The 229929-nt window shown below is 71.3% G+C and carries 191 protein-coding genes, 2 tRNA genes, 3 rRNA genes and 3 pseudogenes (2 of these 199 cut by a window edge); 72 read left to right on the top strand and 127 right to left on the bottom strand.

The window, feature by feature from the left end; genetic code table 11:
• The 5 genes from CP976_RS24790 to CP976_RS24770 form a co-directional block, all read right to left on the bottom strand.
• Positions 1–317: the 5' end (the start) of a bifunctional uroporphyrinogen-III C-methyltransferase/uroporphyrinogen-III synthase gene (locus CP976_RS24790; RefSeq protein WP_150482344.1), read on the bottom strand. Its footprint begins 1390 nt before the window's first position; 317 of the gene's 1707 nt are visible here — the first part of the coding sequence; it begins with the start codon at positions 315–317; the stop codon falls past the left edge of the window.
• Positions 314–1273: a hydroxymethylbilane synthase gene (gene hemC / locus CP976_RS24785; RefSeq protein WP_150482343.1), complete on the bottom strand. Its 960-nt coding sequence runs from the start codon at positions 1271–1273 to the stop codon at positions 314–316. The genes CP976_RS24790 and hemC overlap by 4 nt, the downstream gene beginning before the upstream one ends.
• A complete protein-coding gene (locus tag CP976_RS24780) occupies positions 1270–3024 on the bottom strand; it encodes a glutamyl-tRNA reductase (RefSeq protein WP_150482342.1) in 1755 nt (584 codons plus the stop codon). Before CP976_RS24780 ends, hemC begins: the two co-directional genes overlap by 4 nt.
• Positions 3021–3785: a redox-sensing transcriptional repressor Rex gene (locus CP976_RS24775; RefSeq protein ID WP_150482341.1), complete on the bottom strand. Its 765-nt coding sequence runs from the start codon at positions 3783–3785 to the stop codon at positions 3021–3023. Before CP976_RS24775 ends, CP976_RS24780 begins: the two co-directional genes overlap by 4 nt.
• A gap of 313 nt (positions 3786–4098) precedes the next feature.
• The gene (locus CP976_RS24770; RefSeq protein WP_150482340.1) at positions 4099–4377 is read right to left on the bottom strand and encodes a glutaredoxin family protein; all 279 of its coding nucleotides are present in this window, start codon (positions 4375–4377) and stop codon (positions 4099–4101) included.
• Between the two features lie 161 nt (positions 4378–4538).
• Here CP976_RS24770 and CP976_RS24765 point away from each other — a divergent pair, with 161 nt between their 5' ends.
• The 3 genes from CP976_RS24765 (at position 4539) to CP976_RS24755 (ending at position 8074) form a co-directional block, all read left to right on the top strand.
• Positions 4539–5456 (top strand): HAD family hydrolase, encoded by a 918-nt coding sequence (locus CP976_RS24765; RefSeq protein ID WP_150482339.1) that lies wholly within the window; start codon positions 4539–4541, stop codon positions 5454–5456.
• Between the two features lie 363 nt (positions 5457–5819).
• Complete coding sequence (locus CP976_RS24760) at positions 5820–6590, top strand: ECF subfamily RNA polymerase sigma factor, BldN family (RefSeq protein WP_086852376.1); 771 nt, start codon at positions 5820–5822, stop codon at positions 6588–6590.
• A gap of 236 nt (positions 6591–6826) precedes the next feature.
• Positions 6827–8074, top strand: coding sequence for a DUF5667 domain-containing protein (locus CP976_RS24755; protein WP_167537408.1), 1248 nt, complete (start codon positions 6827–6829; stop codon positions 8072–8074).
• 79 nt (positions 8075–8153) lie between these two features.
• On the opposite strand, the gene CP976_RS24750 is transcribed toward CP976_RS24755, so the two are convergent.
• The 12 genes from CP976_RS24750 to CP976_RS24695 form a co-directional block, all read right to left on the bottom strand.
• Positions 8154–9209: a lysophospholipid acyltransferase family protein gene (locus tag CP976_RS24750; RefSeq protein WP_150482337.1), complete on the bottom strand. Its 1056-nt coding sequence runs from the start codon at positions 9207–9209 to the stop codon at positions 8154–8156.
• A 14-nt stretch (positions 9210–9223) separates the two neighbouring features.
• Entirely contained in the window at positions 9224–10285 is a 1062-nt protein-coding gene (locus CP976_RS24745; RefSeq protein WP_086852370.1) for an NAD-dependent epimerase/dehydratase family protein, read from the bottom strand.
• 203 nt (positions 10286–10488) lie between these two features.
• A complete protein-coding gene (locus CP976_RS24740; protein ID WP_003948845.1) occupies positions 10489–10587 on the bottom strand; it encodes a 30S ribosomal protein bS22 in 99 nt (32 codons plus the stop codon).
• A gap of 156 nt (positions 10588–10743) precedes the next feature.
• Positions 10744–10956 (bottom strand): helix-turn-helix domain-containing protein, encoded by a 213-nt coding sequence (locus tag CP976_RS24735; protein ID WP_004984898.1) that lies wholly within the window; start codon positions 10954–10956, stop codon positions 10744–10746.
• A gap of 129 nt (positions 10957–11085) precedes the next feature.
• Positions 11086–11901, bottom strand: coding sequence for a phosphatase (locus tag CP976_RS24730; RefSeq protein WP_150482336.1), 816 nt, complete (start codon positions 11899–11901; stop codon positions 11086–11088).
• Positions 11902–11985: 84 nt separating this feature from the next.
• Positions 11986–13158, bottom strand: a complete 1173-nt coding sequence (locus CP976_RS24725; RefSeq protein WP_150482335.1) for an acetoin utilization protein AcuC — start codon at positions 13156–13158, stop codon at positions 11986–11988.
• Entirely contained in the window at positions 13109–14323 is a 1215-nt protein-coding gene (locus tag CP976_RS24720; protein WP_150482334.1) for an MFS transporter, read from the bottom strand. The genes CP976_RS24725 and CP976_RS24720 overlap by 50 nt, the downstream gene beginning before the upstream one ends.
• Positions 14324–14398: 75 nt before the next feature.
• The gene (locus CP976_RS24715) at positions 14399–15043 is read right to left on the bottom strand and encodes an HAD family hydrolase (protein WP_150482333.1); all 645 of its coding nucleotides are present in this window, start codon (positions 15041–15043) and stop codon (positions 14399–14401) included.
• Between the two features lie 9 nt (positions 15044–15052).
• Positions 15053–16036: a pectate lyase family protein gene (locus CP976_RS24710; protein WP_150482332.1), complete on the bottom strand. Its 984-nt coding sequence runs from the start codon at positions 16034–16036 to the stop codon at positions 15053–15055.
• A gap of 152 nt (positions 16037–16188) precedes the next feature.
• Positions 16189–16304 (bottom strand): 5S ribosomal RNA (gene rrf / locus CP976_RS24705).
• Positions 16305–16399: 95 nt separating this feature from the next.
• Positions 16400–19519, bottom strand: a 23S ribosomal RNA gene (locus CP976_RS24700).
• Positions 19520–19825: 306 nt separating this feature from the next.
• Positions 19826–21353: ribosomal RNA gene (locus tag CP976_RS24695) — 16S ribosomal RNA — on the bottom strand.
• The 16S, 23S and 5S rRNA genes sit together here, the layout of an rRNA operon.
• An 831-nt stretch (positions 21354–22184) precedes the next feature.
• Here CP976_RS24695 and trpS point away from each other — a divergent pair.
• Entirely contained in the window at positions 22185–23219 is a 1035-nt protein-coding gene (gene trpS / locus CP976_RS24685) for a tryptophan--tRNA ligase (protein WP_150482331.1), read from the top strand.
• A gap of 50 nt (positions 23220–23269) precedes the next feature.
• Here trpS and proC read toward each other — a convergent pair whose 3' ends face one another.
• The 6 genes and pseudogenes from proC to CP976_RS24650 all read right to left on the bottom strand — a co-directional run bounded on the left by proC (position 23270) and on the right by CP976_RS24650 (position 27863).
• Positions 23270–24082 (bottom strand): pyrroline-5-carboxylate reductase, encoded by an 813-nt coding sequence (gene proC / locus CP976_RS24680; RefSeq protein ID WP_150482330.1) that lies wholly within the window; start codon positions 24080–24082, stop codon positions 23270–23272.
• 113 nt (positions 24083–24195) lie between these two features.
• Positions 24196–24981 (bottom strand): ABC transporter permease, encoded by a 786-nt coding sequence (locus CP976_RS24675; protein WP_150482329.1) that lies wholly within the window; start codon positions 24979–24981, stop codon positions 24196–24198.
• Positions 24978–25802, bottom strand: a complete 825-nt coding sequence (locus tag CP976_RS24670) for an ABC transporter ATP-binding protein (RefSeq protein WP_150482328.1) — start codon at positions 25800–25802, stop codon at positions 24978–24980. Before CP976_RS24670 ends, CP976_RS24675 begins: the two co-directional genes overlap by 4 nt.
• A gap of 32 nt (positions 25803–25834) precedes the next feature.
• Positions 25835–26626, bottom strand: a pseudogene (locus CP976_RS24665) (class I SAM-dependent methyltransferase); the annotation flags it as partial.
• 113 nt (positions 26627–26739) lie between these two features.
• On the bottom strand, positions 26740–27246 hold the full coding sequence (locus tag CP976_RS24660; protein WP_150482327.1) for an EamA/RhaT family transporter: 507 nt from the start codon (positions 27244–27246) through the stop codon (positions 26740–26742).
• 287 nt (positions 27247–27533) lie between these two features.
• On the bottom strand, positions 27534–27863 hold the full coding sequence (locus CP976_RS24650; protein ID WP_150482326.1) for an SH3 domain-containing protein: 330 nt from the start codon (positions 27861–27863) through the stop codon (positions 27534–27536).
• 181 nt (positions 27864–28044) lie between these two features.
• Between CP976_RS24650 and CP976_RS24645 the strand changes: the two genes are divergently transcribed.
• Complete coding sequence (locus CP976_RS24645) at positions 28045–30195, top strand: serine/threonine-protein kinase (RefSeq protein ID WP_150482325.1); 2151 nt, start codon at positions 28045–28047, stop codon at positions 30193–30195.
• Between the two features lie 60 nt (positions 30196–30255).
• Here the strand turns inward: CP976_RS24645 and ilvD are convergent, their stop codons facing one another.
• From ilvD to CP976_RS24625, 4 genes are all read right to left on the bottom strand, one after another.
• Entirely contained in the window at positions 30256–32109 is a 1854-nt protein-coding gene (ilvD, locus tag CP976_RS24640) for a dihydroxy-acid dehydratase (RefSeq protein WP_150482324.1), read from the bottom strand.
• 138 nt (positions 32110–32247) lie between these two features.
• On the bottom strand, positions 32248–32892 hold the full coding sequence (locus CP976_RS24635; RefSeq protein ID WP_150482323.1) for a TetR/AcrR family transcriptional regulator: 645 nt from the start codon (positions 32890–32892) through the stop codon (positions 32248–32250).
• Between the two features lie 37 nt (positions 32893–32929).
• Positions 32930–33754, bottom strand: a complete 825-nt coding sequence (locus tag CP976_RS24630) for a sugar phosphate isomerase/epimerase family protein (RefSeq protein ID WP_150482322.1) — start codon at positions 33752–33754, stop codon at positions 32930–32932.
• A gap of 91 nt (positions 33755–33845) precedes the next feature.
• Complete coding sequence (locus tag CP976_RS24625; protein WP_150482321.1) at positions 33846–34778, bottom strand: Ppx/GppA family phosphatase; 933 nt, start codon at positions 34776–34778, stop codon at positions 33846–33848.
• 71 nt (positions 34779–34849) lie between these two features.
• Here CP976_RS24625 and CP976_RS24620 point away from each other — a divergent pair, with 71 nt between their 5' ends.
• Positions 34850–35650, top strand: coding sequence for a DUF3109 family protein (locus CP976_RS24620; RefSeq protein WP_150482320.1), 801 nt, complete (start codon positions 34850–34852; stop codon positions 35648–35650).
• Between the two features lie 49 nt (positions 35651–35699).
• On the opposite strand, the gene CP976_RS24615 is transcribed toward CP976_RS24620, so the two are convergent.
• Positions 35700–37412, bottom strand: a complete 1713-nt coding sequence (locus CP976_RS24615) for a BACON domain-containing protein (protein ID WP_150482319.1) — start codon at positions 37410–37412, stop codon at positions 35700–35702.
• A 196-nt stretch (positions 37413–37608) separates the two neighbouring features.
• Between CP976_RS24615 and radA the strand changes: the two genes are divergently transcribed.
• Positions 37609–39018, top strand: coding sequence for a DNA repair protein RadA (gene radA, locus CP976_RS24610; RefSeq protein ID WP_086850964.1), 1410 nt, complete (start codon positions 37609–37611; stop codon positions 39016–39018).
• 80 nt (positions 39019–39098) lie between these two features.
• On the top strand, positions 39099–40223 hold the full coding sequence (gene disA, locus CP976_RS24605; RefSeq protein WP_086850960.1) for a DNA integrity scanning diadenylate cyclase DisA: 1125 nt from the start codon (positions 39099–39101) through the stop codon (positions 40221–40223).
• A gap of 90 nt (positions 40224–40313) precedes the next feature.
• On the opposite strand, the gene CP976_RS24600 is transcribed toward disA, so the two are convergent.
• On the bottom strand, positions 40314–41186 hold the full coding sequence (locus CP976_RS24600; protein ID WP_150482318.1) for a hypothetical protein: 873 nt from the start codon (positions 41184–41186) through the stop codon (positions 40314–40316).
• Between the two features lie 175 nt (positions 41187–41361).
• Here CP976_RS24600 and CP976_RS24595 point away from each other — a divergent pair, with 175 nt between their 5' ends.
• Positions 41362–42003, top strand: a complete 642-nt coding sequence (locus CP976_RS24595) for a phosphatase PAP2 family protein (RefSeq protein ID WP_190146851.1) — start codon at positions 41362–41364, stop codon at positions 42001–42003.
• 60 nt (positions 42004–42063) lie between these two features.
• On the opposite strand, the gene CP976_RS24590 is transcribed toward CP976_RS24595, so the two are convergent.
• Positions 42064–42738: a response regulator transcription factor gene (locus CP976_RS24590; protein ID WP_150482316.1), complete on the bottom strand. Its 675-nt coding sequence runs from the start codon at positions 42736–42738 to the stop codon at positions 42064–42066.
• A complete protein-coding gene (locus CP976_RS24585; protein ID WP_150482315.1) occupies positions 42735–44330 on the bottom strand; it encodes a sensor histidine kinase in 1596 nt (531 codons plus the stop codon). Before CP976_RS24585 ends, CP976_RS24590 begins: the two co-directional genes overlap by 4 nt.
• Positions 44331–44449: 119 nt before the next feature.
• Here CP976_RS24585 and CP976_RS24580 point away from each other — a divergent pair, with 119 nt between their 5' ends.
• The 5 genes from CP976_RS24580 (at position 44450) to cseC (ending at position 49062) form a co-directional block, all read left to right on the top strand.
• Positions 44450–45385: an HhH-GPD family protein gene (locus tag CP976_RS24580; protein ID WP_150482314.1), complete on the top strand. Its 936-nt coding sequence runs from the start codon at positions 44450–44452 to the stop codon at positions 45383–45385.
• Between the two features lie 288 nt (positions 45386–45673).
• A complete protein-coding gene (locus CP976_RS24575; RefSeq protein ID WP_150482313.1) occupies positions 45674–46213 on the top strand; it encodes a SigE family RNA polymerase sigma factor in 540 nt (179 codons plus the stop codon).
• Entirely contained in the window at positions 46201–46857 is a 657-nt protein-coding gene (locus CP976_RS24570; protein ID WP_167537407.1) for a hypothetical protein, read from the top strand. Before CP976_RS24575 ends, CP976_RS24570 begins: the two co-directional genes overlap by 13 nt.
• Before the next feature lie 138 nt (positions 46858–46995).
• Positions 46996–47697, top strand: coding sequence for a two-component system response regulator CseB (cseB, locus tag CP976_RS24565; protein ID WP_086839347.1), 702 nt, complete (start codon positions 46996–46998; stop codon positions 47695–47697).
• Between the two features lie 9 nt (positions 47698–47706).
• Positions 47707–49062: a two-component system sensor histidine kinase CseC gene (gene cseC / locus CP976_RS24560; RefSeq protein WP_150482312.1), complete on the top strand. Its 1356-nt coding sequence runs from the start codon at positions 47707–47709 to the stop codon at positions 49060–49062.
• A gap of 13 nt (positions 49063–49075) precedes the next feature.
• Here cseC and CP976_RS24555 read toward each other — a convergent pair whose 3' ends face one another.
• The 3 genes from CP976_RS24555 to CP976_RS24545 all read right to left on the bottom strand — a co-directional run bounded on the left by CP976_RS24555 (position 49076) and on the right by CP976_RS24545 (position 51722).
• On the bottom strand, positions 49076–49522 hold the full coding sequence (locus CP976_RS24555; protein WP_086839351.1) for a VOC family protein: 447 nt from the start codon (positions 49520–49522) through the stop codon (positions 49076–49078).
• A 62-nt stretch (positions 49523–49584) separates the two neighbouring features.
• Positions 49585–50019: a helix-turn-helix transcriptional regulator gene (locus CP976_RS24550; protein ID WP_020270120.1), complete on the bottom strand. Its 435-nt coding sequence runs from the start codon at positions 50017–50019 to the stop codon at positions 49585–49587.
• A 107-nt stretch (positions 50020–50126) separates the two neighbouring features.
• On the bottom strand, positions 50127–51722 hold the full coding sequence (locus CP976_RS24545; RefSeq protein WP_150482311.1) for an MDR family MFS transporter: 1596 nt from the start codon (positions 51720–51722) through the stop codon (positions 50127–50129).
• Between the two features lie 124 nt (positions 51723–51846).
• Here CP976_RS24545 and CP976_RS24540 point away from each other — a divergent pair, with 124 nt between their 5' ends.
• Positions 51847–52443 (top strand): TetR/AcrR family transcriptional regulator, encoded by a 597-nt coding sequence (locus tag CP976_RS24540; protein WP_150482310.1) that lies wholly within the window; start codon positions 51847–51849, stop codon positions 52441–52443.
• Between the two features lie 6 nt (positions 52444–52449).
• Here CP976_RS24540 and CP976_RS24535 read toward each other — a convergent pair whose 3' ends face one another.
• Complete coding sequence (locus CP976_RS24535) at positions 52450–53163, bottom strand: M23 family metallopeptidase (protein WP_150482309.1); 714 nt, start codon at positions 53161–53163, stop codon at positions 52450–52452.
• Between the two features lie 440 nt (positions 53164–53603).
• Here CP976_RS24535 and CP976_RS24530 point away from each other — a divergent pair, with 440 nt between their 5' ends.
• A complete protein-coding gene (locus CP976_RS24530) occupies positions 53604–54236 on the top strand; it encodes an HAD family acid phosphatase (protein WP_150482308.1) in 633 nt (210 codons plus the stop codon).
• Positions 54237–54301: 65 nt separating this feature from the next.
• Here the strand turns inward: CP976_RS24530 and CP976_RS24525 are convergent, their stop codons facing one another.
• Positions 54302–56827, bottom strand: a complete 2526-nt coding sequence (locus tag CP976_RS24525; RefSeq protein WP_059423420.1) for an ATP-dependent Clp protease ATP-binding subunit — start codon at positions 56825–56827, stop codon at positions 54302–54304.
• 430 nt (positions 56828–57257) lie between these two features.
• On the opposite strand from CP976_RS24525, the pseudogene CP976_RS24515 reads away from it, so the two are divergent.
• Together CP976_RS24515 and CP976_RS24510 are read left to right on the top strand one after the other, a co-directional pair.
• Positions 57258–57809, top strand: a pseudogene (locus CP976_RS24515) (SCO3374 family protein); the annotation flags it as partial.
• Positions 57810–58526: 717 nt separating this feature from the next.
• A pseudogene (locus CP976_RS24510) lies at positions 58527–58763 on the top strand (SCO3374 family protein); the annotation flags it as partial.
• 9 nt (positions 58764–58772) lie between these two features.
• Here CP976_RS24510 and CP976_RS24505 read toward each other — a convergent pair.
• The 10 genes from CP976_RS24505 to CP976_RS24460 form a co-directional block, all read right to left on the bottom strand.
• A complete protein-coding gene (locus tag CP976_RS24505) occupies positions 58773–59108 on the bottom strand; it encodes a histone-like nucleoid-structuring protein Lsr2 (protein ID WP_010048839.1) in 336 nt (111 codons plus the stop codon).
• Positions 59109–59386: 278 nt separating this feature from the next.
• The gene (locus CP976_RS24500; RefSeq protein WP_086839362.1) at positions 59387–59920 is read right to left on the bottom strand and encodes an amino-acid N-acetyltransferase; all 534 of its coding nucleotides are present in this window, start codon (positions 59918–59920) and stop codon (positions 59387–59389) included.
• A 9-nt stretch (positions 59921–59929) separates the two neighbouring features.
• Positions 59930–60460, bottom strand: a complete 531-nt coding sequence (locus tag CP976_RS24495) for a BlaI/MecI/CopY family transcriptional regulator (protein WP_229875347.1) — start codon at positions 60458–60460, stop codon at positions 59930–59932.
• 177 nt (positions 60461–60637) lie between these two features.
• Positions 60638–60826, bottom strand: coding sequence for a hypothetical protein (locus CP976_RS24490; RefSeq protein WP_150482307.1), 189 nt, complete (start codon positions 60824–60826; stop codon positions 60638–60640).
• 18 nt (positions 60827–60844) lie between these two features.
• Positions 60845–61546 carry a hypothetical protein gene (locus tag CP976_RS24485; RefSeq protein ID WP_150485488.1) on the bottom strand — a complete coding sequence of 234 codons (702 nt, stop codon included), beginning with the start codon at positions 61544–61546 and terminating at the stop codon, positions 60845–60847.
• Positions 61547–61773: 227 nt separating this feature from the next.
• Positions 61774–62571: a type III pantothenate kinase gene (locus tag CP976_RS24480; RefSeq protein ID WP_059414627.1), complete on the bottom strand. Its 798-nt coding sequence runs from the start codon at positions 62569–62571 to the stop codon at positions 61774–61776.
• Between the two features lie 17 nt (positions 62572–62588).
• Complete coding sequence (gene nadC, locus CP976_RS24475) at positions 62589–63563, bottom strand: carboxylating nicotinate-nucleotide diphosphorylase (RefSeq protein WP_150482306.1); 975 nt, start codon at positions 63561–63563, stop codon at positions 62589–62591.
• A 5-nt stretch (positions 63564–63568) separates the two neighbouring features.
• A complete protein-coding gene (locus CP976_RS24470) occupies positions 63569–65290 on the bottom strand; it encodes an L-aspartate oxidase (protein WP_150482305.1) in 1722 nt (573 codons plus the stop codon).
• Positions 65287–66279, bottom strand: a complete 993-nt coding sequence (gene panC / locus CP976_RS24465) for a pantoate--beta-alanine ligase (protein ID WP_150482304.1) — start codon at positions 66277–66279, stop codon at positions 65287–65289. Before panC ends, CP976_RS24470 begins: the two co-directional genes overlap by 4 nt.
• Positions 66279–67205 (bottom strand): Rossmann-like and DUF2520 domain-containing protein, encoded by a 927-nt coding sequence (locus CP976_RS24460; RefSeq protein WP_086854128.1) that lies wholly within the window; start codon positions 67203–67205, stop codon positions 66279–66281. Before CP976_RS24460 ends, panC begins: the two co-directional genes overlap by 1 nt.
• Positions 67206–67366: 161 nt before the next feature.
• Between CP976_RS24460 and CP976_RS24455 the strand changes: the two genes are divergently transcribed.
• Entirely contained in the window at positions 67367–68569 is a 1203-nt protein-coding gene (locus CP976_RS24455; RefSeq protein WP_150482303.1) for a threonine aldolase family protein, read from the top strand.
• Here the strand turns inward: CP976_RS24455 and CP976_RS24450 are convergent.
• Entirely contained in the window at positions 68562–68765 is a 204-nt protein-coding gene (locus CP976_RS24450) for a hypothetical protein (protein WP_150482302.1), read from the bottom strand. The genes CP976_RS24455 and CP976_RS24450 overlap by 8 nt on opposite strands.
• A gap of 158 nt (positions 68766–68923) precedes the next feature.
• Between CP976_RS24450 and CP976_RS24445 the strand changes: the two genes are divergently transcribed.
• Positions 68924–70030 carry a DUF5937 family protein gene (locus CP976_RS24445; protein WP_150482301.1) on the top strand — a complete coding sequence of 369 codons (1107 nt, stop codon included), beginning with the start codon at positions 68924–68926 and terminating at the stop codon, positions 70028–70030.
• 19 nt (positions 70031–70049) lie between these two features.
• Here CP976_RS24445 and CP976_RS24440 read toward each other — a convergent pair whose 3' ends face one another.
• Both CP976_RS24440 and CP976_RS24435 read right to left on the bottom strand, forming a co-directional pair.
• Complete coding sequence (locus CP976_RS24440; RefSeq protein WP_150482300.1) at positions 70050–70718, bottom strand: response regulator; 669 nt, start codon at positions 70716–70718, stop codon at positions 70050–70052.
• A gap of 54 nt (positions 70719–70772) precedes the next feature.
• Positions 70773–71963, bottom strand: coding sequence for a sensor histidine kinase (locus CP976_RS24435; RefSeq protein WP_150482299.1), 1191 nt, complete (start codon positions 71961–71963; stop codon positions 70773–70775).
• 118 nt (positions 71964–72081) lie between these two features.
• On the opposite strand from CP976_RS24435, the gene CP976_RS24430 reads away from it, so the two are divergent.
• Complete coding sequence (locus CP976_RS24430; protein ID WP_150482298.1) at positions 72082–73086, top strand: SAM-dependent methyltransferase; 1005 nt, start codon at positions 72082–72084, stop codon at positions 73084–73086.
• A 27-nt stretch (positions 73087–73113) separates the two neighbouring features.
• Here the strand turns inward: CP976_RS24430 and CP976_RS24425 are convergent, their stop codons facing one another.
• The gene (locus tag CP976_RS24425) at positions 73114–74265 is read right to left on the bottom strand and encodes an NADH-quinone oxidoreductase subunit D (protein ID WP_150482297.1); all 1152 of its coding nucleotides are present in this window, start codon (positions 74263–74265) and stop codon (positions 73114–73116) included.
• Between the two features lie 31 nt (positions 74266–74296).
• Between CP976_RS24425 and CP976_RS24420 the strand changes: the two genes are divergently transcribed.
• Positions 74297–74863, top strand: a complete 567-nt coding sequence (locus tag CP976_RS24420) for a PH domain-containing protein (RefSeq protein ID WP_150482296.1) — start codon at positions 74297–74299, stop codon at positions 74861–74863.
• Positions 74864–75372: 509 nt separating this feature from the next.
• Positions 75373–76662, top strand: coding sequence for a PH domain-containing protein (locus CP976_RS24415; protein WP_150485487.1), 1290 nt, complete (start codon positions 75373–75375; stop codon positions 76660–76662).
• An 82-nt stretch (positions 76663–76744) separates the two neighbouring features.
• Here CP976_RS24415 and CP976_RS24410 read toward each other — a convergent pair whose 3' ends face one another.
• A complete protein-coding gene (locus CP976_RS24410) occupies positions 76745–77902 on the bottom strand; it encodes a hypothetical protein (RefSeq protein WP_150482295.1) in 1158 nt (385 codons plus the stop codon).
• Positions 77903–78048: 146 nt separating this feature from the next.
• Complete coding sequence (locus CP976_RS24405; RefSeq protein ID WP_167537572.1) at positions 78049–79167, bottom strand: alpha/beta hydrolase; 1119 nt, start codon at positions 79165–79167, stop codon at positions 78049–78051.
• A gap of 240 nt (positions 79168–79407) precedes the next feature.
• On the opposite strand from CP976_RS24405, the gene CP976_RS24400 reads away from it, so the two are divergent.
• From CP976_RS24400 to CP976_RS24375, 6 genes are all read left to right on the top strand, one after another.
• Entirely contained in the window at positions 79408–81252 is a 1845-nt protein-coding gene (locus CP976_RS24400; RefSeq protein ID WP_150482293.1) for a phosphatidylglycerol lysyltransferase domain-containing protein, read from the top strand.
• A gap of 56 nt (positions 81253–81308) precedes the next feature.
• The gene (folP, locus tag CP976_RS24395; protein WP_150482292.1) at positions 81309–82190 is read left to right on the top strand and encodes a dihydropteroate synthase; all 882 of its coding nucleotides are present in this window, start codon (positions 81309–81311) and stop codon (positions 82188–82190) included.
• Complete coding sequence (locus tag CP976_RS24390) at positions 82187–82690, top strand: nuclear transport factor 2 family protein (RefSeq protein WP_086851403.1); 504 nt, start codon at positions 82187–82189, stop codon at positions 82688–82690. Before folP ends, CP976_RS24390 begins: the two co-directional genes overlap by 4 nt.
• Before the next feature lie 236 nt (positions 82691–82926).
• Positions 82927–83286: a dihydroneopterin aldolase gene (gene folB / locus CP976_RS24385; RefSeq protein WP_150482291.1), complete on the top strand. Its 360-nt coding sequence runs from the start codon at positions 82927–82929 to the stop codon at positions 83284–83286.
• Complete coding sequence (folK, locus tag CP976_RS24380) at positions 83283–83894, top strand: 2-amino-4-hydroxy-6-hydroxymethyldihydropteridine diphosphokinase (RefSeq protein WP_150482290.1); 612 nt, start codon at positions 83283–83285, stop codon at positions 83892–83894. The genes folB and folK overlap by 4 nt, the downstream gene beginning before the upstream one ends.
• Before the next feature lie 59 nt (positions 83895–83953).
• Positions 83954–84442 (top strand): DUF3180 domain-containing protein, encoded by a 489-nt coding sequence (locus CP976_RS24375; RefSeq protein ID WP_150482289.1) that lies wholly within the window; start codon positions 83954–83956, stop codon positions 84440–84442.
• A 27-nt stretch (positions 84443–84469) separates the two neighbouring features.
• Here CP976_RS24375 and folE read toward each other — a convergent pair whose 3' ends face one another.
• The 6 genes from folE to dacB all read right to left on the bottom strand — a co-directional run bounded on the left by folE (position 84470) and on the right by dacB (position 92233).
• Positions 84470–85075, bottom strand: a complete 606-nt coding sequence (folE, locus tag CP976_RS24370) for a GTP cyclohydrolase I FolE (protein WP_150482288.1) — start codon at positions 85073–85075, stop codon at positions 84470–84472.
• 127 nt (positions 85076–85202) lie between these two features.
• On the bottom strand, positions 85203–87245 hold the full coding sequence (ftsH, locus tag CP976_RS24365; protein ID WP_086851391.1) for an ATP-dependent zinc metalloprotease FtsH: 2043 nt from the start codon (positions 87243–87245) through the stop codon (positions 85203–85205).
• Between the two features lie 185 nt (positions 87246–87430).
• Positions 87431–87991 carry a hypoxanthine phosphoribosyltransferase gene (gene hpt / locus CP976_RS24360; protein ID WP_086851389.1) on the bottom strand — a complete coding sequence of 187 codons (561 nt, stop codon included), beginning with the start codon at positions 87989–87991 and terminating at the stop codon, positions 87431–87433.
• A 59-nt stretch (positions 87992–88050) separates the two neighbouring features.
• A complete protein-coding gene (gene tilS / locus CP976_RS24355; protein ID WP_150482287.1) occupies positions 88051–89088 on the bottom strand; it encodes a tRNA lysidine(34) synthetase TilS in 1038 nt (345 codons plus the stop codon).
• A 196-nt stretch (positions 89089–89284) separates the two neighbouring features.
• Entirely contained in the window at positions 89285–90412 is a 1128-nt protein-coding gene (locus CP976_RS24350) for a zinc-dependent metalloprotease (RefSeq protein WP_086851384.1), read from the bottom strand.
• 246 nt (positions 90413–90658) lie between these two features.
• Positions 90659–92233 (bottom strand): D-alanyl-D-alanine carboxypeptidase/D-alanyl-D-alanine endopeptidase, encoded by a 1575-nt coding sequence (dacB, locus tag CP976_RS24345; RefSeq protein WP_150482286.1) that lies wholly within the window; start codon positions 92231–92233, stop codon positions 90659–90661.
• Between the two features lie 79 nt (positions 92234–92312).
• Here dacB and CP976_RS24340 point away from each other — a divergent pair, with 79 nt between their 5' ends.
• Entirely contained in the window at positions 92313–92804 is a 492-nt protein-coding gene (locus CP976_RS24340) for an inorganic diphosphatase (protein ID WP_031487466.1), read from the top strand.
• A gap of 113 nt (positions 92805–92917) precedes the next feature.
• Positions 92918–94615: a threonine/serine exporter family protein gene (locus CP976_RS24335; protein WP_150482285.1), complete on the top strand. Its 1698-nt coding sequence runs from the start codon at positions 92918–92920 to the stop codon at positions 94613–94615.
• A 24-nt stretch (positions 94616–94639) separates the two neighbouring features.
• Here the strand turns inward: CP976_RS24335 and CP976_RS24330 are convergent, their stop codons facing one another.
• Positions 94640–95515: a DedA family protein gene (locus tag CP976_RS24330; protein ID WP_150482284.1), complete on the bottom strand. Its 876-nt coding sequence runs from the start codon at positions 95513–95515 to the stop codon at positions 94640–94642.
• Positions 95516–95650: 135 nt separating this feature from the next.
• Here CP976_RS24330 and CP976_RS24325 point away from each other — a divergent pair, with 135 nt between their 5' ends.
• Positions 95651–96025, top strand: a complete 375-nt coding sequence (locus tag CP976_RS24325; protein ID WP_150482283.1) for a YbjQ family protein — start codon at positions 95651–95653, stop codon at positions 96023–96025.
• Between the two features lie 9 nt (positions 96026–96034).
• On the opposite strand, the gene CP976_RS24320 is transcribed toward CP976_RS24325, so the two are convergent.
• The 8 genes from CP976_RS24320 to CP976_RS24285 all read right to left on the bottom strand — a co-directional run bounded on the left by CP976_RS24320 (position 96035) and on the right by CP976_RS24285 (position 103849).
• The gene (locus tag CP976_RS24320) at positions 96035–96790 is read right to left on the bottom strand and encodes a hypothetical protein (RefSeq protein ID WP_229875348.1); all 756 of its coding nucleotides are present in this window, start codon (positions 96788–96790) and stop codon (positions 96035–96037) included.
• Between the two features lie 218 nt (positions 96791–97008).
• Complete coding sequence (locus CP976_RS43000) at positions 97009–97191, bottom strand: linaridin family RiPP (protein ID WP_167537405.1); 183 nt, start codon at positions 97189–97191, stop codon at positions 97009–97011.
• A gap of 130 nt (positions 97192–97321) precedes the next feature.
• Entirely contained in the window at positions 97322–97903 is a 582-nt protein-coding gene (locus CP976_RS24310) for a hypothetical protein (RefSeq protein WP_229875350.1), read from the bottom strand.
• A 2-nt stretch (positions 97904–97905) separates the two neighbouring features.
• Positions 97906–98871, bottom strand: coding sequence for an alpha/beta fold hydrolase (locus CP976_RS24305; protein WP_229875352.1), 966 nt, complete (start codon positions 98869–98871; stop codon positions 97906–97908).
• A gap of 115 nt (positions 98872–98986) precedes the next feature.
• Positions 98987–99334: a helix-turn-helix domain-containing protein gene (locus CP976_RS24300; RefSeq protein ID WP_150482279.1), complete on the bottom strand. Its 348-nt coding sequence runs from the start codon at positions 99332–99334 to the stop codon at positions 98987–98989.
• A 43-nt stretch (positions 99335–99377) separates the two neighbouring features.
• Complete coding sequence (locus CP976_RS24295) at positions 99378–100136, bottom strand: class I SAM-dependent methyltransferase (RefSeq protein WP_150482278.1); 759 nt, start codon at positions 100134–100136, stop codon at positions 99378–99380.
• Positions 100137–100433: 297 nt separating this feature from the next.
• Positions 100434–101918: a phytoene desaturase family protein gene (locus CP976_RS24290; RefSeq protein ID WP_150482277.1), complete on the bottom strand. Its 1485-nt coding sequence runs from the start codon at positions 101916–101918 to the stop codon at positions 100434–100436.
• Complete coding sequence (locus CP976_RS24285) at positions 101915–103849, bottom strand: ABC transporter ATP-binding protein (RefSeq protein ID WP_167537404.1); 1935 nt, start codon at positions 103847–103849, stop codon at positions 101915–101917. The genes CP976_RS24290 and CP976_RS24285 overlap by 4 nt, the downstream gene beginning before the upstream one ends.
• 272 nt (positions 103850–104121) lie before the next feature.
• On the opposite strand from CP976_RS24285, the gene CP976_RS24280 reads away from it, so the two are divergent.
• Together CP976_RS24280 and gad are read left to right on the top strand one after the other, a co-directional pair.
• Complete coding sequence (locus CP976_RS24280) at positions 104122–105408, top strand: ion channel protein (protein WP_150482276.1); 1287 nt, start codon at positions 104122–104124, stop codon at positions 105406–105408.
• Positions 105409–105440: 32 nt separating this feature from the next.
• Positions 105441–106847, top strand: a complete 1407-nt coding sequence (gad, locus tag CP976_RS24275) for a glutamate decarboxylase (RefSeq protein WP_150482275.1) — start codon at positions 105441–105443, stop codon at positions 106845–106847.
• A 195-nt stretch (positions 106848–107042) separates the two neighbouring features.
• Here gad and CP976_RS24265 read toward each other — a convergent pair whose 3' ends face one another.
• The 6 genes from CP976_RS24265 to CP976_RS24240 form a co-directional block, all read right to left on the bottom strand.
• Positions 107043–107804: an ABC transporter permease gene (locus tag CP976_RS24265; protein ID WP_167537403.1), complete on the bottom strand. Its 762-nt coding sequence runs from the start codon at positions 107802–107804 to the stop codon at positions 107043–107045.
• The gene (locus CP976_RS24260) at positions 107801–108751 is read right to left on the bottom strand and encodes an ATP-binding cassette domain-containing protein (RefSeq protein ID WP_167537402.1); all 951 of its coding nucleotides are present in this window, start codon (positions 108749–108751) and stop codon (positions 107801–107803) included. Before CP976_RS24260 ends, CP976_RS24265 begins: the two co-directional genes overlap by 4 nt.
• 73 nt (positions 108752–108824) lie before the next feature.
• Positions 108825–109466, bottom strand: a complete 642-nt coding sequence (locus CP976_RS24255; RefSeq protein ID WP_150482273.1) for a PadR family transcriptional regulator — start codon at positions 109464–109466, stop codon at positions 108825–108827.
• A gap of 25 nt (positions 109467–109491) precedes the next feature.
• Positions 109492–110040, bottom strand: coding sequence for a DinB family protein (locus tag CP976_RS24250; protein WP_150482272.1), 549 nt, complete (start codon positions 110038–110040; stop codon positions 109492–109494).
• A gap of 101 nt (positions 110041–110141) precedes the next feature.
• A complete protein-coding gene (locus CP976_RS24245; RefSeq protein ID WP_150482271.1) occupies positions 110142–111605 on the bottom strand; it encodes an aldehyde dehydrogenase family protein in 1464 nt (487 codons plus the stop codon).
• Positions 111606–111695: 90 nt separating this feature from the next.
• Positions 111696–112520 (bottom strand): helix-turn-helix domain-containing protein, encoded by an 825-nt coding sequence (locus CP976_RS24240; RefSeq protein ID WP_150485483.1) that lies wholly within the window; start codon positions 112518–112520, stop codon positions 111696–111698.
• Positions 112521–112863: 343 nt separating this feature from the next.
• Between CP976_RS24240 and CP976_RS24230 the strand changes: the two genes are divergently transcribed.
• Positions 112864–113379 (top strand): ATP-binding protein, encoded by a 516-nt coding sequence (locus CP976_RS24230; protein WP_150482269.1) that lies wholly within the window; start codon positions 112864–112866, stop codon positions 113377–113379.
• A gap of 94 nt (positions 113380–113473) precedes the next feature.
• On the opposite strand, the gene CP976_RS24225 is transcribed toward CP976_RS24230, so the two are convergent.
• From CP976_RS24225 to rpmG, 5 genes are all read right to left on the bottom strand, one after another.
• Positions 113474–113692, bottom strand: a complete 219-nt coding sequence (locus tag CP976_RS24225; protein WP_229875490.1) for a DUF397 domain-containing protein — start codon at positions 113690–113692, stop codon at positions 113474–113476.
• A 616-nt stretch (positions 113693–114308) separates the two neighbouring features.
• Complete coding sequence (rpsR, locus tag CP976_RS24220; protein WP_059419099.1) at positions 114309–114542, bottom strand: 30S ribosomal protein S18; 234 nt, start codon at positions 114540–114542, stop codon at positions 114309–114311.
• Between the two features lie 6 nt (positions 114543–114548).
• A complete protein-coding gene (locus CP976_RS24215; RefSeq protein WP_150482267.1) occupies positions 114549–115775 on the bottom strand; it encodes a CobW family GTP-binding protein in 1227 nt (408 codons plus the stop codon).
• Between the two features lie 4 nt (positions 115776–115779).
• Positions 115780–116028 carry a type B 50S ribosomal protein L31 gene (locus CP976_RS24210; RefSeq protein ID WP_086847611.1) on the bottom strand — a complete coding sequence of 83 codons (249 nt, stop codon included), beginning with the start codon at positions 116026–116028 and terminating at the stop codon, positions 115780–115782.
• A 3-nt stretch (positions 116029–116031) separates the two neighbouring features.
• A complete protein-coding gene (rpmG, locus tag CP976_RS24205; protein WP_010044249.1) occupies positions 116032–116196 on the bottom strand; it encodes a 50S ribosomal protein L33 in 165 nt (54 codons plus the stop codon).
• 63 nt (positions 116197–116259) lie between these two features.
• Here rpmG and rpmB point away from each other — a divergent pair, with 63 nt between their 5' ends.
• From rpmB to CP976_RS24185, 4 genes are all read left to right on the top strand, one after another.
• Positions 116260–116496 (top strand): 50S ribosomal protein L28, encoded by a 237-nt coding sequence (gene rpmB, locus CP976_RS24200; RefSeq protein WP_059419095.1) that lies wholly within the window; start codon positions 116260–116262, stop codon positions 116494–116496.
• A complete protein-coding gene (rpsN, locus tag CP976_RS24195) occupies positions 116496–116801 on the top strand; it encodes a 30S ribosomal protein S14 (protein ID WP_150482266.1) in 306 nt (101 codons plus the stop codon). Before rpmB ends, rpsN begins: the two co-directional genes overlap by 1 nt.
• Before the next feature lie 162 nt (positions 116802–116963).
• Positions 116964–117509 carry a hypothetical protein gene (locus CP976_RS24190; protein WP_373304855.1) on the top strand — a complete coding sequence of 182 codons (546 nt, stop codon included), beginning with the start codon at positions 116964–116966 and terminating at the stop codon, positions 117507–117509.
• A gap of 163 nt (positions 117510–117672) precedes the next feature.
• Positions 117673–118209 carry a DUF4232 domain-containing protein gene (locus CP976_RS24185; RefSeq protein WP_150482265.1) on the top strand — a complete coding sequence of 179 codons (537 nt, stop codon included), beginning with the start codon at positions 117673–117675 and terminating at the stop codon, positions 118207–118209.
• 7 nt (positions 118210–118216) lie between these two features.
• Here CP976_RS24185 and CP976_RS24180 read toward each other — a convergent pair whose 3' ends face one another.
• A complete protein-coding gene (locus CP976_RS24180) occupies positions 118217–119317 on the bottom strand; it encodes a DUF2786 domain-containing protein (protein ID WP_167537401.1) in 1101 nt (366 codons plus the stop codon).
• 108 nt (positions 119318–119425) lie between these two features.
• On the opposite strand from CP976_RS24180, the gene CP976_RS24175 reads away from it, so the two are divergent.
• From CP976_RS24175 to CP976_RS24165, 3 genes are all read left to right on the top strand, one after another.
• The gene (locus CP976_RS24175; protein ID WP_150482263.1) at positions 119426–120058 is read left to right on the top strand and encodes a LysE family translocator; all 633 of its coding nucleotides are present in this window, start codon (positions 119426–119428) and stop codon (positions 120056–120058) included.
• A gap of 59 nt (positions 120059–120117) precedes the next feature.
• The gene (locus tag CP976_RS24170) at positions 120118–120861 is read left to right on the top strand and encodes a Clp protease N-terminal domain-containing protein (protein ID WP_150482262.1); all 744 of its coding nucleotides are present in this window, start codon (positions 120118–120120) and stop codon (positions 120859–120861) included.
• A gap of 118 nt (positions 120862–120979) precedes the next feature.
• Positions 120980–122680 carry a bifunctional 3'-5' exonuclease/DNA polymerase gene (locus tag CP976_RS24165; protein WP_150482261.1) on the top strand — a complete coding sequence of 567 codons (1701 nt, stop codon included), beginning with the start codon at positions 120980–120982 and terminating at the stop codon, positions 122678–122680.
• An 18-nt stretch (positions 122681–122698) separates the two neighbouring features.
• Here CP976_RS24165 and CP976_RS24160 read toward each other — a convergent pair whose 3' ends face one another.
• Complete coding sequence (locus CP976_RS24160) at positions 122699–125863, bottom strand: AfsR/SARP family transcriptional regulator (protein ID WP_150485481.1); 3165 nt, start codon at positions 125861–125863, stop codon at positions 122699–122701.
• Between the two features lie 475 nt (positions 125864–126338).
• Positions 126339–127232, bottom strand: a complete 894-nt coding sequence (locus tag CP976_RS24155) for a glycosyltransferase family 2 protein (RefSeq protein WP_150482260.1) — start codon at positions 127230–127232, stop codon at positions 126339–126341.
• A 208-nt stretch (positions 127233–127440) separates the two neighbouring features.
• Here CP976_RS24155 and CP976_RS24150 point away from each other — a divergent pair, with 208 nt between their 5' ends.
• The gene (locus CP976_RS24150) at positions 127441–128322 is read left to right on the top strand and encodes an AraC family transcriptional regulator (RefSeq protein WP_150482259.1); all 882 of its coding nucleotides are present in this window, start codon (positions 127441–127443) and stop codon (positions 128320–128322) included.
• A gap of 54 nt (positions 128323–128376) precedes the next feature.
• Here the strand turns inward: CP976_RS24150 and CP976_RS24145 are convergent, their stop codons facing one another.
• Positions 128377–129840, bottom strand: a complete 1464-nt coding sequence (locus CP976_RS24145; RefSeq protein WP_150482258.1) for an amino acid permease — start codon at positions 129838–129840, stop codon at positions 128377–128379.
• 292 nt (positions 129841–130132) lie between these two features.
• Positions 130133–131767 carry a PucR family transcriptional regulator gene (locus CP976_RS24140; RefSeq protein ID WP_229875354.1) on the bottom strand — a complete coding sequence of 545 codons (1635 nt, stop codon included), beginning with the start codon at positions 131765–131767 and terminating at the stop codon, positions 130133–130135.
• A gap of 103 nt (positions 131768–131870) precedes the next feature.
• Between CP976_RS24140 and CP976_RS24135 the strand changes: the two genes are divergently transcribed.
• Together CP976_RS24135 and CP976_RS24130 are read left to right on the top strand one after the other, a co-directional pair.
• Positions 131871–132149 (top strand): hypothetical protein, encoded by a 279-nt coding sequence (locus tag CP976_RS24135; RefSeq protein ID WP_150482257.1) that lies wholly within the window; start codon positions 131871–131873, stop codon positions 132147–132149.
• Between the two features lie 287 nt (positions 132150–132436).
• Complete coding sequence (locus CP976_RS24130; RefSeq protein ID WP_425282097.1) at positions 132437–135544, top strand: AfsR/SARP family transcriptional regulator; 3108 nt, start codon at positions 132437–132439, stop codon at positions 135542–135544.
• 16 nt (positions 135545–135560) lie between these two features.
• Here the strand turns inward: CP976_RS24130 and CP976_RS24125 are convergent, their stop codons facing one another.
• Positions 135561–135773 (bottom strand): hypothetical protein, encoded by a 213-nt coding sequence (locus CP976_RS24125; protein ID WP_150482255.1) that lies wholly within the window; start codon positions 135771–135773, stop codon positions 135561–135563.
• A gap of 168 nt (positions 135774–135941) precedes the next feature.
• On the opposite strand from CP976_RS24125, the gene CP976_RS24120 reads away from it, so the two are divergent.
• A complete protein-coding gene (locus tag CP976_RS24120; RefSeq protein WP_229875356.1) occupies positions 135942–136934 on the top strand; it encodes a helix-turn-helix transcriptional regulator in 993 nt (330 codons plus the stop codon).
• Positions 136935–136962: 28 nt separating this feature from the next.
• On the opposite strand, the gene CP976_RS24115 is transcribed toward CP976_RS24120, so the two are convergent.
• Both CP976_RS24115 and CP976_RS24110 read right to left on the bottom strand, forming a co-directional pair.
• Positions 136963–137628 carry a response regulator transcription factor gene (locus tag CP976_RS24115; RefSeq protein WP_150485478.1) on the bottom strand — a complete coding sequence of 222 codons (666 nt, stop codon included), beginning with the start codon at positions 137626–137628 and terminating at the stop codon, positions 136963–136965.
• Positions 137629–137652: 24 nt separating this feature from the next.
• Positions 137653–138924 (bottom strand): sensor histidine kinase, encoded by a 1272-nt coding sequence (locus tag CP976_RS24110; protein WP_150482254.1) that lies wholly within the window; start codon positions 138922–138924, stop codon positions 137653–137655.
• Positions 138925–139097: 173 nt separating this feature from the next.
• Here CP976_RS24110 and CP976_RS24105 point away from each other — a divergent pair, with 173 nt between their 5' ends.
• On the top strand, positions 139098–139736 hold the full coding sequence (locus tag CP976_RS24105) for a DedA family protein (RefSeq protein WP_150482253.1): 639 nt from the start codon (positions 139098–139100) through the stop codon (positions 139734–139736).
• Here the strand turns inward: CP976_RS24105 and CP976_RS24100 are convergent.
• Positions 139720–140502, bottom strand: a complete 783-nt coding sequence (locus CP976_RS24100) for a thioesterase II family protein (RefSeq protein WP_150482252.1) — start codon at positions 140500–140502, stop codon at positions 139720–139722. The genes CP976_RS24105 and CP976_RS24100 overlap by 17 nt on opposite strands.
• Positions 140503–140752: 250 nt before the next feature.
• Here CP976_RS24100 and CP976_RS24095 point away from each other — a divergent pair, with 250 nt between their 5' ends.
• The 3 genes from CP976_RS24095 to CP976_RS24085 all read left to right on the top strand — a co-directional run bounded on the left by CP976_RS24095 (position 140753) and on the right by CP976_RS24085 (position 144743).
• Positions 140753–141511 (top strand): ABC transporter ATP-binding protein, encoded by a 759-nt coding sequence (locus CP976_RS24095; RefSeq protein ID WP_150482251.1) that lies wholly within the window; start codon positions 140753–140755, stop codon positions 141509–141511.
• Positions 141505–144006, top strand: coding sequence for an ABC transporter permease (locus CP976_RS24090; protein ID WP_150482250.1), 2502 nt, complete (start codon positions 141505–141507; stop codon positions 144004–144006). Before CP976_RS24095 ends, CP976_RS24090 begins: the two co-directional genes overlap by 7 nt.
• A 131-nt stretch (positions 144007–144137) precedes the next feature.
• Positions 144138–144743, top strand: coding sequence for a class I SAM-dependent methyltransferase (locus CP976_RS24085; protein ID WP_150482249.1), 606 nt, complete (start codon positions 144138–144140; stop codon positions 144741–144743).
• Positions 144744–144826: 83 nt separating this feature from the next.
• On the opposite strand, the gene CP976_RS24080 is transcribed toward CP976_RS24085, so the two are convergent.
• From CP976_RS24080 to sbnA, 10 genes are all read right to left on the bottom strand, one after another.
• A complete protein-coding gene (locus CP976_RS24080; RefSeq protein WP_150482248.1) occupies positions 144827–145813 on the bottom strand; it encodes a TauD/TfdA family dioxygenase in 987 nt (328 codons plus the stop codon).
• Positions 145814–145820: 7 nt separating this feature from the next.
• A complete protein-coding gene (locus CP976_RS24075) occupies positions 145821–146051 on the bottom strand; it encodes a hypothetical protein (RefSeq protein WP_150482247.1) in 231 nt (76 codons plus the stop codon).
• Between the two features lie 340 nt (positions 146052–146391).
• A complete protein-coding gene (locus CP976_RS24070) occupies positions 146392–147333 on the bottom strand; it encodes a TauD/TfdA family dioxygenase (protein ID WP_150482246.1) in 942 nt (313 codons plus the stop codon).
• A complete protein-coding gene (locus tag CP976_RS24065) occupies positions 147330–148670 on the bottom strand; it encodes an MFS transporter (protein ID WP_229875357.1) in 1341 nt (446 codons plus the stop codon). The genes CP976_RS24070 and CP976_RS24065 overlap by 4 nt, the downstream gene beginning before the upstream one ends.
• Positions 148667–149671, bottom strand: coding sequence for an ornithine carbamoyltransferase (locus tag CP976_RS24060; RefSeq protein ID WP_150482245.1), 1005 nt, complete (start codon positions 149669–149671; stop codon positions 148667–148669). Before CP976_RS24060 ends, CP976_RS24065 begins: the two co-directional genes overlap by 4 nt.
• On the bottom strand, positions 149668–160608 hold the full coding sequence (locus tag CP976_RS24055; protein WP_150482244.1) for a non-ribosomal peptide synthetase: 10941 nt from the start codon (positions 160606–160608) through the stop codon (positions 149668–149670). The genes CP976_RS24060 and CP976_RS24055 overlap by 4 nt, the downstream gene beginning before the upstream one ends.
• Positions 160605–165800, bottom strand: coding sequence for a non-ribosomal peptide synthetase (locus CP976_RS24050; protein WP_244403666.1), 5196 nt, complete (start codon positions 165798–165800; stop codon positions 160605–160607). The genes CP976_RS24055 and CP976_RS24050 overlap by 4 nt, the downstream gene beginning before the upstream one ends.
• 66 nt (positions 165801–165866) lie before the next feature.
• On the bottom strand, positions 165867–166085 hold the full coding sequence (locus tag CP976_RS24045; protein WP_150482243.1) for an MbtH family protein: 219 nt from the start codon (positions 166083–166085) through the stop codon (positions 165867–165869).
• A gap of 57 nt (positions 166086–166142) precedes the next feature.
• Positions 166143–167132 carry a 2,3-diaminopropionate biosynthesis protein SbnB gene (gene sbnB, locus CP976_RS24040; RefSeq protein WP_150482242.1) on the bottom strand — a complete coding sequence of 330 codons (990 nt, stop codon included), beginning with the start codon at positions 167130–167132 and terminating at the stop codon, positions 166143–166145.
• Positions 167133–167140: 8 nt separating this feature from the next.
• Complete coding sequence (gene sbnA / locus CP976_RS24035) at positions 167141–168124, bottom strand: 2,3-diaminopropionate biosynthesis protein SbnA (protein ID WP_150482241.1); 984 nt, start codon at positions 168122–168124, stop codon at positions 167141–167143.
• A 198-nt stretch (positions 168125–168322) separates the two neighbouring features.
• Between sbnA and CP976_RS24030 the strand changes: the two genes are divergently transcribed.
• The 5 genes from CP976_RS24030 (at position 168323) to CP976_RS24010 (ending at position 175467) form a co-directional block, all read left to right on the top strand.
• Positions 168323–170134, top strand: a complete 1812-nt coding sequence (locus CP976_RS24030) for an acyl-CoA dehydrogenase family protein (protein ID WP_208838944.1) — start codon at positions 168323–168325, stop codon at positions 170132–170134.
• Complete coding sequence (locus tag CP976_RS24025) at positions 170131–171846, top strand: acyl-CoA dehydrogenase family protein (protein ID WP_150482239.1); 1716 nt, start codon at positions 170131–170133, stop codon at positions 171844–171846. Before CP976_RS24030 ends, CP976_RS24025 begins: the two co-directional genes overlap by 4 nt.
• 118 nt (positions 171847–171964) lie before the next feature.
• Positions 171965–172270, top strand: coding sequence for an acyl carrier protein (locus CP976_RS24020; protein ID WP_150482238.1), 306 nt, complete (start codon positions 171965–171967; stop codon positions 172268–172270).
• Positions 172270–173658, top strand: coding sequence for a condensation domain-containing protein (locus tag CP976_RS24015; protein WP_150482237.1), 1389 nt, complete (start codon positions 172270–172272; stop codon positions 173656–173658). The genes CP976_RS24020 and CP976_RS24015 overlap by 1 nt, the downstream gene beginning before the upstream one ends.
• A 45-nt stretch (positions 173659–173703) precedes the next feature.
• A complete protein-coding gene (locus tag CP976_RS24010; RefSeq protein ID WP_150482236.1) occupies positions 173704–175467 on the top strand; it encodes a fatty acyl-AMP ligase in 1764 nt (587 codons plus the stop codon).
• A 53-nt stretch (positions 175468–175520) separates the two neighbouring features.
• On the opposite strand, the gene CP976_RS24005 is transcribed toward CP976_RS24010, so the two are convergent.
• From CP976_RS24005 to bldG, 11 genes are all read right to left on the bottom strand, one after another.
• Positions 175521–175594: transfer RNA gene (locus CP976_RS24005), tRNA-Thr, on the bottom strand.
• Positions 175595–175701: 107 nt separating this feature from the next.
• The gene (locus tag CP976_RS24000; protein ID WP_167537399.1) at positions 175702–177336 is read right to left on the bottom strand and encodes an alpha/beta hydrolase; all 1635 of its coding nucleotides are present in this window, start codon (positions 177334–177336) and stop codon (positions 175702–175704) included.
• A 128-nt stretch (positions 177337–177464) separates the two neighbouring features.
• On the bottom strand, positions 177465–178670 hold the full coding sequence (locus CP976_RS23995; RefSeq protein WP_150482235.1) for a DNA polymerase III subunit delta': 1206 nt from the start codon (positions 178668–178670) through the stop codon (positions 177465–177467).
• 239 nt (positions 178671–178909) lie between these two features.
• Positions 178910–182173, bottom strand: coding sequence for a dTMP kinase (gene tmk / locus CP976_RS23990; RefSeq protein ID WP_150482234.1), 3264 nt, complete (start codon positions 182171–182173; stop codon positions 178910–178912).
• A 288-nt stretch (positions 182174–182461) separates the two neighbouring features.
• Positions 182462–185293: a type I DNA topoisomerase gene (topA, locus tag CP976_RS23985; protein WP_150482233.1), complete on the bottom strand. Its 2832-nt coding sequence runs from the start codon at positions 185291–185293 to the stop codon at positions 182462–182464.
• Between the two features lie 246 nt (positions 185294–185539).
• Positions 185540–185737, bottom strand: coding sequence for a hypothetical protein (locus CP976_RS23980; RefSeq protein WP_150482232.1), 198 nt, complete (start codon positions 185735–185737; stop codon positions 185540–185542).
• A gap of 322 nt (positions 185738–186059) precedes the next feature.
• Entirely contained in the window at positions 186060–187598 is a 1539-nt protein-coding gene (locus CP976_RS23975) for a DUF7059 domain-containing protein (RefSeq protein WP_167537398.1), read from the bottom strand.
• Positions 187599–187817: 219 nt separating this feature from the next.
• Positions 187818–188399, bottom strand: coding sequence for a small secreted protein (locus CP976_RS23970; RefSeq protein ID WP_150482230.1), 582 nt, complete (start codon positions 188397–188399; stop codon positions 187818–187820).
• Positions 188400–188593: 194 nt separating this feature from the next.
• Positions 188594–190999, bottom strand: a complete 2406-nt coding sequence (locus CP976_RS23965; RefSeq protein ID WP_150482229.1) for a sodium-translocating pyrophosphatase — start codon at positions 190997–190999, stop codon at positions 188594–188596.
• A gap of 274 nt (positions 191000–191273) precedes the next feature.
• Positions 191274–191711, bottom strand: a complete 438-nt coding sequence (locus tag CP976_RS23960; protein ID WP_010044201.1) for an ATP-binding protein — start codon at positions 191709–191711, stop codon at positions 191274–191276.
• A 136-nt stretch (positions 191712–191847) separates the two neighbouring features.
• Positions 191848–192189 carry an anti-sigma factor antagonist BldG gene (gene bldG, locus CP976_RS23955; protein ID WP_003991900.1) on the bottom strand — a complete coding sequence of 114 codons (342 nt, stop codon included), beginning with the start codon at positions 192187–192189 and terminating at the stop codon, positions 191848–191850.
• Positions 192190–192268: 79 nt separating this feature from the next.
• Here bldG and CP976_RS23950 point away from each other — a divergent pair, with 79 nt between their 5' ends.
• Positions 192269–194785 carry a DEAD/DEAH box helicase gene (locus CP976_RS23950; protein ID WP_229875380.1) on the top strand — a complete coding sequence of 839 codons (2517 nt, stop codon included), beginning with the start codon at positions 192269–192271 and terminating at the stop codon, positions 194783–194785.
• A gap of 219 nt (positions 194786–195004) precedes the next feature.
• Here the strand turns inward: CP976_RS23950 and CP976_RS23945 are convergent, their stop codons facing one another.
• The 7 genes from CP976_RS23945 to ssd all read right to left on the bottom strand — a co-directional run bounded on the left by CP976_RS23945 (position 195005) and on the right by ssd (position 200033).
• Positions 195005–195391, bottom strand: coding sequence for an Rv3654c family TadE-like protein (locus CP976_RS23945; RefSeq protein WP_229875492.1), 387 nt, complete (start codon positions 195389–195391; stop codon positions 195005–195007).
• 29 nt (positions 195392–195420) lie between these two features.
• On the bottom strand, positions 195421–195786 hold the full coding sequence (locus CP976_RS23940; protein WP_150482226.1) for a TadE family type IV pilus minor pilin: 366 nt from the start codon (positions 195784–195786) through the stop codon (positions 195421–195423).
• Complete coding sequence (locus tag CP976_RS23935; RefSeq protein WP_150482225.1) at positions 195773–195982, bottom strand: DUF4244 domain-containing protein; 210 nt, start codon at positions 195980–195982, stop codon at positions 195773–195775. Before CP976_RS23935 ends, CP976_RS23940 begins: the two co-directional genes overlap by 14 nt.
• Before the next feature lie 73 nt (positions 195983–196055).
• Positions 196056–196844: a type II secretion system F family protein gene (locus CP976_RS23930; RefSeq protein WP_150482224.1), complete on the bottom strand. Its 789-nt coding sequence runs from the start codon at positions 196842–196844 to the stop codon at positions 196056–196058.
• The gene (locus CP976_RS23925) at positions 196841–197713 is read right to left on the bottom strand and encodes a type II secretion system F family protein (RefSeq protein ID WP_150482223.1); all 873 of its coding nucleotides are present in this window, start codon (positions 197711–197713) and stop codon (positions 196841–196843) included. Before CP976_RS23925 ends, CP976_RS23930 begins: the two co-directional genes overlap by 4 nt.
• Positions 197710–198924 (bottom strand): TadA family conjugal transfer-associated ATPase, encoded by a 1215-nt coding sequence (locus CP976_RS23920; RefSeq protein ID WP_150482222.1) that lies wholly within the window; start codon positions 198922–198924, stop codon positions 197710–197712. Before CP976_RS23920 ends, CP976_RS23925 begins: the two co-directional genes overlap by 4 nt.
• The gene (gene ssd, locus CP976_RS23915) at positions 198921–200033 is read right to left on the bottom strand and encodes a septum site-determining protein Ssd (RefSeq protein WP_150482221.1); all 1113 of its coding nucleotides are present in this window, start codon (positions 200031–200033) and stop codon (positions 198921–198923) included. The genes CP976_RS23920 and ssd overlap by 4 nt, the downstream gene beginning before the upstream one ends.
• Positions 200034–200607: 574 nt before the next feature.
• Between ssd and CP976_RS23910 the strand changes: the two genes are divergently transcribed.
• Positions 200608–201441: an HAD family hydrolase gene (locus CP976_RS23910; protein ID WP_150482220.1), complete on the top strand. Its 834-nt coding sequence runs from the start codon at positions 200608–200610 to the stop codon at positions 201439–201441.
• Positions 201442–201778: 337 nt separating this feature from the next.
• Here CP976_RS23910 and CP976_RS23905 read toward each other — a convergent pair whose 3' ends face one another.
• Positions 201779–202603, bottom strand: coding sequence for a Fic family protein (locus CP976_RS23905; protein WP_150482219.1), 825 nt, complete (start codon positions 202601–202603; stop codon positions 201779–201781).
• A gap of 64 nt (positions 202604–202667) precedes the next feature.
• Positions 202668–203930: a polysaccharide deacetylase family protein gene (locus CP976_RS23900; protein WP_150482218.1), complete on the bottom strand. Its 1263-nt coding sequence runs from the start codon at positions 203928–203930 to the stop codon at positions 202668–202670.
• Positions 203931–204222: 292 nt separating this feature from the next.
• Here CP976_RS23900 and CP976_RS23895 point away from each other — a divergent pair, with 292 nt between their 5' ends.
• The 6 genes from CP976_RS23895 to CP976_RS43830 all read left to right on the top strand — a co-directional run bounded on the left by CP976_RS23895 (position 204223) and on the right by CP976_RS43830 (position 212372).
• On the top strand, positions 204223–206592 hold the full coding sequence (locus tag CP976_RS23895) for a bifunctional SulP family inorganic anion transporter/carbonic anhydrase (protein ID WP_150482217.1): 2370 nt from the start codon (positions 204223–204225) through the stop codon (positions 206590–206592).
• Positions 206593–206914: 322 nt separating this feature from the next.
• On the top strand, positions 206915–208870 hold the full coding sequence (gene acs / locus CP976_RS23890; protein ID WP_150482216.1) for an acetate--CoA ligase: 1956 nt from the start codon (positions 206915–206917) through the stop codon (positions 208868–208870).
• A gap of 212 nt (positions 208871–209082) precedes the next feature.
• The gene (gene nhaA, locus CP976_RS23885) at positions 209083–210519 is read left to right on the top strand and encodes a Na+/H+ antiporter NhaA (RefSeq protein WP_150482215.1); all 1437 of its coding nucleotides are present in this window, start codon (positions 209083–209085) and stop codon (positions 210517–210519) included.
• Positions 210520–210638: 119 nt separating this feature from the next.
• Positions 210639–211127, top strand: a complete 489-nt coding sequence (locus tag CP976_RS23880) for a phage holin family protein (protein WP_020271817.1) — start codon at positions 210639–210641, stop codon at positions 211125–211127.
• Positions 211124–212062 (top strand): alpha/beta fold hydrolase, encoded by a 939-nt coding sequence (locus tag CP976_RS23875; RefSeq protein ID WP_150482214.1) that lies wholly within the window; start codon positions 211124–211126, stop codon positions 212060–212062. Before CP976_RS23880 ends, CP976_RS23875 begins: the two co-directional genes overlap by 4 nt.
• A gap of 127 nt (positions 212063–212189) precedes the next feature.
• Entirely contained in the window at positions 212190–212372 is a 183-nt protein-coding gene (locus CP976_RS43830; RefSeq protein ID WP_086848392.1) for a hypothetical protein, read from the top strand.
• A gap of 47 nt (positions 212373–212419) precedes the next feature.
• Here CP976_RS43830 and CP976_RS23865 read toward each other — a convergent pair whose 3' ends face one another.
• The 3 genes from CP976_RS23865 to nth all read right to left on the bottom strand — a co-directional run bounded on the left by CP976_RS23865 (position 212420) and on the right by nth (position 215460).
• Positions 212420–213619 (bottom strand): MarP family serine protease, encoded by a 1200-nt coding sequence (locus CP976_RS23865; protein WP_150482213.1) that lies wholly within the window; start codon positions 213617–213619, stop codon positions 212420–212422.
• Positions 213620–213632: 13 nt separating this feature from the next.
• A complete protein-coding gene (locus CP976_RS23860) occupies positions 213633–214328 on the bottom strand; it encodes an NUDIX hydrolase (protein ID WP_086603735.1) in 696 nt (231 codons plus the stop codon).
• 97 nt (positions 214329–214425) lie between these two features.
• Entirely contained in the window at positions 214426–215460 is a 1035-nt protein-coding gene (gene nth, locus CP976_RS23855) for an endonuclease III (protein ID WP_190146853.1), read from the bottom strand.
• 408 nt (positions 215461–215868) lie between these two features.
• On the opposite strand from nth, the gene CP976_RS23850 reads away from it, so the two are divergent.
• A complete protein-coding gene (locus CP976_RS23850) occupies positions 215869–216543 on the top strand; it encodes a Crp/Fnr family transcriptional regulator (protein WP_010031945.1) in 675 nt (224 codons plus the stop codon).
• A gap of 120 nt (positions 216544–216663) precedes the next feature.
• Positions 216664–217482 carry a nucleotidyltransferase domain-containing protein gene (locus CP976_RS23845; protein ID WP_150482212.1) on the top strand — a complete coding sequence of 273 codons (819 nt, stop codon included), beginning with the start codon at positions 216664–216666 and terminating at the stop codon, positions 217480–217482.
• 13 nt (positions 217483–217495) lie between these two features.
• Here the strand turns inward: CP976_RS23845 and CP976_RS23840 are convergent, their stop codons facing one another.
• The 4 genes from CP976_RS23840 to sp36 all read right to left on the bottom strand — a co-directional run bounded on the left by CP976_RS23840 (position 217496) and on the right by sp36 (position 219902).
• Complete coding sequence (locus tag CP976_RS23840) at positions 217496–218326, bottom strand: MBL fold metallo-hydrolase (protein WP_150482211.1); 831 nt, start codon at positions 218324–218326, stop codon at positions 217496–217498.
• On the bottom strand, positions 218323–219201 hold the full coding sequence (locus CP976_RS23835) for an NUDIX hydrolase (protein ID WP_150482210.1): 879 nt from the start codon (positions 219199–219201) through the stop codon (positions 218323–218325). The genes CP976_RS23840 and CP976_RS23835 overlap by 4 nt, the downstream gene beginning before the upstream one ends.
• A gap of 81 nt (positions 219202–219282) precedes the next feature.
• The gene (locus CP976_RS23830; RefSeq protein ID WP_059414928.1) at positions 219283–219744 is read right to left on the bottom strand and encodes a RidA family protein; all 462 of its coding nucleotides are present in this window, start codon (positions 219742–219744) and stop codon (positions 219283–219285) included.
• Entirely contained in the window at positions 219744–219902 is a 159-nt protein-coding gene (gene sp36, locus CP976_RS23825) for a Sp36 family protein (RefSeq protein WP_003991873.1), read from the bottom strand. The genes CP976_RS23830 and sp36 overlap by 1 nt, the downstream gene beginning before the upstream one ends.
• 129 nt (positions 219903–220031) lie before the next feature.
• On the opposite strand from sp36, the gene bagA reads away from it, so the two are divergent.
• Both bagA and bagB read left to right on the top strand, forming a co-directional pair.
• Positions 220032–221009, top strand: coding sequence for an ATPase BagA (gene bagA / locus CP976_RS23820; RefSeq protein WP_150482209.1), 978 nt, complete (start codon positions 220032–220034; stop codon positions 221007–221009).
• A 70-nt stretch (positions 221010–221079) separates the two neighbouring features.
• Positions 221080–222477, top strand: coding sequence for an ATPase BagB (gene bagB, locus CP976_RS23815; protein ID WP_150482208.1), 1398 nt, complete (start codon positions 221080–221082; stop codon positions 222475–222477).
• A 202-nt stretch (positions 222478–222679) separates the two neighbouring features.
• On the opposite strand, the gene wblA is transcribed toward bagB, so the two are convergent.
• Positions 222680–223018: a transcriptional regulator WblA gene (gene wblA, locus CP976_RS23810; protein ID WP_059414931.1), complete on the bottom strand. Its 339-nt coding sequence runs from the start codon at positions 223016–223018 to the stop codon at positions 222680–222682.
• A 408-nt stretch (positions 223019–223426) separates the two neighbouring features.
• On the opposite strand from wblA, the gene CP976_RS23800 reads away from it, so the two are divergent.
• On the top strand, positions 223427–225724 hold the full coding sequence (locus CP976_RS23800; RefSeq protein ID WP_150482207.1) for a transglycosylase domain-containing protein: 2298 nt from the start codon (positions 223427–223429) through the stop codon (positions 225722–225724).
• A gap of 96 nt (positions 225725–225820) precedes the next feature.
• Here CP976_RS23800 and CP976_RS23795 read toward each other — a convergent pair whose 3' ends face one another.
• On the bottom strand, positions 225821–226285 hold the full coding sequence (locus tag CP976_RS23795; protein WP_150482206.1) for a GatB/YqeY domain-containing protein: 465 nt from the start codon (positions 226283–226285) through the stop codon (positions 225821–225823).
• Positions 226286–226431: 146 nt separating this feature from the next.
• Here CP976_RS23795 and CP976_RS23790 point away from each other — a divergent pair, with 146 nt between their 5' ends.
• The 3 genes from CP976_RS23790 (at position 226432) to CP976_RS23780 (ending at position 228424) form a co-directional block, all read left to right on the top strand.
• The gene (locus tag CP976_RS23790; RefSeq protein WP_150482205.1) at positions 226432–227358 is read left to right on the top strand and encodes a metallophosphoesterase; all 927 of its coding nucleotides are present in this window, start codon (positions 226432–226434) and stop codon (positions 227356–227358) included.
• Between the two features lie 171 nt (positions 227359–227529).
• Positions 227530–228303, top strand: coding sequence for a Pr6Pr family membrane protein (locus CP976_RS23785; RefSeq protein ID WP_150482204.1), 774 nt, complete (start codon positions 227530–227532; stop codon positions 228301–228303).
• 47 nt (positions 228304–228350) lie between these two features.
• Positions 228351–228424: transfer RNA gene (locus CP976_RS23780), tRNA-Pro, on the top strand.
• Positions 228425–228536: 112 nt separating this feature from the next.
• On the opposite strand, the gene CP976_RS23775 is transcribed toward CP976_RS23780, so the two are convergent.
• Complete coding sequence (locus CP976_RS23775) at positions 228537–229319, bottom strand: TIM barrel protein (RefSeq protein ID WP_150482203.1); 783 nt, start codon at positions 229317–229319, stop codon at positions 228537–228539.
• A 121-nt stretch (positions 229320–229440) separates the two neighbouring features.
• On the opposite strand from CP976_RS23775, the gene CP976_RS23770 reads away from it, so the two are divergent.
• Positions 229441–229929, top strand: the 5' end (the start) of a protein-coding gene (locus CP976_RS23770; RefSeq protein WP_150482202.1) for a LacI family DNA-binding transcriptional regulator. The gene runs 555 nt beyond the window's last position; only the first 489 of its 1044 coding nucleotides appear in the window; it begins with the start codon at positions 229441–229443; the stop codon falls past the right edge of the window.

The following is a 229929-nucleotide window of genomic DNA, read 5'->3' as shown; positions in this document are numbered from 1 at the left end:
TCCATGACAAGATGTGCGGCATCCCGCACCGCGGGGGCGGCGACGGCGGTTGACGTGCCGTCAACTACCGTCAGCTGGGGCGCTCCTGTGCCCGGACCCGGCTCCTGGGAAGGATCCGAGTCCGTGTTCACTTCGGAGACGCCCTGCCTGGCGTGCTGACGTACGACGTCGAGCACTTCGTGCTCGGCGACGAGGACGTCCGCGTTCGCCAGCGCCTCGACGGCGCGCAGAGTAAGCAGTCCCGGATCTCCGGGTCCGGCACCCAGGAAGGTGACGTGCCCGTGTTCAGGACCGGCGGAAAGGGTGGTGGGGCTCAATGTGCTCGCTCCCCCATCAGACCGGCCGCGCCCTGGGCGAGCATCTCGGCCGCGAGTTCGCGACCGAGCGCCATTGCCCCGTCGTGTGTCTCGGGCACGGGACCGGTGGTGGACAGCTGCACCATCCGCGTGCCGTCGGTGGTCCCGACGACGCCGCGCAGGCGCATTTCCTTGACAATCTGCCCGTCGGCCAGAAGGTCGGCCAGCGCGCCCACAGGGGCGCTGCAACCGGCCTCCAGGGCGGCGAGCAGTGACCGCTCGGCCGTCACGGCGACCCGCGTGAACGGGTCGTCGAGTTCGGCGAGCGCTGCGACGAGGTCCGCGTTGCCCGCGGCACACTCGATCGCCAGTGCCCCCTGGCCGGGGGCGGGCAAAACCGTGTCGACCGACAGGAAGTCGGTCACTTCGTCACCCCGGCCGATCCGGTTCAGTCCGGCGGCGGCCAGCACGACGGCGTCGAGCTCACCGGACCGTACGTATCCGATCCGCGTGTCGACGTTGCCGCGGATCGGGACCGTCGCTATGTCCAGGCCGTGGCTGCGCGCGTACGCGTTGAGCTGGGCCATGCGGCGCGGCGAACCGGTACCGATGCGGGCCCCGCTGGGCAGGTCGGTGAACTTCAGCGCGTCCCGGGCGACGATCACGTCCCGCGGGTCCTCCCGCGCGGGTACGGCGGCCACCACCAGCTCATCGGGCTGCGTGGTCGGCAGGTCCTTCAGCGAGTGCACCGCGAAGTCGACCTCGCCCTTGAGCAGCGCGTCGCGCAGGGCGGTCACGAACACACCCGTGCCGCCGATCTGGGCGAGCTGCTCACGCGAGACATCGCCGTACGTGGTGATCTCGACGAGTTCCACGGGCCGCCCGGTCACCCGGCTCACGGCCTCGGCCACCTGCCCGGACTGGGCCAGGGCGAGCCTGCTCCGCCGCGTACCGAGCCTCAGCGTCTTGTCGTTCATGCCGGCCCTCGGTCTTTCTCTGTGCTGTCCTCGGCCCGGGAGACGGCGGCAACCGTCTCCGGGTCGAGGTCGAACAGGGTCCGCAGCGCGTCCGCGTACCCGGCGCCGCCGGGCTCGGCCGCGAGTTGCTTGACCCGTACGGTCGGCGCGTGCAGCAGCTTGTCCACCACGCGCCGCACGGTCTGGGTGATCTCCGCGCGGTGCTTGTCGTCGAGGCCGGGAAGCCGTCCGTCCAGGCGGGCGATCTCACTGGCCACGACATCGGCGGCCATGGTGCGCAGGGCGACCACGGTCGGCGTGATGTGCGCGGCCCGCAGTGCTGCCCCGAAGGCCGCGACCTCGTCGGAGACGATACGCCGGACCTGGTCCACATCGGCAGCCATCGGAGCGCCCGCGGAGGCCTCCGCCAGCGACTCGATGTCCACCAGCCGCACCCCGGCCAGCCGGTGCGCGGCCGCGTCTATGTCGCGCGGCATCGCCAGGTCGAGCAGGAAGAGCACGGGCTGGGGCCGCGGCGGCTCGTCGGCCGGCTCGGGCCTGCGCCGCTCGGGGATCCGGCCGACTGCGGCCACGGTCGCGGCGAGCGCGGCGATGGCGTCGGCGTCCGGCGTGGGGTCGAGCGGGCCGGCCGTCCCCGGCCTGGCCGCGCGCTGGGCGCCGCCCACCGTGCCGTTGTCCACCCACGCCGCGTGCTGCTCCAGGTCGGCGGCGGCCATACCGGCCACGGCGGCCTCGCCGAGCACGGAGAACCCGGCGGTGCCCTGCACCGCGGGCAGGTCCAGCGGGCAGCCGTCCTCGGCGCCGAGGCCGGTGGCGGGCAGGTTGCCCCGCCCGGCGCCCGTGGCGGCCGTCCGGCCCGGCTCACCGTCCGGGGCGGGCGTTCCGTCGGCCACGGCCGACGGCTCGGCCGTACGGCCCTCCACCGCGGCGGCGACCGACTCGGCCGTCATGACCAGGCCCGTCGCGCCGGTGCAGGAGACGGCGACGTCGGCACGTGTCAGCTCGAACGGCACCGACTCCATCGGGACCGCGCGGGCCAGCACGTCCGTGTCGTCGCCCTCGGCGAGGATCTGCGCGAGGCGCTCGGCACGGTCGAAGGTGCGGTTGGCGACGACGACCTCGGCGACCCCGGCCCGCGCGAGCGTCGCGGCGGCCAGGGAGGACATCGACCCGGCGCCGATGACCAGGGCCTTCTTGCCCCGGGCCCAGGTCTCCACATCGCCGCCCGCGGCCAGTTGCTCCAGGCCGAAGGTGACCAGGGACTGGCCGGCGCGGTCGATGCCGGTCTCGGAGTGGGCGCGCTTGCCGACCCTCAGGGCCTGCTGGAACAGGTCGTTCAGCAGCCGGCCGGCGGAGTTCAGCTCCTGCGCGCGGGCCAGGGAGTCCTTGATCTGGCCGAGGATCTGGCCCTCGCCGACGACCATCGAGTCCAGCCCGCAGGCCACCGAGAACAGGTGGTGGACGGCCCGGTCCTCGTAGTGCACGTAGAGATAGGGGGTGAGCTCCTCCAGGCCGACGCCGCTGTGCTGGGCGAGCAGCGTGGACAGCTCGGCGACACCGGCGTGGAACTTGTCCACGTCGGCGTAGAGCTCGATGCGGTTGCAGGTGGCGAGCACCGCGGCCTCGGCGGCCGGTTCGGCGGCGACCGTGTCCTGGAGCAGCTTGACCTGCGCGTCCGCGTTGAGCGAGGCCCGCTCCAGCACGCTGACCGGGGCGCTGCGGTGGCTGAGTCCGACGACGAGGAGGCTCATGCCGGCATCACGGCGGGCATGTCCCCGTCGGGCCCCTGGTCGGCGGCGTCGCTGCGCGCGGCGGCGGCCGGGACGCCGCCGTCGGAGGCGGCGGCCTCCTCGCCGGCCTTGCGCTGCTCGTGGAAGGCGAGGATCTGCAGCTCGATGGAGAGGTCGACCTTGCGCACGTCGACCCCGTCCGGGACGGACAGCACGGTAGGCGCGAAGTTCAGGATGGAGGTGACACCGGCGGCCACGAGCCGGTCGCAGACCTGCTGGGCGGCACCGGCGGGGGTGGCGATGACACCGATCGACACGCCGTTGTCCTGGATGATCTTTTCCAGGTCGTCGGAGTGCTGCACGGGGATCCCGGCGACGGGCTTGCCCGCCATGGCCGGGTCGGCGTCGATCAGCGCGGCGACCCGGAAGCCGCGGGAGGCGAACCCTCCGTAGTTGGCGAGGGCGGCGCCGAGGTTACCGATACCGACGATCACGACGGGCCAGTCCTGGGTGAGGCCCAGCTCGCGGGAGATCTGGTAGACGAGATACTCGACGTCGTAGCCGACGCCCCGGGTCCCGTAGGAGCCGAGGTAGGAGAAGTCCTTGCGCAGCTTCGCGGAGTTGACCCCCGCCGCGGCCGCGAGCTCCTCGGAGGAGACCGTGGGCACCGAGCGTTCCGACAGCGCGGTCAGAGCGCGGAGGTACAGCGGAAGCCGGGCGACGGTGGCCTCGGGAATCCCTCGGCTGCGGGTCGCCGGTCGGTGAGTTCGGCCAGTTGCCACGGTGCTCCTGCGGGTAGAGCGGGGCTGTAGGCGGTCATACGTCCCTACATGACCGCCCCGTCGAAAGCAGGCTATGTCTTTGTGAACGCGTGCACAAAGATGGTGTCCGATTTGCCCGGCCAACGTGACCGGGGTCACGCGCCCCCGGCGCACTCGTGGGGAACCGGCGCGCTCGCACCACTGTTCCTCTACTTCTGGGGGCAAAACCGCACACACTCCTCTGTGTATCCCGCCCCCGAGACCAGCCGCCGTCGATCCTAAGCGACGTTCCGGCCTCTTTGGACTGCTCGGTCAGTTGGGGGACCGGCCGGGATCAGTCGGTCAGCGCCTTGCGCAGGCGGTCCTCGTTCACACGCCAGAACGTGTGCTGCCTGCCGTCCACCAGCACGACCGGGATCTGTTCCCAGTACCGGTCGTGCAGTTCCCGGTCCTCGGTGATGTCCTTCTGCTCCCAGGGGACTCCCAGATCACCGCACACCTTCTCCACAACGACCTGTGCGTCATCACACAGATGACAGCCGGGCTTGCGGATCAGGGTGACGAGCCGGTCCCGAGGGGGCCTGCGACGGAAGAGGGGACTCATGTCGGACATTGTCGCGCGCCGGCGAACCAGGGGAACCCTCGCGAACGCACCGGCGGACACGCCGGCCACGTCCGTCCGGGCGACATCTGTAACGACACACTCGCCGAGAGTTCACACGCTCCAAACCTCTCGACGCCGGAACCCCCGAACAAACTGGCTATGCTCACGCCATGGCCGCTCTCGGATGGCTCACTCCCCGTAGGCGCTCCGCCACGGCGAGGAGCGTTTTGGCAGGCGAGGCCTCGGCGGAGGCTGCCCGCAAGTCCTCACAGGAGGCCGCCGGCACGACCGAGGAACCGCAGTTCCCGGTCCACGGCGACGACCAGGCCGCCGCCTTCTTCGACCTGGACAACACCGTCATGCAGGGCGCCGCCCTCTTCCACTTCGGGCGGGGCCTGTACAAGCGGAAGTTCTTCGAGACACGCGAGCTGGCCCGGTTCGCCTGGCAGCAGGCGTGGTTCCGGCTGGCCGGGGTCGAGGACCCCGAGCACATGCAGGAGGCCCGCGACTCGGCCCTGTCGATCGTCAAGGGCCACCGCGTCGCGGAGCTCCAGACGATCGGCGAGGAGATCTACGACGAGTACATGGCCGAGCGCATCTGGCCCGGCACCCGCGCCCTGGCCCAGGCCCACCTGGACGCGGGCCAGAAGGTCTGGCTCGTCACGGCGGCCCCCGTCGAGATCGCCCAGGTCATCGCCCGCCGCCTGGGCCTGACCGGCGCCCTGGGCACGGTCGCCGAGTCGGTCGACGGCGTCTACACGGGCAAGCTGGTCGGCGAACCGCTGCACGGCCCCGCGAAGGCCGAGGCGGTCCGCGCGCTGGCCGCGGCCGAGGGCCTGGACCTGAGCCGCTGCGCCGCCTACAGCGACTCGCACAACGACATTCCGATGCTGTCCCTGGTCGGCCACCCCTACGCCATCAACCCGGACTCCAAGCTGCGCAAGCACGCCCGCCGGCTGGACTGGCGGCTGCGCGACTACCGCACCGGCCGCAAGGCGGCCAAGGTCGGCATCCCGGCCGCGGCCGGCGTGGGCGCGGTGGCCGGCGGCACGGCGGCGGCGATCGCCCTGCACCGCCGTCGCCGCTGACGACCGATCGGCCAACGGCCGATCAGTCCGTGACACCTTCGTTTTCTGGATGACAAACGCCGTAAATCCAACTGGCGTACCCCCACAACCTCGCATCCAGTCCTCTTGGCTGCACACGGCCACAACACGCCCTGGACTCAGCCTCAACCCGAACCGTTCCGATCAACAACCGTTCACACTCCGGCACTTGATGCGGCGTCAATCGGTTACCGAAGCGACGTAATCGATGATTTGAGCAACTCGGTGTAGCAGGGCCTACACGAAGCGTTATTCTCCTCAGACGCAAACCGGTACCCCTCCGTCGCTACGACGGGTGAAAGGTCCCGCACTGCACGTGATGGAAGCTCTGCCTCTGGGAGTCCCGTGTACCCACACGTCGGGGTTGACGCCTCGGGCCTGGCTACGCTGCGCGCAACGGTCCTCGACCTGTTGCGCGGCTTCGTCCCCACCGCGTACGCCGGCCCCGCATTCGCCACCGCCGCGCCCGTCGGCCCGTGCTATGCACTGGCCGACGGCAGCGCCGCGGTCGGCAGACGAGGGCGCCCGTCCGGCGCGGCCACCGCCCGACGGCCGGCGGCGGACAGCGACAGCGCCCGCATGATGGACCTCGTGGAGCGGGCCCAGGCCGGCGAGTCCGATGCCTTCGGCCGCCTCTACGACCAATACAGCGACACCGTCTACCGGTACATCTACTACCGGGTCGGAGGAAAGGCGACTGCCGAGGACCTCACGAGTGAGACCTTTCTGCGCGCCCTGCGGCGCATCGGGACCTTCACCTGGCAGGGGCGCGACTTCGGCGCCTGGCTGGTGACGATCGCCCGGAACCTCGTGGCGGACCACTTCAAGTCCAGCCGCTTCCGCCTTGAGGTCACCACCGGCGAGATGCTCGACGCCAACGAGGTCGAGCGCTCCCCCGAGGACTCCGTCCTGGAGTCCCTCTCCAATGCCGCCCTGCTCGACGCGGTGCGGCGACTCAATCCCCAGCAGCAGGAGTGCGTGACACTCCGCTTCCTCCAGGGCCTCTCGGTCGCCGAGACCGCCCGCGTCATGGGCAAGAACGAGGGCGCCATCAAGACCCTCCAGTACCGGGCCGTCCGCACCCTCGCCCGGCTCCTCCCGGAAGACGCCCGCTGACCGGGCCCTACGCTCGGCGACGGTCAACTCACTGTCCGTGAAAGTCCGTTGACTTCGGCATCCGATCATCCGGCGTCCGTAACCCAAGTGCCGCGCCACTCGTTGTGCGGGATGCAGGCTCCCTGTGGTCACCCCCTGACCGGCTCCGATCACTCGATCGTGTGGTCGTGGTCAGGGTGTGCAACCCTCAGGACCCCCTGGGGAGTCGACCGTCATGACGAGAGGAGGTGCCGCCAGTGATCGCGAACGTATCGGCGCACCGGCGGGCGAACGCCTTCGCCCAGGCCCTTCAGGAGCAGTCCGAGCAGGGCACGGCGGCCGAGCAGTCCGAAGGATCGGCACCGGCACCGGCCGCCGCGGAGCGGACCGAACAGGCACGCCTGCTGGCGCTCGCCTCCGGTCTCGACGCGCTGCCCAAGCCGGAGCTCGATCCGGAGGTCAAGGTCGTCCAGCGGGCCCAGCTGGTGGCCGCGTTCGAGGCCATGCTCCAGGAGGGCACCGCGGGAGGCGGGGCGACGGACAGCGCGGTGCCCGAACAGCGTTCCCCCCGGGCCCGTGGCGCCCACCGCGCGAGCCCGCTGAAGAAGCTCCGGCCCCGGTCCCGCCTCGCCAAGGGCCTCACCGCGGGCGGGCTCAGCGTCGGCGTGGCCGCGAGCGCCTTCGGCGGAGTCGCCGCAGCCAGTTCCGACGCCCTGCCCGGTGATTCGCTCTACGGCCTCAAGCGCGGCATCGAGGACGTCAAACTCGGCCTCGCCGACGGAGTCGACGAGCGCGGCCGGGTCTATCTCGACCACGCCTCCACCCGGCTCAGCGAAGCCCGCCGCCTGATGGAGCGGGGCCGCAGCGGCCCGCTGGACCACGAGTCCCTGGGCGAGATCCGCCGTGCCCTGTCCGGCATGCGGCACGACGCGTCGGAAGGCCACCGGCTGCTGAGCGAGGCGTACCAGCGCGACCCGGACTCCCTGGAGCCCATCCAGGCCCTGTCCGCGTTCTCCCGCTCCCACCGCGAGGCCTGGGGCGAACTGCGCGAGAGGCTCCCCGTCCAGCTCGGGGACGTCAGCGAGCAGGTGTCGTCGGTGTTCGACGCCATAGAGGAGGACGTCGCCCCGCTGCGGTCCCTGCTGCCCGAGCCCCCGGCCCGCGGCGGCGGCGAAGGCAACCGGCAGGGCGCCTCCGAGTCGGCCTCCACCGGCTCCTCGGCCACCGACCGGTCGGCCCGTCCCAGCGACAGCGGCCGCGGCCACTCCGACGAGGGCGGCACCGGCTCCGGCAGCCCCAGCCGCTCGGCCGGCTCCGGCAGCGACAGCGACGGCCTGCTCGGCGGCAACACCGGCGGTCTGCTCGACCCGCCGCGGGACAGCGAGGCGAGCACCTCGCCGTCGGCGGAAGGCAACACGCCCGTCCCCGAGCCGGACGTGACGCTCCCGCCGCTCCTGCCCGACCTGCTGCCCGGGCTGGGCATCGACGGCGAGGACGCGAACTAGCCGGCGGTAAGACAGTTGGGGGCGCCCCTTCCGAGGGGCGCCCCCATCGTCATGGGCACGGTCTCAGTCCCGCGCTGCCTCAGAAGAAGACCGACCTGCGCTGCACCAGCAGCTTGTACAGGGTGTGCTGGATCTGCTCCCTGACCTGGTCCGTCAGGTTGAACATCAGCATCGGGTCCTCGGCGGCCTCCGGCGGATAGCCGTCCGTGGGGATCGGCTCGCCGAACTGGATCGTCCACTTGGTCGGCAGCGGAACCGCCCCGAGCGGCCCGAGCCACGGGAACGTGGGCGTGATCGGGAAGTACGGGAAGCCCAGCAGCCGGGCGACCGTCTTGGCGTTGCCGATCATCGGGTAGATCTCCTCGGCCCCGACGATCGAGCAGGGCACGATCGGCGTCCCGGCGCGCAGGGCGGTCGAGACGAACCCGCCGCGGCCGAAGCGCTGGAGCTTGTAGCGGTCCGCGAAGGGCTTCCCGAGGCCCTTGAAGCCCTCCGGCATCACCCCGACCAGTTCCCCCTGCTCCAGCAGCCGGGACGCGTCCTCGGCACAGGCCAGGGTGTGACCGAGCTTGCGGGCCAGCTCGTTGACCACCGGCAGCATGAAGACCAGGTCCGCGGCGAGCAGCCGCAGATGCCGGCCCGCCGGGTGGTTGTCGTGCACGGCGACCTGCATCATGAGGCCGTCCATCGGCAGCGTCCCGGAGTGGTTGGCGACGATCAGGGCGCCGCCCTCCGACGGGATGTTCTCGACGCCCTTCACCTCCACCCGGAAGTACTTCTCGTACAGCGGGCGCAGCAGGGACATCAGGACCTGGTCGGTCAGTTCCTCGTCGTAGCCGAAGTCGTCGACCTCGTAGTCCCCGGTGAGGCGGCGGCGCAGGAAGGCCAGGCCGCCCGCGATACGCCGCTCCAGGCCGCCCTCGCCGCCCTGGGGGCCCTCCGGCGGTTGTTCCTCAGACGTCACAGGAACATCATCCTGCGGAACAGCCCTGGTGGGCAGGGGCTGCACCTCACGGACCGGCGCCGACTCCGCGCCCGGGCGCCGGTTCCCGGTGCTCCGGCGCCGCTGCGGACGCTGCACGGCGCCCCCGCGGGACCGGTCGTCGTCGAACGGAATGACCTTGGCATCCGCCATCGTTGATGCGCTCCTCAGTTGGCGCTCTGCGTCGGGGGGTGGCCGCCGCCCGCGAGGGGCAGCGCGGCGATCCGGTCGACGGCCCCCGCAAGGGCCTCCGGCGGAAGAAGTCCGGGACCTTGGCTGCGTGCGAAGTCCGCGAACGTCTCCGCGGTCGTGTACTTGGGCTGGAATCCCAGCGTCTCGCGCATCTGGCCCGTGGCCACGACCCGGCCGTGGGTGAGCAGCCGTATCTGCTCGGGCGAGAAGTCCGACATGCCCAGCGTACGCACCAGCGAGCCCGCCCAGGTGACGGCCGGGAGCAGCAGCGGCACGGTGGGGCGCCCGAGGCGCCGGGAACACTGCGAGAGCAGCAGCACGCCGTCGCCGGCGATGTTGAAGGTGCCGCTGTTGAGCGTGCCCCGCCGCGGCTCGTGCGAGGCGATCCGCAGCACCTCGATCACGTCGTCCTCGTGGACGAACTGAAGCCGCGGATCGTAGCCGAACACGGTCGGCAGGACCGGCAGCGAGAAGTACGAGGCGAGCGGCGTGTCCGCGGTCGGGCCGAGGATGTTGGCGAACCGCAGCACGCAGACCGCCACGTCGGGCCGGCGGCGCGCGAAGCCTCGCACGTAGCCCTCGACCTCCACCGTGTCCTTGGCGAAGCCACCGCTGGGCAGGGACTTGGGCGGGGTCGTCTCGGTGAAGACGGCCGGGTCGCGGGGCGCGGAGCCGTAGACGTTCGTGCTGGACTTCACGACCAGCCGTCGCACGTTCGGGGATTTCTGGCAGGCACCGAGCAGCTGCATGGTGCCGATGACGTTGGTCTCCTTCAGGGAGGCCCGGTTGCCGCTGCCCAGCGGCGTGCCCGTCACATCCAGGTGGACGATCGTGTCGGCGCCCGTCTCGGCGAGCACCCGCGCGATTCCGGGCTGCCGGATGTCGGCCTGGACGAAGTCCGCGCCGCCCAGATGGTGCTCGGGCGGCACCGCGTCCACGGCGACGACCCGGTCCACCTCGGGGTCACGCTGGATCCGCCGTACGAACCGGCCCCCCAGCGGGCGGGCCACTCCGGTCACGAGCACGACCTTGCCCAAGATCAGCGCCTTCCTTCCAGAAAACCTCTTGCCCCGCCGCGTTCCCCCGTGGGGCCAACTTAGCGGGTCGGCGTTGCGCTGTGATGACCGCCTGATGCGTGAAGTGACGACAAGCAGCCGGACGTACGAGCCGGAACACGTGTGGCCCCCCACCGGTGGGTGGGGGGCCACAGCAACGCTCTCGCGGCGTCCGCGTCGCGAACTTACTTCTTGTTGCGACGCTGAACGCGCGTGCGCTTGAGCAGCTTGCGGTGCTTCTTCTTGGCCATCCGCTTGCGCCGCTTCTTGATAACAGAGCCCACGACTACCCTCGCTCACTTCTCATCACTCGGTTGTTTGGGCGCCATGGGCCCACACGACCTACGAGGGGCTAGCCTACCCGCCCGAGCGCTGAGGTCGTAATCGAGGAGGCCAGGGTGGTCCCGAGTGCCCTGTGAGGGACCACCCCGCCCCAGCCGTCAGGCGGTTTCCACCCCCACATAACTCTCGCGGAGGTACTCGTGAACCGCTTGCTCCGGGACGCGGAAGGACCGCCCCACACGGATCGCGGGCAGATGACCGCTGTGCACCAACCGGTACACGGTCATCTTCGACACTCGCATCACCGAGGCGACTTCCGCCACGGTAAGGAACTGAACCTCGTTCAGAGGCCTCTCGCCAGCTGCAGCCATGACACACCTGAACCTTCCGCACTCGACGGCCACCGGCTTCCCCTTCCGGTGACTCTTCGTCGCTGCGTGCTCACTCCCCAATGTAGGGGCGGGTGATGCGAGTGGGGAAGAGGTGCACCCATCGGCGGCCTACTGTGACAGACACGCCCGATTGAGTACGTAGCGGGTAAGCGGCAGGTAGTAATCAGACCGCACTCCGTCATCAAGTGGAACGACGACGGAGACGGACCCCTCGGCCTCACCGACGAACAGGGCGGGGTCGTCCGTATCCGCCGGCCCGATGGCCTCGAACCCCAGCTGACCTGCTCCGCAGACCCACCCGTGGTCCCCGATGACCAGCTCGGGAAGGGGCCCGCCGGCCTCCGCGGCAGCGGCCAAGACGGTACGAACCGGGAGAGGTGAGTGCGTATGTGCGCCGGGCTCACAACCGGGGCGTTCCACGCCGGATCCCCGCACCAGCGCGACTCCTCGTACGTAGTCGAGGTTGTGCGTACGTAGGCCGAACCGGGTCGTTATGTCGACACAGCGACCCTGCGCGGGGGTGAGAACCTCACACCCCGCCGCCGACAGCGCGTCTGCCAGAGCGGCGTAGAAACCGAGCAGCCGGTGGGGGTGCCCGGTGCCGAGGAGCACGGGTGCGCTCCGCCGGGCGGCCACGGCGAGTCGCTCCGCGAAGGCGTCCAGCGCGGCCAGGGTGCGCTCCGGGTCGATCACGTCCTGGCCGGAAGTCCGACGGGAATCGGCCGAAACACCGCACCTGTCCGCCATCAGCTCGACCAAATCCCGCTGACTCCAGGCCCCTTCGGGATCGAGACCGAGGAGCACCCGGGGATCCCGGGCGGCGAACAGCCGGTAACTCCGCAGGCTCTCCTCACGAGGCGTGGCCACGGTCCCGGCGAGGCGTGCGCCCACCAGGTGCGCACGAAGGGCTTCGGGGGTCAGCACGAGGAGATCGTGCGCGACAGGCGCCTCGCGTGTCCCGGGAACCGGCGAACACCGCACGGCCGGCCTACGAGGAGGACCGCCCGGTCAGGCCAGCAGCCCCCGCAGCGGGAACACCGCCCGCCGAGCCGCCAGCACCGCCTGGTCCAGCCGGTCCGCGGGGTCGTAGCCCTCCTCCCAGCCGGGGAAGGCCACGGGCCAGCGTCCGTCCGTCATCCGCGCCGGGGCCAACTGCCGGGTCCGGGCGAACGCTTCCTGCCGCCAGCCCTCGGGAATCATCGCACCGGGCTCCACGGCCCGGCCCGCCGCGATCCCGACCAGATGCGTCCACGACCGCGGCACGACGTCCACCACGGCGTAGCCGCCCCCGCCCAGCGCCACCCACCGCCCGTCGGCGTAGTCGTGCGCCAGGTCGTGACAGGCCACCTGCACCGCCCGCTGCGCGTCCAGCGACACCGCCAGATGCGCCAGCGGATCCTCGAAGTGCGTGTCGGCCCCGTGCTGCGTCACCAGCACCTGCGGCCGGAAGTCCGCGATCAGCTCCGGCACGACCGCGTGGAACGCCCGCAGCCACCCGGCGTCCCCGGTTCCGGCCGGCAGTGCGACGTTCACCGCCGAGCCCTCGGCGGAGTCCGCCCCGGTCTCCTCCGGCCAACCGGTCTGCGGGAACAGCGTCCGGGGATGCTCGTGCAGCGAGATCGTCAGCACCCGCGGGTCCTCCCAGAACGCCGCCTGCACCCCGTCCCCGTGATGCACGTCCACGTCGATGTACGCCACCCGCTCGGCCCCGAGCTCCAGCAGCCGGGCGATCGCCAGCGACGCGTCGTTGTAGATGCAGAAACCGGACGCCCCGCCCGGCATCGCGTGGTGCAGCCCGCCCGCGAAGTTCACCGCGTGCAGCGCGTCACCGCGCCACACGGCCTCCGCCGCCCCCACCGACTGCCCGGCGATCAGCGCCGACACCTCGTGCATCCCGGCGAACGCCGGATCGTCCATCGTCCCCAGCCCGTACGACTGGTCCGCCGACCCCGGCTCCGCCGACGCGGCCTTCACCGCCTCGATGTAGTCCTCCCGGTGGACGAGCCGCAGCGTCGACTCCCCGGCCGCCTTCGCGGCGACCACCTCCACCTCACGGTCCAGCCCGAAGGCATCGACCAGTCCCCGGGTCAGGGCGAGCCGGACCGGGTCCATCGGATGCCCGGGACCAAAGTCATAGCCCGTTACTGCCTCGTCCCACATCAGCTGTGCGCGGCCGCTCATGTCCGCCACCGTATCGGTCCGGTTGAGGCGCGAACGACCGGGCGTACACCAGCGTCACCAGCACCAACACCATCGGCACAACCATGGCCCCGCGGTAGCTCCACGCGTCCCCGAGCGCCCCGACCAACGGCGAACCGATCAAAAACCCCACATAGTTGAAGACATTCAGCCGCGCCACGGCCGCATCCGAAGCCCCGGGGAACAACCTGCCGGCCGCCGCGAACGTCTGCGGCACCAGCACACACAACCCGAGTCCCAGCAGCGTGAACCCCAGCATCCCCACCCACGCCCCGGGCGCCACCGCCACCACGGCGAATCCACCCGCCGCCACCAGCGCCCCGCCCCGCACGACCGCGACGGCCCCGAACCGCCGCACCCCGAGGTCCCCGATCGCCCGCCCCAGCAGCGTGGTGACCATGTACACGTTGTACGGCACGGTCGCCATCTGCTCCGAAGACCCGAGCACGTCCTTCAGGTACTTCGCGCTCCAATTGGAGACCGTGGAGTCCCCGATGTACGCCACGGTCATCACCAGACACAACGGCAACAGCCACTTGAAGACGACGACCTGGCCCTCGCCCGCCTTCTCCGCCACCGCCGGCGCCGCCCCGTCGTCGACGTACCACCGGCTCCCCACCAGCACCGTGGGCAGCAGCAACGCCACGACCGGCAGGTACGACACCCACAAGGCCAGATCCCAGTGCGCCCCCACCCACGCCAGCGAGGCCCCCGCGATCCCGCCCAGGCTGTAGGCGGCGTGGAAGCTGAGCATGATGCTGCGCCCGTACGACCGCTGAAGGCTCACCCCGAGCATGTTCATCGACGCGTCCAGCACCCCGACGGCGAGCCCGAACGCCGCGAGCGCGACGCCCAGTTCCACCATCCGCTCCCCGGCCCCGACCCCGAGCAGCGCCAGCAGTACCACGGGCTGCGACCACCGCAGCAGCATGCTCGGCCGCACCCGCTTCACCAGCCGCTCGGTGGTCACGCTCCCGACCCCGGCGAGGATCGGCACGGCGGCCAGGAAGGCGGGAAGCAGCGCGTCGGAGACCCCGTACCGGTCCTGGATGGCCGGAATCCGCGTCACGAGCAGAGCGAAGGCGACCCCCTGCACCAAGAAGCTGAACGCCAACGAGGCCCTGCCGCGCCGCAGCACATCAGTCATGGCGGCGAGCGTAGGGCCCAGGCTTACCCGTGGGTAGATCCAGCCAAAGATGAATTTGACTCAGCTTCCATGCCCTCACACGAGCAGCTCAGTCAGCTCCCGCATGTCGGAGAAGAACCGCCCGGCCCCGACGAGCCTCTCCGCCGGCGTCATGGCGGTGAACCCGTACACGTTCATCCCCGCCGCAACCGCCGCCCGCACCCCCAGCGGGCTGTCCTCGACGACGACACAGCGCTCCGGCACGACCCCCATCCGCTCGGCCGCGTACAGGAACAGATCGGGAGCCGGCTTTCCCCTCCCCACATCCTGCGCACTGAAGATCCGCCCCTCGTCGAACCACCGATCGAGACCGGTGGTCCGATGCCCGACCCGGATCCGCTCATGACTCCCGGACGACGCCACGCAGTACGGCACGGAGTCGGCGGCAAGCTTCTGAAGCACCTCCTCGACGCCGGCCACCGCCTTCAAGTCCCGCTCGAAGGCCGCGAAGACCCGACCGTGGAACACGTCGTCGAAGTCCACCGGCAGCCGCCGCCCGGTCCGCTCCTCCACCAGGTCGTGCACCCGGTGCATGGCGGAACCCATGTAATCCCGGACGGAGTCCTCGTACGACGTCGGGTGCCCCAGCTCGGTGAGGTAGGCGGCCAGGAGCCGGTTGGAGATGGGTTCACTGTCGACGAGGACACCGTCATTGTCGAAGATCACGAGGTCATGGCGCATGACCAGACCCTAGACGGCACCGATCTTCCCGACACCGGCCCCAGCCCGCACCAGCGAGGGCACGTTGGCCGCCGAATCCAGCGTGTACGAGTAGAAGGTCCGCGGCTCGGTCACGCTGCCGTTGGTCTCGCACGTCCCCGACCCCACGAACTGGTTCCCGCGCTGCACCAGTCGCCCCGGCCCGGAATCGGCATAACCACTGGCCGAGTAGCAGGGATGGGGGACGTTCTCGAAGTAGTTCCCCTCGACGAGCACCCCCGCGTTCATCGTGGACGCGACCCCATACAGCTCGTTGTTCCGGAAGTAGTTGTTGTAGACGTGCACCGGCTCCCCGAACCGCACCCGCGGATTCCGCTGCTTCGACCCGTCGAAGAAGTTGTGGTGGATGCTCACCTTCAGCTTGCCGGCGTCCTGGCCGCCGTTCCCGTCCGAGTGCCCGATCAGCATGTTCTTGTCAGTCTTGTTGAACCAGTTCCAGGACACGGTGACGTACTCGGCCGCCCGGTTGATGTCGAGAGCACCGTCGACGGGTGCGACGAACTCGTTGTGGTCGATCCAGATGTGATGCGACTCCCGCCCGACGTTGACCGCGTCGTCCTCGGCGTTGGCGAACTTGATGTTCCGCACGATGACGTTGTACGACCGGTAGAAGTCGAGCCCACCACCATTGATGACGGCCGACGAACCGACCCCGACGATGGTCTTGTTGGGCCGCACACCCTGCTTGCTGGTGATGTCGATGGTGCCCTGCACCTTGATGATCAGCGGTCCCACGGTATCGATGTACTCGAGGAACTGCTCGGAGGTGGTGGCGGTGACGGTCGCGCCCCCGACCCCACCCGTGGTGCCGTTCTGCCCGAGCGCGTTGACGGCGGCGAACCCGGTGGGAGCCGACTCGGCCATCGGCGCCGGCCCGGCCGCCGTCGCCTGGCCACCGAGCCCCAACGCACCGAGCAGGAGGACGAGCGACAGCGTTAACGAAGACGATCTCATGAGGTACCTCCTCCGTTAGAAAGCGCTTTCCGAACGCCACGAAGGTAAGTGTGTGTCTTGAGCATGTCAACACTTGATTACGGCCAAAACCCATGATCTCACGCAGAAAACCCCGCACCGGCTGAAGCCGGTACGGGGTTTTCCCAAGAATTGTTCGGCGGCGTCCTACTCTCCCACAGGGTCCCCCTGCAGTACCATCGGCGCTGTAAGGCTTAGCTTCCGGGTTCGGAATGTAACCGGGCGTTTCCCCTACGCTATAACCACCGAAACACTATGAAACTGTGGAACTATGCCGCACCATACCGTGGCCATGGCATGGGGCTGTTCGTGGTTTCAGAACCAACACAGTGGACGCGAGCAACTGAGGACAAGCCCTCGGCCTATTAGTACCGGTCAACTCCACACGTTACCGTGCTTCCATATCCGGCCTATCAACCCAGTCGTCTACTGGGAGCCTTACCCTCTCTAGGAGGTGGGAGTCCTCATCTCGAAGCAGGCTTCCCGCTTAGATGCTTTCAGCGGTTATCCCTCCCGAACGTAGCCAACCAGCCATGCCCTTGGCAGAACAACTGGCACACCAGAGGTTCGTCCGTCCCGGTCCTCTCGTACTAGGGACAGCCCTTCTCAAGACTCCTACGCGCACAGCGGATAGGGACCGAACTGTCTCACGACGTTCTAAACCCAGCTCGCGTACCGCTTTAATGGGCGAACAGCCCAACCCTTGGGACCGACTCCAGCCCCAGGATGCGACGAGCCGACATCGAGGTGCCAAACCATCCCGTCGATATGGACTCTTGGGGAAGATCAGCCTGTTATCCCCGGGGTACCTTTTATCCGTTGAGCGACGGCGCTTCCACAAGCCACCGCCGGATCACTAGTCCCGACTTTCGTCCCTGCTCGACCCGTCGGTCTCACAGTCAAGCTCCCTTGTGCACTTACACTCAACACCTGATTGCCAACCAGGCTGAGGGAACCTTTGGGCGCCTCCGTTACTCTTTAGGAGGCAACCGCCCCAGTTAAACTACCCATCAGACACTGTCCCTGATCCGGATCACGGACCCAGGTTAGACATCCAGCACGACCAGACTGGTATTTCAACGACGACTCCACACTAACTGGCGTTAGCGCTTCACAGTCTCCCAGCTATCCTACACAAGCCGAACCGAACACCAATATCAAACTGTAGTAAAGGTCCCGGGGTCTTTCCGTCCTGCTGCGCGAAACGAGCATCTTTACTCGTAGTGCAATTTCACCGGGCCTATGGTTGAGACAGTCGAGAAGTCGTTACGCCATTCGTGCAGGTCGGAACTTACCCGACAAGGAATTTCGCTACCTTAGGATGGTTATAGTTACCACCGCCGTTTACTGGCGCTTAAGTTCTCAGCTTCGCCACCCCGAAGAGTGACTAACCGGTCCCCTTAACGTTCCAGCACCGGGCAGGCGTCAGTCCGTATACATCGCCTTACGGCTTCGCACGGACCTGTGTTTTTAGTAAACAGTCGCTTCTCGCTGGTCTCTGCGGCCACCCCCAGCTCACCGTGTAAAACGGATCACCAGTGATGGCCCCCCTTCTCCCGAAGTTACGGGGGCATTTTGCCGAGTTCCTTAACCATAGTTCACCCGAACGCCTCGGTATTCTCTACCTGACCACCTGAGTCGGTTTAGGGTACGGGCCGCCATGAAACTCGCTAGAGGCTTTTCTCGACAGCATAGGATCATCCACTTCACCACAATCGGCTCGGCATCAGGTCTCACCCTCAAGTCATCCGGATTTACCTAGATGACGGGCTACACCCTTACCCCGGGACAACCACCGCCCGGGCTGGACTACCTTCCTGCGTCACCCCATCACTCACCTACTAACCGCTTGGTTCGGCGGCTCCACCACTTTCCTTTCCCCGAAGGGTCCGGAACGGCTTCACGGCCTTAGCATCACGATGCTCGATGTTTGACGCTTCACAGCGGGTACCGGAATATCAACCGGTTATCCATCGACTACGCCTGTCGGCCTCGCCTTAGGTCCCGACTTACCCTGGGCAGATCAGCTTGACCCAGGAACCCTTAGTCAATCGGCGCACACGTTTCTCACGTGTGAATCGCTACTCATGCCTGCATTCTCACTCGTGAACCGTCCACAACTCGCTTACGCGGCTGCTTCACCCGGCACACGACGCTCCCCTACCCATCACAGCACCCGTTGGGGCTATAGCTGCAATGACACGACTTCGGCGGTACGCTTGAGCCCCGCTACATTGTCGGCGCGGAATCACTAGACCAGTGAGCTATTACGCACTCTTTCAAGGGTGGCTGCTTCTAAGCCAACCTCCTGGTTGTCTCTGCGACTCCACATCCTTTCCCACTTAGCGTACGCTTAGGGGCCTTAGTCGATGCTCTGGGCTGTTTCCCTCTCGACCATGGAGCTTATCCCCCACAGTCTCACTGCCGCGCTCTCACTTACCGGCATTCGGAGTTTGGCTAAGGTCAGTAACCCGGTAGGGCCCATCGCCTATCCAGTGCTCTACCTCCGGCAAGAAACACACGACGCTGCACCTAAATGCATTTCGGGGAGAACCAGCTATCACGGAGTTTGATTGGCCTTTCACCCCTAACCACAGGTCATCCCCCAGGTTTTCAACCCTGGTGGGTTCGGTCCTCCACGAAGTCTTACCTCCGCTTCAACCTGCCCATGGCTAGATCACTCCGCTTCGGGTCTTGAGCGTGCTACTCCACCGCCCTATTCGGACTCGCTTTCGCTACGGCTTCCCCACTCGGGTTAACCTCGCAACACACCGCAAACTCGCAGGCTCATTCTTCAAAAGGCACGCAGTCACGAGATGGAAGCAAGCTTCCATCCGACGCTCCCACGGCTTGTAGGCACACGGTTTCAGGTACTATTTCACTCCGCTCCCGCGGTACTTTTCACCATTCCCTCACGGTACTATCCGCTATCGGTCACCAGGGAATATTTAGGCTTAGCGGGTGGTCCCGCCAGATTCACACGGGATTTCTCGGGCCCCGTGCTACTTGGGTGTCTCTCAAACGAGCCGCTGATGTTTCGACTACGGGGGTCTTACCCTCTACGCCGGACCTTTCGCATGTCCTTCGCCTACATCAACGGTTTCTGACTCGTCTCATGGCCGGCAGACCATGAAAGAGAGATCCCACAACCCCGTATACGCAACCCCTGCCGGGTCTCACACGCATACGGTTTGGCCTCATCCGGTTTCGCTCGCCACTACTCCCGGAATCACGGTTGTTTTCTCTTCCTGCGGGTACTGAGATGTTTCACTTCCCCGCGTTCCCTCCACACTGCCTATGTGTTCAGCAGCGGGTGACAGCCCATGACGACTGCCGGGTTTCCCCATTCGGAAACCCCCGGATCAAAGCCTGGTTGACGACTCCCCGGGGACTATCGTGGCCTCCCACGTCCTTCATCGGTTCCTGGTGCCAAGGCATCCACCGTGCGCCCTTAAAAACTTGGCCACAGATGCTCGCGTCCACTGTGCAGTTCTCAAACAACGACCAGCCACCCATCACCCCGGACCTTCGATCCGAGTTCACTGGGGCCGGCGCTGAGGAAAGTTCATTCCCTCAGACACCCAACAGCGTGCCCGGCCGACTCCCGTCCGAAGATCATGCGTTCCACGCTCTTGCGAGCAGTACTAACAGCCTCCGACCCGAAAATCCCGGCCGAATAGTCAACGTTCCACCCATGAGCAACCAGCATCAGACATTCGCTGATGTACTGGCCTCTGAACCAGGCAAGCCTGGTTGAGAAGTGCTCCTTAGAAAGGAGGTGATCCAGCCGCACCTTCCGGTACGGCTACCTTGTTACGACTTCGTCCCAATCGCCAGTCCCACCTTCGACAGCTCCCTCCCCACAAGGGGGTTGGGCCACCGGCTTCGGGTGTTACCGACTTTCGTGACGTGACGGGCGGTGTGTACAAGGCCCGGGAACGTATTCACCGCAGCAATGCTGATCTGCGATTACTAGCGACTCCGACTTCATGGGGTCGAGTTGCAGACCCCAATCCGAACTGAGACCGGCTTTTTGAGATTCGCTCCACCTCGCGGTATCGCAGCTCATTGTACCGGCCATTGTAGCACGTGTGCAGCCCAAGACATAAGGGGCATGATGACTTGACGTCGTCCCCACCTTCCTCCGAGTTGACCCCGGCGGTCTCCCGTGAGTCCCCAACACCCCGAAGGGCTTGCTGGCAACACGGGACAAGGGTTGCGCTCGTTGCGGGACTTAACCCAACATCTCACGACACGAGCTGACGACAGCCATGCACCACCTGTACACCGACCACAAGGGGGCGCCCATCTCTGGACGTTTCCGGTGTATGTCAAGCCTTGGTAAGGTTCTTCGCGTTGCGTCGAATTAAGCCACATGCTCCGCCGCTTGTGCGGGCCCCCGTCAATTCCTTTGAGTTTTAGCCTTGCGGCCGTACTCCCCAGGCGGGGCACTTAATGCGTTAGCTGCGGCACGGACAACGTGGAATGTTGCCCACACCTAGTGCCCACCGTTTACGGCGTGGACTACCAGGGTATCTAATCCTGTTCGCTCCCCACGCTTTCGCTCCTCAGCGTCAGTATCGGCCCAGAGATCCGCCTTCGCCACCGGTGTTCCTCCTGATATCTGCGCATTTCACCGCTACACCAGGAATTCCGATCTCCCCTACCGAACTCTAGCCTGCCCGTATCGACTGCAGACCCGGGGTTAAGCCCCGGGCTTTCACAACCGACGTGACAAGCCGCCTACGAGCTCTTTACGCCCAATAATTCCGGACAACGCTCGCGCCCTACGTATTACCGCGGCTGCTGGCACGTAGTTAGCCGGCGCTTCTTCTGCAGGTACCGTCACTTTCGCTTCTTCCCTGCTGAAAGAGGTTTACAACCCGAAGGCCGTCATCCCTCACGCGGCGTCGCTGCATCAGGCTTTCGCCCATTGTGCAATATTCCCCACTGCTGCCTCCCGTAGGAGTCTGGGCCGTGTCTCAGTCCCAGTGTGGCCGGTCGCCCTCTCAGGCCGGCTACCCGTCGTCGCCTTGGTGAGCCATTACCTCACCAACAAGCTGATAGGCCGCGGGCTCATCCTTCACCGCCGGAGCTTTTAACCTCCACTCAGGAGAGTGGAAGTGTTATCCGGTATTAGACCCCGTTTCCAGGGCTTGTCCCAGAGTGAAGGGCAGATTGCCCACGTGTTACTCACCCGTTCGCCACTAATCCCCACCGAAGTGGTTCATCGTTCGACTTGCATGTGTTAAGCACGCCGCCAGCGTTCGTCCTGAGCCAGGATCAAACTCTCCGTGAATGTTTACCGGTAATCCGGTCGACACCACGAGAGCGGAACAGTCAGGCGGAATAGGCCCGACCGTTCACAGCGTCCTCGCTGTGTTTTTTCAAAGGAACCTCGTCCCAGCTGATGCTGGAGACGGGGTATCAACATATCTGGCGTTGACTTTTGGCACGCTGTTGAGTTCTCAAGGAACGGTCGCTTCCTTTGTACTCACCCTCTCGGGCTTTCCTCCGGGCGCTTCCCTTCGGTCTTGCGTTTCCGACTCTATCAGATCTTTTCTCGATCCGATTTCCTCGGTGCTTTCCAGGTTTCCGCTTCCGCGTTTCCCTTTCCGGCGGTTCCGACTCTATCAGATCCTTTCGGGCCTGATTCCCGGTCGGCGGGATTTGCCTTCGCGGCTGTTGGGCCGTTCCGACGAGTGAGACTTTAGCGGATTCCCCGGCTCCCGAGCCAATCGGGGGCCGCGTCCTTTCGAACGGGGATTCCTCATTCCGTAAATACGCACGCCAATGAAACGACGACAGAACTACTTCGTCGAGTAGTGGTTGGTACCTGCGGATTGGCTGCCCGGGGACCGACCGGAGTCGGCGCTCACGTCGGGCAACTCGGAGAACACTACGGACGGGGTCTGGGCGTGTCAACTCAAGGGCGGACGGCACTCCCGGGGCATAGTCTGGGATGCATGACGACGCGTACGTGTACCCAGCTGTGGTGGGCCGCCTGACGGCGGCCGTGCTCACGTATGCACTCAACGGCCGCCGCTTCGGCGGCCGTTCTTGTTTCTCCCTCCAGACCACCGAGGGGCGGCCGCCGGGGCGGCGGTCACGACCGGAAGGTGGAGGAGAGATGACACGGGTCTTCAGCGGGGTCAAGCCGACGGGGCATCTGACGCTGGGGAACTACCTGGGAGCCATGCGGCGGTGGGCTTCCGTCGACCAGTACGAGGCCGACGCCTTGTTCTGTGTCGTCGATCTGCACGCGCTGACCGTGGACCACGATCCCGCGCGGGTGCGCAGGCTGAGCCGGCAGGCGGCGACCCTGTTGCTGGCGTCCGGGCTGGATCCGGAGCTGTGCACCCTGTTCGTGCAGAGTCATGTGGATGAGCACGCCCGGCTGTCGTACGTGCTGGAGTGCGTTGCCACCGACGGCGAGATGCGGCGGATGATCCAGTACAAGGAGAAGGCCGCGCGGGAGCAGCGGCGGGGCGGGAGTGTGCGGCTGTCGCTGCTGACGTATCCCGTGCTCATGGCGGCGGACATCCTGGCGTACGGGGCCGATGAGGTGCCGGTCGGGGACGACCAGGTGCAGCACGTCGAGCTCACGCGGGATCTGGCGGTGCGGTTCAACCAGCGGTACGGGCATACGTTCGTGGTGCCCCGGGCCACGCGTCCGGGCGTGGCGTCGCGGGTGATGAACCTCCAGGATCCGACGTCGAAGATGGGCAAGAGCGACGACGTCGGGCCGGGGATCGTCTATCTGCTGGACGAGCCGGACGTGGTGCGGAAGAAGGTCATGCGGGCCGTGACCGACAGCGGGCGGGAGGTCGTGTACGACCGGGAGGCCCGGCCGGGGCTCGCCAATCTGCTGGAGATCCTCGCCGCGTGCGCGGGTGGGAGTCCTGAGGAGCTGAGCGGGGCGTACGCGTCGTACGGGGCGTTGAAGAAGGACACCGCGGAGGCTGTGGTCGAGGTGCTCAGGCCCGTGCAGGAGCGGCACAAGGAGTTGTGTGCGGATCCCGGCTTTGTGGAGGGGGTGCTGCGGGACGGGGCGGAGCGGGCTCGGGGGATGGCCCGGCCGACCGTGGATGCCGCTTATCGCGCGATCGGGTTGCTGCCTGCTGTGCCGGCGGCGGACGCGGGTGGGGCCGTGCTGAGGGTGTGAGGAAAGTGGCGCGGGCGTCGGGCGGGTCGCCTGCCCGACGCCCGCAGTGCTCAGCTGTTGTTGCCGGTGGCCAGGGCGCGGCTGCGGTCGCGGGCGGCTTCGAGGGCGGCGATGAGGGCGGCTCGTACGCCGTGGTTCTCGAGTTCGCGGATGGCGTTGATCGTCGTGCCGGCGGGGGACGTGACGTTCTCGCGGAGCTTGACCGGGTGTTCGCCGCTGTCGCGGAGCATCGTCGCGGCGCCGATCGCGGACTGGACGATCAGGTCGTGGGCCTTGTCGCGGGGCAGGCCGAGGAGGATGCCGGCGTCGGTCATGGCTTCGACCAGGTAGAAGAAGTAGGCCGGGCCGGAGCCGGAGAGGGCCGTGCAGGCGTCCTGCTGGGACTCGGGGACGCGGAGGGTCTTGCCGACGGCGCCGAAGATCTCCTCGGTGTGGGCGAGGTGGTCGGCGGTGGCGTGGGTGCCGGCGGAGATGACGGACATCGCCTCGTCGACCAGGGCGGGGGTGTTCGTCATGACGCGGATGACCGGGGTGCCGGGCGCGAGGCGTTCCTCGAAGTACGCGGTGGTGATGCCGGCGGCGCCGCTGACGACCAGGCGGTCGGCGGGGACGTGGGGGGCGAGTTCGTCGAGGAGGGTGCCCATGTCCTGCGGTTTGACCGTGAGGATCAGGGTGTCGGCGATCTTCGCGGCTTCCGGGTTGGTGACCGGGGTGACGCCGTAGCGGGTGCGGAGCTCTTCGGCTCGTTCCGGGCGGCGGGCGGTGACCAGGAGGTCGGCCGGGGTCCAGCCGGCTCGGATCATTCCGCTGATCAGGGCTTCGCCGATCTTGCCGGTGCCGAGGACTGCGACTTTCTGGGTCATGGCTTTCGGTGCCCTCCGGGGGTTGCGCGTCGTCCGGGTTCATCCTCGCACTCGCGGGTGGTGGGGCGGGGTGTGTGTCCGGTGGGCGGGATGTCGGCAGGGCAGCTCGGTGTCTACGCCGTCCGCCGCCTGAGGGTTGCCGCTCCGAGCATCAGGACCAGGAGTGCGCAGCCCGCGACGATCAGGGCGTCGCGGACGAAGGGGGCGGTCATGTCCGTGTGGCGGAGGACCTCGTTCATGCCGTCCACCGCGTAGGACATGGGGAGGACGTCGGAGATCGTCTCCAGGACCGGGTGCATGTTGTCGCGGGGCGTGAAGAGGCCGCAGAGGAGGAGCTGGGGGAAGATCACCGCCGGCATGAACTGGACCGCCTGGAACTCCGAGGCCGCGAAGGCCGAGACGAAGAGGCCGAGGGCCGTGCCGAGGAGGGCGTCGAGGAGGGCCACCAGGAGGAGGAGCCAGGGGCTGCCGGTGACGTCGAGGCCGAGGAACCAGACCGCGAGGCCCGTGGCCAGGGCGGACTGGATGATCGCGAGGGTGCCGAAGGCCAGGGCGTAGCCGGCGATGAGGTCCCCCTTGCCGAGGGGCATGGCGAGGAGGCGTTCGAGGGTGCCCGAGGTGCGTTCGCGCAGGGTGGCGATGGAGGTCACCAGGAACATCGTGATCAGCGGGAAGATGCCGAGGAGGGACGCGCCGATGCTGTCGAAGGTGCGGGGGCTGCCGTCGAAGACGTAGCGCAGCAGGAACAGCATCACGCACGGGATGAGGATCAGCAGCGCGATGGTGCGGGGGTCGTGGGCGAGCTGGCGCAGGACGCGGGTCGCGGTGGCGGTGGTGCGGGAGGCGTTCAGAGCCCTCGGTGGGGTGGGAGTGATCGTCTGGGGGCTCGTGGTGGTCATCGCGTCGTCTCCTTTGTGCGGGCTGCCGCCTTTGCCTCGTCCACCAGGTGCAGGAAGGCCTCCTCGACCGTCTCCGCGCCGGTGCGGGTGCGCAGGGCCTGCGGGGTGTCGTCGGCGAGGAGCTCGCCCTCGCGCATGAGGAGGAGGCGGTGGCAGCGTTCGGCCTCGTCCATGACGTGGGAGGAGACGAGGAGGGTCGCGCCGCGGCTCGCCGCGATGTCGTGGAAGAGGGTCCAGAGGTCGCGGCGCAGGACCGGGTCGAGGCCGACGGTCGGTTCGTCGAGGACCAGGAGTTCGGGGGTGCCGAGGAGGGCGACGGCCAGGGAGACGCGGCTGCGCTGGCCGCCGGAGAGGTTGCCGGCCAGGGCGTCGGCGTGGGTGGTGAGGTCGACGTCGGCTATCGCGCGGGTGACGTTGTCGTGGCGGCGTGCGGCGGCGGGCCGGCCGGGGTCGAGTATCGCGGCGAAGTAGTCGAGGTTCTGGCGGACCGTCAGGTCGTCGTAGACGGACGGGGCCTGGGTGACGTAGCCGATGCGGGTGCGCAGGGTGGGGTGGCCGGCGGGCCGGCCGAGGACGTCGAGGGTGCCGGTGACCTTGGCCTGGGTGCCGACGATGGCGCGCATGAGGGTGGACTTGCCGCAGCCGGAGGGGCCCAGCAGGCCGGTGATCTGGCCGCGGGGGATCGTGAAGCCGAGGTTGCGCAGGACCGTGCGGGGGCTTCGGGTGACGGTGAGGTTCTCGGCGCGGACGGCTGCGTGGGCGGCTGTGGGTTCGGGGGTGGTCGCGTTGGGGCGTGGCGGGCCAGGAGCATTATTCATCATGCGATGAATAGTGCTCCTGGGGGTGGGGTGCGTCAAGCGGGGGTGCGTCGAGCAGGGGTCTTCGCGAGGAAGAGGACCACCTCGTAGACCTCCTCGACGATGCCGTCCGGGAAGGCCTTGAGGAGGTGCTCGCGTTCTTCGGCCAGGAAGGCCGCGGTGTGTTCCTCGTCGTCGATCAGGAAGACCGAGTGGCTGCCGATGTTCGCGAGGTGGGTGTCGACGGGGACGCGGCGGCTCCAGCGGACCGTGCGGCGGGTGAAGTCGAGGCCGCCGGTGGGGTCGGCGGCGCGGGCGTTGACGTTCCGCTTCTCGGCGGCGACGTCGATGCCGAAGTGGCGCTCCGTGCGGGCGGCCGCCTCGGCGATCCACGGCACGTCGAGGGCGTCGGTGTTCCACCAGAGGGCGAGGGCGCCGCCGGGGCGCAGGACGCGGAGGGCCTCCGGGACGGATCGGGCGGGGTCGGTCCAGTGCCAGGCCTGGGCGTAGGTGACGAGGTCGACGCAGGCGTCGGCGAGCGGCAGGTCGTCGCCGGTGCCGCGGATGATCGGGATGCCGGGGAGGGTGCTGCGGAACTGTGCCGCCATGCCGTCGCCGGGTTCTACGGCGATGACGTTCGCGCCGCGGGCGTGGAGGAGGGCGGTGGCTATGCCGGTGCCGGCGCCGATGTCTGCGACGCGGGAGCCGGGGAGGGGGTGGTCGGCCAGGGCTTCTATCGCGTCGAAGAGGGCTGGGGGGTAGGAGGGACGGTTGGCCGCGTACTGGGCTGCGGCGGTGTTGAAGGAGTGGGCGCGGGTGGTGTGGGTGCGGGTGGATTGCGGAGTGGGGGGCTCGGGGGTGGATTCGGCTCCGGTGGGGTGGGGGTGGAGGGGTGTGTGGCCATACGGCCATGGTGGCCGGGGTGGGGGTGGGGGGCGGTGAGTTTTCGGTGAGAGGCCGGTTATGCGCGGCGGCGCTTTTTCGACGGGTTGCCCGAGCGGCGGGTCGTGCGCTTCTCGTGGTGCTTGCGGGCTGCCTCGTACTCCTCGCGGTGGAGCCGTTCGCCGGGAGCCTCGGTGAGGGAGCGGAAGAAGTAGGCGAGGAGGGAGCCGACGAAACCGATGGTCAGCAGGGAGCGGAGGGATGCCTGGCGGTCGGGGTCGGGGCGGCGGGTGAAGCCGTCCCAGGTGTGGCGGAAGGCCATCGCGCTGCAGATCGCGAACATCGCGATCATGAGCAGGCTCACGAATCCGCCGATCGCGGCGATCTGGAGGCCCTGGTAGGCGAGGCGTAGGACGAGGCAGGAGACGACGGCGGTGGCGAGAGAGCCGATGGCGACGCCGATGCGGCGGGCGGTGTAGCCGTTGTCGTGGTTCAGCCAGGTCGTGCCGAAGAAGCGGATCGGCTCCGGGCGGGGGCCGTCCGTGGGGGCCGTGGGGGTCGCCGGGGTGCCGTTCTCTGCGCTCACCGGTCGATTATGACTCGGCGCGTGTGGTCGGTCGTATGCCTGCGGCGGCCTGTGCGGCTTCGGTGGGGGTGCGCGTAGCGCCTACCTGGGGTGCGGTGGGTCGGGGCCGCGCCGGGGGGTGTCCGTCCTCGGAACGGCGCGATGGGCTTGCGAACCGACTCACCGTCCCTTGACGCGCCAACCGCTGCGGGCGGACACCCCCCGACACGTCCCCTTCCGTGCGTGCGGCACCGACACCGACGCCGAGCAACCGGACAGCCCCGGGAACGACAAGAACTCCCGGTCGGTCAGCCGCAGCGTGGGCGGATGTAGCCGTCGCTGCCCGTGTTCACGTAGGCGTCCGAGACGTACTGGCCGCTCGCGATGTTGTCCCAGATGCTCGTCGTGCCGTACGGGCCCGTGACCCTGGTGCCGGGTGTCTGGCAGTGGATCGGGACTCGGGAGCCCTCGGGCAGGATCTTGACGATCGGGTAGCCGGTGCCGGGACCGCTGCGGACGTTGAGACTGACGCCCGGTGCGATCGAGAAGTACGTGGCCGCCGCGGCCAGTGTGGTGACCAGCGGCATGCCGGTCTCGTGTGTGCCGCGCTCGGCCTCTTCGACAGGCTCGACTGACATGAAAACCTCCCCCGTTGAACCCCATGGCTGCCATGGAGTCCCGTTGATTCCCCTGAATCACGCCATCAAACACCTGTGCGTGACTCGCCAGCGGAGGCTAGCAAGCCGCCTCTGTCCCGGACGAGTCATCGACTAGGCTCCGTGCGTCGCGCGCGCGGACGAACAGCACGGGGGTGGTCCCATGGCGCCACAGCGGAACGTCGGAGCGGGCCCGGAAGCGGAACTTCCTGAGTACGCCGGTCACTACCGGCTTGAGTCCTGTCTGGGCTCGGGCGGCATGGGGGTCGTCCATCTGGCCCGGAGTACGTCCGGGATGAAGCTCGCCGTGAAGGTCGTGCACGCGGAGTTCGCCAAGGACCCGGAGTTCAGGGGGCGTTTCCGGCAGGAGGTCGGGGCGGCCCGGCGGGTCAGCGGCGCCTTCACCGCACCTGTCGTGGATGCCGACCCCGAGGCCGGACGGCCCTGGATGGCCACGCTGTTCATCCCGGGTCCGACGCTGGCCCAGGAGGTGAAGCGGAACGGGCCCATGGCGCCGGCGCAGTTGCGCCGGCTGATGGCCGGGCTCGCGGAGGCCCTGCGTGACATCCACCGGGTCGGCGTGGTGCACCGGGACCTGAAACCGAGCAACGTCCTGCTCGCCGAGGACGGGCCGAAGGTCATCGACTTCGGCATTTCCCGGCCAAAGGACAGCGAGTTGCGGACCGAGACCGGGAAGCTGATCGGTACGCCGCCCTTCATGGCGCCCGAACAGTTCCGGCGGCCGAGGGAAGTGGGGCCCGCCGCCGATGTGTTCGCCCTCGGGTCCGTCATGGTGCACGCGGCGACCGGGCGGGGGCCGTTCGACTCGGACAGCCCTTACGTCGTCGCCTACCAGGTCGTGCACGACGAGCCCGAGCTGGCCGGTGTACCGGAAGAGCTGGCGCCGCTCGTGCTGCGGTGTCTCGCCAAGGAGCCCGAGGACCGGCCCTCCCCCGACGAGTTGATGCGGGAACTGCGGTCGGTGTCGGCCTCGTACGACACGCAGGCGTTCATACCCGCGCAGCGTGTGGAAGAGGTTCCGGCGGAGGAAGAGGCGGAGGCGGAGGCTGCCGAGCAGGGCGGCGGGGGGCCGGGGGTTCCGGCGTCCGGATCCGGGGAGCGCCGGTCCAGGTTGCGGCTCGGCAAGCGGGCGGCTCTCGGTGCCGGGGCTCTCGGGCTGGCCGTCGCCGGTGCGCTGGCGGCCGTCCCCGTGCTCGTGGGCGGGAGTCCGGCGCCCGAGGTCACCGCTCCCCGCACCACGTCGGCCGCCTTCGCGGCGTGGGAGGCGCCGCCGTTGTCCGGGAAGAGCATGCCTCAGTGCTCGTACGCGGCGGGGAAGTTGCTCTGTGCGCAGACCGGGCTGGTCTTCGCTCTCGATCCGGTCGACGGGCGGCTGCTGTGGCGGCATCCCCTGGACGGGGCCGCCGCGAGCGGGCCACCGAGTGGGGCTCCGGTCGTGTCGGGCGGGCTGGTGCCGGCCGGGCTGGGCCAGGGGCCGCGGGTGACGATGCTCGACCCCCGCTCGGGGGACGTGGAGCGGCGGCAGGAGCTGCCCGGGTACGGAGGGCTGCGGGCCGTCGGCGGCATGCTGCTGCTCACCGCGGCCGACGGCACGGTCACCGCGGTGGAGAGCGCCTCGGGCGAGGTGAAGTGGCGTCATCGGATTCCGGGACAGGACACGCCGTACTTCGTCTCGTTCCCCGGTGATCCGCTGGCGTACGCGGCGAGCGTGTCCGGCGACGGGTCCGGCACGAAGGTCACGGCGGTGGATCCGGTCACGGGCGACGTGCGGTGGGACGCGCGGCTGGAGGGGTCGTTGCAGCCCCTCGGGTCTGCGGACGGGGCGGTCGTGTTCGTGTCGGTCGACGCCGTGCGCGGGGATGCACGGGCCGTGGTGCGCTACGACCCGGAGAGCCGGGCGAGCGTGCGGGTGCCGTTGCGTATTCCGTTGCAGCAGGTGGAGGGGAGTGTGCGCGGGGACGTCGTTCATCTCATGGCGACGGGCGGGGCGCTGGTCGCCGTCGATCTGGAGGCGCGCAGGCAGCGGTGGAGTCTGGAGACGGGTGCCGTCCGGGGGTCGAAGCCGGTCGCCGACGACCGGTACGTGTACGTGACCGTGCCGGACGGGCGGCTGCTCGCCGTCGACGCGCGGCGCGGCAAGCTCGTCGGGCAGACGTCTCCGCGGCTGGGCGACCGGTCGGACCGGGTTCCGGCCGCGCTTCCCGAGCCCGTGCTCGTGGACGACCGGGTCTACGCCGGGGCGCCGGACGGGACCGTCTTCGCCGTGAACGGGCGCGATCCGTCCGGTTGGTAGGAGGTACGCGGAAGGGCCGCCCCCGGGAGACCGGGGGCGGCCCTTCCGCGTGGAGAACGCTCAGCCGAGCATGGTCACGTCCCGCACGGCGCCCTTGTCCGCGCTGGTCGCCATCGCCGCGTAGGCCCGCAGCGCCGCCGAGACCTTGCGGTCGCGGTTCTTCGGGGCGTACACGCCGTTCAGCGCCTGCTCGCGGCGGGCCAGCTCGGCGTCATCGACGAGGAGCTCGATGGAGCGGTTCGGGATGTCGATGCGGATGCGGTCGCCGTCCTCGACGAGGGCGATGGTGCCGCCGCCCGCCGCCTCGGGCGAGGCGTGCCCGATGGAGAGGCCGGACGTGCCGCCGGAGAAGCGGCCGTCGGTGATCAGGGCGCAGCTCTTGCCGAGGCCGCGGCCCTTCAGGTACGAGGTCGGGTAGAGCATCTCCTGCATGCCGGGGCCGCCCTTGGGGCCCTCGTAGCGGATGACGACGACGTCGCCCTCCTTGATCTGCTTCAGCAGGATCTTCTCGACGGCCTCCTCCTGCGACTCGCAGACGACCGCCGGGCCCTCGAAGGTCCAGATCGACTCGTCCACGCCGGCCGTCTTCACCACGCAGCCGTCGACCGCGAGGTTGCCCTTGAGGACCGCGAGGCCGCCGTCCTTGGAGTACGCGTGCTCGACGGAGCGGATGCAGCCGCCCCCGGCGTCCTCGTCGAGGGCCTCCCAGCGCTCGGACTGGGAGAAGGCCTCGGCGGAGCGGACGCAGCCGGGTGCCGCGTGCCACATCTCGACCGCCTCGGGGGACGGGGACCCGCCGCGCACGTCCCACGTCTTCAGCCAGTCCGACAGGGACGGGCTGTGGACCGCGTGCACGTCCTCGTTGAGCAGGCCGCCGCGGTGCAGCTCGCCGAGGAGGGCGGGGATGCCGCCGGCGCGGTGCACGTCCTCCATGTAGTACGTGCGGTCCTTGGCGACGTTCGGCGCCACCTTGGCCAGGCAGGGGACCCGGCGGGAGACCGCATCGATCTCCTCCAGGCCGAAGGGGACGCCGGCCTCCTGGGCCGCGGCCAGCAGGTGCAGGATCGTGTTGGTGGAGCCGCCCATCGCGATGTCGAGGGCCATGGCGTTCTCGAAGGCCGCGAAGGTCGCGATGTTGCGCGGCAGGACCGTCTCGTCGTCCTGCTCGTAGTAGCGGCGGGTGATGTCCATCACCGTGTTGGCCGCGTCGACGTACAGCTTCTTGCGGGCCGTGTGGGTGGCCAGGACCGAGCCGTTGCCGGGGAGGGAGAGGCCGATGGCCTCGGTGAGGCAGTTCATCGAGTTGGCGGTGAACATGCCGGAACACGAGCCGCAGGTCGGGCAGGCGTTCTCCTCGATGCGGAGGATGTCCTCGTCCGAGATCTTCTCGTTCACGGCCTCGGACATCGCGTCGACCAGGTCGAGTGTGCGGACCGTGCCGTCGACCAGCGTGGCCCGGCCGGACTCCATCGGGCCGCCGGAGACGAAGACCGTCGGGATGTTCAGGCGCAGGGCCGCGTTGAGCATGCCCGGGGTGATCTTGTCGCAGTTGGAGATGCAGATCAGGGCGTCGGCGCAGTGGGCCTCGACCATGTACTCCACGCTGTCCGCGATCAGGTCGCGGGAGGGCAGGCTGTAGAGCATGCCGCCGTGGCCCATCGCGATGCCGTCGTCGACCGCGATCGTGTTGAACTCGCGCGGGATGCCGCCGGCCTCGACGATCGCCTCGCTGACGATCCGGCCGACCGGCTGGAGGTGGGTGTGGCCCGGCACGAACTCCGTGAAGCTGTTGGCGACCGCGATGATCGGCTTGCGGCCGATGTCCGCACCCGGTACACCGGAGGCGCGCATAAGGGCGCGGGCGCCCGCCATGTTGCGGCCGTGGGTGACTGTGCGGGACCTCAGCTCGGGCATCGTCGCTCGCTCCTTCAGAGACTGCGTCAGAGGATTCGGAGATTTCTGACTGCTACCGAGCGTACGCCGGTCATCCAGAGGGCGGGACGGAGTGTCCGGGATACGGGATACCTGTCTCGGCCGACGTCTCCGTGAGGCCTACGGTCCGGTCAGGTGTCCCTGTACGACCGGTGCCAGCCGCGCGATGATCTGCTCGGCGTCCGCCGAGGCCAGCGGCTCGACCTTGATGACGTACCGCAGCATCGCGGTGCCCACGAGCTGGGCGGCGGCGAGCTCGGCCCGCAGTTCGCCGTCCGGCAGGTCCAGGCGCCCCGCGATGCGGCGCAGCACCTGGGTGGCGACGATTCGGCGGAAGACGGCGGCCGCCGTTTCGTTGGTGACGGCGGAGCGGACGATGGCGAGCAGGGGCGTGCGGGTGGCCGGGTTCTCCCAGACGCCGAAGAAGAAGCGGGCCAGGCGCTCCCCCACGCCGTCGAGCGGGCCCTCCTCGATGGCCTTCGGCGCTTGGAGGGCGGGTCCGAAGGCCTGGGTGATCGCCGCCTCGAAGACCTGTTCCTTCGTCCCGAAGTAGTGGTGCACGAGCGCCGAGTCGACCCCGGCCGTCTTGGCGATGCCGCGCACGGAGGTCTTCTCGTAGCCGCGCTCGGAGAACTCGTCGCGGGCGGCGGTCAGGATGCGGTCCCGGGTGTCGGCCGACTCCGTGCGCGGGGGGCGGCCCCGGCGGCGGGCGGTGGTGCCCGTGCCGCTGCCGTTGTGGGTGCCGGTCGCGGGCCGCTCGCTCATCGTCTCGCCGTTTCGGTCATCGGCTCGGCGCCCTCGCTCATCGCCTCGGCACCTTCGCCGCCGAGGCCAGGTGCAGGCGCGTGAAGGCCAGTGCCTCCGCCAGGTCGGCCTCGCGCTCCGCGCTCGACATGGCGCGGCGGGTGTTGACCTCGATCACGACGTGCCCGTCGAAGCCGGTGAGGGCGAGTCGTTCCAGCACCTCGGCGCAGGGCTGGGTGCCGCGGCCGGGCACGAGGTGCTCGTCCTTGGCCGAGCCCCTGCCGTCGGCGAGGTGGACGTGGCCCAGGCGGTCGCCCATGCGGTCGACCATGGCCAGCGCGTCGCTGCGGGCCGTCGCGGTGTGGCTGAGGTCGATCGTGAAGTGGCGGTAGTCGTCCTTCGTCACGTCCCAGTCGGGGGCGTACGCGAGCATCTCGCGGTCGCGGTAGCGCCAGGGGTACATGTTTTCGACGGCGAACCGTACATCCGTCTCGTTCGCCATGCGCCAGATGCCCGCGACGAAGTCCCTGGCGTACTGGCGCTGCCAGCGGAAGGGCGGGTGGACGACGACGGTGCTCGCGTCGAGCTTCTCGGCTGCCGCGCGGGCCCGCTGGAGCTTGGTCCAGGGGTCCGTGGACCAGACGCGCTGCGTGATGAGCAGGCAGGGGGCGTGCACGGCCAGGACCGGGATCTGGTGGTAGTCGCTGAGTCTGCGCAGGGCCTCGATGTCCTGGCTCACGGGGTCGGTCCAGACCATGACCTCGACTCCGTCGTAGCCGAGGCGCGCGGCGATCTCGAAGGCCGTGGCCGTCGACTCCGGGTAGACCGAGGCCGTCGAGAGGGCGACCTTCGCGTCCGGGATCCTTACGGCTGGCTCTGCCATGCAGGACAGATTACGGGGTGTGGTCGGGGTGGAGCGGGGTGCCTATTCGCCGTTGTGGTGTTTGCCACGGGCTTGCATGGTGCAAGGCCCCCTAAACGGACTCCATGTGATCCAGGCGACGCAGGATCACGCCCTCCCTCAGCGCCCACGGGCAGATCTCCAGGCGCTCCACGCCGAAGAGGTCCATCGCGGCCTCGGCCACCAGCGCCCCCGCCAGCAGCTGGCCCGCCCTGCCTTCCGAGACGCCCGGGAGCTCGGCCCGTTCCGCCTCCGTCATGCCGGCCAGCCTCGGGACCCATTCCTCCAGGGACTTCCGCTTGAGTTCGCGCTGGACGTAGAGGCCCTCGGCGGAGCGGGCGGCTCCGGCGATGCGGGCGAGCTGCTTGAAGGTCTTGGACGTGGCGACGACGCGGTCGGGCGGGCCGAAGCGGCTGAACTCGCCGACCGTGCGGGCGACCTCGGTCCGGACGTGGCGGCGCAGGGCCCGCACGTCGTCCGGGGCGGGCGGGTCGCCGGGCAGCCACCCGGCGGTGAGGCGGCCGGCGCCCAGCGGCAGGGACGCGGCCGCGTCGGGCTCCTCGTCGATGCCGTAGGCGATCTCCAGGGAGCCGCCGCCGATGTCCAGGACCAGCAGTTTCCCGGCCGACCAGCCGAACCAGCGGCGGGCGGCGAGGAACGTGAGGCGGGCCTCCTCCTCGCCGGTGAGGACCTGGAGCTCGACGCCGGTCTCGGTGCGCACGCGCGCCAGGACGTCGTCGGCGTTGCGGGCCTCGCGCACGGCGGAGGTGGCGAACGTCAGGAGGTCCTCGACGCCCTTGTCCTCGGCGGCCTGGAGCGACTCCTGGACGACCGAGACCAGCCGCTCGACGCCCTGGGGGCCGATCGCGCCGTCGTCGTCGAGGAGCTGGGCGAGGCGCAGTTCCGCCTTGTGCGAGTGCGCGGGCAACGGGCACGCGCCGGGGTGCGCGTCCACCACGAGCAGATGCACCGTGTTCGATCCCACGTCGAGGACACCGAGTCTCATGTACGGAACGCTACTGCCAGGAGTGCCGTCCGCCGTCCTCGGTGTGGGTACAAGGCCCGTACCCTGGACTCGTGCCAAAGACGAAAAAGGCGAAGCGCGACAAATCATCGGGCGCCCCGCGGTCCGACGAGAAGGGCCTCGACTTCGCCCGTGCGTGGGTGGAGTTTCCCGATCCGGCGGACGACGAGCAGGTCTTCCGCTGCGATCTGACATGGCTGACCTCTCGCTGGAACTGCATCTTCGGCAGCGGCTGCCAGGGCATCCAGGCCGGCCGCGCGGACGACGGGTGCTGCACGCTGGGTGCCCACTTCTCCGACGAGGACGACGAGAAGCGGGTCGCCGAGCATGTGGCGAGGCTCACGCCGGACATCTGGCAGCACCATGCCGAGGGCACGAAGAACGGCTGGATCTCCGAGGACGAGGACGGCGACCGGCAGACACGCCCCTTCCAGGGCTCGTGCATCTTCCAGAACCGCCCCGGTTTCGCGGGCGGCGCGGGCTGCTCGCTGCACATCCTCGCCCTGAAGGAGGGCCGCGAGCCGCTGGAGACCAAGCCGGACGTGTGCTGGCAGCTGCCGGTGCGGCGGACCTACGAGTGGATCGACCGGCCCGACGACACGCGTGTGCTCCAGGTGTCGATCGGTGAGTACGACCGCCGCGGCTGGGGGCCGGGCGGCCACGACCTGCACTGGTGGTGCACCTCGGCGACCTCGGCGCACGGCGCGGGCGAGCCGGTGTACGTCTCCTACCGGCCGGAGCTGATCGAGCTGATGGGAAAGGCCGGTTACGACCGGCTGGTGGAGCTGTGCGAGGAGCGGCTGGCCTCGCAGCTGCCGCTGCTGGCGCCGCATCCCGCCGACCCGGCCGGCTGACGAGCGCGACCACTACGGCACGCAGGACTTCGAGGGCTGTTACGGCCGTCTAGGACGTGGGCGGGCTCGCGTCGCCGTCGTCCGGGGGCGGGGTCGTCGGGTCCGTCGGCCCCGGGTCCGTGGGTGTGGGGTCCGGGTCGGGTGACGGGGGCGGGGTGGTCGGCGTCGGGTCCGGTGGGGCCGAGGTCGTGGGCGTCGGGTCGGGCAGGGTCGAAGGCGGGTCGCTCGGGCCGCCGGGGTGGGGGTCCGGACGCGGGCCGGGGCCGGGCGGGCTGGGCGCGGTGCCGAAGCCCTCGATGTGGACTACGGCGCCCACCGGGGCGATCGCCACCTGCGCGCGCCAGGGGCCGGAGGGCTCCCGCAGATGGTCGACGTACACCTTGATCGTCAACGACTCGCCGGGCCGGAGCGTGCCCGACGACTGGCTCAGGTAGAGCCAGTCCGCTCCGGTGGACGCGGACCAGCGGACCGGGGACGGGCCCGTGGCGGTCAGGGTGACGAGGGTGGTGTCGCCGCTGTTGTCCGCCGTGACGTCCAGGGCGCTCTTGCGGCCGGCGCCGGCGACGCCGATGACCTCCACGGAGACGTCGGCCTTGCCGTTCTCGCCGAAGCGGGGGCCGGGTCTGGTGCTCGCGTTGCCGGTGTTCTCATAGCCGCCGCCGGCCATCTCGCCGTCCAGGGCGAACGGGTCGTCCGCCTCGCGTGCGGAGGCGGAGCGGCCGTCCTGGCCCTCGCCGACGGGGGTGCCCCGGTAGGCGGCCCACAGGGCGAGCACGGGAGCGGCCACCACGGTGGCGACGACGGTCGTGGTGACGGCACGCGCGCGGAGGCGGTCCCTTCGTGCGGCGCGGTCCTTGGGGTCCATCGGGAAGCCGCGCCGGTCGAAGCGGGGTCCGGCGCCACGCGCGCGTGCGTGGTGGGTCATGGCGACGTGCACGGCCGCGCGCGGGGCCGGCAGGACGGGCAGTTCGGCGGGCGTGACGCTGGTGCCGGGCCAGCGGCCGGGGATGGCGCGCTCGGCGGTGCGGCGGCAGCGCGGGCAGTCGTCGACGTGCCGGACGAGTTCGCGGCGCAGGGTCGTGCCCAGCACGGGCCGGTCGTCGCCGACGAGGTGCGCGACGCTCGGACACGCCCCGGTCTCGACCACGGCCAGGGCCGCACGCGTGCGTTCCACCTCGCAGGCGGCGGAGGCGAGCAGATCGCGGGCGGCGGCCGGGTCCATGCCCAGGACGGCGGCGACCTCCTGGGCGGCGAGGTGGTGGCGCACGGCCAGTTCGAGCGCCTCGCGCTGCTCCGGGGTGGTGCCGGCGGCCTCCGGCCAGGCGAGCAGGGCCAGTTCGCGCCGCCGCCGCTCCTGGACCTCCTCGGAGACGGCCGGGCCGGCCGGCCGGTCGGCGCGCTGCGGGCGGCCCGCGGCGTGGCTGCTCACACGTTTCTGCTTGGCCTCGGCCAGCTTCCGCAGGCACGCCCAGCGGGCCAGCGCGTACAGCCACGCCCTGCGGTCGGCGGGGGCGTCGGGGACGTGCTTGCCGCGGCGTTCGGCGAGCGCGAGGGCGTCGCCGAGGGCGGCGGTCGCGGCGTCGTGGTCACACAGCACGGACAGGCAGTAGGTGAACAGGCCGTCCAGGTAAGGCTCGTAGCGCGCGGGCGGCCGCTGCGCCAGCGTGCGCGCCGCCCCGCGGTCACGCGCTTCCCGGTGCGCCCGGTGCGGGCCGGCCGTGCGGGTGGAGCGGGTCGAGATCTCCGGAGTACTGCTCATCATTCGGCGACCGTAGGCGGCCGGGAGAGGCACCTTCCGGCGGCTTGAGCACATTTAATCCGTACGGGTGAAACGATCCCTCAAACGGGGACATGAACCGGTGGTTCAACGGCTGGCGCGGGGTGGCGGCGCCCTGGCGCGCAGGTTGCCGCCCCGGTCGGCCCCCGCGTTGTCAGTGGCGGCGGCTACGGTTCCGTCCATGGCTGCCCGTACGAAGACCACCAAGGACCGCCCGTCCTACCGCTGCACGGAATGCGGCTGGCAGACGGCGAAGTGGCTCGGCCGCTGCCCCGAGTGCCAGGCCTGGGGGACGATCGAGGAATACGGCGCGCCCGCGGTCCGTACGACGGCACCGGGGCGGGTCACCACCTCCGCCCTGCCCATCGGCCAGGTGGACGGCCGCCAGGCCACCGCCCGCTCCACCGGCGTGCCCGAGCTGGACCGCGTGCTCGGCGGCGGGCTCGTCCCCGGCGCGGTGGTGCTGGTCGCGGGCGAGCCGGGCGTCGGCAAGTCGACCCTGCTGCTCGACGTGGCGGCCAAGTCGGCGAGCGACGAGCACCGCACGCTGTACGTCACGGGCGAGGAGTCGGCGAGCCAGGTCCGGCTGCGCGCCGACCGCATCCACGCCATCGACGACCACCTGTACCTGGCGGCCGAGACGGATCTGGCGGCGGTGCTGGGCCACTTGGACGCGGTCAAGCCGTCGCTGCTGATCCTGGACTCGGTGCAGACGGTGGCCTCCCCGGAGATCGACGGGGCGCCCGGCGGCATGGCCCAGGTGCGGGAGGTCGCCGGGGCCCTGATCCGGGCCTCCAAGGAGCGCGGCATGTCCACGCTGCTCGTGGGCCATGTCACCAAGGACGGCGCCATCGCGGGCCCGCGCCTGCTGGAGCACCTCGTGGACGTCGTCCTGAGCTTCGAGGGAGACCGGCACGCCCGCCTGCGGCTCGTCCGGGGCGTCAAGAACCGCTACGGCACCACCGACGAGGTCGGCTGCTTCGAGCTGCACGACGAGGGCATCACGGGCCTGGCCGACCCGAGCGGGCTCTTCCTGACCCGCCGGGCCGAACCGGTCCCGGGCACCTGCCTGACCGTCACCCTGGAGGGCCGCCGCCCGCTGGTCGCCGAGGTCCAGGCGCTCACGGTCGACTCGCAGATCCCCTCCCCGCGCCGCACCACCTCGGGCCTGGAGACCTCCCGGGTGTCGATGATGCTCGCGGTGCTGGAACAGCGCGGACGGATCAGCGCCTTGGGCAAAAGGGACATCTACTCCGCGACGGTCGGCGGTGTGAAGCTCTCGGAGCCCGCCGCCGACCTGGCCGTCGCGCTCGCCCTGGCCAGCGCGGCGAGTGACACACCTCTCCCCAAGAACCTCGTCGCGATCGGGGAGGTCGGCCTCGCGGGCGAGGTGAGACGGGTCACGGGCGTACAGCGCAGGCTGGCCGAAGCCCACCGTCTGGGCTTCACACACGCCCTCGTCCCGGGCGATCCGGGCAAGATCCCCTCGGGCATGAAGGTCCTGGAAGTCGCGGACATAGGGGACGCCCTGCGGGTCCTCCCCCGGTCCCGTCGCAGAGAGGCCCCACGGGACGAGGAGGGTCGCCGGTAGACTTTGCCCTGGTCTCGCCCGTCCGTGCGAACCGAGCGCGCGACACGGGGGCGCCCAGAACCTGCGACCGGAGGAGTGCAGTGGCAGCCAACGACCGGGCATCAGCTCCCGGAAAGTCCGGCGGGAGTGCCGGTACCGATGGCCTGATGCGCGCCTCACTGAGCGCCGTGGCACCCGGGACCGCCCTGCGTGACGGCCTGGAGCGGGTGCTCCGCGGCAACACCGGCGGTCTCATCGTGCTGGGCTCCGACAAGACGGTCGAGGCGCTGTGCAGCGGCGGTTTCGTGCTGGACGTCGAGTTCACCGCGACCCGTCTGCGCGAGCTGTGCAAACTGGACGGCGGCATCGTGCTGTCCTCGGACCTGTCGAAGATCCTGCGCGCGGGCGTGCAGCTGGTCCCGGACCCGGGGATCCCCACGGAGGAGACGGGCACCCGGCACCGCACGGCCGACCGCGTGAGCAAGCAGGTCGGCTTCCCGGTCGTCTCGGTCTCCCAGTCGATGCGGCTGATCGCGCTGTACGTGGACGGCCAGCGCCGCGTCCTGGAGGACTCGGCGGCGATCCTGTCCCGCGCCAACCAGGCCCTGGCGACCCTGGAGCGCTACAAGCTCCGCCTCGACGAGGTCGCGGGCACGCTGTCGGCACTGGAGATCGAGGACCTGGTCACCGTCCGGGACGTCTCGGCGGTCGCCCAGCGCCTGGAGATGGTGCGCCGCATCGCCACGGAGATCGCCGAGTACGTGGTGGAGCTGGGCACGGACGGCCGGCTGCTGGCCCTCCAGCTCGACGAGCTGATCGCCGGTGTGGAGCCCGAGCGCGAGCTGGTCGTCCGGGACTACGTCCCCGAGCCCACCGCCAAGCGCTCCCGCACGGTCGACGAGGCGCTGGCCGAGCTGGACGCCCTCACCCACGCCGAGCTTCTCGAACTGCCCACGGTGGCCCGCGCATTGGGCTACACCGGCTCACCCGAGACGCTGGACTCGGCGGTGTCGCCGCGCGGCTTCCGCCTGCTCGCCAAGGTGCCCCGGCTCCCCGGCGCGATCATCGACCGCCTGGTCGAGCACTTCGGCGGCCTCCAGAAGCTGCTCGCCGCGAGCGTCGACGACCTCCAGACGGTGGACGGCGTCGGCGAGGCCCGGGCGCGCAGCGTCCGGGAGGGGCTGTCGCGGCTGGCGGAGTCGTCGATCCTGGAGCGGTACGTCTAGCGCTTGAGCTGTATCGGCTGCACCGGCTGGAACGGCTGAGGGCGGTACCCGGCAAGGGGTACCGCCCTCAGGCGTCTGAGCCGCCGGGTGCTAGTCGGCCGACAGCACGAACGACGTCTGTACCTTCGCGAAGCCCGGAGCCTTCGCTTCCACCAGGTACGTGCCCGTCCCGGCCGAGCCCGCCGGAGGCGTGGCGCACTCGGGGGCGCTCGGCTTGCGGTCCCAGTTCACGGTGTAGGTGATGCCGCTGCCCGCGGGCACCCGGTAGAGCTGGCGCGCGGGGGCCTTGGGGCAGTCCTCGGAGGACCAGTAGTCGTCGTCGGAGCTCGCCGGGGTGATCGTGAACACCGCGTTCTTCGGCCCGAGATCGATCTTGCAGTCGCTGCCGGAGATGTTCCGCGCGGTCAGCAGGAACGTGGGCGTCTGCTCGGGGTCGTAGGTGTTGTGCCAGCTGCGCAGGCTGAACTTGACCACGCTGGCGGTGCAGTTGGGCAGTGTGGAACCGGCCGGCAGCGTGTCGCCCACGCCGACCCCGCCCACCGTGGTAACGCCCCCGGAACCACCGGCGCCGCCCGACCCGGCGGACCCGCCGGAACCGGAACCGCCGCCGGAGCCCGTGCCGGAACCGCCCTCGGAGCCGTCGCCCGAGCCACCACCCGAGCCGTCGCCGGAACCGTCCCCGGACCCGGACGACGAGCCGCCGGAGCCCCCGCCGCCCGACTCGTCGCGTCCGCCGGGCGCTTGGCTGATGGCCGGGCCCGAACTCGACGGGCCGGGCGTGATGGAGGGCGCGGGATTCTTGCCGTTGGCGTCGTTGCCGCGGTCGTCGCCACCCCCGCCGCCCATGGTCACGATCCAGGTGGTCAGCAGCGCCAACAGGGCGACCACAGACACCAGTACGACCCTCCGACGCCAGTAGATGGAGGAGGGAAGCGGCCCGACCGGATTGCGCAGAGATCCCACGGCGCAAACCTTACGAGAGATCGGCGCGTTCGCCGGTCCCACCCGCCGCTCGGGACCACAACTTTTCCGGATCATCATCCCGGAAATCACCGCCCCACCCCTGTCTTTCGACAGGTGCGGCACGCGACGATCGCTGGGTGTGACGGTATCGGCCTGCCGCCTACCGTCCGTGACCATGAACTTCGAGGACAGCGGGCTCTACCGCGACATCACCGACTTCGCCCACGGCACCCCGATGTGGGTACAGCACGGGGCCGGCATATGGACGGAGGCCGGACTGCTGGTCTTCGTCGCGCTGTTCGCCACCGCCTGGTGGCGCGCCCGCCGAGACACTCCCCACGCGTTCGCGATCGCGGCTCTCGCACCTCTGGCCACGGCCGTGGCGTACGTGTGCAGCGAAGTGCTCAAGTCCGCCGTCACGGAGGAGCGTCCGTGCCGGGCGGTCGCCGGTGCGGCCGCGTCCCTCGCCGAGTGCCCACCGCACGGTGACTGGTCCTTCCCGTCCAACCACGCCACGATCGCGGGCGCCGCGGCGGTCGCCCTGGCCCTGGTCCGGCGCGCGCTCCTGTGGCTGACGGCCCCGCTCGCCCTGCTCATGGCCTTCTCCCGGGTCTTCGTCGGCGTGCACTATCCGCACGACGTCGGCGCGGGGCTGGGCCTGGGCACCCTCGTCGCCCTCGCCGCCGTACGGCTCGGCACGGGCCCGGCGACGCGGCTGGCCCGGGCGATGCGCACCTCGTCGGCGCCGGCCGTGCGGTGGTTCACCGGGCCGGGCACGGCGCCCGTCACGTCGTACGGCTCGCACGCGCGGCGCTGAGCCGACCGGTATGCGCATCAACGAGCCGGGACGCGCCCCCACCGCCGCGCGACCCGGTCGTCACGACTCCACCAGCCCCGCCTCGTACGCCACGATCGCCGCCTGCACGCGGTTGCGCACGCCCAGCCGGTCCAGGACCGCGCTCACGTACGCCTTCACCGTGCCCTCGACGAGGTGCAGCCGGGCGGCGATCTCCGGGTTGGACAGGCCGGCGCCGACCAGTCCGAGCACCTCGCGTTCGCGGGGGCTCAGGACCGCCACACGGGTGCGTGCCTGTGCCTCGCGGGTGAGGCGGCCGCCGCCGAGGCCCTCGTCGATGACGTACCGGGCCACCTTGGGCGACAGGAACGCCGCACCGGCCGCCACCGCCCGTACGCCGGCGATCAGTTCGTACGGGTCCCCGGACTTCAGCAGGAAGCCGGTGGCGCCACCGCCGAGGGCGCGGGTCACGTAGGCGCCCTCGGAGAAGGTGGTGAGCATCGCGACGGACGTGCCGGGCACGGTCCGTACGATCTCCTCCGCCGCCGTGAGGCCGTCCAGGCGGGGCATGCGGATGTCGAGCAGGGCCACGTCCGGGCGGTGGGCCCGGGCCAGCTCGATCGCCTCGCGGCCGTCGCCCGCCTCGGCGACGACCTCCGTCACGCCGCTGCTGCCCAGGATGGCGCGGACTCCGGCCCGGACCAGGGCCTCGTCGTCGGCCAGCAACACGCGGATCGCCGTGCTCGCCCCGCTCATCGTGCGAACTCCTCGTACTCCTCGCGGCCTTCGCCGGACAGGCCGAGGCCCGGCACCACGTCCTTGGCGACCAGCCGCCCCGCGTCGAAGCACAGTCTGAAGTGGTCGACGGAGACGAAGAGTTCGCCGCTCGCGCGGTAGTAACGGCAGTCGGCTCCCTCGGGTGGGGCGGGGGCCCGTTCGTCGGGCGGGTCGTTCACGTCGCGTTCGGGGAGTACGCGCTCGACATCGGCGACCGGGGTGCCCGGGCGCAGTTTCGCGTAGGCGGCGGGTTCGAGCACCGAGTGCGTCTCGGCGTACGCGTACCAGCCGAAGGCGGCCCCGACGAGCACGACACCCACGCCGGCCGCGGCGCCGAGGCCGACGGCGAAGCGGCGCCTGGCGTGTGTGAACGGCGCCCGGGCGGAGCCTGCCGGCCTGACCGCGGTCCGCTGCTCGGGGACGTACGCCCGGACCCGGAAGCCCTCCTTGTGCGGGCCCGCCTCGAAGGTGCCGCCGATGGCGGTCACGGCGGCGCGCAGCCCCAGCAGGCCCGTGCCGCCCCGGGAGGGCCGCGAACCGTCCTGGGCGGCCCGGCCGTTGGTGACGGTGACGGACGTACCCGCGGCCCGCCCCGCCCCCGCGGCCCGCCCCGTCACCGCCACGGTCACGGCAGCGCCCGGTGCGTGCCGTGCCGCGTTGGTCAGTGCCTCCCTGACCACGCGGTGCAGCAGCCGTTCGGCGACCCCGCCGGGCTCGGCGGCGGGGCCCTGCCCGACGGGTTCGTAGCGCACCGGCAGGCCCGATTCCACGGCGCGGGCGACGAGTTGCTCCAGGGTCTCGCCGGCCGGGGCCAGCGGCGCGGGCTCGTCGTCGTCCTCGCGCAGGACGCCGATGATGCGGTGCAGCCGGTCCGTGGCGTCGGCGGCGGCCGCGCGCAGGTCGGCCGCCGCGGTCCGGTGTTCGACGGCGAGTCCGGGGGCGACCTGGAGGGCTCCCGCGCGCAGGGCGATGAGGCTCAGTTCGTGGCCGAGGGAGTCGTGCATGTCCTGGGCGATCCGGGCCCGTTCGCGCAGCCGGGCGCGTTCCTCGGCGAAGCGGGCCTCGTCCTCCAGCCGGGCGGCGCGCAGCCAGCCCGCCTCGGCCAGCTCGCGGCTCTGCCGCCAGTAGCGACCGCCGAGCCAGGGGAAGACGCAGCCGAAGAGCAGCGTGCCCGTCATGACGAGCCACTCGGGGGCCGGGTCGACGCCGACGAGCACGATCCGGGCGGTGCCGGCGCAGCCGACGGCCGCGAAGCACAGCACCGCGGGGCGCGCCCGGCCCGCCCGCAGCCCGAGCAGCAGCGCGAACACGCCGAGGGCCGGGCCGTAGGAGACGGTGAACAGGGCCGGGGCGGCGGTGAAGCTCAGGGCGGCGGCCAGCCCGAAGGTCACGAGCGGCAGCCGCCGGGACAGGGCGGCCGCGACCGCCAGCACGGCCACACCGGCCAGTTGCTGCCAGAGGGGGCGCGGCTCGTTCAGCCCGAGCCGGTCCGCCGTGAGCGCGGGCAGGGCGAGGGCCGCCCAGAGCAGGGCGCGGCCGTCTGGTGCCCTGGCGGGACGAGGACGTTCCATTCGCCCGACGCTATAGGCGCACAGCGGGGTGGCACTGCTGCCGATCGTCAGGTACGCCTGTCCCTCTTGGGTGGTGGTGTGCCCGGAACGCGGTCCCCGCGTGGCAGGATCGAATGGCCATGACTGCTCCCACGAAGCCCCCGCACACCAGCCCCAGCGACCCCGCGCCCGGCCCGCCCTCCGGCGAGAGCCTGCACTCCCCCGTCATCGACTGGTTCGACGAGAACGCCCGCGACCTGCCGTGGCGGCGCCCCGAAGCCGGGGCGTGGGGTGTGATGGTCAGTGAGTTCATGCTCCAGCAGACGCCGGTGAACCGCGTCCTGCCCGTCTACGAGCAGTGGCTGGCCCGCTGGCCGCGCCCCGCCGACCTGGCCAAGGAGGCGCCCGGCGAGGCGGTCCGCGCCTGGGGCAGGCTCGGCTACCCGCGCCGCGCCCTCAGGCTGCACGGCGCCGCCGTCGCGATAACGGAACGGCACGGCGGTGACGTACCGGCCGACCACGCCCAGCTGCTGGCGCTGCCCGGCATCGGCGAGTACACGGCCGCCGCCGTCGCCTCCTTCGCCTACGGGCAGCGGCATCCGGTGCTGGACACCAATGTGCGCCGGGTCTTCGCCCGCGCGGTCACCGGCGTGCAGTACCCGCCGAACGCCACCACCGCCGCCGAGCGCAAACTCGCCCGCGCGCTGCTGCCCGAGGACGAGCCGACCGCCGCCCGCTGGGCCGCCGCCTCCATGGAGCTGGGCGCGCTGGTGTGCACGGCGAAGAGCGAGTCGTGCCACCGCTGCCCGATCGCCGCGCAGTGCGCGTGGCGGCTGGCGGGCAAGCCGGAGCACGACGGGCCGCCGCGCCGCGGCCAGACGTACGCGGGCACCGACCGGCAGGTGCGCGGGCGGCTGCTCGCCGTCCTGCGGGAGGCCCACGGTCCGGTTCCGCAGTCGGCACTGGACCGGGTGTGGCACGAGCCGGTGCAGCGGGCCCGCGCCCTGGACGGCCTGGTCGCCGACGGTCTGGTGGAACCGCTGGCGGGAGGGCTGTACCGACTGCCGCTGACCTGACGTACGGACAGCCAGGTCACAGACGCGGGTCGCCGCCCGTCACAGTGATCGGGGTGGACAAATCACCCTGAATCAACCCCAACACGCCCACTGCCATGCCCCGTTCCCCCGTCCGTTACACAACCGACGGACAGCCGAGTGCTAGCCGAAGGCTGCTTCGGACAGTGCCGTGACAACGCCTCCGTACCTTCAATTTCGTTCCCGGAAGACACGGGACCACCAAGGAACACAGGCAGTGCACGGACGGCGGGGAGCCGGCCGTAACGGGGAAGCGGAAGGCGGTTCACCATGGCGCAGGGCGAGGTGCTCGAGTTCGAGGAGTACGTCCGCACTCGGCAGGACGCGCTGCTGCGCAGTGCCCGCCGTCTGGTCCCGGACCCGACGGACGCGCAGGACCTGCTCCAGACCGCGCTGGTACGGACGTACGGCCGCTGGGAGACCATCGAGGACAAGCGGCTGGCGGACGCCTACCTGCGCCGGGTGATGATCAACACGCGAACGGAGTGGTGGCGGGCCCGCAAGCTGGAGGAGGTGCCGACCGAGCAGCTCCCGGACGCCTCGGTCGACGACGCCACCGAGCAGCACGCGGACCGCGCCCTGCTGATGGACATCATGAAGGTGCTCGCCCCGAAGCAGCGCAGTGTCGTCGTGCTGCGACACTGGGAGCAGATGTCCACAGAGGAGACGGCCGCCGCCCTCGGCATGTCGGCCGGAACGGTCAAGAGCACGCTGCACCGGGCGCTCGCCCGGCTCCGCGAGGAGCTGGAGTCCCGCGATCTGGACGCACGCGCGCTGGAGCGTGAGGAGCGGGAGCGGTGCGCGGCCTGACCGGCGAGGGGTCTGCACGGCCCCGGGCCAGCATCCAGGCGGTGAGTACGGCGCTGGCCGTGCTCGCCGCCCTCGGCCTTTTCGCGTCCGCGTGCGGCGCGGGCGGCACCGGCGCCCGTGACGAGGGCCCGGCGCACTCCGACTCGGTGGCAGGGGCCGCCGCCGCCACACCGTCCGCCGCGCCGTCGAAGACGCCCGACACGGTCGACGCCGTCCGGCTCGTCAAGGACGACCCGAAGGTCTCCCCCGAGGTGAAGCGCGAGCTGAAGCCGTGCGTCGCCGACGAGTACCCCGTCGACGTGTCCTACGGCAACATGACCGGCGGGTCCGCCGACGATGTCGTCGTCAACGTGCTGACCTGCGGTGACGCGGTGGGTGTCGGCAGTTACGTGTACCGCGAGCAGGACGGCTCGTACCAGAATGTGTTCAAGGCCGAGGAACCCCCGGTCTACGCGGAGATCGACCGCGGCGACCTGGTCGTGACCAAGCAGGTGTACGACAAGGGCGACCCGGTGTCGAGTCCCTCCGGGGAGAACGTGATCACGTACCGCTGGACCTCCGGCCGGTTCGACGAGGAGTACCGCACGCACAACGACTACGGGAAGGTCGTCGGCGACACCCCCACGCCGGAGCCCGCGAGCTGACCCGGGCGCGAGGGCGCGTGAACCGATCGGGCCGCTCGGACCGATCCCTCGGTGAACGCATCACATGGACCGTGCGTCCCTCAGAGAGAACACGACAGAACGCACCCCACGAATCACACGAGGACTGAGAGCACCGGGATGGCAGACCAGACCCACGTCCTGTTCGTCGAGGACGACGACGTCATCCGTGAGGCCACGCAGCTCGCCCTGGAACGGGACGGCTTCGTGGTCACCGCCATGCCCGACGGACTGTCGGGCCTGGAGGCGTTCCGGGCGGACCGCCCCGACATCGCGCTGCTGGACGTCATGGTTCCCGGCCTCGACGGGGTCAGCCTGTGCCGCCGTATCCGGGACGAGTCGACCGTGCCGGTCATCATGCTGTCGGCGCGGGCCGACTCCATCGACGTCGTGCTGGGTCTGGAGGCGGGGGCCGACGACTATGTGACCAAGCCGTTCGACGGTGCCGTCCTGGTCGCCCGGATCCGCGCGGTGCTGCGCCGGTTCGGGCACGCGGGCGGCGGCCGGGCCGAGGAGCCGGCCTCGCCACCGAACGGCGGGGTGCTGACCTTCGGGGACCTGGAGGTCGACACCGAGGGCATGGAGGTCCACCGGGCCGGGCAGCCGGTGGCGCTGACGCCGACCGAGATGCGCCTGCTGCTGGAGTTCTCCACGGCGCCGGGCACGGTGCTCTCCCGCGACAAGCTGCTGGAGCGGGTGTGGGACTACGGCTGGGGAGGGGACACCCGCGTCGTCGACGTGCACGTGCAGCGGCTGCGGCAGAAGATCGGCCAGGACCGTATCGAGACGGTCCGCGGCTTCGGCTACAAGTTGAAGGCCTGAGCAGGGGATATGAGGGGGCACTTCCGGCGCCTGGTCGCCACGGGCTTGGAGCGGGCGGGGATCCGCACGGGCCTCAGATGGAAGCTGAGCGCGGCCATCGCGCTGGTCGGGGCGCTGGTGGCGGTCGCGCTGAGCCTGGTCGTGCACAACGCCGCCCGGGTGTCGATGCTGGACAACGCGCGCGACCTCGCCGACGAGCGCATCATGATCGCCCAGCGGAACTTCGAGCTGTCCGGGCGGATGAACTTCCCCAACACCAAGATCGACGACCCGAACCTGCCGGCGGCGCTGCGGGACCGGGTCGAGGCGGGCCAGCGGGCGACGTACGTGGCGGACCGGCCCGGTGACGTGCCCGACATATGGGCCGCCGTGCCGCTGAAGAACGGGCATGTCATGTCCCTGCACTCGGGCTTCACGGACCGCAGCTCGGACATCCTCCAGGACCTCGACCAGGCCCTGCTCATCGGCTCCATCGCGGTCGTCCTCGGCGGCAGCGCGCTCGGCGTGCTCATCGGCGGGCATCTCTCGCGGCGGCTGCGCAAGGCGGCCGTGGCGGCCCATCAGCTCGCGGGCGGCGAGACGGACGTGCGCGTGCGGGACGCCATGGGCGGGGTCGTCCGGGACGAGACCGACGACCTGGCGAGCGCGGTGGACGCCATGGCGGACACACTGCGCCAGCGGATCGAGGCCGAGCGGCGGGTCACCGCCGACATCGCGCACGAGCTGCGCACACCGGTGACCGGGCTGCTGACCGCCGCGGAACTGCTGCCGCCGGGGCGCCCGACCGAGCTGGTGCTGGACCGGGCGAAGGCGATGCGCACGCTCGTGGAGGACGTGCTGGAGGTGGCCCGGCTGGACGGGGCCTCCGAGCGGGCCGAGCTCCAGGACATCATGCTGGGCGAGTTCGTCGCCCGGCGGGTGGCTGCCAAGGACCCGGACGTCGAGGTGCGGATCGTGCACGAGTCGGAGGTCACCACCGACCCGAGGCGCCTGGAGCGGGTGCTGTTCAACCTGCTCGCCAACGCGGCCCGGCACGGCAAGCCGCCCATCGAGGTCACCGTCGAGGGCCGGGTCATCCGGGTCCGCGACCACGGGCCCGGCTTCCCCGAGGACCTGCTCGCCGAGGGGCCGAGCCGCTTCCGCACCGGCAGCAAGGACCGGGCCGGGCACGGCCACGGCCTCGGTCTGACCATCGCGGCCGGCCAGGCCCGGGTGATGGGCGCCCGGCTGACCTTCCGGAACGTCCGCACACCCGGGACACCGGAGCATCTGCCCGCCGAAGGCGCGGTCGCCGTGCTGTGGCTGCCGGAGCACGCGCCGACGAACACGGGGAGTTATCCGATGCTGCCGGGGTCGGGGACGTAGTCCCTCGCGGTGGTCAGCAGGTCCAGTCCTGGTCCAGGTCGAGTCCGCCCTCCCGGGGCTGCGTGAAGGAGAACCAGTTGCCGGAGTCGTCGCGGAACAGCGCCTCCGTGCCGTACGGGCGCTCCTGCGGCTCCTGGAGGAACTCCACACCCCGGTCCTTGAGCTTCTTGTAGTCGCCGTGGATGTCGTCGGTGGTCAGCACGCCCGCGCCGAGCGCGCCCTTCGTCACCAGCTTCCGGACCATCTCGGCGGACTCTGGGTCCATCGCGGGCCCGCCGGGCACCATCAGCGTGAGCTCGACGTCGGGCTGGTCGGGCGAGCCGACGGTGAGCCAGCGCATGCCGCCCTCGCCCATGGTCATGTCCGTACGGACCTCCAGGCCCAGTTTCTCGGTGTAGAACTCCTTGGCCCGGTCCTGGTCGAGGACCCAGACGGTCGAGATGGCGAGACCCTTGATCATGGCGTGCTCCTGCTGGTCGGGGCCGGTTCGTGCGTGCCCTGCCACCGTAGGCAGCGGGGGTGTCAGCCCGCTTCTCCGGAATTGCGCTGCTGCCCTGGGCCGGGTGCCGACCGGAAGCCGCCGGCCCACAGCATGGCGTAGCAGCCCGGTATGAGTGCCGCTCCGCGGCCCACGTGCTTCGTCCGGTACTCGCTGGGCGTCAGGCCGGTCCACGCCTTGAACCGGGCCGAGAACGTGCCCACGCTGCTGAAGCCGACCAGGTGGCAGATCTCCGTCACCGAGAGGTTCGCCGTGCGCAGCAGGTCCTCGGCGCGTTCTATGCGGCGGTGCGTGAGGTACTGCCCGGGGGTCTCGCCGTACGCCTCCTTGAAGGCGCGGATGAAGTGATACCGCGAGTACCCGGCGTGTGCGGCCACGGCGCCCAGGTCCAGGTCCGGATCGGCCCAGTCCCGGTCCATGGCGTCCTTGGCCAGGCGCACCTGCCGCATCTTGTCCATGGATCCGATGGTGGCACGGGGGTCTGACAGTGAGGTCTGTGCGACCGGACCGCATGACGAAGGCCCCCGGGGTTCTCCGCCCCGGGGGCCTTCGTCATGCGGCCGGGTCAGACGGCCTCCGCCACGGGCGGCTGCGTCGCCGGGGCGTCCGGCTCGTCCTCCGCCTTCGGCCCCGCCCCCTTGAGCGGGACCTCCTTGACGAACACGGCCGCCACCAGGGCAACCACCGCCACCACGGCTCCCAGCAGGAACGCCGAGTGCGTGCCGGCGGACACCGCGTGCTGGTACGCCTCCCGGACCAGTACCGGAAGCTTCTCCAGGCTCTTGGCGTCGAGCTGTGCCGACTGCTCGGTGATCTTGGAGCCCAGCGCACCGCCCCGCTCGGACATGACGTCCTGGACGCGGTTGTTGAACAGCGCGCCCATGATCGCGACGCCGAAGGAGGAGCCGAGGGTGCGGAAGAGGGTGGTGGACGAGGACGCGACGCCCATGTCCTTCATCTCCACGCTGTTCTGCGCGACCAGCATCGTGATCTGCATCAGGCAGCCCATGCCGAAGCCGACCACGGCCATGAAGACGCCGGACGTGAACCGCGAGGTCCCCGTGTCCATCGTGGACAGGAGGTAGAGGCCGACGGTCATCAGGACGCTGCCGAGAATCGGGAACACCTTGTACCGGCCGGTGTTCGTGGTGACCCGTCCGGCGACCATCGAGGTCACCAGCATCGCGCCGAGCATCGGCAGGAGGAGCAGCCCGGAGTTCGTCGCGGAGGCACCCTGCACGGACTGCTGGTACAGCGGCAGGAACAGCGTCGCGCCGAACATCACGAACCCGGTGATGAAGCCGATGACCGACATCAGCGTGAAGTTGCGGCTGCGGAAGATGTGCAGCGGCACCACCGGCTCGGCCGCCTTGGTCTGCCAGAACACGAACCCGACGAGTGCGGCGACCCCGATGCCGATCAGCTCCATGATCCGCGCGGATGTCCAGGCGTACTCCGTGCCGCCCCAGGTGGTGACGAGCACGATCGCGGTGATGCCGACGGTCAGCAGGGCGGCGCCCAGGTAGTCGATCCGCGCCTCGGACCGCTTCTTCGGCAGGTGCAGCACGACACTGACGGCGACCAGCGCGACCACGCCGAGCGGCAGGTTGATGTAGAACGCCCAGCGCCAGCCCCAGTGGTCGGTGATCGTGCCGCCGACCAGCGGGCCGCCGATCATCGCCAGCGCCATGACGCCGGCCATCATGCCCTGGTACTTGCCACGCTCCCGGGGCGGGATCAGGTCACCGATGATCGCCATGACGCCGACCATCAGACCGCCGGCGCCGAGGCCCTGGATCGCGCGGAAGCCGATCAGCTCGCCCATGTTCTGGGCCATGCCGCTGAGCGCCGAGCCGATCAGGAAGAGGACGATGGAAGACATGAACATGCCCTTGCGGCCGTACATGTCGCCGAGCTTGCCCCACAGCGGGGTGGAGGCCGCGGTCGCGAGCGTGTAGGCGGTGACCACCCACGAGAGGTGTTCGAGGCCGCCCAGTTCACCGACGATCGTCGGCATCGCCGTACCGATGATCATGTTGTCGAGCATCGCGAGCATCATCGCGATCATCAACGCGAGCAGCACGACCCGCACGCTCTTCGGCCGTTTCCCCCCGGTGTCGGTGTCGGCGCCGACCGCCGGTGTGTCCGTCGTGTCCGCCATCGCTTTCCCACTCCCCCAGCTACCGCTACTTACTTGCCGACCGGCTAGTGACTACACTCGGAAGCTAGCCGCGGAACTAGCCGGGCGTCAAGTAAGTTTTATGGAAAGGGAGCGGCGTAGGAGGATGGGCGGCACCATGGACGGCACCAGGAAGCGGCGCCGCGGGGACACCCGCCAGCGCATCCAGGACGTGGCCCTCGAACTCTTCGCGGACCAGGGCTACGAGAAGACCTCCCTGCGCGAGATCGCGGAACGCCTGGAGGTCACCAAGGCGGCGCTCTACTACCACTTCAAGACCAAGGAAGAGATCCTCGTCAGCATCTTCGAGGACCTCACGAAGCCGATCGAGGAACTGATCGAGTGGGGGCGGCAGCAGCCGCACACGCTCGACACCAAGCAGGAGATCGTCCGCCGTTACGCGGAGACCCTGTACGGCGCCGCGCCGCTGTTCCGCTTCATGCACGACAACCAGGCGACGGTGCGGGAGCTGCGGATCGGCGACTCCTTCAAGGAGCGGATCCGCAGCCTGCGCGACATCATCATCGACCCGGACGCCGACATGGTCGACCAGGTGCGCTGCGTGAGCGCGATCTTCACGCTGCACGCCGGGATGTTCCTGCTCCAGGACCTGGAAGGCGACCCCGAGGACAAGAACAAAGCCGTCCGCGAGGTCGCCACGGACCTGGTGACCCAGGCCCACCGGGGAGCCCAGGGCTCCTAGGGATCGTCAGACCTTGACGCCCTTGGCGCGCAGGAACTTCACCGGGTCGACCGCCGAGCCGTAGTTGGCGGTCGTACGGATCTCGAAGTGCAGGTGCGGACCGCTCGAGTTGCCGGTGTTGCCGGACCGGGCTATCTCCTGGCCGGTCTTGACGACCTGGCCGATGCTCACCTTGACCTTCGACAGGTGGGCGTACTGCGAGTACGTGCCGTTGCCGTGCTTGATCACGACGGCGTTGCCGTACGCGGGGCCGTCACCGGCGCCGTTGCCGCCGGCCTTGACGACGGTGCCGCCGTGGGCGGCGACGACCTGGGTGCCGCTCGGCACGGCGAAGTCCTGCCCGCTGTGGGTGGACTGCCACATGCCGCCGTTCTGGGCGAAGCTCGCGGAGAGCTTGTACTTCTTCACCGGGTCGACCCAGGACGGCGTGGCCTTCTTCGCGGCCTTCTTCACGGCGGCCTTCTTGGCGGCGGCCGCCTTCTTCACGGCGGCGGCCTTGGCGGCCTTCTCGGCCTTCGCAGCCTCGGCCTTGGCGGCCTTGGCCTGGGCGGCGGCCTGCGCCTGGACGGCACTGGCGGCACCGGACGCGGCCGTGGTGTCGGCGGCGGACGCGACCCCGGCTCCCAGTGCGACCGAGACGCCGAGGCCGGCGGCCAGCACGGTCGCACGGGTGCGGAGCTGGGACGTACGGAAGGAACGGGACGTGACGCGCTGGGACATCGAAACCTCATGGGGAAGGGGACGGAGAAAACCACCCGGCGCACAGTCGCTCGCCGAATGGCCATCCCTTGGTAACCCGAAGTCCGACAAACTCCCAAAAGCGTGATCTACGGCCTAAGTTAGTAACTTAGGGCAGTGTTCTACGTCTCTTGACATGGCACTCATTCGGGACGAATCAGCGCACTACAGCGCACTTCACCCCGACCCACGGGCCAAGAATCCCTTTCCTCCCGACCCGTTCAGCACTATTCCGCCTAGTAACGGACATATCGCCTGTGCCGCATGTCACCGGGGACCCTCTTCGGCCATTCCGGAAATGTGGCGCACGCCTCTATGCACCTACCGTTCGGTAACCCTACGGTTCCCCTCGCGCCACCCTCGCCCACGAACATGCACACGACATGTTGACAGCGTCACGGACGTGAGAGGACCCCCACGACATGCAGACCCGACGCCCCTGGTTGCGCCGCGCATCAGTGACCGCCGTCTCGGCAGCCGCCCTCGTGGCGATGGCCGCACCGGCCGACGCCGCGGCCCCCGCCGGTGCCGCCACCGCGGTCACCACGGCCGCCGCCGCTGACGTCGACTACGCGACATGGCAGAAGGACTGCCAGGCGGTGATGGACCAGGCGCTGCCCTACCTGAAGCAGCGGATCGCGGCCGCCAAGCCGGGCGAGAAGCAGGCCATCGTCTTCGACATCGACAACACCACGCTGGAGACCGACTTCGGCTTCAGCTACCCGCAGCCGGCCAACAAGCCGGTCCTGGAGGCCGCGAGATACGCCCAGGAGCGCGGCGTCGCCCTGTTCTTCGTGACCGCCCGCCCGGACATCATCCACTCGTTCACCGAGTACAACCTGAAGCAGGCCGGCTACCAGGTCTCCGGCCTGTACGTCCGGAACTTCATCGACCTCTTCAAGAACGTCGCCGAGTACAAGACGGCCCAGCGCGTCGACGTCGAGAGGAAGGGCTACACGATCATCGCGAACATCGGCAACAGCGCCACCGACCTCTCGGGCGGCCACGCCGAGAAGACGTACAAGCTGCCGGACTACGACGGGCAGCTGTCCTGACGCAATAGGGCATGCAAAAGGGGCCGGTGCTCTCAGCACCGGCCCCTCTCACTCGACCGTGACGCTTACACGTCCTTGCTCAGGTTCGGACCCGTGCCACCGGCCGCCTGCTCGATCGGCGGGACGTCCGGCAGGGCCGACTTCTCCTCGCCGCGGAAGGTGAAGGTCTTGGTCTCACCCTCGCCCTCGGTGTCCACGACCACGATGTGACCGGGACGCAGCTCGCCGAAGAGGATCTTCTCGGAGAGGCTGTCCTCGATCTCGCGCTGGATGGTCCGGCGCAGCGGCCGGGCGCCCAGCACGGGGTCGTAGCCCTTCTTGGACAGCAGCTCCTTGGCGGACTGGGAGAGCTCGATGCCCATGTCCCGGTCCTTCAGGCGCTCGTCCACCTTGCCGATCATCAGGTCGACGATCTGGAGGATGTCGTCCTGGCTGAGCTGCGGGAAGACGACCACGTCGTCGACGCGGTTGAGGAACTCGGGCCGGAAGTGCTGCTTGAGCTCGTCCGAGACCTTGTTCTTCATGCGCTCGTAGTTGGACTTGGTGTCGCCCTGGGCCGCGAAGCCCAGGTTGAAGCCCTTGGAGATGTCCCGGGTGCCGAGGTTGGTCGTCATGATGATGACCGTGTTCTTGAAGTCCACGACCCGGCCCTGGGAGTCGGTCAGGCGACCGTCCTCCAGGATCTGCAGCAGCGAGTTGAAGATGTCCGGGTGGGCCTTCTCGACCTCGTCGAAGAGGACGACCGAGAACGGCTTGCGGCGGACCTTCTCCGTCAGCTGGCCACCCTCCTCGTAGCCCACGTAACCGGGGGGCGAACCGAAGAGACGCGACACCGTGTGCTTCTCGCTGAACTCCGACATGTCGAGGGAGATCAGCGCGTCCTCGTCACCGAAGAGGAACTCGGCGAGCGCCTTGGACAGCTCCGTCTTACCGACACCGGACGGGCCGGCGAAGATGAACGAGCCACCGGGACGCTTCGGGTCCTTCAGACCGGCACGCGTACGGCGGATCGCCTTCGACAGCGCCTTGACGGCGTCCTTCTGACCGATGACCCGCTTGTGGAGCTCGTCCTCCATGCGGAGCAGTCGGCTGGACTCCTCCTCGGTCAGCTTGAAGACCGGGATGCCCGTGGCCGTGGCGAGGACCTCGGCGATCAGCTCGCCGTCGACCTCGGCGACGACGTCCATGTCGCCGGCCTTCCACTCCTTCTCCCGCTTGGCCTTCGCGGCGAGGAGCTGCTTCTCCTTGTCGCGCAGGGAGGCGGCCTTCTCGAAGTCCTGCGAGTCGATCGCGGACTCCTTGTCGCGGCGGACACCGGCGATCTTCTCGTCGAACTCGCGCAGGTCCGGCGGCGCGGTCATCCGGCGGATGCGCATCCGGGAACCGGCCTCGTCGATCAGGTCGATCGCCTTGTCCGGCAGGAAGCGGTCCGAGATGTACCGGTCGGCCAGGGTGGCGGCCTGGACCAGCGCCTCGTCCGTGATGGAGACGCGGTGGTGCGCCTCGTACCGGTCACGCAGACCCTTGAGGATCTCGATCGTGTGCGGCAGGGACGGCTCGGCGACCTGGATGGGCTGGAAGCGGCGCTCGAGGGCCGCGTCCTTCTCCAGGTGCTTGCGGTACTCGTCCAGCGTGGTGGCACCGATGGTCTGGAGCTCGCCGCGGGCCAGCATCGGCTTCAGGATGGAAGCCGCGTCGATGGCGCCCTCGGCGGCACCCGCACCGACCAGCGTGTGCAGCTCGTCGATGAACAGGATGATGTCGCCGCGGGTGCGGATCTCCTTGAGCACCTTCTTCAGGCGCTCCTCGAAGTCACCGCGGTAGCGGGAGCCGGCGACCAGCGCGCCGAGGTCCAGGGTGTAGAGGTGCTTGTCCTTGAGGGTCTCGGGCACCTCGCCCTTGACGATGGCCTGGGCGAGGCCCTCGACGACGGCGGTCTTGCCGACGCCGGGCTCACCGATCAGGACCGGGTTGTTCTTCGTACGGCGGGACAGCACCTGCATGACCCGCTCGATCTCCTTCTCGCGCCCGATGACCGGGTCGAGCTTGGACTCACGAGCGGCCTGGGTGAGGTTCCGGCCGAACTGGTCGAGGACCAGGGACGTGGAGGGCGTGCCCTCGGCAGGACCGCCGGCGGTGGCGGTCTCCTTGCCCTGGTAACCGGAGAGCAGCTGGATCACCTGCTGCCGCACGCGGTTCAGATCTGCGCCCAGCTTGACCAGGACCTGGGCGGCGACGCCCTCGCCCTCGCGGATCAGGCCGAGCAGGATGTGCTCCGTGCCGATGTAGTTGTGGCCCAGCTGAAGAGCCTCGCGGAGCGACAGCTCCAGGACCTTCTTGGCACGAGGGGTGAAGGGGATGTGACCCGACGGGGCCTGCTGGCCCTGCCCGATGATCTCCTCCACCTGCTGGCGGACCGCCTCGAGCGAAATCCCGAGGCTCTCAAGGGCCTTGGCGGCGACACCTTCACCCTCGTGGATCAGGCCCAGGAGGATGTGCTCAGTGCCGATGTAGTTGTGGTTGAGCATCCGGGCTTCTTCCTGAGCCAGGACGACAACCCGCCGCGCGCGGTCGGTGAACCTCTCGAACATCGTTAATCGCTCCTCAGAGCGGTCAGGCAGTGGGGGGAACTTCCCCTCCCTGTCCTTCCGCAGCTTAGTCCCGCAAGCGGGGACCGCTCATTCCAACTGCCGACACCGTCCTTGGCCTCCTGACCCCGAACGCCGACATCTGCTCCAACCCGATGGTGCGAGACGATGTTCCCGCAGGCCAGGCAGTTACCCCCTTCGCCAGTACGCCCATGGCGAACGTGAGACGGCCTTTCCTGCGTGTCGCCCCCTCCCACTAGGGATGTCTTACCCGTACGGACCGGAAGTCCATGCCGAGCACCCCCGTTCCCTCCGCTACGGGCGAACAACCTTGCGCCTCCCCGCACCCCTCACGCACCCCCGTTTCGCCACTGTGTGCGCTCGATGCGACACCCACCGTAACCCGCACGCTCCTCCGGCTGTTGCACTTGGCATGTTCGGAGCCCCCGGCCCCATCCCGCTCCCCCGTCGGCCGCTCGACGCGAACTGCCGGGTCCGACGGTGGTACGAGAACGAACTGGGCTGGCCGACAGTGCCCGGCGATCATCTGCGGCTGGCGGTGGGGGTGCGCTACGACGTCCTGGACGTGCCTGCCGAGGCGGGACGAGCGGCCCTGCGGCACCTGGGGCCACACTCCCCGGTCGCCCTGCTCGGCGACCGGATGCGCCTCCTGGTGGCCCCGGGCAGCGCGGAGGAACTGCCCGGGCTGCTGGAGTGGCTGGAGTGGGGGACGCTGCCGCTCGACCTGACGGCGATCGGGCCGGGGGGTGCCATGGAGGCGCCGCGTCCGCCCTGGATGGAAGCGCCGGTCTTCGACGGGACGGAGGGCTCGATGCCGCCCCGTGCGGCGGACGCGCCGCTGTTTCGGGGGACGGACGGCTCGATGCCGCGCGTGAGGGGCGCGGGGCCGCACTGCGAGGCGGGCACGCCGCTGTTCCGGGGGGCGGGCGGCTCGGCATCGGGCGAGAGGGGCGGGCGGGCGCCGTGCAAGGTGGGCGCGCAGCTGTTCCGGGTGACGGACGGCTCGGCATCGGGCGAGTGGAGCGGACTGCCGCCGTGCGAGACGTACGCGCCGCTGTCGCGCGAGACGGACGGCTCGATGCCATGCCCGAGGGGCGGTCTCATGCCGAGGGAGACAGGCGGGGTGCCGCCTGATGAGACGAGCGCGTTGTTCTTCCGCGAGACGGACGGCTCGGTATCGCGGGAAAGGGGCAGCTCGATGCCGCGCGGAGCAGGCGGGCTGTCGGCTGACGAGCGGGACCGGCCGCCGGCCCACGAGACGGACGCGGCGTATTTCCGCGGCGCGGAAGGCTCGGTATCGCGGGAAAGGGACAGCTCGATGCCGCGCGGAGCAGGCGGGCTGTCGCGTGACGAGACGGACTGGATGCTGCCTCGCAGGACGGACGCGGCGTATTTCCGCGACGACGCGGACGGCTCGCCGCCGCGGGAAAGGGGCAGTCTGACGCCGCGCGGAGCAGGCGGGCTGCCGGCTGACGAGCGGGACCGGCCGCCGGCCCACGAGACGGACGCGGCGTATTTCCGCGGCGCGGATGGCTCGGTATCGCGGGCGGGGGGTGGACCGCTGCCGTGCGAGGCCTTGATGCCGGTGGCCGCCGGGAGGGGCGGGCCGCTGCCTCGTCAGGCGTTCGCGCCGTCGGCCCCCGAGACGGACGGCGCGTTGCACCCCGAGCCCGGCTTCTCCCGTGGCCGGCCGCTTCCCCTGGGCCGGTTCGGTTCCCAGGGGGCCGCTGTGTGGCTGCGGCCCCCCGAGCCGGGATGCGAGGTCGAGGCCTCGCTGCCGACGCTGTCGGCGTTGGGGGGCAGTGGAGACGCCCCCGATCTCGTGCGGCTGGTGAACACGGTGGCCGCGCAGTGCCACCGGCTCCGGCTGCGGCACGCGTGCGCGCAGCCGCCGGCCTTGCGTGCGCAGGGCCGGTAGTGCCGCTGTTCAGCCGTTGGCCTTCTCGTAGGCCTCGCGGATGGTCGCGGGAACACGGCCGCGGTCGTTGACCTCGTAGCCGTTCTCCTTCGCCCAGGCGCGGATGGCCGCCGTGTCCTGGCTGCCGCTCGAAGCCGCCCGCGCCTTTCCGCGCCCGCCCGAAGCACGGCCTCCGGTACGACGACCGCCCTTCACGTAAGGCTCGAGAAGGCCGCGGAGCTTGTCCGCATTGGCGGTGGTGAGATCGATCTCGTACGTCTTGCCGTCCAGCGCGAACGTCACGGTCTCGTCCGCCTCGCCGCCGTCGAGGTCGTCGACAAGAAGGACCTGAACCTTCTGTGCCACCGGATTTCCTTTCATCGATATCTTCAGGGCCGGGGTGTGCCGGCGTCCGCCGTATCACCGTCCCCTGTTATATGCAGTACTGCAGTACCTCGGAAAGCAAACCGCTTTTGCGGGAAAAACACAAACCCTCGGGAGAGACCGGCGGCCCCGCCTCCGCCCGGAAACGTGCGCGTTTCGGACATAGGGCACCCACGCAGGGCGGCGGTGCGGAATATGTCTTGACGAACCGGGCGGTCTTGCGACCGACTTGCGACTGGCTTGTGTGTCCGTCCTGGCGATCACAGATGCAGAAGCATCCGGCTGTTGCCCAAGGTGTTCGGTTTCACTCGTTCGAGACCGAGGAACTCCGCGACGCCCTCGTCATAGGAACGCAGCAGCTCCGCGTAGACATCGGTGTCGACAGGCGTCTCGCCGATCTCCACGAAGCCGTGCTTGCTGAAGAAGTCGACTTCGAAGGTCAGACAGAAAACGCGGCGAACGCCGAGCCAGCGGGCGGTGTGCAGCAACTTCTCCAGCAACTGGTGTCCGACACCCGCGCCCTTCAGGCCGGGCTTCACGGCGAGAGTGCGCACTTCCGCCAGGTCTTCCCACATCACGTGCAGGGCGCCGCAGCCGACGACCTCGGCGTTGTCGTCCCGTTCCGCGACCCAGAACTCCTGGATGTCCTCGTAAAGCGTCACCGTTGCTTTGTCGAGCAGGATGCCGCCGCGGACGTAGGCGTCAAGGAGGCGGCGCACGGCCGGGACATCGCCGGTACGGGCCCGCCGGACGGTGATGGCTTTTGCGGGGGCTTCGGGGCTCTTCGCGGACATGCCGGGACGCTATCGCCCGTCGGCGTCCTGAGCGGAGGCGGGGTTCTCCGGCGGTTCCGCCGGTTCCGTTCGTTCCCCCGGTTCGGTTCGTTCCGCAGGTTCGGTTCGTTCCGCAGGTTCCGTGCGTTCCGCCGGTTCCGAGCGTTCCGCTCGTTCGGCTGGTTCCGACGTTCCGGTCGGTTTCTGGGTTTCCGGTACCTGGACGATGCGTACGGCATCGCGGAGAGCCTCTCGCTGTTCCTCGCTCATCATGCCGAAGAAGGCGACGAGAGCCGCGGCGGGGTTGTCACTCTGCGACCAGGCGTCGTTCATCAGGGCGGCGGCGTAGGCGGCGCGTGTGGAGACCGCCTCATATCGATAGGCGCGGCCCTCCGCCTCACGGCGCACCCAGCCCTTCTGATGGAGATTGTCCAAAACGGTCATCACGGTGGTGTACGCGATGGACCGCTCCTTCTGAAGATCTTCCAGGACTTCTCGAACGGTCACCGGGCGGTTCCACTTCCACACCCGCGACATGACCGCGTCTTCGAGTTCTCCCAATGGGCGAGGCACACCTCAGAACAATAGTGGGAGATCTGGGTAATGGCGTGGCGGACGTGCGCTTCACGGCGAACGGGAGCAAAAAGGGCGTACGACTCGAAAGTGCGAGCCCGCGGAGGGGCGGCCGCACGAGTCGTACGCCGTCGGAGCGCTGCGCCGGGGGCGGCAGCGGTCGGGTCAGGCCTCGGCCTTCGGGGGCGCCACGGAGGACTCTCGGGCGACCTCCACGCGCGCGAGGGCGGCGTCGACGGCCGCGTCCTCCTTGGCCTTGTTGACGCCGCCCTGTGTCTTCACGATCACCCGGATCACACCGATGAAGAAGATGGCCATGACGACCGGGGGCAGGAGCGCGGAGACGTAGTCCATGGATCCAGAGTAGCCACGTCAGCCCGCGGCGAGCTGCTGGGGGTTCGCCGGGGGTGGCGGGCTGGGCTTGCGGCGCGGGAAGACCTCGCCCGGGGTGGGGATCGGGCGCCCGGGTTTCGGGGTGCCCGGGCCGGGGGCCGGGGCGGGCTTGGGAGCGGGCTTCGGAGCCGCCGGCTTTCGCGCGGGCTTCTTCTCGGGCTGCTTCCCCGGGGTGTCCTCGGCGGTGCCGGAGAGGCCTCCGGGGACGGGCAGGAGACGGAGTCGGGAGCGGGAGGCGGGGACGGTGGGGGTGCCTGGCGCGACCGCGCGAGCGGCGGGGTGAGCGGTCGGGCGCGCGATCGGCGAGGGGGCGTGCGAGCCGGTGCTTACGGCCTGCTGCCCGATGAGCCCGTGGCAGCGGTCCAGGAGGGCGGCGGCGGTGGGGTTGCCGCTCAGCGCGCGCAGGGCGGCGAGGTCGTCGGGGCGGGGGCGGTATCCGGCACCCAGTGCCTCGTCCAGGAGCGTGAGGTAGCCGGCGGCGGTGCCGGGGAGGGCGGCGCGGTACCGGCCGAGGTCGGCCACGAGGAAGGCACGCAGCCTGGCCCCCTCCCGCATCGCCTCGTCGAGCGACTCTGCGAGGCGGAGGCAGTCCTGGACGTCGTCGGCCGAGGCGGAGGTCGGGTGAAGGGCGAGGGCGAGAGCGCGGCGGAGCACACGCAGCTCCTCCACGCCGAACGCCATGCCGCCGCGGGATCCGTATGGCGTGGGCATGCTGCGACGATACGCGCTAATCAGACAAATCTGGCATAGCGGATGGGTGTGGCGCGGGGGACCACCCGGCTGGGCGGGGCCTGCGGGGTCGGTTCCGCGTAGCTGCGGGCAATCGTGCCGCCAAGGGCGGCACGATTGCCCCAGCGACAACGCCGAGTCGCACAACGCCCGCCCCCGCGCCACCGCCATGCCCCGGCTCACATACGCGACACGTTCCGCTCGTACACCAGCCGCAGCCCGATCAGCGTCAGCCACGGCTCGTGTTCGTCGATGACCGACGACTCGCCCAGGACCATCGGTGCCAGACCGCCCGTCGCGATGACCGTGACATCGTCCGGGTCGTCGGACAGCTCGCGGGCCACCCGGTTGACGACCCCGTCGACCTGGCCGGCGAAACCGTAGATGATTCCCGACTGCATCGCCTCGACCGTGTTCTTGCCGATGACGCTGCGGGGGCGGGCCACCTCGATCTTGCGGAGCTGGGCGCCGCGGACGCCGAGGGCCTCGACGGAGATCTCGATGCCGGGGGCGATGACCCCGCCGACGTACTCGCCGCGCGCGCTGACCGCGTCGAACGTCGTCGCCGTGCCGAAGTCGACGACGATCGCGGGGCCGCCGTAGAGCTCGACCGCCGCGACCGCGTTGATGATGCGGTCCGCGCCGACCTCCTTGGGGTTGTCCATGAGGATCGGGACGCCCGTCTTGACGCCCGGTTCGACCAGGACCGCCGGGACGTCGCCGTAGTAGCGGCGCGTCACCTCGCGGAGTTCGTGCAGGACCGAGGGGACGGTCGCGCAGATGGCGATGCCGTCGATGCCGTCACCCAGTTCGTCGCCGAGGAGCGGGTGCATGCCCATCAGGCCCTGGAGGAGGACCGCCAGTTCGTCGGCGGTGCGGCGCGCGTCCGTGGAGATACGCCAGTGTTCGACGATGTCCTCGCCGTCGAACAGGCCCAGGACGGTGTGGGTGTTCCCTACGTCGATCGTCAGCAGCATGACCCGTACCCGCTCCCCTACTCCGCCGGCCGCAGGTCCAGGCCGATGTCCAGGATCGGCGAGGAGTGGGTGAGGGCTCCGACGGCCAGGTAGTCGACGCCGGTGTCCGCGTACGCCTTGGCGTTGTCGAGGGTCAGGCGGCCCGAGGCCTCCAGGGCGGCGCGGCCCTGGACGATGGCCACCGCCTCCGCGCACTCGCCCGGCGTGAAGTTGTCCAGGAGGATCAGGTCGGCACCGGCGTCCAGGACCTCGCGGAGCTGGTCCAGGGTGTCGACCTCGACCTCGATGGGGACGTCGGGGAAGCGTTCGCGCACCGCCGTGAAGGCCTGGGCGACGCCGCCCGCGGCGACCACGTGGTTGTCCTTGACGAGGGCCGCGTCCGAGAGGGACATGCGGTGGTTGACGCCGCCGCCGCAGCGGACCGCGTACTTCTCGAGGGAGCGCAGGCCGGGCGTCGTCTTGCGGGTGTCGCGGACCTTGGCCTTCGTGCCGTCCAGGACGTCCGCCCACGCGCGCGTGGCCGTCGCGATGCCGGACAGACGGCACAGGATGTTCAGCGCGCTGCGCTCGGCCGTGAGGAGGTCGCGGGTGCGGGTGGTGACCGAGAGGAGCTTCTGGCCCGCCTCGACGCGGTCGCCGTCCTCGGCGTGGCGTTCGATCGCGAGTTCCTCCTCGCAGACGACCGAGATCACCGCTTCGGCGATCCGCAGCCCCGCCACGACGCCCGCCTCGCGGGCCGTGAAGTCGGCGGTGGACACCGCGTCCTCGGGGATCGTCGCCACGGTCGTCACGTCCACGCCGTGGGCCAGGTCCTCCTGGAGGGCCACGTTGGCGATGTCCTCGACCTCGACGGGGTCGAGGCCGGCGTCGGCCAGGAGCTGGGCGAGTGCGGGGTCCAGGCCGCACTCCAGGTACGCCTCGCCGTCCGCGCCGCAGGCGCAGCCGTCACCGCAGCCTCCGGACGAGGCGAGGGGAAGGTCGGGGGTGCTCACGTCGGTCACTGCTCCTGAGGGGCCTGGGGAGGAAGGGTCGAAGGGAAGTGTGTGGTGTCCGTGGTGTGCACGGCCAGGGTGCGGTCGGGGTTCAGGCGTACGACGATGTGGCGCCGCCAGGTGGTGTCGTCGCGCTCGGGGCGGTCCTCGCGCCAGTGGCAGCCCCGGGTCTCCTCGCGCAGCCGGGCCGCGGTGACCAGGACGCGGGCCACGCACAGCAGGTTGGTGGCCTCCCAGGTGTCGACGCCCGCCTCGGCGGTCTTGCCGTTCTCGGCGAGGGCGTCGCGGGCGTCGGTGTGGAGCTGCTGGAGCTGGTCGCCGGCCTTGGTGAGGGACTCCGCCGAGCGCAGGACGCCGGCCCCGTTGGTCATGATCCGCTGGATCGTGAAGCGGGCCTCCGGGGTGAGCAGGGGGTGCTCGGGGGTCTCCGGGTAGGGCAGGGGCCGCGGCACGCGCGCGTGGAGGCCGGTTTCCGCGTGGCTCGCGGCGATGTCGGCCGCGATGCGCTCGGCGTAGACGAGGCCTTCGAGGAGGGAGTTGGAGGCCAGGCGGTTGGCGCCGTGCACGCCGGTGCAGGCGACCTCGCCGCACGCGTACAGGCCGGGGACGGTCGTACGGCCCCGGGAGTCGGTGCGGACGCCGCCGGAGGCGTAGTGGGCGGCCGGGGCGACGGGAATGGGCTCGGTGACCGGGTCGATGCCGTGGGCGCGGCAGGCGGCGAGGATCGTCGGGAAGCGGTGTTCCCACATGTCGGCGCCGAAGTGCCGGGCGTCGAGGAACATGTGCTCGGCGTCCTGCTCCTGCATGCGGCGCGTGATGCCCTTGGCGACGATGTCCCGGGGGGCGAGTTCGGCCAGTTCGTGCTGCCCCTGCATGAAGCGCACGCCGTCGGCGTCGACCAGGTGGGCGCCCTCGCCGCGGACCGCCTCGGAGACCAGCGGCTGCTGGCCCTCCGCGTCGGAGCCCAGGAAGAGGACCGTCGGGTGGAACTGGACGAACTCCAGGTCGCTCACCTCGGCGCCCGCGCGCAGCGCCAGGGCCACGCCGTCGCCCGTGGAGACGGACGGGTTGGTCGTCGCCGAGAAGACCTGGCCCATGCCGCCGGTCGCCAGGACCACCGCGGGGGCGTGGACCGCGCCCACGCCGTCGTGCTGGCCTTCGCCCATGACGTGCAGGGTGACGCCCGCCGTGCGGCCCTCGGCATCCGTGAGGAGGTCCAGGACGAGCGCGTTCTCGACCGTGCGCAGACCACGCGCGCGCACCGCCTCGACCAGGGCCCTGGAGATCTCGGCACCGGTGGCGTCGCCGCCGGCGTGGGCGATGCGGCGGCGGTGGTGGCCGCCCTCGCGGGTGAGTTCCAGGCCGCCCTCTGAGGTCTCGTCGAACTGGGCGCCGGTCTCGATGAGGCGGCGTACGGCGTCGGGGCCCTCGGTGACGAGGATGCGGACGGCTTCCTCGTCGCACAGGCCCGCGCCCGCGACCAGGGTGTCGTCCAGGTGCTGTTCGGGGGTGTCGCCGTCACCGAGGGCCGCGGCGATGCCGCCCTGGGCCCAGCGGGTGGAGCCGTCGTCCAGGCGGGCCTTGGTGACGACGACGGTGGTGAGGCCGGCCGCCTCGCAGCGCAGGGCGGCGGTGAGGCCGGCGACGCCGGAGCCGACGACGACCACGTCCGCGGAGAGGGACCAGCCGGGGGCGGGTGCGTGCAGTCGTATGCCTGTGCTGGTCACGAGGCGGCTCCGAAGGTGAGGGGAACGTTGTCGATCAGCCGGGTCGTCCCGACCCGGGCGGCGACGGCGAGGACCGCCTCGCCGGTGAAGTCGTCCCCGATCTCGGTGAAGTCGGACGGGTCGACCAGGGCGAGGTAGTCCAGCACGAGCGGCGGGTCGAGGCGGGCGGCCTCGTCGAGGACCTGGCGGGCGGCCGCGCGGACGGCGGCCGGGCTGCCCGGGACGGCCGTCGCGACGGCGTGCGCGTCCGCTGCCGCACGGGACTCCCCTATGGCGCTGAGGGCCTCGGCACGCGCGCGTGTGGCGGGCACTTCGCGGGCCCGGGCGCGCAGCGCCTCCTGCGCGGCGTGCCGGTCCTGGCCCGCGAACAGCGCACCGGACAGCGCGAGGGCGGTGCGCCGCTCGGCGGGCGAGAGGTAGCGGTTGCGGCTGGACAGGGCCAGGCCGTCCTCCTCGCGGACGGTGGGCACGCCGACGATCTCCACGCCGAAGTTCAGATCCCGCGCCATGCGGCGGATCAGGGCGAGCTGCTGGGCGTCCTTCTGGCCGTACAGGGCGACGTCGGGGCGGGTGAGGTGGAGCAGCTTGGCGACGACCGTGAGCATGCCGTCGAAGTGGCCCGGGCGGGAGGCGCCCTCCAGCCGCTCGCCCATGGGGCCAGCGGTGATGCGGACCTGGGGCTCGCCGCCGGGGTAGACCTCGTCGACGGCCGGGGCGAACACGACGTCCGCGCCCGACTCCCCGGCCAGCTTCACGTCGGCGTCCAGGGTGCGCGGGTAGCGGTCGAGGTCCTCGCCCGCGCCGAACTGGAGCGGATTGACGAAGACGGTGACGACGACCTCGCCGTCCGGCCCGGCGATGGTTCGCGCGGTGCGGATCAGCGTGGCGTGGCCCTCGTGCAGCGCGCCCATGGTCATCACCACGGCGCGACGGCCCGTACGCGTGCGTGCGTGCAGTTCACCGGCGGTGCTGAGCAGGGTGGTGGTCATCAGGCGTCCCCTTCGGTGCCGTCGGTCCCGTGGGCGAGTACCCCGAGGAGGTCCTCGGCGAGCTCCGGCTTGAGCAGGCCGTGGGCCAGGGCCCGGTCGGCGGTCGCGCGGGCCATCGCCAGGTAGCCGGCGACGGCCTGCGGGGCGTGCCGGCGCAGCTCGGTGACGTGCGCGGCGACCGTGCCCGCGTCCCCGCGCGCGACCGGGCCGGTGAGGGCCGCGTCGCCGGAGCGCAGGGCGTTGTCCAGGGCCGCGCCGAGCAGCGGGCCGAGCATCCGGTCGGGGGCCGCGACACCGGCCGTGCGCAGCAGTTCCAGGGACTGGGCGACCAGGGTGACCAGGTGGTTGGCGCCGAGGGCGAGGGCCGCGTGGTAGAGCGGCCGGTTCTCCTCGGCGATCCACTCCGGCTCGCCGCCCATCTCGATGACCAGGGCCTCGGCGGCCATCCGCAGTTCCTCGGGCGCGGTGACGCCGAAGGAGCAGCCGGCCAGCCGCTGGACGTCCACGGGCGTGCCGGTGAAGGTCATCGCGGGGTGCAGGGCCAGCGGCAGGGCGCCCGCGCGCAGGGCGGGGTCGAGCACCCGCGCGCCGTACCGCCCGGAGGTGTGCACGAGAAGCTGTCCCGGCCGTACGGACCCGGTGTCGGCGAGGCCCGCGACCAACTCGGGCAGGGCGTCGTCCGGAACGGTCAGCAGGACCAGCTCGGACCGCTGGAGGACCTCGGCGGGCGGCATCACCGGCACGTCGGGCAGCAGTTGCGCGGCGCGGCGCCGGGAGACCTCGGAGACCGCCGAGACGGCGACCGGGCGGTGCCCGGCGAGCTGGAGGGACGCGGCCAGTGCGGGTCCCACGCGACCGGCGCCGACGACGCCGACGGTGAGCCGCGCGGGGCGGTCCTTGGGGTCTGGCTGTGGGGTTGTGTTCACTCGACGGCGGCCTTCCCGTTCCAGTCCGCTCCGGGTACCGGACGATTTCTCGTCATGTTAACGCGATCGGTTCGAGGGACGTTCGGTTGTCCACAGGGTGTGCGTTCAGGCAGGGAAAAACCGGGTGTCCGCCCGCACCCGCGCGCGGGATGATCCGGGCCATGAGTGACACGGCGGAACAGGCGGAACGGGACGAGCAGGCGACCGGGCAACTGGCGGACGAGGACCGGAGGTCACGGCTCCGGGAGCGGCGGCTGGCCGCCCACCGGGGCGCACGGCGGGTGTTCGCGCGCTTCGGCTTCCACAAGACGCTCCGGGAGCGGCTGGCGGAGCTGGACGGGGCGGAGGGCCTGTACGACCTGGACGAGCTGTCCGACCTCTACGGCGACGGCGTCGTCGAGGCGCTGGAGGCGAAGGTCGCCGGACTGCTCGGCACCGAGGCCGCCGCGTTCTTCCCGACGGGGACGATGGCCCAGCAGGTGGCGCTTCGCTGCTGGGCGGGCCGCACGGGCGACCCGACCGTCGCCCTGCACGCGCTCAGCCATCCCGAGGTGCACGAGCGGAACGCGTTCAGCGAGGTCGGGCGCCTGCGGACGGTGCGCGTGACGAGCGAGCCGCGGCTGCCCACCGCCGCCGAGGTACGCGACTTCGAGGAGCCCTTCGGGGCGTTGATGCTGGAACTGCCCCTGAGGGACGCGGGTTTCGTGCTGCCCTCCTGGGAGGAGCTCACCGAGGTGGTGGCGGCCGCGCGGGAGCGGGACGCGGTGGTGCACTTCGACGGGGCGCGCCTGTGGGAATCCACGGTCCACTTCGGCCGGTCCCTGGAGGAGATCGCGGGTCTGGCCGACAGCGTCTACGTGTCGTTCTACAAGTCCCTGGAGGCTTTCGGCGGCGCTGCGCTGGCCGGGCCCAGGGAGCTGGTGGAGGAGGCGAAGGCCTGGCGGCACCGCTACGGCGGCGAGGTCTTCCAGCAGTTCCCGACAGTCCTGTCCGCGCTGGTCGGACTGGAGCGGGAGCTGCCCCGGCTGCCGGAGTACGTCGCCCACGCGCGCGTGGTGGCCGCCGCCCTGCGCGAGGGCTTCGCGGCGGCCGGGGTGCCGTGGGTGCGCGTGCACCCGGAGGTGCCGCACACCCACGACTTCCAGGTGTGGCTGCCGTACGACGCCGGCGTCCTCGCGGAGGCGGCGGTGCGGACGGCCGAGGAGACCGGCACCGTCCTGTTCGGCTCCGGCTGGGACCGGGGCGGTCCGGGTCTGGCGGTCACGGAGGTGCATGTGCGGTCCGCCGGGGTGGAGTGGACCGCCGAGGACGTGAAGACCGCGGTGGCGGAGTTCGTGGCCCGGCTGCCGGAGGAGGTCAGGTAGAGCGCCGCCGCCACCGGTTCAGGGCGTCCCGGAACCGGTGGCGGGCCGGCCGGCCCGCCATGACCGCCCGGAACTGCCGTTCGTCGCGCCACTCGCGTACGACCTGCCAGTCGTGCGCGCCGGGTGCGGGCGGGGCGGGCTCGCCGAGCCGGCGGGCGCGGTAGGTGTCGAGGAGGTGCTGCTGCGTGATGCTCATGGTGGATCGCCTCTGCGGGACGGGGTGATGGAGGTCCGAAGGCTCCGCGGCTGCCCCGGTGGTCCCACAGTGCGCCCGCGCCGGATGCGGCGTCGCGTCGATTGACGAGGCCCGTCAATCGACGGGGCGTTGTCAGTGGCGGGGTGCACCATGAGGGCATGAGCGTGCACATCGACATCACGGGGCTGCGGCCGGAGCAGGTCGCCGTCGTGCCCTCGCCCCTGGCCGAGCTGGGCATGGCACTGCACGCGCTGTCCGAGCCGGGGCACCACCCGGGCCTTCAGGGCTGGGTGACGGGCGTGACCGCCCGGCTCGACCCGCACCTGGCCGACCGGATGTGCGAGGCCGACTTCCTGTGGCGGACGACGTTCTCGGACCTGTTCCTGCCGTACGCCGGCCTCCCGGGCCAGGGCACACTGCCGTGCACCACCCTCGCCGAGGAACTGGACCTGCTGGACAAGCTGACGGACGAACAGTTCGTCGACGCGGCACTGGAGTTCACCTGTGCCGTCGGATACGGCTCGTGCGGGCCCACCGCGCTGTCCGACCCCGAGGTGCGCCGCCGGTCTCTGGACCTGGCCGCCGCGCGCGGGCCGCAGCAGCTTCGGTTCGGCGAGCGGCTGCTGGCCGACCCGCCCAGGATCCGGGCCTGGCTGCGGCAGTTCCTCCAGGACTGCGACGAGGCGTTCTTCGCGGAGGCCTGGTCCCGGCTGCGTCACCAGCTCGCGGCGGACGCCCGCCACAAGACGGACCTCCTCAGACACCGGGGCCTGGCCGAGGCGCTCGCCGCGGTGTCCCCCGCGGTGACGCTCGACGAGGCCGCCGCCGACATCAAGGTCGACAAGCTGGGCGACGGCCGCACGGCCACGGGTGACAACGGCCTGCTGCTCGTCCCGACGAGCCTGGGCTGGCCGCACCTCATGGTCCTGTACCGGTACGGCTGGCAGCCGGTGCTGCACTACCCGGTCGGCTCCCCGGGGCTCGCCGCCCCGCCCACGCTGGAGCAGCTGGCCCTGCGCATGACCGCCCTGTCCCATCCCGTGCGCATGCGCATGTGCCGCTATCTGGCCCGCAGCGCGTACACCACAGGCGAGCTGGCGCAGGTGCACGGCATGACGGCCCCGGAGATATCCCGCCATCTGGCCGTGCTGAAGAAGGCGGGCCTGGTCACCACCCGGCGCCGCGGGCGCTACGTCCTGCACCAGCTGGACGTGACGGCGGTGGCCCGGCTCGGCAGCGAGTTCCTGGAGGGGATCCTCAGATAGCAGCCCCCTGGCGGACGGCTCAGCCGTGCCCGCCGGCCCGCACCAGTCCCGTCTCGTAGGCCAGCACCACCACCTGCACCCGGTCCCGGAGCCCCAGCTTGGTGAGGATGCGGCCCACGTGCGTCTTCACGGTCGCCTCCGACAGCACCAGCCGGGCCGCGATCTCGCCGTTGGACAGGCCCTGCGCGACCAGCACCATGACCTCCCGCTCGCGCTCGGTGAGCCGCTCCAGCTCCTTGTGCTGGGGCTGCTTGGTGCCCGGCAGCATCGGCGCGAAGCGGTCCAGGAGCCGCCGGGTGGTGGAGGGCGCGACGACCGCGTCACCGCTGTGCACGGCGCGGATCGCGGCGAGGAGCTCCCCGGGCGGCACGTCCTTGAGCATGAAGCCGGAGGCGCCCGCCTTCAGCCCGGAGAAGGCGTACTCGTCGAGGTCGAAGGTGGTCAGGATGAGCACCTTCGGCGGGTCGGTGTCCGCGCAGATCCGGCGGGTCGCCTCCACACCGTCGAGCTTCGGCATGCGGACGTCCATCAGCACCACGTCGACCTCGGTCGAGCGCAGTTCCTGGAGGGCCTCGACCCCGTCGCCCGCCTCCGCCACGACATCCATGTCCGGCTGGGCGGCCAGCACCATCCGGAAACCGGTGCGCAGCAGCACCTGGTCGTCGACGAGCATCACGCGGATCGTCATCGGGGCCTCTTCCATGTCTCTTTTGCAGGTGTCGGCGAGGGGCGTGCGCCGAGGTCAGTTGGCGGGTTTGAGCGGCAGCAGGGCACTGATGCGGAATCCTCCGCCCGGGCGCGGGCCGGCGTCCAGGGTGCCGCCGACCATGCCGACCCGTTCCCGCATGCCGATCAGGCCGTGGCCCTGGCCGTCGAACCCGCCCTCCTCGTACAGCTCGTGCGGGGCGCCCTTGCCGTCGTCCTCGACGAGCAGGCCGAGGCCGTCGTCGAAGTACACCAGGCGCACGCTCGCGCCCGCGTTGGGCCCGCCGTGCTTGCGGGTGTTGGTGAGCGCCTCCTGCACGATGCGGTAGGCGGTGAGTTCGACGCCGCTGGGCAGCGGGCGGGGGGTGCCCTCCACCTTGAAGTCGACGGGCAGTCCGTGCCCGCGGCACTGCTCGACGAGGTCCTCGATCTGCTGGACGTCGGGCTGCGGCACGTACTCCCCGGCCTCCTCGTGCTCCCCGGTGCGCAGCACGCCGAGCAGGCGGCGCATCTCGGCGAGGGCCTGGCGGCCGGTGGAGGAGATGGTCTCCAGGGCCTTCTTCGCCTGGTCGGGCGCGGCGTCGAGGACGTAGGCGGCGCCGTCGGCCTGCACCACCATCACCGAGACGTTGTGCGCGACGACGTCGTGCAGCTCGCGGGCGATGCGGGCGCGTTCGGCGGCGACGGCGACCTTGGACTGTGCCTCGCGCTCCCGCTCCAGGCGGGCGGCCCGCTCCTCCAGCTGCGCGAAGTAGGCGCGGCGGGTGCGGATGGAGTCGCCGAGCACCCAGGCGAGGGCGAAGGGCACGGTCATGAAGACCGTCAGGGCGATGTTGCCCGCGACGTTCGTCTGGTCGCTCGGCCAGCGCAGGTGGGCCACGGGGGCCGCGCACAGGCCGGCGGCCAGGGCGAAGCGGGAGGCCCAGCGCGCGCCCTCCGCGGCGACCGTGTAGACGATCACCAGCATGGCGAAGTCGTGGGGGCCCATCTCGACGTCGGTGATCAGCTGCGCCACACCGACCGCGGTCGCGAGCAGCAGCATCTTCTCCGGCATGCGGCGGCGCAGCGCGACCACCAGGCACAGCAGCAGCGCGAGCGGAACGGCGACGGCCGGGGGACCGAACCCGCCCGACGCTCCGCCGACCACGGAAATCCCGAGGAGGACCACGGCCCAGGAGCCGTCGACCCACATCGGGTGCCTGCGGAGGAAGTCATAAAGGCGCTGCACGTAACCCAGCGTAGGGAAGCGGGATAGGTGCAGGGGTCAACCGGAGGACCGATCCGCACCGGGCGCGTGTACTCCGCAAGGTGGAGTTGCGTTCGTTGTGTCCGCTTAGCCTGGCCCCGTGACAGCAGTGACGAGGGGCGAGGGACACCAGGGACACGAGTGGCGAGGGTGGCGTGCGGCGGCTCGGGAGGCCCTGTACGGGCCGGGCGGCTTCTATCGCCGGGCCGAGGGGCCGGCCGGGCACTTCCGTACGTCCGTGCACGCGTCGCCGCTGTTCGCAGGGGCCGTGGCGGGGCTGCTGTGCCGGGTCGACGAGGCGCTGGGGCGGCCCGCGACGCTGGACTTCGTCGACATGGCGGCCGGGCGCGGCGAGCTGGCCGGCGGGGTGCTCGCCGCGCTCCCGGCCGACGTGGCGGCCCGCACGCGCGCGTACGCCGTCGAAGTCGCCGAGCGGCCCGAGGGGCTCGATCACCGGATCGAGTGGCCGGCCGAGCCGCCGCAGGGCGTCACCGGGCTGCTGTTCGCCAACGAGTGGCTGGACAACGTACCGGTGGAGGTCGCGGAGGTGGACGCCGCGGGCGTGGCGCGGCGGGTGCTGGTCCGGGAGGACGGGACCGAGCGGCTCGGGGAGCCGGTCGACGGGGAGCAGGCGGGGTGGCTGGCGCGGTGGTGGCCGCTGTCCGGCGAGGCGGGGCTGCGGGCCGAGATCGGCCTGCCCCGGGACGAGGCCTGGGCCTCGGCGGTCGCCACGCTCGACCGGGGGCTCGCCGTCGCCGTGGACTACGCGCACACGGCGGACACCCGGCCGCCGTTCGGGACGCTGACCGGTTTCCGGGAGGGCCGCGAGACGGCGGCCGTGCCGGACGGCTCGTGCGACATCACGGCGCATGTCGCGCTCGACGCGTGCGCGCTGCCCGGCGGGCGCCTGCTCCCGCAGCGCGAGGCGCTGCGCGCCCTGGGCGTGACGGGCGCACGCCCCCCGCTCACGCTGGCCTCCACCGACCCCGCCGCCTACGTACGCGCCCTCGCGAGCGCCGGAGAGGCCGCCGAGCTCACCGCGGCGGGCGGGCTGGGCGACTTCGGGTGGCTGGTGCAGCCGGTCGGGATCGGGGACCCGTTCTAGGACGCATCGGGGACCCGCTCCTGGCCACTACTTGTCGATGTCGCCCACGACGAAGAACATCGACCCCAGGATCGCCACCATGTCCGCGACCAGCGTCCCCGGCAGCAGCTCCGTCAGCACCTGGATGTTGTTGTACGAGGCCGAGCGCAGCTTCAGCCGGTACGGCGTCTTCTCGCCCTTGCTGACCAGGTAGTAGCCGTTGATGCCGAGCGGGTTCTCGGTCCAGGCGTAGGTGTGGCCCTCGGGTGCCTTCAGGACCTTCGGGAGCCGCTGGTTGACCGGCCCGGGCGGCAGCTCGGCGAGCCGGTCGAGACAGGCGTCGGCCAGGTCCAGCGCGTTGTGCGTCTGCTCCAGGAGGCACTCGAAGCGGGCCAGGCAGTCGCCCTCCTGCCGGGTCACCACCTTCAGGACGTCCCCCAGCTCGCCGTAGGCGAGGTACGGCTCGTCCCGGCGCAGGTCGAAGTCGACGCCCGAGGCGCGGCCGATCGGCCCGCTGACGCCGTAGGCGTGCACCGCCTCCGGGGCGAGCGTGCCGACGCCCCGGGTGCGGCCCCGGAAGATCTCGTTGCCGAGCACCAGGTCGTCGAACCGGTCCATCCGGGAACGCACGTCGGCGACGGCGGCACGCGCGCGCGTGGTCCACCCGGCCGGCAGGTCCTCCTTGAGGCCGCCCACGCGGTTGAACATGTAGTGCATCCGCCCGCCGGAGACCTCCTCCATGACGTGCTGGAGCTCCTCGCGCTCCCGGAAGGCGTAGAAGATCGGCGTGATCCCGCCGAGCTCCAGCGGGTACGAGCCGAGGAACATCAGGTGGTTGAGCACCCGGTTCAGCTCGGCGAGCAGCGTGCGCAGCCACACCGCGCGTTCGGGGACCTCCATGCCGAGCATCCGCTCCACGGCGAGGACCACGCCCAGCTCGTTGGAGAAGGCCGACAGCCAGTCGTGGCGGTTGGCGAGCATGATGATCTGGCGGTAGTCGCGCGCCTCGAACAGCTTCTCCGCGCCGCGGTGCATGTAGCCGATCACGGGCTCCGCGTGCGTGATGCGCTCGCCGTCCAGCACGAGCTTCAGCCGCAGCACGCCGTGCGTGGACGGGTGCTGCGGCCCGATGTTGAGCACCATGTCGGTGCTCTCCGCGGCGCCGCCGATTCCGACCATGGTCTCCGTCGTAGGAGTCATGGACACAGTCTCTCCTACGTACGCTGGCCTCATGGAGACGGGGAGTCCGCAGGACACGGGGCCGGCGGGGACACAGGGCGCGGCGAAGACGCGGGACGCCGCAGGCACGCAGGGCGCCGCGGGGGCCGCCGGGGACGGGCCGGTGTGGATCGCGCTGCCGCCCGGGCTGCTGAAGATGCGGCGGTTGCTGCTGGTGGTGTGGCTGGGGCTGATCAGCCTGGCCGCCGGGCTGGTGCCGGGGCTGCTGGTCGGTCCCGCCTGGGCCGCCTTCGCGCTGCCGCCGCTGGCGCTGATGGTCTGGGGGTGGGTGATGATCGGCCGCAACTGGCGCTCCTGGCGGTACGCCGAGCGCGCCGACGACCTGCTGATCAGCCGCGGTGTGCTGTGGCGCGAGGAGACGGTCGTGCCGTACGGGCGGATGCAGCTGGTGGAGGTCACCTCCGGGCCCGTCGAGCGGCACTTCGGGCTGGCCAGCGTGCAGTTGCACACGGCCGCCGCGGCGACCGACGCGACCATCCCCGGCCTGGACCCGGCCGAGGCGGAGCGGCTGCGCGACCGCCTCACCGAGCTGGGCGAGGCCCGATCGGCCGGACTGTGACGGCGCCCGAGGCCGCCGGGGACGCCGGGGATGCCGGGGCTGTCGAGGCCCCCGAGGCCACCCGGACCACCGGGGCAGCCGAGACCCCCGAGGCCGCCCGGACCGTCGGGGACGCCGGGGCCACCGGAGACGCCGGAGACGCCGGGGCCGCCGAGACCCCCGACACCGCCCAGACCGCCCACACCTACGGAGCCGCCCGGACCGCCGGGAACCCCGAAGCTGCCGAGGTCGCCGAGACCGCCCAGACCGCCGGAGACGCCAGGGCCGCCGAGACCCCCGACACCGCCCAGACCGCCCACGCCTACGGAGCCGCCCGGACCTCCGGGAACCCCGGTGCCGCCGAGGCCTCCGAAGCCGCCCGGACCGCCGGGAACCCCGAAGCTGCCGAAGCCGCCCAGACCGCCGGGAACCCCGAAGCTGCCGAGACCCCCAAGACCGCCCGGACCGCCGGAGACGCCGGGGCCGCCGAGACCCCGGAGACCGCCCGGACCGCCGAGGCCGGTAACGGGATCGCCGAGCGGCGGCTGCACCCCGTCACACCGCTCAGGCGGGCCTGGGCGCCGGTCGCCGTGGTGATCGGCTGGGCGGTGCACGACCCCGACGGGGCGCAGCGCCATCTGACCCGGCTGGACACGACCACGCTGCTGATCGGCCTCGCCGTGATCCTCCCGGCCGCGGCCCTGTACGGCTTCTGCTCCTGGTGGTTCACGCGCTTCGCGGTGACCGAGACCGAACTGCGCATCCGTACCGGACTGGTGTTCCGGCGCACCGCGCACATCCGGCTGGAGCGGCTCCAGGCCGTCGACGTCACCCAGCCGCTGCTCGCGCGGGTCGCGGGCGTCGCCAAGCTCAAACTCGACGTCATAGGCACCGACAAGAAGGACGAGCTGGCCTTCCTGGGCGCGGACGAAGCGCGGTCGCTGCGGGCCGAACTGCTCGCCCGCGCGGCCGGTTTCGCGCCCGAGACCGCGCACGAGGTCGGGGAGGCGCCGTCCCGGCAGATGCTGCGGGTGCCGCCCGGCGTGCTCGCCATGTCGCTGGTGCTGAGCGGGGCGACCTGGGGATCGCTGGCCGCGGCGCTCGTCGTGCCGCCCGTGCTGTGGCTGGCCACGGAGAGCGTGTGGACGGTCCTGGCCGTCGCCCTGCCCCTGCTGGGCGCGGCGGGCGCGAGCAGCGTGGGGCGGTTCGTCGGCGAGTACGACTGGACGGTGGCCGAGTCGCCCGACGGGCTGCGGCTCGACCACGGCCTGCTGGACCGGGCCCACGAGACGGTGCCGCCGGGGCGCGTGCAGACCGTGCGGATCGTGGAGCCGCTGCTGTGGCGGCGGCGCGGCTGGGTGCGCGTGGAGCTGGACGTGGCCGGCTCCTCCAACTCCGTGCTGGTGCCGGTCGCCCCGCGCGAGATCGCGGAGGTCGTCGTCGCGCGCGTACTGCCCGGGGTGACCGTGCCGGAGCGGGCGGCCCTGTCGCCGTCGCCGCGCCGCGCCCGGTGGTGTGTGCCGGTGTGGTGGCGCGGGTACGGACTCGCCGTCACGGACGCGGTGTTCGCGGCGCGGTCGGGGCTGCTGCGGCGGAGCCTCGCGCTCGTGCCGCACGCGAAGGTGCAGAGCGTACGGATGACGCAGGGGCCGTGGGAGCGGGCCCGGGGCGTGGCCGACGTGTGTGTGGACACGGGCGCGAACAAGACGGTGAGGGCACGGCTGCGGGACGCGGCCGAAGCGCGCGAACTGCTCGAGGCCCAGGCGGAGCGGTCACGGACCGGGCGCAGGGACGCGCGGCCGGACCGCTGGATGGCGTGACCCACCGGAAAGCGAAGGCCCCCCGGTCACGGCCGGGGGGCCTTTTCAGCGGGTGTGGGCGTCAGGTTCAGCGACGTGGGCGTCAGGAAACCGCGCTCCGCAGCCCCTGTACGTCGATCTGCTCCGTCTCGTCGTGCGCCGTCAGGTCGATGACCTGGCCGATGCCGCGCGATTCCTCGTCCGCCGGCTTGAACCGGGCCTCGGTCTCGGCCTTGTGCAGCGCGAGGGCCTCCTGGCCGACGACATCGGCCAGGTCCTCGTTCTGCACGGCCTCCAGGGCGGCCCGCGACGTGCCCTGCTTCGTACCGAAGAAGTCGAACCCGCCTTCCGACGTGTGGCGCCGCACCGGCGTCTGCGGCGCCACGGCCACAGCGGTCGGCACGGTGTAGTGCCCCGGGGAGGCGGGCTGCGGGAGTCGCTCGGCCTCGTCAGTGGTGGCGGTGCCGGCGGTCGCGTGCTCGTGCCCGGCGACCGCCTCGGACTGCCCCTGCGCCTCGTCCTCCCGCGCCTGCTCCCGCTGGTCGTCCTTCCGGTCGTCCCGCGCGGGCTCCGCGTCGTCGCCCATCGGTACGCCGTCGCCGTCGCCGCCCCCGTCCGGGTCCGGGGCCGCGTCGGCGTCGAGCCGGGCGAGCGCCGCAGCGGCACGCAGGAACAGCCGGGAGCCCTCCGGTGAGAACACCGCGGGAATCTCCGTCTGCTCCTCGGCGGCAGCCGCCTCGTCGGCGTCCGCCGGAGCCTCCGCCGTCTTCGCCGCCCCCGCGGGCAGCGCGGCCCGTTCCGGGACCGTCGCCTCTATCTCGAGCACCCGGCGTTCCTCCAGGACGCTCGCGCGCTCGGTTTCGGCGGTGGCGTACCGGCGCAGCAGGGCGGCGTGTTCGTTGCGCAGTCCGGCCAGTTCGGTCCGCTTGGCCCGCAGCCGCTGTTCCAGCTTCGCGCGCAGCTCGCGGGACTCGTCGAGGTCGGCCTCCAGTTCGGCGACCCGCTCCTCGAAGCGCCACTCGTCGCTCGCACGCGCGCGCGTGAGGTCCGCGACGCGCTTGCCCGCCTGGGTGTCCCAGCGACGGAGCACGACCGCGCCGACGACCGCCGTCGCCGCGGCGGCCGCGGCCAGACCGCGGAGCACCGTCGGCTCCGTGAACACCCAGGGCCCCAGGGCGCAGACGAGGGAGACGCCTGCGATCGCCGACGGGGGCAGCAGCCTGTGCAAGGGCGGGGAATGGCGGTGACGTCCACGTGGCATGGCCAGAAACTTACCGCGCGTAGGCGAATCATGGTGACCCACCCCGCAAAAACAAAGCCACACCGAAGCGTTCACACGGCATCCGAACTCGGGAAGAAGCGGAATCGCCCCCTCGGGCAAGCGGGAGCGAATTCCCAAGATCATTTTCAACGCCCGTTCAGCCGCCCGCCGATCCACTCCAGCGTCGCCGGAATCTCGCGCCGCCAGGTGTTGAAGTTGTGCCCGCCGCTTTCCAGGACGATCGACGAGATCCGCGTCCGCCCGGTGGCCGCCACCCGCTCTATGAACCGCATCGTGTCCCGGTAGTTGGACTCGCCGGACCTGCTGCTGGTGACGAGCAGTGACGTGTCGGGAGCCGGCCTGTGCTTGAGGTACCACCACAGGTCGGCGCGATTCCGGAGCCCCTTGTCGCCCTGGAAGAGATCGCCCGTCGTGGCGTCGATCGGCGCCTTGTAGTACGCGGACAAGCCCGCCCCGGCGGCATACACATCGGGATGGTGCATGGCGATCTTCAAGGCACAGTAACCGCCCGTCGAGTTGCCGATGATGCCCAGACCGCCCGGCTTATCGGCCACCCGATAGTGCGTGCGCAACGCCTCGGGCAGATCCCTGGCGAAGAACGACTCGGTCTGCGGACCGCCCGGGACGTCCACGCACTCGGTGTCCCGGGGCGGCGCCACCGTGGGCCGCAGCATCACCAGGATCATCGGCGGCATCCGGCCCTCCCGGGCCAGCTCCAGTGCCGTACGCGGATAGTGGAGCTTCTCCACCAGCGCCGAGGCCGTGCCCGGGTAACCGGTCAGCACGACCGCCGTCGGGAACGTACGGGTGCGGTACCGCGGCTGGAAGTACTCCGGCGGCAGATAGACGTACGCGGGCGTGGCGATGCGCGTCGTACGCCCCACGACGTCGATCTCCTGGATCCGGCCGCCCGCCAGGGGACTCACCCCGCCCGCCCCCGGCACCCGGCGCGAGCCGACCACCTCCAGCGGGCCGCCGCCCGGCGTGTGGTCGACGACCACGCCCTGCTCCTTCTCCTGCCCGAACAGGTCCGCCCAGCTCGCGTAGAAACCGAAGGCCTGGTTGGCGGCGAGGCCCACCGCGGCGAACAGCGCCACCTGCGTGGCGAGCAGCAGGCCGATCCGCCCGCCCACGGCCCGCCAGCTGCGCCGGGCCAGCCGCGGCCACAGCCAGACCGTGCCGGCGAACAGCAGCACCGCGGACAGTACCGCCAGCGCCAGCACCTTGTTGCTCGTGAGACCCAGACCCATCGATGGTTACCCGTCCGCGCTTTCCGCCCGGGGTCCCTCACCGCACTCACACTTTCGCGAGCGCTTGTCCCGGACTTTCCATGGCCTTTGAAACGGCTTTGACGAAGGGAGTGAACCTCTCCCCCTGAGACACCGTCCTAGAGGGCGCAATGTCGCCGGATGCCCGAATCGGCACCGGATCCAAGGTCTCTCGCAGAACTACGGGATGCGATGTCTGTCAGGACAGATGAGGAAATGCCGGGCGAGGTTCCGCGTCAGGGAACCGCCACGGCCGGTACGGGCCGTGTGAGCCGTGTGCGCCACCGGCTGCGCGGTCCACGCCCCGAGGCCGTCCCGGTCCTGGTCGGCAGAGCCTGCGCCCTGGTGGGCGTCCTGGACATCGCCGCGGGCGTCTTCCCGCGCTTCCGGCACAGCCGTATGCACGCCATCGCCGAGGTACTGCCCGGCGCGCTCGGCCCGTTCGCGGCCGCCCTGTCCCTCAGCACCGGAGTGCTGTTGCTGCTGCTCGCCCACGGCCTCAAGCGCGGCAAGCGCCGGGCCTGGCGAGCCGCCGTGGCCCTGCTGCCGGCCGGTGCCGTCGCGCAGTTCACGTACCGGCACTCGATCGTGGGCGTGCTCATCTCACTGGCCCTGCTGGCGCCGCTGCTGCGCCACCGCGACCAGTTCTCGGCCCTGCCCGACCCGCGCAGCCGCTGGCGGGCGCTCGCCAACTTCGTGCTGATGAGCGCCGGTTCGCTGCTGCTGGGCCTGCTCGTCGTCAGCGTCCACGGCGAGCGCATGGTCGGCGACCCGAGCCTGGCCGACCGCATCACCCACGTCATCTACGGACTGTTCGGCTTCGAGGGACCGGTCGACTACCAGGGCAACACCTCCTGGACGGTCGCCTTCTCACTCGGCGCCCTCGGCCTGCTCACCGCCGTCACCACCATCTACCTGGCCTTCCGCCCCGAACACCCGGCCGCGCAGCTCACCGAGGAGGACGAGGCCCGGCTGCGCGCCCTGCTGGAGCGGCACGGTGGCCGCGACTCCCTCGGCCACTTCGCGCTGCGCCGCGACAAGGCCGTCGTCTTCTCCCCCAGCGGCAAGGCGGCCGTGACCTACCGCGTGGTCTCCGGCGTCATGCTCGCCAGCGGCGACCCGATCGGCGACGTCGAGGCCTGGCCCGGCGCCATCGAACGGTTCATGGACGAGGCCAAGGCCCACTCCTGGACACCCGCCGTCATGGGCTGCTCCGAGACCGGCGGCGAGGTGTGGACCCGCGAGACGGGGCTCGACGCCCTCGAACTGGGCGACGAGGCGGTGGTGGACGTCAAGGATTTCTCGCTCGCCGGCCGCGCGATGCGCAACGTGCGCCAGATGGTCAAACGCATCGAGCGCGCCGGTTACGAGACCCGGGTACGACGTGTCCGTGACGTCGGTGAGGCGGAACTTGAGCGCATCCGGCGCGCCGCCGACGACTGGCGCGGCACCGACACCGAGCGCGGCTTCTCCATGGCCCTGGGCCGCGTCGGCGACCCCGCCGACGGCGACTGCCTCATCGCCACCGCCCACAAGCAGGACGACCACCCCGGCCCCTACGGCGACCTGAAGGCGATCCTGCACTTCGTGCCCTGGGGCACCGACGGCGCCTCCCTGGACCTCATGCGCCGCGACCGCTCCGCCGACCCCGGCATGAACGAACTCCTCATCGTGGCCGCCCTCCAGGCCGCCCCGAAGCTCGGCGTCGCGCGCGTCTCCCTCAACTTCGCCATGTTCCGCGCGGCGCTGGCCCGCGGCGAGAAGATCGGCGCCGGCCCGGTGCTGCGCGCCTGGCGCGGACTGCTGGTCTTCCTCTCCCGCTGGTTCCAGATCGAGTCGCTCTACAAGTTCAACGCCAAGTTCCAGCCCCGCTGGGAACCCCGCTTCGTCGTCTACCGGGCCTCCGGCGACCTGCCCCGCATCGGTTTCGCCGCCATGCAGGCCGAGGGCTTCGTCAACCTCGCCCTCCCCCTGCCGCGCCTCCTGCGCCGCCGTCGCCCGTCGGGCCCCCGTCCGTGCGCCCACGGCACGACGACGGAACGGAACGTCCGAGCGGCGTGACCTGTCGGGACCAGCCGCAGCGCCTGACGGCCCCCGCCGGGGCCTACGCTGAACATATGAGCAACCTGAGCGGACGCGGGCGCGTGGCGGGCCTACCGGACTGGGACCGCTGCGCGGTCATGGGAGTCGTGAACGTCACCCCCGACTCCTTCTCCGACGGCGGCCGCTTCTTCGACACCACGGCCGCCGTCAAACACGGCCTCGACCTGGTCAGCGAGGGCGCGGACCTGGTCGACGTCGGCGGCGAGTCGACCCGCCCCGGCGCGACCCGGGTGGACGAGGCCGAGGAACTCCGCCGTGTCGTCCCCGTCGTGCGCGGCCTGGCCTCCGAAGGCGTCACCGTCTCGGTCGACACCATGCGCGCCTCCGTCGCCGAGCGGGCCCTCGCGGCGGGTGCCGCCCTCGTCAACGACGTCAGCGGCGGCCTCGCCGACCCCCGCATGATCCCGGCCGTCGCCGACGCCGGCGCCCCCTTCGTCGTCATGCACTGGCGCGGCTTCCTCCAGGGCGGCAACGTCCGCGGCGTGTACACCGACGTCGTCACCGAGGTCGTCGACGAGCTGCACGCGCGCGTGGAGGCCGTGCTGGCGGGCGGCATCACCCCCGACCGGGTCGTCGTCGACCCCGGCCTCGGCTTCTCCAAGGACGCCGAGCACGACCTCGCGCTCATCGCGGGCCTCGACCGGGTCCTCGCCCTCGGCCACCCGCTGCTCGTCGCCGCCTCCCGCAAGCGGTTCCTCGGCCGGGTCCTCGCCGGCCCGGACGGTCCGCCCCCGCCCGCACGCGAACGCGACGCCGCCACCGCGGCCGTCTCCGCGCTCGCGGCGCACGCCGGCGCGTGGGCGGTACGCGTGCACGAGGTGCGCGCCACGGCGGACGCCGTGCGCGTCGCCCACGCCATCGCACAGGCACGCACCGGCGCAGAAGGAACCCGGTGAGCGCCCCGCACACCGACGTCGAACAGGTCGAGGCCGCCAACACCGCCTTCTACGAGGCGCTGGAACAGGGCGACTTCGAGGAACTGGCGTCGCTCTGGCTGACCCCCTCCGACCTGGGCGTGGACGAGACGTACCACGACCCGGCCGACACCGGCGTGGTCTCCTGCGTGCACCCCGGCTGGCCGGTGCTCACCGGCCGCGGCGAGGTCCTCCGGTCGTACGCGCTGATCATGGCCAACACCGACTACATCCAGTTCTTCCTCACCGACGTGCACGTCTCGGTGACCGGCGACACCGCCCTGGTGACCTGCACGGAGAACATCCTCAGCGGCGGCCCCGCCCCCGAGGGCGACGAGGAGCTCGGCCCGCTCGTCGGCCAGCTCGTGGTCGCCACCAACGTGTTCCGGCGCACGCCCTCGGGGTGGAAACTCTGGTCGCACCACGCTTCCCCCGTTCTGGCCGAAACCGACGAGGACGAGCAGGACGACACCCCCGCCTGAGTGGGTACGCGGCAGGAAGTGGTTGGAATCACGGACCCGCGGGTATGGGCGGCTACCAACCCGTGAGCCGCCGGGTTCTCCAGGGGAAACGCCGGGTGAATCCTGCCGGCCCCGGCCCGGGCCCACGCCCCCGTGGCCCGGCCCCGTCCGGGCTCGCAGGTAGATTCGACCGAGGCCGGTTGCCGCCCGCACACGGCACGGACCGGCCGTGACCAACGATTGCAGGAGTGATTCGCGTGGATCGTGTCGCGCTGCGCGGCCTGAAGGCCCGCGGGCACCACGGTGTGTTCCCGAGGGAACGCGAGGAGGGCCAGACCTTCATCGTGGACCTCGTCCTCGGCCTGGACACCCGACCGGCCGCGGCCGACGACGACCTGGCGAAGACCGTGCACTACGGCATCGTGGCCGAGGAGGTCGTGGCCGTCGTCCAGGGCGAGCCCGTCAACCTCATCGAGACGCTCGCCGAGCGCATCGCCCAGGTCTGTCTGAAGCACGACGGGGTCCGGGAGGTCGAGGTGTGCGTCCACAAGCCGGACGCCCCGATCACGGTCCCCTTCGACGACGTGACCGTCACCATCACCCGGAGCCGAGTATGACCGCGCCCTTCCTCAAGGGTCCCAGCGACCCGACCGTACAGCCGGTACCCGCCTCCGTCGTCGAGAAGGTCGACGCCGCCGACACCACGCTCAGCAACCCGAAACGGGCCGTGGTCGCCCTCGGCTCGAACCTCGGCAACCGCCTGGAGACCCTCCAGGGAGCCATCGACGCCCTGGAGGACACCCCCGGTCTCCGCATCAAGGCCGTCTCCCCGGTCTACGAGACCGAACCCTGGGGCGTGGAGCCCGGCAGCCAGCCCGCCTACTTCAACGCGGTCGTGGTCCTGAAGACCACCCTGCCGCCGTCCTCGCTGCTGGAGCGCGCGCACGCGGTCGAGGAGGCCTTCCACCGCGTCCGGGACGAGCACTGGGGCCCGCGCACCCTGGACGTCGACATCGTGTCCTACGCCGACGTCGTCTCCGACGACCCGCAGCTCACGCTCCCCCACCCCCGCGCCCACGAGCGCGCCTTCGTCCTGGCCCCCTGGCACGACCTGGATCCCGAGGCGCAGCTCCCCGGGCGCGGCCCGGTCGCCGGTCTGCTGGACGCCGTCACCCGCGACGGCGTGGCGCCCCGCCCGGACTTGGAACTCCGGCTGCCCGAGTAGCCGTTAAGGTCGAGACGGCCGCACAACCAGGCCGGAGCCGGGGGAACCGAAGGGACACTGTGAAAGAGCTGCGCATCAGGGTGCTGGCCGGCGTCTTCGTCGTGGCGGGGGTGCTGTCCTGGGCGGGCGCCCGCCTGTGGAACTCGATCGGGACCCTGCCGAGCGTCCCCCTGGCCGCCCCCATCGTCCTGGCTCTGATCGCCGTGGTCCTGCTGGCCACGGCGCTCTCGATCCGCGCCCGGCTGAAGGCCCAGCGCGAGCGGCAGCCCGACGCCAAGGGCGTCGACCCCATGATGGCGGCCCGCGCGGTCGTCTTCGGCCAGGCCAGCGCCCTGGTAGCCGCCCTTGTCGCCGGCATGTACGGCGGCACCGGCGTCTTCCTCCTGGAGTCCCTCGACAACCCCGCCCGCCGCGACCAGGCCATCTCCGCCGGCTTCTCGGTCCTCGCGGGCATCGGCGTCATAGCGGCCGCCATCTTCCTGGAGCGCGTCTGCAAGCTCCCGGAGGACGACGAACACGACGGCACGGGGGCGGCCCCCACGACGTGACCCGCCCCGGGAGCCCCGGGGCTCGGGTCAGCGCGCCATGATCAGGCTCATGGCCTCATTGCGGGTCGCGGGATCACGAAGCTGGCCGCGGACCGCCGAGGTGATCGTCTTCGCACCCGGCTTTCGGACCCCGCGCATCGACATGCACATGTGTTCGCACTCGATGACGACGATCACGCCACGCGGCTCCAGGATCTCCATCAGGGAGTCGGCGATCTGTGTGGTCAGTCGCTCCTGCACCTGCGGACGGCGCGCGTACACGTCCACGAGCCGCGCCAGCTTGGAGAGGCCGGTGATCTTACCCTCGACGGACGGAATGTAGCCAACGTGGGCAACTCCGACAAACGGCACGAGATGGTGTTCACACGAGCTCAGGACTTCGATGTCCTTCACCAGCACCATCTCGTCATGCCCGAGGTCGAACGTCGTCGTCAGCACGTCCTCGGGCTTCTGCCACAGCCCCGCGAATATCTCCTTGTACGCCCGCGCCACCCGCGCCGGCGTCTCGCGGAGTCCCTCGCGGTCAGGGTCCTCGCCGACCGCGATCAGCAGCTCCCGTACGGCGTTCTCGGCCCGCTTCTCGTCGAACTCGCCGATCTGGCCCTCGCCGTCCAGCGTCACGGGGTCGGTCATCTGGTGCCTCGTTCCTGTGTCCATCAGGGGGCGGCCTGCGCAGATGGCGAAAAGCCGCGCCCCCCAGGCTAAAACCTGGGGGGCGCGGCATCCATTCCGGGCCCGGTGGGGCCGCCGGGAGAGCGGGTCAGCTCTCGGGGCGGTCCTCCGGGGCTCGCTCGGGCGCCGGGGCGGGTTCCGCCGCGGTGCTCTTCGCGGTGGTGATGGCCGGCGTCGCGCCGTTCGCCCCGTTCGTCAGTGCCAGCTCCTTGGGGGAGAGGACCGGCGGGCGGGTGGACGGCGTACGACGGGAAGAGCCCGTCCAGGCAGGCCGCGGCGGGCGCTTGACGATCGGGGCGAAGATCTCGGCGATCTCCTCCTTGCCCAGCGTCTCCTTCTCCAGCAGCTGCAGCACGAGGTTGTCGAGGACGTCACGGTTCTCGACCAGGATCTCCCACGCCTCGTTGTGCGCGGTCTCGATGAGCTTCTTGACCTCTTCGTCGACCAGCGCCGCGACCTCTTCCGAGTAGTCGCGCTGGTGAGACATCTCACGCCCGAGGAACGGCTCGGTGTTGTCGCCGCCGAACTTGATCGCGCCGAGACGCTCGGTCATGCCGTACTGCGTGACCATCGCGCGGGCCAGGCCCGTGGCCTTCTCGATGTCGTTGGCGGCACCCGTCGTCGGGTCGTGGAAGACGAGCTCCTCGGCCGCGCGGCCGCCCAGCATGTAGGCCAGCTGATCCAGCATCTCGTTGCGCGTGGTCGAGTACTTGTCCTCGTCCGGCAGCACCATCGTGTAGCCGAGGGCGCGGCCTCTCGACAGGATCGTGATCTTGTGGACGGGATCGGAGTTGGGCGAAGCCGCCGCGACCAGGGCGTGTCCGCCCTCGTGGTACGCGGTGATCTTCTTCTCCTTGTCCGACATGATCCGGGTCCGCTTCTGCGGGCCCGCGACCACACGGTCGATCGCCTCGTCGAGCATGTGGTTGTCGATCAGCTTCTTGTCGCTGCGGGCCGTCAGCAGGGCGGCCTCGTTCAGCACGTTGGCCAGATCGGCACCCGTCATGCCGGGCGTACGGCGGGCCATGGCCGACAGGTCGACGTCGGGCGCGACCGGCTTGCCCTTCTGGTGGACCTTGAGGATCTCCAGACGGCCCTGCATGTCCGGACGGTCGACCGCGATCTGCCGGTCGAAACGGCCGGGGCGCAGCAGCGCCGGGTCGAGGATGTCGGGCCGGTTCGTCGCGGCGATGAGGATCACGCCGCCCTTGACGTCGAAGCCGTCCATCTCGACGAGCAGCTGGTTCAGCGTCTGCTCGCGCTCGTCGTGACCGCCGCCGAGGCCGGCGCCGCGGTGGCGGCCGACCGCGTCGATCTCGTCGACGAAGACGATCGCCGGGGCGTTCGCCTTGGCCTGCTCGAACAGGTCACGGACACGGGAGGCACCGACACCGACGAACATCTCGACGAAGTCGGAACCGGAGATCGAGTAGAACGGCACTCCGGCCTCGCCCGCGACGGCACGCGCGAGCAGGGTCTTGCCGGTACCGGGAGGCCCGTAGAGCAGAACGCCCTTGGGGATCTTGGCGCCGACGGCCTGGAACTTGGCCGGCTCCTGGAGGAACTCCTTGATCTCGTGGAGTTCCTCGACGGCCTCGTCCGAACCGGCGACGTCCGAGAACGTCGTCTTGGGGGTGTCCTTGGTGATGAGCTTGGCCTTGGACTTCCCGAAGTTCATGACGCGGGAGCCGCCGCCCTGCATCTGGTTCATCAGGAACAGGAAGAGGACCACGATGAGAATCAAGGGAAGCAGGAAAGAGATCAGCATCCCGATGAACGGGTTCTGCTTGGACGGCGAGACCGTGTAGCCGTCCGGGATCTGCTTGTTCTGGAACTTGTTCTGCAGCGTGTTGGCGATGTCCTCGCCCTGGTTGCCGATGTAGCTCGCCTGGATCTTGGAGCTGCCCTCGACCTTTACGCCCTCTTTGAGCGTGACCTTGATGGTCTCGTCATCGCCGGTGGTGAGCTTGGCCGACTCCACCTTGTTCTGGTTGATCGCCTGGACGACCTGGCCGGTGTCCACCGTCTTGTAGCCGCCGGACGAGCCGACGACCTGCATCAACACGACCACGGCAAGGACGGCCAGCACGATCCACATGACCGGCCCACGGAAGTATCGCTTCACGTCCATCCATACGGAGCGGTGCCGCCCCGTCCCTCCTGCCATAGTGAGTTTGATAAAGCCTGTTCTTCGGACGGTACCCCAGCATTGTCACCTGAAGCCGCGCGGGACGGCTGGCGATCCGTCTACGCATGCTCCAACGGCGGGAAGCGCGCTGGGGTTCCCGATCACCGTCACGGCACCCGGCCGGAGTTTCAGCCGCCGTACACGTGGGGCGCGAGCGTACCGACGAACGGGAGGTTGCGGTACTTCTCGGCGTAGTCGAGGCCGTAGCCCACGACGAACTCGTTGGGGATGTCGAACCCGACCCATTCCACGTCGATGGCGACCTTCGCGGCCTCGGGCTTGCGCAGCAGCGTGCACACCTTGAGGGAGGCGGGCTCGCGCGAGCCGAGGTTGGAGATCAGCCAGGACAGGGTCAGGCCGGAGTCGATGATGTCCTCGACGATGAGGACGTGCTTGCCCTTGATGTCGGTGTCGAGGTCCTTGAGGATCCGCACCACACCGGAGGACTGGGTGCCCGCCCCGTACGAGGATACGGCCATCCAGTCCATGGTGAGGGGGGTGGACAGCGCCCGCGCGAGATCGGCCATGACCATCACCGCGCCCTTGAGGACGCCGACGATCAGCAGGTCCTTGCCCGCGTACTCCGCGTCGATCTTCGCGGCCAGCTCGCCCAGCTTGGCGTCGATCTCTTCCTTGGTGATGAGTACCTGCTGAAGGTCGGCACCCATGTCTTTCGCGTCCACCCGCATCACTTTCGGTCGTCCCGGACTGAGCGGCCCCTCCCCCGACTTCCCGGAGGGGACGTGATTCAGCCTTGCCGAATCACCAGTCTGCCACCCTGCCGCCGGGCCACGACCTTGCCGGGGAGGTTGATGGCACCCTGACCGCGCCAGCCGGTGATCAACCGGTCGACTTCCTCGATGTGCCGGGCGAACAGCGAACCGGCCGGGGCACCGGCCGCGATGGCGGCCCGGCGCAGGATCCGGCGGCGTACGGCGGGCGGCAGGGCGTAGAGCTTCGCGCACTCCAGGAGCCCGGCGGCGTCGCGGACGGTGGCCTCGGCCTGGGCGGCCCAGGAGTCGAGGGCGTCGGCGTCGTCGCGGGAGAGCCGGGCCGTACGGGCGAGGGCCTCGACGACTCCCTTGCCGAGGGCCTTCTCCAGGGCGGGCAGGCCTTCGTGGCGCAGCCGGGAGCGGGTGTAGGCCGGGTCGGCGTTGTGGGGGTCGTCCCAGACGGGCAGGGACTGGACCATGCAGGCCTTGCGGGCGGTCTGCCGGTCGAGTTCCAGGAAGGGTCGCCGGTAACGGCCGTCGGCCCCCGAGACCGCGGCCATTCCGGACAGGGAGCGGATGCCGGAGCCGCGGGCGAGGCCGAGCAGGACGGTTTCGGCCTGGTCGTCCCGCGTGTGGCCGAGCAGGACCGCGGCGGCGCCGTGGCGTTCGGCGGCGGTGTCGAGCGCGGCGTAGCGGGCGTCGCGGGCGGCGGCTTCGGGTCCGCCCGCGCGGCCCACGGTCACGGAGACGGAGTCGACCGGGTCGAGGCCGAGTTCGCGCAGGCGCAGGACGACTTCAGCGGCCCGCAGGTCGGAGCCGGGCTGGAGACCGTGGTCGACGGTCACCCCACCGGCTCTGATGCCGAGCTTCGGGGACTCGAAGGCGAGGGCGGAGGCTAGGGCCATGGAGTCGGCGCCGCCGGAGCATGCCACGAGCACGAGCGGCGGGGGCGGCAGCTCGTGCGAGGGGGCGTGCGGGAGTGCGGCGGCGGTGCGGTGGTGCTCGGTGAGGAGGTCGTGGAGGACGCGGCGGACCGCCAGGCGTATCGCCGCGACCGCAGGATGGGGACCCATGTCCGGTTCCCTTCATGAAGTTTTCGGGGGGTGAACCCGAGTGTCGGTCACGCAGAGTGTGTAGATGGTGACAGAACCGGGCCGTTCCCCGAGCATTGCACGCCTACCCCTCGCTCACGGTCCCTCGGACGGGTGATTGGAGGGGCGTTCGCCTGCCGCGGGCCCGTTTCCTTTCACGACCTTCCCGCGATGTTCACTACTCGGCCCTGCGATGCACCCGCGCGATCCAGTCCGCCGGTTTGGCGATCTCCGTCTTGGTGGGGAGGGTGTTGGGCGAGGTCCACACGCGGTTGAAGCCGTCCATGCCGACCTCGTCGACGACGGCCCGTACGAAGCGTTCGCCGTCCCGGTACTGCCGGAGCTTGGCGTCCAGGCCGAGCAGCTTGCGCAGGGCCAGGTCCAGGCGGGAGGCGCCCTTGGCGCGGCGCTGCTGGAACTTCTCGCGGATCTCCCCGACGCTCGGTACGACGTCCGGTCCGACGCCGTCCATCACGAAGTCGGCGTGGCCCTCCAGCAGGGACATCACGGCGGTGAGGCGGCCGAGGATCTCGCGCTGGGCGGGCGTCTGCACGATCTCGACGAGGGAGCGGCCGCCGTCGTCCTCCTCGGCCTCGGGGCGACCCCCGGCGAGGCTCTGGGCGGCTTCGCGTACGCGTTCCAGGACGGTCATGGGGTCGACGTCGGTCTCGCCCAGGAAGGACTGGATCTCGCCCTCGAGGTGGTCGCGCAGCCAGGGCACGGCGGTGAACTGCGTGCGGTGGGTCTCCTCGTGCAGGCACACCCAGAGCCTGAAGTCGTGCGGGTCGACGTCGAGTTCGCGCTCCACGTGCACGATGTTCGGGGCGACGAGCAGGAGCCTGCCGCCGCCGTTCTCGCCGGCCGGAAGCTGGCGTGTGGCCGGGGCGAAGGTCTCGTACTGGCCGAGGACGCGGGAGGCCAGGAAGGACAGGAGCATGCCCAGCTCCACGCCGGTGACCTTGCCGCCGACGGCGCTCATGACCGTGCCGCCGGGGGTGTTGCCGCGCCGGTCCTGCATCTTGTCGAGCAGGGGCTTCAGGAGTTCCCGGAAGCCGGCGACGTTCGCGCGGATCCAGCCCGGGCGGTCGACGACCAGGACGGGGGTGTCGTGGCCCTCCTCCGTGCCCAGGCGGGTGAAGCCCCGGACGTGTCCCTCCGAGGCCTTGGCATGCCGCCGCAGCTCGGCGACGACGGCCCGGGCCTCGTCGGCGCTGACGTCGGGGCCCGGCCGTACGAGCCGGGTCGCGGTCGCCACCGCGAGATTCCAGTCGACCATGCCGGTTGAAGCACCACCGATGCTCGTCATGCGTCAACCGTACGTGAGCGCCGGCCGCTGGGGCAGGGCGGCGAGGGTTGGGGGTCGCCGGGTTGGTTGTCGGGTGCTGGGCGTTGTGGCCGGTGCGCCAGGGTCGGCATGGCCGGGGTTTCTCGGCCGGTGCTCGGCGTTGCAGGCCGTGCCCACCCGTTCCGCCCCAGCGGAACGACTGCCCACGGCCAGGCAGACCGGCTGCCCGCGGCCGGGCGGAACGGCTGCCTGCGGCCAGGTAGGCAGTTACCGGCAGCCGCACGCCGCCAACGTCGTCGCCGCCCTGTCCAGGGCCTTCTGGGCCGCCGCCGGGTTTGTCGTGTTGTTGGCCATGAAGGCGAAAGCCAGCAGGCGGCCGTTCTGGTCGACGACCGTGCCCGCGAGGGTGTTCACGCCGGTCAGGGTGCCTGTCTTGGCGCGGACCACGCCGGCTGCGCCGTTCGTGTAGCGGGTGGTCAGGGTGCCGGTGAAGCCGGCGACGGGGAGGCCGGTGAGGGCCGGGCGGAGTTCGGGGTGGGCGGGGTCGGCCGCCTTGGCGAGGAGGGCGGTGAGGAGGCCGGCCGTCATTCTGTCGGCGCGGTTCAGGCCGCTGCCGTCCTTGAAGGCGGCTCCCTTGACGGGCAGGCCGAGTGTGCGGAGCCGGGCGTTGATCGCCAGGTCGGCGCCGGCGAAGTCGGCCCGGTGGCCCGTGGCGATCGCCGTGTGGCGGGCGAGGGCCTCGGCGATGTCGTTGTCGCTGTCGGTCAGCATCCGTTCGACGAGGGCCGAGAGCGGGGGCGAGGCGACCGTGGCCAGGGTCTTCGCGCGGGTCGTGGCCTTCGACAATCCGGGGGAGGTGGCCTTGATGCCGCGGTCCTTCAGGAGGTCCCCGAAGCGGCGGGCCGCGTCCGCGGCCGGGTCGGTCACGCGGGTGACCGGGCCGCTCGTCGAGTCGTTCGTACGGCCCTCGTCGGCCATCAGGGGGCTGACGAGGGCGAGATTGGGGTTGACTCCGATCGGGTGCTTCTGGCTGCCCGCGTAGAGGGTCGTGTCGTAGGAGAGCGTCACGTCGCGGACGCCGCGCTGGGCCAGGGCCGCGGCCGTCTGGTCGGCCAGGATGCGCAGGCTCGCCCAGCCGTCGGAGGCCTCGCGGGCCGTGAGGGTGGGGTCGCCGCCGCCGACCAGGACGACCTCCTTCGTGTCGGGTTCCAGCGCGGCGCGGGTGGTGAGGCGGTGGTCGGCGCCCATCGCGGACAGCGCGGCGACGGCCGTGGCGATCTTCGTCGTCGAGGCCGGGGTGAGGGCGGCGTCCGAGGCGGTGCCGTACAGGCGTCTGCCGGTCGTGACGTCCAGGACCGCCGCCGCGGGCCGGGGGCCGAGCGCCGGGTCCTTCAGCAGGGGCATGAGGGTCTTCGCGAGGGCCTTGCCGTCCGGGGCGGACTTCACTGTGCTGATGCCGCCCAGGCCGGTCAGCACGGGTCCGGCGCTGGGGGCCGGCCGGGGCTGCGCGGGCGCGCCGGGGACACGGCCGTGATCTGTGCCACCCGCGCGGCCCAGGGCCGCGGCCCGGTCCCGCTCGGCCGTACGCTGACCCGAGGAATCCCAGGGGCCGGCGGCGGTCACCACACCGGCGGCCAGCGCCAGACCGGCGGTGGTGGCGCCCGCGGTGTACTGCCAGGGCCGCGTGACCCGTGTGACCTGCGGTTTCCCGGCTCTGGCGAGCCGCGCGACCCGTGGTTTCGCGGCTGCGGCGGCCCTGGCCAGGCGCGGTCGTACGGCGTTCGCGATCCGCACCACATGCGGTCTCGCGGCCCGCCAAGGACGCAGCTCCGGCACGACCACCAGCCCCTTTCGCGATCACACACCTGCGTGAGGGACACTTAACCACCAGAACTATGTGTTGATCATGGAGGAGCCACCGGTGGAGTTCGACGTCACGATCGAGATTCCGAAGGGTTCGCGCAACAAGTACGAGGTGGACCACGAGACCGGTCGTATCCGCCTGGACCGGCGCCTCTTCACCTCGACCGCCTACCCGACCGACTACGGCTTCGTCGAGAACACCCTCGGCGAGGACGGCGACCCGCTGGACGCGCTGGTCATCCTGGACGAGCCGACCTTCCCGGGCTGCCTCATCAAGTGCCGGGCGATCGGCATGTTCCGGATGACGGACGAGGCCGGTGGCGACGACAAGCTGCTGTGCGTGCCGGCGACGGACCCCCGTGTGGAGCACCTGCGGGACATCCACCACGTGTCGGAGTTCGACCGCCTGGAGATCCAGCACTTCTTCGAGGTCTACAAGGACCTGGAGCCCGGCAAGTCGGTCGAGGGCGCCGACTGGGTGGGCCGCACCGAGGCCGAGGCCGAGATCGAGCGGTCCTACAAGCGCTTCAAGGACCAGGGCGGTCACTGACCCTTCTGATGCTCACGGGCCGTACGCCTGCGCGTGCGGCCCGTTCGCCTGTATGTGCGCATACTGAGGCTGGGGGTACTGAGGCTTACGTGTCGTACAGGGAGCGCCAGGCAGTGACGGACGCGGAAGACCGCAAGCCGAAGTCGGACGAGGCCAGGAGCATGTTCCTGCCGCCGGCGGGGGCCGCCGTCGACGGGGACATGTCGACGACGTCGGAGTTCGCGATCCCCGAGGGCCTGGCCGTGCCCAAGGCGACCGGTACGGAGTCCGAGGCGACGTCCGAGTTCGCCCTGCCGGAGGGGCTGGACGTCTCGCAGGTGCCGTCGGCGGAGCCGGAGGGGTCGGCGTTCACGCCGCCGAGCACGTACAGCTCGAAGCACGCCCCGTCGGCGTTCACCCCGCCGAGCGGGATCCCCGTGGTCAGCCTGACCAAGGACGTGCCCTGGCAGGACCGGATGCGCACCATGCTGCGCATGCCGGTGGCGGAGCGGCCGGCGCCGGAACCGAGCCAGCGCGGCACCGACGACTCGGGGCCCGCCGTGCCGCGCGTGCTCGACCTGACGCTGCGTATCGGCGAGTTGCTGCTCGCGGGCGGTGAGGGCGCCGAGGACGTCGAGGCGGCCATGTTCGCCGTCTGCCGGTCGTACGGCCTGGACCGCTGCGAGCCCAACGTCACCTTCACGCTGCTGGCGATCTCGTACCAGCCGTCGCTCGTCGACGACCCGGTCACGGCGTCGCGGACCGTGCGCCGCAGAGGCACCGACTACACGCGGCTGGCGGCCGTGTACCAGCTGGTGGACGACCTCAGCGACGACGAGACGGCGGTCTCCCTTGAGGAGGCCTACCGGCGGCTCGCCGAGATCCGCCGTAACCGGCACCCCTACCCCGGCTGGGCGCTGACCGGTGCGAGCGGGCTGCTGGCGGGTGCGGCCTCCGTGCTCGTCGGCGGTGATCTGATCGTGTTCGTCGCGGCCGCCCTGGGCGCGATGCTCGGCGACCGGCTGGCGTGGCTGTGCGCGGGGCGCGGGCTGCCGGAGTTCTACCAGTTCACCGTGGCCGCGACGCCGCCGGCCGCGATCGGGATCGCGCTGACGCTGGCCCACGTCGACGTGAAGGCGTCGGCGGTGATCACCGGTGGGCTGTTCGCGCTGCTGCCCGGGCGGGCGCTGGTGGCGGGAGTGCAGGACGGTCTGACCGGCTTCTACATCACCGCCTCCGCGCGGCTGCTGGAGGTCATGTACTTCTTCGTGGGCATCGTCGCGGGTGTGCTGATGGTGCTGTACTTCGGCGTGCAGCTGGGGGCGCGGCTGAACCCCGACCAGGCGCTCGGGGCCTCCGACGACCCGGCGATGATGATCGGCGCGTCGATGCTGCTGTCACTGGCGTTCGCGGTGCTGCTCCAGCAGGAACGATCCACCGTGGTGTGGGTGACGCTGAACGGCGGTGTCGCGTGGGTCGTGTACGGCGCGATGCACTACGTGGGGGACATCTCGCCGGTGGCCTCGACGGCGGCGGCCGCGGGGCTGGTGGGACTCTTCGGACAGTTGCTGTCCCGGTACCAGTTCGCCTCCGCCCTGCCCTACACGACGGCGGCGATCGGACCCCTGCTGCCGGGTTCCGCGACGTACTTCGGGCTGCTGGCGATCGCGCAGAACGAGGTGGACGAAGGACTGGTGTCGCTGTCGAAGGCGGTGGCGCTCGCCATGGCCATCGCCATCGGGGTGAATCTCGGGTCGGAGATCTCCCGGATGTTCCTGCGGATCGGGTCCGCGGAGAAGCGGCGGGCCGCCAAGCGGACCAGGGGTTTCTAGGGTCCGCCGGCGGCCGCGGGCGGCTCAGTAACCGTTGTTGTAGGGGCCCTGCTGCGTGCCGTACGGCTGCTGCGGCTGCTGCTGCGGCTGTTGCTGGCCGTAGCCCGGGCTCTGCGGGTACTGGCCGTAGTACTGCTGGTCGTCGTAGCCGTTGTGGTGGCCGTACGGGGGCTGCTGCGGCTGGTGGTGGGTCGGCTGGTCGTCCGGGGTGATGCGGCGGAGCTGGGTCGTCGCGTCGTCCATGACGGGGGGCTGGGGCGCCGGGGCCTCTGACGCGGCGCGCTTCTTCTGGGAGCGGTCGCGGAGGTACTCGATGATGATCGGGACGACCGAGAGCAGGACGATCAGGATGAGGATCGACTCGACGTTCTTCTTGATGAAGTCGATCTGGCCGAGCCAGTAGCCCGCGAGGGTGACGCCGGTGCCCCAGGCGATGCCGCCGATGACGTTGTACGTGAGGAACGTGCGGTACTTCATGCGGCCGGCGCCGGCCACGATGGGGGCGAACGTGCGCACGATCGGGACGAAGCGGGCCAGGACGATCGCCTTGGGGCCGTACTTCTCCATGAACTCGTGGGCCTTGTCCAGGTTCTCCTGCTTGAAGAGCTTGGAGTTCGGCCTGTTGAAGAGCTTCGGGCCCAGGAACTTGCCGATCATGTAGCCCACTTGGTCACCGACGACGGCGGCGATCACGATCAGCGTGCAGACCAGCCACAGGGGCTGCGTGATGTAGGTGCCCTCGGCCACGAAGAGACCCGCCGTGAACAGCAGGGAGTCGCCGGGCAGGAACGCGAAGAGACCCGACTCGGCGAAGACGATCAGCAGGATGCCGGGGAGGCTGAAGGTCTCGATCAGATAGTTCGGGTCGAGCCACTCGGGGCCGAGCGCAAGCGTGGTCACGGGGATGTGGCTCCTGCTGCTGGGGGGTACGGGCTGGGGCTGACTGCTTCAAAGTATCAACGCAGCCGTCATGGCCCAGGTTCCACGGGGGTACTCAGGATGCACTGTCGGCCGTCGTGGAGAAAGCTGTGAGCCATGGGCATCGATGATTACGGCGGCGGACAGGGCCCCCAGCCCGACGTCCTCGTCGTCACCACGAACGACGTACCCGGCTACCGCGTGCGGGAGGTGCTCGGCGAGGTCTTCGGCCTGACCGTCCGGTCCCGGCACCTGGGGAGCCAGATCGGCGCCGGGCTGAAGTCGATGGTCGGCGGTGAGCTGCGCGGTCTGACCAAGACGCTCGTGGAGACCCGCAACCAGGCCATGGAACGACTCGTCGAGCAGGCACGCGCGCGTGGTGCCAACGGTGTGCTCGCGTTCCGCTTCGACGTGACGGCGGCGGCGGACGTCGGCACGGAGGTGTGCGCGTACGGGACGGCCGTGGTGATCGAGCCCGAGCGCATGGAGTGACCGGCGCCGTCACCCCTCGTGCCGGGGCAGCTCCGCGCGCTTCTCGTTCTGGGCGAAGACGTACAGAAGCGCCGGGTGAGTGGCGCCGAAGGCCAGCACGAAGCGGTTGAGGCCCATGAACTGGCCGATTCCCAGGTGGAACAGCGTCATCGAGCCGAGGAACGCCTTCGCCGCGGGCTTGGGCAGGACGAAGACCAGCGGGAAGGAGACCTCCGCGGCGATCGTCCCCCAGGTCACGAGCTTTCCCGCCATCGGGTACTCGTGCACGAGGCGGTAGACGCGCTGGTCCCCGTAGTTGCGGGTACGGATGACTCCGCTGAACGCCTCTCCGCTGAGCCACACCGGGGACACGAGCTTGACCACGCCGGACGCGATGTAGGAGATGGTCGTCTCCAGGGCCAGGGCGCGCATGGCCACGTCGCGGGCCTTCTCGCCGTCCTTGAAGGTGCCGGTGGAGGCGAGGACGATGTTGATCACTTGCTGGAGCTGGTCGGCGCCGTCCCCGCCGAAGGGGGAGCGCAGCCGTCCGGCCGCGCCCGTCACCGCCAGAACGGCACTGCCCGCCGTGCGCACCGAGCGCTTGTGACCCCAGATCAGCGTGGCGGCGGAAGCACCCGCCTGTACCCCGTACAGGGCGACCGCCGCCTGCTTGGACTCAAGAGCGCGCGTCAGCCGGGGAAAACGCTTGGCGAACTTGGGGCGCATGTTCGCCAATTGGCCGCTCAGCATTTCGCCGTCTTCGAACTTGCGCGTCTGGCTCAGCATTTCCAGTGCGGAGACCAAAGTACCCAGCGAAGCCACTCGGCGTGCCGTGACCTCGGGCGGAGCGCTGAGGAACATGGATGGGTGCTCCCGAAGGTGTGATGCGAGTACGGTGGATACGAAAGCGGCGGCACGGTATGCGTATCGGGCGTACCGTGCCGCCGCGTCTTTCATCGGACGGAGCCGGCGATGCCGGTCAGCGTCGCCTGACGGCCGATCGTTCAGCCCGCGAGGTCGTTCGTGACCTCGTTCAGCGCGTACGCGGTCGCGGCGGTCACCGCGACACCCTCGGGGGTGGCGAGGGTGGCCGTCGGGGTGAGCATGGTCGGGGTCGCCTCGTTGCCGATACGGCCCGGGGTGACGTCGGCCAGCTCGGTGTTGGCGAAGTCGGCCACAACAGACATGTGATGTCCTCTTTCTCTGGGAAAAGCTCTGAGCGAGTTCTCCAGCCGTTCGGCGGGAGGGCGCGGACTCACGCGGCACGAGGGTGCCGAGTGAGTGCGCGGCTTCCAGTCGAGAGGGTTGATCGACTCGCTATGCGGCCAGCCGGGACGGCGCATCGGCAGGGGTGACGTCGCCCTCCAGGGGGAATTCCATGGAGACGAAGACGGGTTCGATCTGCCGGTCTTCCGGGCTGGTGGGATACGAATGCAGCAGCATGAACTGGCTGTGCGAGGCCCCTTCGGCATGCGGCAGGTGGAGCTGGATGTAGCGGGCCAGCAGCCGGTACCCGGTCGCCGTCGTCACGGGGAGTACCTCCGATCCGAAGGCGACCGCGTAGGTGAGGGCGTGCTGGGTGGCGTCGAACAGGGCCTTCGGACTCCGGTTGCGGGCGTTCCAGGCCAGTGCGTACCACGGCCGGTCCTGGACGATCGGAACCTCCGTCCACTCCCCGGGCTTGCCGTCCACCAGATCGCGGTAGAGGAGATGGTTGTCCTTGACGCCGGGGTTCGGCCCGAAGAAGCGCCAGTTCGGGGTCGGTATGCGCACCTTCCCGCGGCGCAGGAGACCGTCGAAGCGCTGCTCGGGGATCTGGGCCACGGCCGTCGCGACCAGCCAGGTGGCGAGTGACGTCGTGACGGCGGCGATCTTCACGCGTTCGGTGTCGACCTTCATGATCACGCCGGCTCCTCCTCGCGCTGGGCGGCCCGGGTCACCTTGACGGACGGCCGCCACGACGGCCCGAGCGGTTCGCGGGGCGGTTCGCCGGCGATCAGTTCCGTCACCTCTTCGGCGTGCTTGCGCGCGGAGAGCAGGGACTCGTGATCGGAGCCGACGACGAAGTGGTGCCGGGCCCGCTCGGAGATGACGGCCAGCCTGGCCTGGATCCCGGCGTGCAGGGTGTTGTCGCCGATGTTGTTCTCCGCCGTGATGACGGTCAGCGGGCAGTCCAGCTCGGTCAGTTCCGGATAGGTCATCGCGTCCCGGTACTCCCGGTGGGCCGTGGCCCAGGTGCGGGGGGTGGCCAGGAACGCCTTGTAGCTCCGGTTGATGTCCGGGCGGTACTGCTGGTTCACGTTCATGGCGGGCCGGAAGACCGACAGACCCGTGGCGGCGAACACCTGCTCCATCACCATCCGCTGGTGGGACCAGCGGTCGACGTCGGTTCGGCGGGCGTGGCGCAGGCTGATCACTTCGGTGGCGTCGATCATGACCACCTGGGTCACACCCTTCACCGCGTCCGGATGCCGCGCCGCGTAGGCCGCGACGAAGTACCCGCCCAGGGAGTGGCCTGCCAGGACGACCGGGAGGTCGGCGATGTAGGTGTCGCGCAGCTCCTGCAACAGCTCGAAGTGCGACTCGGCGCCGTACCGGGTGTCCGGCGTGCTGAGCCCGTAGCCCGGGCGGTTGAACCGCACGTACCCCATGTCGGCGGGAAGTGCGCGGCAGACCCAGTCCCAGTATTCCTGGGGCGCGCCCATACCGTTGTCGAACAGAACGGCGCGCTGTGCCTGCGGAGGGATGTGGACGTCGACCTCGACGAGGCTGCCGTCCGGCCGCTCGTGCAGCGTATAGCGGCGGGCACGCTCGCGTTTACCGGTGAATCGAGTTACCGCACCGGTCAGAAGGCTCGCGCCGGCCAATCCAGAAATGCCGACAGCAAACTGGCGCTCCAAAGACGCCACATTCCCTCCCCCGTGATGTGAAGTGACTGTCTGCCCGGAAGGCTAACATGTGATTCCGGACTCAATTTATGAGTTAATTGACGAGCCGTCCCGGCCGAGTTCCTTCACGACGCTGCGGCGGGCGTACGGCCGTGCTCCGGCCGTATTTCCGCAGTTCCATGTAGAGTTCGCCGATCGTCGTCTTGAGCATGGCGTTTTCTTGTGCCAGTTCGGCCATCCGGGACGCTTCCTCGGTGTGTCTTCCACCGTCGCCGGCCAGACCGTTACGGCCGCCCTCAATAAACTGCCGGCGCCAGTTCGACACCGACTGCTCGGACACTCCTGCTTCCCGGGCGGCTTCCGCCGCCGTCAGTTCACCGCTCATCACCCGGACCACCAGGCCGAGTTTCTTGTCTACCGGAAGTACTGGCGGACGCCCCACGTGCAACCCCCTTATGGCCAACCGCGTGCTGTGTGTAGTGCGCTCAGGGTTTGACGTAGGAGCACATGAACATGGGCGCCCCCTCGCTGTAAGGGGTGCCGTCCCATCGCGACATACGGGCCTCGGGCTCCAGCCCGGCCTCGCGGGCGTAGCCGTCGACGTCCTCCGGGGTGGTCAGCCGCGTGAGTTCGCTGCCCACCCTGGTGGTCCCGTCGGCCTGGTACAGGATGTGCGAGCAGTGCCACAGGCCGCCGTCGAGCAGGGTGGAATGGGTCTGCACACCTGTCCCCGGCTCCGGGTAGGGGACGAAGTAGGTGGTGCGGGTCCGGCCCTCGTGAAGGGCCAGGATCGCCGGCTTGTTGTGTGTCTCGACGACCAGCCGGCCACCGGGGACCAGGAGGTCGGCCGCGCCCCGCACGGCCCGCCGCTGGTCCTCGGGAGTGGTCAGGCACGACAGGGTCGCGCATACGGAATACACCATTCCGTAGCGGGATCCCGAGGTGTAGGTGCGTATGTCCCCGTGCACCGGGGTGACGTCCCCGCCGTCCTTCAGCTTGACGCGCAGCGCGTCCAGCATCTCCGGAGAGGAGTCCACGCCGGTCACATGGCCGACGCTCCGGGACAGCGGGATGGCGATCCGCCCGGTGCCGACACCGAATTCAAGGGTCCCCGCCTCGGGAGCGGGGTGGCGGTCCGCCAGTCCCTTTACGGCCTCGGCGGTGATCCTGTCGTCCGGGATCAGTCGGTCGTACCAGCCTTCGAACTGTCTGCCGTAGCCTATGTCTGCAACTCCGGTTACCACAGATATTCCCCGTTCATGATGTCCCCACTGCCATACCGATGGGAGCGTCATGAAGCCGAGGAGTTGGAGCCGGGCGAGAGGTGGGGTGCCGGCTACAGCGGTCGCGGAAATCTCCGCAACCGCCCGCGTGGTTAGTCAGACAGCAGCACGGTAACGCCTCAACGGAGCTTGTGGGGAGCTTCGTTGGCTCCACCGTACCAAAGCGATATGGACTGTTCCATGGATTTTGGGCGCCGATTTATCACCCCGGTCCTGGATAGCGGGAGCTGACGAGACCTCGAACGAGCGCGCCCTGTATTAGCCGGGACGCCCGAATTCGAGTGGTGCCGGATCGGGCGCCAAGTCGGGTACCTCACATATCCCGAAACAATGCCGGAGTGCGGAGAGGGCGGCCAGGTATCCAGACATTCCGTGCACACTGGGACCCGGCGGGGTGGCCGAGGAACACAGGAAGACTCCGGGCAGCGGAGTGCGGTAGGGGTCGAAGCGCGGTACGGGCCGCGCGATGCTCTGATAGAGCGTCATGGCCCCGGAACCGATGTCCCCGCCGACGTAGTTGGGGTTGTAGGCCTCGTACGCGGCGGCGGCGACGGAACGGTGAGCGACGACGGTGTCCCCGAAGCCGGGGGCGTAGCGCTCGATCCGTGCCCGGACCAGGTCGTAGGGGTGGGTGGGGTCGCCGTTCGGCACATGCGCGTACGCCCACACGGGGCGCTTGCCGGGCAGGGCCCGCCCGGCGTCGGCCACCGCCGGGTCGACCACGAGGACGAACGGCTCCCCGGTCCGCACTCCGTGGGCGTTCGCCGTCTCCTGCCGCACCATCTCGGCGTGCGTGCCGCCCAGATGCACCGTGCCGGCGCGGCCCACCTCCGGGTCGGTCCAGGGGATCGGCTCGGAGACCAGGAAGTCGACCTTGGCGGCGCCCGGGCCGTAGCGGAACCGCTCCAGAGCGCGGGCGTAGGCGCGGGGCAGCCTCCCGCCCGCGAGGGCCAGCAGGCCCTTGGGGCTGGTGTCGAGGAGGACCGCGCGTGCGCCGTGCAGTTCGGACAGGTCCGCCACGTGGTGTCCGGTGTGGAAGACGCCGCCGTGCGCCGTGATGTCCTCGGCCAGCGCCTGTGCGATGCGGCCGCTGCCACCGCGCGGCAGCGGCCACCCCGTCCCGTGCGCCAGGTGGCCCAGCAGCATGGTCACCGCCGCGGACGCCACGCTCGGCAGCTTGCCGACCGCGTGCGCGGCGACACCGGTCAGCAGGGCGCGCGCCTCCTCGCCCCGGAAGCGCGCCGCGCCGAGCCGGCTGCCGTGGACCGCGACCCGGCTCGCCAGCAGCAGGGCCGCCGCTGGATCCCGCGGCAGGCCGCGCTGCCCGGACAGGACGAGGTCGACGACCGCCTCGCTGCGTTCGAGCAGCGGGCCCATCAGCCGGCGCCAGCCGGGGCCGTCGGAGCCCAGGTGCTCGCAGGTCTTCTCCAGTGAGCGGTAGGCCAGTGCGGCACGGCCCCCGTCCAGCGGATGGGCGTAACTGATCTCGGGCTGGAGGAGCTCGACCCCGCGGGCCGCCAGGTCGAACGCGCGGAAGAACGGGGACGCGGCGGCCATGGGGTGGACGGCGGAGCAGATGTCGTGCACGACGCCGGAGTCGAAGAGCGAACCGGTGCGCAGCCCTCCGCCGATGGTCCCGGCCGCCTCGTGGAGCTCCACGCGCAGCCCGGCACGGGCCAGGACCACGCCGGCCGCGAGGCCGTTGGGTCCGGTGCCCACGATGGCGACATCGGTGGTACTCACCTCTGCTCCTCACTCTTGACGGGCCGAAGCTGCAACGTCTGCTCGGTGAGTCCGACATGCGGTGGCCAGCCGACCGCGAAAGAGGGCGGGGGCGTCCACGGTTCCATCCGTTCCCGGGCGGTCGCCGGAGCCCTCGGCGGGGCCATGAGACCCGGCTCGGCGTGCAGCTGCGAGCCGGCGAGGCGCCGGTAAAGCTCGTCGCGCTCCATCAGGTCGTGGTGCACGCCGGTGGCCCGCACTCTGCCGCCCTCCATCACCACGATCTTGTCGGCGTCGATCACCGTGGAGATCCGGTGGGCGATGGCGATGACCGCACACCGCCGGGAGATCCGGCGCACCACGTCGCGGAAGTCCCGCTCCGAGTCGGAGTCCAGGTTGGAGGTGGCTTCGTCGAGCAGCATGACCGCGGGCTGCTGCAACAGCGTGCGGGCGATGCACAGGCGCTGGCGCTGGCCGCCGGACAATCCGCTGCCCTGGTCGCCGAGTTCGGTGTCGAGGCCGCGCGGGAGCTGGGCGATCACCGAGGTGAGGCCGGCCATCGCCACCGCCTCTTGGACGGCGTCGTCGCCGGCGTGGGGGTTGGCGTAGGTCAGGTTCTCCCGGATGGTGCCGCGCATGGCCGCGCTGTCCTGCTGGACATAGCCCACCAGCCCGCGGACCGTGCCGAGGGGCAGCGCCTCGATGTCGTGCCCGCTGAGCCGGACGCTGCCGCCGTCCACCGAGTAGAAGCGTTCGATCAGCTGGAACATGGTGGTCTTGCCTGCTCCCGAGGGCCCGACCACCGCCGTCAGCCCGCGCGCCGGCACGCTGAAGGAGACGCCGTTGAGCACCTGCGTCCTCTCCGCCCGCTTGCCTCGCCGGTAGGCGAAGCGCACGTCGTGGAACTCGACCGCCGGCCGGTGCCGGGCGAGCCGCCCGAGGGGCGCGGGCTCCGCCACGCCCTCCGGGCCGTCGCCCTCCTGGGCCAGGCGGGCGAGTTCGTCCACGCGGTGGACAGCGGCTCGGCCCTGGACGAACTGACCGACCCCCATGAAGAACATGACCAGCGGCGACACCAGTTGGAACAGATACATGATGAACGTGGTCAGACTGGCCATGTCCATCTCGCCGCGGGCCACCCAGGCCATCCCGACGCCCACCACGACGGCCAGGGCGCCCTGCGTGCCGACGTTCATGGACGGCATCAGCAGGGCGTTGTAGGCGTTGACCCGGATGCCCGAACGCCGCGTCCTCTCGGCCAGTCCGCCGATGCGGGCGGCCTCACGGGACTCGGCGCGGGACGCCTTCACCGTGGGCAGCGCGGAGAGCACGCGCTGTATGTCACCGGCGAACGCCCCGGTGTCGTCCCGGTTCTGCAGAGCGACCTTGCGCAGCTTCCGGGCGAGCGCGATGGAGACGATGCTGGCGGCCGCCAGACAGCTCATGGTGATGGCCATCAGCCACAGATCGATGAGGAACATCAGGACGACGCCGCCTATGACCGTGGCGCCGCTGATGATCAGCTGGGCGAGGCTCTGTGAGAGGGCAATCTTCACCAGTGAGGTATCGGTGACCGTGCGGGTGAAAATATCGCCCTGGGATTCTTTCCCGAACGCGGTGAGATCGGCGCGCAGAAGCCGTCCGACCAGGATCCGACGGACGTCGAAGACGATATTCTCCCCGGCCCGCCCGATGGCGTAGGCCTGGAGCGAGGAGAAGAGGGCGCCCGCGCAGAACAGGGCGACCAGCTGTGCGATGGGGCCGGTCAGCGGGGCACCGCCGCCCGCCGCCTCGATCAGCCTGCCGATGGCCCAGGGCTGGGCGAGCGCGGCGCCCACCCCCAGCAGGCCGAGCAGCACGCCGGTGAGCAGCAGCCCGGCGTGCTGTCCGGCGACACTCGCCACCGATCCCGCGCCGTTCGCGGCCCCGACTTCCGGGCTCGCGTTTTTCATATGACTCGCCACGCGCGCTCCCCCCGCTTTGCCGACGGTCACGGCGAATGGGCGGGCGCCGGAAAGACAGCGCTGCCATACGAGTTCCGTCGTCAAGGTGTTCGAAGGTAACACCCCATGCGGCCTAAAGTTACGAGTTAATTGACCGGCGAGCAGGGGGCCGCACCATTACCGGGGAATTGCGGCGGACCGGCGAAAGTTAATCGCTCTTCCGCTGGGCGGGCGCAAGCGTGTTTCCCGTTCGTCCCCTTTGATCCGCTTATCGTGTGCCCGTGGTCCAGGACTCCGCGCGGCAGGCGCCCTCCGTCACCCCCGCGACTCCCGCCCGCGCCCTGCTGCCGTCGGTCCTGCCCGCCCTGGCCGTGGGGGTGGTGTCCAGCCTGCTTCTGGTGGGGGTGGAAGCCGCCGCCGAGGAGCTCCAGGGCGTGCTGTGGCGGACGGTGCCGGACGCGCTGGGGGTCGGCCGGTACTCGGTGGCGTGGATGTTCGTGATGCTCGTCGCGACCGGGGTCGCCGTCGGGCTGGTGGTGTGGAAGGTGCCGGGCCACGCGGGCCCCGATCCGGCCACGGTCGGCCTGGACGCGCCGGTCCTGCCGCCCGTCGTGCTGCCGGGGCTGCTGCTGGCGACCGCGCTGATGCTGGCCGGCGGGCCGAGCCTGGGCCCCGAGAACCCGATCATCGCCGTGAACGTCGGCCTGGCGGTCTGGCTGGGCGGCCGGGCACTCCCCCGGGCGCCGGGCAGGATCTGGCCGGCGCTGGCGGAGGCGGCGACGATCGGCGCCCTGTTCGGCACGCCCGTGGCCGCGGCCCTGGTGATCTCCGAGGTGCTGGCCCGGCAGGAGACGCGCGGTCTGCTGTGGGACAACCTGTTCCCGCCGCTGACCGCCGCGGCGGCCGGTGCCCTGACGGCGACCCTCGTCGACCACCCGAGCTTCGACCTGGACCTGCCGTCGTTCGGCCGGCCGGGCTGGGGGGACCTGTCGGCGGCTGTCCTGGTCGCCGCGGCGGGCGCGCTGCTCGGCATGGGAGCCGTGCGCGCCTTCCCGTACGTCCACGCGGCGTTCCGCCGGCTGCGGCATCCGATGCTGATGCTCCCGGCGGGCGGGGCCGTGCTGGGCGCTCTCGCCGCCCTGGGCGGCCATCTGACGCTGTTCAAGGGGCTCGACGAGATCGCCGAGCTGGCGCACGACCCGGACGGCCGGTCGGCCGGTGAGTTCGCCGTCCTGACGGTGGTGAAGCTGGCCGCGCTGCTCGTCGCCGCGTCCTGCGGCTTCCGCGGCGGGCGCATCTTCCCGGCCGTGTTCGTCGGCACCGCCCTCGGGCTGTGCGCGCACGCCCTGGTGTCCGGAGTGCATCCCGCCGTGGGGGTGTCCGCCGGAGTGCTGGGGGTGCTGCTGGCCATCACCCGGCAGGGCTGGATCAGCCTGTTCGTCGCCGCCGTGCTGGTCGCCTCGCCGGGGATCATCACCCTGCTCTGCGTCGCCTCGCTGCCGGCCTGGCTGCTGGTCACGGGCCGGCCCCAGATGCAGCTGCGGCCGGACGGGACGCCCGTCCGCTGACACCCGCTCCCGAACCCATCCTGGAGGCTCCCTTGCCGCTCAACGAAGGCCCCCGTCAGCCCGGCGAACGCCGCCTGTCCGTCAACCCCTTCTACGGTCCCGCCAACCCGCTCGGCGACATGGCCGAGGCCCCGCCCACACACCGGCTCCCGGACCAGCCCATGGCACCGGCGACCGCCCACCAGCTCGTGCGCGACGAGCTGATGCTGGACGGCAACGCGCGGCTGAACCTCGCCACCTTCGTCACCACCTGGATGGAGCCGGAGGCCGGGGTGCTGATGGCGGAGTGCCGGGACAAGAACATGATCGACAAGGACGAGTACCCGCGCACCGCCGAGCTGGAGCGGCGGTGCGTGGCGATGCTCGCCGACCTGTGGAACGCGCCCGACCCGGCGGCGGCCGTGGGCTGTTCGACGACCGGGTCCAGCGAGGCGTGCATGCTCGCCGGGATGGCGCTGAAGCGGCGGTGGGCGCGGCGCAACGCCGGGCGGTACCCGGGGGCCCGGCCCAATCTGGTGATGGGCGTGAACGTGCAGGTCTGCTGGGAGAAGTTCTGCAACTTCTGGGAGGTGGAGGCCCGGCTGGTGCCCATGGAGGGCGAGCGGTTCCACCTGGACCCGCAGGCCGCGGCCGAGCTGTGCGACGAGAACACCATCGGGGTCGTCGGGATCCTCGGCTCGACCTTCGACGGGTCCTACGAGCCGGTCGCCGAGCTGTGCGCGGCGCTGGACGCGGTGCAGGAGCGCACCGGACTCGACATCCCCGTGCATGTCGACGGGGCGTCCGGTGCCATGGTCGCGCCGTTCCTCGACGAGGACCTGGTGTGGGACTTCCGGCTGCCGAGGGTGGCGTCGATCAACACCTCGGGGCACAAGTACGGGCTCGTCTACCCGGGCGTCGGCTGGGCGCTGTGGCGGGACGCGGACGCGCTGCCGGAGGAGCTGGTGTTCCGGGTCAACTACCTGGGCGGCGACATGCCGACGTTCGCGCTGAACTTCTCGCGGCCGGGCGCGCAGGTCGTGGCGCAGTACTACACGTTCCTGCGGCTGGGCCGGGACGGCTACCGGGCCGTGCAGCAGGCCGCGCGGGACGTGGCCACGGGGCTCGCCGGGCGGATCGAGGCGCTGGGTGACTTCCGGCTGCTCACCCGGGGCGACGAGTTGCCGGTATTCGCCTTCACGACCGCCCCGGACGTGACGTGGTACGACGTCTTCGACGTCTCACGGCGGCTGCGCGAGAGCGGCTGGCTGGTGCCCGCGTACACCTTCCCGCCGCACCGGGAGGACCTGTCGGTGCTGCGGGTGGTGTGCCGCAACGGCTTCTCCGCCGACCTCGCCGAGCTGCTCGCCCAGGACCTGGAACGGCTGCTGCCGGAACTGCGCCGGCAGCCGCGCCCCTTCACGCAGGACAAGGGCGCGGCGACCGGGTTCCATCACTAGCGGCTCAGGGCTCCATCACTAGGGCGTGTCCGCAAAGTCCCGCCTGCCCCGCGACGCCCGGCACGCACTCTCGCCGCACCGGCCGAACACCCACGTACAACCAGTACGCGGGCGTCCGCCCGGCACGCCGAGAGCACGCACCGAACGCCGCAGGGCCCGCCCTCCGGGCGGACGACGGGACTTTACGGACACGCCCTAGCGGCTCAGCCGCCCGAACCTCCGTACCGCCAGCGGGAAGAACACCGCCAGCAGGGCCAGGGGCCAGACGAGCGCCGCCCCCACGTGCCCGGACTCCGCGCCGGGGGTGCCGAACAGGTCCCGTACGGCCGTGGCCGTGTGGGACATGGGGTTCCACTCGACGACCGTGCCGAGCCAGCCGGGCATGGTGTCGGGGAGGGCCAGGGCGTTGGACAGGAAGCCGATGGGCCAGACCAGGATCTGCACGGCCTGGACCATCTCCGGCTTTCCGGCCACCAGCGCCAGGTAGATGCCGATCCACAGCATGGCGAACCGGAACAGGAGCAGCAGGCCCACGGCTCCCAGGAAGGCCACCGGACCGCCGTGGACCCGCCAGCCGAGCGCGGCGCCCACGCCGATGAGCACCACCAGGGCCATCGCCGACTGGAGCATGTCGGCCGCCGAACGGCCCACCAGGACGGCCCCGTCGGCCATGGGCATCGAGCGGAAGCGGTCGATGACGCCCTTGTCGAGGTCCCGGGTGACGGCGATCATCGTGCCCTCCAGGCCGAAGGCCATGGTGAGCGCGAGCATGCCGGGGATCAGGTAGTCGCGGTACTCGCCGTTCACCCCCCGGCCGCCGCCGATCAGGTAGCCGAACATGAGCAGCAGCATCACCGGGAAGATGAGGTTGACGACCAGCTGGACCGGCTGCCGCGCCCAGCGGGCGAGTTCCCGGCGGGTCATGGTCCAGGAGTCGGTCAGGGCATAGGCGGTCACGCGGCCTCCTTCACTCGGCGGTCGTCCCCGGTGAGGTGCAGGAACACCTCGTCCAGCGTCGGGCGGCGCAGGGCGACGTCCTCCGCCTCGATGCCGGCCTCCTGGAGGGCCCGTACGACTCCGGAGAGCGCCTCCATGCGGTCGGTCACCGGGGCGCTCAGCAGGCGGCGGTCGGTGTCGACGGTGACTCCGGTGAGCGGCAGCAGGGCGACAGCCGCGCCCAGTTGGCCAGCCTCCCGCAGGACCACGTCGATGCGGTCGCCGCCGGTCTCCGCCTTCAGCTCGTCCGCGGTGCCCTCGGCGATGACCCGGCCGGCGTCGACGACCGAGATGCGGTCGGCGAGCTGGTCGGCCTCCTCCAGGTACTGCGTGGTGAGCAGGACCGTCGTACCGCCGCCGACCAGGGAGCGGACGGAGTCCCACACCTCGGCGCGGCCGCGCGGGTCGAGGCCGGTGGTCGGCTCGTCCAGGAACAGCACCTCCGGTTCGGTGATCAGGGAGGCCGCGAGGTCCAGGCGGCGCCGCATGCCGCCGCTGTACTGCCGGACCGCCTTGCGGCCGGTGTCGGCCAGGTCGAAGCGCTCCAGGAGCTCGTCGGCACGCGCGCGTGCCCGCCTCGCGCCCAGGTGGTGCAGCCGGCCGAACAGCTCCAGGTTCTGCCGCCCGCCCAGTTCCTCGTCGAGCGCGGCGTGCTGGCCGAGCAGGCCGATGCGCAGCCGTACGGCGTACGCCTCGCGCACCACGTCGTGCCCGGACACCTCGATCCGGCCCGCGTCGGGTCGCAGCAGGGTGGACAGGACCCTCACCAGGGTGGTCTTGCCCGCGCCGTTCGGGCCGAGCACCCCGTGCACCGTGCCGCGCGCGACCCGCAGGTCGAGCCCGTCCAGCGCCTTCTTTCCGCCGTATCTCTTCTCCGCGCCATCGACGGTGATCGCCGTGTCGGCCACAGGGACTCCCTCGCTAGTCAAACTTGACTACACGCTCGAAGGTAACCCCGGGCCTTCCATTCGTCAAATTTGATTAGCGGTCGTCCTCCGGGTGCCGCTCCCCCGTCGCGTACGGGTTCTCCGCGCCCTCGGCCAGCACGCCGACGAACGGGTCGCCCTCGTCGGCGAAGGTGTAGGCACCGCCCTCGATGCGCTCGATGAGACCGCGGGTCCACTCGGCCTCGGAGTCGGCCGTGTGGACCCACATGTTCATGATCTCGCCGATGTGGCCCAGTTGTCCGGACCCCTCCTCGGGGACGTAGTGCTCCAGGACGGAGGCCCGCCACTGCTCGATCCGCAGGGTGCGCTCCTTCAGCAGCGCGACCGCCTCGGCCCGCGGCAGGTCGACGACGAAGCCGACGGCGGCCGTCTTCACGTCCCCCCGCTGGTCGTACGTGACCAGCGCCTCGCGCAGCAGCCGGAAGTACTCCTCGGTCCCCTGCCCGGTGAGCTCGTACTCCGTGCGCGGCGGGCCGCCGGCCGTGGACGGGGCGACCTCGTGCGCGTGCAGCAGCCCTTGCTTCGCCATCTGCTTCAGGGCGTGGTAGATCGAGCCGGGCTTGGCGCTGGACCACTCGTGCGCGCCCCAGTACTCCAGGTCGTTGCGCACCTGGTAGCCGTGGGCCCGCCCGTGCATGCGGACCGCGCCGAGCACGAGGAGACGGATCGCTGACATGGGGCCAGCGTAGAACCACAGGGCCTCAGCCCCAGGAGCTGCCCTGCTCCTTCGCCACCAGTTCGAAGGCGGTGGCGCCGTCCAGCGACTCCCGGATGATGTCGGCGTGGCCGGCGTGCCGGGCCGTCTCGCGGATCAGGTGCAGGCACACCCAGCGCAGCGAGAGCCACTCGTCCTTCGGGTTCCAGGACGTCTTCTCCAGCAGGAAGGTGTCGTCGAGGCTGGGCGCCGATCGGATGAACGCCTCCGTCTCGGCCGCCACCTTCTCGTAGTACGCGAGACAGGACTCCACGCTTTCGTCGCCCACCAGCCGGAAGCACTCGTGCCAGTTCGACTCGTCCCGCTGGACGGCCGGCGGCTCGCCCTTGGCACGCGCGATCCAGCCCTGCTCGACCTCGGCGACGTGCTTGAGCAGCCCGCCGAGCGACAGCTCACTGGCGCTGGGCGTGCTCGCGGCCTGCTCCTCGGTCAGCCCCAGCACCGCCCGCCGGATGCCGCCGCGCTGCTCCTCGATGAAGGAGAGCAGCGCTCCGCGCTCGTCGCCGGGTGCCTCCGCGGGAACGTGAGTGACCATGACCGCCGCCTTTCGCCGGATCCGGGGGCCTCTCCCCCGACACAGACGAAGTTACGGACCCTTGCGGTCAGGTTCTGTCCGCAAGGGACCGCCGTTGAGGTCTAGAACGGGAAACCGCTCCGCCCGTGCTGCACGGAGATCCACTTCAGCGTGGTGAAGGAGTCCAGCATCGTCTCGCCGTTGAGCCGGCCCAGACCCGAGTGCTTCTCGCCGCCGAACGGGACGATCGGCTCGTCGTGGACGGTGCCGTCGTTCACGTGGAACATGCCGGTGTCGATCTGCTTGGCGAAGTTCACACCGCGCTCGATGTCACCGGTGTGGACGGCGCCGCTCAGGCCGTACGGGGTGTCGTTGACGAGGCGTACGGCCTCCTCCTCGCCGTCGAACGGGACGAGGAAGGCGACCGGGCCGAAGACCTCCTGCCGCAGCAGGGCCGAGTCGGCGGGCAGGCCGGTCAGGACGGACGGCTCGACGAGGTTGTCGATGCGCCCGCCGCGCACCAGGGCCGTGGCGCCCTCGGCGAGGGCCTGCTCGACCGCGCCCGCGACGGCGTCCGCCTGCGAGGAGTTGATGACCGGGCCGATGACGGTCTCCGGGTCGCGCGGGTCGCCCGCCTTGAGGGTCTTCACCTTGGCGACGAACTTCTCGGTGAACTCGCCGGCGACGGTCCGGTCGACCAGGATGCGGTTGGCGGCCATGCAGACCTGGCCCTGATGGACGTACCGGCTGAAGACGGCCGCGTCGACCGCGTAGTCGATGTCGGCGTCGTCGAGGACCACCAGCGCGCTGTTGCCACCGAGTTCGAGGACTGAGCGCTTGAACTGCCGGGCGCAGACGGTGGCCACGTGCCGGCCGACCTGGTCGGAGCCGGTGAAGGAGATGACCTTGGGCACCGGGTGCTCGAGGAAGGCGTCGCCGATCTCCGCGATGTCGGTGATGACGACGTTCAGCAGACCGCCGGGCAGCCCCGCGTCCTCGAAGATCTTCGCGACCAGGGCGCCGCCGACGATCGGCGTGTTCTGGTGCGGCTTGAGCACCACGGCGTTGCCGAGCGCGAGCGCCGGGGCGACGGACTTGATCGAGAGCAGGAACGGGAAGTTGAAGGGGCTGATCACGCCCACGACGCCGACCGGTACGCGGTAGACGCGGTTCTCCTTGCCGTCCACCGGCGAGGGGAGGATCCGGCCTTCGGGGCGCAGCGCGAGCTGGACCGCCTCGCGCAGGAACTCCTTGGCGAGGTGCAGTTCGAAGGCGGCCTTCAGGCGCGTCCCGCCGAGCTCGGCGACGATCGCCTCGGATATCTCGGCCTCGCGCTCCTCGATGAGCCTCAGGGCCTTCTCGAAGACGCCACGGCGGACGTAGGGGTTGGTCGCGGCCCACTGCTTCTGGGCCCGGGCGGCCGCCTGGTACGCCTGGTCGACCTCGTCGACGGTGGCTATCGTGATCGACGCCAGCTTCTCGTCGTCGTACGGGTTGAAGTCGATGATGTCCCAGGAACCGGTACCCGGGCGCCACTCACCGTCGATGTACTGCTGTGCAAGGTCGGTGAAGTAGGACGACGACATGTGATCCCTCGATCCCTAGCAGACCCTCGATCGCGCCTTCACGATCTGATCACACGTCATCGTACTGACGTTTCAGGCGAGTTGGAGGCTTCAGGAGAGTTGGAGGAGCCCCCGGAGGAGATCCCGGCTCTCCGAAGGGCCCGGGCTGTCGCTCTGGAGCTCCTTGAGCGCCTTCTCGTACTGGGCGACGTCCTCGGGCTTGTCCAGGTACAGAGCGCTGGTGAGCTGCTCCAGGTAGACGACGTCCGAGAGGTCGGACTCCGGGAAGCTGAGGATCGTGAACGCGCCACTTTCGCCGGAGTGGCCGCCGAGGCTGAACGGCACGATCTGAAGCCGCACGTTGGGCCGCTCGGAGACCTCGATGAGGTGCTGGAGCTGGCCGCGCATCACCTCGCGGTCGCCGTACGGGCGGCGCAGGGCGGCCTCGTCCAGGATGATGTGGAAGTCGGGCGCGCGCTCGTCGACGAGGTACTTCTGCCGCTCCAGGCGCAGCGCCACGCGCCGCTCGACATCGGCCTCGCTGGCGCCCTGCATGCCGCGCCGGACCACCGCGTGGGCGTACGCCTCGGTCTGGAGCAGGCCGTGCACGAACTGCACCTCGTACGCCCGGATCAGCGAGGCGGCGCCCTCCAGGCCGACGTAGGTGGGGAACCAGCTCGGCAGCACGTCCGAGTAACTGTGCCACCAGCCCGCGACGTTGGCCTCCTTGGCCAGGGACAGCAGGGAGGCGCGCTCCTGCTCGTCCGTGATGCCGTACAGCGTCAGCAGGTCCTCGACGTCTCTGGTCTTGAAGCTCACCCGGCCCAATTCCATCCGGCTGATCTTCGACTCGGAGGCGCGGATCGAATAGCCCGCCGCCTCGCGCGTGATGCCCCGCGCCTCACGCAGTCGCCTGAGTTGTGATCCGAGCAGCATGCGCCGCACCACCGATCCCGGCTCTCCCGCGCTCACGTTCGCCAGCCTCCCCAACGTCTCCAGGGGCCGAAGTCTGCCACTAAAACACTCCGAGCAGTACTCGTCCGGTTACGGAAACGGAATCGGGCCGCCGGACGCACGCACGCGAAACGAGGAAAGAGGAAAGCGAACGGGCGGACAGCGCCGCGAAGATGACGGAAAAATTGACCAACAAGCGGTACGGGACGACTCATTCCGGTCACCTGCACGTGCATCTGCCCTTGCATCTGCTGTACGCATCCGAAACCATGGTCCCGCACCACCGCCGCATCGCACCGACCGCGAATTCCCGGGAGTGCCTCGCATGGGGACGAATGGATCGACCATGCTCGAGCCGTTACGGCAGGGCCTTCCGCCGCTGGATCCCGCGGCCGTGTCCGACGCCGCCTCCTGCGCTCTGCCCGCCCGCTACGAAGCAGTGCGCGAGGCACGGCGGTTCACCCGCAGAACGCTCGACCAGTGGGACATGGGCGACCGTTTCGACGACGTCTGCCTGGTGGTCTCGGAACTCGTCACCAACGCCCTGCGGCACGGCCTGCCGGCGAGCAGCCGGTGTGCCGCCGGTCACGAACCTCCCGTACGGCTGCACCTGATGCGGTGGGCCGAGCGGCTGGTGTGCGCGGTGCGCGATCCCAGTCACGACAGTCCCGTCACCCGGGAGACCGACGACTTCTCGGCCGAGTCGGGCCGCGGGCTGTTCCTCGTCGACTCCTTCAGCGACAGCTGGGGCTGGCACCCGCTGGCGGGCGCGCTCGACGGCAAGGTGGTCTGGGCGCTGTTCCGGCTGCCGCGGCCCGGTTCGGGGCCGAACGCGGAATGAGAAACCGCGGCGCTTCCTGACGCCGCGGTTCTACGCGCGTCGCGGCGCGTCGAGTACCGATTGCCCCGTTTCACGCCAGGGGCCTGCCGGGACGTCAGCCCCCCACCAGGTGGTCGAACTCGCCGTCCTTCACACCCAGCAGCATGGCCTCGATCTCCGCACGGGTGTAGACCAGCGCGGGACCGTCGGGGAAGCGCGAGTTGCGGACGGCCACGTCACCGCCCGGCAGCCGGGCGAACTCCACGCACGAGCCCTGCGAGTTGCTGTGCCGGCTCTTCTGCCAGGCCACATCGCGAAGCCTGGTGGCCGCCATACCGTTGTACACGTCGTGGTCCACAGGTCGCTCCCCGGTGGTGCACTGGCTGGTGTGGCCATTGATGCAGTGGTCAACTGACCCGGATCATAGCCCTGTTCATGTGCAGATGCATGGGCAGATGCACGTGCACGGGGGGTGGTCCTCCGGTTACAGCTTTGACGACCGCTTTACCGAAAGCTCTTGCCTGTTTGACGGCCCTGCACCGCCGCTCGTTCCCCGGGGCCCGCGGCCAAGTCGGCGGGTTCGGCGGAGGTGTCGTGGAGGCGGAGCATCCGCTCGGCGGCGGGAACGGGTGCCGGGGCGGTGGCCGGCCGGAGAAGCGGGAGCTGGGGCGTGGGGTCCGGCGCCCCGGGCAGGACCGTCCGGCCTCGATGCGGAAGACGGCCGCGGTATGCGGAGGCGGGGAGAAATGGGCCGTGCGGATGACCGTGAGGTCGTCCTCCGGGCCCGTACCGAGGTCGGACCATCGCCGGACAGGCAGTCGGCCACCCGGCCCTGACGGACCGCCCGGCATGCGCCCCGTGCGGCCCCGCGACCAAAGCATGAGGTTCCCCACGCGTCAAGCGTGGGGAACCTCACCCGGGTTGGGACGGTCTGCGGCCGGCGTAGGGCCTCAGCGGCTGGAGTACGGCAGCAGCGCCATCTCGCGCGCGTTCTTGATCGCCCGGGCGAGCTGCCGCTGCTGCTGGGCCGACACGCGGGTGACCCGGCGGCTGCGGATCTTGCCGCGGTCGGAGATGAACTTCCGCAGCAGGTCGGTGTCCTTGTAGTCGATGTACTCGATCCCGGCCTGGTCCAACGGGTTGGGACGGTTCTTGACGGGCTTGCGGTCGATCTTGCGGGGCATGTCGGGTCAGACCTCCAGGAGGGTGTCGAAGGCGTGCGGCAGGCGCTGCCAGGCGTCGCGCCCGGCCGCGTACTCGGCGTCGGTCAGCAGGCAGGACTCCAGCAGCCGCTCCAGGCCGTCCCGGTCCAGGCCGGGCGAGGTGAAGACCAGGTGCTGGCCGCGGTCGCCGTGCTCGGGGTGCCAGTCCAGCGCGGCGGCGGCACGGCGCACCGGCGGGACCATCTCCCAGGCCGCGTCCGGCAGCGAGGCCAGCCACGGCCCCACGCTCTCCACGCAGAGCGCCCCGCCCGCCGCGTCCCAGTGGAACAGCGTGTCGGGCTTGTCGGCGAGCCAGAACCTGCCCCGGCTGCGGGCGGCCGCGCAGGTCAGGTCCTCCAGGGCCGCGTAGAGCCGCTCCGGGTGGAAGGGGCGGCGCTGCTGCCAGACCAGGGTGGAGACGCCGTGCGCGTCGGCCTCGGCGGGGAACAGGGCGCAGGCCGGGTGCTGGGCGGACGCCGCCGACTCCACGTCGAAGCCGGCCAGGGCGGCCTCGGCCAGCGGCCCGCCCGAGGACGGGCGCCGCCGCGGGGGCGGCACGGTCAGGCCGTCGGCCGTGCCCTGCGCGAAGGCGCCGAGCGCGGGTGCGCCCGCCAGGTCACCGTGGCCGATCGGGACCTGGCGGGCCGTCGGGTGCAGCTGGGCGAGCAGTTCGCGGTCCTCGTCGTCGGCCTCCGGGGACTCGGCGATCGCGAGGACGGGGGCGTACTCCAGCTGGCGGGCGAAGGTGTCGGCGACCGTGCGCTGGTCGGTGGCGGCGGCGGCGAGACCGCCGTCGGCCAGGTCGTCGCCGTTGCCGAGGTACGGCAGGACCAGGGCCGGGTCGACGGCGGTGATCACGCCGGTGACGGTGAGCCCGCCGGCCGTGACGACCTCCGCCATGGCCTTGGGCTCGACGGAGTCCCACAGCTCGACGACGGCCAGGGGCGTGTGTCCGGCGTCCGCGAGCCGCTCCAGCTCCGGGACCAGGTCCTCGCGCAGGGCGCAGCAGGCGCAGTCGTTGACGAGCGGCGCCTCCCCCGCGTCCAGGATGCCGGTGGCGTCCCGGACGGTCCGTACGACCGTGCCGGCCGCGGCCGTCGCCAGGTCGTGGTGGAGGGCGACGCTGCCGGGCACGTCGGCGAGCAACTGCGCCACGGCCGCCTTGCGGGCGTCGGCGTGCAGCCCGCCGACGATCACGACGGAGAGCTCGGGCACGGGGTCAGCCCTTCTTTCCGTACCGGCGCTCGAAGCGCTCCACGCGTCCCGCGGTGTCCAGGACGCGGGCGGTGCCGGTGTAGAAGGGGTGGCTGACGTCGGAGATCTCGACGTCCACGACCGGGTAGGTGTTGCCGTCCTCCCACTCGATCGTCTTCTCGCTCGTCATCGTCGAGCGGGTGAGGAACGCGTAGTCCGCGGCACGGTCACGGAAGACGACGGGGCCGTAGTCCGGGTGGATTCCCTCGCGCATCGGTCAGCGCTCCTCTCGGAAGTCGACGTGGCGGCCGACGACCGGATCGAACTTGCGCAAGGTCAGTCGGTCCGGGTCGTTGCGACGGTTCTTGCGGGTCACGTAGGTGTAGCCGGTCCCGGCCGTGGACCGGAGCTTGATGACCGGCCGGAGTTCATTGCGTGCCATGCCGCTATGCTACTGAAAATGAATTCCATTTACATCTCCTGAGCCAGAGAGGTACGTCACCACATGTCCGCGCACTGCATGCTGACCGGCACCCAGCCCGGCTTCGGCAACCGCATCTCGCACTCCCACCGGCGCACGTCACGCCGGTTCGACCCCAACATCCAGACCAAGCGCTACTGGCTGCCGAGCGAGGGCCGGTACGTACGCCTGCGGCTGAGCGCCAGGGCGATCAAGACCATCGACACGATCGGAGTCGAGGCGGCCGTCGCCCGGATCCGCGCCCGGGGAGTGAAGGTCTGATGGCGAAGAAGAGCAAGATCGCGAAGAACGACAAGCGGCAGGAGATCGTCGCGCGGTACGCCGCCCGGCGCGCCGAGCTGAAGGAGATCGTCCGGCGGCCGTCGTCCACGGACGCCGAACGGCTCGCCGCGCAGGCGGAACTGCGCAGGCAGCCGCGCGACGCCAGCGCCACGCGGGTGCGCAACCGGGACCAGGTGGACGGGCGGCCGCGCGGTTACTTCCGGACGTTCGGGCTGTCCCGGGTGAGCCTGCGGGAGCAGGCGCACGCGGGATATCTGCCAGGGGTACGCAAGTCGTCCTGGTGATCCCGGCTTTTCCCGGCGCCGGGCCGGTAAGAGGCCCCCGGGGGTTGGCCCCGGGGGCTCTTGACCGGCCCTGGTAGCTTGCTGCGGTCGTTCCGGCATGGGCCGGCGGGCTCCGACCGGGGCCGTCGGCCGGCTACACCTTGGGGGCTTGCAGTGACTTCGGTGATCTTCTCGCGTCGTCCGGGAGCATGTCGCCCGGGAGCGCGTCGGCGCGCTCGGGTCGCCGCGGCGGCCGCGGGCCTGGCGGGCGTGCTCGTGCTGTCCGCGTGCAGCGGTGACGGCGACTCCGGGGACGGCTCGGCGTCCAGCCCGGCCCCGTCCGCCACGGCGTCCACCGGGGCGGGCGGCGACTCCGGGTCCGCGTCCGGTTCCGACGGTTCCGGCGGGTCGGACGCCGGCGGGCTCCAGGGAAGCTGGCTCGCGACGACCGGCGGGAAGGCCGTGGCCCTGGTGATCACCGGCAAGCAGGCCGCGATCTTCGCCACCGGCGGCAGCGTGTGCACCGGCACCGCGGGCGAGGAGTCCGGGACGCGGATGATCCGCCTGAAGTGCACGGACGGCAACAAGGAACGGGCGACCGGCACGGTCGACTCCGTGAGCGGCAAGAGCCTCAAGGTCACCTGGGAGGGCGGCCTCGGCGCGGAGACGTACACCAAGGCCGAGGGCGGGAAGCTGCCGACCGGGCTGCCGACGGGGGGCCTCGGGTAGCAGGACCTCGAAGTACGGACGGGCCGTGATCACCTTCGGGCGCCTCGGCCCGTCCGGCTTTCGGGGGATTCGCGGGGGGGTGAGTGCCCGTACCGCATCCGCGTGCGTGATGATCCAGGGGCCCGACCGAAGCCGCTCATGCTCATCACGCTCAGAGGACCCCATGCGCACCTTGCCCCTCACCCTGGCAGCCGCCCTCGCCGCCACGCTCCTGCTGACCGCCTGCGACGACGGCAAGACCGGCGACGACGACGCGAAGAACGCCGATCCGGCGAACGGTTCGGCCTGCGCGATCGGCGACCTGGGCGTGGAGGTCGGGGCCGGTGCCGCCCCGGCCGCCGGGGACACCGGCAACGTCACCGTCACGCTCACCAACCAGGGCGCGCAGTGCACCCTGAAGGGCTTCCCCGCCGTCGACCTCGCGGCCGAGGACAGCACGACGTCCGTGTCCCCGGTGGAGGGCGCGAAGGCCCAGCCGCTCACGCTGGGGAAGGGCGGCACCACGTCCTTCACGATCACCTACGTCCGGGGCGAGGCCGGCTCCGCGAAGAGCCTTGCCGTACGGAAGGCGTCCTTCACCCTGCCCGGCGCCCCCGAGGACGCGCACGACCTGACGTGGTCGTACGGCGAGGTCGCCCGGAGGGACGGGGGCGGCGCGGCGCAGGCCTCGGTGAGCGGCTTCGAGTCCTCGGGCGACTGACGGCAGGTCAGCGCAGCGGCGGGCGGTGTCCGACCTGGGCGCGGTCCGCCGCCTGCGCGCCCTCCGTCCAGCCCGCCGCGTCGCGCACACCGCGCAGGCGGGTCGTGGTCGTCTCCGGGAACATCGAGTCCAGCCGGCCGGTGACCGCCACGTCGCGGGAGGCGAGGACCGGGAGCAGGTCCTCCGTCACCTGGGTCTCGGCGGCTGCCGCGAGGCGGGTGCCGATGCGGTGGGCGTAGGCCGCGAGGAAGGACTGCCGGAACGTCTTGGTGCGCTTGCGGCCGGCCGCACGCTGAGCGGCCTCCGCCTTCGTCATCGCGGTCGTGGCCTGCACGAGGAGTGAGGTGTAGAGGAGTTCGACCGCTTCGAGGTCGGTTTCGAAGCCGACGACGGTGGAGAAGCCGAGGGGCTCGTTCCACACCGCCCGGCAGTGGTTGGCGGCGGCGACGGCGTCCAGCAGCACCGCCTTGGCCTGCTCGTACGGCGGTTCGACACCGATCCGGCAGGCCCCGGGCGTCTCGGGCGAGGGCGCCCGGGCCGCGAGCAGCGCCTCGTCGACACTGTGCCGGGCCATCAGCTCCTGCGCCTTGGCACTGAGCGCCTCCGCCTCCTCCGGGAAGCCGGTGGCCTCCGCCTTGGCGAGCAGGGCGCGGATCCGGCCGAGCATCCGGGACTCGGCCTTCGGCTCCCCGGTCGACTCGTCGAGGGACTCGAGCGCGGGCAGGCGCAGCAGCAGGCGGTACAGCTCCAGCACGGCGGTGGCGTACGAGAAGCGGTCGGTGCGGGGCGGGGCCTCGGCGGGGAGCTCCGCGAGCTGCGCGCTCCAGCGGCGGCCGCGCGGACGGTCGTGCGGCGCCTGTGCCCGGATCAGCTCCGTCACAAGGCGTACGTGTATGTCGTCCAGCTCCCGCCGGACGGTCCGTACGACGTCGGCCGGCTGCCAGCCGCGCCGCCAGGCCGTCGCCACGAACTCCTCACCGCGCCGGGCGAGTTCGGCGTCCGCCGCCGGGTCGGACGCGAGCAGGGACGCGCCGGTGTCGAGGGCCGTCTCGCTGTTGTCGTACAGGGCGGTCTCGAACGCGCGGTCGACGGTGGTGGGCGTACTCACGGGCCGATGGTGCCACGCCGGTGCGGACGGCCGGGCATGCGCGACCTCGTGCGTCTCACTCCCCGGAATTGGGTCATCCGCGCACGGCGGGGACTCGACCATGGCCGCATGGTGGACATGTCTCTGTACGCGGCGTTCCTCGTCGCCGCATTCGCGCTCTGCATCACCCCCGGCCCGGACATGATGTTCATCGTGGCGATGGGCGGACGGGGCGGGCCCACGGCCGGGGTGATGGCGGCGTTCGGGGTGGCGTGCGCGATGCTCGTGCACGCGGGCGCGGCGGCCCTCGGTCTGTCGGCCCTGTTCACGGCGTTGCCGACGCTGTACCACGTGCTGCGCTGGGCGGGCGCGGCCTATCTGCTCTATCTGGCGGTGAAGGCGTTCCGCGACCGTTCGGTGCCGGGCGAGGAGGGGACGGGCGCGGTCGGGCCGGGGATGAGGCGGGCGTTCTGGCAGGGCGCGATCACCAATCTGCTCAACCCCAAGGTGATCCTCTTCAACGTGGCGTTCCTGCCGCAGTTCGTGGACCCGTCACTCGGTCATGTCCAGGGTCAGTTGCTGCTGCTCGGGGTCACGCTCGTGGTGATGGGCTTCCTGTGGGACGGCAGCGTCGGCCTGCTCGCGGGGAGGCTGGCGTCCCATCTCAGGCGCAGCGCACGCGTGAACCGCTGGCTGAACATCGTCTCCGGGACGGTGTTCACGGGGCTGGCGGTGCGATTGGCGGCGACGTCTCCGAAGTAGTCACGGCAGATGTCAACTCGCGGTTGACACCCCTGGGGGCGCAACCTACGGTTGACACTATGACGACGAACCCCAGCATCACGTCATCGTTCCGCCTCGACGACCTGATCGCGGCGATCAAGAAGGTGCACCAGGAACCCCTCGAACAGCTCCAGGACGCGGTACTCGCCGCCGATCACCTCGGCGAGGTGGCCGACCACCTGATCGGCCACTTCGTGGACCAGGCCCGGCGGTCGGGCGCCTCCTGGACGGACATCGGCAAGAGCATGGGGGTCACCCGGCAGGCCGCGCAGAAACGCTTCGTGCCGAAGGAGTCGGCGGACCTCGACCCGAGCCAGGGCTTCAACCGCTACACGCCCCGCGCCCGCAACACGGTGATGGCCGCGCACAACGAGGCCCGGTCCGCGCGCAACGCCGAGGGCGTACCCGAGCACCTCGTCCTCGGTCTGCTGGCGGAGCCCGACGGTCTCGCCGCGAAGGCGCTCGTCAAGCAGGGCGTCTCCCTCGACGCGGTCCGCGAGGCGGCGACCGCCGCACTGCCGCCGGCCGTCGAGGAGCCCCCGGAGCTCGTGCCGTACGGCCAGGCCGCCAAGAAGGTCCTGGAGCTCACCTTCCGCGAGGCGCTGCGCCTGGGCCACAACTACATCGGCACCGAGCACATCCTGCTCGCCCTGCTGGAGCACGAGAACGGCGAGGGCGTCCTCAGCGGCCTGGGCATCGGCAAGGAGCCGACCGAGCAGTACGTGTCCGGGGTGCTGGAGAAGATCGTGCAGGCGCAGAAGGACACGCCGGACGAGGCGTGAGACCGCCTGGGCGGGGACCAGGGTGGTGACCGGTGACCCAGGTGGCGACCGGGTCCGGGGTGGCGACCGGCACGGCGGCCCAGAGGGCATTGTCAGACCCCCCTGTCACACTCCCAGCATGGCCGACCGGTGGGCTCTCGCTCCGGCCGAGGACGGTGGCGTGGACGTCGCCCCCCTCGGTCCGGACGGGCTGCCCGCCGGGCCGGTGCGGCGGGAGGCGGATCCCGCCGAGGCCGTGCGGAGCCGTCCGGGTGTCGCGCGGTGGGTGTGGCGGTCCACCGCCGAGGTCTACCCGCGCCTGCTCGCCACGGGGGTGCGAGTCGAGCGGTGCTACGACATCGAGACCGCCGAGACGCTCCTCCTCGGCCACGAGGGGCGGTACGGGGAACCACGCTCGGCCGCGGCCGCCCTGGCCCGGCTGCGCGGCGGCCCCGTACCGCCCGATCCGCCGCAGCGCTCCGCCGAACCGGGCTCCCAGTCCTCACTGTTCGAGCCGCAGGGCGTCCACCTGCCCCTGCCGGACCTCCTCGCGGTCTACGCCGAGCAGCAGCAACGGCACGAACGGGCCGGGCACCCCGACCGGATGCGCCTGCTGACGGCCGCCGAGTCCGCGGGCATGCTGGTAGCCGCCGAGATGAACCGCGCCGGGCTGCCCTGGAGCACCGACGTGCACCGCGCGGTGCTGCACGACCTGCTGGGCGAGCGGTACGCGGGCGGTGGCGAACCACGCCGCCTGGCCGAACTCGCCGACGAGGTGTCCACCGCGTTCGGCCGCCGGGTCCGCCCCGACCTGCCGGCCGACGTGATCAAGGCCTTCGCGCAGGCCGGCATCAAGGTCTCCTCGACCCGCCGGTGGGAGATCGAGTCCGTCGACCACCCGGCCGTGAAGCCCCTGATCGAGTACAAGAAGCTGTACCGCATCTGGGTCGCCCACGGCTGGTCCTGGCTCCAGGACTGGGTGCGCGAGGGCCGGTTCAGGCCCGAGTTCCTGGCGGGCGGGACGGTGACCGGGCGCTGGGTGACCAATGGCGGGGGCGGGCTGCAGATCCCCAAGGTGATCCGGCGGGCCGTGGTCGCCGACCCCGGCTGGCGGCTCGTCGTCGCCGACGCCGACCAGATGGAGCCGCGCGTCCTCGCCGCGATCTCCCGCGACCCCGGCCTGATGGAGGTGGCCGGCCGGGAGAGCGACCTGTACCAGTCCGTCTCCGACCGCGCCTTCTCCGGCGACCGCGATCAGGCCAAACTCGCCGTGCTCGGCGCCGTCTACGGCCAGACCTCCGGCGACGGCCTGAAGAACCTCGCCGCGCTCAGACGCCGCTTCCCGCGTGCGGTGGCGTACGTCGACGACGCGGCCCGCGCCGGGGAGGAGGGCCGGCTCGTGCGGACGTGGCTCGGCCGGACCTGCCCGCCGGCGGCCCGGGGGACGGACGACGCGACCGAGGAGGCGGGCATCCCGGCCGCGTCGGCCGTTCCGGAGGACGAGCAGTCCGACGGCGGGCAGTGGGTCCCCGGCTACGCCTCCACCAACGCCCGCGCCCGCGGCCGCTTCGCCCGCAACTTCGTCGTCCAGGGCAGCGCCGCCGACTGGGCCCTGCTGCTGCTCGCCGCGCTGCGGAAGGCTTGCGCGGGCATGGCGGCCGAGCTGGTCTTCTTCCAGCACGACGAGGTGATCGTGCACTGCCCCGAGGAGGAGGCGGCCGCGGTGGTGACGGCGATCCGCGAGGCGGCGGCCGTGGCCGGACGGCTGACCTTCGGGGAGACGCCGGTGCGGTTCCCGTTCACGACGGCGGTGGTGGAGTGCTATGCGGACGCCAAGTAGCTCGCCGAGCAGCCGGTGTCAGTCCGTGGGAGCGAGCAGCTCGCGGAGTTCCGCGACCACCGTGTGCTCGTCGGTCCCCTCCAGCACCGCGAGAGCCGAGCGCCACTCCTCGTGCGCCTCGCCGACGTGCCCCCGCTCGCTGAGCAGCAGCCCGTGCTGGTGGCGGGCGAGAGCGCCGGTATAGCCGTCGGCACGGGCGTCGGCCCGGTCCAGCAGCTCGGCGCACTCGCGAGTGGCCCGCTCGGTGCGGCCCAGCAGACGCAGCGCGCGGACGTGACCGAGCCGGGTCTGGGACTCGCCGTGCCAGTCGCCGTGACCGCCGAGAATGCGCAGGCTCTCCTCGAAGTGCGGGAGGGCGGCGGCCGGTTCGCCGAGCCGCAGATGGGCGTATCCGATGTTGCAGTGCGCGGTGTGCCGCACGATCACGGCGCCGATCTCGTCCCCCAGGGCGAGCGAACGCCGGTGCTGCTCGATGGCGGCCCGCGGGTCGGTGTGCTCGTAGAGGTTGCCGAGGTGGCCGCGGGTGACGGCCTCGCCGTACGGGTCGTTCAGCCGCCGTGCGTACTCCAGGCTCCGGGTCAGCGCCTCGCCTGCCTCGGCGTACCGGCCGAGCCCGTCGAGCAGCAGACCGCGGTTGTTGAGGCAGCGGCGGATCCAGGACGGGTCGTCGAGCCGTCGCCAGATGGCCAGCGCACGGTCGTTGAGGCCGAGGGCGTCGTTGTGGCGGCCGGTCAGGAAGTGCAGTCCGGCGAGGTCGACCAGCGCGTACGCCTCCGCCGCCTCGTCCCCGAGCCGCCGCGCCACGCCGAGGCCGGCCCGGCCGAGCACCTCCATCTCGGCGACGCGGCCCCTGCGGTGCGCGTGGGGGAGGATCAGCCGCACGAGGGTGGAGACGAGGCCCGCGTGCCGCCGGCACGGGTCGTCCGCGTGCCGCTCGACCAGGGTGACGACGTTCGCCAGCTCCCTGTCGCCCCAGGCGAAGGCCTCCTCGGGGCTGCCGAAGGGGGCGACGGTGTCGACGTGCGCCGCGTGACCGGGCGGCTGGGACGCGGTGGGGCGGCGGCGGTCGTCCTGGTCGGGTCCGGGCTCGACGATCGCGACGAGGACCCGCTCGGCGACGGCGGCGTACCAGCGGAGGGCGGTTTCGGAGGCCTGGGAGTCGTCGCCGTCTCCTAACCCGGCCAGGTCGCAGGCGATTTCGGAGTGGCGGGTGTCGTCCGCGTCCCGCCTGCCGGCCGGTTCGCGAACAGTGCCCGCGCCGTCCCCGTCCCGCCTGCCGCCAGAGACGCCGGAGACGCCGGAGACGCCGGAGCCCTCAACGCCCCACCCTCCGGCCAGCTCACGGGCGAAGTCGCGGACGAGGTCGTGGGGCGCGTAGCGGCCGTAGGCCGGCTCCTGGAGCAGGGCCACGTCGACGAGACGGTCCAGGGCGGCCTCGGTGCGCAGTTCGCCGGTGCCGGTGAGGCGGGCGAGCAGGGGTGCGCCGTACGTGGGCAGATCGAGCGCGCCGATGCGGCGGAGGACGAGGGCCGCGTCCCGGTCGGCCTCGCGCTCGGAGCCCGCCAGCGCGTCGTGCGCGACGGCCAGGGAGCGGCGCACGCTCAGGTCGTCGTATTCGAGGTGCCGCAACCGCCCCTCCGTCTCGGCGAGTTGTCCGGCGAGGACGTCCGGGGTGAGGGCCTGCCGGGCGGCGAGCCGCGCGGCGACGATGCGCAGGGCGAGGGGGAGGCGGCCGGTGAGTTCGACGAGGCGACGGGCGGCGTCGGAGCCGGCCAGTCCGGCACGGCCCGAGGCCGCGACCAGGAGGGCCGCGCTCTCCTCGTCCGACAGCGGGCCGAGCGGAAAGCGGGCGACCCCGTCGAGTGCGGTGAGCGGCGATCGGCTGGTGACGATCACCGCGCACCCTGCACCGCCCGGCAGCAGCGGCCGTACCTGCGCGGCGCTCGCGGCATCGTCCAGTACCAGGAGCGTGCGGGTCGGCGCGAGCAGCGAGCGCAGCAGAGCGGATGCCGCGTCGGGGAGTTCCGGAATGCGGCAGGGGTCGGCACCGAGGTCACGCAGCAGCGCGGTGAGCGCCTGACCAGGGGTGAGAGGGGCCATGCCCGAGGTCGCACCGTGCAGGTCGAGGTAGAGCTGACCGTCGGGGAAACGTTCCGCCAACTCGTGCGCGACGTGCAGCGCGAGCGCGCTCTTGCCGACTCCGGGCATGCCGCTGATGACGGTGGTGGCGGGGGTCGTGGGGGTTGCCGAGAGCGCTCCGGATGTCGTGAGAGTACGGCGCAGGGAGTCGCGTACGGCGGCGCGTCCCGTGAAATGCGCCGGTGCCGAGGGAAGTTGGGCAGGCGGCGGTTGAGCGGGCGAGGGTGACCTCCCCACGACCCCCCGCAACACCTCCACATGCGCCTCCCGCACCCCGGGCCCCGGCTCGATGCCGAGCTGGTCGACCAGTCGGGTGCGCAGATCGCGGTGGACGGCCAGGGCCTCTGCCTGGCGGCCGGTGCGGTGCAGGGCGAGCATGAGCTGGCGGTGGTACGTCTCCCGCAGCGGATACTCGGCGGTCAACGCCGCGAGTTCCGGTACGAGCCCCTCGAGACGCGGGCCGCCCAGCGCCAACTCGGCGTCGTAGCGCCACTCCAGAAGCAGCAGCCGTCCCTCGCGCAGCCGCCGCGCGAAGGCGTACCCGCCCACCTCGGTCGGCAGCCCGGCGAGCGGCGCGCCCCGCCACAGCGCGAGCCCGGCGGCGCACTCACGCACGACGCGCTCCCAGTCCTGCCCGGCGTGCGCGGCACGCGCCGCGGCGACATGGGCGTCGAACACATGGACGTCCAGCTCACCCTCGTCGACCCGCAGGACATACCCGGACGGCACGGTCCGCAGCCGTTCGGGATCGTCCAGCAACCGCCGCAACCGCGCTACGTGGTTGTGCAGCGAGGCCTGGGCGGAAACGGGCGGTGCCCCGCCCCACAGCGCCTCCCGGAGCGACTCGACGGAGACGACCCGTCCGGCGTCGAGCAGCAACGCGGCCAGCAGCACACGGGACTTGGGACTTGCGACACCCCGGGCTTCGCTCCGGCCGCCCCCGCTGACGTCGTAGTACAGCACCGGGGGCCCGAGCAGCCCGAACCGCAGCCCGCTCCGCCCTCCGGAACCGTTCTCGCTGCCCGAGCAGGCAGATGCCCCCATCGCGCCCCCGTCTCCCCGTGCCACCGCCCCTTGCCCTTGCCCTTGCCCTTGCCCGTGCCACCGCCCCTTGCCCTTGCCCTTGCCCTTGCCCTTGCCCTTGCCCTTGCCCTTGTGAGATTCCATCCTTGACGAGTTTCCGCCCCCGGGGCAGCGGTTTTCCGCCACCTTCGTCCTCGCGTTCTCCGCCGGAACAGCCCCCGCACCGGCCGTCGTCCGTCATGGTTCGGCGACTTCACGCCAATGGGCAGACGACGCGACGGACAACCGTTGGCCACATGTTAGCCATCGGTTGGCAAACCCTGATGTGATCACTACGTCGGATCTGGCCCGGCGGCGCGCGCGTCTGGACGCGCAACTCGGGGGAGTGTCGCCGCCGCGGCCGGGTCCGGGTCCCGGTCGGCGGAGGTGAACGGCCGGGGCCCCACCAAGCTTCCGGCCACCGAGCGTGTGGCCACTCCGCGAACGCCCCTCGGTCTCAGATGACCGGCGGCCGCCCCAGCCGCGTGAGCCGCCACACCGTGCGCCAGCGCATGGGCCGCCGCTCACCCGCGGACTCCCGTACGCCTTCCACGAACCCGCCGAACCATGCCCGCAGCCCCGCCCGCGACCGGTTGCGCAGGAGGGTGAGCAGCACCCAGACGCCCAGGTGGACGGGCACGAGCGCGAACGGCAGCCGGCGGCGGGCCAGCCAGACCCGGTTGCGGGCGTTCACGCGGTAGTAGATGGCGTGCCGGGCGGGCGAGGTCTTCGGGTGCTGGAGCAGCAGTTCGGGCGCGTACAGGATGCGCCAGCCCGCGTCGGCCGCGCGCCAGGCCAGGTCGGTCTCCTCGTGCGCGAAGAAGAACTCGGCGGGCCAGTCGCCGACCTCGTCGAGCATGGCCATCCGCAGCGCGTGCCCGCCGCCGAGGAACCCGGTGACGTACCCGCCCCGCAGCGGGTCCGAGCTGCCGATCCGGGGCACGTGCCGCTGCTGCGTCCCGCCCAGCTCGTCGGCGATGCGGAAGCCGACGATGCCGAGCCGGTCGTCGGCGGCGTACAGCTCCCGCACGCGGCGCAGCACGTCGGCGTCGACGAGCAGCCCGTCGTCGTCCAGATCCACCACGACGTCGATGTCGCCGAACTCCCGCAGCCGCGCGAGGGCCGCGTTCCGCCCGCCCGGGCAGCCGACGTTCTCGTCGAGCTCGATCGGGGTGACCTCACCGGGCAGCGACAGCCGCCGGGCGAACTCGGGCAGCGGGCAGCCGTTGCCGACGACCACGATCCGCTCGGGCGGCACGTCCTGCTTGGCCACGGACCTCAGCAGGGCGTCGACCTCGTCGGGCCGGTTGCCCATGGTCACCACGGCGACGGCGATTCTGGGCGCCCGCATGTCCTCACCTCGTCCTGGTCGGCAACTGACGGGTTGACGGGCGATGCTAGCCGTTCACGATAAGGACCCTTCAAGTACGCCTGCCGGACGGCGATGCGCCTACGCCGTTCAGCGGAGGCGGCACCCGACCGGAACGGGCACAGGATGTCGGGTGCGGCAGGGTGCCCGCTGCCTAGCGTGGTGATCACGAAAGAGGAAGGAACCGGGCGTGCTGGAGCGGCTCAACCAGGCGATGGAGCACATCGAGCGCCACCTCGACGAGTCCGTGGACGTCGCCGAGCTGGCGCGGATCGCGACCACGTCGGAGTACCACCTGCGCCGGATGTTCTCCGCGCTGGCAGGCATGCCCCTGTCGGAGTACATCCGGCGCAGGCGGCTGACGGTCGCGGGCGCGGAGGTGCTCGCGGGCGGCGAGACGCTGCTGGAGATCGCGGTGCGCTACGGCTACGGCTCGGGCGAGGCGTTCGCACGGGCGTTCCGTGCGATGCACGGCACAGGTCCGGGCGAGGCCCGGCGCACCGGCGCCGCGCTCGTCTCCCAGCCCCGGCTGACCTTCCGCCTCACCGTCGAAGGGAGCACCAGCATGCAGTACCGAGTAGTGGACCGCCCGGCGTTCACGGTCGCCGGCTTCAAGACCCGTGTCCCGCTCGTGCACTCGGGCCCGAACCAGGCGATCATCGACTTCGTCCGGGGCCTCGGCAAACAGGCCCTGGAGCAGCTCGGAAAGCTCTCGGACCAGGAGCCGCACGGCATCGTCGCGGTCTGCGACGACCTGGACCCGAGCCGCGCCGAGGGCACCGAGCTCGACTACTACCAGGCGGTGATCACCGCGGCGTCCGCCCCGTCGGACGTCCCGGCGGGCGTCACCACCCTGCCCGTCCCGTCCGGCACCTGGGCGGTCTTCACCACGTCCGGCCCGGCACCGCAGGCCATCCAGGAACTGTGGCGCGACGTGTTCACCGAGTGGTTCCCGTCCAACCCGTACCGCAGCCGCCCCGGTCCGGAGATCCTGCGGACCGACCTCTCGGCGGACGGCACGAAGGCGGACGCCGAGCTGTGGCTGCCGGTGGAACGGGAGTCCACCCGCTGAACACCGAACCCCGGGCCGGAGTCGATCCGGCCCGGGGTTCCAGCGGAGCCGCGGCTACCGCGGCGCGACCGGCTCCGCGGTGTCCTTCCGGCGGGACCGCTCCCGGACGAACGAGATCGCGATCACGACCGCGGCGACGAGCACCGAGAGCAGCACCTGGCTGCGGCCGCCGCCCTCCTTGTCGTCGGTGAGCATGTAGAGGAGCACGAACCCGATCATCGCGATCGTCGCCCACGTCAGATAGGGGAACAGCCACATCCGGACGACGAGCTTCTCCGGGCTCTCGCGCAGGATGATCCCCCGCATCCGCAGCTGCGAGAAGCAGATGACCAGCCACACGAAGAGCGCGACGGCGCCCGAGGAGTTCAGCAGGAACTGGAAGACCGTGTCCGGCCACAGGTAGTTGAAGGCGACCGCCACGAAGCCGAAGACCACGGATGCCAGGATCGCGGCCTGCGGGACACCTCGCGTGTTGGTCCGTACGAAGGACCGCGGGGCGTCGCCGCGCTGCCCGAGGGAGAAGGCCATCCGGGAGGCGGTGTAGAGGCCGGAGTTGAGACAGGACAGCACGGCGGTCAGCACGATGAAGTTCATGATCTCGCCGGCGTGCGGGATGCCGATCGAGTCGAGGGCCGCGACGTACGAGCCCTTCTTCTCGATCGCGGGGTCGTTCCACGGCAGCAGGGCGACCACGACGAGGATCGAACCGACGTAGAAGACGCCGACCCGCCAGATCACGCTCCGGGTGGCCTTGGCCACCGCCCGCTGCGCGTCCGAGGACTCACCGGCGGCGAGGGTGACGATCTCGCTGCCCATGAAGGAGAAGACGACCAGCAGGATGCCGGTGAGGATCGCGCCCGGCCCGTTCGGCAGGAAACCGCCGTGCTCGGTGAGGTTCCCGAATCCTGTCGCGGCATGGTCGGAGCCGGGCAGCACACCGAAGATCGCCAGTCCGCCGAGAACGATGAAGCCCGTGATGGCGACGACCTTGATGCCGGCGAACCAGAACTCGAACTCGCCGAAGGAGCCGACGGAGGCCAGGTTCGTGGCGGTGAGGACCGTCATCACGATCAGGGCCCAGGCCCACTGCGGTACGGCCGGTACCCATCCTTCGAGGATGACGGCGCCCGCGGTCGCCTCCACGGCGAGTACGACGACCCAGAAGAACCAGTACAGCCAGCCGATCGAGAACCCGGCCCAGCGGCCGAGCGCCCGGTCCGCGTAGGCCGAGAAGGACCCGGAGGTCGGGTTGGCCGCGGCCATCTCGCCGAGCATCCGCATCACGAAGACGACGAGGGCGCCGACCAGTGCGTAGGACACCAGGATGCCGGGCCCGGCGGCGGCGATACCGGAGGCGGAGCCCACGAAGAGACCGGCACCGATCACACCGCCGATGGCGATCATGGACAGATGGCGGTTCTTGAGACCGGCCTGGAGACCTGCCTGCTGCTCCGGAGGCTGACCACTGGTGGATCGAGCGGTATCAGGGGCCAGTGAATCGGGGGGACGTGTAGTCATGTCGACATCCATGGGGTCGTTGGGAGTGCCGTGCTGTGCGTCAGAGGGACGGCCGGGGCACTGACGATTCCCGGAAGCGTTCACGGTGCGGTTCGCGGATTCCGGATGCCGTGCTGGTGATGGGGTCGTCACCGCACGTCCGCGTTTCGCTCCGTCTCCTCGTGGGAGGTGGGCCGCATCACTTGCGGAAATGGATTTGCGCAAGCGTATGGGGGGTCATGGGGCCAAATGTTTGTGAAGGCTGAACAAACTCGGCCTCGATGGCTGTACGACCGGCCAATGCGGAACCGGTTCAGCCGGTGGGCGGCAGCCGCAGCTGGAGCATGGCCAGCAGACGCTGGTCGGGACGGCTGAGATCGAGGCCGGTCAGCTGCTCGGCCCGGCGAAGGCGGTACCGCAGCGTGTTGGGGTGCACATGGAGCTGGGCGGCAGCCGCGCGGATGTCACCGAAGGAGTTCAGGTACGTCAGGAGGGTCTCGGCGAGCCGGCCCTGATGCCGGCTGTCGTGCGAGAGCAGGGCGGTCAGGCGGGGATCCCGTATCTCGGGGCGGGCGGAGAGCAGCGTCAATATCTCGCTGACCAGCACCTCCGCCTGGATGTCCGGCAGCGCGGCGACCGCGACGGTCACTCCGGCGCTCGCCATGGCGTCGAGAATGCGGTCGGCCTCCCGGCGTGACTCGGGGACGTCCCCGAGCCCCGGCACCAGGCAACCGACCGAGCCGCTCAGCGGCAGTCCCAGGTGGCGGCGTGCCGCGTCGGTGATCTCCTGGGTCCAGCCGCGCAGCGTGTCCGTGTCGATGCCGCGGGGCAGCTGGGGCAGGAGCACATAGATACGGGGATCGACCTGGGTGACCAGTGCGCTGCGGTGCCGGGCGGCGATGTGCACGGAGACCAGGTTGGTGACCTCGGAGTGGGTCAGTTCCGGTGCGGCGACGCCCTCCGCGGTCTCGTACGCCTCTGTGGTCCCGTACGAGAATCCCAGCACGGCGGCCGGGCGGGTGGCGTCGAATCCCAGGTGAGTGGCGAGCGGCTGCGGTCCGGTGCTCCCGTCCAGGAGTCCGGCCAGCAGGGTCCGGGTGAGCGTCACGTCGTCCGAGAGCTCCCGGCGCCGGCGTACGAGATGGAGCGCCGCGACCCGGGCGGCGCCCAGCAGTGCCTGGCGCGAGCGTTCGGACAGCGGGATCGAGCCCTCCTGCACCCAGATGGTGCCCAACTGCCGGTCCCCGGACCGGATGGCCACCGCGAGCCGGCGGCGGATGCCCAGCTCGGGGTGGCTGTCGATACCGATCACCTCGTCGCTGGAGTGCAGGTGCTGGAACACGCCCCACTCGCGCAGCTTCGCCAGATACCCTTCCGGTCCCTGCCAGCCGAGGATGGAGCGCCGGCGCAGGTCGTCCGCCTCGTCGGAGTCGGTGGTGCGGGAGTAGGCCAGCACCCGGTTCGCGGCGTCCTCGATGCTGACGATGCCGCTGGTGAGGACGGCGGTGGTCTGGGCGAGAGAGAACAGGTCGCCCTCCTCGGCCCCCATGCCCGGCTCACCCGGCGGTGCGTCGTCGAGGGCGGCCCGGGCCAGCGCGTGCACCTGCTCCCAGCGTGCTTCGCTGCGCAGCGAGAGCAGGGCGACCCCGGCCTCGGCCGCGGCCTCGCTGAGCGCCGCGGCCTGGGCGGGCCCGTCCAGCTTCACCACGACGGCGGCGGCCCCGTCCCGCCCGGCGGCCCGCAGCGCGGGAAAGGCGGCCCGGCCACGGGCACCGATCACGAGAACCAGCTCGTCCGGCTGCGCGGTCGGCGGGTCCTCGGGATCGAGCAGCGAAACCTCACGGATCTCGACGTCCAGCCCGGCGGGAGCCGCCTGCACCTCCACCAACGAGTCGCCCAGCACCATCAGCAACTGACGCAGGCCGATGCGCGCTGCGGGTGGAGACACTGCGGCCGGATCCATGATCGTCGCCTCTGCTGGGAGCCCTGCCGGAGCTTCGATGCTATCCGCAGGGGCGCCGGGCCCCTCCTGCACGGCCCGGACGTGGCTCGTGAGCCGCCGCGCTTGGGGCACCATGCGGTTGCCGGACGTCCACGGCCCACTTGAGCGCGACCTCATGATCATGACGGCTCATGTACTGCGCCGTTATACCGAGCGACTGCTCGAACTGGAACAGATCGATTCCATACGAATCGGCACCAAGTCCCTGTCCTATCGGGCTTACAAGTTCGCCACCGACAACGACGCCGACGAAACGCTCCGACTTTTCTCCGACGTCGTTTCATCCGGCGCGACCAGTGAGAAGCCCAGCCCTCGACGAACTACTTGAGCCCCGCCAAGGAGATCCTCCCGGGCGAGCGCACCGGCCGGTTCCGCCTCGGGGGCTCTCACGATCGGCCCGGTGGAGCGGGAAATCACGCTCTGAGACACCAGAGCCCAGGCCGTCTTCCGTCCGGCCTGGGGCCCGGTGAAGCCCCTGCACCATGCCGCCCACAAAGCGGACCAATGCCGTGAATTGAGCGGAACGAGGACCGCACCGGATACGTCCGGAACACAGTTGACTTCCCCTTCCTTTTCGCGATCATTACATGTGCGGCCCTTCCAATTCCCCAATGCGTGAGGCATGGGGGGCGACGGGGCGAGAAGGCGTCGCACCGCCGACGGGGATGTGAATTCGCTGTGCGCGAGAGGGTGTCGTTCAAGCTGCTCGGACCGCTCGAGGCAGCCGTCGCCGACGAGCCGATCCGGATCAGCAGTGCACGTCAACGATCAGTTTTGGCCACTCTGTTGCTCTCCTGCGACCGGGTCGTCTCGGTCGACAGCCTCACCGAGGCGGTGTGGCAGGGAGACCCTCCGGCCACCGCGCGGAACCAAATCGCCATCTGCATTACCTCGCTGCGAAGAATCTTCCGCGAGGCATCCGTGCCCGCGGAAATGATCGAAACGAGTCACCCCGGCTACGTACTTCACTCCGAGCACTGCTATATCGATCTGAAGGACCTGAACCAGTCGGTGGCGAGAGCCCGAATGGTTGCCGCTCACAATGAACAGGCGGAGGAAGCCGCCAAGTTGTTCGAGCATGCTCTGGCCCTGTGGCGGGGCCCCGCACTCGACGGCCTCTCCGGAGCGCACATCGACGACGTCTCCGGTCAGCTGGCCGAGTTCCGGCTCGATGTGTGCGAGGAGTACGCGGCCCTCCAGCTGAGGTTCGGCCGCCACCAGAAGGTCAGCGCGCAACTGGCGGCGCTCGTGAAGGAGAACCCGCTGCGCGAGCAGGCCCGGGCGCATCTGATGCAGGCCCACCACGTGGCCGGCCGGCGCGCCGAGGCGCTTCAGGTCTACCGCGAAGGACGCCGGGCTCTCGTCGACGAACTCGGCATCGAACCCGGGCCCGTGCTGCAGGAGATGCACCGCCGGGTCCTGCAGGACTCCGACGACTCCGAGCCGCGCTCCGACGCGCCCCCGCCGGCCAGGGCGCCCGCCGCCACCGCCCCGTCCGCGGTCTCGTCCGACCCCACCCCGAGCGTTCCCGCCCAACTGCCGCTCGCCCTCTCCACGTTCACCGGACGCGAGCCGGAGATCGAGGCACTGGAAACGCTGCTGCGCCGCAGCGCCGACGGGTCTGCACCGGCAGTGGCCGTCGTCACCGGGGTGAGCGGCATCGGCAAGAGCGCACTGATCGTGCACTGGGCGAACCAGGTCGCCGACCGCTTTCCCGACGGGCAGCTCTTCATCGACGTACACGGCTACGACAAGTCCAACCGGCCGCTGTCGTCCCTGTCCGTCCTCGACCAGGCGCTCCGCGGGCTCGGGGTGTCCAGCGCGCAGATACCGGCCGGGCTCCAGGAACGCTCCGCGATGTACCGCTCCCTGCTGAACCATCGCAGGCTGCTCGTCATCCTGGACGACGTGCGCTCGTTCCGGCAGATCCAGCCGCTGCTGCCGGGGCGCGGTCGGTGCATCGTGCTGATCACCAGCCGGGATCCGCTGGACGAACTGGTCAGTGACTACGGGGCGGTCCAGATCCAGCTGAACGTGATGACGGCGCACGAGGCCGACCGGATGCTCGCCACCGTGATCGGGCAGGACCGGGTCGCCGCCGAACCCGAAGCCGCGGCGCGCCTCGCGGAGCTGTGCGGGCATCTGCCGCTGGCCCTGCGCATCGCCGCGGGCCGGCTCACCCCGCGCCCTTACCGGTCGCTGCAGAGGCTCGCCGCCCGCCTGGAGGACGGAGCGGGCCGGCTCGACGTGCTCAGCCCCTCCGACGGCGGGGTGCGGGCCGGATTCTGGCTCAGCTACCGGGAGTTGTCGCCCGAGGCGGCCGTGCTGTTCAGGCGCCTCGCGCTGCTGCCGGTGGAGGGGTTCGCCGCGTGGGCGGGCGCCGCCGTGCTCGACGTGAACCTGATGAAGGCCGAGGACCTGCTCGAACAGCTCGTGGACGCCCAGCTCCTCGAACTGTGCCTGACGCAGACCGGACCGGCGGCCCGGTTCCGCTTCCATGAGCTGCTGCGTCTGTTCGCATGGGAGCGCGCCCACGACGAGGACTCCGACCAGGATCGCGCGGACGCCCTGGAGCGCGCCTACGGCACCCTGCTCACGCTCGCCGGATCCGCGCACCAGCTCCTCTACGGGGCCGGGCACTTGCCCCGTCACTCGGCCCGGCTCGCCCACGAGCTGCCGGTGGACGCGGTCACCGAGCTGCTCGCCGACCCGCTGGAGTGGTTCGAGTCGGAACGGGGCACCATCCTCGCCATGGTGGGCGCGGCGGCACGGCACGACGCCGCCGCCGCCCACGCATGGGAACTCACCGCGCGCGCCATGCCGCTGTTCGAGATGCGCAACTACCAGGAGGACTGGCAGCAGGCCGCACAGAGCGCCCTGGAGAGCGCCCGGCGGGCCGACGACGCCTTCGGCGCCACCGTCATGCTGCGCTCACTCGGCTCGCTCGCCATCTACCAGCGCCGTTACCAGGACGCCGACGGCCTGCTCACCTCCGCGATGGAACTGCTCGACCGGGCCGACGACCCGCACGAGCGGGCGGTGGTGCTGCGCAATCTCGCCCTGTGCGCCCGTTTCCGCGGTGACCTCGACGGCGCGGCCGATCACTGCCGGGCCGCGCTCACCCGCTTCCGGGAGACCGACGACCCGGTCAGCGCCGCGCACGCCCTCGGCCTGCTGGCGCAGATCGAGCTGGAGCGCGGTGACAACGACACCGGGATCGCGCTGACCCGGCAGGCCATCACGGCCAGTTCCGAGAGCGGGTCGGTGCGCGGCCGGGCCCAGAACGTCTACCGGCTGGCCGAGGCGTATCTGCGCATCGGCGATCTGCGCCAGGTGATCGGGACCTGCCAGGAGGTCATCGAGCTCACCCGGGCCCAGGGCGACCGGCTGGGCGAGGCGTACGCGCTGCGCGCGCTGGGCGAGGCCCAGTGGCGCCAGGAGCTGTACGACGCCGCGGAATCCACCCTGGCTGAGGCGTTCACGGCCGCCGAGGACGTCGGGGACCGGTTCCTGCAGGCACGTATCGAGACCGACCGGGCCTGCTCCGAGGCCCTGCGGGGCGACGCCGCGGCGGTGGACCGGCTGCGGCGGGCCCATCAGGCCTTCACCGTGCTGTCGGCGTCCTCCTGGCAGGAACGCACCGCCCGGCTCGTCGACGTCGTCGGCAATGCCTCCGCCGAGGGCCGGCCGGTGCCGCTGAAGCGCCTCCTGGCCACCCGGTGACATCGGCCTGTCCGGACTACTTGGTCCAGGGCAGGTCGCCGTCGTCCAGAGTCCCGTCCAGCGCCCCGCCCACCAGGGAGGTCACCTCCGTCACGGCGGTGCCGGGGCTGGGGCTGGGGCCGGGGCCCGTCCAGGGCAGGTCGTCGGCGCCGGCCGTACCGCTCATCAGCGCGATGTTGACCGCGACCGCACCGAGCACCGACACGACGAAACCTGTCTTCTTCTGCATGTCCTGGAATCCCCTCCGTCGCTGAACTCTTCAGCTGCCACAGACGGTACCCCAGCGAATGATCACCGCTATTTCTCCTCGATTTCTCGCGCCTCCGGCCGGAGAAAATGAGCCGACATGACCGCGGGCTAGGGTCGGCTCCGAAGTCGACAGCGGAGGGGGACCAGCGTGCTCAAGGAGATCGGCGTCGGGATGGATGCGGAACGCGCCTACCGCGCTCTGCTGAGACAGCCGGGCGCGAGCCCGCAGGACATGGCGGAGCAGCTCGGATGGCCGCTCGACCGGGCCACCGGCGCCCTCGGCGAGCTCGCCGAACTGGCTCTCGTGCAGTCGTCGCAGGAACACCGCGGAGGCACGCGGGCGGTGGATCCGGAATTGGGCCTGAGGTCGCTCGTCCAGTTCCAGGAGCGGGAATTGCTCAAACTCCAGCTGTCGCTCTCCGAGAGTAAATTGGCGGCCGAAAAGCTCATCTCCGAATACCGGCGCGGAGCCCGTACCGAGGAAATCGATTCGGTACAGCTCGCCCAGGGTCCCGATGCGATCCAGGCGTGCATCGAAAAGGTGAGCCAGGAGTGCCGCGAGGAGGCCGAGGCGCTGCTGCCCGGCGGTGCGCAGCCGGCCGACAGGCTGCACGCGGCGAGGCCGCTCGACCAGATGCTGCTGGAGCGGTCCGTGCAGGTGCGGTGCGTCTACGCGCACAGCATCCGCAACGACCGGCCGACCACCGAGTACGCGCAGTGGCTGAGCGAGCAGGGCGGGCAGGTCAGGACCGCGCCGCAGCTACCGCTCAGGATGGTGATCTGGGACCGGAGCAAGGCCCTGGTGCCGCTCGACCCGGACCAGCCCGACCGGGGTGCGTTCCTGCTGTCGAGCCCTGGGCCGGTGGCCGCGCTGCGCGCCCTGTTCGAGCAGGTGTGGCGGCAGTCGTCACAGTTCGGCCAGGAGCGGCCGCCGGGCCGGGCGCGGGAGCTGAGCGACGAGGAGAGCGCGGTGCTTGGCCTCATGGCGGGCGGGCTCACCGACGAGGTGATCGCCCGTAAGCTCGGGGTCTCCGTGCGCACGAGCCGGCGGATCACCGCCGAGCTGATGACCAAGCTCGGCGCCCGCAGCCGCTTCCAGCTCGGGGCCGTCGCGGCGCAGCGCGGCCTGCTGACGGTCTAGCCGGTCCCGGCGGCCCGGGACAGCACACCTATGCGGTTTCCACTCCGGGCCGGCCGCGCAGATACGCGAGGACCGCGAGGACCCGGCGGTTGGTCGTGTCGTCGAGGGAGAGGTCGAGCTTGGTGAGGATGGACCCGAAGTGCTTGCTGACGGTGCCCTCGCTCACCACCATGGCCGCGGCGATCGACGCGTTGGACTTGCCCTCCGCCATCAGCGCGAGCACCTCCTGCTCCCGCGCGGTGAGCCGGGCCAGCGGGTCGCGCCGGTGCCTGATCAGCTGGCGCACCACCTCGGGGTCGACGACGGTGCCGCCCTCCGCGACCCGGTGCACCGCGTCGACGAACTCCTCGACGTGGCCGATCCGTTCCTTGAGGAGATAGCCCACCCCGGTGCCGTCGGAGGAGTCGAGCAGGTCCTCGGCGTAGGACCGCTGGATGTACTGGCTGAGGACGAGGATCGGCAGTCCGGGCCGGCGGCGGCGCAGGGCGATGGCGGCACGCAGGCCCTCGTCGGAGAAGCCGGGCGGCATCCGTACGTCGGTCACCACGATGTCGGGCTCGTGCGCGGCGACCGCCTCGGTGAGCTCGTCCGCGGAACCGACCGCGGCGACCACCTGGTGCCCGAAGCGCTCCATGAGGCCGACGAGTCCTTCGCGGAGCAGGACACTGTCCTCGGCCAGCACGATGCGCAGCATCAGTTCCTCAATCATGCGGTCGTATCAGGGGGTTGAGCAGGGTACCAAGAGGCGGAACACGGTGGGCCCGCCGGGCGGACTGGACACCAGCAGGCGGCCGTCGAGGACCGAGACGCGATCGGCGACGCCCTGCAGGCCCGTCCCCCGCCCGGTGTCCGCGCCCCCGTGACCGTCGTCCTCGACCTCCACGGCCAGTTGCCCGTTCTCCAGGCCGCCCCGCACCACGGCCCTGCTCGCGCCGCTGTGCTTGGCGACGTTGGCGAGGGCCTCGCTGATAGCGAAGTACACGGCCGTCTCGATCGCCTCCGGGGGCCGGACCGGCAGGTCGAGGTCCACGTCGACGGGGATCGTCGAGCGGTCCGCCAGATCCTCCACGGCCGCCACCAGGCCCCGGTCGGTGAGGACTTGGGGGTGGATGCCGCGGATCAGCTCCCTGATCTCGACGAGGGCGGTGGCCGCCTCGTCCTGCGCCTTGGCGAGCAGCGGGCCGAGCGGGCCGTCCGCCGCGTCGAGGCGGGCCAGGCCGAGCGTCATGGACAGGGCGACGAGCCGCTGCTGCGCCCCGTCGTGCAGATCGCGCTCGATGCGGCGCCGCTCCGCTTCGAAGGCGTCCACGAGACGGACCCGGGAGCGGCCCAGCTCCTTGATCTTCGAGTTCAGTTCGCCGGTCGGCGAGGCCAGCAGGAAGCGGGTCAGTGCGGCCCGGCCCGCGGCGATCGCGCCGAGCGGGTAGGCGAAGACGGGCATCAGCAGCAGCCCGGCGAGCGCCGCCGAGAGCGCCCCGGGCCAGCTGTCCACGATCCACATCTTGAGGACCCGTGCCTCCTCGCCGTCGACCGCCAGCATCACCGGCGTCGCGAGCAGCCCGCCGCACACGAGGAGGACGGAGCCCACGACCAGCGCTTCGAGGGGCCACAGCAGGAAGCCGAAGAGCACCGCGTAGCCCAGCTCGCGCCAGGTGGCGCGTTCCTGGAGCCGGGTGCGCAGCCAGGCGGTGAGGCCGGTGCGGTCGGGTTCGCGGTGCGGATCGGCGAGCGGCTCGCTGTCGATCAGACGCAGCCGGCTGCGCTCGACCGAGGCCAGCGGCACCCCGGTGAGGACGAGGACGAGCAGCAGCGGAAGTCCGACGACGACCACGGTGAGCACGCTGCCCGCGACGGCGAGCAGCACGAGCGTGAGCAGGGTGATCAGGCCGAGGACCGCACTGCTGAGCAGGTACAGCGCAGCGCGCCAGGGCCAGCCGCTGCGTACGTAGTGGCGCAGGTGGAGCCGGGTCCAGATCGTCGGGGGGTGCATGCGCCGCACGTTATGAGACCTTTCCGGCCCGGACCACCCAGCTAGCTCCACCATCGGGGTGGGCACCGGCTACCGGCCGGGACTGGGCCCAGCTGCGATGTGCAGGGGCGCCCCCGCGCGGTCTGCTGTAAGGGCTCCGGACGACGGGGCGACGGCACTGCGAGAGGACCGAAATGGCCTGGATCCAGGAACAGTTGGCGGCTGTGCCCGTGTGGCTGACGCTGCTGATCGTCTTCCTGCTTCCCATGGCGGAGCCGGCGCTCCCTCTGCTCGGCATGCTGTTCCCTTCGCAGACCGCCCTGATGGCGAGCGGCGTGCTCGCGCACCACGGCGCGCTGCCGCTTCCCGCCGCGATCGCGATGGCGGTGCTCGGCGCGCTGGCGGGCAATGTGATCGGTCATCTGGTGGGGCGCCGGTGGGGTCCCCGGCTCGTCGCGAACCTGCCGGCCCGGGTGACCGACTCTCCCGGCTACCGCGCGGCGCTGCACACCGTCGGCACCTACAGCGCGCGGGCGGTGCTGCTCGGCCGGTTCAACGCGGTGCTGCGCACGCTGGTGCCGGTGATGTGCGGCACCGTCGGCGTGCCCTGGACCCGCTTCCTCGGCCTGTCCCTGCTCGGCAGCCTGCTGTGGGCGCCCAGTTGTGTGGCGGTCGGAATGATCGCGGGCGGCTCCTGGCAGAAGTGGGGCGGCTCGGGAGTGCTCGCCGCCGGCGGCGCCGTCCTGCTGCTGACCAGCTCCCTTCCGATGCTGCTCTCGTACCTCAGCAGCAGAAAAGCCCAGGCGAACGCCACGCTCACCACCGCTGGTTGAGATAGGTCAGGAGTTCCGCCTCGTGCGGGACGAGGTAGAAGTGGTCGCCGGGAAAGACCCGGTGCTCGTACGTGGATGTGGTCAGGGGCCGCCACGACAGCAGGTCGGCCAGGGAGCAGCCCGGGTCGTCCACGCCGCCGACCGCCGTGACCGGTGCGCGCAGGGGCGCCGGCTCCACGGGCCGGTAGGACTCGATGAGGCGGAAGTCGCCGCGCAGCGAGGGCAGCAGCAGCGGGCGCAGGTCGGGGTCGTCGTAGACGGCGGAGCCGAGGTCCCCCAGGCCCCGGGCCGAGGCGATCAGACTCTCGTCGTCGAGGAGGTGGAGGGTGCCGCCGCGTTCGATGTGCGGGGCGCCGCGCCCTGAGACGACGACGCGCTCGGGCACGATGCCGTGCCGCTCGTCCAGGCGGCGCGCCACCTCGTAGGCGACGGCGGAGCCGAGGCTGTGCCCGAACAGGGCCAGGGGGGCGCCGAGTCCGGGCCCGAGGAGGTCCTCAAGGGCGTCGGTGATGCGGTCGGCGAGCTCCGTCATGGACGCCGCGCAGGGCTCGGCGAGCCGCTCCTGACGGCCGGGGTACTGGGTGGCGAGCAGTTCCACGCCGCGCGGCAGACGGGCCGCCCAGCCGTGGAAGAGGGTCGCCGTGCCGCCCGCGTGCGGGAAGCCGACGAGGCGCAGCCGGACGCTCCCGTCCGTGGCCGGGTAGCGCCGGAACCAGCGGCTCCTGGTCCCCGCCCCCACAACGCCCTCTGCTCCTGCGACGCCCATACGAATCCACCCTCGCCCTCTCGTGGCACGGCCCCTGACGGGCCCTGGTCCCGCCATGATCCGTCGCGCGCGGGCCCGCGGGCGGGGCGGGCGCGGGCAGGACGCTGCCGGTGCAGGTTTTTGCAGCCCTGAGCTCTGCCTTTCCGTGCCGAGTGCAGACATCGTGCACAGGAGGGTGGAGCTACCTCCACCCCCAAGACTCCGTCCCGCTGCGATGTCACCGTCGCGCGGGCCCGATTGAGTGGACACCATGAATCAAGCAGCCGTCCGGCTCCGCTCCGTGACCCGGTCCTACGGGACAGGCGACAACGCCGTCACCGCCCTCGACCAGGTCAGCCTCGACATCCCGCGGGGTACCTTCACCGCCGTCATGGGCCCCTCGGGCTCCGGCAAGTCGACCCTGTTGCAGTGCACGGCGGGGCTCGACCGGCCGACCGGGGGCCAGGTCTTCCTCGGGGAGACCGATCTGACCCGGCTGAGCGAGAAGAAGCTGACGCTGCTGCGCCGGCGGCGCATCGGGTTCGTCTTCCAGGCCTTCAACCTGCTGCCCGCGCTGACCGCCGAGCAGAACGTCGGGCTGCCGCTGCGGCTCGCGGGCCGCCGCCCCAGGCGGTCCGAGGTCCTGAACGTCCTGGAGCAGGTCGGCCTGCGCGAGCGCGCGGGGCACCGGCCCAGCGAGATGTCGGGCGGCCAGCAGCAGCGCGTGGCGCTCGCCCGCGCCCTGGTCACCAAGCCGGAGGTGCTGTTCGGCGACGAGCCGACGGGCGCCCTGGACTCCACCACGAGCCGCGAGGTGCTGACGCTGCTGCGGACGATGGTCGACCGCGGCCAGACGGTGATCATGGTGACGCACGACCCGGTCGCCGCCTCCTACGCGGACCGGGTGCTCTTCCTCGCCGACGGCACGGTCCAGGGCGAGCTGTACACGCCGACGGCGGAGCAGGTGGCCCAGCGGATGACCGCCCTGAGCGCCATCCCGTCGAAGGCGTCGGCGGTGGCGTCGTGCTGAGTCTCGCGCTGCGCGGGATGCGCACCCGCTGGGTCACGTTCGTCGGTTCGTTCGTCGCGCTCGCGCTCGGGGTCGGCCTCATCGCCACCACGGGCCTCGCGCTCGCGGCGACGTTCGACGCGCCGGAGCGGGGCACCGAACGGTTCGCCGAGGCGCGGGTCGTGGTGCAGGGCACGGACGAGGTGAAGGCGGACACCCCGATCGGTGTGCGGACGTCGACGCTGACCAACCCCCGTGCGGTGCCGGAGAAGCTGGCCGCCGAGCTGGCCACGGTGGGCCCCGTCGCCGAGGACCGTACGTTCCCGGTCTCGATGCCGGACGCGGACCGGCGGGTCGGCGCGGACACCGCGCTCGTGGGCCACTCGTGGGCCGTCGCCGCGGCCACGCCGTACCGCCTCACCTCCGGACGCGCCCCCACGGCGCCCGGCGAGGTCGTCGTCACGACCGGGCCCGGCGCGCAGGTGCGCACCGGGGACCGGATCCAGGTCGTCACGCCCGAGGGCGCCGGCACCCGCACCGTGGTCGGCACGGTGCCGGCGGCCGGCTTCGAGTCGGCGGTGTTCTTCACCGCCGCCGAGGCCGCGCGCCTGTCCCCGCGCATCGACCGGGTGACGGTGGACGCCGACCCGGCCGCCGTCCGCGCGGCGCTCGGCACCGGCTCGGGCATGACCGTCCTCGCCGGCGACGACCGGCGGCGCGCCGACCCCGACCCGGACCGCGACAAGGAGGCCCTGGTCTCGGTGAACGCCCTGCTCGGCACGGCGGCCGGCATCACCGCGTTCGTGTCGGTGTTCGTGGTCGCCTCGACGTTCACCTTCGCGGTGGCGCAGCGCAGGCGGGAGTTCGGACTCCTGCGGATGGCGGGCGCGACACCCGGTCAGGTGCGGCGCATGGTCTACGCGGAGGCCCTGGTGATCGGGGTGCTCGCATCGGGCGCGGGGTGCTGGCTGGGCCGGTGGGCCGCGCCGCGGCTCGCCTCGTGGATGTCGGGAGAGGGCCTCGCCCCGACCTGGTTCCGGATCGGTGAGCAGGCCTGGCCGCTCCACGTCGCCTTCTGGACCGGCCTGACGGTGGCCCTGTGCGGCGTCGTCGTGGCGTCCTTCCGCGCGGGCCGGACCGGCCCGACGGCGGCGCTGCGGGAGTCCGCCGTCGACAGCGGCACGATGCCGTGGAGCCGCCTCCTGGTGGCCGCCGCCGTGCTGCTCACGGGCCTCGGCCTGCTGGTGACGGCGCTGGTGGACAACCCCGGCGACGTGCTGAAGCGCAAGACCTACATCACCCAGCCGATGCTGCTCATCGTGGCGATGGCCCTGCTCGCGCCGCTGCTGGTGCGGCCGCTGACCCGGCTGCTGACCTGGCTGCCCGCCCGGCTGCCGGGCGCCGTGGGCATGCTGGCGCGGGAGAACGCGGCGGCCGGGGTGCGCCGGACGGCGGCCGTGGCCGCGCCGGTCATCATCACCGTGGCGCTCGCCTGCTCCCTGATGGGCACGACCGCCACCATCAACGAGGCCAAGGCCGCCGAGGCCCGCACTCAGATGCGGGCCGACTACGTGGTCTCGTCGGGCGACGCGGGCCGGGCGCTGCCCGCCGGGTTCGTCCGGGCGGCCCGTGACGTCCCCGGCGTCACGGTCAGCACGTCCCGCTCGACCGGGGTGACCGTCCTGGAGGAGGGCACCGCCCTCGTCCGCTCCGAGGCCCGCGCCGTCGACAGCGGCACGGACCTGTCCGCGGTGTCCCAACTCCCCGTCGTGGCAGGGAAACTGGCCGACCTCGACGACGGCAGCATCGTCGTCAACGAGGAATGGCTGACCACCCGCGTCGGCGATCGGGTGCCCGTCTGGCTGGGCGACGGCCGCAAGGCGAACCTCAGGATCGCCGCGGTCCTCGGGATCGGCACCGGCAACAACGGCGTGTACCTCACGGCGCGCAACGCCGCCGGCGCGGGCGTCGACCGCGTCGACATCAAGGTCGCCGGCGACGCGGACCGGGCCGCCGTCGACCGGCGGCTGCGCGCGGCGGCCGAGGCGAGCGGCGTCGAGGTGCTCGGCGCCGGGCAGTGGATCGAGGCGCACTACCCGCGCTCCAGCGAGTCCACCCGGCTCGGCCTGCTGATGATCCTGGCCATCGCCCTGGTCTACACGGGCATCGCGCTGGCCAACACGCTGGTCATGGCCACCACGGACCGGGTCCGCGACCTCGCCGCGCTGCGCCTGACGGGCGCGACGAAGCCCCAGGTGCTGCGCCTGGTCGCCGTCGAGTCGGTGATGGTCGTGGTGGTCGGCGCGGTGCTCGGCGCCGCCGTCTCGGCGGTGAACCTGCTCGGCGTCCGCACCGCCCTCGGCCTGCTCGACGTGCGCTCCGCGATCGTGGTGCCCTGGCCTACGGTGGGTGCGGTGATCGCCGCGAGCGCCGTCCTGGCGGTCCTCGCGGCCACCCTGCCCGCGTCGTTCGCCCTGCGCACCCGGCCGGTGGAGCTGGCGGGCATGCGCGAGTAGTCCCGCCGGAGACGCACCGGCCGATCCACCGATCCCTACGAGCCCGAGAGGCACAGAAGTTGACGAGTGAGACCGCGGCACCCGGGTCGTTGTTCAGAGAGTTCCTGCGCAGTCCCCGGCAGGTCGGTGCCATGGCTCCCAGTTCGCGCCGGCTGGCCGCCGAGGTGGCCCTGCCCGTGCCCGAGTCCGGCGACCCGGTGGTCGTCGAACTCGGGCCCGGCACCGGGGCGTTCACCGGAATGATCCAGGAGCTCCTCGGTGGTCGCGGCCATCACCTGGCCGTGGAGATCAACCCGCGGCTCGCGTCGTCGCTCGCCGAGCGCTTTCCGCGCGTGCAGATCCTGAACGACGAGGCGGCCGCGCTGCCGCGGCTGCTCGCCGAGTGCGGATTGGGTGCGGCGGACGCCGTCATCAGCGGGCTGCCCTGGGCCAGCCTGGACCCCACGACGCAGCGCACGACGCTCGACTCCGTACGCCGGGTCCTCGCACCGCAGGGGGCGTTCACGACCTTCGGCTACGTGCACGCGACGTACTTGTCGTCCGCACGGCGCTTCCGGCGCATGCTCGGCTCGTCCTTCGAAGAGGTGGTGCCGGGCCGCACGGTGTGGGGCAATCTGCCGCCGGCGTTCGTCTATCACGCGCGGCGTCCACGCCCCCGCCTGTCGCCCGCGACCATCGATCTCCTCGCCACGCAGGTCGGTGTGCGTGCCGCGGCGAGCACAGGCATGCGCACCTGAATCCCCCGCGGGGCGCATGAGTCCGCCGCCGTACCTGACACAGGTACGGCGGCGGATCCAGGCCGGGGCGGCTCCCCGGGGCGTCAGCCGTCGGACGGCTCGGCCATCGCCACGGCGATCTTGCGCGGGCCGGTGAAGGGCTCACGGGCGTGCGCGGCCAGCATGTTGTCGACGACCAGGACGTCGTGCCGCTGCCAGTCGAAGCGGGTGCTCGCGTCCCGGTAGCACTGGCGCAGGTGAGCGACGACATCGTCGGGAATCGGCGCCCCGTCCCCGTAGTAGGAGTTGGTGGGCAGGTCCTCGGGCGCGAAGATCTCCAGAAGTCCGTCGCGCACATCGGGGGCGACCGTGCTGACGTGGAAGAACGTGATGTGGTTGAACCACACGGTCTCCCCCGTCACCGGGTGCCGGTGCACCGCGTCGCGCACCGCCGTGGTGCGCAGCCCGCCGGCGGTCCACTCCACGTCGATGCCCTTGCCCGCGCAGTACGCGGCGACCCGGTCCTTGTCGTCGGTGTTGAACGCCTGCTGCCACGGCACCCCGAAGTCCTCGTGGAAGTTGCGCACCACACGCCAGCGGCGCCGGGTGAACTCCTCCCGCACATCGGGGTCGATGGCCGCGTGGACGGCGCGGATGTCGGCGAGCGGGGTGGCGCCCAGCGTGTGAGGGGGCTCGATGCAGAAGAAGTACAGGGTCTGCGGCCAGACCGACTGGTACGAGTTCTCGTTGTGCAGGAAGATCTCCTCGTCCGCCGGGTAGTCGGTCGAGGTGTACACCTGCCCCTTGATGGTGGAGCGCGGCGAGGAGCGTTCCGCGTACGTCAGCGGCGGGGTGCCCGACAGGACGTGCACCGAGCCGTTGAAACCGTCGACGCCGTCGACCGCGAAGCCGCGCAGCAGGACCGCGCCGCGCTCGACGAGGGCGGCGCGGACGGCCGCCCGGTGCTGTGCGAGGTACCCGCCGATCTCCACGGAGGGGTCGGGTGCGAGGAAGACCTTGGGGAGATGGCCCGGGAGGTCGACTCCCTGGGCCGGCAGACCGGTCGGGGTGGATATCGCCTGCGTGGTCATGTGATGGTCAGCTCCTGGAGGAGGCGAAGGGTTCGAGCAGGGAACGGGACAGTGCGGATTCCCGGGTGCGCGGGACGCCGGGACCCGCTCGTCCCACGGGCGCGGCAAGCGCCGTGAAGAGGTCGTTGCGGCTCGGCACGTCCTCGATGAGGGGGTCCGGGTCCTCCGGGTGGTTTTCCGTGGACTTGAGATGCGGGGACTTGAGATGTCCGGAGATGCGGACGCCGATCGTCTTCACGACTGCCTCCTTGCGGGTCCAGCACGGATGAGTTCGGACGGGTCACGAGCGACGCGGCGACGGACCCGGGGGGCCGCGCACCGCGTGCGCGGTGTCGTCCCGGACCGGATGACCGTGGGTGCCCCCTGGCACCGGGTGAGCACCCGGCATACGGCGGTGCGGGCCCCCGCGTGACGCAGCCCGTCCGGCCGTGGCCTGCGGTGCGTCACCGCGTGCTCGGCCGCGGCGAGCAGCCGCAGGCCGGCGGCGGACGCCGGTCGTGCGTGGCGCCCTGCCGCTGACGGACGCCACCGCTGTCACACGGAGCGCGGTGATCGCGCTCAGCGGTGGTCATCGGGCCTCAGTCGGACATCGCGACGAGCACGCGGCGGGTTCCGGTGAAGGGACGGCGGCCGTGCGAGACCAGCATGTTGTCGATGAGCATCAGGTCCCCGGTGCGCCAGTCGCAGTTCACGGCGGCGTCCAGGCCCCGGTCACGGATCTGCAGGACGTACTCGTCGGGGATGGGCGTGCCGTCGGCGAACGTGACGGACTGCGGCAGTTCGTCGGCCGGCATGATCTGGGCGAGCGCGGCGGCGGTGTCGTCGCCGAGGCCCGCCGGGTGCCACTGGTCGGACTGGTTGAACCAGACCTCCGTGCCGGTCACCGGGTGCACGGCGGTCGCGGGCCGGATCTGGCGCACCCGCAGCGAGCCGTCCGGCTTCCACTCCCACTGGGCGCCGGTCTGTCCGAGGAAGGCCTCGACCTCGGCGCGGTCGGTGGTCTCGAAGGTGTCCTGCCAGCTCTTGCCCAGGCCGAGGCCGTCGTGCAGGTTCTGCTGGTAGCAGACGCCGCCCTTGAACGCCTCCCTGACCTCCGGGTCCAGGGACTGCAGCCAGAGGGCGGAGTCGGTCACGGGGGTGGCGCCGCCGGTCTCGGCGGCCTTCTGGCAGAAGAAGAGCAGGCGGGCCGGCCACGCGTGGGCGTACGACATCTCGTTGTGCATCGAGATGGTGAACTCCTGCGGGTACTCCGTGGAGGTGTAGACGTTCTTGCCGACCTTGGTGCGCGGCGAGTTGCCGTGGACGTAGGCGAGCCGGTTGGGCAGCAGCTCGTCCATGACCGGGTCGAGTTCCTCCTGCGTGACGCCGAAGCCGCGGAAGATCAGCGCCTTTTCCTTGACGAGCTGGTCGTCGATGGTGGCGGTGTCGCCGATCACCTTGAGCAGCCCGGCGGCCGAGGCCTCGACCCCGGCGCTCTGCGGGGTGATGACCAGCGGGGTCCAACTGGGGGTCGCGTTCATGAGGTGCGTTCTCCTTCTTGTTCTCGTATGGGCTCTTGCTGCTGCTCTTGAGAGGCCTGCTGTTCCTGGGAGGCCTGTTGTTCGTCGGAGGCGAGGAGGCGGGTCAGTGCGGAGGCCGCGGCGACGAGCGCCAGGACGCCCATCGCCACACCGAGCAGGGCCGCCGTGCGGGCCGCGCCCAGGGAGTCGAGGAGCACTCCCCCGGCGAGCGCGCCCAGTGCGTTGGCACCCGAACCCGCCAGCTGCAGCGCGCTGTTGACGCGGCCCTGGAGGGCATCGGGTGTGGTGCGCACCTGGTGGACACCGCCGGCGACGTTGACGGCGCCGCCCACCAGGCTCATTCCGGCCAGCAGCGCTCCGAGGAGCAGCGGCGACCGGGTCAGGGCGAGGGCGGGCACGAGCAGCGCCCACACCACGAGCGCCCCGCGGACCAGGCCGGCCAGGCCGATGCGGCGCGTGGCCCAGCCGCCGCACAGGGCGCCGACGGCGCCGCCCGCCCCGCTGATCGCCGCGATCACGCCCACTGTCGCGGGCGAGAGCCCGTCCTCGTACAGGACGAAGGCGGGCAGCAGGGCCAGCGCCTGGAAGATCACGTTGCTGCCGGAGATCAGCAGCGTGATCCGGCGCAGGAAGCGGCGCCGCCACAGCCAGCGCAGCCCCTCGGCGATCTCGGGCCCGAGCCTGCGCCGTTCGGCCGCCGGCCTGCCGCCGAACGGCGCCCTGACGCACAGGACGGCGAGCAGCGACAGCAGGTGCGTGACGCTCCCGAGCAGGAACGGCGACCACCGGGCGGCAGCGAACGCGGCGCTGCCGAGCGGCTGTCCGAGCAGGCCCGCGGCCCGTCCCCGGGCCTCGTTCCCGGCGAGCGCCGCGGTGAGCTGCGACGCCGGCACGACCTGGCGGACGCAGGCCCGTTCGGCGAGGCGGTGGCAGACCATCAGCGATCCCTCGACGAACGCGGCCACCGCCAGGTGGGCCAGATGGACCTGGCCCAACCCGACCGCCGCGACCACGCTCGCCGTGGACACGGCGCAGCCCGCGCTGCACACGAGCATCGTGCGACGCCGGTTCCACCGGTCGACGAGCGCGCCCGCGGGCAACTGCACGATCAGGTGCGGGAGTTGCGCCGCGAAGGCGGCCATCGCCCCCGCCGCCGCCGATCCGGTGGACCAGATCAGCAGCAGCGGGTAGGCGACCGAGGTGGCGCGGGAGCCGAGCAGGGTGAGCCCGGCGCCGCTCCACAGCATGAGGTAGTCGCGGTTGCGTCGCAGCGGGACCGGATCCGGCCCCTTCGCCTGCGGGTGCGCGGGAGCCGTCCGGCCGTCGGTGACGCTCACTCCCCCGGTGCGGGCGGACCGCCCGCCCGGCACCACTTCAGGACGGCCATCGCGCTGTGCATCTTGTTCTCGGCCTGCTCGAAGGCGATGCTGTGCGGCCCGTCGAGCACCTCGGCGGTCACCTCGTCACCGCGGTGCGCGGGCAGGTCGTGCAGGAACACGGCCTTGGGGCTGGTCTCCCACAGCCGCGCACCCACCTGGAACGGGGCGAAGACGTCCCGCCAGTCCGGGTCGGGCTTGGTGGTACCCGTGGTCTGCCACCGCGTGGTGTAGATGGCGTCGACGTCGGCGGGCAGGTCGTCCATGTCGTGGCGTTCGCGCACGCTCGCTCCGGTGCGGGCGGCGTGCGCCTTTGCCCGTGCCAGATAGGCCGGGTCGAGCCCGTAGCCGGGCGGGGTGCGCAGTTCCAGCTCGGTGCCCGGGAAGCGGCTCAGGGCGAGGGCGAGCGCGGACGCCGAGTTGTTGCCCTCTCCCACGTACAGGACGCGCAGCCCGTCCAGCCGGCCGAAGCGCGCGCTCAGCGTGGTGAGGTCGGTGAGGGCCTGGGTGGGGTGCTCGCCGGCGCTCATCGCGTTGACGACGGACATCCGCCGCTGGCTCGCCCAGGCCCGCATCTCCGCCTCGTCACCCGCGGTGCGGGCCACCAGGACGTCGAGCATGCGGGAGAGCACGGCGCCGGTGTCCTCGCTGGTCTCGCCGGTGTTGAGCTGGAGGTCGCCGGGCCCGTAGGTGATCACGGAGGCGCCCAGGCGCAGGGCGCCGCTGGAGAAGGCGGTACGGGTACGGGTGGACGTCTTGCTGAAGTAGATCCCCACGACCTCGTCCCGCAGCGGCTTCGGGCCGCCCTTGCGGTCGGCGGCGCGGAAGGCGACACCGTCCGCCACCAGGGTGCGCAGGTCGTCGTCGGTGAGGTCGTCCACGGAGATGAGGTGGCGTGTGCGGGGGTGGTGCACAGGGTCCTCCTGGGTGGTGGTGGCCGTTCGCGTGCCGTGGGTGGTCATGCCCGCTCCTCGTCGGTGACGACGGGGCTGAGCAGCGGATGATCGGCGGGGGCGGCGGAGCCGGTGCCGGCGACCGCCCAGTCCGCCATCAACTCGCCCTTGCCGAAGGTCTCTTCGTGCTTGCCGAGCCGGGCGGTCAGGTGCTTGACGACGCCCTTGCCGCTGTCGGAGTTGGTGAGGGCGACCAGGCCGACGCCGCTGCCGAGGTGGGAGAGCGAGAGGTTCCAGTAGCCGGCGGGTTCGCCGCCGTGGCCGAACTCGGCGTCGCCACCGGTGTCGTCGACGATGGTGCCGAGGCCGTAGAAGCTGCCCGGGTGGGTGGCGAGCAGCTCCTGGGCGACGGCGCGGGGCAGCAGGGCGCCCTCGTGGCCGAGGAGCGAGGCCCGCACCTGCCGGGCGAGCCGGGCGATGTCCTCGGCCGTCGTCCACAGTCCGGCGGCGGCGAGGTGGGCGCGTTCGCGCCAGCCCCCTTCCATGGCCACGCCCTTGACGTGGTGGCCGAGTGCCACCGGCCGCCCCGAGGTGCGCGGGAAGTCCTGGTCGAAGCTGCTGCCCGTCATGCCGAGCGGCGCGAGGACCAGGCGGTGCGCGAGGTCCTGGAACGCCTCACCGGTGACGTCCTCCAGGAGCTGCTGGAGGACCCAGTAGTGGGTGCTGGACTTGCGGAACGTGGAGCCGGGCACCAGCTGGCGGCGCACTCGCGGGGTCGAGACGGCGCCCGTGCCGTCGAGGAGGTCCCGCAGGGTGGGCACCTCGCCGCCCGGCGGGAATCCGACGCTGCGGTGCCGGGCGAGCCCGGCGGTGTGCCCGAGCAGGTGCCGGACGGTCACCGCGCCGGGTGCCGAGTCCAGCTCGTCGAGGCTCCAGGACGTCAGGTGCGTGTCGATGGAGTCGTCGAGGCCGATGCGCCCCTCCGCGACGAGCCGCAGGGTCGCGAACGCCGCGACGTGCTTGCTGATCGAGCCGACCTGGAACAGCGTGTCCGGGGTCACCGGACGGTCGCCGTCCACCAAGAGGACGCCGGCCGCGTGGGTGCGCACCGAGCCGTCCGCACCGAGCAGGGCCAGGCTCACGCCGGGCACCCGGTGCTCGGCCATGAGGGCGTCCAGGTCGTCGAGAGCGACCGTCTCCCCGGCCTCGGCGGCGGCCTGCGCGCCGCCGCCGAGCAGGGCCGCGACCTGGGCGAGCGGCCCCTCGGTGAGGCGCGTGGCGTCGCCGCCGGCGGCCTGCCGCAGGAGCGAGGCGAGCAGCTCGGCCGGGACCTCGACCGGTGCGGGCTCCGCCTCGGCTTCCTTGGCGGCCTTGGCGGCCTCCTCCGCCGCGGCGGCCGCCCTGTCCTCGTCGATGGCCGCGGCCAGGTCGACGAGCGTGCCGTGCTGGTACATGCGCCAGACCGAGACCGTGAGGCCCTCGCGGCGGGCCGCCGCGAGCACCTGGATCATCAGGATCGAGTGCCCGCCGAGCTCGAAGAACTCGTCGTGCACACCGATCTCGTCGACACCGAGCACCTCGGACCAGATCTTGGCGAGCGTGCGTTCCGTGTCGGTGCGCGGCGCCACGAACTCGCGGCCCGAGCGCATCGCCGAACGGTCCGGCGCGGCCAGCGCCTTGCGGTCGACCTTGCCGTTGGCGTTGAGCGGGATCGCGTCCAGGGCGACGAACGCGGAGGGCACCATGTACTCCGGCAGCAGCGCCCCGCAGGCGTCGGCGAGGGCCGAGGCGTCCGGCAGCTGCCGTCCTTCCGCGGGCACGCAGTAGGCGACGAGGCGCTTGTCGCCGGGCGTCGGCTCGTGCACGGCGACCACGGCGTCCCGGACGGCCGGGTGGGCCGCCAGCACGGCCTGCACCTCGCCGAGTTCGACGCGGTAGCCACGGATCTTCACCTGGTCGTCGAGGCGGCCGAGGAACTCGATGTTCCCGTCGGCCGGCATCCGGACCCGGTCGCCCGTGCGGTACAGGCGGCTGCCCGCCGGCCCGTACGGGTCGGGCACGAAACGTTCGGCCGTCAGGCCGGGGCGGCCCGCGTATCCGCGCGCCACGCCCGTGCCGCCGACGTAGAGCTCGCCGACGACACCGGCCGGCACCTCGCGCATCGCCGCGTCCAGGACGTACGCCGTCATGTTCGGCAGCGGGCGGCCGATCGGGACGACGTCGAGCGCGACGTGGTCGGTGACGGGGTGGATGGTGGAGCCCACGGACGCCTCGGTCGGCCCGTACTCGTTGATCATGCGGCCGGAGCCGAGGACTTCGAGGGACCGGTTGGCGGTGGAGCCCGGCAGGGCCTCGCCCGCGACGACGTAGACCTGGCTGAGCCGGTCGACCTGCTCGGTGGTGAGCTGCTCGGTGAGGATGTCCAGGTGGCCCGGGGTCAGCTTGATGAAGCTGTACGGGCCGCCGTCGAGCAGCGCGGCCGGCAGGTCGGCGGGCAGCGTGTCCTGCGGGACGACGTGCACGGCCTGGCCGGTGACCAGCGGCCCCCACAGGTTGGGGACGACCAGGTCGAAGGCGACCGAGGAGAACAGCGGCGCACCGCCGGTGCCCCGCACGGCGAGCTCGTCCGCCGCCCAGGCGACGTGGTTGGCCAGGCCCCGGTGCGGGACCTGGACGCCCTTGGGCCGTCCGGTGGAACCGGAGGTGAAGATGACGTAGGCGAGCCGCTCGGGGTCGTCGACCCGGGCCACCGCACCGAACTCACCCTCGCTCTCGGCCAGTCCGGCGATGTCCAGCACCGGCACGCTGCCGGGGAAGCGGTCCGCGTAGCCCTCCTGGGTCACGGCGAGCTGCGCGGCCGCGCTCTCGCACATGGAGGCGATGCGCTCGGCCGGGTAGGACGGGTCGATCGGCACGTAGGCCCCGCCCGCCTTCCACACCGCGAGCAGCGTCGCGAGCAGGTCCGGTCCGCGGTCGAGCAGCACGCCCACCGTGGACTCGGCGCCGACGCCCGCCGCGCGCAGCCGGTACGCGAACCGGGTGGCCCTGGCGTCGAGTTCGGCGTACGACAGCTCCCCGCCCGCGTGCCGCACGGCGACGGCGTCGGGGGTGCGGGTCACCTGTTCCTCGAAGCGCTGCAGGACGGTCGCTTCCGGGAAGTCGCGGGCCGTGTCGTTCTGCGCGAGCAGCCACTCCCGCTCCTGCGCGGGCAGGTACGTGTCCTGGGCGCTGCCCTGCGGGTCGCCGGCCATGGCCTCCAGGACCTGCCGGTACAGGGTGGTCAGGCGCTCGCCCTGCGCGCGGGACAGGGCGTGGGTGTGCGTGGTGAGCAGCAGGTGCCCGGAGACCGCGGAGACCGCGAGCGCGAACTCGGTGCCGCCCTCGCCGCCACTGGCCCCGGCGTCGACGAGCTTGTCGTCGACGTGGTCGAAGTCCTGGTAGCTGAACCGGACGTGGAGCAGGCGGCCGGCGCCCGCGTCCCGCTGGATGACGGGCATCGGGAATCGCCGGCGGTCCCAGACCTCGGCCTCGCGGGCGAAGACCTGGCGGACCAGGTCGGTCCAGTTGCCCGCGGTGCGGTCGAAGGCGAACGGCAGGGTGTTGAGGTACATGCCGTAGACGCGTTCCGCGCCGGGCGACTCGGGGCGGGCACTGCACACCAGGCCGCTGAAGAAGCCGTCCTCCTCGGTGAGGGTGCTCATGACCTTCAGGTGGGCGGCGAGCAGCACACTCTTGAACGACACCTGTGCCTGGGTGGCGAGGGCGCGCAGGCGCGGTTCCAGGTCGTGCACGGGCACGGCGAGCCGGTACTTCTCGCTCGGCTGGGTGGGGTCCCCGGCCCAGCCGGCGGGCAGCGCGAACGGTGCGTACCGGCCGATGAGGTCCTGCCAGTACGTCCGGTCCTCCGCCGATTCCAGGGAGGCCAGTTCGGCCGCGATGAAGTCGGCGTAACGCACCGGCGTGGGCTCGGCGGGAGCGGGGACGCCGCCCTCGCGCAGGGCGCGGTAGACGTCGAGGAGCTCCATCAGCAGGGCGCGGTGGCTCCAGCCCTCGGTGATGGCGTGCGAGACGGTGACGACGAGTCGCCAGGAGTCGTCGGCCTCGACCTGGGCGGTCATGCGCAGCAGCGGGGCCGCCGCGAGATCGAGCCCCCGGGTCCGCTCCTCGCTCATGATGTTCCGTACGCGCAGCTCGCGAGCGCCCTCCGACAGCTGCCGCAGGTCCTCCACGGCCAGTGGGATCCTGGCCTTCGGGTGCACGATCTGCAGCGGCTGGGTGAAGGCGTCCAGGTCGAAGGAGGTCCGCAGCATCTCGTGCCGCCCGGTGACCACGTCGAGGGCGGCGCGCAGGGCGTCCGCGTCGAACGGGGTGCCGTCGGTGATGCGGAACGACGCGACGTTCAGATAGACCCGCCGTTCGTCGTCGGCGAGCATCTCGACGAGCATGCCGAGCTGGACCTGCGACATCGGGTACGCGTCCACGACGCCCTCGGGCAGCCCGGCCCGGTCCTCGTCGGTGAGCAGTGCGAACGGCTCGACGGGCGCGGCGGTCTCCTGCGGCGCCGGGCGCCCGGTGAGGAACTCGCTCAGCTCTGCGACCGTGCGGTACTCGAAGACCTCCCGCACGCCGACGTCGAATCCGGCCGCACGCAGGGCGCCGACCAGGGCGACCGCGCGGATGGAGTGGCCCCCCAGGTCGAAGAAGCCGTCCAGGACGCTGACCCGCTCCAGGCCGAGGACCTGCGACCAGATGGCCGCCACCTGTGCCTCGGTGATGGTGCGGGGCGCGACATGGGACGTGCGGCCGTCGAGGCCGGCGTCGTCCGGCGCGGGCAGGGCCCGCTTGTCGGTCTTGCCGTTGGCGTTGAGGGGGATCGCGTCGAGGGCGATGTAGGCCGCCGGGAGCATGTAGTCGGGCAGCCGGGCACCGCTGTGCTCGGCGAGTTCGGCGGCACTCGTGCCCGCGCCGGACGGGACGTAGTAGGCGACGAGCTGGATGTCTCCCGTCGCCGTCTCGTGCGGGACGACGACCGCCTCACGGACCGCGGGGTGCTCGGCGACGACGGTCTGGATCTCGCCGGGTTCGATGCGGTAGCCACGGATCTTCACCTGGTCGTCGAGGCGGCCGAGGAACTCCACGGCGCCGTCCGGGCGGGTCCGGGCGAGGTCACCGGTGCGGTACAGACGCGCGCCCGCCGGCCCGTACGGGTCCGGCACGAAACGCTCCGCCGTCAGACCGGGCCGGCCCGCGTAACCGCGCGCCACTCCGGTACCACCAACGTAGAGCTCACCCGCGACACCGACCGCGACCTGGTCGAGCCGCGCGTCCAAGACGTACATCGTCATGTTCGGCAGCGGACGGCCGATCGGCATGACCTCGCCGGACTCGGCGTCGGTGACGGGGAAGACGCAGGTGCCGACGGAGGCCTCGGTCGGCCCGTACTCGTTGACGAGCTCCGTCCCGGGCGCCAGCGCCCGCCACCGCTCCACCGTCGTCCGCGTCAGCGCCTCACCGGCGATCACCAGCACCGGCGCGAGGGCAGAGGCCTGCTCCGCGGTCAGCTGGGAGGCCAGGACGTCGACGTGCCCCGGAGTCAGCTTGATGAAGCTGAAGGGGCCCGCCGCCACCAACTCCCGTGCCAGGTCGGCGGTGTCGGTGTCCTGCGCGATGGTGTGCACCCGCTGGCCCGTGACCAGCGGCGCCCACAGGTTGGGGACGACCAGGTCGAAGGCCACCGACGAGAACAGCGGTGCACCCGTCGTCCCCCGCGAGGCCAGGTCCCGGGCCGCCCAGGCCACATGGTTGGCCAGACCCCGGTGCGTGACCGCCACGCCCTTGGGCCGGCCCGTCGAACCCGACGTGAAGATGACGTACGCCAGCGCCTCGGCATCCTCCATACGCTCCGGCGCCGACCGCGGCCGCGCGTCGATCTGCGACGCGTGCCGGTCCACGAGAACCAGACCCACATCACCGCCGAAACGGTCGGCATACGCGGACTGCGTCAGGACGGTGGCCGCACCCGCGCTCTCCAGCATCGAGGCGATCCGCTCCGCCGGGTAGGACGGGTCGATCGGCACGTACGCCGCGCCCGCCTTCCACACCCCCAGCAGACTCGCCACCAGATCCGGACCACGGTCGAGCAGTACACCCACCACGGCACCCGGACCGCTCACCCCCGACGCACGCAGATGGTGTGCGACCTGATTGGCCCGCACATCGAGCTGCGCGTACGTGACCACCTCACCGGCGAAACCGACCGCCGGAGCCGAGGGAGTGCGGGCGGCCTGCTCCTCGAAGCGGGCACACACGCTCGCGTCACCGAAGTCGGCACGCTCGCCCGTGCCCTGTTCCAGGAGCGTCTGCCTGGCGGCGGAGGGGAGATACGAGGCACTCGCATCGCCCTCCGGGTCCGCGGCCATCGCCACGAGGACCTCGCGCAGGGTGCCCGCGAGACGCTCCAGGGCCTCGGCGGAGACGTGCTTGCGGCCGCCGGTCAGGAACAGGTGGCCGAGGCGGGCCGAGACGCCGAGCGGGAACTCGGTGGGGCTGTCGTCGATGCTCGCCAGGTAGTCGACCCGGTCGCGGTCGACCTGGTCGAAGTCGTGGTAGCTGAAGCGGACCGAGACGAGCCGCTGCCCCTCCTCGGCCTGCCGCTGGATGTCGGGCATCGGGTAGCCGCGGTGCGGCCACAGTTCGACCTCGCGCTCGAAGACCCGGCGCACCAGGTCGCGCCAGGTGCCAAAGGCGCCGTCGAAGGCGAACGGCAGCGTGTTGAGGTGCATGCCGTACAGGCCGTCCGCGCCGAGGGCCTCGGGGCGGGCGTTGCACACCAGGCCGGTGAAGAAGCGCTCGTCGCCGGTGACCGTGCTGAGGACCTTCAGATGGGCGGCGTGCAGCACGCTCTTGAGGGAGGCGCCGGCGGTGGACGCCAGGGCGCGCAGCTGCGGCTCCAGGTCGTGGAAGGGGACCTTGACCCGGTGCGGGGCGCCCGCGACCCCGTCGCCCGCCCAGGCCTCGGGGAGCGCGAACGGTGTGTGGCCCTCGATGATGCCGGTCCAGTACGCGCGGTCGTCGCCGGCCTCCCGGGAGGCGACCTCGGCGGCGATGAAGTCCGCGAACCGCACGTCGGGGGCGGCCGGCGCGTCCACGGGCCGCCCGTCGCGGGCCCGGTGGTAGCCCTCGACGATCTCCATCAGGAGGGAGTGGTGGCTCCAGCCGTCGAGGATCGCGTGGCACTCGGTGATCGTCAGCCACCAGCTGCCGTCGTCGCAGGCCGTGCCGTACAGGCGCAGCTGCGGCGCGCTGTCCAGCGGGATCAGCCGGGAGCGCTCCTGAGCGGTGAAGGCGCGCAGTGCCTCCCGCACCGCCTCGTCGCCGAGGCCGCGCAGATCGCGTTCCTGCACCGGCAGTTCGACCTGCTCGTGCACCAACTGCATGGGCACGGAGTAGGAGTTGAGGTCGAAGGACGTGCGCAGCACCTCGTGCCGGGCGACGGCCGAAGCGACCGACGCGCGCAGCGCCTCGATGTCGAAGGAGCGGCTGTCGGGGACGCGGAAGGAGGTGACGTTGTGGTACGGATGCCGGCCGCTGTCGCTGAGCATCTCGACGACCATGCCGATCTGCACCTGCGACATCGGGTACGCGTCCACGACGCCTTCGGGCAGTCCGGCCCGGTCCTCGTCGCCGACGAGGGCGAACGGGCGGACGCCGTGGGTGGTGGTGACCGGCGCCCGGCCGGCGAGCTGCTCGCACAGCAGCGCCACGGTGCGGTACTCGAACAGGTCGCGGACGCCGACGTCGAGTCCCGCCTCACGCAGCCGGCCCGCCAGGGTGATGGCGCGCAGCGAGTGCCCGCCCAGGTCGAAGAAGCTGTCGTGGACGCCGACCCGGTCCACGCCGAGGACCTCACCCCAGACGGCGGCGGTGCGCTCCTCCAGGGCGGAGCGCGGCGCGGCGTACTCGGATGCGGCCACACGCGCGGCGGGCGCGGGCAGCGCCTTGGCGTCGAGCTTGCCGTTGACGGTCAGCGGCAGCGCGTCGAGGGCGACGAACGTCTCCGGGACCATGTACTCGGGCAGTTCGCGGGCGAGCAGGGCGCGCAGCCCGGCGGCGTCGGGGGCGGCGCCGTCGGCGGGGACGACGTAGGCGACGAGCTGCTTGTCGCCGGGGATGTCCTCCCGGACCAGGACGACGGCGTCCCGCACACCGTCCTGCTCCGTGAGCGCGGCGTTGATCTCACCGAGCTCGACGCGGAAACCACGGATCTTCACCTGGGCGTCATTGCGGCCCAGGAACTCCAGGCTGCCGTCGGCCAGGCGGCGCGCGACGTCGCCACTGCGGTACAGACGGTCGCCGGGCGCCCCGTACGGGTCGGGCACGAACCGCTCGGCGGTCAGGGCGGGACGGCCCAGATAGCCGCGGGCGACGCCGCGGCCCGCGACGTGGATCTCTCCGGGCACCCCGATCGGCGCCAGGTTGCCGTGCGCGTCGAGGATGCGGACGGCGAGGTCGTCGAGGGGGACGCCGACCGGGCTGACGGAGCCCCGGGCGAGGTCGTCCTCGTCGAGGAGGTGGTACGTGACATGCACGGTGGTCTCCGTGATGCCGTACATGTTGACGAGCGTGGGGGCGTTCAGGCCCACTCGGTCCGCCCACGCCCGCAGGTCGGCGACTTCGAGCTTCTCGCCGCCGAACACCACGGTGCGCAGGGCGAGTTCGCCGACGCGCGGATCACCCTCGCGGGCGGCGGCGACCAGGGCGCGGAACGCGGACGGCGTCTGGTTGAGCACCGTCACGCGCTGCTCGACGAGCAGGTCGAGGAAGGCGGACGGGTCGCGCGAGACGTCCTGCGGCACGACGACGAGCCGGCCGCCGTGCAGCAGCGCGCCCCACATCTCCCACACGGAGAAGTCGAAGGCGTAGGAGTGGAACAGCGTCCACACGTCGTCGGTGCGGAACCCGGTCTGGTGCGCGGAGACCGTGAAGAGGCGCTCCACGTTGGCGTGGGTGAGGCCGACGCCCTTGGGGCGGCCGGTCGAACCCGAGGTGTAGATGACGTAGATCAGGCTGTCGGCGTCGGTCCGCGGGGCCGGGTCCGTGACCGGCCGGGCGGCCAGCGCGGCGCGGTCCTCCTCCCCGTCGAGGACGAGGACGGGCCCGTCGTGCAGACCGTTCAGCAGCTCCGCGTGGGCGCGTTCGGTCACCACGACCGGGGCTGCGGCGTCCTGGAGCATGTAGCCGATGCGGTCGGCGGGCTGCGAGGGGTCGAGCGGCAGGTAGGCGCCGCCCGCCTTGAGGACGCCGAGCAGGGCGGGCATCAGGTCGGCGCCGCGCTCCAGGCAGACGCCGACCAGGGTCTCCTGGCCGACGCCGAGGCCGACGAGGTGGTGGGCGACGCGGTTGGCGCGCTCGTTGAGCTCGGCGTACGTCAGCTCCTCGCCGGCGGCGTGCACGGCCACGGCGTCCGGGGTGCGGGCCGCCTGCTCCTCGAAGGCCCGGTGGACGGTTCGGGTGACCTCGCCGGTGACGGCCGCGCCCTGCGTGAGCAGACGCACCTCGTCCGCGCCGAGGAAGGCCAGATGAGCCAGGTCGGCGTCCGGGTCCGCGGTCGCCGCGTCGAGGAGGCGGACGAGCTGCCCGGTGAGGCGCTCGGCGGTGGCCCGGTCGAACAGCTCGACGGCGTACTCCAGGTGCCCGTGCAGCGTGCCGTCGGCGTCCTGGCGCAGCTGAAGGTCGAGGTCGTACTTGGCGGCGTCGCCCTCGGCCCGGTACGGCTCGGCGGCGATGCCCGGCAGGGCGAAGGAACTGGTCCGCTCGCCGTGCATGGTCAGGGCGACGTCGAAGAGCGGGTTGCGGGACAGGTCGCGCTCGGGCTGCACGGCGTCGATCAGCCGGGCGAACGGGACGCCCTGGTGGTCGAAGGCGCCGAGGACGGTGCCCTTGGTGGCGTCGACGAGATCACGGAAGGAGGTGCCGTCGGCCCATCTGCCGCGCAGTGCCAGCGTGTTGATGCCATAGCCGAGCATGCCCTGCAGCTCGGGGCGGCCCCGCCCGGACACGACCGTGCCCACGGTGACGTCGGCGGAGCCGGTGTGCCGGGCCAGCAGGCTCTGGAACGCGGCGAGCACGACCATGAAGGGGGTGGCGGCCCGCTCCCGGGCGAACTCCTGCACGCGCCCGGCGAGTACGGCGGGCACGGAGAAGGCGACCGTGTCACCCCTCGCGTCCCTGACGGCCTTGCGGGGCCGGTCCGTGGGCAGCTCGATCGGGGTGATGCCCGCCAGCTCGCCCTTCCAGTGGTCGAGGTGCCGCTCCAGGGTGGCGCCGGACATCTCGGCACGCTGCCAGGCGGCGAAGTCGGCGTACTGGACGGCGACGTCGGGCAGCCGCGGCTCCTCCCCCTTCACGAGGGCGGCGTACAGGGCGCTGAGTTCCTGCCCGACGATCTCGGTGGACCAGGCGTCGCAGGCGATGTGGTGGAAGACGACGGCGAGCACGTGCTCCTGGTCGCCGAGCCGGATCAGACGGGCCCGCACCGGCAGGTCGCGCTCCAGGTCGAACGGCACGAAGATCTCGCCGGTGACGATCGCCTGGACGCGTGTCTCGCGCTCGTCCTCGGGCAGGTGGGTGAGGTCTTCGAGGGGCAGCGTGACCCGCTCCCGCTCGGAGACGATCTGCACCGGCTCCTCGCCGTGCAGCCCGTACCGGGTGCGCAGGATCTCGTGCCGGTCGGTGAGCCGCTGCCAGGCCTCGGCCAGGACGCCGGCGTCCAGGGCTCCGGTCAGCCGGACGAGCAGCGGGACGAGGTACTGGGTGCTGCCGGGGTCGAGGCGGTTGAGGAACCACATCTGCTCCTGCCCGTACGACAGGCGCAGCGGGGCGTTCCGGTCCGCCTTGGGTATCGCGCTTCTGCGCGTACGCCGCCGCCCGGCGAGCCGCTGCCGCACGATCGCGTCGCGCGCCTCGTCCGAGTCGATGCCCGGAGGCGTGTTGGCACCGGTGCTCATGCTGTCTCCTTGACCGGCGCGTGGCCGTTGATCGCGGGGTCGGGGTGGGTGGACGCGTGGGCGAGACCGGACGGGTCGTCGAGGTCCACGGGCCGGAACAGGCCGGACGGGTCGTCGAGCTCCGAGGGGTCCTCGGGCTCCGGCGGGTCGGCGATGCCGGACGGGTCGTCGGCGTCCATCACGTCGTCGGGGTCCGACAGGCGTGGCACGCCGGCCGCGTCCTGTCCGTCGAGGTCGGCGAAGATCTCCCGTTCCACGGCCACGGCCAGCTGGGCCACCGTCGGGCCCTCGAAGACCGCCCGGACCGTGAAGTCGATGTCGAACTCCTCCTGGATGCGGGAGATCAGGCGGATCGCCAGGATCGAGTTGCCGCCGGAGTGGAAGAAGCTGTCCGTCATGCCGGGCTCGACCGCGAGGAGCTCGGTCCAGATCTCCGCGAGGCGTTCCTCGGTGGCGGTGCGCGGAGCGATCCGGCCCTGCGGGGCGTCCGTGCCGTCGGCGTCCGGGGCGGGCAGGGCCCGCTTGTCGGTCTTGCCGTTGGCGTTGAGGGGGATCTCGGCCAGCGGGACGAAGTGGCCGGGGAGCATGTACTCCGGCAGCCGCGCGGCACAGTGCGCCGCGAGCTCGTCGGCCGGGCTCAGGTCGGCGTCGTCCCGCGGGACGTAGTACGCGACGAGCTGATGGTCACCAGCCGCCGTTTGACGCGCCACCACGACCGCCTCACGTACCGCCGGGTGCTCGGCGACGACGGTCTGGATCTCGCCGGGTTCGATGCGATAGCCACGGATCTTCACCTGGTCGTCGAGGCGGCCGAGGAACTCCACGGCGCCGTCGAGGCGGGTACGAACGAGGTCACCGGTGCGGTACAGACGCGCGCCCGCCGGCCCGTACGGGTCCGGCACGAAACGCTCCGCCGTCAGACCGGGCCGGCCCGCGTAACCGCGCGCCACTCCCGTACCGCCGACGTACAGCTCACCGGGCACCCCGACGGGCACGAGAGCGAGCCGTTCGTCGAGGACGTACATCGTCATGTTCGGCAGCGGGCGGCCGATCGGCATGACCTCGCCGGACTCGGCGTCGGTGACGGGGAAGACGCAGGTGCCGACGGAGGCCTCGGTCGGCCCGTACTCGTTGACGAGCTCCGTCCCGGGCGCCAGCGCCCGCCACCGCTCCACCGTCGTCCGCGTCAGCGCCTCACCGGCGATCACCAGCACCGGCGCCAGAGCGGAGGCCTCCTGCGCGGTCAGCTGCGCCGCCAGCACCTCCACATGTCCGGGCGTCAGCTTGATGAAGCTGAACGGGCCCGCCGCCACCAACTCCCGTGCCAGATCGGCCGTCTCGGTGTCCTGCGCGATCGTGTGCACCCGCTGGCCCGTGACCAGCGGCGCCCACAGGTTGGGGACGACCAGGTCGAAGGCCACCGACGAGAACAGCGGCGCACCCGTCGTCCCCCGCGAGGCGAGATCCCGGGCCGCCCAGGCGACATGGTTGGCCAGACCCCGGTGCGTGACCGCCACGCCCTTGGGCCGGCCCGTCGAACCCGACGTGAAGATGACGTACGCCAGCGCCTCGGCATCCTCCCTGCGCTCCGGCGCGGACCGCGGCCGCCCATCGATGAGGGACGCATGCCGGTCCACCAGGACCACGTCCGGATCGCCGCCGAAACGATCGGCGTACGTGGAATGTGTCAGGACGGTGGCCGCGCCCGCGCTCTCCAGCATCGAGGCGATCCGCTCCGCCGGGTATGACGGGTCGATCGGCACGTACGCCGCGCCCGCCTTCCACACCCCCAGCAGACTCGCCACCAGGTTCGGGCCGCGGTCGAGCAGCACACCGACGACGGCACCCGGACCGCTCACGCCCGAAGCACGCAGATGGTGAGCGATCTGGTTGGCCCGCACATCGAGCTGCGCGTACGTGACCACCTCACCGGCGAAACCGACCGCCGGCGCCGAGGGGGTACGGGCGGCCTGCTCCTCGAAGCGGGCACACACGCTCGCGTCACCGAAGTCCGCGGCGGAGGCGTTCCACTCCGTGGCGATCAGGTGCCGCTCCGCGTCGGACAGCAGCGGGACCTCGGCCAGGCGCGCCGACGGGTCGGCGGTCACCTCTTCGAGGAGGCGCACGAACTGCTCACACACCCGCTCCACGGTCGCCGCGTCGAACAGCGAGACCGCGTACTCCAGGACGCCTTCCAGGGAGCCGTCCGCCGAGCGCCCGATGAACACGGACAGGTCCGTCTTGGCGACGGTCCACGACTCGGCGAAGGCGCGCAGGTCGGCGGCGTCGGTGGCGATGCTGGTGACGCCCTCGCTGTGCATGTCGAAGGCGACCTGGTACAGCGGCGTGCGCGACAGGTCGCGCTCCGGCTGGATTTCGTCGACCAGGCGGTCGAAGGGCAGTTCCTGGTGGGCGAAGGCGGCCGTCGCGGCGGCCCGCACCCGGCCCAGGGCCTCCTCGAAGCGCAGCTCCGGGCTCAGTCCGCAGCGCACCACCAGGGAGTTGAGGAAGAAGCCGACGGTGCCGGACAGCTCCGGTCGTGTGCGGCCGGCGACCGGGGTGCCGACGGGCACGTCCCACTGGCCGGTCTGCCGCGCCAGCACCGTGGCGAACGCGGTGAGCAGCGTCATGAACTCGGTCGCCGCGTTCTCACGGCTCAGCCGCTCCACGGCCGCCGCCAGCCCGGGCTCGATCCGGATCGGCACGACCGCACCGCGCGGGTCGCGCACGGCGGGCCGGGGCCGGTCGGCGGGCAGGTCGAGCGCGGCGATGCCGTCGAGCGCGGTGCGCCAGTGGGCGAGCTCGCCCGTGACGAATTCGTCGGTCTGCCGTCCGGACTGCCAGGCCGCGTAGTCCGCGTACTGCACGGTGACCGCGGGCAGGACGGGCTCGCGGCCCTCACGGGCGGCGGCGCACAGCTCCTGCAGTTCGCGCTCCAGGACGACCGTGGACCAGCCGTCGCACGCGATGTGGTGCAGGGTGACGAGCAGTACGTGGTCCTCGCCGGGGATCCGGGCCAGCAGCGCCCGCCACAGCGGCCCGGTCGCCAGGTCGAAGCCGCGTGCGAACTGCTCCTCGAAGTGCTCGGCGAGCCGCTCGCGCCCGGTGTCGACGACCCGCAGCTCCACGGGGTGCGCGGCGCCGATCACCTGACGGGGCTCGCCGCCCTCGTCGACGTACCGCGTGCGCAGCGCCTCGTGACGGCCGCCGAGCGCGGTCAGCGCCGACTGCAGCTCCTCCGGCGTGGTCGCGGCCGGCAGGCGCAGGATCAGCGGGGCGACCCACTCGCGGCTGCCCGGATTCATCCGGTCCAGGAACCACAGCCTGCGCTGCCCGGACGAGAGCGCCAGGCGGCCCGTACGGTCGACCGCCGGGATCGGGGTGCTGTCCGCGTCCTGCGCGCCGATCAGCCGGGCCTGGGCCTCGACCGTGGTGGCACTGAACAGGCCGCGCATCGACAGGGTGACACCGGTGGCGCGCAGCCGGGCCGCGAGCCGGGTGAGCTGCAGCGACGTGCCGCCCAGGGCGAAGAAGTCGTCGGTGGCACCGATCTTCTCGCGGCCCAGCAGCGCCGCCCACACCTCGGCGACCTTCTCCTCGGCCGCGTTGCGCGGGGCGATGTAGGCGCCCTGCCCGGTGAGGTCGTCGCCCTGCTCCAGGGCGGCGGTCAGGGCCGCGCGGTCGATCTTGCCGTTCGGCGTCAGGGGCAGCTCGTCGAACGTACGGAACAGCGAGGGGACATGGCTGTCGGGCAGCCGGGTGCGCAGGAAGCGGCGCAGGTCGCTCCCGGTGAGCTCGCCGCGCGTGGTGACAGCGGCGCCGATGCGTACCGCGTCCTCCTCCGTGCGGAACGCGACGACGGCCGCGCCCGTGACCTCGGGGTGCGTGCTGAGCTGGGCCTCGATCTCGCCGGGCTCGATGCGTACGCCGTTGACCTTGAGCTGACCGTCGGCACGGCCCTGGTACTCCAGGAGACCGGCCGCGTTCCAGCGCACCAGGTCGCCGGTGCGGTAGAGGCGGGCGCCGGGCGGACCGTACGGGTCGGGCACGAACCGCTCCGCCGTGAGGTCGGGGCGCCCCGCATAGCCCTGGGCGACGCCGACGCCGCCGGCGTACAGCTCTCCCGTGACGCCCTTGGGCGTGAGGCGGCCGTCCGCGCCGAGGACGAGGACCCGCATCCCGGTGAGCGGCCGGCCGATCGGGACGGGGCCGGTCTTCTGCGCCGGGTCGACCTTGTGGGCGGTGATGTCGATCGAGCACTCCGTGGGCCCGTACGTGTTCCAGACCTCGATGCCGGGGCCTGCCAGCGCCCTGACCCGCTCGACCAGTTCGGCGTGCAGCGGTTCGCCCGCCGACGCGAGCAGCCGCAGTGCGCCGCAGCCCTCCCAGGACGGTTCCTCGACCAGCAGGCGCAGCACGGACGGCACCAGCTGCAGCACGGTCACACCGCCGTCGGCGACGGCCTTCAGCAGCGCGGCGGCGTCCCTCTCGGCGCCGTCCGGCGCGACGACGACGCTCGCTCCGCAGACCAGCGGCGCGAAGATCTCCCAGCCCGCCGCGTCGAAGCCGACGGACGTCTTGAACAGGATCCGGTCGCCGGCGCCGAGCCGCTGGGCGCGCACGGCCCAGGCGACCCGGTTCGCGATGCCCTCGTGGTTGATCTGTACGCCCTTGGGGGCGCCGGTGGAGCCGGACGTGAAGATCGTGTAGGCGAGTGAGGCCGGGTCCGCCGGGACCGGGCCGGCCGGGCCGACCTCGGCGGCGGTGGTCAGCTCTTCGGTGCTCAGGACGCGCGGGCCGTCCTCCCCGAGCGGCCCGCGCAGTGCGGCTGTGGTGACGACGAGTTCGGCACCGGCCTGGGAGGCCAGGGATCTGAGGCGCCCGTGCGGATGACCGGCGTCGAGCGGCAGATAGGCCGCGCCCGCCTGCCACACCCCGAGGAGTGTGGCGATGAGTTCGGTGCCCCGGGGGAGGCACACCCCGACCAGGGAGCCCGGGCCCACGCCCTGCGAGCGCAGGAAGCGCGCGGTGCGCCCGGCGGCGTGGGCCAGGTCCCGGTAGGTCGTCGTGCGTGGGCCGTCCAGCACGGCAGCCGCGCCGGGCGTGCGGTCCGCCTGCGCGGCGAAGAGCGCGGGCAGGGTGGGCGGGACGGTTCCGCTCAGGGTGTTCCCCGGCAACTGTGCGGCGTTCAACAGGTGCTCCTTCAATGACCTGGCGTACTGGACGGTTCTCCGAAGTGACGTTCAGGCGGGTGCCGTTCAGGCGGCGGTGGCCTGGGTCTCCATGCGGCGGCGCAGGCTCAGCGGGCGCATGTCGGTCCACACCTCGTCGATGCGGGCGAGGCACTCCTCGCGGGTCCCCTGGGTGCCCTCGGCGCTCCACCCGGCGGGCAGTTCACGGCCGGCGGGCCAGATCGAGTACTGCTCCTCGGCGTTCAGGACGACGCGGTACTCGGCGGTGGCGGACTGCTGGGACATGGTTCTCCTCGTGGATGTACGAAAAAGGGGCTGTGGAAGGGCGGCGTACGAGCCGGGTCAGGACAGGAAGTCCGTGATCTCCAGGCCGATGCCGAGCTCGCGGGCCGTGGTGTGCACGTCGTCGGCGAGGGCCAGGTCGAGGACGCCGAGGCCGAACGGCGAGTAGACGGTGACCTTGTCCGGGTCGGGCGTGAACGCGACGCTCCCGTTGATGAGCTGCCCGATGGAGGCGTCGATGAAGGCGCGGCCGCCGGTGATCTGCTCGGTCAGGTGCAACGAGGTGCGCTCGCGGCACACGTGGTCCGCGTCGTCGACGATGTTGTGCGCGCCGTTGATGGAGAGCGGGTCGATGTCGCGCAGCGAGACGTGCAGGACCACGGTGCCGGGTTCGGCGGGCGTGAGGTCCACGTGCGGCTCGCCCGCGTTGGTGGCGAACGAGACGAGGCGCTGCGCCTCCAGGGCGTCCTCGATGCTGTCGGCGAGGGTGACCCCGGCGTCCGGCAGGAGCTCATGGCAGCGGCGGGCGAACTCCTCGGCGCGCACCCGCGAGGTGTCGTAGAGCGTGATCTCGCCGAGCGTGCCGATCGCGGCCTTGAGGTAGCGCAGGATCTCCAGGTTGATGACGCCGCAGCCGATGAGGGAGACGCCCTGCGGGCGCCGGCCCTCGGTGAGGATGTCGGCGGCGAGGGCGGCGCTCGCGGCGGTCCGCGCGGCCGAGATCAGCGAGGCCTCCAGCAACGCCTCGGGGTGTCCGGTGCGCAGCGAGTTGAGCACCATCACCGCACTGGCACGGGCGATTCCGGAGTGGATGTTCGCGGGGAACGAGGAAATCCACTTCAGCCCCGCTGCCGGATTCTCGCCGCCGCGGTAGGACGGGAGTCCGATGATGCGGTTCGCGGGCTCGTCGGGAAAGCGCAGGAATATGGAGTGCGGTACGGCTGTCGCGCCCTTGTCATGGAGGGAGTAGGTCTGCCGGACCAGCTCGATGTGCTCCTTCTCCCTCCCGCCGAGTATTTTCTCTACGTCTGCCTTGCGCAGTACGAGCATCGGGAATGTCAGTCCTTCCACAGGTGCGACACTTCACCGAAGTGTTCGCGCACCCAGTCGTCGGAATAGATGGTTCCGAGATAGCGGTCCCCGCCGTCGGGGAATATCAGTGCGCTGACCGAGCCGGGCGGAATGTGCGGCAGCATCCGCTCCGCCGCGGCGAGCGTCGCCCCGGAGGAACCGCCGGCCAGGATCGCCTCGCGGACCACGAGGCGGCGGCAGGCCGCCACGCACTCGAGATCGGAGACGTGCACGATCTCGTCGGCCGCGGCCGGGTCCATCAGGGCCGGCACGACGGAGGCGCCGTGCCCCGGGATCAGCCGCCGGGTGGGCAGCTGGCCGAAGATGGCGCTGCCCTGGGCGTCGACCGCCACGATCTTGGTGCGCAGCCCCTCCTTGCGGAGGTGGTCGGCGCAGCCGCGCAGCGTGCCGAAGGTGCTGACGGAGCAGAAGAGGTAGTCGAGCCGCCCGTCGAGCGCCTCCACGATCTCCTGCATGGTCCGCTCGTGGGCCCGCGGGTTGGACAGGTTCGCGTACTGGTTCGGGGAGTAGGCGTGCGGGATGCTCGCCACGAGTTCGCGCACCCTGCGCAGCCGCACCGGCAGGAACTCGCCGGTCGCGGGGTCCCGCTCGTCGATCACCACCACCTCGGCCCCGTAGGCCCGCATGATGGCCAGGTTCTGCTCCGTGGTCTTGGCGTCGACCACGCAGATGAAGCGCAGATCGAAGTACCGGCAGATCTGGGCGAGCCCGACTGCCAGATTCCCCGAGCTCGATTCCACGACCACGGAACGCCCCGGCGTGATCTCGCCGTTGCGCAGCGCCTCAAGAAGCATGTTGAGGCCGCTTCGGTCCTTGATGCTGCCACCTGGGTTGAACCGCTCGATCTTGGCGAAGAATTGCGAGCGTTCCCCGGGGAACACTCTCTCCAGTTTCACCAGAGGTGTCTCGCCGATCGTCCCCAGAATCCCCGAATCAAATGTTTTCGGCATGGATTCCCTCTCACCTGTTAGGCGTGCAGTGGAGACACTAGTTCGCCCTTTAACGGAGGTAACGGGTTCAGCGCTGGCAGCCAGATGCAGGCGCAGGATCCTGACACCGCGATGCTGCGACAGCGCTCCTGGTGGTGGCCAAGACTGGGGTCATTCAGAAATCCCGGAGTGCTCACATTCTCAGATTCAGGTGGAGTCGTGACGGAACCTCAACTCGCACCCCCGCGGCGGTACGCGCCGTACGACCGGGCCGGCGGATTCGACCGCTCCCTCGGCCATCCGGCCCGCAGGGACCTGCCGTTCTTCGCGGCCCGGATGCGTGAACTCGACGCCGCCGAGGCGTTCCCCACGGAAGCCGTGGCCCGGCTCGACGCGCTCGGCCTGCCCGCGCAGTACGTGCCCGCCCGGCACGGCGGCACCCTCGACAGCTACGAGGACCTGCTCCAGCTGGTACGGGTGGTGGCCCGGCGCGACCTGACCGTGGCGATCGCGCACACCAAGACGTATCTGGGCGCGGTGAGCACCTGGGTCGGCGGAACAGCGGAGCAGGCGCAGGAGCTGGGCGCCCGCATCGCCTCCGGCGCCGTCGTCTCCTGGGGCCTGACCGAGCGCGCCCACGGCAGCGATCTGCTCTCCGGCGAGCTGACCGCCACCCCCGTGGCGGGCGGTTACCGGCTCGACGGCGAGAAGTGGCTGATCAACAACGCCACCCGCAGCGACCTGGTCTGTGTCCTCGCCCGGACCTCCCTGGCCGGCGGCACCCGTGGCTACAGCCTGCTGCTCGTCGACAAGGCCCTGCTCGCGGACGGCAGTCACACCTGCCTGCCCGCGGCGAAGACGCACGGCATCCGTGGCGCCGACATCAGCGGCATCGCCTTCGACGGCGCCGTCGTGCCCGCCTCCGCGCTGATCGGCGAGGAGGGCGAGGGCATCGAGACCGTCCTGCGGAGCCTGCAGATCACCCGCACGATCTGCGCCTCGCTCTCGCTCGGCGCCGGCGACCACGCGCTGCGCATCGCCACCCGGTTCGGCCTGGAGCACCGGCTGTACGGCAAGCGGCTGATCGATCTGCCACAGGCACACCGCGCGCTCACCGAGGCCTATGCCGACCTGTTCGCCATGGAGGCCGTCACGCTGCTCGCCTCGCGGGGCGTGCACACCCTGACCGAGGAGATGAGCGTCTCGTCGGCCGCGGTCAAGTACCTGGTGCCCACCACGGCCGACGAACTGATCACCGGCATGGGCCAGTTCCTGGGCGCCCGCTCCTTCCTCAGCGAGGAGTTCGCGCACGGCCTGTTCGCCAAGCTGGAGCGCGACCACCGGATCGTCGGCATCTTCGACGGCAACACGCTGGTCAACCTCAACGCCCTGATCAACCAGTTCGCCGCCCTCGCCCGCGGCTACCGCGCCGGGCGCACCGACGCCGAGGGCCTGGCCGCCGCGGCCATGCTCGACGCGCAGATCCCCGTCTTCGATCCGGCCAGGCTGCAGCTGACCTCCCGCACGGGCAACAGCGTCGCGGCGTCCCTGCCGCGAGCCGTCGCGGAACTGCGGGAGCTGGTGACGTCCGGCGAGGCGCCCGAATCCCTGCTCACCGTCGCCGAGAAGCTGCTGCGCATCAGTGACACCACGCACGAGCAGATGGCCGCCCACCGGCCGAGCCCGCGTGACGTGCCCGCCGCGGCCTTCGACCTGGCGCACCGCTACACCCTGTGCTCCGCTGCCGCGGCCTGCCTCCAGGTGTGGCTGCGCAACCGGACCACCGTCGCCGCCGACACCACCGCGACCGCGGGCCTGTGGCAGGACGGGCTGTGGGCCGAGGCCGCGCTCTGCCGCCTCGCCGAACGCCTGACGCCCGGGACGCTGCCCGAGGAGGGCGCCGACGGCTCGGCCGTGCTCGACCGGCTGATGCCGCTGCTCGTCGAGCAGTACGACAGCGGCGAGATGTTCTCCCTGCTGCCCTTCCCGCTCGCCGAGGCGGCCGGCTCCCTCGCCGAGGAGGCGTCATGACCGACCCGAACCCCGTACCCGGCGGCCCCGACGTCCTGGAAAGAGCGCTCGGCGACGCCCACGACCCGGACAACCCGCTGGGCTACGAAGCCGTCCTCGCCGCCGACGAGCGCGCCGAGATCCTGCCCGCCGGCGAAGCCGCACTGGACGCCTACGGATTCAACGCGGAGTACGTGCCCCGCCGGCTCGGCGGACGCCTCGGCCGGATCGACCGCCTGATGCGCATGATGCGTACGGTCTCCCGCCGCGACCCGACCCTGGCGCTCGGTCACGGCTTCACCAACTACATCTCCGGGTCCGCGATGTGGACCGCGGGCAGCGACGTCCAGCAGAAGCGGATGGCGGACATCCTGCTGTCCGGCGGCAAGACCGCGGCGGGCTACAACGAGCTGCCGCACGGCAACGACTTCACCCGCACCGACCTGACCGCGACGCCCTCGGCCGACGGCAGCCACTACCGGATCAACGGCCGCAAGCAGATCGTGAACAACCTGGGCCGGGCCGACGCCGTCGTCCTGCTCGCCCGCACCGGCGCGGGCCCCGGCAACCGCAGCCACTCCCACCTGTGGGTGGACCTCACGCAGGCCCCGGCCGACCGGTTGCGCAGGGACTACCGCTTCCCCACGGTCGGGCTGCGCGGCTGCCTCATCGGCGGCGCCGACTTCACCGACCTGGAAGTCCCCGCGGACGCCCCCGTCGGCCCGGTCGGCAGCGCGATGGAGACCGTCCTGCGCGCCTTCCAGACCACCCGCGCCGTCCTGCCCGGCATGATGGTCGGCACCGCCGACACCCAGCTGCGCACCGTCACCCGCTTCGCCCTCGACCGTGCCCTGTACGGACGCAGCGTCGCCGACCTGCCGCATGCCAGGGCCACCCTGGTGGGCGCCTTCCTCGACCTGCTGGCCGGCGACTGCATGGCGACCGTGGCGTGCCGCGCCCTGCACGTCCTGCCCGGCCAGACCAGCGTGATCACCGCGGTCAACAAGTACGTGGTCCCCAAGGTCCTGCACCGGTCGTCGCAGACGCTGGGCACCCTGCTCGGCGCCAACTCGTACTGGCGCGACGGCCGCTACGGCATCTTCCAGAAGTTCTACCGCGACCTGCCGGCCATCACCTTCGCGCACGCCAACGCGGCCGTCTGCCAGGCCACGACGCTGCCGCAGCTGCCCCGCCTCGCCGCCACTAGCTGGGGCACCGCCGAGGCGCCGCCCGCCGCGCTCTTCGACCTGTCGGCGCCGCTCGACGACATCGACTACCAGGCCCTGGAACTCACCTCGCGCGGCGCCGACCAGCTCACCGCGCTGCTCCACGACCACGCCGGCGGCCCGGCGCTGCCCCCGGCGGCCGCCCGGATCGCCGCCCTGCTCCGCGCCGACCTCGACGACCTCGGCGGGCGCTGCCGCCGGCTGCCGCCGAGCGAGCACTCGGTGGTCGCGGGCCGCTCCGGCTTCGCCCTGGCCGAACGGTACGCGCAGTTGTCGATGGCCGCCGCTTGCATCGGCGTGTGGCAGCACAACCAGAACGGCGTCGACCCGTTCCTGCGCGACGACGCCTGGCTGACCGGCGCCCTCGCCCGGGTCGCCGCCCGCCTCGGTCACGACGTGGGCGCCCTGCCCGACGTGGTGGAGCAGCGCCTGTTCGCCGAACTGACCGCGAGGGAGGAAGACCGTGCCGGTTTTGACCTCGACCGTTCGCGGCTCGCGCCCGCCTGACCCCGCGTCCGGCCGCGCCCACCGCCCCGGTCCTGCTCACCCCGACCCCTGTCCGTATCCGGACCAGAAGCCCTACCCCACCAATTTCCACACCCTTCACATCACCAGGAGCCTTCTCATGGCCACACCCGCCGCCACCCCGGAGACCACCGGCGCCGAGACCACCGGTGTCGAGACCACCGGTGTCGAGACGATCCGCACCTGGCTGACCGAGCGCGTCGCCTACTTCCTCGACGTCCGGCCGCAGGACATCGCCGCCGACGACCTGCTCGTCGAGATCGGCCTCGACTCCGTGTACGCCCTGACCCTGTGCGGCGACGTGGAGGACGAGTTCGGCATCCTCGTCGAGGCCACCCTCGCCTGGGACCACCCCACGATCGACGCGCTCACCGCCCACATCCACTCCGAACTCGCCGCTCGGTGATGGGCCGGGAACGAGCCCTGTCCATCGGGCAGGAAGCGCTCTGGTTCCTGTACCGGATGGCGCCCGACAGCCCCGCCTACAACGTCCAGGCCGCCCTGCGGGTGCGCGGCGCGCTCGACGAGACTCGGCTGCGGCGCGCCCTGCGCGCGGTCGTGGAGCGGCACGACGTGCTGCGCTCCACGTTCACCGAGACCGCGGCAGGCCCGCGGCGCGTGATCGGCCTCCCGGACCTGGTCGCCCTCCAGGTCCGGGAGGTCCCCGGGGTCACCGACACCGGCCTGCTGGAAAAGCACGTCAAGGCGTTCGGCGACACCCCCTTCGACCTCACCGGCGAGGGAACGTGCCGTGCCCTCCTGCTGCGCGTCGCCCCCGACGACCACGTGATCGTCGTCAGCACCCATCACATCGTCACCGACGCCACCTCACAGTGGCTGCTGCTCCAGGACCTGCTCGACGCCTACGCGAGCGACACCGCGCCGCCACCCCTGGCCCGCGGCTACGACGACTACGTACAGGGCGAACAGGAACTGCTCGCAGGGCCGCGACGGGAGCAACTGCTCGCGTTCTGGAAGGAGTTCTGCGCGAACGCCACCGCCGGCGAACTCCCCGCCGACCGGCCGCGCTCCCCGCGCCCGCCGGCCGTCTTCAACGGCGCCACCTGCGAGGCCCGGATCCCCGACGAGCTCGTGCCCCGCCTGCGCGAGGCGGCCAAGCGGGCGAAGGTGACGCCGTTCGCGCTGACCCTCGGCGTCTTCCAGGCCCTGGTGCACCGCTACGGCGGAGCCCGCGACTTCCTCGTCGGCTGCCCGACGACCACCCGCAGCGGCCCCGGCATGCGCGAGGTCGTCGGTTACCTCGTCAACACCCTCGTCCTGCCGGCCCACTTCACCGACACGACCACGTTCGGGCAGGCCGCGCACACGGCCCAGCGCCAGGTGATGCGGGCCATGAAGCACATCGGCTACCCGTACGCCCTGCTCGCCGGCGACGAGCCGTACAGCAGCCGGAACCCGCCCGTGCGGATGGTGTTCACCATGGTCGCGCCCGGCCGCCTCGAACCCCTTCTGATGCAGGTCACCGAGGCCGCGGCCCACGGCACGGACACGGAGTACGCCGGCCTGCGCGTCGAACTGATCGAAGTACCGCAGCTGGAAGGCCAGTTCGACATCAACGTGGAGATGCGGCAGAGCGCCACCTCGCTGACCGCCGTGTTCCGCTACGCCACCGACCTGTTCGACGAATCCACCGTCCGCCGGCTTCTCGACTCCTATGTGCGGTTGCTCGCCGAGGCGGTCGAGGACCCGGACGCCCCGGTGGCCGGCGCGGCCCTGGTCGAGGCGGACGACCTGGACGACCTGCTGGCCCTGGGCGAGGCCACCGACTGGTGACCGAGCCCGCCGACCACATCCGTTTCGCTACCCCCAGGGGATCTCATGCTCACGGAGCAGCACACACTTCTGCAGGCCCGCAGCGCCACGGCCCGCATCCGTACGAACGCCCATGTCACCCCGGCCGACCCGGCCGTCATCTTCGTCCGCGACCCCGACTCGCCCGACGGGGACGAGACATGGTCCTACGCTCGACTCGACCACGAGGCCCGCAAGATAGCCGGCTGGCTCCAGGAGAGGTACGCGCCCGGTGACCGGGTACTGCTCCTGTATCCGGAGAGCCTGCAGTTCGCCGCCGCGTTCGTCGGCTGCCTCTACGCGGGCATGGTCGCCGTCCCGTCCTCGCTGCCCGGCCAGTACAGCCACCAGCGCCGCCGCGTGGACTCCATCGTCGAGAACGCGGCCGTCGCCGCCGTCCTCACCAGCGAGGCCGTCGCCTCGAACGTCCTGGACTGGGCGACGTCCGACCCGGGCCGGGAGATCACCTGTGCCATCACCGACGGCCCCGACTTCACCGCCGCGCACGCCGAGGCCTGGCAGGTGCCCGACGTCGACCAGGGCACCCTGGCCCTGCTCCAGTACACCTCCGGCTCCACCTCCGACCCGAAGGGAGTGATGGTCCACCACGGCAACCTGCTGCACAACTCGGCGGCCCTCAGCTCCGCGTTCGGACTCGACCGCACCACCACCTTCGGCTCGTGGATCCCGCAGTACCACGACATGGGACTGCTCGCGATCCTGCTGCCCCCGCTGCTGCTCGGCGGCTCCTGCGTCCTGATGAGCCCGACGACCTTCCTGAAGCGACCGCACCGGTGGCTGCAGATGATCGACAAGTACCAGGTCAACTGGTCGGCCGCGCCCAACTTCGCGTACGAACTGTGCGCACGCCAGATCACCGACGAGCAGCTCGCCGAACTCGACCTGTCCTGCTGGCGGTTCGCGGCCAACGGGTCGGAGCCCGTACAGGCCTCCACCCTCACCGCGTTCGCCAAGCGCTTCGCCCCGGCCGGCTTCCGCAGCGACACCATGGCGCCCTGCTACGGCATGGCGGAGGCGACCGTGTTCATCTCGGGCACCGGGCCGCGCGAACTGGCCGTCACCCGGGTCGACGAAACCCTCCTGGAACAGCACGAGTTCCGTCCGGTCACCGAGGACCGGCCCGGCCGTGAGGTGGTCAGCTGCGGCAGGGCCGAGGAGTACACGGTACGGATCGTCGACCCGGCCACCCGCGAGGTGCTGCCCGCGGGCCGGATCGGCGAGATCTGGCTGCGCGGGCCCAGCGTCGCGCAGGGCTACTGGGGCCGCGAGGACGCCACCGTCGAGACGTTCGGCGTCAGCACCCTCGCCGGGGACACCGGGTACGTCCGCACCGGCGACCTGGGCACGCTCCACCACAACGAGATCTACGTCACCGGCCGTCTCAAGGAGATGCTGATCCTGCGCGGCCGCAACATCTACCCGCAGGACGTGGAGCACGCGCTGCGGCGCCGGCACCCTGAGCTCGTGGGACTGTTCGGCGCCGCGTTCGCCGTCCCGGTGGCCGGCGCCGACGGCGCCACCGAGGAGCAGCTCGTCGTCGTGCACGAGGTGCGCGGCTCGGTCGGCGCCGACGAGCTCCCGCGCCTCGCCGCCCGGATCAGGGCCGGCATCGCCCGTGACTTCAGCGTCCGGCCGGCAGCGGTGGCCCTGGTCAGACGCGGGGCGGTCCTGCGCACCACCAGCGGCAAGATCCAGCGCGCGGCGATGCGCGCGCAGTACCTGGACGGCCTCACGGAGAGCCGCCACGTGGACGGCCCCCGGGCCGCATAGCCCGAACAACAGAAAACCCCAGGTCACAGTCATGCGACCTGGGGTTCCACCGGAGCCGCCTTCGGGATTCGAACCCGAGACCTACGCATTACGAGTGCGTTGCTCTGGCCATCTGAGCTAAGGCGGCGCGCCGTCCGCACTATGGTGCGATCAGCAACGACGGTAAGTCTACACAGTTTCGGGGGGTGCTCCGAACCAGCCCCGGAGGTGGACCCTCCGGGGCCGGGCACGGGGTCATGAGCAGCGCTTCCCGTCCGTGGGAGGGGTGCCGCGGAGGAGGTACGCGTTGATCGTGCGGTCGATGCAGGAGCTGCCGCGGCCGTAGGCCGTGTGGCCGTCGCCGTCGTAGGTGAGGAGGCGGGCCGAGGAGAGCTGCCCGGCCAGCGCCTGCGCCCAGCGGTACGGGGTCGCCGGGTCGCGGGTGGTGCCGACCACGACGATGGGGGCGGCGCCCTTCGCCTCGATGCGGTGCGGCTCGCCCGTGGCGTGGACCGGCCAGTACGCGCAGTTCAGGGCCGCCCATGCCAGGCCCTCACCGAAGACCGGGGACGCCTTCTCGAACTCGGGGAGCGCCCTGCGCGCTTCGTCGGGGGTCTCGAAGGCGGGCGGCAGATCGAGGCAGTTCACGGCCGCGTTGGCGAACATCAGGTTGCTGTAGCCGCCGTCGGCGTCCCGCTCGTAGTAGCCGTCGGAGAGGACGAGGAGCCCGGAGCCGTCGTTCTCCTTCATCGCGGACGTCAGCGCCTCGCGCAGCTGCTGCCAGGCGCCCTCGTCGTACATGGCCGCGATCACGCCGGTGGTGGCGAGCGACTCGGTGAGGCGGCGGCCGCCGGGGGCGCCGGTGGTGGCCGGTCGCGCGTCCAGCTTCTCGAAGAACGCCTTGAGGTTCTTGCCGACCTGTTCGGGCGAGGTGCCCGCCTTGCCCAGCGGGCAGTCCGAATGCCGTACGCAGTCCCGCGCGAACGACCGGAACGCCGTCTCGAAGCCCGCCGTCTGTTCGAGGTTCAGCCGCCGGGCGGGCAGCGACGGGTCCATCGCGCCGTCCAGCACCAGCCGGCCCGTCCGGTCCGGGAAGAGCCCGGCGTACGTCGCGCCGAGGAAGGTGCCGTAGGAGGCGCCGACGTAGTTCAGCTTCTCGTCGCCGAGCGCCGCCCGCACGATGTCCATGTCCCGGGCCGCCTCCACGGTGGACACGTGGCGCAGCAGCCGGGGCGAGTCCGCGCCGCAGCCCTCGGCGAACGTCCGGTACGCCTCGACCAGCCCGTCGGTCTCCCTGGCGTCGTCGGGCGTGGTGTCCGTCTGCGTGTAGGTGTCCATCTCCGGCCCGTCCAGACACTCCACGGGCTCGCTGCCGGCCACGCCGCGCGGGTCGACCGCCACCATGTCGTAGCGGGCACGAACCTCGGCCGGGTAGCCGATGCCGGCGTACGCCTGGACGTAGCCGATCGCCGAGCCGCCGGGCCCGCCGGGGTTCACGAGCAGTGAGCCCAGCCGCTTGCCCGGGCCCGTGGCCTTCTTGCGGGTGACGGCGAGCCGGACGTCTCCGGCGGACGGCTTGGCGTAGTCGAGCGGTGCCTTGATCATGGCGCACTCGAAGCCGTGGACGTCGCAGCGGCGCCAGGCCGGCTTCTGGTCGTAGTACGGCGTGAGCGCGGCGGGGGTGGACCGCGGCAGCGCGACCAGTGCCGCTTCCTCCGCCGCAGCCGTGGCGGACGTCGTCGAGCTCCCGGAGGAGCAGGCGGAGACGAGCAGCGCGGCCGTGGCGAGGAGGCCGGCCGCGGTCCTGCCTGCGCCGCGGGCCCGGCGGTGCAGGCCGCCGGAACGGGAGACGGATCGGGAGGCGGAGCGGGGAAGGCGCCTTGTGTCCATCCAGCGAGCGTAACTCTGGGCGACGGACTGGATGCCCAGCGTGCGTGTCGTGCCTCGTACGAGTTACGGCGTCAACTCCGCTTCCACCTCGCGGGCAGGCCGCGCGGTGCCGCTGAGCCGGTGCCGGCTCAGCCCGCTCTGAGCGCCATCGTCATCGCCTCCACGGCGAGCAGCGGCGCCACGTTGCGGTCGAGGGCGTCGCGGCAGGCGGCGATCGCGTCGAGGCGGCGGAGCGTGGACTCCGGGGAGCTGCCGCGGGCGAGGCGCTCCAGGGCGTCCTCGGCGTCCGCGTTGGCGATGGCCACGCGGGAGCCGAGCTGGAGGGCGAGGACGTCGCGGTAGAAGGACGTGAGGTCGGTCAGAGCGAGGTCGAGGCTGTCGCGCTGCGTGCGCGTTCTGCGGCGCTTCTGCTTGTCCTCCAGGTCCTTCATCACGCCCGCCGTACCGCGCGGCATGCGGCCGCCCTGGGACGCGCCGAGGGCGGCCTTCAGCTCCTCGGTCTCCTTGGAGTCCGTCTCCTCGGCGAGCTGCTTGGCGTCTTCGGCGGCCGCGTCGACGAGCTCCTGGGCCGCCTTGAGCGCACTGCCGATCTCGTCCACCCGCAGCGGCAGTCTCAGCACGGCGGCACGGCGCTCGCGCGCGGCCGGGTCGGTGGCCAGGCGGCGGGCCCGGTCGACATGGCCCTGGGTCGCGCGGGCCGCCGCGGCGGCGACCTCCGGTTCGATGCCCTCACGGCGTACGAGCATGTCGGCCACGGCGCCGACGGACGGCGTGCTCAGGTTCAGATGGCGGCAGCGGGAGCGGATCGTCGGCAGGACGTCCTCGATGGAGGGGGCGCACAGCAGCCAGACCGTGCGCGGGGCGGGCTCCTCCACCGCCTTGAGGACGGCGTTGGCCGACTTCTCGTTCAGGCGCTCGGCGTCCTCGACGAGGATGACCTGCCAGCGGCCGTTCGCCGGTGAGGTGAACGACTTGCGGACGGTGTCGCGCATGTCGTCGGCGAGGATCTGCGAGCCGACGGCGGCGACGGTGGTGACGTCGGCGTGTGTGCCGATCAGGGCCGTGTGACATCCGTCGCAGAAGCCGCAGCCCGGGGAGCCGCCGAGAGCGCGGTCGGGGCTGACGCACTGCAAGGCCGCCGCGAACGCCCGCGCCGCCTGGTTCCGGCCGGCCCCGGGCGGGCCCGTGAAGAGCCACGCGTGCGTCATCTTCGACGCCTCGGGCGGGGGAACGTCGGTCCCGGCCGCGGTGACCAGGGCGTCGGCGTCCCGGGCGGCGGCGTCCAGCTGCGCGCTCACCCTCTCCTGCCCGACGAGGTCGTCCCACACGGTCATGGGTCACGCCGCCCTTTCGTCACGTTCCACGGTGTGAGATCCATTGTGGGGGTGACCACTGACAACGGCTGCCGCCGCCGCCCGATCCCGCCGGTCCGGCCCAGGCGTCTCGCCGGTCCGGCCCAGGCGTCTCGCCGGTCCGGCGAGAGCGTTTCGCAGGTCCGGCGCAGGGGTCTCGCGGGTCCGGCCCGGGCCCGACTCCCGCGCGGCCCGGGCCCTTCGTCGCACCGCCGGAGGCCTCAGCGGCCCCGGCCGCCCTTCCCTCGGCGTCCCCGCCCCTCGTCCGGCTCGTCCTCGTGCGGTCCGAGCAGTTCGTCCGCCAGTGACGGCAGGTCGTCCAGCGGTGTCTCCTCGGCCCAGTCGGACCGCCGGCGGGGCCGGCCCTCGGCGTCGACCTGCGGCATCTCCCGCGTACGGTCCGTGCCGTCGGGCCGGGCGGCCGGGGCGTCCTTACGGAAGTACCCGGGCGGAACCCGGTCCGCCGGTTCGTCCTCCCGTACGGGCGGCAGCACGGCCGTCTCCTCGGCGTCCCCCGGCGGGACCGGGGGCAGCACGGCCGTCTCGTCGCCCGCCCCGGAGGGCACCTGGGGCAGCACCTCGGTCTCGTCCCCGGAGCCGGAGCCGGGCCTCGGGCGAACCGGCGGCAGCACCTCCGTCTCCTCGCCCGCGCCCGGCGGAACCGGCGGCTTGGGCAGCTCGGCCGTCACCTCGGCGTCGGACCCGCCGGAGGTCCGGCCCCGGCCCTGCTCCTCGTCCCGCACCGGACGCAGCACGGTCGTGTCGTCCGCCGCGCCGCCCGGCTTCACCACGGGCGTGGGCACCGTCGCCGCGTCCTGAGCGGCGGCCGTCGAACCGGAGGCACTCCGCGGGGCGGAGCTCTTCGGACCGGCCTCCGCGGCAGCGGCCGCCGCCTCCGCCAGACGCCGGGCCTCCTCGGCCCGCAGCAGGGCCGCCTCGGCCTTGCGCTGCTTCTCCAGGCGGAGCGCCTCGGCCTCGGCGCGCAGCCGGGCCTCTTCCTCGGCCTGCTTGCGGCGGCGTTCCTCCTCGGCCTTGCGCCGGGCCTCCTCCTCGGCGCGGGCCTTCTCCTCCGCGAGGAGCCGAGCCCGCTCCTCCTCGGCCTTCTTCCGCGCTTCCTCGGCCCGCCGCCGGGCCTCCTCCGCCTGCCGTTCGGCCTCGCGCCGCTGCGCCTCTTCCAGCTCGCGCCGCTTGCGCTCCTCCTCCTCGGCACGCAGCCGGGCGAGCTGCTCCTGGCGCTCACGCTCCAGGCGCTCCTCCTCGGCCTTGCGGGCAGCCTCTTCCTCGGCCTTCCGGCGGGCCTCCTCCTCGGCCTTCTTGCGCGCCTCCTCCTGGGCCTTGATCTCGGCCTCGGACAGCGGCAGCACCTGGTCGAGCCGGTGCCGGATGACCGTCGTGACGGCCTCGGGCTCCTGGCCGGCGTCCACCACGAGGTACCGCCCGGCGTCGGCCGCGGCCAGCGTCAGGAAACCGGCCCGCACGCGCGCGTGGAACTCGGCCGGCTCCGACTCCAGCCGGTCCGGCGCCTCGGTGAACCGCTCGCGCGCGGTCTCCGGCGCGACGTCCAGCAGGACGGTCAGATGCGGCACCAGTCCGTTCGTGGCCCAGCGGTTGATCCGGGCGATCTCGGTCGGCGACAGGTCGCGGCCCGCGCCCTGGTAGGCGACGGAGGAGTCGATGTACCGGTCGGAGATGACGACCGCGCCGCGCTCCAGGGCGGGCCGTACGACGGTGTCGATGTGCTCGGCCCGGTCGGCCGCGTACAGCAGCGCCTCCGCGCGGTGCGACAGTCCCTCACTCGACACGTCCAGCAGGATCGACCGCAGCCGCTTGCCCACCGGCGTGGCCCCCGGCTCGCGCGTCAGCACGACCTCGTGGCCCTTGCCGCGGATCCACTCGGCGAGCGCCTCGGCCTGCGTGGACTTCCCGGCCCCGTCGCCGCCCTCCAGGGCGATGAAGAAACCGGAGGCGGCGGGCGCCTGCTCCGGGTCGTCGCCGCGGAGCAGCGCGTCGCGCAGGTCCTGGCGCAGCGGCACCCCGGAACGGTCGTCGACCTTGGCCAGCACCAGCGCGGCCACCGGCAGCAGCAGGGCACCGGCCAGCATCAGCGTGAAGGCCGCGCCGCCGTGCGCGAAGACGAACTTGCCGCTCTCCAGCCGGTGCGGCCCGATCCCCGCCGCCACCAGCGGGGCGATCACCGCGCCGAGCGCGACGCAGACGCGGACGACCGCGTGCAGGTGCTCCGTCGTACGGGACCGCCGGTACTCCTCGGTCTCCTGGTCGAGCAGGGTGTGCCCGATGTTGGCGGACATGCCCGCGCCGACGCCGGCCAGCGCGAGGATCAGCAGCACGCTGGTGACGTCCGGGACCAGTCCGGCGGCCAGCAGCGCGACACCGGTGAAGGCGATGGCCAGCGCGAGGAGCCGGCGGCGCGACAGGGCGGGCAGCAGCGAGGGCGCCGTACGGATGCCGACGACGACACCGCCGGTCAGCGCGCCCACGAACAGCCCGTAGAGCACCGGCCCGCCGCCCAGGTCCTTGGCGTGCAGCACGGCCACGGCGACGGCGGCGGACACCGCGGCGGCGACGGCCGCGCAGGCCAGCACCAGCAGCGGCATCACACCGGTGCGGCCCTTGTCGGCGCCGGCGGTGGTCTTCGGGCGGCGCAGCCCCTCGAGCGGCGACCGCGCGCGGGGGGTGCGCGTGGCGGGCAGTTCCAGGAAGGTCAGCACGGACAGGGATGCGGCGAACAGCCCTGCCGCGACGTAGGAGGCGAGGGCCGCCTGGTGCTGGGCGAACCAGTCGATGCCGGCGCCCAGCAGGTTGTTGAACAGGGCCGCGGCGACGAGGGCGACGGCCGCGAGCGGGATCGAGACGAAGCCGGTGCGCAGCGACAGGCGGCGCAGGGCGTCCATGTGGTCGGGCAGCGGCCGGACCGTCGCGCCTTCCGGCGGCGGGGGCGGCAGCAGCGCGGGGGCCGCGCTCTCGCGGCACACCGTCCAGAACCGCTCGGCGACTCCGGTCACGAAGGCCGTGACGAGGAGAATGGCCAGCGCGTCATCGGGCGTCCAGTCGATCCACAGCGGGGCGACGATGAGCAGCGCCGCGCGCAGTCCGTCCGCGCCCACCATGGTCCAGCGGCGGTCCAGCGGGCCGTCCTGGGAGGTGAGCGCGGTGAGGGGACCGAGGAGCACGGCGCCGAACAGGAGCGTCGCCAGGATGCGCACCCCGAAAACGGTCGCCACTGCGAACGCCACGCCTCGGTAGCCGCCCCCGAACGAGCCGTCGGCGACGGCTGCTTGGAGGGCGAGGACGACCAGCACGAGAAGGGCGAGGGTGTCGCCCACGCCGCCCACGAGCTGTGCGCTCCACAACCGCTTCAACTGCGGACGGCGCAGCAGGGCGCGGACGGCACGCTCGCGGGAGTCCGCGACCAGGGCGTCGTCGGGGGCCGGCTGAGAGGCCGTTGGATGCTCGGCTCGCGTCATGCATTCAGCCTATCGGGAGCCACCGACACGCTGGGATGCCCGGGCCTGGCATGCGCACGCCCCGACACCGAAGTGTTGCCGGGGCGTTCGCTTTCCGAACCCTGGGCGAAGATCCGGACCTTGACAGTCCGGATACCGGACGGGCCCGGCGCGAATCCCGAACGGGCCACGCGCGAATCCCGAACCGATCCCACGCGAATCCCGAACGGGCCGCACGAATCCCGAGCCGGTCCCGGGCGAATCCCCGCGCGGATCCCGCGGGAATCCCGAACCAGCCCTGAACGGGCCTCAGTCCTTCGCCGGCTCCGAGGCGGTCGCCGTCTTGGCGGCCGTCTTCTTCGCGGTCGTGGTCTTCTTCGCCGTCGTCTTCTTCGCGGTCGTGGTCTTCTTCGCCGCGGTCTTCTTGGCCGCCGTCGTCTTCTTCGCCGGAGCCTTCTTGGCCGCCTTCTTCGCGGTCTTCTTCGCCGGCGCCTTCTCGCGCTTCTCGGCGAGCAGCTCGAAACCGCGCTCCGGGGTGATCGTCTCGACGCTGTCGCCGGAGCGCAGGGTCGCGTTGGTCTCCCCGTCGGTGACGTACGGCCCGAAACGGCCGTCCTTGACGACGACCGGCTTCTCGCTCACCGGGTCGGTGCCCAGCTCCTTCAGCGGCGGCTTGGCGGCCGCCCGGCCACGCTGCTTCGGCTGGGCGTAGATCGCCAGCGCCTCTTCCAGCGTGATCGTGAAGAGCTGCTCCTCGGACTGGAGCGAGCGCGAGTCCGTGCCCTTCTTCAGGTACGGGCCGTAGCGGCCGTTCTGCGCGGTGATCTCCTGGCCCTCGGCGTCGGCGCCGACGACGCGCGGCAGCGACATGAGCTTCAGGGCGTCGTCGAGGGTCACCGTGTCCAGGGACATCGACTTGAACAGGGACGCCGTGCGCGGCTTGACCGCGTTCTTGCCCGTCTTCGGGGTGCCCTCGGGGAGGATCTCCGTCACGTACGGGCCGTAACGGCCGTCCTTGGCGACGATCGCGTGGCCGGTGGAGGGGTCCGTGCCCAGTTCGAAGTCGCCGCTCGGCTTGGCGAGCAGCTCCTCCGCGAGGTCGACGGTCAGCTCGTCCGGCGCCAGGTCGTCCGGGATGTCGGCGCGCTGGTGCTGCTCGGTGTCCTTCTCGCCGCGCTCGATGTACGGGCCGTAGCGGCCGACCCGCAGCACGATGTCGTTGCCCACGGGGAACGACGACACCTCGCGCGCGTCGATCGCGCCCAGGTCGGTCACCAGCTCCTTGAGGCCGCCGAGGTGGTCCCCGTCGCCGTTGCCGGCGTCGGCGGCACCGCCCCCGCCCGTGCCCTCACCGAAGTAGAACCGCTTCAGCCACGGCACGGACTTGGCCTCACCGCGGGCGATGCGGTCGAGGTCGTCCTCCATCTTGGCGGTGAAGTCGTAGTCGACGAGCCGACCGAAGTGCTTCTCCAGGAGGTTGACCACGGCGAAGGACAGGAAGGACGGCACCAGGGCCGTGCCCTTCTTGAACACGTAGCCGCGGTCCAGGATCGTGCCGATGATCGACGCGTACGTCGACGGGCGGCCGATCTCGCGCTCTTCCAGCTCCTTGACCAGGGAGGCCTCGGTGTAGCGGGCCGGGGGCTTGGTGGCGTGCCCGTCGACCGTGATCTCCTCGGCGCTCAGGGCGTCGCCCTCGGAGACCTGGGGCAGCCGGCGCTCGCGGTCGTCGAGCTCGGCGTTCGGGTCGTCTGCGCCTTCGACGTACGCCTTGAGGAAGCCGTGGAAGGTGATCGTCTTGCCGGACGCGCTGAACTCGACGTCCCGGCCGTCGGCCGCGGTGCCGCCGATCTTCACCGTGACGCTGTTGCCGGTCGCGTCCTTCATCTGGGAGGCGACGGTCCGCTTCCAGATCAGCTCGTACAGCTTGAACTGGTCGCCGGTCAGTCCGGTCTCGGCGGGAGTGCGGAAACGATCACCCGAGGGGCGGATCGCCTCGTGGGCCTCCTGCGCGTTCTTGACCTTCCCGGCGTACGTCCTCGGCTGCGGCGGCAGGTAGTCGGCGCCGTACAGCTGCGTGACCTGGGCGCGGGCGGCGGCGACCGCCGTGTCGCTCAGGGTCGTGGAGTCCGTACGCATGTAGGTGATGTAGCCGTTCTCGTACAGCTTCTGGGCGATCTGCATGGTCGCCTTCGCGCCGAAGCCGAGCTTGCGGCTCGCCTCCTGCTGCAACGTCGTCGTACGGAACGGGGCGTACGGCGAGCGGCGGTACGGCTTGGACTCGACAGAGCGAACGGCGAACTGCGTCTGCTCCAGGGCGGCGGCCAGGGCGCGGGCGTTCGCCTCGTCGAGGTGGAGGGTGTTCGCGCTCTTCAGTTGTCCCAGGGAGTCGAAGTCGCGGCCCTGCGCGACCCGCCTGCCGTCGACGGTCTGGAGGCGCGCGACCAGCGACGACGGGTCCGACTGGTCCCCCGCGCGGCCGGTCGCGAAGGTGCCCGTCAGGTCCCAGTACTCAGCCGAACGAAAGGCGATGCGCTCGCGTTCCCGCTCCACGACGAGCCGTGTGGCGACCGACTGGACACGGCCCGCCGACAGCCGCGGCATGACCTTCTTCCACAGGACCGGCGAGACCTCGTAGCCGTAGAGGCGGTCGAGGATGCGGCGGGTCTCCTGGGCGTCGACGAGCTTCTGGTTCAGCTCGCGCGGGTTGGCCACGGCGGCCTGGATCGCGGCCTTGGTGATCTCGTGGAAGACCATCCGCTTGACCGGGACCTTGGGCTTGAGCACCTCCTGGAGGTGCCAGGCGATGGCCTCGCCCTCGCGGTCCTCATCGGTGGCGAGGAAGAGCTCGTCGGAGTCCTTCAGCAGGTCCTTGAGCTTCTTGACCTGCGCCTTCTTATCGGCGTTGACCACATAGATCGGCTGGAAGTCGTGTTCGACGTCCACACCGAGGCGGCGGACCTCGCCGGTGTACTTCTCGGGCACCTCGGCGGCGCCGTTGGGAAGGTCGCGGATGTGCCCGACGCTCGCCTCGACTACGTAGCCGGGGCCCAGGTAGCCCTTGATCGTCTTCGCCTTGGCAGGCGACTCGACGATGACGAGTCGGCGGCCGCCCTGTGCGGTCTCGCTGGTCGGGGACAACTTCGCTCTTCTCTCCGGTCGACGCTGGGGCCTCCCCAGGGTTCGTCTCCCGGGGTCGGGTCGTGGTGACGCTGCGGAGTGTGACGGTACATCCCGCCCCCGTGTCAAACGGGAAAAGCCCGCAACGGCCACTCGAACGGTAACCCGACTACCACCGTTCCTGCCGCCCGGAGTGCCCGGAGCAGGCCCGGGTCGATGCGGAGTGCAACCTCCCGGTTACCCACGGGCGCCTCGCCGGCGCGGGCTTCAGAGGCGGGTGAAGCACCAGGTTCCGGCCGCCAGGGCGAGCAGCGCGACGACGCTCGCCAGGGTCGCCGATTCGACCGGGCTCACACCCTGGGCGACGGGCTGGTGCTGGCGCACGCGCGTCACGGTCCACGCCAGCAGTCCGCCTCCGAACAGGGAGAACACCGCTCCCGCGAAGATCGCCGGTTCGCTCTCCATCGCTCGCCGCGCCCCTTTTCTCCCGTCCGCGTCTCCCCAGCCACCGGAGGCTGACACGCGTGGGCGGCGGGCAGGCGAACCAGAGGTGAACGCCGGGGCGACGCAGCCGCGGATCGGGGACGTCCGGGCCCTCACGGACCGTTTTGGACGAGGTGTTCAAATCGACTCGAATTTTATTGACGGGTCTCCTCGACGAGGGCCTGTGAGGGGTGAGGACGGGGCGTGGGATGCGGTGAGTGGCAGGTGGGGCAGACGTGGTGCAAGGGCGCCCCGGGATGTGGTGCACGAGCGGGCCCCTCGGCAGGCGCCCCTGCCGAGCCCTTCAGCGGACCGGCTCCAGGAACCCCTGCTCGACGAGCAGCCGGATCTGCGTCGGAGTGCGGTCGCGCAGCAGCACCGGGTCCTCGCCGATCAGCTGGGCGATGGCGTCGAGGATGCGGCCGGCGCTCATCGTGCCGTCGCACACGCCCGCGAAGCCGGCGCCGACCGTGTCCACCCGGGTGGCCCGGCGCATGCCGCGGTTCTGGCGCAGCACGACATGCTCGGGGTCCTCCGCGCCGGGCAGCCCGACCTGTTCCTGCACGACCTCGGCGCCGAGCCGGAAGTGTGCTTCGAGCAGCGCGGCGTCGTCGTGGTCGCGCAGGTAGTCGAGCCGGTCGAAGTGGGCCCGGATGGTGTCCCCGAGCGGCTGCTCGACCGGATGCGGCCACTCCTCCGCCGTGACGGAGGGCACGGCGGCGCCCGTCCTGCGCAGGGTGATCCAGCCGAAGCCGACCGCCTTCACCTTGCGCGCCTCGAACTCGTCCAGCCAGGCGTCGTACCGCGCCTGGTACTCCGCCACGTCCTCGCGATGGTCGCCCGCGTCCCGCAGCCACAGCTCGGCGTACTGGTTGACGTCCTGCACCTCGCGCTGCACGACCCACGCGTCACAGCCCCGGGGCACCCATGACCTGAGCCGCTCCTGCCAGTCCTCCCCTTCCACGTGCTGCCAGTTGGCGAGGAACTGTGCGAACCCGCCCTCGTTCAGCCGCTCCCCCGCCTCCTGAACGAGCGTGCGGCACAGATCGTCCCCGCCCATCCCGCCGTCGCGGTAGGTGAGCCGGGCGCCGGGAGAGATCACGAACGGCGGGTTCGAGACGATCAGGTCGTACTTCTCGTCGTCCCGCACCGGCTCGAAGAGGGAGCCCTCGCGCAGATCGGCGGCCGGGGTACCGGACAGCGCCAGTGTGAGGGCGGTGATGTGCAGCGCGCGCGGGTTGAGGTCGGTGGCCGTCACGCGCGTGGCGTGCTGCGCGGCGTGCAGCGCCTGGATGCCGGAGCCGGTGCCGAGGTCGAGCGCGGCGGCGACGGGCGTACGGACGGTGATGCCGGCGAGCGTCGTGGAGGCGCCGCCGACCCCCAGGACGACTCCCTCGTCACGCCGGCCGATCCCGCCGGCGCCACCGACCGCGCAGCCCAGGTCCGACACGATGAACCAGTCCTCGCCACCGGGCCCGCCGTACGGCCGTACGTCCACGGCGGCGGCGAGCTCCTCGCCCCCGGCGCGCGTCAGCCAGCCGCTCTCCAGGCACGCTTCGACGGGCAGGACGTCCGCCACGCGCGCGTGCGGCACGGGCTGCTGAAGGAGGAACAGCCGGACGAGCAACTCCAGCGGCGTGTCCCCGCGGGTCGCCCGGAGCGCGGGCACGGTCTCGCTCCGGGCCAGGGCCGCGTACGCGGGGGCGCCGAGCAGTTCGAGCAGTCCGTCGGCGGTGAAGGAGGCTCCGAGCAGGGCGTCCCGGAGCCGGGCGGCGACATCGGGACGGTCGGAGGAGGGCAGCGGGGGCAGGGTTGACTGGCTGGCGTTACTCACGCCCCCCATTGTGTCCGCCGGCACCGGTATCGCACGTGCCGGTGCCGGGTATCGCGCGCGGCTCGGCGGGGCGGCCGGGCCGTCACTCCCCACTCAGCGGCGGGCGGCCGGGCCGTCACTCCCCACTCAGCGGCGGGCGGCCCGGCCGTCACTCGCGACTCAGCGGCGGGGCGGCCCGGCCGTCACTCTCGGCTCAGCAGTCCCGCCGGCCGCGCCAATGCTCCTTGCTCAGCTCTGGGTCGCCGGCGCCGTGGCCGCCTTGCAGCTGTCCTGCCGGGCCATGGCCTGGCCGACCTCGCCCTCCTCCAGGGTCCGCAGCGCGTCGTTCCCGCTCTTGCCCAGCTTGTCGAGCTCGGTGGCGATGTCCTTGAGACCGTCCGCGAACTTGCCCTGGTCCTTGGTGTCGAGCGCGTCGACCTGCTTCTTCAGGGAGGCGTACGAGGTGGAGATCGTGTTGAGCTCCTTGACGGCGTCCTGCTGCTTCTTCTCGCCGTTCTCGACGTCCGGCGTGCCGGCCTTGGTCACCGCGGTCCCGATGGCCTTGTAGGCGTCGGACATGTCCTGGAAGGCCTTTGCGTCGGTCTTCTGGACGTCCTCCGGCTTGCTGTTGTCCGAGGTCTCCTTCTGGATCGAGGCATTGGCGGACTCGATCTTCTTGGCCTGCGGCTGTACGGCGTCGCAGACCTGCTTGGCCCAGGAGTCCAGCTTCTCGTTGTCGTCGCCGCCGCAACCCGACAGCGCCAGTACCAGTACCGCACCGCCGGACAGTGCGGCCGCGAGCTTCTTGTTCACCGGTTTGGTCCCTTCCATGGCTCTCGGCCCCGGAACATACACGCCAGATGCACGGCAACCGCACGCCGAGAGTCTATTAAGACCCTTTTGTAGCCTTTTGCACCAAGCGAGAGAAGCCTCACGGCGCGGTGGTGGACACACACAGAGCGGGCGGGCGACGCGTCAATGCGCGCCGCCCGCCCGCACCTTGAGCTGGGGCTTGGACGACCTCCCTACGAAACCACCGCCGGGTCCACCGACTTGGGCTTCGGTTCGGCGTTGTCTTCGTCACCCATGGCGATTCCGCGCCGCTTTGACACGTACACCGCACCCGCGATGACGACGAACGCGAGGGCCGCGATCAGGATCCGTACTCCGATGCTCTTGTCCGGGCCGTAGGAGAATTTGATCACCGCGGGCGCGATGAGCAGCGACACCAGGTTCATGACCTTGAGCAGCGGGTTGATCGCCGGACCGGCGGTGTCCTTGAAGGGGTCGCCGACGGTGTCGCCGATCACGGTCGCCGCGTGGGCCTCACTGCCCTTGCCTCCGTGGTGGCCGTCCTCGACGAGCTTCTTGGCGTTGTCCCAGGCGCCACCGGAGTTGGCCAGGAACACCGCCATCAGCGTGCCCGCGCCGATCGCGCCGGCCAGGAACGCGCCGAGCGGGCCGACGCCGAGCGTGAACCCGATGAAGATGGGCGCCATCACGGCGAGCAGACCGGGCGTGGCGAGCTCGCGCAAGGCGTCCTTGGTACAGATGTCGACGACCTTGCCGTACTCCGGTTTCTCCGTGTAGTCCATGATCCCGGGCCGCTCGCGGAACTGGCGCCGCACTTCGAAGACCACAGCACCGGCCGACCGCGACACGGCGTTGATCGCCAGCCCCGAGAAGAGGAAGACGACCGCCGCGCCCGCGATGAGACCCACGAGGTTGTTGGGCTGCGAGATGTCCATCATCAGGCTCAGCGGCGCCCCCGCCCCGGACAACTGCTCGCCCACGTCTCGGGCTCCGGTGAAGATCGCGTCCCGGTACGACCCGAACAGCGCCGCCGCCGCGAGCACGGCCGTGGCGATCGCGATGCCCTTGGTGATCGCCTTGGTGGTGTTGCCGACCGCGTCCAGGTTCGTGAGCACCTGCGCTCCCGCGCCCTGGACGTCGCCGGACATCTCCGCGATGCCCTGCGCGTTGTCGGAGACGGGCCCGAAGGTGTCCATCGCGACGATCACGCCGACCGTGGTGAGCAGGCCGGTGCCCGCCAGCGCCACCGCGAACAGCGCCAGCATGATCGACGTACCGCCGAGCAGGAACGCCCCGTACACGCCGAGGCCGATCAACAGGGCGGTGTAGACGGCGGATTCGAGACCCACGGAGATACCGGCGAGGACGACGGTGGCCGGGCCGGTGAGCGAGGTCTTGCCGATGTCCCGGACGGGACGCCGGGTGGTCTCGGTGAAGTAGCCGGTCAGTTGCTGGATCACGGCGGCGAGCACGATGCCGATGGCCACCGCCACGAGCGCGAGGATCCGGGGGTCGCCGTCCTTGCCCGTGATCGCCGCGTCCGTCACGCCGTCGAGGTCCGAGTACTTCCCGGGCAGGTAGACGAAGACGGCCACGGCCACCAGCACGAGCGAGATCACCGCGGAGATGAAGAACCCGCGGTTGATGGCGCTCATGCCGCTACGGTCGGCCCGCCTCGGAGCCACCGCGAAGATGCCGATCATGGCGGTGATCACACCGATCGCCGGCACGAGCAGCGGGAAGCCGAGGCCGGCGTCACCGAAGGCCGCCGAGCCCAGGATCAGCGCGGCGACCAGGGTCACGGCGTACGACTCGAAGAGGTCGGCCGCCATGCCCGCGCAGTCGCCGACGTTGTCGCCCACGTTGTCGGCGATGGTCGCGGCATTGCGCGGGTCGTCCTCCGGAATGCCCTGTTCGACCTTGCCGACCAGGTCGGCGCCGACGTCGGCGGCCTTGGTGAAGATGCCGCCGCCGACACGCATGAACATCGCGATCAGCGCGGCCCCGAGGCCGAAGCCCTCGAGCACCTTCGGCGCGTCGGCCGCGTACACCAGCACCACGCAGGAGGCGCCCAGCAGGCCGAGGCCCACCGTGAACATGCCGACGACGCCACCCGTGCGAAATGCGATCTTCATCGCTTTGTGCGAGACGGTGGTGAGATCCTTTTCCGGCTCGCCTTCCGCCGGTGTCGCTTCACGCGCCGCCGCCGCGACACGCACATTGCTGCGCACGGCGAGCCACATGCCGATATAGCCGGTGGCCGCCGAGAACGCCGCTCCGATCAGGAAGAACACCGAACGACCGGCACGCTGATTCCAGTCGTCCGCGGGCAGCAGCATGAGCAGGAAGAACACGATCACGGCGAATACGCCGAGCGTGCGCAGCTGTCGTGCCAGATAGGCGTTCGCGCCTTCCTGGACCGCCGCCGCGATCTCCTTCATGCTGTCGGTGCCCTCGCCGGCCGCGAGTACCTGGCGTACCAGGACGCCCGCGACCACGAGTGCCGCCAGCGCGACGACCGCGATGACCACGACGAGAACGCGGTTGCCATCGGTCAGTACGGCGGCTGCGAGGTCTGTGGGATGGCCCGACTGTGGTGAGTTGAAAAGCCCCGCCATTCGTCCTCCTTGACGCTTGGGCTGAGCTCAAGATGTGGACGGGATTGTAGGTACCGGAACCTGATCAAAACAGAGCGCGATAAGCGGAATTGGCCGTCTGAGGTAATGCCCTGAAAGCATTCTCGGACTGCCGTGGAGCATGCGAATGATCGTGAACGAATTCACGCGACGAACGGCACAGGAACTACTGTAAAGGCGACCACTGACAGCCGCACATGACGAAGGGCCCCACGGGTGGGGCCCTTCGTCAAGAACGGGTGTGCGCGGTGGCCGGTCAGGCCAGGATCGTCGGCGGTGGTGTGGTCGGCCAGGTCATCTTGATCGACCCGCCGTGCTCCCCCGCGCTGACCTCGACATCGTCGACGAGTCCGCTGATGACGGCGAGGCCCATCTCGTCCTCATCGGCCTCACCGTCGGGGTCGCCGGGTCCTGCTCCGGGCCCGCGCTCTCCGGGAACCGCATGCGGGGCCTCGTCGCCGACCTCGATGGAGAACTGTTTCTCCTCCTCGATCAGCAGCACCTTCACCGGTGCCGAGATCCCGCCGGTCTGGTGCAGGCCGACGGCCCGCGTGCAGGCCTCGCCGACGGCGAGCCTGACCTCGTCGAGGACGGCCTCGTCCACCCCGGCCCTGCGCGCCACCGCGGCCGCCACCAGCCGGGCGGTCCTGACGTGCTCGGGCAGCGCGCTGAAGCGGAGCTCAACGGTGGCCATGCATCCCCCTCGCAACTTCGGGCGTGCTGTCGAGAGGCTCCGGGCCGCCGAAAAGCCCGGGCCCCCTCGGTCTTCACTTCTGCCGAACTCTTGCCGCGACTTCGGCCGGCCCGGGCACAAGGCCCGGGTCCGGTGGTCAGTCGGTCGCCGCCACCGCTTCCTCGACCGAGGTGTGAATGGGGAACACCTTGGTGAGGCCGGTGATGCGGAAGATCTTCAGAATGCGCTCCTGGTTGCAGACCAGGCGCAGGGAGCCCTCATGGGCTCGCACACGCTTCAGGCCGCCGACCAGCACGCCGAGCCCGGTGGAGTCGAGGAAGTCCACGCCCTCCATGTCGACGACAAGGTGGAAACTGCCGTCGTTCACCAGCTCGACCAACTGCTCGCGCAACTTGGGCGCGGTATATACGTCGATTTCGCCACCGACCCTGACGATCGTGCGATCGCCCATGGTCTCGGTCGACAGGGACAGGTCCACGGATCCTCCAGCACCTTGCTATCGAGCGGTCGCCCTTGGGGCACCTCGGCTTCGTCCCCTGGACGGTTCGCCAGCCGCGATGGCATTCAATCACTTACGGGCAGGCGTGCACGACGCCTTGGCTCCATTGTCCGTCACGCCAGTGACACACTCGGTGCCGATGGCCAAGAATCACCGATCCGATCGACCCCCGACGGACCCCGCCTCCCGACCCGCGCCGGGCGCGGTCCTGGACCGCCTCGCGTCCGGTCCGAGCAGGGCTTCGCGCATTACTCATACGGAGCACTTGCCCCCGCGCGAGGGTCGGCATGCCGTCTGGCCGGACCGGATCCGCGCCGAGGTCGTGGCGGCCGTGCGGGCCGCGGGCATCGAGCATCCCTGGGCCCATCAGGCGCGTGCGGCGGAGCACGCGCTGGACGGCGAATCGGTCGTCGTCGCCACCGGCACGGCCTCCGGCAAGTCCCTGGCCTACCTCGCGCCGGTCCTGTCCACCCTCCTGGACGGCGCCGAGGCCCCGAACGGCCGCGGCGCGACCGCCCTCTACCTGGCCCCCACCAAGGCTCTTGCGGCGGATCAGTGCCGCTCCGTGAAGGAACTTTCACATCCGTTGGGCCATTCGGTACGCACCGCCGTGTACGACGGCGACACTCCGTTCGAGGAGCGCGAGTGGATCCGCCAGTACGCCAACTACGTCCTGACCAACCCGGACATGCTGCACCGCGGCATCCTGCCGTCCCACACCCGCTGGTCCTCCTTCCTGAAGTCGCTGAAGTACGTAGTCGTCGACGAGTGCCACACCTACCGCGGCGTCTTCGGCTCGCACGTCGCCCAGGTGCTGCGCCGGCTGCGCCGCCTGTGCGCCCGCTACGGCGCCTCGCCGGTGTTCCTGCTGGCCTCGGCCACCGCCGCCGAGCCCGCGGTGGCCGCCCGCCGCCTCACCGGCCTGCCGGTGGTGGAGGTCGCCGACGACGCCTCCCCGCGTGGTGAACTGGTGTTCGCCCTCTGGGAGCCGCCGCTGACCGAGCTGCACGGCGAGAAGGGCGCCCCCGTCCGCCGCACGGCCACCGCCGAGGCCGCCGACCTGCTCACCGACCTCACCGTGCAGGGCGTGCGCTCGGTCGCCTTCGTACGGTCCCGGCGCGGTGCCGAGCTGATCTCCGTCATCTCCCAGGAGCGACTGGCGGAGGTCGACCGGTCGCTGGCCCGGCGTGTCGCGGCGTACCGGGGCGGTTATCTCCCGGAGGAGCGCCGCGCACTCGAACGCGCCCTCCATTCGGGTGAACTGCTGGGCCTCGCCGCGACGAACGCCCTCGAACTCGGCATCGACATCTCCGGCCTGGACGCGGTCGTCATCGCCGGCTACCCGGGCACACGCGCCTCCCTGTGGCAGCAGGCGGGCCGGGCCGGACGGTCGGGGCAGGGGGCGCTGGCCGTCCTGGTCGCGCGCGACGACCCGCTGGACACCTTCCTCGTCCACCACCCGGAGGCCCTGTTCGACCAGCCCGTCGAGTCGACGGTCCTCGACCCGGACAACCCCTACGTGCTGGCCCCCCACCTGTGCGCGGCCGCCGAGGAACTGCCCCTGACGGACGAGGACCTCGACCTGTTCGGCCCGGCCTGCGAGGACCTCCTCCCCCAGCTCGAGGCCGCCAAGCTGCTGCGCCGCCGCACCAGGGCCTGGCACTGGACCCGACGCGAGCGGGCCGCCGACCTGACCGACATCCGCGGTGAGGGCGGGCGCCCGATCCAGGTCGTCGAGACCGGCACGGGCCGGCTGCTCGGCACGGTCGACGCCGGCGCCGCGCACTCGACCGTCCACGAGGGAGCGGTCCACCTCCACCAGGGCCGCACGTACCTGGTGCGGTCGCTGGACCTGGAGGACTCCGTCGCCCTCGTCGAGGAGGCCGCCCCGCCGTACTCCACGGTCGCCCGCGACACGACGTCGATCTCCGTGCTGGAGACGGACGTCGAGGTCCCCTGGGGCGACGGCCGCCTGTGCTACGGCTCCGTCGAGGTCACCAACCAGGTCGTCTCCTTCCTCCGCAGACGGCTCATGACCGGTGAGGTGCTGGGCGAGACGAAACTCGACCTCCCTCCTCGTACGCTGCGCACCCGGGCCGTGTGGTGGACCGTCACCGAGGACCAGCTCGACCGCGCCCGGATCAACCCGGAGATCCTCGGCGGCTCCCTGCACGCCGCCGAGCACGCGTCGATCGGCTTGCTGCCCCTCTTCGCGACCTGCGACCGCTGGGACATCGGCGGCGTGTCGATCCCGCTCCATCCCGACACGCTCCTGCCCACGGTCTTCGTCTACGACGGCCATCCCGGCGGCGCGGGCTTCGCGGAGCGCGCCTTCCACACCGCCCGCACCTGGCTGACCGCCACCCGCCAGGCCATCGCCTCCTGCGAGTGCGACGCCGGCTGCCCGTCCTGCATCCAGTCCCCCAAGTGCGGCAACGGCAACGACCCGCTGCACAAGAGGGGGGCGGTACGGCTGCTCACAGTGCTGCTGGAAGGCGCTCCCGAGGAGAAGGAGACGCAGGAGCAGCCGCCGGGAGGCTCAGGAGAGCCGTCAGAGGGCCCGACCGGGCTCTGACGGTCCCGCCGACGGGAGGGGACACCCACCCATGAGAGCGCCGGGAGGTCCAGGAGGGGCACCCGAGCACCCACCCGGGCCATGTCCTCTCCGGCGGGAGACCCAGAGGAGCCACCGCGAGGCCCAGGAGAGACGCCAAGCACCCGCCCGGGCCCATGCCGATCACCGCCGACGAGAGACCCAGGGAGCCGCACCACCCGGGCTCTGCTTCCCTCCGGCCTACGGAAGACCCAACGAGGCCACAGGCGGCCCCGCCCGCGCCCTGACCTCCGCCGCGAACGGCCCCCGGCCCGACGCCGTCGTCACGTCGGAGATCTCCCCGACGACCTCGCACCGCACGAGCCGGACACCCTGTGCCCGGGCCACCCGGTCGGCCCGGGCGCAGGCCGCCGTGCCGCCCTCGGCCCAGTGGTCCGCCGCCGCGAGCGCCGCGAGATCGGCACCGCCCGCCGCACGGTGCCGGATCACGACGGCCTGCCCCAGCGCCAGGACGATGCCGAACACCACGCACAGGACGGCGATCGCCCCGACACTCCAGACGGTGGCGGACCCCTGGTCCAAAGCGGCACCACTCACCTGCCGGCACCTCGCTTCCCGCCGTCTCAGGCCCCGGCCCCGCACCCCCGGCTGCCGTCTCACCTGCCCACCCCCACCGTCTCCTCCACCGACGCCACGGCCTCCTCGCGTACGGCGAACGACAGGCCGCGCAGCACCGGAGGCTCGGCCACGACAACCACCCGGACGTGTTGCGCGCCCCGGTTGACGGTCACCTTCGCGCCGGGCGGTGCCGCCTCGCGGGTCAGTCGCACGACCGCGTCGGGCGGGTCCTGGCGCGCCGCCGCGCGGGCGCCCGTCCGTGCCGCGTCCACGCACTGGATCTGCGCGGCCACCACCAGCAGTCCCCACACCAGCGCCATCGCGAACATCACCAGCACGGGCAGCACCACGGCCGACTCCGCCGTGACGAACCCCCGGTCCGCGCCCCGCTCACATCCGCGCATTGAGGGCGTCCTTCACGATGTTCTGGAGCTCCGCGCTGACCGCACCGCTTGTGATGACCTTGTAGAGCACCACCGCGAACGCCACCGCCGCGACGATTCCCATCGCGTACTCGGAGGTGACCATCCCCGCGTCCCTCCGCGCCGCACGCGCCCCGCACACCAGGGCACCCAGCCGTGCCCGTACCGTCTGATACATCTCAACCCCCGTAGGAAAGAGTTCGAACTTCTTCTGGTCGTCGCCGGCTTGTTCCGCCGATCCGGGTCTCCGCCTAGCCACCACCCCTCCCGAGCACCCCGCCCGCGAGCCCGATCACCACGGGCAGCACGCCGACCGCGATGAACGCGGGCAGGAAGCACAGCCCGACCGGCGCGCTGACCATGACGCCCGCTCGGCGTGCCCTGGCCGTCGCGGCCCGGCCCCAGTCGGCGCGGGCCTCTGCGGCGAGTCGTGTGACCGGTGTGGCGGCGGGCAGTCCTGACACATCGGCCCGTTCGAGCAGCCGGGCCAGTCCTCCGGCGCCCGGGAGGGCGGCCAATCTCCGCCAGGCGGCGCCCGGTTCGCCGCCCAGCCGTACCTCCGCCGCACCCTGGGCCAGAGCGTCACCCACCGGGCCTCCCAGGGCCTCTCCCACGGCCTGCGCGGCGATCACCGGGCCGGCGCCCGCCGCGATGCAGGCCGCCAGCAGGTCGGCGGCGAGGGGCAGTTGCCGCGCCGCCTCGGCGAGGTCGGGTGCCCGTGGGTCCCTGCCGGCCGCCTCCCGCCGCAGCCGCCATCGCCACATCCCCACGGCGCCGGCCAGCCCGACGGCGACACCGACCAGGCCGCCGGTCAGCGCCCACGCGGCACACGCCACGCCCACGGGGGCCAGCCATCTCCGCGCGGTCCGGCTCAGGGCCAGGCGCGGGACGGAAGCGGTCGCGTCGCGGGGCGACAGCTCGGCCAGCCGGCGCCGTATCCTCCGGCGGTGCCGGGCCTGCTTGAGCCGGAGCACCGACCACCAGAGGGCCAGCGCGATCCCCAGCGTCACCCCCAGCCTGTGGACAACTTCTGCGCTCATGCCGCCACCTCCGCGCCCCGCACGATCCGCAGCACCCACCACAGCCCCAGGCCCTCCAGCACACCGCCGGTCACCAGACAGCCCAGGCCCGCCGTGGTGTGGAGCAGGACATGGAGGGGGTCGGCGCCGAGCGCGGTGCCGATGAGGAGGCCCAGAGCAGGCAGACCGGCGAGCAGCACCGCCGTGGCCCGGGCACCCGCCAACTGGGCGCGCAGGTCGGACCGTTGGTCCCGTTCGGCGCGCAGGGCGGCGGCGAGCCGGTCGAGTCCGGCCGCGAGCCCCGCGCCCTGATCCACGGCCACCCGCCAGCACGCCGCGAGTCCCCGCAGCCCCTCGGCACCCGGTTGCCCCGCGGCGGTCGCGAGCGCGTCCGGCACGTCGCCGCCGAACCGTGCCGCCGCCAGCACGGTCGCCTGTGCGTCCGCGAGTCCGCCGCAGTCCCGCGCGGCCCGCAGCAGCGCCTCTCCCGGCTGGCGTCCGGCCCGCACCTCCCCGGCGAGCGCCCCGCACAACGCGATCACCGCGTCGGCCCGGCGCTCCCGGTCCCGCCGCGCCTGGCCGGCCAACCGGACCCGCCGCAGCAGCGGCACCCCGGCCGCACCCAGGACGACGGGCAGCACCGACGCCCCGAGCACCGCGAGCACCAGCCCGGTCACCGGCGCCCACCACTCGGCCCGCAGCCGCCCACGGACCCGCCGCACCTCACCGGCCATCCGCCGCCATCCGGGCGGCCCGGTCCCGACGGTCCCGCCGCCCGCGAGCAGCAACCGCGCCCGCCGTGCCGCCGATTGACGCTCCCCCAGCAGCAAGACCGCCGCACCCATGCACGCCACGGCCGCACCCATGGACATCTCAGCCGCCCCCGTCATGACTCCGCACCCTTCACCGCGACCTCGTCCGGCCCGCCCTCGCTTCCCTGGCCCCGAAGCAGCCCCCGCAGCCGCACCCACCCGCGCTCGCGCACGAAGGCCTCCGCTCCCCACCGCAGCGCCGGTACCGTCCGCACCAGCCCCGACGGGTCCCGCTCCAGCACATGCACCTCGGCGATCCGCCGCCCCCCGGCCCGGTCCCGCACGAGGTGCAGCACCACGGAGAGGGCGGCCGCCACCTGGCTGTGCAACGCGGCCCGGTCGAGCCCGGCGGCCGTACCCAGGGCCTCCAGCCGGGCAGGTACGTCGGCGGCGGCATTGGCGTGCACGGTTCCGCAGCCGCCCTCGTGGCCGGTGTTCAACGCGGCCAGCAGATGCACCACTTCGGGTCCGCGCACCTCGCCCACGACCAGCCGGTCGGGCCGCATCCGCAGTGCCTGGCGCACCAGGTCCTCGAGAGTGACGAGCCCCGCGCCCTCCTGGTTGGCGGGTCTGGTCTCCAGCCGCACGACGTGCGGATGGTCCGGCCGCAGTTCCGCCGAGTCCTCGGCGAGGACGATCCGTTCGTCCGGCCCCACCAGTCCCAGAAGCGCACTCAGCAGCGTCGTCTTGCCGCTGCCCGTGCCACCGCTGACGAGGAAGGACAGCCGCGCGTCGAGCAGCGCGCGCAGCACACGGTCCCCGCCCGGCGGCACCGTGCCCGCCGCGACCAGCTCGCCGAGTGTGAAGGCACGCGGCCGTACGACGCGCAGCGACAGGCAGGCGCAGCCCACGGCGACCGGCGGCAACACCGCGTGCAACCGGGTCCCGTCGGGCAGCCGCGCGTCGGCCCAGGGCCGGGCGTCGTCCAGCCGGCGCCCGGCCACGGCGGCGAGGCGCTGGGCGAGCCGTCGTACGGCGGCCGCGTCCGGGAAGCGCACCGACGTGAGCTCCAGTCCGCCGCCCCGGTCGACCCAGACCCGGTCCGGGGCCGACACCAGCACGTCGGTCACCGACGGGTCGCCGAGCAGGGGCTCCAGCGGCCCGCTGCCGACCAGCTCGGACCGCAACTGCGCGGCGGCCCCCAGAACTTCGGCATCCCCGAGCACCCGGCCCTGCTCCCGCAGTGCTTGCGCCACGCGCGCGGGGGTCGGCTCGGCCCCGCTCTCGGCCAGCCACCGCCGCACCCCGTCGAGCAGTTCCGTGCCCTCGAGTCCGGCCAGGGTGCTCACGCCGCACCCGCTTCGACGAGCGCCCGCTCCCAGAACTCCTTGCAGAACCGGGCGAGCGGCCCGCGCGGGGCGGCGCCCGGGGGTGCCGTGCCCCCGTCCGGGCGCAGCAGTTGCGGCTCGACCGGCACCTCGCCGACCAGGGGCAGTCCGAGCAGCCGGGCCACTTCCCGGTCGTCGAGCCCCGGCGGGTACGGCCCGCGGACCGCCACCCGCAGATCGCGCAGGACCATGCCGACGGCGGACGCCACCCGTCCGGCGGCCGCGACGGCGCGCAGCTCGGCGGGCACCACCAGCACGCCGACGTCGAGTTGGGAGAGGACCTCGGCGACGCCGTCGTCGATGCGGCGCGGCAGGTCGACCACGACCGTGCCGCCCCGGCGCCGGGCCGCGGCGAGCACCGAGCGCACCGCCTGGGGTGGGACGGCTATCCGGTCGCCGCGGTCCCAGCTGAGCACCCGCAGCGAGTGCAGCTCGGGCAGCGACTCCTCCAGAGCGCTCCCGCCGACCCGCCCGCGTGAGGAGGCGAACGCGGGCCAGCGCAGCCCGTCGGCCGTCTCACCGCCGAGGAGTACGTCGAGTCCGCCGCCCAGCGGATCGGCGTCCACGAGGAGTGTGCGCAGCCCCTCACGCGCGGAGGTGACGGCGAGCGCGCACGCGAGCGTGGACGCTCCGGCCCCGCCGCGGCCGCCGATGACGCCCACGGTGAGGGCGGGCCGGCCGACGCCCTCGGCCACGTCGGCGATGCGGTCGACGAGCCACTGCTCGCCGTCGGGCAGCATCAGGACGTGCTCGGCGCCGATCTCGACGGCCCTCCGCCACACCCCGGAGTCGTCCTGGTCCCGGCCGACGAGGACGACTCCCCTTCTGCGCGCGGACCCGCGTACCCGCCGTGCGGCGTCGTCGCCCACGAGGACGAGCGGCGCGCCCTCCCAGCCGCCTCTGCGGTCGGGCACCCCGTGGTGCACCTCGGGTGTGGCGCCCGCCGCCGCGCACAGGCGCAGCAGGTCGTCGAGGAGTTCGCTGTCCTCGGTGACGATCAGCGGTCCGCCCTGCCGCCCTCCGGCGGCCGGCGGCGGATCGTGTGTGACGGCTCCGGCCACGGTCTCCATCCCCCTTCGCTGCGTGGCTCGCACGGCCCCTGCGGCCCCGCGATTCCCGAACGTGGGAAGAACCGGCAAGGCGGCCTCCCCTTGAACGGCCGGCACAAACCGGCCAAACGCCCCCGGCAATCGGAGCCGGGCCATGAACCCGCCCCGAGCGGGGTGCGCTGGAATCACGGTGCAGCGATCCCGGAAATCGTGTGGATCTTGGTGGATAACTGTGGACGCCTCGACGGTTGTGAATATCGCCGTCACCCATACCGGTGACGGCCGCAGGCCCTCAGTGCGACTTCCACAGAGCAGCCCGATGACTACCGAACGTGACGAATCATGGGCATGCCAACAGGCCGCCTAAGCGGCAATAGAGCGGGAAACCGGCCGCGCGAAGAAGGAGAAAACCCACCCGGACATGCGACGACCCCCGCCGGGGGGGAGAGCGGGGGTCGTCCCCACGGCCGACTCGGGGGGGGAGGAGTCGGACCGGGTTAGCACGGTCGCGAACGATCCGTGACTTCCATGGTGTACCCGAGAGCCCTCTCAGGCAAACCCACGCGCCCCACCTTACGCCGAATGGGCTGCCCCTATGCTCAAGGGCGTGGAAAACCACTCGTTGCCCCGCACAGCGGCCTTCTTTGACCTGGACAAGACGGTCATTGCGAAGTCGAGCACGCTCACGTTCAGCAAGTCGTTCTACCAAGGCGGTCTGATCAACCGCAGGGCCGTCTTGCGAACTGCATATGCCCAGTTCGTCTTCCTGGCCGGCGGCGCCGACCACGACCAGATGGAGCGCATGCGCGCCTACCTGTCCGCGCTGTGCCGCGGCTGGAACGTGCAGCAGGTCAAGGAGATCGTCGCCGAGACGCTGCACGACCTGATCGACCCGATCATCTACGACGAGGCCGCCTCCCTCATCGAGGAGCACCACACCGCCGGCCGCGACGTGGTGATCGTGTCCACGTCGGGCGCGGAGGTGGTCGAGCCGATCGGCGAGCTGCTCGGCGCGGACCGTGTGGTGGCGACCCGCATGGTCGTGGGCGAGGACGGCTGCTTCACCGGCGAGGTGGAGTACTACGCGTACGGTCCGACCAAGGCCGAGGCCATCAGGGAGCTGGCCGCGTCCGAGGGCTACGACCTCAGCCGCTGCTACGCCTACAGCGACTCGGCGACCGACGTGCCGATGCTGGAGTCGGTGGGCCATCCCCACGCCGTGAACCCGGACCGCACGCTGCGCCGCGAGGCCCTCGCACGCGGCTGGCAGATCCTGGACTTCCACCGTCCGGTCCGGCTCAAGCAGCGGATCCCCGCATTCTCCGTCCCGCCGCGTCCGGCGCTCGTCGCGGTCGCCGCGATAGGCGCCGCTGCGGCCACGGCCGGCCTCGTCTGGTACGCGAACCGGCGCCGGGCGACCGTCGTTTGACCCGAGGCGACCCGAAGTCCTATTTGAACGCAAAAGTAAAGAAGTGCAGTCTGGACTTCCGCTTACTCCGGTGCAGGAGTACAAAGGACTCAACGGCCCGCGAGACCAAGGACATCCGAGAGGATCACCTTAATTACGCATTTGGCCCACGGACCGAGCATGAACACCGGGCACCCACGCGACGTCGACCCGTCGATTACGGGCCAGCCGCACCAGGGACGGGCAAAGTTCCCGACCTGATGGGCATATATCGAGGACGCTTGGTACCCCGATGCTCATGCCAGCGGCGGTACGAGTTCTCGTACCGCCGCATTTATGTGCCGATCCGGTCCTGCTGTCACGCCGCTCCGCGCTGCAACGCCTCGCACACCGCCGTCGACTCGCGTGCCCCCAGCTCGACCGCCCTGCCGCAGTGGGCGATCCAGGCGGCCATGCCCTCCGGGGTGCCGGAGACGTACCCGTCGAGGGCTTCCAGGTAGGCCTCACGGCCCAGCTCGGCATGGCCCACCTCGGCCGGGCAGACCGACTTCGGGTCCAGGCCGCTGCCGATCAGGACGATGCGTTCGGCCGTGCGCGCGACCAGGCCGTTGTGGGACGTGAAAGGACGCAGCGCGAGGAGTTCGCCGTGCACGACGGCGGCCGTCACCAGCGCCGGCGCACTGCCGCCCGCGATGATCAGCTCGGCCAGCCCCTCCAGCCGGCCGTGCGCCTCTGCCGCGCGCGGCAGCGGCAGCCCGACGAGCGGCTCGTCGACCGGCTCGCCTTCCTGCCGCGGCCGTCCCACCTGGTCGGCCTTGTCGGCCGCCGCCACCAGGTGCAGCCGGGCCAGCACCCGCAGGGGCGACTGCCGCCAGATGGACAGCAGCTGACCCGCCTCCGCGGTGAGCCGCAGGGCGGCACCCACGGTGCGCGCCTCGTCGTCGCCGCTGAAGTCCGTACGCCGACGGACCTCCTCCAGGGCCCAGTCCGCGCCGGCCAGCGCCGCCGAGCCACGGGCGCCGCGCAGGGCCGCCTCCGAGGTGATCGCGTTACTGCGCCGCCGCATGATCCGGTGCCCGTAGACCCGGTCCACGGACTTGCGCACGGACTCCACGGAATCGGCCACCCCGGGCAGCGCCCCCAGGGCCGCGAGAGGGTCGGCGGTCGCGCCTGCTGTACTCATGAGTACGACCCTACGCACCCCGAGAGCCCGCCCCACGGCGGAGTGGCCATCTTCACTCGGGCCGCTACTTCGCCGCCGGAGCCCCGGGCACGCCCTTCGGAGCCGGGGCGGGCCGGCCCGCGAGGAACGACGCCCAGCCCTGCTTCGGCGCCTCGCCGACCCTCAGCGTGCGCAGCTTCTCCAGGGTCGTCGGGTCCTGGGCGTCCAGCCAGTCCACGAGCTGCCGGAACGAGACGCAGCGCACCTCCTCCTTGGTGCACACCGTCTCGATGACCTCCTCGACGGCCCGCATGTACGTGCCGCCGTTCCAGGACTCGAAGTGGTTGCCGATGATCAGGGGCGCGCGGTTGCCGTCGTAGGCCCGGTAGAAGCCCTTGAGCAGGCCGACGCGCATCTGTTCGCCCCAGAAGCGGTGCATGGCGGGGTTGCCCTGGGTGGTGGTGCCCGACTGGTTGACCATGAAGTTGTAGTCCATGGTCAGCTGCTCGTAGGAGTGGCCCGGGAAGGGCACGAGCTGCATGGACACGTCCCACAGGCCGTGTCTCTTCTTCGGCCAGACCTGGTCGTTGACGCCGCTGGTGTCGTAGCGGAAGCCCAGGTCGCGGGCCGCCTTCAGGAAGTTCCGCTGGCCCTCCAGGCAGGGCGTGCGGGCGCCGATGAGCTCCTTGTCGTAGTCGAAGGGCAGCGGGGACGCGTTTTTCATGCCGGTGTTGGTCTTCCAGGTCCTCACGAACTGCTTGGCCTGGGCGATCTCGTCCTTCCAGTCCTGCACGGACCACTCGCCGACCCCGCCGCCGCTGCCGCAGAAGTGGCCGTTGAAGTGGGTGCCGATCTCGTTGCCCTCCAGCCACGCCAGGCGCAGCTGCTTCACGGTGGCGGCGATGCCGCGGCGGTCGTTGAAACCGATGTCGGAGCGGCCCGGAGAGTGCTGCGGCGGCCGGTACCGGTCGCGTTTGTCGTCCGGCAGCAGGTACACGCCGCTCAGGAAGTAGGTCATGGTCGCGTTGTTCGCCCTGGCGACCTTGCGGAAGTGCGAGAACAGCTTCTGGCTGTCCTCGCCCGCGCCGTCCCAGGAGAAGACGACGAACTGCGGGGGCTTCTGGCCGGGCCGCAGCCGTTCGGGTCTGGGCAGGTGGGGCTGCGCACCGGTGTAGGCGGTGGAGCCGTCTCCGATCAGCCGGACCGCGCTCTTCGGCGCCTTGGCCGGCTTCGCCTTCCGCGGGGCGGGGGTCTCCTGCCGCGATGTGCCGATCCCGCAACCGGCGAGCGATGCGACGCAGAGTGCGGCGATCACGGAGCCCGCGGCGATCCTGTGGGTGGCTGCCATGTTCCGCCCACCTTCTTCCTTCTCTCGGGTGCGGACAGCGCCGCCAAATTCGCACGAGACAGAGAAGGAATTAGTACGACAAGCCGATCACATAGCCACTTCACTCTTCGGGGTGATTTATTCGCCCATTTGCCCGTAAAGTCCTTGCCTCCCCTTTACTCTGCATTACGATCCGTTTACCGAGCGTTGAATCATCCCGCCGATTTACACCGTGACCACGGCCGCGACCGGCCTCCGCCCCGAGCGGAGAGCCCGTTACGCGACCGCGCAGCCCCGGAGGAGACGGGAAAACATGTCAGCCTGCGTCCCCACCCGTGCCGCCGATCCGAACCGGACCGAACGCACCCATCCACCCCACAGCCCGCCGCCGGGCGGCCCCCGCCGCTTCCGGATCGCGGGTGCCGACGTGTCGGCCTCGATCGCGGTCTTCCTGATCGCCCTGCCCCTGTCCCTGGGCATCGCCCTCGCCACCGGCGCACCGCTCCAGGCCGGCCTCGTCGCCGCCGCCGTGGGCGGACTCGTCGCCGGACGGCTCGGCGGCTCCCCGCTCCAGGTCAGCGGACCGGCCGCCGGACTCACCGTCGTCACCGCCGATCTCATCCAGCGCTACGGCTGGCGGACGACCTGCGCCATCACGGTCCTCGCCGGCCTCGCCCAACTCGGGCTTGGCTGCCTGCGCGTGGCCCGTGGCGCCCTCGCCGTCAGCCCCGCCATCGTGCACGGCATGCTCGCCGGCATCGGCGTCACCATCGCCGTCGCCCAGCTGCACATCGTGCTCGGCGGCACACCTCAGAGTTCCGTCCCGGACAACCTCCGCGCCCTGCCCGCCCAGTTGGCGGACGTGGGCCTCGCGGCCGTGTCGGTGAGCGCGCTGACCCTGGCGCTGCTGCTGCTCTGGCCGAGACTGCCCGGCCGGGCCGGGCGCCTGCTGCGCAAGGTCCCGGCCGCGCTCGTCGCCGTGGCCGGGGCCAGCGCGGCCGCCGCCCTCGTCGGGCTCCGCCTGCCCAAGGTCGACCTGCCGTCCTGGAGCAACCACGCCTTGGCCGGACTTCCCGAGGGTCCCGTGCTCGGCCTCGTCGCCGCGGTGCTCACCACCACGCTGGTGTGCAGCGTGCAGTCGCTGCTCGGCGCGGTCGCCGTGGACAAGCTGGTGGCCGGCCGCCCGGGCCTGCCCGCCGGCGTCCGGCGCTCCGACCTCGACCGCGAACTGCTCGGGCAGGGAGCCGCCAACATCGTCTCCGGCTCCCTCGGCGGACTGCCCATCGCGGGGGTGGCCGTGCGGACTTCGGCGAATGTGCACGCGGGCGCGGTGAGCCGGAACTCCACGATGCTGCACGGCGTTCTCGTAGTGATCGCCGCGCTGCTGATGGTCCCGATCCTGGAGCTCATTCCGCTCGCCTCGCTCGCCGCCCTGGTGATGGCCGTCGGCATCCAGATGGTGTCCCTGCACCACATCCGCACGGTGACGCGCCACCGCGAGGTATGGGTCTACGCCGTCACGACCCTGGGCGTGGTGTCCCTCGGCGTCCTCCAGGGCGTGGCCCTGGGCATCGCCATGGCCGTCGGCGTCGCCCTGCACCGCCTCACCCGCACCCGCATCACGCACGAAGAGACGGAAGGAGTCCATCACGTACACGTCAGAGGACAGTTGACGTTCCTCGCGGTGCCACGGCTCAGCCGGGCCCTGCATCTCGTACCCCACGGAGCGGACACCGTCGTCGAGCTGGACGGGTCGTTCATGGACCACGCGGCGTACGAGACGTTGCAGGACTGGCAGAAGACGCACACCGCGCAGGGCGGCACCGTCGAGATCACCGGCCGGCACCCCGGCACCCGCATCTCCGAGCCCCAGGCCGTCACCGGCTGCCGCTGCCGGCCATGGACGCCCTGGCGCAACCACCAGTGCGACCGCCCCCAGTCCGCTCCCCTTTCCCGGAACGACCGGGGCGGGACGGACCGCACCGAGCCGGACCCGACAGGCACCGGCGGAGCCAGTGGGCACGAACTCGTGCGCGGCATCAACGCGTTCCAGCGCAACACCGCTCCCCTGGTGCGCAGCGAGCTGGCCCGGCTGGCGCGGGAGGGGCAGCGGCCGTCGCAGCTCTTCCTGACCTGCGCCGACTCACGACTGGTCACATCGATGATCACCTCCAGTGGTCCGGGCGACCTGTTCGTCGTGCGCAACGTGGGCAACCTCGTCCCACGGCCGGGCGAGGAGAGCGGTGACGACTCGGTGGCGGCCGCGATCGAGTACGCCGTGGACGTACTGCGGGTGCGGTCCATCACGGTGTGCGGGCACTCGGGCTGCGGCGCCATGCAGGCGCTGCTCAGCTCCGAGCCCGGTGGCGCCCAGACCCCGCTGAAGCGGTGGCTGCGGCACGGGCTGCCGAGCCTGGAGCGCATGGCCGACGACAGCCTGCCGTGGGGCAGTCTGGCCGGGCGGGCGCCCGAGGACGCGGTCGAGCAGCTCTGCCTGACCAACGTGGTCCAGCAGTTGGAGCACCTGCGCGCCCACGACTCGGTGGCCCGGGCCCTCGGCGAGGGCACCCTGGAGCTGCACGGGATGTACTTCCACGTGGGCGAGGCCGAGGCCTACCTGCTCACCGAGACGGACGACGGCGTCGTCTTCGACCGCGTACGCGAGGCGGACCTGACGGCGTGAGCCCGTGACGGCGCGTGCACGGCGCGGACGCGGGTGTGCGGTCTGGACGGCCCCACGGCCTCGTCGGGCCCGACGGGGCCCGTCGGGCCCGACGGCCCGCGGGCCGCACACCCCACCGCCTGCGCATCGCGCCCCATGGGTGACGCGCGTTACACAGGCTGAACTTTCCCAGGTCGGCGTCCGTGGGTACGGATGACGCCGACCGCCGACACCACCGCCCGACAGGTCTAAACCAATCGGCGATCGGCCCTTGTCATCCCACCCCCGGGTCTGATGAGCTGTGGCCTGGGACACAACGGACACCCTGGGAAAGGCAGATGCCGTGAGCAACGAAAGCCTGGCCAACCTGCTCAAGGAAGAGCGCAGGTTCGCACCCCCCGCCGACCTGGCCGCGAACGCCAACGTCACGGCGGAGGCGTATGAACAGGCCAAGGCTGACAGGCTCGGCTTCTGGGCCGAGCAGGCCCGTCGGCTGACCTGGGCCAAGGAGCCCACCGAGACCCTCGACTGGTCGAACCCGCCGTTCGCCAAGTGGTTCAAGGACGGCGAGCTCAACGTCGCCTACAACTGCGTCGACCGCCATGTGGAGGCCGGGCACGGCGACCGTGTCGCGATCCACTTCGAGGGCGAGCCCGGCGACGGCCGTGCCATCACCTATGCCGAGCTCAAGGACGAGGTCTCCAAGGCCGCCAACGCCCTGCTGGAACTGGGAGTTCAGGCCGGCGACCGGGTCGCCGTCTACATGCCGATGATCCCCGAGACGGCGATCGCGATGCTGGCCTGCGCCCGCATCGGCGCCGCGCACTCCGTCGTCTTCGGCGGTTTCTCCTCGGACGCGCTCGCCACCCGCATCCAGGACGCCGACGCGCGCGTGGTCATCACCTCCGACGGCGGCTACCGGCGCGGCAAGCCGTCCGCGCTGAAGCCTGCCGTGGACGAGGCCGTCGAGAAGGCGGGCAACGTGGAGCACGTCCTGGTCGTGCGCCGCACGGGTCAGGAGGTCGCCTTCACCGAGGGCCGCGACGTGTGGTGGCACGAGGTCGTGGAGCGGCAGAGCGCCGAGCACACCCCGCAGTCGTTCAACGCCGAGCACCCGCTGTTCATCCTCTACACCTCGGGCACCACGGGTAAGCCGAAGGGCATCCTGCACACCTCCGGCGGCTACCTCACCCAGACCGCCTACACCCACCACGCCGTCTTCGACCTCAAGCCGGAGACCGACGTCTACTGGTGCACCGCCGACGTCGGCTGGGTGACCGGCCACTCGTACATCGTCTACGGCCCGCTCGCCAACGGCGCGACGCAGGTCATGTACGAGGGCACGCCCGACACCCCGCACCAGGGCCGCTTCTGGGAGATCGTGCAGAAGTACGGCGTGACGATCCTCTACACCGCGCCGACCGCGATCCGTACGTTCATGAAGTGGGGCGACGACATCCCCGCCAAGTTCGACCTGTCCAGCCTGCGCGTGCTGGGCTCGGTGGGCGAGCCGATCAACCCCGAGGCGTGGATCTGGTACCGCAAGAACATCGGCGGCGACCGCACCCCGGTCGTCGACACCTGGTGGCAGACCGAGACCGGCTCGATGATGATCACCCCGCTGCCGGGCGTGACCGCGACCAAGCCCGGCTCCGCGCAGACACCGCTGCCCGGCATCTCCGCGACGGTCGTCGACGACGAGGCCAACGAGGTGCCCAACGGCGGTGGCGGCTACCTGGTGCTGACCGAGCCGTGGCCGTCGATGCTGCGCACCATCTGGGGCGACGACCAGCGGTTCATCGACACGTACTGGTCGCGCTTCGAGGGCAAGTACTTCGCCGGTGACGGTGCCAAGAAGGACGACGACGGCGACATCTGGCTGCTCGGCCGGGTCGACGACGTCATGCTCGTCTCGGGGCACAACATCTCCACCACGGAGGTCGAGTCCGCGCTCGTCTCCCACCCCTCGGTCGCCGAGGCGGCCGTGGTCGGCGCGGCGGACGAGACGACCGGGCAGGCGATCGTCGCCTTCGTGATCCTGCGCGGCACGGCCTCCGAGACCGAGACCCTGGTCGACGAGCTGCGCGCCCACGTCGGCACCGCCCTCGGCCCGATCGCCAAGCCCAAGCGGATCCTGCCGGTGGCCGAGCTGCCCAAGACCCGTTCCGGCAAGATCATGCGGCGTCTGCTGCGGGACGTCGCCGAGAACCGCCAGCTCGGTGACGTCACGACGCTGACCGACTCCACGGTCATGGACCTGATCCAGGCCAAGCTCCCGGCCTCGCCCAGCGAGGACTGATCGCCCCACAGGCATGGCGCAGCGGACGAAGGGGCACCCGGTGATCGGCACGCCGGGTGCCCCTTCGGCATTCCGGTGGCGATCACCGGGTGCGTTCGGCCTCATGCCTACCTAGAATGTTCACCCAACTAAGAAAAACAACCGCTTCATGGTGCGCCGGGAAGTCTGGTCGGCATGTGTTCAGCCCTGCCCACCGACCGGAGGTCTCCCACGTGACCGCGCCCCGCCCCTCCGCCCCCCGCAAGGTCCTCGGCCGGCTCTCCCTCCCCGAGCGGACCTACGTGGCGGACGCGCTGCGCACCGAGACCGTCGGTGGTGTGCTGCTGCTCGTCGCCGCGGTCACCGCCCTGCTCTGGGCGAACATCCCCGCGCTGCACGACAGCTACGAGAGCGTCTCCCACTTCCACTTCGGACCCGCCGCCGTCGGCCTGGATCTCTCGGTCGCGCACTGGGCCGCCGACGGGCTGCTCGCGGTCTTCTTCTTCGTCGCGGGCATCGAGCTCAAGCGCGAGCTCGTCGCGGGCGACCTGCGCGACCCCAAGGCCGCCGCGCTGCCGGTCGTCGCCGCGCTGTGCGGGATGGCCGTACCGGCGCTCGTCTACGTCCTCACCAACGTCACCGGCGGCGGTTCCCTGGCCGGCTGGGCCGTTCCCACCGCCACCGACATCGCCTTCGCGCTCGCCGTGCTCGCGGTCATCGGCACCTCCCTGCCGAGCGCGCTGCGGGCCTTCCTGCTCACGCTCGCCGTCGTCGACGACCTCTTCGCGATCCTGATCATCGCGGTGTTCTTCACCGACGACCTGAACTTCGCCGCGCTCGGCGGCGCCGTCGCGGGTCTGGTCCTCTTCTGGCTGCTGCTGCGCAAGGGCGTACGCGGCTGGTACGTCTACCTGCCGCTCGCGCTGGTCGTCTGGGCGCTGATGTACAACAGCGGCATCCACGCCACCATCGCCGGTGTCGCCATGGGCCTCATGCTGCGCTGCCACCGCCACGAGGGCGAGAACCACTCCCCCGGCGAACACATCGAGCACCTCGTACGGCCCCTGTCGGCGGGCCTGGCCGTACCGCTGTTCGCGCTGTTCAGCGCGGGTGTCTCGGTGTCCGGCGGCGCGCTCGTCGAGGTGTTCACCACGCCGGAGACCCTCGGCGTGGTCCTCGGACTCGTCGTCGGCAAGACGCTCGGCATCTTCGCCGGGACGTGGCTGACGGCCCGTTTCACCCGGGCCTCGCTCAGCGACGATCTCGCCTGGGCGGACGTGTTCGCGGTGGCGAGTCTCGCCGGCATCGGCTTCACGGTCTCGCTGCTCATCGGCGAACTCGCCTTCGAGGACGACCAGACGATGACCGGCGCGGTGAAGGCCTCCGTGCTGGTGGGCTCGCTCATCGCCGCGACGCTGGCGACCGTGCTGCTGAAGCTGCGGAACGCCAAGTACCGGCGCCTGTGGGAGGCCGAGGAGCGCGACGAGGACCTCGACGGCATCCCCGACATCTACGAGGAGGACGACCCGGCGTACCACCTGCGGCTGGCCGACCTCTACGAACGCAAGGCCGTCGAACACCGCCGAATCGCCCAGGAGAAGGCAGCCGCGCGCCACGGGCTTGCCGAAGTACCGGGCGGGGCAGGCGATGACCACCACCGTCCGGCATGATCTGACGGGACGGTACAAAAGACGGGACCGTACGCAGTCAGGCCCAAAGCAGTCGGACGACTGCGGTCGGTCAGGCAAAGACGCGGAAATCGGACCGTACGCAGAAGAGGGAGACCGCGATGAGCGCACCCGACGGCAGCCCGGTCGGCGCCGAACGCACCATCGGCCAGCTGTTCGCCTCGGCGACGGCGGAAATGTCGGCGCTGGTGCACGACGAGATCGCGCTGGCGAAGGCGCAGCTCAAGCAGGACGTGAAGCGCGGCGCGACCAGCGGCGGCGCCTTCTCGATGGCGGGGGCGGTACTGCTGTTCTCCCTGCCGATGCTGAACTTCGCGCTGGCCTACGGCATCCGCACCTGGAGCGACTGGAACCTCGCGATCTGCTTCCTGCTGTCCTTCGCGGCGAACGTACTGGTCGCGGTCGTGCTCGCGCTGATCGGCGTGGTCTTCGCGAAGAAGGCCAAGAAGAGCAAGGGCCCGCAGAAGGTCGCCGCCTCGATGAAGGAGACCGCGGGCGTCCTGCAGAAGGCCAAGCCGCACCCGCGTCCCGAGCTCGCGCAGGACCGGGTCCCCGAGGCCATCGAGGCTGTGGCACGCTCGTCGTCATGACCGATCCCGCCACACCTTCGGCACAACCGGCTTCGGCCGTGCGGCTGGACGGCCCCTGGAGCCACCGCGACGTCGCCGCCAACGGCGCCCGCTTCCACATCGCCGAGCTGGGCGACGGGCCGCTGGTCCTGCTCCTGCACGGCTTCCCGCAGTTCTGGTGGACCTGGCGGCACCAGCTGGTGGCGCTCGCCGACGCGGGCTTCCGGGCCGTCGCCATGGACCTGCGGGGCGTCGGGGGCAGCGACCGTACGCCGCGCGGTTACGACCCCGCCAACCTCGCGCTCGACGTCACCGGCGTCATCCGCTCCCTCGGCGAGCCCGACGCCGCGCTGGTCGGCCACGACCTGGGCGGGTACCTCGCGTGGACGGCCGCCGCGATGCGCCCCAAGCTGGTGCGGCGGCTGGCCGTCGCGTCCATGCCACATCCGCGGCGCTGGCGCTCGGCCATGCTGCGGGACGTCAGGCAGACCCGCGCCGGTTCACACATCTGGGGATTCCAGCGGCCCTGGATCCCGGAGCGGCAGCTCACCGCGGACGACGGGGCGCTGGTGGCCGAGCTGATCCAGGACTGGTCCGGGCCGCGCCCGCCGGAGGAGGAGGCGCTGGAGATCTACCGCCGGGCCATGTGCATCCCCTCCGCCGCGCACTGCGCGGTCGAGCCGTACCGCTGGATGGTGCGCTCCCTGGCCCGCCCGGACGGCATCCAGTTCAACCGCCGGATGAAGCGGCCCGTGCGCGTGCCGACGCTCCATCTGCACGGCTCGCTCGACCCCGTGATGCGCACGCGCAGCGCCGCGGGATCCGGCGAGTACGTCGAAGCCCCGTACCGCTGGCGCCTGTTCGACGGCCTCGGGCACTTCCCGCACGAGGAGGACCCGGTCGCGTTCTCCTCGGAACTCATCAACTGGCTGAAGGATCCCGAACCCGATCGGTGACCTGGTGACCGCGACCGGTATCCGCACGTGAACGCTTGTGCTACGAACGGCCAATTGCCTGGCGCATAGGCCAATTGGACGCCCCGGGGGCGGTTATCGACCATGAGGCGGGGGCACACGTCGGGGTATGGGCTGGACGCACGACTACAGTGACGCAAGCCGCAATCGCCGCTCGGCGGGCGGTGCGAACCCCCACCAGCGAAGCGGCGCACCGCAGATGGCGACCGCGGATCCCAGGGTCGGGATCCCGCGCATCCTCCGCCGCCGGGCCCGCTGGGTCACCGTACGTCTGCGCCACACACGCGACTGAGGCGTCACCCGCGTGAGTGACCCGCCGGCAGCCCCGCTCCAGCACTCCTAGAGCGCGCAGCTGTCGCTGCCCACCTGCTGGTTGGCGGTGCGCCCCTTGGTGATGTCCTCCTGGATCTCGTCCACGGTCAGCGCGTAACCCGTCTCGGCGTCGTCGAGGGACTTGGCGAAGACGACGCCGTAGACCCTGCCGTCGGGTGTGAGCAGCGGGCCGCCGGAGTTGCCCTGGCGGACGGTCGCGTAGAGGGAGTAGACGTCGCGGCGGACCGTGCCGCGGTGGTAGATGTCCGGGCCGTTGGCCGTGATGCGGCCACGCACGCGTGCGGCACGCACGTCGTACGCCCCGTTCTCCGGGAAGCCCGCGACGATCCCGCCGTCGCCGCTGCCCGCGTCCTCGGTGGTGAAGCGCAGCGCGGGCGCCTTGAGGTCCGGCACGTCCAGTACGGCGATGTCGCGCCGCCAGTCGTAGAGCACGACCGTGGCGTCGTACTTCTTGCCCTCGCCGCCTATCTGCACGGTCGGCTCGTCGACCCCGCCCACCACGTGCGCGTTGGTCATCACGCGGCGGTCGCCGAAGACGAAGCCGGTGCCCTCCAGGACCTTGCCGCAGCTCGGAGCGGTTCCCATGACCTTGACGATGGAGCGCTGGGCGCGGGTGGCCACCGGGCTGTTCGCCAGCGCCGGGTCCGGGGGCTGGACGTCGGTGATCGGCTCGTTCGCGAACGGGCTGAAGACCTGCGGGAAGCCGTTCTGCGCGAGGACCGAGGAGAAGTCCGCGAACCAGGTGGCGGCCTGGTCCGGCAGCGCCTGGGAGACGCCGAGCAGCACCTTGGAGTTGCGGACCTCCTTGCCGAGCGTCGGCAGCGTGGTGCCCGCGAGGGCCGAACCGATCAGCCAGGCGACCAGGAGCATCGCCACGACGTTGACGAGCGCGCCGCCGGTGGCGTCCAGGGCCCGGGCCGGGGACCAGGTGATGTGCCGGCGCAGCTTGTTGCCGAGGTGGGTGGTGAGGGCCTGGCCGACGGAGGCGCAGACGATGACGACGACGACCGCGACGACGGCCGCGGTCGTGTTCACCTCCGCGTTGTCCGTGATCGCGTCCCAGATGACGGGGAGCGCGTAGACGGCGACGAGACCGCCGCCCAGGAAGCCGATCACCGACAGGATGCCGACGACGAATCCCTGGCGGTACCCGACGACCGCGAACCACACGGCGGCGACCAGCAACAAGATGTCCAGCACGTTCACGGAGGCCACCCTGTCATGCGCGCCAGTCGAGCGGGACCTGCTTCTCGCGGTCCCAGGGCCGCTCCCAGCCCGAGTAGTGCAGCAGCCGGTCGATGATTCCGGCCGTGAAACCCCAGACAAGTGCCGATTCGACCAGAAATGCCGGACCTCGGTGGCCGCTGGGGTGGACGGTGGTGGCGCGGTTGGCGGGATCCGTGAGATCCGCCACGGGGACGGTGAAGACCCTGGCGGTCTCGTTCGGATCGACGACCCCGACCGGGCTGGGCTCGCGCCACCAGCCCAGCACCGGGGTGACGACGAAGCCGCTGACCGGGATGTACAGCCGGGGCAGGACGCCGAAGAGCTGGACGCCGGAGGGATCGAGGCCGGTCTCCTCCTCCGCCTCGCGCAGGGCCGCCCGCAGCGGGCCGTCGCCGCGCGGGTCGCCGTCCTCCGGGTCGAGGGCGCCGCCGGGGAAGGAGGGCTGGCCGGCGTGCGAGCGCAGGGAGTGCGCGCGCTCCATGAGCAGTAGCTCCGGCCCGCGCTCGCCCTCACCGAAGAGGACCAGCACGGCGGACTGCCGCCCGGCGCCGTCCTCCGGCGGCAGGAAGCGGCTGAGCTGCCGCGGCCGGACCGTCTCCACGGCGTGCACCACCGGGTCCAGCCAGCCGGGCAGGCCCTCCTTGCTCACCGTCACCGGCCCGCCCTGTGTGTCGCTCGCCCGCGTCATCGCCACCCCCGTCGTCCTGCCGCTTCCAACGCGCGGCGGCCCTGAGATCGTTCCGTGAACGGCCGCGATCCCCTGATCGAGGGGTTCGTGGGGCAGCTCATCCGGCCCCCAGCGGCGGCGCCGGTTTGCCGCCCGCGTCCAGGTAGGCCTGCGGGGGGTTCAGACGCTGGCCGGGGAAGCCGCCCTTCTCGTACTTGAGCAGCTTCATGGCCTTCTCCGGGTCGGTCTCGCCCTCGCCGTACGCCGGGCAGAGCGGGGCGATCGGGCAGGCACCGCACGCGGGCTTGCGGGCGTGGCAGATGCGGCGACCGTGCCAGATCACATGGTGCGAGAGGTCCGTCCAGTCGCTCTTCGGGAAGAGAGCGCCGACCGCGGCCTCGATCTTGTCCGGGTCCGTCTCGGCGGTCCACTGCCAGCGGCGCACCAGGCGCTGGAAGTGCGTGTCCACGGTGATGCCGGGCCGGCCGAAGGCGTTCCCGAGCACGACGAACGCCGTCTTGCGGCCGACGCCGGGCAGCTTGACCAGGTCCTCCAGCCGGCCGGGGACCTCGCCTCCGAAGTCCGCCACGAGGGCCTTGGACAGCCCTATGACCGACTTGGTCTTGGCCCGGAAGAAGCCGCACGGGCGGAGAATCTCCTCCACCTCTTCCGGGTTGGCGGCGGCCAGGTCCTCGGGGGTGGGGTACTTGGCGAAGAGGGCGGGGGTCGTCTGGTTGACGCGCAGGTCGGTCGTCTGGGCGGACAGGACCGTGGCGACCACGAGCTGGAAGGGGTTGGTGAAGTCCAGCTCGGGGTGGGCGTAGGGGTAGACCTCGGCGAGCTCGCGGTTGATACGGCGGGCCCGGCGGACCAGGGCGGTACGCGACTCGCCACTCGGCGGGTGGACGACGGTCCTGGCCGGGGCGGCGCCCTTGATGCGGGCCGTGGCTTTCTTGGGCGCGACGGTGACCTTCTTGACTGGGACCTTTTTCGCAGACGCGGCTTTCTTCACAGGCGCGGCCCTCTTCGCAGACACGGCTTTCTTCGCGGACGCCGCCTTCTTCACAGACGCGGCTTTCTTCGCAGAGGCCGCCTTCTTCACAGCCGCCGCCTTCTTCGCAGATGCGGATTTCTTCACAGCCGCGGCCTGCATCGCAGATGCCTGCTTACTCGCGGCCCCGGCCTGCCTGGCAAGCGCCTTCTTCGCCGGCGTCGACTTCCCGGAAGGCGCCGCCTCCCCTGTCGCTTTCGCCGTTTTCCTGCCGCCATCGGGGCTCTGTTCGCCCACAGCGGAATCGCGACGTACAACCACCCGCGCAGCCCCCTAGGCCTGTGCTCTCACCGGCGATTTGGACACCCGGCCAGCCTAAGGCCCGGCACCGACATCCGCCCCGGACCCCGAAGATCGGCGCCCAATTGGACCCCTGCCGCGTACCCCGGGACACGTGTGCGGCATCCTTGTGACAGATCACACTGTTTGGACCGTCCGGCAAAATGGGCACCACGGTGCCTTGGTACGCGGGGGCAACAGCCCCTGAGCAGGTCGACAAGGAGAGAACTCGTGGACGACGTTCTGCGGCGCAATCCGCTCTTCGCGGCGCTCGACGACGAGCAGGCCGCGGAGCTCCGCGCCTCCATGAGTGAGGTGACCCTCGCGCGCGGTGACTCGCTGTTCCACGAAGGTGACCCCGGCGACCGCCTGTACGTGGTCACGGAGGGGAAGGTCAAGCTCCACCGCACGTCCCCCGACGGCCGCGAGAACATGCTGGCCGTGGTCGGCCCCGGCGAGCTCATCGGCGAGCTGTCGCTGTTCGACCCGGGCCCGCGCACCGCGACCGCCACGGCGCTGACCGAGGTGAAGCTGCTCGGCCTCGGCCACGGCGACCTCCAGCCCTGGCTGAACGCCCGCCCCGAGGTGGCCACGGCGCTCCTGCGCGCCGTCGCACGCCGGCTGCGCAAGACCAACGACGCGATGTCCGACCTCGTCTTCTCGGACGTCCCGGGCCGTGTCGCCCGAGCCCTGCTGGACCTGTCCCGCCGGTTCGGCGTGCAGTCCGAGGAGGGCATCCACGTCGTCCACGACCTCACGCAGGAGGAGCTGGCCCAGCTCGTCGGCGCGTCCCGCGAGACGGTCAACAAGGCACTGGCGGACTTCGCCCAGCGCGGCTGGCTGCGCCTGGAGGCCCGCGCGGTGATCCTCCTGGACGTGGAACGCCTCGCCAAGCGCTCGCGCTGACGCGCACGCACCCCTGGCCGTACGACATCGGGCCCTGTCTCCTCGCGGGACGGGGCCCGACGTCGTGCACGGCACGAGAACCAGCCGCGCCGGCCTCCCCCTTCACGGCACAGTGACCGCATGGCCGGAACCATTCGCCGCCCGGGACTCGACGCCCAGGGCTTCATCGCCCGGGAGGGCTCCCTCGCGCGCGTGCCCGACGCCTTCCGTCCGGTCGTCGCGGCGGCCGGGGAGCGGCTGGCCGACGTGTTCGGAGCGCGACTGCACAGCGCGTACCTCTACGGGTCGATCCCGCGCGGCACCGCGCGCGTGGGGCGCAGCGACCTCGACCTGCTGCTCGCCCTGCGCGAGGAGCCGACCGACACGGACCGGGCCGAGGCCCGTGCCCTCGGGGCGGCGCTGGACGAGGAGTTCGAGCAACTCGACGGGCACGGGACACTGCTGTTCAGCCGGGCGCGGCTGCTGAGCGACCTGGAGCGGTACGACCTGGGGTGGTTCGTCGCCTGCCTGTGCACCCCTCTGCTGGGCGAGGACCTGGCCGCGCACCTGCCGCGTTACCGCCCCGACTCACTGCTGGCCCGCGAGACCAACGGCGACCTGGCCCTGCTCCTCCCGCGCTGGCGCCGGCGAATCGCCGAGGCGGGCGGCACCAAAGAGGCCCGCCGTCCGCTCGTCCGCTTCATGTCCCGGCATCTCGTGCGCACGGGCTTCACCCTCGTCATGCCTCGCTGGAACGGCTGGACCAGCGACCTGCGGGAGATGGCCGAGGCGTTCGCCCGGTACTACCCGCGGCGCGCCGAGCAGATGCGGACCGCCGCCGTCCTCAGCCGGGAGCCGACGGGGGACGCCGACGTGCTCGTGTCGTACGTCGACGATCTCGGGCCCTGGCTCGCCGGGGAGTACGCGCGCGTGCACGGCGTCAAAGCGCCGCGTCCATGAAGGGCCCGGAGCCCTAGATGAGCCCGTGCTCCACCAGGTAGTCCAACTGCGCCCGTACCGACAGTTCCGCCGCCGGCCACAGGGAGCGGTCGACGTCGGCGTAGACGTGGGCGACGACCTGCCCGGGGGTCCGGTAGCCGTCCTCGACGGCCGTTTCCACCTGGGCGAGGCGGTGGGCGCGGTGGGCGAGGTAGTACTCCACGGCCCCCTGGGCGTCCTCCAGGACCGGGCCGTGGCCCGGGAGCACCGTGTGGACGCCGTCGTCGACCGTGAGGGACCGGAGGCGCCGCAGGGAGTCCAGGTAGTCGCCGAGCCGGCCGTCGGGGTGGGCCACGACCGTCGTACCGCGGCCCAGGATCGTGTCGCCGGTCAGGACCGCCCGGTCGGCGGGGAGATGGAAGCAGAGGGAGTCGGCGGTGTGGCCGGGGGTCGGGACGACCTTCAGTTCGAGGCCCCCGGTGGTGATCACGTCCCCGGCCGCCAGGCCCTCGTCGCCCAGCCGCAGTGCCGGATCGAGCGCACGCACGCGCGTGCCGGTCAGTTCGGCGAACCGGGCGGCGCCCGCCGCGTGGTCGGGATGACCGTGGGTCAGCAGGGTCAGGGCGACCCGCTTGCCGGCCTGCTCGGCCGTGGCGACGACATGGCGCAGGTGCCCGTCGTCGAGCGGTCCCGGGTCGACCACCACCGCCAGGTCCGAGTCGGGCTCGGAGAGGATCCAGGTGTTCGTGCCGTCCAGGGTCATCGCCGACGGGTTGGGGGCCAGGACGTTGACGGCCCGCGCGGTGGCCGGACCCGAGAGGACCCCGCCGCGAGGCTGACCGGGAAGGGCTGCTGCGTCCGTCATGCGGTGGCTCCACCGGTCGGTGCGGTCGGGATGTGTTTGGTGAACTCGTCGTGGCCCGGCCAGGAGAGCACGATCTCGCCGTCCACCAGACGGGCGGTGGCCAGGACGGGCGTGAGGTCACGCCCCGGAGCGGCCGCGAGCGCCTGGGCGGCGCTCTCGTACGCCGTCAGCTGGCGCAGGGTCGCGATGGTCGGCGGCATCATCAGCAGCTCGCCCTTGTCGTACCCGGCCGCCGCCTCGCCCGGCGCGATCCACACCATACGGTCGGCCTCCGTGGAGGCGTTGCGGGTGCGCTGCCCCTCGGGAAGGGCGGCCACGAAGAACCAGGTGTCGTAACGGCGGGCCTCGAACTCCGGGGTGATCCAGCGAGTCCAGGCGCCGAGCAGGTCGGAGCGCAGGACCAGGCCCCGGCGGTCCAGGAACTCCGCGAAGGACAGGTCCCGGGCGACCAGAGCGGCACGGTCGGCCTCCCAGTCGGCGCCGGTGGTGTCGCCGACGACCGAGTCGGGCGCCGGGCCGGCGAGCAGCACGCCCGCCTCCTCGTACGTCTCCCGTACGGCCGCGCAGACGATCGCCTGGGCCGCCGTCTCGTCGACGCCGAGCCGGTCCGCCCACCACGCGCGCGTGGGGCCCGCCCAGCGGACGTGGTGGTCGTCGTCCCGGGAGTCGACGCCGCCGCCCGGATACGCGTACGCGCCTCCGGCGAAGGCCATGGCGGCGCGTCTGCGCAGCATGTGGACGGCGGGACCGGTGCCCGTGTCCTTCAGGAGCATGACGGTGGCCGCGCGCTTCGGGGTGACCGGGGTGAGGGTGCCTGCCGCGAGTGCGCGGATGCGGTCCGGCCACTCCGGGGGGTACCACTGACCGTTCGCCATGGGCGCGAGGCTATCCCGTGACGGGCGGATGTTCGAGTGGCCCCAGGGGCGGATTCCGCAGCTGGGACCACCGAAACGGGGTCAGGCGAGCTCCACCTGGATCTCGACCTCCACCGGTGCGTCCAGCGGCAGCACCGCCACGCCCACCGCGCTGCGCGCGTGCACGCCCTTGTCGCCGAGGACCTGGCCGAGCAGCTCGCTGGCGCCGTTCAGCACCGCGGGCTGGCCCGTGAAGTCGGAGGCCGAGGCCACGAAGCCGACGACCTTCACGACGCGCGCGATGCGGTCCAGGTCACCGGCGACGGACTTGACGGCGGCCAGGGCGTTCAGCGCACACGTGCGTGCCAGCTCCTTGGCCTCCTCCGGGGTGACCTCCGCGCCGACCTTGCCGGTGACCGGAAGCTTGCCGTCCACCATCGGCAGCTGCCCGGCGGTGTAGACGTACGGGCCGGACTGCACGGCCGGCTGGTACGCGGCGAGCGGCGGGACGACGTCGGGCAGGGTCAGGCCGAGCTCGGCCAGCTTCGCCTCGACGGCGCTCATTACTGCTTCTCCCGCTTCAGGTAGGCCACGAGCTGCTCGGGGTTGTTCGGCCCGGGCACGACCTGGACGAGCTCCCAGCCGTCCTCGCCCCAGGTGTCCAGAATCTGCTTCGTGGCGTGGACGAGCAGCGGCACGGTTGCGTATTCCCACTTGGTCATGCGGCCGACTCTAGCCGCTGCCGGAGAGGGGTCCGCGGCCGACCACGCCCCCGGTCCTCCGCCCTCGGCGGCCACGGTTATCCACAGCCCTCCGCGTAGCCCGGGCACGGACTGGTTAGGCTCGAATACGTGAGCAGGCTCCAGGTCGTCAGCGGCAAGGGCGGTACCGGTAAGACCACGGTGGCCGCGGCCCTAGCGCTGGCCCTGGCCACGGAGGGGAAGCGGACGCTTCTCGTCGAGGTCGAGGGCCGTCAGGGCATCGCGCAGCTCTTCGAAACTGAAGCGCTGCCTTATGAGGAGCGGAAGATCGCCGTCGCTCCCGGGGGCGGGGAGGTGTACGCGCTGGCCATCGACCCCGAACTGGCCCTTCTGGACTACCTCCAGATGTTCTACAAACTGGGGAGCGCCGGACGGGCCCTGAAGAAGCTCGGGGCGATCGACTTCGCCACCACCATCGCGCCCGGCCTGAGGGACGTACTCCTCACCGGCAAGGCGTGCGAGGCGGTGCGGCGCAAGGACCGCAGCGGGCGGTTCGCGTACGACTACGTCGTCATGGACGCCCCGCCCACCGGGCGCATCACGCGCTTTTTGAACGTCAACGACGAGGTGGCCGGACTCGCCAAGATCGGCCCGATACACAATCAGGCCCAGGCCGTGATGCGGGTGCTGAAGTCGCCGGAGACGGCCGTGCACCTGGTGACGCTGCTGGAGGAGATGCCCGTCCAGGAGACCGTGGACGGCATCGCCGAGCTGCGGTCGGCCCGGCTGCCGGTGGGGCGGATCATCGTGAACATGGTGCGGCCGGAGGTGTTGGACGCGGCCGACCTGGAACTCGTACGGACGGTCCCGCGTTCCACGGTTGCGCGGTCGCTGTCGTCCGCCGGGCTCGGCGGGGCGAGGCGCGGCGGGCGTGCGGAGCGGCTGGTGGATCCGCTGCTCACCCAGGCCGAGGAGTACGCCGAGCGGTACACGCTGGAGCACGAGCAGCGTGCGGTGCTCACCGAGCTGGGCCTGCCGCTGCACGAACTGCCGCTGTTCGCCGAGGGCATGGACCTGGCGGGGCTGTACGAGCTGGCCCGCGAGCTGCGCGAGCAGGGCGTGTCATGAGCCGGGCAGGCCGCTGCCCCCGGAACAGCACACAGGCAAGGCCCGTCTCGAGTCGGAAGCAGGGGATGTCATGAGTCGTCCGGACCCGGCCCACACCCACGACCCGGCCCGCCACCACCTGCCCCCCGCGCGCCTGCTCGACATCGATCCGCTGCTGGAGGACCCGAAGACCCGCATCGTGGTGTGCTGCGGCTCGGGCGGGGTCGGCAAGACCACGACCGCGGCGGCCCTGGGGCTGCGCGCGGCCGAGCGCGGCCGCAAAGTGGTCGTCCTCACCATCGACCCGGCCCGCCGGCTCGCCCAGTCCATGGGCATCGACTCCCTCGACAACACCCCGCGCCGGGTGAAGGGCATCGACGACTCCGCGGGCGGCGAGCTGCACGCGATGATGCTCGACATGAAGCGCACCTTCGACGAGATCGTCGAGGCGCACGCGGACCCCGAGCGGGCCGCCGCGATCCTGGGCAACCCCTTCTACCAGTCACTTTCGGCGGGCTTCGCGGGCACGCAGGAGTACATGGCGATGGAGAAGCTCGGGCAACTGCGGGCCAGGGACGAGTGGGACCTGATCATCGTCGACACTCCGCCGTCCCGCTCGGCGCTGGACTTCCTGGACGCGCCCAAGCGGCTCGGGTCGTTCCTGGACGGGCGGCTGATCCGGCTGCTGACGGCGCCGGCGAAGCTGGGCGGCCGGGCCGGGATGAAGTTCCTGAACGTCGGGATGTCGATGATGACCGGCACTCTCGGCAAGCTCCTCGGCGGCCAGCTCCTCAAGGACGTCCAGACGTTCGTGTCCGCGATGGACACGACCTTCGGCGGGTTCCGCACCCGCGCCGACGCGACGTACAAGCTGCTCCAGGCGCCCGGCACGGCGTTCCTCGTGGTCGCGGCCCCAGAGCGGGACGCGCTGCGCGAGGCCGCGTACTTCGTGGAGCGGCTGGCCGCGGAGGACATGCCGCTCGCCGGGCTGGTGCTCAACCGGGTCCACGGCAGCGGTGCCGACCGGCTGTCGGCCGAGCGGGCGCTCGCCGCCGCGGAAAATCTTGAAGAGCCCCGCATTGTGGATCAGGAGGGCGGGAAAGCAGTACTTCGTAACTCCCCCGACACGCACGACAGTTCAGGCTCTCCCACATCCGAAACACCAGCTCCGGCTGCTGCTCCGGCTTCTGACGGTGGCTCCCCCGCCGAGGACGCCGAGAACACCGAGCGCTCCGTCGACCAGCTCACGGCAGGTCTGCTGAGGCTGCACGCCGACCGCATGCAGCTGCTCTCCCGTGAGCAGCGCACGCGTGACCGCTTCACCGCGCTCCACCCGGAGGTGGCCGTGACGGAAGTGGGCGCGCTGCCCGGCGACGTGCACGACCTCGCGGGACTGCGCGACATCGGCGACCGGCTCGCTGCGAACGAGCGCGAACTGCCCGAGACCGAGCTGCCCGAGGAGGGCACCCGGCCTGAGGCGAGTGCCTGAGGGGCGTCCGAGACGGGTGCCTCAGCGTCCGGGCGAGTGCCTGAGCGCAACGCGAGTGCGCCTGAGCACAGCACGAGTGCGCCGGGGCACAACTCAAGTGCCTGAGGGCGACCCTGCGCCGCCACGGGCCTGTCTCCGTGAGGGGCCTGAGCCCCGGCCTGAGCCCCGGCCTGAGCCCCGAGGAGCCCCCGGAGGGAACCCCTCAGCTCACCGCCGCGTAGTTCTCATAGATCTCGTCGTCATCGAGCGGTACGACACCGCACCCCCGCTCGTACTCCGAGCGCGCGGTCTCCAGCAGCCGGCGCCAGGAGGTCACTGTGGGCCGCCTGCGCAGCAGTGCGCGGCGTTCCCTCTCCGTCATGCCTCCCCACACGCCGAACTCGACGCGGTTGTCCAGCGCGTCGGCCAGGCACTCCGTGCGCACCGGGCATCCGGTGCACACCGCCTTGGCCCTGTTCTGCGCTGCTCCTTGAACGAACAGTTCATCCGGATCGGTAGTGCGGCAGGCCGCCTGCGCACTCCAGTCGGTTACCCAGCCCATACCGGCGCCGTCCTCTCCCGAATCGAGGCTCCCCCACGGCGGCAGCGGCATATTCACCGCCGCCAGTTGAGGACGTTACGGAAGGTGGGCACAGCGCAACACCCCCAGCGGGCCCAATCTTGAATGGTCCGAACGGACTATGGGTAAGCGGCAGATCACCCGGGGGAGTGACCTGGCGACATACGTAACCTTCCCGGCAAACCAGGACAGTTCAGTTGCGTCACAACGGACGCCGTATGACACACAAGGCGGATTCGGACACGACCCCATCAAAAAAGTTGGGGAACACCCGGAACGATTCGGGGTCGCCGGACGTATTGATACGTGGCCTCACTGCTGTGACAGTTGAGAGCAGCTTAGGCCAAGGCCTGTACGCCTGTCCGGCGAATGAGAACGTAGGCTGCCCTCATGCCAAACAAGCGCTCGGGCGGTGGTCTGTCACCCACGCAGCAGGCCGCCAAGTTCCTCGGTGTCAGTGTTCTCGCGGGAGCCGTGCTGGCCGGCATCGCGCTGCCCGCGGTGGGCGCGCTGGGGCTGGCGGCGAAGGGATCGGTCGAGAGCTTCGACGAGCTCCCGGCCAACATGAAGACCCCGCCCCTGAGCCAGCGCACCACGATCCTCGACGCCGACGGCGGCCAGATCGCCACGGTCTACTCGCGCGACCGCACGGTGGTCCCCCTCAAGGACATCTCGCCGTACATGCAGAAGGCGATCGTCGCGATCGAGGACTCGCGCTTCTACCAGCACGGCGCGGTCGACCTGAAGGGCGTCCTGCGCGCCCTCAACAAGAACGCGCGCAGCGGTGAGGTCGCCCAGGGCGCCTCGACCCTGACGCAGCAGTACGTGAAGAACGTCTTCGTCGAGGAGGCCGGCAACGACCCGACGAAGGTCGCGCAGGCCACCCAGCAGACCATCGGCCGCAAGATCCGCGAACTGAAGTACGCGATCCAGGTCGAGGAGGAGCTCGGGAAGAAGAAGATCCTCGAGAACTACCTGAACATCACGTTCTTCGGCCAGCAGGCCTACGGCATCGAGGCCGCGGCCCAGCGCTACTTCTCCAAGTCCGCCAAGGATCTGAACGTCCAGGAGGCGGCCCTCCTCGCGGGCATCGTCCAGTCGCCCAGCCGGTACGACCCGGTCAACGACGAGGCGGAGGCCACCAAGCGCCGCAACATCGTGCTCCGGCGCATGGCCGACGTCGGCGACATCTCCCGGGCGCAGGCCGCCGAGGCGATGAAGGCGCCGCTGGGCCTGAAGGTCAGCAAGCCCAAGAACGGCTGCATCACGGCGATCAAGGGCGCGGGCTTCTTCTGCGACTACGTGCGCGAGGTCTTCCTGAACGACCCGGTCTTCGGCAAGACCAAGGAGAAGCGGGCGAAGGTCTGGAACCAGGGCGGGCTCACCATCCGCACCACCATGGACCCCCAGGCCCAGGGCGCGGCACAGGCGTCCATCAAGGACCACGTCTACCAGAGCGACGATGTGGCCACCGCCGCCACCCTCGTCCAGCCCGGCACCGGCAAGATCCTCGCCATGGGCCAGTCGCGTCCGTACGGCGTCGACATCAAGAAGGGCGAGACGACCCTCAACCTGTCCGTCGACGGCGACATGGGCGGCGGCATGGGCTACCAGCCCGGTTCGACGTTCAAGCCGATCGTGGCCGCCGCGGCCCTCGAGGACGGCATGCCGGCGAACAAGGTGTACTCGTCGCCGTACCAGATGGCGTACCCGAGCCCGGTCTCGGCGTGCGACGGCAAGAGGTGGGTGAACGACCCCGCCGACCCGGCCAAGCTCGAGAACGAGAACGAGTCCGAGGTCGGCCCGTACGACATGAAGGAAGCGACCGCCAAGTCGGTCAACACCTACTACGTGCAGATGATCAGCGACATCGGCATCTGCCCGGTCACGACGATGGCGAAGAAGATGGGCGTCGTGCGGGCCGACGGCGACAAGATGCCCCAGGTGCCCTCCATCGCCCTCGGCACCCAGGAGATGTCCCCGCTGACCATGGCGAACGCGTACGCGACCTTCGCCTCGCGCGGGATGCACTGCACGCCGGTCGCCATCGAGTCGGTCACCCAGCGCGTCGGGGACCAGAGGAAGTCGCTCCAGGTCCCGAAGTCGACCTGCTCGCGGGCGATGTCGGAGAAGACCGCCGACACCATCAACGCGCTGCTGCGAGGCGTCGTCGAGGACGGTACGGGTAAGAAGGCCGGCCTCGACAGCCGCCCCAGCGCCGGCAAGACCGGTACGACGGACGAGCGCTACGCGGCCTGGTTCGTGGGCTACACGCCGAACATGGCCGGTGCTGTGTGGGTCGGCGACCCGGCCCACAAGCGGAAGATGACCAACATCACCATCGGCGGCCGGTCGTACGGCAAGGTCTTCGGCGGTGAGGTCCCTGGCCCGATCTGGGGCGACATGATGAACGGCGCGCTCCAGGGCAAGCCCGTCGAGCAGTTCAACACCGTCCACATCCCCGACGGCATCGACCGGGACCGCGGTGACGGCGACGACGAGGGCCGCGGCGACGGGGACGACGGTGACAACGGCAACGGCAACGGCTTCATCGGCGGCCTGGTCGGCGGCAACAACGGCGGCGGGGGCGACGACCCCTTCCCGACTCCTTCCTTCTCCATTCCGGAGGGCTTCTTCCGGGGCCAGGACAACGGGGGCGGGAACGGGAACGGCGGGCGGTTCGGCTGATCCGCCGGTGTGACTGACAGGGCGTGACTGACAGAGGGCGGCCCCCTCTCCCCTTCTTCAGGGAGAGGGGGCCGCCCTCTGCGGTCCAGGGCCGGGTCAGCCGGCCAGCAGCTTCTTCACCGCGGCGGCGACGCGGCCGCCCTCGGCCTGACCGGCCACCTTCGGGTTCACGATCTTCATGACGGCACCCATGGCCCGCGGCCCCTCCGCACCTGCGGCCCTGGCCTCCTCGACGGCCTGGGCCACGATCTGCTGGAGCTCCTCGTCGGACAGCTGCTTGGGCAGGTACTCGGCGAGCACCTCGCCCTCGGCCTTCTCGCGCTCGGCGCTCTCGGCACGACCACCCTGCGCGAAGGCCTCGGCGGCCTCGCGACGCTTCTTCGCCTCGCGGGTGATCACCTTCTGCACCTCGTCGTCGGAGAGCTCGCGCTTCTCCTTGCCCGCGACCTCCTCCTTGGTGATCGCGGCGAGCGTCAGCCGGAGCGTCGAGGAGCGGAGCTCGTCGCGCTCCTTGATCGCGGCGTTGAGGTCATCCTGCAGCTTCGACTTGAGCGTGGTCATGAGGTTGATTGTCGCAGGTGCGGGCGGAAAGGCGCCCCTTGATTTGTGGGGCCGTGATCCTGGGGACGGTTAAAAGGCCGGTGCCGCCAGGGCATTTCGCGCACCGCCGGACGCAGGCGACCCGCGCGGTCTGACACGATGGTCGTATGCACGCGCGATACGGAGTCCCCCTGGGAATCACGGCGGCCGGTGCCGCCGGTCTGTTGTACGCGGCGGCCTTCGAGGCCCGCTCCTTCCGCCTCCGCCGGGTCACGGTCCCGGTCCTGCCCTCGGGAATGCGCCCCCTGCGCGTGCTCCAGGTCTCCGACATCCACATGGTCAGCGGTCAGCGCAAGAAGCAGCGCTGGCTGCGCTCCCTGGCGGGCCTGCGCCCCGACTTCGTGATCAACACGGGCGACAACCTCTCCGACCCGGAGGGTGTCCCGGAGGTCCTCGATTCGCTCGGCCCCCTGATGGAGTTCCCGGGCGCGTACGTCTTCGGCTCCAACGACTACTACGGCCCCATGTTCCGCAACCCCGCCCGGTACCTGCTGGAAAAGGTGCAGGGCCGCCACGGCCTGAACGGCAACCCGCCGGCCGTCGGCGTGGTGCACAACCCGTGGGAGGACCTGCGGGACGCCTTCGACGCGGCGGGCTGGCTGAACCTGACGAACACGCGCGGCACGCTCAAGATCGAGGGTGTCTCGCTGGAGCTGACGGGCCTGGACGACCCGCACATCAAGCGGGACCGCTACGAGCAGGTGGCCGGCGGCCCGTCGGACTCGGCCGACTTCTCCATGGCCGTGGTCCACGCGCCGTACCTTCGCACCCTGGACGCCTTCACGGCCGACGCCTACCCCTTGATCCTCGCCGGCCACACCCACGGCGGCCAGCTGTGCATCCCCTTCTACGGCGCCCTGGTCACCAACTGCGACCTGGACACGGACCGCGTGAAGGGCCTGTCCACGCACACGGCGGAGGACCGTACGTCGTACCTGCACGTCTCGGCGGGCTGCGGCACGAACCGCTACACGCCGGTACGGTTCGCGTGCCCGCCGGAGGCGACGTTGTTGACGTTGGTGGGGCGGGAGTAGCGGAGTCACTGCCCATGGGTAGGGCTCGTGGGTGGGTAGGGCTCGTGGGCAGCCTCTGGGGCCTGTGGGAGCCGTGTGGGCCATGGGAGACGGCGGGAGACGACGTGATTCCGTTAACCCACACAGCCCGCCCGAATAGCCCCCTATGTCCGCTTCTGTCAGCGTGGGGGCATGACCGCCCCGATACCCAGGGACATACCGGATCTCCCCGCGATTCCGGGCAAGCCCGCACTGAAGCCGTCCCCCGTCCCCGCCACGGCCGTCGTCACCCCCGTCCGCCGCCCGGCGGCCGCGGCCTTCCGCCTGCTGGTCGCCCTGGCGGCGGCCGTCGGCGTGACGCTCGAACTGCTCCTGGGTGACCCGTCCCGAACCCTGGGCTACTTCGCGATCCAGAGCAACATCCTGCTCGCGCTGGTCATGGCCTTCTCGGCCCGCCGCGCGTGGACGGCCAGCCGCCCGCTACCAGGTGCCGTGCTGGGCGCGACCCTGCTCTACGTCGTCATCGCGGCCCTGGTGCACCACCTGCTCCTGGCGAACGAGGCGAGCCCCTTCTCCCTCACGGGCGAGGCCGCGGCCGCTCCGACGGGCTGGCAGGCCGTCGCCCACCACACCCTCCACACGCTGACCCCGATCGCGGCCGTACTGGAATGGCTCCTGCTCACGACCCCGGGCCGCCTGCACCTGCGCCAGGCCAGCACCTGGCTCCTCTACCCCCTGGCCTACCTGGCCTTCTCCCTCACCCGAGGCGAACTGCTCCTCCCGGGCACCCCCGACCGCTACCTCTACCCCTTCCTGGACGTCGACCAGGACGGCTACAAGAAGGTCCTGGGCAACGCCCTCCTCCTCGGCCTCTCCTTCTACGCCCTCGCGACCCTCCTCGTGGCCCTCGACCACGCCCGCCCGAACCCCCTCCGCCACCCCTGGAAAACCGGATTTCGTCTCTAGCCACCAGTGGGCTAAAGTAAACGTCGTCGCCGCGACAGCAGCGACATCGGGGTGTAGCGCAGCTTGGCAGCGCGCTTCGTTCGGGACGAAGAGGTCGTGGGTTCAAATCCCGCCACCCCGACAGTGAAGTTCCAAGTCAGGGGCCTGATCCAGTGAGTGGATCAGGCCCCTGACGGGTTCCTGAGATCGTTTGGGACACGCCTGGTGGCAGGGCCGCGTCGATCTCGCCTTGATCAGAGCGTGAAAGCCGAGCGGAAGCGCTCCAGAGCCAGTTCGCTGTCGCCGGAGGCCCACGCCTCCATCGCGACCGTGCCCTCGTAGCCGATCTCCTTCAGGACTCGAGCGACGGCGGGGTAGTTGATCTCGCCGGTTCCGGGTTCGCGGCGGCCGGGGACGTCGGCCACCTGGATCTCGCCGATCAGGTGCAGGGCGTGGGCCTTGCGGACCAGTTCGATCAGGTTTCCTTCGCCGATCTGGGCGTGGTAGAGGTCCAGGTTCATCCGTAGGCCGGGGCGGTCGACCGCCTGGACCAGGGCCAGGGTGTCGGCCGCGGTCGCGAAGGGGACGCCGGGGTGGTCGACGGCCGTGTTGAGGTTCTCCAGGGTGAAGACCACGCCGGCGCTCTCGGCCAGTTCTGCGAGGCGGGTGAGGGTGTGGTGCGCGGTGATCCACATCGGGCCCGTGGGGTCGCCGGTCGCGGGCGTAACGGGCAGGCCCTTGTCGTCCAGGCCGGTGCCGTGCAGGTTCAGTCGGGGGCAGCCGAGTTGCTCTGCCGCCCGGATCGACTCCTCGGCGGTGCGCAGGAGCTCCGCCGCGCCCTCCTCGTCGGTCAGACTGCCGCGGATGTAGCCGGTCATCGAGGAGAACTCGGCCGGGGTGCGGGCGAGTGCGTCGAGGTCGTGCCGGGTCCAGTCCCAGATCTCGGCCTGGAAGCCGGCGTCGTGGAGGCGCCGGACCCGTTCGTCCATCGGCAGGTCCAGGAAGAGCATTTCGGCGCAGACCGCCAGTGTGTACATGGCCGGTTTCCTCTCGTGGCGGTGACTTCAGCTACTAGAACGTTCTAGCACCCTCGGCTGGCCAAGGGCTAGAACGTTCTACAATCGGGCTCTGTGATGACGACCCGACCAGGGAGGACCCGTGCCAGAGACCCCGGCGGCCCCCGACGGAAAGCGGCCGACGCTCGCGGACGTCGCGGCGCGGGCCGGGGTGTCGACGGCGCTGGTCTCCATCGTGATGCGGGAGGCGAAGGGCGCCGGTGCGGCCACACGTGAGCGCGTCCTCCAGGCGGCGCGGGACATCGGCTACCGTCCGGACGCCCGGGCGCGGCTGTTGCGCAGCCAGCGCTCCCGGCTGCTCGGGGTGCAGTTCGGCCTCCAGCAGCCGTTCCACGCCGACCTGGTCGAGGGCATCTACGCGGCGGCCGAACCTGCCGGCTACCAGATCGCGCTGAGTGCCGTGGCCGCCGGGCGCGGCGAGCAGCGTGCCGCCGAGACGCTGCTCGCCGACCGCTGCGAGGCGCTGGTCCTGCTCGGCCCGCAGGCCCCCGCCGCGCGACTGGCGGAACTCGCCCGGCAGTTGCCGGTCGTGTCCGTGGCACGCCGGCTGCGGTCACCGATCCCGGGGCTG

Origin of the sequence: Streptomyces coeruleorubidus, assembly GCF_008705135.1 — a bacterium.
In the GTDB taxonomy this organism is placed as follows: Bacteria; Actinomycetota; Actinomycetes; order Streptomycetales; family Streptomycetaceae; genus Streptomyces; species Streptomyces coeruleofuscus.
The sequence above is the reverse complement of the archived record's forward strand: the minus strand, read 5'-3'. Positions and strand labels throughout refer to the sequence as shown.

Excerpts from the sequence above, each read along its gene's own strand:
- CP976_RS24000 (WP_167537399.1), bottom strand. The coding sequence starts at position 177,336 with ATGGACACAAGGCGCCTTCCCCGCTCCGCCTCCCGATCCGTCTCCCGT.
- CP976_RS24055 (WP_150482244.1), bottom strand. The coding sequence starts at position 160,608 with ATGAGCACCGGTGCCAACACGCCTCCGGGCATCGACTCGGACGAGGCG.
- CP976_RS24765 (WP_150482339.1), top strand. The coding sequence starts at position 4,539 with ATGGCCGCTCTCGGATGGCTCACTCCCCGTAGGCGCTCCGCCACGGCG.
- CP976_RS24635 (WP_150482323.1), bottom strand. The coding sequence starts at position 32,892 with ATGAGCGAGCGGCCCGCGACCGGCACCCACAACGGCAGCGGCACGGGC.
- tmk (WP_150482234.1), bottom strand. The coding sequence starts at position 182,173 with ATGACGCGAGCCGAGCATCCAACGGCCTCTCAGCCGGCCCCCGACGAC.
- CP976_RS23900 (WP_150482218.1), bottom strand. The coding sequence starts at position 203,930 with ATGGCAGCCACCCACAGGATCGCCGCGGGCTCCGTGATCGCCGCACTC.
- CP976_RS23775 (WP_150482203.1), bottom strand. The coding sequence starts at position 229,319 with ATGTACACACTGGCGGTCTGCGCCGAAATGCTCTTCCTGGACCTGCCG.
- hpt (WP_086851389.1), bottom strand. The coding sequence starts at position 87,991 with ATGCGGGTGGACGCGAAAGACATGGGTGCCGACCTTCAGCAGGTACTC.
- CP976_RS24670 (WP_150482328.1), bottom strand. The coding sequence starts at position 25,802 with ATGATGAATAATGCTCCTGGCCCGCCACGCCCCAACGCGACCACCCCC.
- CP976_RS24285 (WP_167537404.1), bottom strand. The coding sequence starts at position 103,849 with ATGAAAAACGCGAGCCCGGAAGTCGGGGCCGCGAACGGCGCGGGATCG.
- CP976_RS23940 (WP_150482226.1), bottom strand. The coding sequence starts at position 195,786 with ATGCGCGGATGTGAGCGGGGCGCGGACCGGGGGTTCGTCACGGCGGAG.
- CP976_RS24615 (WP_150482319.1), bottom strand. The coding sequence starts at position 37,412 with ATGATGAGCAGTACTCCGGAGATCTCGACCCGCTCCACCCGCACGGCC.
- CP976_RS24450 (WP_150482302.1), bottom strand. The coding sequence starts at position 68,765 with ATGAGCATCACGCAGCAGCACCTCCTCGACACCTACCGCGCCCGCCGG.
- CP976_RS24250 (WP_150482272.1), bottom strand. The coding sequence starts at position 110,040 with ATGGTCACTCACGTTCCCGCGGAGGCACCCGGCGACGAGCGCGGAGCG.
- CP976_RS24420 (WP_150482296.1), top strand. The coding sequence starts at position 74,297 with ATGGAGACGGGGAGTCCGCAGGACACGGGGCCGGCGGGGACACAGGGC.
- CP976_RS24735 (WP_004984898.1), bottom strand. The coding sequence starts at position 10,956 with ATGGCTGCAGCTGGCGAGAGGCCTCTGAACGAGGTTCAGTTCCTTACC.
- CP976_RS24770 (WP_150482340.1), bottom strand. The coding sequence starts at position 4,377 with ATGTCCGACATGAGTCCCCTCTTCCGTCGCAGGCCCCCTCGGGACCGG.
- CP976_RS24060 (WP_150482245.1), bottom strand. The coding sequence starts at position 149,671 with ATGACCACCCACGGCACGCGAACGGCCACCACCACCCAGGAGGACCCT.
- CP976_RS23910 (WP_150482220.1), top strand. The coding sequence starts at position 200,608 with ATGCTCAAGGGCGTGGAAAACCACTCGTTGCCCCGCACAGCGGCCTTC.
- ftsH (WP_086851391.1), bottom strand. The coding sequence starts at position 87,245 with ATGGACGTGAAGCGATACTTCCGTGGGCCGGTCATGTGGATCGTGCTG.
- CP976_RS24710 (WP_150482332.1), bottom strand. The coding sequence starts at position 16,036 with ATGAGATCGTCTTCGTTAACGCTGTCGCTCGTCCTCCTGCTCGGTGCG.
- wblA (WP_059414931.1), bottom strand. The coding sequence starts at position 223,018 with ATGGGCTGGGTAACCGACTGGAGTGCGCAGGCGGCCTGCCGCACTACC.
- CP976_RS24490 (WP_150482307.1), bottom strand. The coding sequence starts at position 60,826 with ATGGACTACGTCTCCGCGCTCCTGCCCCCGGTCGTCATGGCCATCTTC.
- CP976_RS23975 (WP_167537398.1), bottom strand. The coding sequence starts at position 187,598 with ATGGGGGGCGTGAGTAACGCCAGCCAGTCAACCCTGCCCCCGCTGCCC.
- cseC (WP_150482312.1), top strand. The coding sequence starts at position 47,707 with ATGAGGGGGCACTTCCGGCGCCTGGTCGCCACGGGCTTGGAGCGGGCG.
- CP976_RS24080 (WP_150482248.1), bottom strand. The coding sequence starts at position 145,813 with ATGACCACGCAGGCGATATCCACCCCGACCGGTCTGCCGGCCCAGGGA.
- CP976_RS24525 (WP_059423420.1), bottom strand. The coding sequence starts at position 56,827 with ATGTTCGAGAGGTTCACCGACCGCGCGCGGCGGGTTGTCGTCCTGGCT.
- folE (WP_150482288.1), bottom strand. The coding sequence starts at position 85,075 with ATGACCGACCCCGTGACGCTGGACGGCGAGGGCCAGATCGGCGAGTTC.
- CP976_RS23950 (WP_229875380.1), top strand. The coding sequence starts at position 192,269 with ATGGCATTCAATCACTTACGGGCAGGCGTGCACGACGCCTTGGCTCCA.
- CP976_RS24085 (WP_150482249.1), top strand. The coding sequence starts at position 144,138 with ATGGCTCCCAGTTCGCGCCGGCTGGCCGCCGAGGTGGCCCTGCCCGTG.
- CP976_RS24630 (WP_150482322.1), bottom strand. The coding sequence starts at position 33,754 with ATGGCAGAGCCAGCCGTAAGGATCCCGGACGCGAAGGTCGCCCTCTCG.
- CP976_RS24015 (WP_150482237.1), top strand. The coding sequence starts at position 172,270 with ATGGGCCGGGAACGAGCCCTGTCCATCGGGCAGGAAGCGCTCTGGTTC.
- CP976_RS24170 (WP_150482262.1), top strand. The coding sequence starts at position 120,118 with ATGACGACGAACCCCAGCATCACGTCATCGTTCCGCCTCGACGACCTG.
- CP976_RS24110 (WP_150482254.1), bottom strand. The coding sequence starts at position 138,924 with ATGCACCCCCCGACGATCTGGACCCGGCTCCACCTGCGCCACTACGTA.
- CP976_RS23790 (WP_150482205.1), top strand. The coding sequence starts at position 226,432 with ATGCACGCGCGATACGGAGTCCCCCTGGGAATCACGGCGGCCGGTGCC.
- CP976_RS24485 (WP_150485488.1), bottom strand. The coding sequence starts at position 61,546 with ATGGCGTTCGGCGTGGAGGAGCTGCGTGTGCTCCGCCGCGCTCTCGCC.
- radA (WP_086850964.1), top strand. The coding sequence starts at position 37,609 with ATGGCTGCCCGTACGAAGACCACCAAGGACCGCCCGTCCTACCGCTGC.
- CP976_RS23935 (WP_150482225.1), bottom strand. The coding sequence starts at position 195,982 with ATGTATCAGACGGTACGGGCACGGCTGGGTGCCCTGGTGTGCGGGGCG.
- CP976_RS24160 (WP_150485481.1), bottom strand. The coding sequence starts at position 125,863 with ATGGGGGCATCTGCCTGCTCGGGCAGCGAGAACGGTTCCGGAGGGCGG.
- folK (WP_150482290.1), top strand. The coding sequence starts at position 83,283 with ATGACCGCGCCCTTCCTCAAGGGTCCCAGCGACCCGACCGTACAGCCG.
- CP976_RS24625 (WP_150482321.1), bottom strand. The coding sequence starts at position 34,778 with ATGAGACTCGGTGTCCTCGACGTGGGATCGAACACGGTGCATCTGCTC.
- CP976_RS23965 (WP_150482229.1), bottom strand. The coding sequence starts at position 190,999 with ATGGCGGGGCTTTTCAACTCACCACAGTCGGGCCATCCCACAGACCTC.
- proC (WP_150482330.1), bottom strand. The coding sequence starts at position 24,082 with ATGACCCAGAAAGTCGCAGTCCTCGGCACCGGCAAGATCGGCGAAGCC.
- CP976_RS24550 (WP_020270120.1), bottom strand. The coding sequence starts at position 50,019 with ATGGACAAGATGCGGCAGGTGCGCCTGGCCAAGGACGCCATGGACCGG.
- CP976_RS24010 (WP_150482236.1), top strand. The coding sequence starts at position 173,704 with ATGCTCACGGAGCAGCACACACTTCTGCAGGCCCGCAGCGCCACGGCC.
- CP976_RS24530 (WP_150482308.1), top strand. The coding sequence starts at position 53,604 with ATGCAGACCCGACGCCCCTGGTTGCGCCGCGCATCAGTGACCGCCGTC.
- CP976_RS24320 (WP_229875348.1), bottom strand. The coding sequence starts at position 96,790 with ATGCTGAGCCAGACGCGCAAGTTCGAAGACGGCGAAATGCTGAGCGGC.
- CP976_RS23905 (WP_150482219.1), bottom strand. The coding sequence starts at position 202,603 with ATGAGTACAGCAGGCGCGACCGCCGACCCTCTCGCGGCCCTGGGGGCG.
- CP976_RS23970 (WP_150482230.1), bottom strand. The coding sequence starts at position 188,399 with ATGGAAGGGACCAAACCGGTGAACAAGAAGCTCGCGGCCGCACTGTCC.
- CP976_RS24165 (WP_150482261.1), top strand. The coding sequence starts at position 120,980 with ATGGCCGACCGGTGGGCTCTCGCTCCGGCCGAGGACGGTGGCGTGGAC.
- sp36 (WP_003991873.1), bottom strand. The coding sequence starts at position 219,902 with ATGACCAAGTGGGAATACGCAACCGTGCCGCTGCTCGTCCACGCCACG.
- CP976_RS24590 (WP_150482316.1), bottom strand. The coding sequence starts at position 42,738 with ATGAGCGGGGCGAGCACGGCGATCCGCGTGTTGCTGGCCGACGACGAG.
- CP976_RS24650 (WP_150482326.1), bottom strand. The coding sequence starts at position 27,863 with ATGTCAGTCGAGCCTGTCGAAGAGGCCGAGCGCGGCACACACGAGACC.
- CP976_RS24255 (WP_150482273.1), bottom strand. The coding sequence starts at position 109,466 with ATGTCAGCGATCCGTCTCCTCGTGCTCGGCGCGGTCCGCATGCACGGG.
- CP976_RS23840 (WP_150482211.1), bottom strand. The coding sequence starts at position 218,326 with ATGACGGACGCAGCAGCCCTTCCCGGTCAGCCTCGCGGCGGGGTCCTC.
- CP976_RS24025 (WP_150482239.1), top strand. The coding sequence starts at position 170,131 with ATGACCGACCCGAACCCCGTACCCGGCGGCCCCGACGTCCTGGAAAGA.
- CP976_RS24230 (WP_150482269.1), top strand. The coding sequence starts at position 112,864 with ATGGGGACGAATGGATCGACCATGCTCGAGCCGTTACGGCAGGGCCTT.
- CP976_RS24070 (WP_150482246.1), bottom strand. The coding sequence starts at position 147,333 with ATGAACGCGACCCCCAGTTGGACCCCGCTGGTCATCACCCCGCAGAGC.
- CP976_RS24115 (WP_150485478.1), bottom strand. The coding sequence starts at position 137,628 with ATGCTGCGCATCGTGCTGGCCGAGGACAGTGTCCTGCTCCGCGAAGGA.
- CP976_RS23995 (WP_150482235.1), bottom strand. The coding sequence starts at position 178,670 with ATGACCGTGTGGGACGACCTCGTCGGGCAGGAGAGGGTGAGCGCGCAG.
- CP976_RS24675 (WP_150482329.1), bottom strand. The coding sequence starts at position 24,981 with ATGACCACCACGAGCCCCCAGACGATCACTCCCACCCCACCGAGGGCT.
- CP976_RS23960 (WP_010044201.1), bottom strand. The coding sequence starts at position 191,711 with ATGGCCACCGTTGAGCTCCGCTTCAGCGCGCTGCCCGAGCACGTCAGG.
- CP976_RS24020 (WP_150482238.1), top strand. The coding sequence starts at position 171,965 with ATGGCCACACCCGCCGCCACCCCGGAGACCACCGGCGCCGAGACCACC.
- CP976_RS24310 (WP_229875350.1), bottom strand. The coding sequence starts at position 97,903 with ATGAAGGTCGACACCGAACGCGTGAAGATCGCCGCCGTCACGACGTCA.
- CP976_RS24715 (WP_150482333.1), bottom strand. The coding sequence starts at position 15,043 with ATGCGCCATGACCTCGTGATCTTCGACAATGACGGTGTCCTCGTCGAC.
- CP976_RS24480 (WP_059414627.1), bottom strand. The coding sequence starts at position 62,571 with ATGCTGCTGACGATCGACGTAGGGAACACCCACACCGTCCTGGGCCTG.
- CP976_RS24410 (WP_150482295.1), bottom strand. The coding sequence starts at position 77,902 with ATGCCACGTGGACGTCACCGCCATTCCCCGCCCTTGCACAGGCTGCTG.
- CP976_RS23875 (WP_150482214.1), top strand. The coding sequence starts at position 211,124 with ATGACCGATCCCGCCACACCTTCGGCACAACCGGCTTCGGCCGTGCGG.
- CP976_RS24325 (WP_150482283.1), top strand. The coding sequence starts at position 95,651 with ATGGGCATCGATGATTACGGCGGCGGACAGGGCCCCCAGCCCGACGTC.
- CP976_RS23795 (WP_150482206.1), bottom strand. The coding sequence starts at position 226,285 with ATGACCACGCTCAAGTCGAAGCTGCAGGATGACCTCAACGCCGCGATC.
- nth (WP_190146853.1), bottom strand. The coding sequence starts at position 215,460 with ATGCAGGCCGCGGCTGTGAAGAAATCCGCATCTGCGAAGAAGGCGGCG.
- CP976_RS24500 (WP_086839362.1), bottom strand. The coding sequence starts at position 59,920 with ATGTCCGCGAAGAGCCCCGAAGCCCCCGCAAAAGCCATCACCGTCCGG.
- rpmG (WP_010044249.1), bottom strand. The coding sequence starts at position 116,196 with ATGGCACGCAATGAACTCCGGCCGGTCATCAAGCTCCGGTCCACGGCC.
- CP976_RS24095 (WP_150482251.1), top strand. The coding sequence starts at position 140,753 with ATGAATCAAGCAGCCGTCCGGCTCCGCTCCGTGACCCGGTCCTACGGG.
- CP976_RS24455 (WP_150482303.1), top strand. The coding sequence starts at position 67,367 with ATGAGTGACACGGCGGAACAGGCGGAACGGGACGAGCAGGCGACCGGG.
- ilvD (WP_150482324.1), bottom strand. The coding sequence starts at position 32,109 with ATGCCCGAGCTGAGGTCCCGCACAGTCACCCACGGCCGCAACATGGCG.
- CP976_RS24045 (WP_150482243.1), bottom strand. The coding sequence starts at position 166,085 with ATGTCCCAGCAGTCCGCCACCGCCGAGTACCGCGTCGTCCTGAACGCC.
- trpS (WP_150482331.1), top strand. The coding sequence starts at position 22,185 with ATGACACGGGTCTTCAGCGGGGTCAAGCCGACGGGGCATCTGACGCTG.
- CP976_RS24555 (WP_086839351.1), bottom strand. The coding sequence starts at position 49,522 with ATGATCAAGGGTCTCGCCATCTCGACCGTCTGGGTCCTCGACCAGGAC.
- CP976_RS24535 (WP_150482309.1), bottom strand. The coding sequence starts at position 53,163 with ATGTCCCAGCGCGTCACGTCCCGTTCCTTCCGTACGTCCCAGCTCCGC.
- CP976_RS23800 (WP_150482207.1), top strand. The coding sequence starts at position 223,427 with ATGCCAAACAAGCGCTCGGGCGGTGGTCTGTCACCCACGCAGCAGGCC.
- CP976_RS23930 (WP_150482224.1), bottom strand. The coding sequence starts at position 196,844 with ATGAGCGCAGAAGTTGTCCACAGGCTGGGGGTGACGCTGGGGATCGCG.
- CP976_RS24585 (WP_150482315.1), bottom strand. The coding sequence starts at position 44,330 with ATGGAACGTCCTCGTCCCGCCAGGGCACCAGACGGCCGCGCCCTGCTC.
- sbnB (WP_150482242.1), bottom strand. The coding sequence starts at position 167,132 with ATGCTCGTACTGCGCAAGGCAGACGTAGAGAAAATACTCGGCGGGAGG.
- CP976_RS23860 (WP_086603735.1), bottom strand. The coding sequence starts at position 214,328 with ATGACGCGGGCGAGCGACACACAGGGCGGGCCGGTGACGGTGAGCAAG.
- CP976_RS24240 (WP_150485483.1), bottom strand. The coding sequence starts at position 112,520 with ATGCTGCTCGGATCACAACTCAGGCGACTGCGTGAGGCGCGGGGCATC.
- rpsN (WP_150482266.1), top strand. The coding sequence starts at position 116,496 with ATGGCGAAGAAGAGCAAGATCGCGAAGAACGACAAGCGGCAGGAGATC.
- CP976_RS24125 (WP_150482255.1), bottom strand. The coding sequence starts at position 135,773 with ATGCAGAAGAAGACAGGTTTCGTCGTGTCGGTGCTCGGTGCGGTCGCG.
- CP976_RS24145 (WP_150482258.1), bottom strand. The coding sequence starts at position 129,840 with ATGACTACACGTCCCCCCGATTCACTGGCCCCTGATACCGCTCGATCC.
- CP976_RS24540 (WP_150482310.1), top strand. The coding sequence starts at position 51,847 with ATGGGCGGCACCATGGACGGCACCAGGAAGCGGCGCCGCGGGGACACC.
- CP976_RS24225 (WP_229875490.1), bottom strand. The coding sequence starts at position 113,692 with ATGGCGGCCACCAGGCTTCGCGATGTGGCCTGGCAGAAGAGCCGGCAC.
- CP976_RS24780 (WP_150482342.1), bottom strand. The coding sequence starts at position 3,024 with ATGAGCCTCCTCGTCGTCGGACTCAGCCACCGCAGCGCCCCGGTCAGC.
- CP976_RS24245 (WP_150482271.1), bottom strand. The coding sequence starts at position 111,605 with ATGTCGTCGTCCTACTTCACCGACCTTGCACAGCAGTACATCGACGGT.
- rpsR (WP_059419099.1), bottom strand. The coding sequence starts at position 114,542 with ATGCCCCGCAAGATCGACCGCAAGCCCGTCAAGAACCGTCCCAACCCG.
- CP976_RS24545 (WP_150482311.1), bottom strand. The coding sequence starts at position 51,722 with ATGGCGGACACGACGGACACACCGGCGGTCGGCGCCGACACCGACACC.
- CP976_RS43830 (WP_086848392.1), top strand. The coding sequence starts at position 212,190 with ATGGGCTGGACGCACGACTACAGTGACGCAAGCCGCAATCGCCGCTCG.
- CP976_RS24720 (WP_150482334.1), bottom strand. The coding sequence starts at position 14,323 with ATGACTGATGTGCTGCGGCGCGGCAGGGCCTCGTTGGCGTTCAGCTTC.
- folP (WP_150482292.1), top strand. The coding sequence starts at position 81,309 with ATGAGCAACCTGAGCGGACGCGGGCGCGTGGCGGGCCTACCGGACTGG.
- CP976_RS24210 (WP_086847611.1), bottom strand. The coding sequence starts at position 116,028 with ATGCGCGAGGGAATCCACCCGGACTACGGCCCCGTCGTCTTCCGTGAC.
- tilS (WP_150482287.1), bottom strand. The coding sequence starts at position 89,088 with ATGGGTCCCCATCCTGCGGTCGCGGCGATACGCCTGGCGGTCCGCCGC.
- CP976_RS23925 (WP_150482223.1), bottom strand. The coding sequence starts at position 197,713 with ATGACGGGGGCGGCTGAGATGTCCATGGGTGCGGCCGTGGCGTGCATG.
- CP976_RS24400 (WP_150482293.1), top strand. The coding sequence starts at position 79,408 with ATGCCGGGCGAGGTTCCGCGTCAGGGAACCGCCACGGCCGGTACGGGC.
- CP976_RS43000 (WP_167537405.1), bottom strand. The coding sequence starts at position 97,191 with ATGTCTGTTGTGGCCGACTTCGCCAACACCGAGCTGGCCGACGTCACC.
- CP976_RS24175 (WP_150482263.1), top strand. The coding sequence starts at position 119,426 with ATGGTGGACATGTCTCTGTACGCGGCGTTCCTCGTCGCCGCATTCGCG.
- hemC (WP_150482343.1), bottom strand. The coding sequence starts at position 1,273 with ATGAACGACAAGACGCTGAGGCTCGGTACGCGGCGGAGCAGGCTCGCC.
- sbnA (WP_150482241.1), bottom strand. The coding sequence starts at position 168,124 with ATGCCGAAAACATTTGATTCGGGGATTCTGGGGACGATCGGCGAGACA.
- CP976_RS24100 (WP_150482252.1), bottom strand. The coding sequence starts at position 140,502 with ATGGGCGTCGCAGGAGCAGAGGGCGTTGTGGGGGCGGGGACCAGGAGC.
- CP976_RS23880 (WP_020271817.1), top strand. The coding sequence starts at position 210,639 with ATGAGCGCACCCGACGGCAGCCCGGTCGGCGCCGAACGCACCATCGGC.
- bagB (WP_150482208.1), top strand. The coding sequence starts at position 221,080 with ATGAGTCGTCCGGACCCGGCCCACACCCACGACCCGGCCCGCCACCAC.
- CP976_RS24425 (WP_150482297.1), bottom strand. The coding sequence starts at position 74,265 with ATGACTCCTACGACGGAGACCATGGTCGGAATCGGCGGCGCCGCGGAG.
- CP976_RS24595 (WP_190146851.1), top strand. The coding sequence starts at position 41,362 with ATGAACTTCGAGGACAGCGGGCTCTACCGCGACATCACCGACTTCGCC.
- CP976_RS24445 (WP_150482301.1), top strand. The coding sequence starts at position 68,924 with ATGAGCGTGCACATCGACATCACGGGGCTGCGGCCGGAGCAGGTCGCC.
- cseB (WP_086839347.1), top strand. The coding sequence starts at position 46,996 with ATGGCAGACCAGACCCACGTCCTGTTCGTCGAGGACGACGACGTCATC.
- CP976_RS24580 (WP_150482314.1), top strand. The coding sequence starts at position 44,450 with ATGACTGCTCCCACGAAGCCCCCGCACACCAGCCCCAGCGACCCCGCG.
- CP976_RS24350 (WP_086851384.1), bottom strand. The coding sequence starts at position 90,412 with ATGACGAGCATCGGTGGTGCTTCAACCGGCATGGTCGACTGGAATCTC.
- CP976_RS24185 (WP_150482265.1), top strand. The coding sequence starts at position 117,673 with ATGCGCACCTTGCCCCTCACCCTGGCAGCCGCCCTCGCCGCCACGCTC.
- CP976_RS23785 (WP_150482204.1), top strand. The coding sequence starts at position 227,530 with ATGACCGCCCCGATACCCAGGGACATACCGGATCTCCCCGCGATTCCG.
- ssd (WP_150482221.1), bottom strand. The coding sequence starts at position 200,033 with ATGGAGACCGTGGCCGGAGCCGTCACACACGATCCGCCGCCGGCCGCC.
- CP976_RS24575 (WP_150482313.1), top strand. The coding sequence starts at position 45,674 with ATGGCGCAGGGCGAGGTGCTCGAGTTCGAGGAGTACGTCCGCACTCGG.
- CP976_RS24750 (WP_150482337.1), bottom strand. The coding sequence starts at position 9,209 with ATGGCGGATGCCAAGGTCATTCCGTTCGACGACGACCGGTCCCGCGGG.
- CP976_RS23845 (WP_150482212.1), top strand. The coding sequence starts at position 216,664 with ATGGCCGGAACCATTCGCCGCCCGGGACTCGACGCCCAGGGCTTCATC.
- CP976_RS24105 (WP_150482253.1), top strand. The coding sequence starts at position 139,098 with ATGGCCTGGATCCAGGAACAGTTGGCGGCTGTGCCCGTGTGGCTGACG.
- CP976_RS23835 (WP_150482210.1), bottom strand. The coding sequence starts at position 219,201 with ATGGCGAACGGTCAGTGGTACCCCCCGGAGTGGCCGGACCGCATCCGC.
- CP976_RS23895 (WP_150482217.1), top strand. The coding sequence starts at position 204,223 with ATGTCAGCCTGCGTCCCCACCCGTGCCGCCGATCCGAACCGGACCGAA.
- panC (WP_150482304.1), bottom strand. The coding sequence starts at position 66,279 with ATGACCACCACCCTGCTCAGCACCGCCGGTGAACTGCACGCACGCACG.
- CP976_RS24725 (WP_150482335.1), bottom strand. The coding sequence starts at position 13,158 with ATGAGCGGCCGCGCACAGCTGATGTGGGACGAGGCAGTAACGGGCTAT.
- CP976_RS23980 (WP_150482232.1), bottom strand. The coding sequence starts at position 185,737 with ATGGAGAGCGAACCGGCGATCTTCGCGGGAGCGGTGTTCTCCCTGTTC.
- CP976_RS24155 (WP_150482260.1), bottom strand. The coding sequence starts at position 127,232 with ATGCGGGCGCCCAGAATCGCCGTCGCCGTGGTGACCATGGGCAACCGG.
- rpmB (WP_059419095.1), top strand. The coding sequence starts at position 116,260 with ATGTCCGCGCACTGCATGCTGACCGGCACCCAGCCCGGCTTCGGCAAC.
- CP976_RS24440 (WP_150482300.1), bottom strand. The coding sequence starts at position 70,718 with ATGACGATCCGCGTGATGCTCGTCGACGACCAGGTGCTGCTGCGCACC.
- CP976_RS24645 (WP_150482325.1), top strand. The coding sequence starts at position 28,045 with ATGGCGCCACAGCGGAACGTCGGAGCGGGCCCGGAAGCGGAACTTCCT.
- CP976_RS23830 (WP_059414928.1), bottom strand. The coding sequence starts at position 219,744 with ATGAGCGCCGTCGAGGCGAAGCTGGCCGAGCTCGGCCTGACCCTGCCC.